At 66.7% G+C, this 225,783-nt stretch carries 212 protein-coding genes, 6 tRNA genes, 1 other RNA gene, 2 pseudogenes and 1 riboswitch (2 of these 222 only partly in view); of the genes and pseudogenes, 112 read left to right on the top strand and 109 right to left on the bottom strand.

Annotated features, from left to right (window positions below):
• On the bottom strand, positions 1-805 hold the 5' portion of the coding sequence (locus ABV518_RS12470; RefSeq protein WP_367767394.1) for a PLP-dependent aspartate aminotransferase family protein. Its footprint begins 386 nt before the window's first position; 805 of the gene's 1,191 nt are visible here — the first part of the coding sequence; its start codon is at positions 803-805; the stop codon falls past the left edge of the window.
• Positions 806-918: 113 nt separating this feature from the next.
• Between ABV518_RS12470 and tmk the strand changes: the two genes are divergently transcribed.
• The 10 genes from tmk to ABV518_RS12420 all read left to right on the top strand — a co-directional run bounded on the left by tmk (position 919) and on the right by ABV518_RS12420 (position 8,660).
• Positions 919-1,575: a dTMP kinase gene (gene tmk / locus ABV518_RS12465; RefSeq protein ID WP_367767393.1), complete on the top strand. Its 657-nt coding sequence runs from the start codon at positions 919-921 to the stop codon at positions 1,573-1,575.
• Positions 1,572-2,714 (top strand): DNA polymerase III subunit delta', encoded by a 1,143-nt coding sequence (locus tag ABV518_RS12460; protein WP_367767392.1) that lies wholly within the window; start codon positions 1,572-1,574, stop codon positions 2,712-2,714. Before tmk ends, ABV518_RS12460 begins: the two co-directional genes overlap by 4 nt.
• A 22-nt stretch (positions 2,715-2,736) precedes the next feature.
• Positions 2,737-4,302 (top strand): alpha/beta hydrolase, encoded by a 1,566-nt coding sequence (locus ABV518_RS12455; protein ID WP_367767391.1) that lies wholly within the window; start codon positions 2,737-2,739, stop codon positions 4,300-4,302.
• Positions 4,303-4,397: 95 nt separating this feature from the next.
• Positions 4,398-4,470, top strand: a tRNA-Thr gene (locus ABV518_RS12450).
• A gap of 160 nt (positions 4,471-4,630) precedes the next feature.
• The gene (locus ABV518_RS12445) at positions 4,631-5,044 is read left to right on the top strand and encodes a hypothetical protein (RefSeq protein ID WP_367767390.1); all 414 of its coding nucleotides are present in this window, start codon (positions 4,631-4,633) and stop codon (positions 5,042-5,044) included.
• 10 nt (positions 5,045-5,054) lie between these two features.
• Positions 5,055-5,441 carry a PEP-utilizing enzyme gene (locus ABV518_RS12440; protein WP_367767389.1) on the top strand — a complete coding sequence of 129 codons (387 nt, stop codon included), beginning with the start codon at positions 5,055-5,057 and terminating at the stop codon, positions 5,439-5,441.
• Positions 5,438-6,046 (top strand): hypothetical protein, encoded by a 609-nt coding sequence (locus ABV518_RS12435; RefSeq protein ID WP_367767388.1) that lies wholly within the window; start codon positions 5,438-5,440, stop codon positions 6,044-6,046. Before ABV518_RS12440 ends, ABV518_RS12435 begins: the two co-directional genes overlap by 4 nt.
• Positions 6,047-6,162: 116 nt before the next feature.
• Positions 6,163-7,455: a hypothetical protein gene (locus ABV518_RS12430; RefSeq protein WP_367767387.1), complete on the top strand. Its 1,293-nt coding sequence runs from the start codon at positions 6,163-6,165 to the stop codon at positions 7,453-7,455.
• A 20-nt stretch (positions 7,456-7,475) separates the two neighbouring features.
• On the top strand, positions 7,476-8,435 hold the full coding sequence (locus ABV518_RS12425) for a hypothetical protein (protein WP_367767386.1): 960 nt from the start codon (positions 7,476-7,478) through the stop codon (positions 8,433-8,435).
• Positions 8,436-8,474: 39 nt separating this feature from the next.
• Positions 8,475-8,660, top strand: coding sequence for a hypothetical protein (locus tag ABV518_RS12420; RefSeq protein WP_367767385.1), 186 nt, complete (start codon positions 8,475-8,477; stop codon positions 8,658-8,660).
• A gap of 87 nt (positions 8,661-8,747) precedes the next feature.
• Here ABV518_RS12420 and ABV518_RS12415 read toward each other — a convergent pair whose 3' ends face one another.
• The 11 genes from ABV518_RS12415 to ABV518_RS12365 all read right to left on the bottom strand — a co-directional run bounded on the left by ABV518_RS12415 (position 8,748) and on the right by ABV518_RS12365 (position 19,832).
• A complete protein-coding gene (locus tag ABV518_RS12415; RefSeq protein WP_367767383.1) occupies positions 8,748-9,596 on the bottom strand; it encodes an aldo/keto reductase in 849 nt (282 codons plus the stop codon).
• Positions 9,597-9,679: 83 nt separating this feature from the next.
• A complete protein-coding gene (locus ABV518_RS12410) occupies positions 9,680-10,135 on the bottom strand; it encodes a hypothetical protein (RefSeq protein ID WP_367767382.1) in 456 nt (151 codons plus the stop codon).
• 7 nt (positions 10,136-10,142) lie between these two features.
• The gene (locus ABV518_RS12405) at positions 10,143-10,775 is read right to left on the bottom strand and encodes a bacterial proteasome activator family protein (RefSeq protein WP_367767381.1); all 633 of its coding nucleotides are present in this window, start codon (positions 10,773-10,775) and stop codon (positions 10,143-10,145) included.
• Between the two features lie 38 nt (positions 10,776-10,813).
• A complete protein-coding gene (locus ABV518_RS12400) occupies positions 10,814-11,278 on the bottom strand; it encodes a GNAT family N-acetyltransferase (protein WP_367767380.1) in 465 nt (154 codons plus the stop codon).
• A gap of 1 nt (position 11,279) precedes the next feature.
• A complete protein-coding gene (locus tag ABV518_RS12395; protein WP_367767379.1) occupies positions 11,280-11,483 on the bottom strand; it encodes a YbdD/YjiX family protein in 204 nt (67 codons plus the stop codon).
• Positions 11,483-13,783, bottom strand: coding sequence for a carbon starvation CstA family protein (locus ABV518_RS12390; protein ID WP_367767378.1), 2,301 nt, complete (start codon positions 13,781-13,783; stop codon positions 11,483-11,485). Before ABV518_RS12390 ends, ABV518_RS12395 begins: the two co-directional genes overlap by 1 nt.
• A gap of 259 nt (positions 13,784-14,042) precedes the next feature.
• Positions 14,043-14,327: a DUF1540 domain-containing protein gene (locus ABV518_RS12385; RefSeq protein ID WP_367767377.1), complete on the bottom strand. Its 285-nt coding sequence runs from the start codon at positions 14,325-14,327 to the stop codon at positions 14,043-14,045.
• A gap of 136 nt (positions 14,328-14,463) precedes the next feature.
• Positions 14,464-17,364 (bottom strand): FtsX-like permease family protein, encoded by a 2,901-nt coding sequence (locus ABV518_RS12380; protein WP_367767376.1) that lies wholly within the window; start codon positions 17,362-17,364, stop codon positions 14,464-14,466.
• Between the two features lies 1 nt (position 17,365).
• A complete protein-coding gene (locus ABV518_RS12375) occupies positions 17,366-18,103 on the bottom strand; it encodes an ABC transporter ATP-binding protein (RefSeq protein WP_131133584.1) in 738 nt (245 codons plus the stop codon).
• On the bottom strand, positions 18,100-18,711 hold the full coding sequence (locus ABV518_RS12370) for a PadR family transcriptional regulator (RefSeq protein WP_310167179.1): 612 nt from the start codon (positions 18,709-18,711) through the stop codon (positions 18,100-18,102). The genes ABV518_RS12375 and ABV518_RS12370 overlap by 4 nt, the downstream gene beginning before the upstream one ends.
• A gap of 137 nt (positions 18,712-18,848) precedes the next feature.
• Entirely contained in the window at positions 18,849-19,832 is a 984-nt protein-coding gene (locus tag ABV518_RS12365) for an NAD(P)H-quinone oxidoreductase (RefSeq protein WP_367767375.1), read from the bottom strand.
• Positions 19,833-19,940: 108 nt separating this feature from the next.
• Here ABV518_RS12365 and ABV518_RS12360 point away from each other — a divergent pair.
• Both ABV518_RS12360 and ABV518_RS12355 read left to right on the top strand, forming a co-directional pair.
• Positions 19,941-20,028, top strand: a tRNA-Ser gene (locus tag ABV518_RS12360).
• Positions 20,029-20,190: 162 nt separating this feature from the next.
• The gene (locus tag ABV518_RS12355) at positions 20,191-20,964 is read left to right on the top strand and encodes a VOC family protein (protein WP_367767374.1); all 774 of its coding nucleotides are present in this window, start codon (positions 20,191-20,193) and stop codon (positions 20,962-20,964) included.
• Between the two features lie 111 nt (positions 20,965-21,075).
• On the opposite strand, the gene ABV518_RS12350 is transcribed toward ABV518_RS12355, so the two are convergent.
• The 5 genes from ABV518_RS12350 to ABV518_RS12330 form a co-directional block, all read right to left on the bottom strand.
• A complete protein-coding gene (locus ABV518_RS12350; RefSeq protein ID WP_367767373.1) occupies positions 21,076-21,999 on the bottom strand; it encodes a TauD/TfdA dioxygenase family protein in 924 nt (307 codons plus the stop codon).
• 41 nt (positions 22,000-22,040) lie between these two features.
• Positions 22,041-22,916 carry an ABC transporter permease gene (locus ABV518_RS12345; protein WP_367767372.1) on the bottom strand — a complete coding sequence of 292 codons (876 nt, stop codon included), beginning with the start codon at positions 22,914-22,916 and terminating at the stop codon, positions 22,041-22,043.
• A complete protein-coding gene (locus ABV518_RS12340; RefSeq protein ID WP_367767371.1) occupies positions 22,916-23,800 on the bottom strand; it encodes an ABC transporter ATP-binding protein in 885 nt (294 codons plus the stop codon). The genes ABV518_RS12345 and ABV518_RS12340 overlap by 1 nt, the downstream gene beginning before the upstream one ends.
• Before the next feature lie 3 nt (positions 23,801-23,803).
• The gene (locus ABV518_RS12335; protein ID WP_367767370.1) at positions 23,804-24,886 is read right to left on the bottom strand and encodes an ABC transporter substrate-binding protein; all 1,083 of its coding nucleotides are present in this window, start codon (positions 24,884-24,886) and stop codon (positions 23,804-23,806) included.
• 490 nt (positions 24,887-25,376) lie between these two features.
• A complete protein-coding gene (locus ABV518_RS12330; RefSeq protein WP_367767369.1) occupies positions 25,377-27,305 on the bottom strand; it encodes an FAD/NAD(P)-binding protein in 1,929 nt (642 codons plus the stop codon).
• Between the two features lie 75 nt (positions 27,306-27,380).
• Between ABV518_RS12330 and ABV518_RS12325 the strand changes: the two genes are divergently transcribed.
• The 3 genes from ABV518_RS12325 (at position 27,381) to ABV518_RS12315 (ending at position 31,431) form a co-directional block, all read left to right on the top strand.
• Positions 27,381-29,666 carry a prolyl oligopeptidase family protein gene (locus ABV518_RS12325; RefSeq protein ID WP_367767368.1) on the top strand — a complete coding sequence of 762 codons (2,286 nt, stop codon included), beginning with the start codon at positions 27,381-27,383 and terminating at the stop codon, positions 29,664-29,666.
• 93 nt (positions 29,667-29,759) lie between these two features.
• A tRNA-Ser gene (locus ABV518_RS12320) sits at positions 29,760-29,847 on the top strand.
• A gap of 102 nt (positions 29,848-29,949) precedes the next feature.
• Positions 29,950-31,431: an MFS transporter gene (locus ABV518_RS12315; RefSeq protein WP_367767367.1), complete on the top strand. Its 1,482-nt coding sequence runs from the start codon at positions 29,950-29,952 to the stop codon at positions 31,429-31,431.
• On the opposite strand, the gene ABV518_RS12310 is transcribed toward ABV518_RS12315, so the two are convergent.
• A complete protein-coding gene (locus ABV518_RS12310; protein ID WP_367767366.1) occupies positions 31,355-33,553 on the bottom strand; it encodes an ATP-dependent DNA helicase RecQ in 2,199 nt (732 codons plus the stop codon). The genes ABV518_RS12315 and ABV518_RS12310 overlap by 77 nt on opposite strands.
• 163 nt (positions 33,554-33,716) lie before the next feature.
• On the opposite strand from ABV518_RS12310, the gene ABV518_RS12305 reads away from it, so the two are divergent.
• The 4 genes from ABV518_RS12305 to ABV518_RS12290 all read left to right on the top strand — a co-directional run bounded on the left by ABV518_RS12305 (position 33,717) and on the right by ABV518_RS12290 (position 37,414).
• Positions 33,717-35,135, top strand: a complete 1,419-nt coding sequence (locus tag ABV518_RS12305; RefSeq protein ID WP_367767365.1) for a phosphomannomutase/phosphoglucomutase — start codon at positions 33,717-33,719, stop codon at positions 35,133-35,135.
• A 7-nt stretch (positions 35,136-35,142) separates the two neighbouring features.
• Positions 35,143-35,634 (top strand): hypothetical protein, encoded by a 492-nt coding sequence (locus ABV518_RS12300; protein ID WP_367767364.1) that lies wholly within the window; start codon positions 35,143-35,145, stop codon positions 35,632-35,634.
• 12 nt (positions 35,635-35,646) lie between these two features.
• Complete coding sequence (locus ABV518_RS12295; RefSeq protein WP_367767363.1) at positions 35,647-36,096, top strand: Rrf2 family transcriptional regulator; 450 nt, start codon at positions 35,647-35,649, stop codon at positions 36,094-36,096.
• A 157-nt stretch (positions 36,097-36,253) separates the two neighbouring features.
• Positions 36,254-37,414: a globin domain-containing protein gene (locus ABV518_RS12290; protein WP_367767362.1), complete on the top strand. Its 1,161-nt coding sequence runs from the start codon at positions 36,254-36,256 to the stop codon at positions 37,412-37,414.
• Between the two features lie 72 nt (positions 37,415-37,486).
• Here ABV518_RS12290 and ABV518_RS12285 read toward each other — a convergent pair whose 3' ends face one another.
• Positions 37,487-39,313 (bottom strand): phosphoenolpyruvate carboxykinase (GTP), encoded by a 1,827-nt coding sequence (locus ABV518_RS12285; RefSeq protein ID WP_367767361.1) that lies wholly within the window; start codon positions 39,311-39,313, stop codon positions 37,487-37,489.
• 278 nt (positions 39,314-39,591) lie between these two features.
• On the opposite strand from ABV518_RS12285, the gene ABV518_RS12280 reads away from it, so the two are divergent.
• The 5 genes from ABV518_RS12280 (at position 39,592) to ABV518_RS12260 (ending at position 44,756) form a co-directional block, all read left to right on the top strand.
• A tRNA-Arg gene (locus ABV518_RS12280) sits at positions 39,592-39,665 on the top strand.
• Between the two features lie 73 nt (positions 39,666-39,738).
• A complete protein-coding gene (locus ABV518_RS12275; RefSeq protein ID WP_367767360.1) occupies positions 39,739-41,193 on the top strand; it encodes an NAD(P)/FAD-dependent oxidoreductase in 1,455 nt (484 codons plus the stop codon).
• 82 nt (positions 41,194-41,275) lie between these two features.
• A complete protein-coding gene (locus ABV518_RS12270) occupies positions 41,276-42,028 on the top strand; it encodes an ABC transporter ATP-binding protein (RefSeq protein WP_367767359.1) in 753 nt (250 codons plus the stop codon).
• Positions 42,025-44,061, top strand: a complete 2,037-nt coding sequence (locus ABV518_RS12265) for a YhgE/Pip family protein (RefSeq protein WP_367767358.1) — start codon at positions 42,025-42,027, stop codon at positions 44,059-44,061. The genes ABV518_RS12270 and ABV518_RS12265 overlap by 4 nt, the downstream gene beginning before the upstream one ends.
• The gene (locus ABV518_RS12260; protein ID WP_367767357.1) at positions 44,058-44,756 is read left to right on the top strand and encodes a TetR/AcrR family transcriptional regulator; all 699 of its coding nucleotides are present in this window, start codon (positions 44,058-44,060) and stop codon (positions 44,754-44,756) included. The genes ABV518_RS12265 and ABV518_RS12260 overlap by 4 nt, the downstream gene beginning before the upstream one ends.
• 625 nt (positions 44,757-45,381) lie before the next feature.
• Here ABV518_RS12260 and ABV518_RS12255 read toward each other — a convergent pair.
• Positions 45,382-46,386: an EamA family transporter gene (locus tag ABV518_RS12255; protein ID WP_367767356.1), complete on the bottom strand. Its 1,005-nt coding sequence runs from the start codon at positions 46,384-46,386 to the stop codon at positions 45,382-45,384.
• Between the two features lie 72 nt (positions 46,387-46,458).
• Here ABV518_RS12255 and ABV518_RS12250 point away from each other — a divergent pair, with 72 nt between their 5' ends.
• Positions 46,459-47,367, top strand: coding sequence for a LysR family transcriptional regulator (locus ABV518_RS12250; RefSeq protein WP_367767355.1), 909 nt, complete (start codon positions 46,459-46,461; stop codon positions 47,365-47,367).
• Here ABV518_RS12250 and ABV518_RS12245 read toward each other — a convergent pair.
• Together ABV518_RS12245 and ABV518_RS12240 are read right to left on the bottom strand one after the other, a co-directional pair.
• A complete protein-coding gene (locus ABV518_RS12245; protein ID WP_367767354.1) occupies positions 47,345-47,872 on the bottom strand; it encodes a histidine phosphatase family protein in 528 nt (175 codons plus the stop codon). The genes ABV518_RS12250 and ABV518_RS12245 overlap by 23 nt on opposite strands.
• Positions 47,873-48,184: 312 nt before the next feature.
• Positions 48,185-49,051 (bottom strand): winged helix-turn-helix domain-containing protein, encoded by an 867-nt coding sequence (locus ABV518_RS12240; protein WP_131133562.1) that lies wholly within the window; start codon positions 49,049-49,051, stop codon positions 48,185-48,187.
• Between the two features lie 661 nt (positions 49,052-49,712).
• Between ABV518_RS12240 and ABV518_RS12235 the strand changes: the two genes are divergently transcribed.
• From ABV518_RS12235 to ABV518_RS12215, 5 genes are all read left to right on the top strand, one after another.
• Positions 49,713-50,453, top strand: coding sequence for a response regulator transcription factor (locus ABV518_RS12235; RefSeq protein WP_367767353.1), 741 nt, complete (start codon positions 49,713-49,715; stop codon positions 50,451-50,453).
• A gap of 3 nt (positions 50,454-50,456) precedes the next feature.
• The gene (locus tag ABV518_RS12230; RefSeq protein WP_367767352.1) at positions 50,457-51,962 is read left to right on the top strand and encodes a sensor histidine kinase; all 1,506 of its coding nucleotides are present in this window, start codon (positions 50,457-50,459) and stop codon (positions 51,960-51,962) included.
• Between the two features lie 123 nt (positions 51,963-52,085).
• Positions 52,086-52,244, top strand: a riboswitch (cyclic di-AMP (ydaO/yuaA leader).
• Positions 52,245-52,249: 5 nt separating this feature from the next.
• The gene (locus tag ABV518_RS12225; RefSeq protein ID WP_367767351.1) at positions 52,250-52,990 is read left to right on the top strand and encodes a hypothetical protein; all 741 of its coding nucleotides are present in this window, start codon (positions 52,250-52,252) and stop codon (positions 52,988-52,990) included.
• A gap of 146 nt (positions 52,991-53,136) precedes the next feature.
• Positions 53,137-54,048, top strand: a complete 912-nt coding sequence (locus tag ABV518_RS12220; RefSeq protein WP_367767350.1) for a glycosyltransferase — start codon at positions 53,137-53,139, stop codon at positions 54,046-54,048.
• Complete coding sequence (locus tag ABV518_RS12215) at positions 53,999-54,442, top strand: YdeI/OmpD-associated family protein (RefSeq protein ID WP_367767349.1); 444 nt, start codon at positions 53,999-54,001, stop codon at positions 54,440-54,442. The genes ABV518_RS12220 and ABV518_RS12215 overlap by 50 nt, the downstream gene beginning before the upstream one ends.
• On the opposite strand, the gene ABV518_RS12210 is transcribed toward ABV518_RS12215, so the two are convergent.
• From ABV518_RS12210 to ABV518_RS12195, 4 genes are all read right to left on the bottom strand, one after another.
• A complete protein-coding gene (locus ABV518_RS12210; protein ID WP_367767347.1) occupies positions 54,423-55,103 on the bottom strand; it encodes an HAD-IA family hydrolase in 681 nt (226 codons plus the stop codon). The genes ABV518_RS12215 and ABV518_RS12210 overlap by 20 nt on opposite strands.
• A gap of 43 nt (positions 55,104-55,146) precedes the next feature.
• Positions 55,147-55,521: a VOC family protein gene (locus ABV518_RS12205; RefSeq protein ID WP_367767346.1), complete on the bottom strand. Its 375-nt coding sequence runs from the start codon at positions 55,519-55,521 to the stop codon at positions 55,147-55,149.
• 131 nt (positions 55,522-55,652) lie between these two features.
• Complete coding sequence (upp, locus tag ABV518_RS12200) at positions 55,653-56,288, bottom strand: uracil phosphoribosyltransferase (protein ID WP_367767345.1); 636 nt, start codon at positions 56,286-56,288, stop codon at positions 55,653-55,655.
• A gap of 43 nt (positions 56,289-56,331) precedes the next feature.
• Complete coding sequence (locus ABV518_RS12195) at positions 56,332-57,093, bottom strand: phosphatase PAP2 family protein (protein WP_367767344.1); 762 nt, start codon at positions 57,091-57,093, stop codon at positions 56,332-56,334.
• 61 nt (positions 57,094-57,154) lie between these two features.
• Here ABV518_RS12195 and ABV518_RS12190 point away from each other — a divergent pair, with 61 nt between their 5' ends.
• A complete protein-coding gene (locus ABV518_RS12190; protein WP_367767343.1) occupies positions 57,155-57,661 on the top strand; it encodes a nucleoside deaminase in 507 nt (168 codons plus the stop codon).
• Here the strand turns inward: ABV518_RS12190 and ABV518_RS12185 are convergent.
• From ABV518_RS12185 to ABV518_RS12170, 4 genes are read right to left on the bottom strand one after another with little or no spacing between them, the layout of a single operon-like run.
• Complete coding sequence (locus tag ABV518_RS12185; protein WP_367767342.1) at positions 57,658-60,087, bottom strand: glycosyltransferase; 2,430 nt, start codon at positions 60,085-60,087, stop codon at positions 57,658-57,660. The two genes, ABV518_RS12190 and ABV518_RS12185, sit on opposite strands and share 4 nt — an antisense overlap.
• Before the next feature lie 5 nt (positions 60,088-60,092).
• Positions 60,093-60,488, bottom strand: coding sequence for a 6-pyruvoyl tetrahydropterin synthase family protein (locus ABV518_RS12180; RefSeq protein WP_367767341.1), 396 nt, complete (start codon positions 60,486-60,488; stop codon positions 60,093-60,095).
• A gap of 3 nt (positions 60,489-60,491) precedes the next feature.
• The gene (locus tag ABV518_RS12175; RefSeq protein WP_367767340.1) at positions 60,492-61,535 is read right to left on the bottom strand and encodes a zinc-binding alcohol dehydrogenase; all 1,044 of its coding nucleotides are present in this window, start codon (positions 61,533-61,535) and stop codon (positions 60,492-60,494) included.
• Between the two features lie 41 nt (positions 61,536-61,576).
• Positions 61,577-63,337 (bottom strand): DUF222 domain-containing protein, encoded by a 1,761-nt coding sequence (locus ABV518_RS12170; protein WP_367767338.1) that lies wholly within the window; start codon positions 63,335-63,337, stop codon positions 61,577-61,579.
• Between the two features lie 137 nt (positions 63,338-63,474).
• Here ABV518_RS12170 and ABV518_RS12165 point away from each other — a divergent pair.
• Positions 63,475-63,564, top strand: a tRNA-Ser gene (locus ABV518_RS12165).
• Positions 63,565-63,679: 115 nt separating this feature from the next.
• Here ABV518_RS12165 and ABV518_RS12160 read toward each other — a convergent pair.
• The gene (locus ABV518_RS12160) at positions 63,680-64,459 is read right to left on the bottom strand and encodes a type 1 glutamine amidotransferase domain-containing protein (protein ID WP_367767337.1); all 780 of its coding nucleotides are present in this window, start codon (positions 64,457-64,459) and stop codon (positions 63,680-63,682) included.
• A 57-nt stretch (positions 64,460-64,516) separates the two neighbouring features.
• Complete coding sequence (locus ABV518_RS12155) at positions 64,517-64,861, bottom strand: hypothetical protein (RefSeq protein ID WP_367767336.1); 345 nt, start codon at positions 64,859-64,861, stop codon at positions 64,517-64,519.
• 198 nt (positions 64,862-65,059) lie between these two features.
• On the opposite strand from ABV518_RS12155, the gene ABV518_RS12150 reads away from it, so the two are divergent.
• The 9 genes from ABV518_RS12150 (at position 65,060) to ABV518_RS12110 (ending at position 77,797) form a co-directional block, all read left to right on the top strand.
• On the top strand, positions 65,060-65,278 hold the full coding sequence (locus ABV518_RS12150; RefSeq protein ID WP_367767335.1) for a hypothetical protein: 219 nt from the start codon (positions 65,060-65,062) through the stop codon (positions 65,276-65,278).
• Positions 65,279-65,416: 138 nt separating this feature from the next.
• Complete coding sequence (locus ABV518_RS12145) at positions 65,417-66,496, top strand: NAD(P)H-dependent flavin oxidoreductase (protein WP_367767334.1); 1,080 nt, start codon at positions 65,417-65,419, stop codon at positions 66,494-66,496.
• Positions 66,497-66,564: 68 nt separating this feature from the next.
• Positions 66,565-67,842, top strand: a complete 1,278-nt coding sequence (locus ABV518_RS12140; RefSeq protein ID WP_367767333.1) for a hypothetical protein — start codon at positions 66,565-66,567, stop codon at positions 67,840-67,842.
• Between the two features lie 86 nt (positions 67,843-67,928).
• Complete coding sequence (locus tag ABV518_RS12135) at positions 67,929-68,585, top strand: hypothetical protein (protein ID WP_367767421.1); 657 nt, start codon at positions 67,929-67,931, stop codon at positions 68,583-68,585.
• Positions 68,586-68,646: 61 nt separating this feature from the next.
• Complete coding sequence (locus tag ABV518_RS12130) at positions 68,647-69,405, top strand: YcnI family protein (RefSeq protein WP_367767332.1); 759 nt, start codon at positions 68,647-68,649, stop codon at positions 69,403-69,405.
• A gap of 129 nt (positions 69,406-69,534) precedes the next feature.
• The gene (locus tag ABV518_RS12125) at positions 69,535-70,158 is read left to right on the top strand and encodes a DUF4232 domain-containing protein (RefSeq protein WP_367767331.1); all 624 of its coding nucleotides are present in this window, start codon (positions 69,535-69,537) and stop codon (positions 70,156-70,158) included.
• Between the two features lie 118 nt (positions 70,159-70,276).
• Positions 70,277-71,812 (top strand): FAD-dependent oxidoreductase, encoded by a 1,536-nt coding sequence (locus ABV518_RS12120; RefSeq protein WP_367767330.1) that lies wholly within the window; start codon positions 70,277-70,279, stop codon positions 71,810-71,812.
• A gap of 101 nt (positions 71,813-71,913) precedes the next feature.
• On the top strand, positions 71,914-76,962 hold the full coding sequence (locus ABV518_RS12115; protein ID WP_367767329.1) for a DEAD/DEAH box helicase: 5,049 nt from the start codon (positions 71,914-71,916) through the stop codon (positions 76,960-76,962).
• The gene (locus ABV518_RS12110; RefSeq protein ID WP_367767328.1) at positions 76,955-77,797 is read left to right on the top strand and encodes an Fpg/Nei family DNA glycosylase; all 843 of its coding nucleotides are present in this window, start codon (positions 76,955-76,957) and stop codon (positions 77,795-77,797) included. Before ABV518_RS12115 ends, ABV518_RS12110 begins: the two co-directional genes overlap by 8 nt.
• Here the strand turns inward: ABV518_RS12110 and ABV518_RS12105 are convergent.
• Positions 77,794-78,465 carry a YitT family protein gene (locus tag ABV518_RS12105; protein WP_367767327.1) on the bottom strand — a complete coding sequence of 224 codons (672 nt, stop codon included), beginning with the start codon at positions 78,463-78,465 and terminating at the stop codon, positions 77,794-77,796. The genes ABV518_RS12110 and ABV518_RS12105 overlap by 4 nt on opposite strands.
• 61 nt (positions 78,466-78,526) lie before the next feature.
• Here ABV518_RS12105 and ABV518_RS12100 point away from each other — a divergent pair, with 61 nt between their 5' ends.
• Complete coding sequence (locus tag ABV518_RS12100) at positions 78,527-80,083, top strand: PLP-dependent aminotransferase family protein (RefSeq protein WP_367767326.1); 1,557 nt, start codon at positions 78,527-78,529, stop codon at positions 80,081-80,083.
• A gap of 13 nt (positions 80,084-80,096) precedes the next feature.
• Here the strand turns inward: ABV518_RS12100 and ABV518_RS12095 are convergent, their stop codons facing one another.
• Positions 80,097-80,618 carry a DUF4188 domain-containing protein gene (locus ABV518_RS12095; protein WP_367767325.1) on the bottom strand — a complete coding sequence of 174 codons (522 nt, stop codon included), beginning with the start codon at positions 80,616-80,618 and terminating at the stop codon, positions 80,097-80,099.
• A gap of 79 nt (positions 80,619-80,697) precedes the next feature.
• On the opposite strand from ABV518_RS12095, the gene ABV518_RS12090 reads away from it, so the two are divergent.
• Positions 80,698-81,273: a TetR-like C-terminal domain-containing protein gene (locus tag ABV518_RS12090; RefSeq protein WP_367767324.1), complete on the top strand. Its 576-nt coding sequence runs from the start codon at positions 80,698-80,700 to the stop codon at positions 81,271-81,273.
• Positions 81,274-81,434: 161 nt separating this feature from the next.
• On the opposite strand, the gene ABV518_RS12085 is transcribed toward ABV518_RS12090, so the two are convergent.
• Both ABV518_RS12085 and ABV518_RS12080 read right to left on the bottom strand, forming a co-directional pair.
• Positions 81,435-82,127, bottom strand: coding sequence for an SRPBCC domain-containing protein (locus ABV518_RS12085; RefSeq protein WP_367767323.1), 693 nt, complete (start codon positions 82,125-82,127; stop codon positions 81,435-81,437).
• Positions 82,120-82,767, bottom strand: coding sequence for a helix-turn-helix domain-containing protein (locus tag ABV518_RS12080; protein ID WP_367767322.1), 648 nt, complete (start codon positions 82,765-82,767; stop codon positions 82,120-82,122). The genes ABV518_RS12085 and ABV518_RS12080 overlap by 8 nt, the downstream gene beginning before the upstream one ends.
• A 141-nt stretch (positions 82,768-82,908) precedes the next feature.
• On the opposite strand from ABV518_RS12080, the gene ABV518_RS12075 reads away from it, so the two are divergent.
• Positions 82,909-83,877, top strand: a complete 969-nt coding sequence (locus ABV518_RS12075) for an RluA family pseudouridine synthase (protein ID WP_367767420.1) — start codon at positions 82,909-82,911, stop codon at positions 83,875-83,877.
• Here ABV518_RS12075 and ABV518_RS12070 read toward each other — a convergent pair.
• Positions 83,849-84,379 (bottom strand): O-acetyl-ADP-ribose deacetylase, encoded by a 531-nt coding sequence (locus tag ABV518_RS12070; protein ID WP_367767321.1) that lies wholly within the window; start codon positions 84,377-84,379, stop codon positions 83,849-83,851. The two genes, ABV518_RS12075 and ABV518_RS12070, sit on opposite strands and share 29 nt — an antisense overlap.
• Before the next feature lie 85 nt (positions 84,380-84,464).
• On the opposite strand from ABV518_RS12070, the gene ABV518_RS12065 reads away from it, so the two are divergent.
• On the top strand, positions 84,465-85,085 hold the full coding sequence (locus ABV518_RS12065) for a hypothetical protein (RefSeq protein WP_367767320.1): 621 nt from the start codon (positions 84,465-84,467) through the stop codon (positions 85,083-85,085).
• A 51-nt stretch (positions 85,086-85,136) separates the two neighbouring features.
• The gene (locus ABV518_RS12060) at positions 85,137-85,754 is read left to right on the top strand and encodes a DedA family protein (protein WP_367767319.1); all 618 of its coding nucleotides are present in this window, start codon (positions 85,137-85,139) and stop codon (positions 85,752-85,754) included.
• A 17-nt stretch (positions 85,755-85,771) separates the two neighbouring features.
• Here the strand turns inward: ABV518_RS12060 and ABV518_RS12055 are convergent, their stop codons facing one another.
• The 3 genes from ABV518_RS12055 to ABV518_RS12045 all read right to left on the bottom strand — a co-directional run bounded on the left by ABV518_RS12055 (position 85,772) and on the right by ABV518_RS12045 (position 89,867).
• Positions 85,772-86,077: a hypothetical protein gene (locus ABV518_RS12055; RefSeq protein ID WP_367767318.1), complete on the bottom strand. Its 306-nt coding sequence runs from the start codon at positions 86,075-86,077 to the stop codon at positions 85,772-85,774.
• A gap of 143 nt (positions 86,078-86,220) precedes the next feature.
• Positions 86,221-89,043: a phosphoenolpyruvate carboxylase gene (ppc, locus tag ABV518_RS12050; RefSeq protein WP_367767317.1), complete on the bottom strand. Its 2,823-nt coding sequence runs from the start codon at positions 89,041-89,043 to the stop codon at positions 86,221-86,223.
• 143 nt (positions 89,044-89,186) lie between these two features.
• The gene (locus ABV518_RS12045) at positions 89,187-89,867 is read right to left on the bottom strand and encodes an NADPH-dependent F420 reductase (RefSeq protein ID WP_367767316.1); all 681 of its coding nucleotides are present in this window, start codon (positions 89,865-89,867) and stop codon (positions 89,187-89,189) included.
• 148 nt (positions 89,868-90,015) lie between these two features.
• Between ABV518_RS12045 and ABV518_RS12040 the strand changes: the two genes are divergently transcribed.
• The gene (locus tag ABV518_RS12040; RefSeq protein ID WP_367767315.1) at positions 90,016-90,840 is read left to right on the top strand and encodes a DUF1684 domain-containing protein; all 825 of its coding nucleotides are present in this window, start codon (positions 90,016-90,018) and stop codon (positions 90,838-90,840) included.
• 75 nt (positions 90,841-90,915) lie between these two features.
• Here ABV518_RS12040 and ABV518_RS12035 read toward each other — a convergent pair whose 3' ends face one another.
• Together ABV518_RS12035 and ABV518_RS12030 are read right to left on the bottom strand one after the other, a co-directional pair.
• Positions 90,916-92,142 carry an acyl-CoA dehydrogenase family protein gene (locus ABV518_RS12035; RefSeq protein ID WP_367767314.1) on the bottom strand — a complete coding sequence of 409 codons (1,227 nt, stop codon included), beginning with the start codon at positions 92,140-92,142 and terminating at the stop codon, positions 90,916-90,918.
• Positions 92,139-92,945 carry a 3-hydroxyacyl-CoA dehydrogenase gene (locus ABV518_RS12030; protein ID WP_367767313.1) on the bottom strand — a complete coding sequence of 269 codons (807 nt, stop codon included), beginning with the start codon at positions 92,943-92,945 and terminating at the stop codon, positions 92,139-92,141. Before ABV518_RS12030 ends, ABV518_RS12035 begins: the two co-directional genes overlap by 4 nt.
• A 137-nt stretch (positions 92,946-93,082) precedes the next feature.
• Here ABV518_RS12030 and ABV518_RS12025 point away from each other — a divergent pair, with 137 nt between their 5' ends.
• The 5 genes from ABV518_RS12025 to ABV518_RS12005 all read left to right on the top strand — a co-directional run bounded on the left by ABV518_RS12025 (position 93,083) and on the right by ABV518_RS12005 (position 100,301).
• Positions 93,083-94,288 (top strand): glycoside hydrolase family 76 protein, encoded by a 1,206-nt coding sequence (locus tag ABV518_RS12025; RefSeq protein WP_367767312.1) that lies wholly within the window; start codon positions 93,083-93,085, stop codon positions 94,286-94,288.
• Between the two features lie 166 nt (positions 94,289-94,454).
• Complete coding sequence (locus tag ABV518_RS12020) at positions 94,455-95,507, top strand: iron ABC transporter substrate-binding protein (RefSeq protein WP_367767311.1); 1,053 nt, start codon at positions 94,455-94,457, stop codon at positions 95,505-95,507.
• Between the two features lie 4 nt (positions 95,508-95,511).
• On the top strand, positions 95,512-97,104 hold the full coding sequence (locus tag ABV518_RS12015; protein ID WP_367767310.1) for an ABC transporter permease: 1,593 nt from the start codon (positions 95,512-95,514) through the stop codon (positions 97,102-97,104).
• On the top strand, positions 97,101-98,258 hold the full coding sequence (locus ABV518_RS12010) for an ABC transporter ATP-binding protein (RefSeq protein WP_367767309.1): 1,158 nt from the start codon (positions 97,101-97,103) through the stop codon (positions 98,256-98,258). Before ABV518_RS12015 ends, ABV518_RS12010 begins: the two co-directional genes overlap by 4 nt.
• 105 nt (positions 98,259-98,363) lie before the next feature.
• Positions 98,364-100,301 (top strand): glycogen debranching N-terminal domain-containing protein, encoded by a 1,938-nt coding sequence (locus tag ABV518_RS12005; protein WP_367767308.1) that lies wholly within the window; start codon positions 98,364-98,366, stop codon positions 100,299-100,301.
• A gap of 36 nt (positions 100,302-100,337) precedes the next feature.
• Here the strand turns inward: ABV518_RS12005 and ABV518_RS12000 are convergent, their stop codons facing one another.
• Together ABV518_RS12000 and ABV518_RS11995 are read right to left on the bottom strand one after the other, a co-directional pair.
• On the bottom strand, positions 100,338-102,344 hold the full coding sequence (locus ABV518_RS12000) for a glycoside hydrolase family 32 protein (protein WP_367767307.1): 2,007 nt from the start codon (positions 102,342-102,344) through the stop codon (positions 100,338-100,340).
• A 152-nt stretch (positions 102,345-102,496) separates the two neighbouring features.
• Positions 102,497-103,099, bottom strand: coding sequence for a YdeI family protein (locus ABV518_RS11995; RefSeq protein ID WP_367767306.1), 603 nt, complete (start codon positions 103,097-103,099; stop codon positions 102,497-102,499).
• Between the two features lie 87 nt (positions 103,100-103,186).
• Between ABV518_RS11995 and ABV518_RS11990 the strand changes: the two genes are divergently transcribed.
• From ABV518_RS11990 to ABV518_RS11960, 7 genes are all read left to right on the top strand, one after another.
• Positions 103,187-103,921 carry a VOC family protein gene (locus tag ABV518_RS11990; RefSeq protein ID WP_367767305.1) on the top strand — a complete coding sequence of 245 codons (735 nt, stop codon included), beginning with the start codon at positions 103,187-103,189 and terminating at the stop codon, positions 103,919-103,921.
• Between the two features lie 95 nt (positions 103,922-104,016).
• Positions 104,017-104,556 carry an NUDIX hydrolase family protein gene (locus tag ABV518_RS11985; protein ID WP_131133519.1) on the top strand — a complete coding sequence of 180 codons (540 nt, stop codon included), beginning with the start codon at positions 104,017-104,019 and terminating at the stop codon, positions 104,554-104,556.
• Positions 104,557-104,642: 86 nt separating this feature from the next.
• Positions 104,643-105,614, top strand: a complete 972-nt coding sequence (locus ABV518_RS11980) for a DUF6707 family protein (RefSeq protein ID WP_367767304.1) — start codon at positions 104,643-104,645, stop codon at positions 105,612-105,614.
• A gap of 70 nt (positions 105,615-105,684) precedes the next feature.
• Positions 105,685-106,410, top strand: coding sequence for an SRPBCC domain-containing protein (locus ABV518_RS11975; protein ID WP_367767303.1), 726 nt, complete (start codon positions 105,685-105,687; stop codon positions 106,408-106,410).
• 33 nt (positions 106,411-106,443) lie between these two features.
• Entirely contained in the window at positions 106,444-107,757 is a 1,314-nt protein-coding gene (tgt, locus tag ABV518_RS11970) for a tRNA guanosine(34) transglycosylase Tgt (RefSeq protein ID WP_367767301.1), read from the top strand.
• 73 nt (positions 107,758-107,830) lie between these two features.
• Complete coding sequence (locus ABV518_RS11965; RefSeq protein ID WP_367767300.1) at positions 107,831-108,580, top strand: dienelactone hydrolase family protein; 750 nt, start codon at positions 107,831-107,833, stop codon at positions 108,578-108,580.
• Positions 108,581-108,736: 156 nt separating this feature from the next.
• The gene (locus tag ABV518_RS11960) at positions 108,737-109,675 is read left to right on the top strand and encodes a hypothetical protein (protein WP_367767299.1); all 939 of its coding nucleotides are present in this window, start codon (positions 108,737-108,739) and stop codon (positions 109,673-109,675) included.
• 137 nt (positions 109,676-109,812) lie between these two features.
• Here ABV518_RS11960 and ABV518_RS11955 read toward each other — a convergent pair whose 3' ends face one another.
• The gene (locus ABV518_RS11955) at positions 109,813-110,529 is read right to left on the bottom strand and encodes a queuosine precursor transporter (RefSeq protein ID WP_367767298.1); all 717 of its coding nucleotides are present in this window, start codon (positions 110,527-110,529) and stop codon (positions 109,813-109,815) included.
• A 187-nt stretch (positions 110,530-110,716) separates the two neighbouring features.
• Here ABV518_RS11955 and ABV518_RS11950 point away from each other — a divergent pair.
• Positions 110,717-111,601, top strand: a pseudogene (locus ABV518_RS11950) (hydroxymethylpyrimidine/phosphomethylpyrimidine kinase).
• On the opposite strand, the gene ABV518_RS11945 reads toward ABV518_RS11950, so the two are convergent.
• The gene (locus ABV518_RS11945) at positions 111,598-112,221 is read right to left on the bottom strand and encodes a TetR/AcrR family transcriptional regulator (RefSeq protein WP_367767297.1); all 624 of its coding nucleotides are present in this window, start codon (positions 112,219-112,221) and stop codon (positions 111,598-111,600) included. The pseudogene ABV518_RS11950 and the gene ABV518_RS11945 overlap by 4 nt on opposite strands.
• Positions 112,222-112,318: 97 nt before the next feature.
• On the opposite strand from ABV518_RS11945, the gene ABV518_RS11940 reads away from it, so the two are divergent.
• The gene (locus tag ABV518_RS11940) at positions 112,319-112,651 is read left to right on the top strand and encodes a hypothetical protein (RefSeq protein WP_367767296.1); all 333 of its coding nucleotides are present in this window, start codon (positions 112,319-112,321) and stop codon (positions 112,649-112,651) included.
• 22 nt (positions 112,652-112,673) lie between these two features.
• Here the strand turns inward: ABV518_RS11940 and ABV518_RS11935 are convergent, their stop codons facing one another.
• Positions 112,674-113,897, bottom strand: a complete 1,224-nt coding sequence (locus ABV518_RS11935; protein ID WP_367767419.1) for a serpin family protein — start codon at positions 113,895-113,897, stop codon at positions 112,674-112,676.
• 398 nt (positions 113,898-114,295) lie between these two features.
• A complete protein-coding gene (locus ABV518_RS11930; RefSeq protein ID WP_367767295.1) occupies positions 114,296-115,690 on the bottom strand; it encodes an MFS transporter in 1,395 nt (464 codons plus the stop codon).
• Positions 115,691-116,019: 329 nt separating this feature from the next.
• On the opposite strand from ABV518_RS11930, the gene ABV518_RS11925 reads away from it, so the two are divergent.
• The 3 genes from ABV518_RS11925 to ABV518_RS11915 are packed head-to-tail and all read left to right on the top strand — an operon-like array spanning position 116,020 to position 119,146.
• Positions 116,020-116,688, top strand: a complete 669-nt coding sequence (locus ABV518_RS11925) for a response regulator transcription factor (protein WP_367767294.1) — start codon at positions 116,020-116,022, stop codon at positions 116,686-116,688.
• Complete coding sequence (locus ABV518_RS11920) at positions 116,685-118,118, top strand: sensor histidine kinase (protein ID WP_367767292.1); 1,434 nt, start codon at positions 116,685-116,687, stop codon at positions 118,116-118,118. The genes ABV518_RS11925 and ABV518_RS11920 overlap by 4 nt, the downstream gene beginning before the upstream one ends.
• Positions 118,115-119,146 carry a TAXI family TRAP transporter solute-binding subunit gene (locus ABV518_RS11915; protein ID WP_367767291.1) on the top strand — a complete coding sequence of 344 codons (1,032 nt, stop codon included), beginning with the start codon at positions 118,115-118,117 and terminating at the stop codon, positions 119,144-119,146. The genes ABV518_RS11920 and ABV518_RS11915 overlap by 4 nt, the downstream gene beginning before the upstream one ends.
• Before the next feature lie 105 nt (positions 119,147-119,251).
• On the opposite strand, the gene ABV518_RS11910 is transcribed toward ABV518_RS11915, so the two are convergent.
• Positions 119,252-120,766, bottom strand: a complete 1,515-nt coding sequence (locus ABV518_RS11910) for a helix-turn-helix domain-containing protein (RefSeq protein WP_367767290.1) — start codon at positions 120,764-120,766, stop codon at positions 119,252-119,254.
• A gap of 154 nt (positions 120,767-120,920) precedes the next feature.
• On the opposite strand from ABV518_RS11910, the gene aceA reads away from it, so the two are divergent.
• Positions 120,921-122,237: an isocitrate lyase gene (gene aceA / locus ABV518_RS11905; protein ID WP_367767289.1), complete on the top strand. Its 1,317-nt coding sequence runs from the start codon at positions 120,921-120,923 to the stop codon at positions 122,235-122,237.
• Positions 122,238-122,458: 221 nt separating this feature from the next.
• On the top strand, positions 122,459-124,111 hold the full coding sequence (gene aceB, locus ABV518_RS11900; protein ID WP_367767288.1) for a malate synthase A: 1,653 nt from the start codon (positions 122,459-122,461) through the stop codon (positions 124,109-124,111).
• Between the two features lie 194 nt (positions 124,112-124,305).
• On the opposite strand, the gene ABV518_RS11895 is transcribed toward aceB, so the two are convergent.
• The gene (locus ABV518_RS11895) at positions 124,306-125,502 is read right to left on the bottom strand and encodes a CynX/NimT family MFS transporter (protein ID WP_367767287.1); all 1,197 of its coding nucleotides are present in this window, start codon (positions 125,500-125,502) and stop codon (positions 124,306-124,308) included.
• 148 nt (positions 125,503-125,650) lie between these two features.
• Between ABV518_RS11895 and ABV518_RS11890 the strand changes: the two genes are divergently transcribed.
• On the top strand, positions 125,651-126,610 hold the full coding sequence (locus ABV518_RS11890) for a D-2-hydroxyacid dehydrogenase family protein (RefSeq protein WP_367767286.1): 960 nt from the start codon (positions 125,651-125,653) through the stop codon (positions 126,608-126,610).
• Positions 126,611-126,641: 31 nt separating this feature from the next.
• On the opposite strand, the gene ABV518_RS11885 is transcribed toward ABV518_RS11890, so the two are convergent.
• Positions 126,642-127,853, bottom strand: coding sequence for an ROK family transcriptional regulator (locus tag ABV518_RS11885; protein ID WP_367767284.1), 1,212 nt, complete (start codon positions 127,851-127,853; stop codon positions 126,642-126,644).
• Positions 127,854-127,987: 134 nt separating this feature from the next.
• Here ABV518_RS11885 and ABV518_RS11880 point away from each other — a divergent pair, with 134 nt between their 5' ends.
• The 7 genes from ABV518_RS11880 (at position 127,988) to ABV518_RS11850 (ending at position 134,131) form a co-directional block, all read left to right on the top strand.
• A complete protein-coding gene (locus tag ABV518_RS11880; RefSeq protein ID WP_367767283.1) occupies positions 127,988-128,749 on the top strand; it encodes a sugar phosphate isomerase/epimerase family protein in 762 nt (253 codons plus the stop codon).
• The gene (locus tag ABV518_RS11875) at positions 128,746-129,864 is read left to right on the top strand and encodes a Gfo/Idh/MocA family protein (protein ID WP_367767281.1); all 1,119 of its coding nucleotides are present in this window, start codon (positions 128,746-128,748) and stop codon (positions 129,862-129,864) included. Before ABV518_RS11880 ends, ABV518_RS11875 begins: the two co-directional genes overlap by 4 nt.
• A 10-nt stretch (positions 129,865-129,874) precedes the next feature.
• A complete protein-coding gene (locus ABV518_RS11870) occupies positions 129,875-131,065 on the top strand; it encodes a Gfo/Idh/MocA family protein (RefSeq protein ID WP_367767280.1) in 1,191 nt (396 codons plus the stop codon).
• Position 131,066: 1 nt separating this feature from the next.
• Positions 131,067-132,062, top strand: a complete 996-nt coding sequence (locus ABV518_RS11865) for a sugar phosphate isomerase/epimerase family protein (protein WP_367767279.1) — start codon at positions 131,067-131,069, stop codon at positions 132,060-132,062.
• A gap of 17 nt (positions 132,063-132,079) precedes the next feature.
• Positions 132,080-132,610: an N-acetyltransferase family protein gene (locus tag ABV518_RS11860; RefSeq protein ID WP_367767278.1), complete on the top strand. Its 531-nt coding sequence runs from the start codon at positions 132,080-132,082 to the stop codon at positions 132,608-132,610.
• A 100-nt stretch (positions 132,611-132,710) separates the two neighbouring features.
• Positions 132,711-133,418: a DsbA family oxidoreductase gene (locus ABV518_RS11855; protein WP_367767277.1), complete on the top strand. Its 708-nt coding sequence runs from the start codon at positions 132,711-132,713 to the stop codon at positions 133,416-133,418.
• A 62-nt stretch (positions 133,419-133,480) separates the two neighbouring features.
• Positions 133,481-134,131 (top strand): TetR/AcrR family transcriptional regulator, encoded by a 651-nt coding sequence (locus ABV518_RS11850; RefSeq protein WP_367767276.1) that lies wholly within the window; start codon positions 133,481-133,483, stop codon positions 134,129-134,131.
• A gap of 32 nt (positions 134,132-134,163) precedes the next feature.
• Here the strand turns inward: ABV518_RS11850 and ABV518_RS11845 are convergent, their stop codons facing one another.
• Positions 134,164-134,835: a LytR C-terminal domain-containing protein gene (locus tag ABV518_RS11845; RefSeq protein WP_367767275.1), complete on the bottom strand. Its 672-nt coding sequence runs from the start codon at positions 134,833-134,835 to the stop codon at positions 134,164-134,166.
• Complete coding sequence (locus ABV518_RS11840; protein ID WP_207307761.1) at positions 134,828-135,127, bottom strand: type II toxin-antitoxin system VapB family antitoxin; 300 nt, start codon at positions 135,125-135,127, stop codon at positions 134,828-134,830. The genes ABV518_RS11845 and ABV518_RS11840 overlap by 8 nt, the downstream gene beginning before the upstream one ends.
• Positions 135,128-135,275: 148 nt before the next feature.
• Here ABV518_RS11840 and ABV518_RS11835 point away from each other — a divergent pair, with 148 nt between their 5' ends.
• Both ABV518_RS11835 and ABV518_RS11830 read left to right on the top strand, forming a co-directional pair.
• Positions 135,276-136,205, top strand: a complete 930-nt coding sequence (locus tag ABV518_RS11835) for a hypothetical protein (protein ID WP_367767274.1) — start codon at positions 135,276-135,278, stop codon at positions 136,203-136,205.
• 287 nt (positions 136,206-136,492) lie between these two features.
• Positions 136,493-137,908 carry a stealth family protein gene (locus tag ABV518_RS11830; protein ID WP_367767418.1) on the top strand — a complete coding sequence of 472 codons (1,416 nt, stop codon included), beginning with the start codon at positions 136,493-136,495 and terminating at the stop codon, positions 137,906-137,908.
• A 48-nt stretch (positions 137,909-137,956) separates the two neighbouring features.
• Here ABV518_RS11830 and ABV518_RS11825 read toward each other — a convergent pair whose 3' ends face one another.
• From ABV518_RS11825 to ABV518_RS11815, 3 genes are all read right to left on the bottom strand, one after another.
• On the bottom strand, positions 137,957-138,886 hold the full coding sequence (locus tag ABV518_RS11825; protein ID WP_367767273.1) for a phosphodiesterase: 930 nt from the start codon (positions 138,884-138,886) through the stop codon (positions 137,957-137,959).
• Between the two features lie 125 nt (positions 138,887-139,011).
• Positions 139,012-139,539 (bottom strand): glutathione peroxidase, encoded by a 528-nt coding sequence (locus ABV518_RS11820; protein ID WP_367767272.1) that lies wholly within the window; start codon positions 139,537-139,539, stop codon positions 139,012-139,014.
• Between the two features lie 88 nt (positions 139,540-139,627).
• The gene (locus ABV518_RS11815; RefSeq protein WP_367767271.1) at positions 139,628-140,965 is read right to left on the bottom strand and encodes a M23 family metallopeptidase; all 1,338 of its coding nucleotides are present in this window, start codon (positions 140,963-140,965) and stop codon (positions 139,628-139,630) included.
• A gap of 169 nt (positions 140,966-141,134) precedes the next feature.
• On the opposite strand from ABV518_RS11815, the gene ABV518_RS11810 reads away from it, so the two are divergent.
• Positions 141,135-142,052, top strand: coding sequence for an oxygenase MpaB family protein (locus ABV518_RS11810; protein WP_367767270.1), 918 nt, complete (start codon positions 141,135-141,137; stop codon positions 142,050-142,052).
• 54 nt (positions 142,053-142,106) lie between these two features.
• On the opposite strand, the gene ABV518_RS11805 is transcribed toward ABV518_RS11810, so the two are convergent.
• Positions 142,107-142,194: transfer RNA gene (locus ABV518_RS11805), tRNA-Ser, on the bottom strand.
• 290 nt (positions 142,195-142,484) lie between these two features.
• On the opposite strand from ABV518_RS11805, the gene ABV518_RS11800 reads away from it, so the two are divergent.
• The 5 genes from ABV518_RS11800 to ABV518_RS11780 all read left to right on the top strand — a co-directional run bounded on the left by ABV518_RS11800 (position 142,485) and on the right by ABV518_RS11780 (position 147,590).
• The gene (locus ABV518_RS11800) at positions 142,485-142,811 is read left to right on the top strand and encodes a hypothetical protein (protein ID WP_367767269.1); all 327 of its coding nucleotides are present in this window, start codon (positions 142,485-142,487) and stop codon (positions 142,809-142,811) included.
• Positions 142,812-142,877: 66 nt separating this feature from the next.
• Positions 142,878-142,974: signal recognition particle sRNA small type (gene ffs / locus ABV518_RS11795), an RNA gene on the top strand.
• A gap of 51 nt (positions 142,975-143,025) precedes the next feature.
• Positions 143,026-146,301 (top strand): DNA polymerase III subunit gamma and tau, encoded by a 3,276-nt coding sequence (locus ABV518_RS11790; RefSeq protein ID WP_367767268.1) that lies wholly within the window; start codon positions 143,026-143,028, stop codon positions 146,299-146,301.
• 75 nt (positions 146,302-146,376) lie between these two features.
• Positions 146,377-146,976 (top strand): recombination mediator RecR, encoded by a 600-nt coding sequence (recR, locus tag ABV518_RS11785; RefSeq protein WP_131133485.1) that lies wholly within the window; start codon positions 146,377-146,379, stop codon positions 146,974-146,976.
• Between the two features lie 14 nt (positions 146,977-146,990).
• Positions 146,991-147,590, top strand: a complete 600-nt coding sequence (locus ABV518_RS11780; protein WP_367767267.1) for a GNAT family N-acetyltransferase — start codon at positions 146,991-146,993, stop codon at positions 147,588-147,590.
• On the opposite strand, the gene ABV518_RS11775 is transcribed toward ABV518_RS11780, so the two are convergent.
• From ABV518_RS11775 to ABV518_RS11765, 3 genes are all read right to left on the bottom strand, one after another.
• Positions 147,579-148,682: a hypothetical protein gene (locus ABV518_RS11775; RefSeq protein ID WP_367767266.1), complete on the bottom strand. Its 1,104-nt coding sequence runs from the start codon at positions 148,680-148,682 to the stop codon at positions 147,579-147,581. The genes ABV518_RS11780 and ABV518_RS11775 overlap by 12 nt on opposite strands.
• 105 nt (positions 148,683-148,787) lie before the next feature.
• Positions 148,788-149,918, bottom strand: a complete 1,131-nt coding sequence (locus tag ABV518_RS11770; RefSeq protein WP_367767265.1) for an ABC transporter permease — start codon at positions 149,916-149,918, stop codon at positions 148,788-148,790.
• Positions 149,915-150,886 (bottom strand): ABC transporter ATP-binding protein, encoded by a 972-nt coding sequence (locus tag ABV518_RS11765; RefSeq protein ID WP_367767264.1) that lies wholly within the window; start codon positions 150,884-150,886, stop codon positions 149,915-149,917. The genes ABV518_RS11770 and ABV518_RS11765 overlap by 4 nt, the downstream gene beginning before the upstream one ends.
• A 215-nt stretch (positions 150,887-151,101) precedes the next feature.
• On the opposite strand from ABV518_RS11765, the gene ABV518_RS11760 reads away from it, so the two are divergent.
• Positions 151,102-152,460 (top strand): aspartate kinase, encoded by a 1,359-nt coding sequence (locus ABV518_RS11760; protein WP_131133482.1) that lies wholly within the window; start codon positions 151,102-151,104, stop codon positions 152,458-152,460.
• 89 nt (positions 152,461-152,549) lie between these two features.
• Here the strand turns inward: ABV518_RS11760 and ABV518_RS11755 are convergent, their stop codons facing one another.
• Together ABV518_RS11755 and ABV518_RS11750 are read right to left on the bottom strand one after the other, a co-directional pair.
• Positions 152,550-152,759: a hypothetical protein gene (locus tag ABV518_RS11755; protein ID WP_367767263.1), complete on the bottom strand. Its 210-nt coding sequence runs from the start codon at positions 152,757-152,759 to the stop codon at positions 152,550-152,552.
• A gap of 117 nt (positions 152,760-152,876) precedes the next feature.
• Positions 152,877-153,101, bottom strand: coding sequence for a hypothetical protein (locus ABV518_RS11750; protein WP_367767262.1), 225 nt, complete (start codon positions 153,099-153,101; stop codon positions 152,877-152,879).
• Positions 153,102-153,182: 81 nt separating this feature from the next.
• On the opposite strand from ABV518_RS11750, the gene ABV518_RS11745 reads away from it, so the two are divergent.
• The 4 genes from ABV518_RS11745 to ABV518_RS11730 are packed head-to-tail and all read left to right on the top strand — an operon-like array spanning position 153,183 to position 155,533.
• Positions 153,183-153,680, top strand: coding sequence for a MarR family winged helix-turn-helix transcriptional regulator (locus ABV518_RS11745; protein ID WP_367767261.1), 498 nt, complete (start codon positions 153,183-153,185; stop codon positions 153,678-153,680).
• A gap of 29 nt (positions 153,681-153,709) precedes the next feature.
• Positions 153,710-154,273, top strand: a complete 564-nt coding sequence (locus ABV518_RS11740) for an SSI family serine proteinase inhibitor (RefSeq protein WP_367767260.1) — start codon at positions 153,710-153,712, stop codon at positions 154,271-154,273.
• Positions 154,230-155,183: a 3-methyladenine DNA glycosylase gene (locus ABV518_RS11735; protein WP_367767259.1), complete on the top strand. Its 954-nt coding sequence runs from the start codon at positions 154,230-154,232 to the stop codon at positions 155,181-155,183. Before ABV518_RS11740 ends, ABV518_RS11735 begins: the two co-directional genes overlap by 44 nt.
• A complete protein-coding gene (locus tag ABV518_RS11730; RefSeq protein WP_367767258.1) occupies positions 155,180-155,533 on the top strand; it encodes a serine protease inhibitor in 354 nt (117 codons plus the stop codon). The genes ABV518_RS11735 and ABV518_RS11730 overlap by 4 nt, the downstream gene beginning before the upstream one ends.
• A gap of 97 nt (positions 155,534-155,630) precedes the next feature.
• Here the strand turns inward: ABV518_RS11730 and ABV518_RS11725 are convergent, their stop codons facing one another.
• The 3 genes from ABV518_RS11725 to ABV518_RS11715 form a co-directional block, all read right to left on the bottom strand.
• A complete protein-coding gene (locus ABV518_RS11725; RefSeq protein WP_367767257.1) occupies positions 155,631-158,732 on the bottom strand; it encodes a S8 family serine peptidase in 3,102 nt (1,033 codons plus the stop codon).
• A gap of 329 nt (positions 158,733-159,061) precedes the next feature.
• Positions 159,062-161,935 carry an exo-alpha-sialidase gene (locus ABV518_RS11720; protein WP_367767417.1) on the bottom strand — a complete coding sequence of 958 codons (2,874 nt, stop codon included), beginning with the start codon at positions 161,933-161,935 and terminating at the stop codon, positions 159,062-159,064.
• Between the two features lie 308 nt (positions 161,936-162,243).
• Positions 162,244-162,429: a hypothetical protein gene (locus ABV518_RS11715; RefSeq protein ID WP_131133476.1), complete on the bottom strand. Its 186-nt coding sequence runs from the start codon at positions 162,427-162,429 to the stop codon at positions 162,244-162,246.
• A gap of 213 nt (positions 162,430-162,642) precedes the next feature.
• On the opposite strand from ABV518_RS11715, the gene purS reads away from it, so the two are divergent.
• The 3 genes from purS to purL are packed head-to-tail and all read left to right on the top strand — an operon-like array spanning position 162,643 to position 166,008.
• Entirely contained in the window at positions 162,643-162,894 is a 252-nt protein-coding gene (gene purS, locus ABV518_RS11710) for a phosphoribosylformylglycinamidine synthase subunit PurS (protein ID WP_056631212.1), read from the top strand.
• A gap of 1 nt (position 162,895) precedes the next feature.
• Positions 162,896-163,678, top strand: a complete 783-nt coding sequence (gene purQ, locus ABV518_RS11705) for a phosphoribosylformylglycinamidine synthase subunit PurQ (RefSeq protein ID WP_367767256.1) — start codon at positions 162,896-162,898, stop codon at positions 163,676-163,678.
• The gene (gene purL / locus ABV518_RS11700; RefSeq protein ID WP_367767255.1) at positions 163,675-166,008 is read left to right on the top strand and encodes a phosphoribosylformylglycinamidine synthase subunit PurL; all 2,334 of its coding nucleotides are present in this window, start codon (positions 163,675-163,677) and stop codon (positions 166,006-166,008) included. Before purQ ends, purL begins: the two co-directional genes overlap by 4 nt.
• Before the next feature lie 86 nt (positions 166,009-166,094).
• On the opposite strand, the gene ABV518_RS11695 is transcribed toward purL, so the two are convergent.
• The 5 genes from ABV518_RS11695 to ABV518_RS11675 are packed head-to-tail and all read right to left on the bottom strand — an operon-like array spanning position 166,095 to position 168,343.
• Positions 166,095-166,388, bottom strand: a complete 294-nt coding sequence (locus tag ABV518_RS11695; RefSeq protein WP_367767254.1) for a DUF503 domain-containing protein — start codon at positions 166,386-166,388, stop codon at positions 166,095-166,097.
• A complete protein-coding gene (locus tag ABV518_RS11690) occupies positions 166,388-166,705 on the bottom strand; it encodes a putative quinol monooxygenase (RefSeq protein ID WP_367767253.1) in 318 nt (105 codons plus the stop codon). Before ABV518_RS11690 ends, ABV518_RS11695 begins: the two co-directional genes overlap by 1 nt.
• A gap of 36 nt (positions 166,706-166,741) precedes the next feature.
• Positions 166,742-167,368: a hypothetical protein gene (locus tag ABV518_RS11685; protein ID WP_367767252.1), complete on the bottom strand. Its 627-nt coding sequence runs from the start codon at positions 167,366-167,368 to the stop codon at positions 166,742-166,744.
• A 14-nt stretch (positions 167,369-167,382) separates the two neighbouring features.
• Positions 167,383-167,931: a DUF1990 family protein gene (locus tag ABV518_RS11680; RefSeq protein WP_367767251.1), complete on the bottom strand. Its 549-nt coding sequence runs from the start codon at positions 167,929-167,931 to the stop codon at positions 167,383-167,385.
• Entirely contained in the window at positions 167,924-168,343 is a 420-nt protein-coding gene (locus ABV518_RS11675; protein ID WP_367767250.1) for an MmcQ/YjbR family DNA-binding protein, read from the bottom strand. Before ABV518_RS11675 ends, ABV518_RS11680 begins: the two co-directional genes overlap by 8 nt.
• Positions 168,344-168,388: 45 nt before the next feature.
• Here ABV518_RS11675 and ABV518_RS11670 point away from each other — a divergent pair, with 45 nt between their 5' ends.
• Positions 168,389-169,417 carry an isopenicillin N synthase family dioxygenase gene (locus ABV518_RS11670; RefSeq protein WP_367767249.1) on the top strand — a complete coding sequence of 343 codons (1,029 nt, stop codon included), beginning with the start codon at positions 168,389-168,391 and terminating at the stop codon, positions 169,415-169,417.
• A gap of 12 nt (positions 169,418-169,429) precedes the next feature.
• On the opposite strand, the gene ABV518_RS11665 is transcribed toward ABV518_RS11670, so the two are convergent.
• From ABV518_RS11665 to ABV518_RS11645, 5 genes are all read right to left on the bottom strand, one after another.
• Positions 169,430-169,855, bottom strand: a complete 426-nt coding sequence (locus tag ABV518_RS11665) for a CoA-binding protein (protein WP_367767248.1) — start codon at positions 169,853-169,855, stop codon at positions 169,430-169,432.
• 33 nt (positions 169,856-169,888) lie between these two features.
• Positions 169,889-170,710: a hypothetical protein gene (locus ABV518_RS11660; protein ID WP_367767247.1), complete on the bottom strand. Its 822-nt coding sequence runs from the start codon at positions 170,708-170,710 to the stop codon at positions 169,889-169,891.
• The gene (locus tag ABV518_RS11655; RefSeq protein ID WP_367767246.1) at positions 170,707-171,258 is read right to left on the bottom strand and encodes an RNA polymerase sigma factor; all 552 of its coding nucleotides are present in this window, start codon (positions 171,256-171,258) and stop codon (positions 170,707-170,709) included. Before ABV518_RS11655 ends, ABV518_RS11660 begins: the two co-directional genes overlap by 4 nt.
• A gap of 321 nt (positions 171,259-171,579) precedes the next feature.
• Positions 171,580-171,918: a YegP family protein gene (locus ABV518_RS11650; RefSeq protein WP_367767245.1), complete on the bottom strand. Its 339-nt coding sequence runs from the start codon at positions 171,916-171,918 to the stop codon at positions 171,580-171,582.
• A gap of 265 nt (positions 171,919-172,183) precedes the next feature.
• Positions 172,184-173,473, bottom strand: a complete 1,290-nt coding sequence (locus tag ABV518_RS11645) for an adenylosuccinate synthase (RefSeq protein WP_131133463.1) — start codon at positions 173,471-173,473, stop codon at positions 172,184-172,186.
• A 398-nt stretch (positions 173,474-173,871) separates the two neighbouring features.
• Between ABV518_RS11645 and ABV518_RS11640 the strand changes: the two genes are divergently transcribed.
• Positions 173,872-174,504, top strand: coding sequence for a uracil-DNA glycosylase (locus ABV518_RS11640; RefSeq protein WP_367767244.1), 633 nt, complete (start codon positions 173,872-173,874; stop codon positions 174,502-174,504).
• Positions 174,505-174,646: 142 nt separating this feature from the next.
• Here ABV518_RS11640 and ABV518_RS11635 read toward each other — a convergent pair whose 3' ends face one another.
• The 5 genes from ABV518_RS11635 to ABV518_RS11615 form a co-directional block, all read right to left on the bottom strand.
• On the bottom strand, positions 174,647-175,069 hold the full coding sequence (locus ABV518_RS11635; RefSeq protein ID WP_367767243.1) for a DUF3151 domain-containing protein: 423 nt from the start codon (positions 175,067-175,069) through the stop codon (positions 174,647-174,649).
• 1 nt (position 175,070) lies between these two features.
• Complete coding sequence (fbaA, locus tag ABV518_RS11630; RefSeq protein ID WP_367767242.1) at positions 175,071-176,090, bottom strand: class II fructose-bisphosphate aldolase; 1,020 nt, start codon at positions 176,088-176,090, stop codon at positions 175,071-175,073.
• Positions 176,091-176,282: 192 nt separating this feature from the next.
• Positions 176,283-177,215: a hypothetical protein gene (locus ABV518_RS11625; protein ID WP_367767241.1), complete on the bottom strand. Its 933-nt coding sequence runs from the start codon at positions 177,213-177,215 to the stop codon at positions 176,283-176,285.
• Positions 177,216-177,353: 138 nt separating this feature from the next.
• Positions 177,354-178,004: a TrmH family RNA methyltransferase gene (locus tag ABV518_RS11620; protein WP_367767416.1), complete on the bottom strand. Its 651-nt coding sequence runs from the start codon at positions 178,002-178,004 to the stop codon at positions 177,354-177,356.
• Positions 178,005-178,050: 46 nt separating this feature from the next.
• Complete coding sequence (locus ABV518_RS11615; protein WP_367767240.1) at positions 178,051-179,052, bottom strand: hypothetical protein; 1,002 nt, start codon at positions 179,050-179,052, stop codon at positions 178,051-178,053.
• A gap of 277 nt (positions 179,053-179,329) precedes the next feature.
• On the opposite strand from ABV518_RS11615, the gene ABV518_RS11610 reads away from it, so the two are divergent.
• The gene (locus tag ABV518_RS11610; protein ID WP_367767239.1) at positions 179,330-180,160 is read left to right on the top strand and encodes an HAD-IIA family hydrolase; all 831 of its coding nucleotides are present in this window, start codon (positions 179,330-179,332) and stop codon (positions 180,158-180,160) included.
• Between the two features lie 9 nt (positions 180,161-180,169).
• Here ABV518_RS11610 and ABV518_RS11605 read toward each other — a convergent pair whose 3' ends face one another.
• The 12 genes and pseudogenes from ABV518_RS11605 to ABV518_RS11550 all read right to left on the bottom strand — a co-directional run bounded on the left by ABV518_RS11605 (position 180,170) and on the right by ABV518_RS11550 (position 191,581).
• Positions 180,170-181,219, bottom strand: a complete 1,050-nt coding sequence (locus tag ABV518_RS11605) for an alpha/beta fold hydrolase (protein ID WP_367767238.1) — start codon at positions 181,217-181,219, stop codon at positions 180,170-180,172.
• 59 nt (positions 181,220-181,278) lie between these two features.
• On the bottom strand, positions 181,279-181,884 hold the full coding sequence (locus tag ABV518_RS11600; protein WP_367767237.1) for a hypothetical protein: 606 nt from the start codon (positions 181,882-181,884) through the stop codon (positions 181,279-181,281).
• A 90-nt stretch (positions 181,885-181,974) separates the two neighbouring features.
• Positions 181,975-182,733, bottom strand: coding sequence for a GAF and ANTAR domain-containing protein (locus tag ABV518_RS11595; protein WP_367767236.1), 759 nt, complete (start codon positions 182,731-182,733; stop codon positions 181,975-181,977).
• A 105-nt stretch (positions 182,734-182,838) separates the two neighbouring features.
• Positions 182,839-183,411, bottom strand: a complete 573-nt coding sequence (pyrE, locus tag ABV518_RS11590; RefSeq protein WP_131133452.1) for an orotate phosphoribosyltransferase — start codon at positions 183,409-183,411, stop codon at positions 182,839-182,841.
• A 10-nt stretch (positions 183,412-183,421) separates the two neighbouring features.
• A complete protein-coding gene (locus ABV518_RS11585; protein WP_367767235.1) occupies positions 183,422-184,282 on the bottom strand; it encodes an FAD-dependent monooxygenase in 861 nt (286 codons plus the stop codon).
• Positions 184,239-184,910 (bottom strand): annotated as a pseudogene (locus ABV518_RS11580) (mannitol dehydrogenase family protein); the annotation flags it as partial. The pseudogene ABV518_RS11580 and the gene ABV518_RS11585, both read right to left, overlap by 44 nt.
• The gene (gene uxaC / locus ABV518_RS11575; RefSeq protein ID WP_367767234.1) at positions 184,907-186,313 is read right to left on the bottom strand and encodes a glucuronate isomerase; all 1,407 of its coding nucleotides are present in this window, start codon (positions 186,311-186,313) and stop codon (positions 184,907-184,909) included. The pseudogene ABV518_RS11580 and the gene uxaC, both read right to left, overlap by 4 nt.
• A gap of 133 nt (positions 186,314-186,446) precedes the next feature.
• Entirely contained in the window at positions 186,447-187,499 is a 1,053-nt protein-coding gene (locus ABV518_RS11570) for a LacI family DNA-binding transcriptional regulator (RefSeq protein ID WP_367767233.1), read from the bottom strand.
• A 77-nt stretch (positions 187,500-187,576) separates the two neighbouring features.
• The gene (locus ABV518_RS11565) at positions 187,577-188,743 is read right to left on the bottom strand and encodes a Gfo/Idh/MocA family protein (protein WP_367767231.1); all 1,167 of its coding nucleotides are present in this window, start codon (positions 188,741-188,743) and stop codon (positions 187,577-187,579) included.
• A gap of 61 nt (positions 188,744-188,804) precedes the next feature.
• On the bottom strand, positions 188,805-189,674 hold the full coding sequence (locus ABV518_RS11560) for a sugar phosphate isomerase/epimerase family protein (RefSeq protein WP_367767230.1): 870 nt from the start codon (positions 189,672-189,674) through the stop codon (positions 188,805-188,807).
• Between the two features lie 51 nt (positions 189,675-189,725).
• Positions 189,726-190,736 (bottom strand): Gfo/Idh/MocA family protein, encoded by a 1,011-nt coding sequence (locus ABV518_RS11555; protein WP_367767229.1) that lies wholly within the window; start codon positions 190,734-190,736, stop codon positions 189,726-189,728.
• The gene (locus ABV518_RS11550) at positions 190,733-191,581 is read right to left on the bottom strand and encodes a sugar phosphate isomerase/epimerase family protein (protein ID WP_367767228.1); all 849 of its coding nucleotides are present in this window, start codon (positions 191,579-191,581) and stop codon (positions 190,733-190,735) included. The genes ABV518_RS11555 and ABV518_RS11550 overlap by 4 nt, the downstream gene beginning before the upstream one ends.
• Positions 191,582-191,801: 220 nt before the next feature.
• Here ABV518_RS11550 and ABV518_RS11545 point away from each other — a divergent pair, with 220 nt between their 5' ends.
• The 3 genes from ABV518_RS11545 to ABV518_RS11535 are packed head-to-tail and all read left to right on the top strand — an operon-like array spanning position 191,802 to position 194,076.
• Positions 191,802-192,836, top strand: coding sequence for a LacI family DNA-binding transcriptional regulator (locus ABV518_RS11545; protein WP_367767227.1), 1,035 nt, complete (start codon positions 191,802-191,804; stop codon positions 192,834-192,836).
• 23 nt (positions 192,837-192,859) lie between these two features.
• A complete protein-coding gene (gene nadE, locus ABV518_RS11540) occupies positions 192,860-193,684 on the top strand; it encodes an ammonia-dependent NAD(+) synthetase (protein ID WP_131133442.1) in 825 nt (274 codons plus the stop codon).
• Positions 193,685-193,719: 35 nt separating this feature from the next.
• Positions 193,720-194,076 (top strand): DUF5655 domain-containing protein, encoded by a 357-nt coding sequence (locus tag ABV518_RS11535; protein WP_367767226.1) that lies wholly within the window; start codon positions 193,720-193,722, stop codon positions 194,074-194,076.
• 50 nt (positions 194,077-194,126) lie between these two features.
• On the opposite strand, the gene ABV518_RS11530 is transcribed toward ABV518_RS11535, so the two are convergent.
• Both ABV518_RS11530 and ABV518_RS11525 read right to left on the bottom strand, forming a co-directional pair.
• On the bottom strand, positions 194,127-195,041 hold the full coding sequence (locus tag ABV518_RS11530; RefSeq protein WP_367767225.1) for an NADP-dependent oxidoreductase: 915 nt from the start codon (positions 195,039-195,041) through the stop codon (positions 194,127-194,129).
• 62 nt (positions 195,042-195,103) lie between these two features.
• Complete coding sequence (locus ABV518_RS11525; RefSeq protein ID WP_367767224.1) at positions 195,104-195,892, bottom strand: IclR family transcriptional regulator; 789 nt, start codon at positions 195,890-195,892, stop codon at positions 195,104-195,106.
• 196 nt (positions 195,893-196,088) lie between these two features.
• Here ABV518_RS11525 and ABV518_RS11520 point away from each other — a divergent pair, with 196 nt between their 5' ends.
• The 3 genes from ABV518_RS11520 (at position 196,089) to ABV518_RS11510 (ending at position 198,756) form a co-directional block, all read left to right on the top strand.
• Entirely contained in the window at positions 196,089-196,808 is a 720-nt protein-coding gene (locus tag ABV518_RS11520) for a CoA transferase subunit A (RefSeq protein ID WP_367767223.1), read from the top strand.
• An 80-nt stretch (positions 196,809-196,888) separates the two neighbouring features.
• Complete coding sequence (locus ABV518_RS11515) at positions 196,889-197,563, top strand: CoA transferase subunit B (RefSeq protein ID WP_367767222.1); 675 nt, start codon at positions 196,889-196,891, stop codon at positions 197,561-197,563.
• Positions 197,560-198,756 (top strand): acetyl-CoA acetyltransferase, encoded by a 1,197-nt coding sequence (locus ABV518_RS11510; RefSeq protein ID WP_367767221.1) that lies wholly within the window; start codon positions 197,560-197,562, stop codon positions 198,754-198,756. Before ABV518_RS11515 ends, ABV518_RS11510 begins: the two co-directional genes overlap by 4 nt.
• Positions 198,757-198,848: 92 nt before the next feature.
• Here ABV518_RS11510 and ABV518_RS11505 read toward each other — a convergent pair whose 3' ends face one another.
• On the bottom strand, positions 198,849-199,601 hold the full coding sequence (locus ABV518_RS11505; protein WP_367767219.1) for an ankyrin repeat domain-containing protein: 753 nt from the start codon (positions 199,599-199,601) through the stop codon (positions 198,849-198,851).
• Positions 199,602-199,611: 10 nt separating this feature from the next.
• A complete protein-coding gene (locus ABV518_RS11500; protein ID WP_367767217.1) occupies positions 199,612-200,193 on the bottom strand; it encodes a heme-binding protein in 582 nt (193 codons plus the stop codon).
• Between the two features lie 217 nt (positions 200,194-200,410).
• Between ABV518_RS11500 and ABV518_RS11495 the strand changes: the two genes are divergently transcribed.
• Complete coding sequence (locus ABV518_RS11495) at positions 200,411-201,643, top strand: sensor histidine kinase (protein ID WP_367767216.1); 1,233 nt, start codon at positions 200,411-200,413, stop codon at positions 201,641-201,643.
• Positions 201,640-202,266: a response regulator gene (locus ABV518_RS11490; RefSeq protein WP_367767215.1), complete on the top strand. Its 627-nt coding sequence runs from the start codon at positions 201,640-201,642 to the stop codon at positions 202,264-202,266. The genes ABV518_RS11495 and ABV518_RS11490 overlap by 4 nt, the downstream gene beginning before the upstream one ends.
• Here the strand turns inward: ABV518_RS11490 and ABV518_RS11485 are convergent.
• Positions 202,263-203,072, bottom strand: a complete 810-nt coding sequence (locus ABV518_RS11485) for an IclR family transcriptional regulator (RefSeq protein WP_367767214.1) — start codon at positions 203,070-203,072, stop codon at positions 202,263-202,265. The genes ABV518_RS11490 and ABV518_RS11485 overlap by 4 nt on opposite strands.
• A gap of 40 nt (positions 203,073-203,112) precedes the next feature.
• Positions 203,113-203,949, bottom strand: a complete 837-nt coding sequence (locus ABV518_RS11480) for an NAD-dependent epimerase/dehydratase family protein (RefSeq protein WP_367767213.1) — start codon at positions 203,947-203,949, stop codon at positions 203,113-203,115.
• A 102-nt stretch (positions 203,950-204,051) separates the two neighbouring features.
• Between ABV518_RS11480 and ABV518_RS11475 the strand changes: the two genes are divergently transcribed.
• The 7 genes from ABV518_RS11475 (at position 204,052) to ABV518_RS11445 (ending at position 211,213) form a co-directional block, all read left to right on the top strand.
• Positions 204,052-205,380 (top strand): ABC transporter substrate-binding protein, encoded by a 1,329-nt coding sequence (locus ABV518_RS11475; protein ID WP_367767212.1) that lies wholly within the window; start codon positions 204,052-204,054, stop codon positions 205,378-205,380.
• Positions 205,377-206,327: a carbohydrate ABC transporter permease gene (locus ABV518_RS11470; protein WP_367767211.1), complete on the top strand. Its 951-nt coding sequence runs from the start codon at positions 205,377-205,379 to the stop codon at positions 206,325-206,327. Before ABV518_RS11475 ends, ABV518_RS11470 begins: the two co-directional genes overlap by 4 nt.
• On the top strand, positions 206,324-207,235 hold the full coding sequence (locus ABV518_RS11465) for a carbohydrate ABC transporter permease (protein ID WP_367767210.1): 912 nt from the start codon (positions 206,324-206,326) through the stop codon (positions 207,233-207,235). Before ABV518_RS11470 ends, ABV518_RS11465 begins: the two co-directional genes overlap by 4 nt.
• A 42-nt stretch (positions 207,236-207,277) precedes the next feature.
• A complete protein-coding gene (locus ABV518_RS11460) occupies positions 207,278-208,567 on the top strand; it encodes a glucarate dehydratase family protein (RefSeq protein ID WP_367767208.1) in 1,290 nt (429 codons plus the stop codon).
• Between the two features lie 8 nt (positions 208,568-208,575).
• Positions 208,576-209,754: a hypothetical protein gene (locus ABV518_RS11455; RefSeq protein ID WP_367767207.1), complete on the top strand. Its 1,179-nt coding sequence runs from the start codon at positions 208,576-208,578 to the stop codon at positions 209,752-209,754.
• Positions 209,755-209,794: 40 nt separating this feature from the next.
• Entirely contained in the window at positions 209,795-210,850 is a 1,056-nt protein-coding gene (locus ABV518_RS11450; RefSeq protein WP_367767206.1) for a zinc-dependent alcohol dehydrogenase family protein, read from the top strand.
• A gap of 159 nt (positions 210,851-211,009) precedes the next feature.
• On the top strand, positions 211,010-211,213 hold the full coding sequence (locus ABV518_RS11445; protein WP_013599688.1) for a cold-shock protein: 204 nt from the start codon (positions 211,010-211,012) through the stop codon (positions 211,211-211,213).
• A 63-nt stretch (positions 211,214-211,276) separates the two neighbouring features.
• Here the strand turns inward: ABV518_RS11445 and ABV518_RS11440 are convergent, their stop codons facing one another.
• On the bottom strand, positions 211,277-212,410 hold the full coding sequence (locus tag ABV518_RS11440) for an acyl-CoA dehydrogenase family protein (RefSeq protein WP_367767415.1): 1,134 nt from the start codon (positions 212,408-212,410) through the stop codon (positions 211,277-211,279).
• A 192-nt stretch (positions 212,411-212,602) separates the two neighbouring features.
• Between ABV518_RS11440 and ABV518_RS11435 the strand changes: the two genes are divergently transcribed.
• Entirely contained in the window at positions 212,603-214,360 is a 1,758-nt protein-coding gene (locus tag ABV518_RS11435) for an AMP-binding protein (RefSeq protein WP_367767204.1), read from the top strand.
• 3 nt (positions 214,361-214,363) lie between these two features.
• Complete coding sequence (locus tag ABV518_RS11430) at positions 214,364-214,870, top strand: MarR family winged helix-turn-helix transcriptional regulator (RefSeq protein ID WP_367767203.1); 507 nt, start codon at positions 214,364-214,366, stop codon at positions 214,868-214,870.
• Between the two features lie 81 nt (positions 214,871-214,951).
• On the opposite strand, the gene ABV518_RS11425 is transcribed toward ABV518_RS11430, so the two are convergent.
• The 5 genes from ABV518_RS11425 to ABV518_RS11405 form a co-directional block, all read right to left on the bottom strand.
• The gene (locus ABV518_RS11425; RefSeq protein ID WP_367767202.1) at positions 214,952-215,608 is read right to left on the bottom strand and encodes a DedA family protein; all 657 of its coding nucleotides are present in this window, start codon (positions 215,606-215,608) and stop codon (positions 214,952-214,954) included.
• Positions 215,609-215,717: 109 nt separating this feature from the next.
• A complete protein-coding gene (locus tag ABV518_RS11420; protein WP_367767201.1) occupies positions 215,718-216,494 on the bottom strand; it encodes an enoyl-CoA hydratase in 777 nt (258 codons plus the stop codon).
• The gene (gene mmsB, locus ABV518_RS11415; RefSeq protein ID WP_367767199.1) at positions 216,491-217,420 is read right to left on the bottom strand and encodes a 3-hydroxyisobutyrate dehydrogenase; all 930 of its coding nucleotides are present in this window, start codon (positions 217,418-217,420) and stop codon (positions 216,491-216,493) included. The genes ABV518_RS11420 and mmsB overlap by 4 nt, the downstream gene beginning before the upstream one ends.
• On the bottom strand, positions 217,413-218,507 hold the full coding sequence (locus ABV518_RS11410) for an enoyl-CoA hydratase/isomerase family protein (protein WP_367767198.1): 1,095 nt from the start codon (positions 218,505-218,507) through the stop codon (positions 217,413-217,415). The genes mmsB and ABV518_RS11410 overlap by 8 nt, the downstream gene beginning before the upstream one ends.
• Positions 218,507-220,006, bottom strand: coding sequence for a CoA-acylating methylmalonate-semialdehyde dehydrogenase (locus ABV518_RS11405; protein ID WP_367767197.1), 1,500 nt, complete (start codon positions 220,004-220,006; stop codon positions 218,507-218,509). The genes ABV518_RS11410 and ABV518_RS11405 overlap by 1 nt, the downstream gene beginning before the upstream one ends.
• A gap of 287 nt (positions 220,007-220,293) precedes the next feature.
• Here ABV518_RS11405 and ABV518_RS11400 point away from each other — a divergent pair, with 287 nt between their 5' ends.
• Entirely contained in the window at positions 220,294-221,100 is an 807-nt protein-coding gene (locus tag ABV518_RS11400) for an exodeoxyribonuclease III (protein WP_367767196.1), read from the top strand.
• A gap of 34 nt (positions 221,101-221,134) precedes the next feature.
• Entirely contained in the window at positions 221,135-222,067 is a 933-nt protein-coding gene (locus tag ABV518_RS11395; protein WP_367767195.1) for a hypothetical protein, read from the top strand.
• Positions 222,068-222,088: 21 nt separating this feature from the next.
• On the opposite strand, the gene ABV518_RS11390 is transcribed toward ABV518_RS11395, so the two are convergent.
• From ABV518_RS11390 to ABV518_RS11370, 5 genes are all read right to left on the bottom strand, one after another.
• The gene (locus tag ABV518_RS11390; RefSeq protein WP_367767194.1) at positions 222,089-223,141 is read right to left on the bottom strand and encodes a LacI family DNA-binding transcriptional regulator; all 1,053 of its coding nucleotides are present in this window, start codon (positions 223,139-223,141) and stop codon (positions 222,089-222,091) included.
• Between the two features lie 168 nt (positions 223,142-223,309).
• A complete protein-coding gene (locus tag ABV518_RS11385; protein WP_367767193.1) occupies positions 223,310-223,561 on the bottom strand; it encodes a hypothetical protein in 252 nt (83 codons plus the stop codon).
• Positions 223,558-224,454, bottom strand: a complete 897-nt coding sequence (locus tag ABV518_RS11380) for a carbohydrate ABC transporter permease (protein WP_367767192.1) — start codon at positions 224,452-224,454, stop codon at positions 223,558-223,560. The genes ABV518_RS11385 and ABV518_RS11380 overlap by 4 nt, the downstream gene beginning before the upstream one ends.
• A complete protein-coding gene (locus tag ABV518_RS11375; protein ID WP_367767191.1) occupies positions 224,451-225,488 on the bottom strand; it encodes a carbohydrate ABC transporter permease in 1,038 nt (345 codons plus the stop codon). Before ABV518_RS11375 ends, ABV518_RS11380 begins: the two co-directional genes overlap by 4 nt.
• Before the next feature lie 7 nt (positions 225,489-225,495).
• On the bottom strand, positions 225,496-225,783 hold the 3' end of the coding sequence (locus ABV518_RS11370; protein WP_367767190.1) for an ABC transporter substrate-binding protein. It continues 999 nt past the right edge of the window; the window shows 288 of its 1,287 coding nt (coding positions 1,000-1,287); the start codon falls outside the window, past its right edge — the gene reads right to left on this strand; its stop codon occupies positions 225,496-225,498.

The following is a 225,783-nucleotide window of genomic DNA, read 5'->3' as shown; positions in this document are numbered from 1 at the left end:
AGCGTTCGATGCGCAGGGCCAGGGTGCGCAGGCCGCGCAGGGCGAGCCAGGCTTCGAACGGCCCGGCAATTGCCCCATGGATGGTGCGGTGGTGCAGCAGCGCCGATCGGATGTCCGGGTTGGGTGTCACCAGGGCGCCCAGGACCACGTCGGAGTGCCCGGCGAGGTACTTGGTCACCGAGTGGAGGACAACGTCCGAGCCGAGGGCCAGCGGCTGCTGGACCAAAGGGGTGGAGAACGTGTTGTCGGTGACGACGATCGCCCCGGCCCGGTGGGCGGCCTCGGCGAGGACGGGAAGGTCGGCGATGCCCAGCATGGGGTTGGTGGGGCTTTCCAGCCACAGCATGCTGGCCGGCCTGGCGTCGGGACCCTTCGGGGCGATCTGCTCCAGTACTGCGTCCGTGTCTGCGATGTCCACGGTCCGGAGTTCGAGGAATCCCTTCTGGGCAAGCTCAGCGGCCATCACCAGGGATCCCGAGTAGCTGTGCGACGGCATCACCAGGACACCGCCGGCAGGCACGAGGGACAGTGCGGAACTGACGGCCGCGAGTCCGGACGCGTACAGCAGGCCCGGCAGGTGGGACCCTTCAAGCTGGCCGAGGGCTTCTTCAAACGGGTCCCAGGTGGGGTTGGCGTACCGGCCGTAGCCGCGGTCGCCGTCGGCGAGCGGTCCGGTACCGAAGTAGGTCGACGAGAGCACGATGGGCGGGTTCACCGGTTCGTCCCGCTGCCGTGCAGGCCGGCCTGCGGCGACAACCACCGTGTCGGCTGAAAGGGACGCGGCATGCTGTTCGGTGAGACTCATGGGGCTAGCGTACTTTGGAGCGCTGCCCCGTCAGAAAGCCGTTACGTGCGCTGGAGCAGCGACGGGGCGGCGTCCAGTCGGTGAATGTCGGCGTGGATCGGTAGGCTTGTTAAGTGACTATCCAAAGCCCCGGGCTTTTTATTGCGTTTGAAGGCGGCGACGGCGCGGGCAAGTCCACGCAGGCTGCCAGGCTGGCCGAGGCCCTGGAATCCCGCGGCCTGAAAGTGCTGCGGACCCGGGAGCCTGGCGGTACGCCCATCGGCGAGAAGCTCCGTTCCCTGGTGCTGGACCACGGCCACGGCCACATCGATGCCCACACCGAGGCACTCATCTTCGCGGCTTCACGCGCAGCCCACGCCGGCCAGGTCATCCGTCCCGCGCTGGACCGCGGTGACATTGTCCTCACCGACCGCTACATCGATTCCTCGGTGGCGTACCAGGGGGCCGGCCGTGACCTTGGCACCGAGGCGGTCCGCACACTCAACGAATGGGCCACCGACGGCCTCCAGCCTGACCTGACGGTGCTGCTGGATGTGGACCCGGCGGATGGCCGCCGCCGCCGCACCGCCGGTGACGCCGCGGAGGACAGGCTGGAATCCGAGGCCGATGAATTCCATGCCCTGATCCGGGAGGCGTTCCTCCAGCTCGCGGCAGCGCGCCCGGATGCCTACCTAGTACTGCCCGCGCATCTGGCCGTTGCCGAGCTGGCCGCACAGATCCTCGCACGGGTGGACGCCCTGCTTGCGACCTCCGGCCAAGGCGCGGCATGACGGTCTGGGACGACCTCCAGGGCCAGACCGCCGTCGTCGAACAGCTCCGGCAGGCGTCCCTCGGTGAGGGGCTGACGCATGCCTGGCTGTTCACCGGCCCGCCCGGCTCGGGGCGTTCCAACGCCGCCAAGGCGTTCGCAGCGGCGCTGAACTGCGACCAGGAGGATGTGACCCGCCGTGGCTGCGGAACGTGTCCCGCGTGCCTGACCATCCTCGGCGAGACGCACTCCGACGTGACCTTCGTCCGTACCGAAAAAGTGACCATCACCATTGACGAGGCACGGGAACTGGTGTCGACGGCGGGAAACAGGCCATCGTCCGGCCGGTGGCGGATCATCGTGGTGGAGGACGCTGACCGGATGGCAGAACGCACCACGAACGTGCTGCTGAAAGCCATCGAAGAGCCCACGCCGCGCACCATCTGGATGCTGTGCGCGCCGTCGCCGGCGGACGTGCTGGTGACCATCCGCTCACGCTGCCGCGCCGTGGCGCTCCGGCTGCCGCCTGCTGCGGACGTGGCGGCCCTGCTGGTGAAGCGCGACGGCGTGGACCCGGCCCTCGCCGAACGGGCCGCGCGGGCGGCGCAAAGCCATGTAGGGATCGCCCGCCGGCTGGCCCGGGACCCCGAGGCCCGGGAACGCCGGCTGGAGACCGTGAAGTTCCCGCTGGGCCTGCGCGGTGTCACGGCCGCCGTCATGATGGCGGAAAAGCTGGTGAAGATCGCCACGGCCGAGGCCAACAGTTCCAACGACGAGCGCGACGCCGCCGAGAAGGTGGCATTGCTCGCGACCCTGGGCGCGCCCGAATCAGGGACGCTGCCGCCGGCCATGCGAAGCCAGGTCAAACAGCTCGAAGACGACCAGAAGCGGCGGGCCAAACGCTCCATCACCGATTCCCTGGACCGGACGCTGACTGACCTGCTGTCCTTCTACCGTGACGTACTGATTATCCAGTTCGGGAATGCCGTGGAGCTGGTGAACGTTGAGCTTAGGGGTGAACTGGAGGAATTCGCCTCCCGGTCCACCCCGGAGACCACCCTCGCCCGCATGGATGCAATCAATAAAGCCCGACAACGCATCACCACCACCAACGTTGCCCCGCTGTTGACTATTGAGTCCATGGCAGCCAGCCTGATCTAGCCCCTTACAAGGAGACCTCTCGATGACTGCTCGCCCACTGCCCGTACGCCCCCGGACCTTGGTGATTGGACTGCGGGCCGCCGGCGCCCTGGTCCTGGCCACGGTGCTGGCCTCGTGCACCCTCCTTGGCAGCGGAAAGCAGGAGCAGGGCACCGCGACAGCCAAGGCAGATCCGTCGATCGTTGCCACGGCGCCGGAAGGACTAGATTCGTTCTACTCGCAGGAGGTCGTCTGGGAGCCGTGCGAGAACGGCTTCCAGTGCGCCAAGGTGACGGTGCCGCTGGACTATTCAAAGCCCGACGGCGGGACCATCCAGATTGCCGCCCTGAAGGCTGCGAGCACAGGCAAAAAAACCGCAACCCTCCTGGTCAATCCGGGCGGACCGGGCGCGTCGGGCTACGACTTCGTCAAGGATGCCGCGGGCACCCATTTTTCCAAGCCCGTGCGGGACACCTACGACCTCGTGGGCTTCGATCCCCGGGGAGTGAAGCGGTCCTCCCCTGTCACCTGTATGACGGACGCTGAACGGGACGCCGCCCGCGCCAAGGTCTATGCCCTCGACACCGACGCCGGGCTGGCCACCGCCCTGGCGGACAACAAGGCCATCGCCGCGCAGTGCGCCGAGCAGACAGGTCCCGCCCTGGGCCTCATCGACACCGTCAGTTCGGCCAAGGACCTGGACATCCTGCGCGCCGTGGTCAACGACGACAAGCTGAACTACCTCGGCTACTCCTACGGCACCTTCCTCGGGTCAACCTACGCTTCGCTGTTCCCTGACAACGTGGGCCGCATGGTCCTGGACGGCGCACTCGATCCGTCCATCAGCAACGAGGAGCTCACCAGCGGGCAGGCCCGCGCCTTCGAAAAGGCCATCCGGACCTACGTGGCCGACTGCCAGCAGGAAGACAGCTGTCCCCTGAGCGGCAGCGTGGACGACGGCGTCCAGCAGATCCGCGACCTCATCGCCGCGGTCCAGCAGACGCCGCGCACGGCCAAGGACGGGCGCCTCGTGAACGCCAACATGTTTGTCAGCGGACTCATCACGCCGCTGTACAACGACGCGAGCTGGCCGGCGCTGACCCAGGCCCTGGATGCTGCCATGACCGGTGACGTGAGCCTGATGCTCCGGCTCGCCGACCTCGGCGCGGACCGCACCTCGAACGGGACGTACTCGTCCAACTCAACGTTCGCGTTCAACGCCATCAACTGCCTGGACTACCCGATGGTTTCGGACACGGCCGGTATGCGTGCCGAGCAGCAGCGGCTGATGAAGGACTCCCCCACGCTGGGATACTTCTTCGCGTACGGCGGCACTAACTGCGTGGACTGGCCGTACCAGAGCGTGCGGACACCTGCCCCGGTTGAATACTCCGGCGAGTCCCCCATCGTTGTCATCGGAACCACGGGCGACCCCGCCACTCCGGTGGAATGGGCCGCGTCACTGCGGAAGCAGCTGGGGAACGCCTCCCTGCTGACCTGGCAGGGTGAGGGGCACACTGCCTACGGCCGGTCCAACAGCTGCATCGGGGACGCCGTGGACAGCTACCTCGTGGATGGCAAGGCTCCCGCCGACAACACAGTCTGCTGAGCCCGCCGCGGCGTCCATTTTGACCCGAGCGCAGGGACTCTATTACAGTTGACTCTTGCATGAACCAGCCGGTTCAACCGGTGAGATCATGCGGTGCTTCCTTAGCTCAGTCGGTAGAGCGTTTCACTCGTAATGAAAAGGTCATCAGTTCGATTCTGATAGGAAGCTCGGGAAAAACCCCGTATTGTCGTTGATTTCGGCGATGGTGCGGGGTTTTTTGCTGGTTAACCGGTGGGCCCTCCCGGATCAACATCTTATTGACAACAGAATGTTGATAGCCCACGCTGAGTGTATCAGCGGGCGAAGGACGCCCTGGAATCGAGCCGACATGAATGAGGGCGGGACGGGCGGCGTCATCAGCGACGCAACTTCAGCAACCCGACAGGCCGAGGCAACGCGGCTGCTGCTGGACAGGGGCGCATCAGAATTGCCGCAGCGGCCCTGGCTGCACGGGCGGCAACCGCCTTCCGCGGGAGATCTTATCCAGCATGTCCTGTGGCGAGCCAACGGCCGCGGCAGCACAGCGCCGGTGGATGCCTCGGACATGCACGCTGCCCTGACACTCATTTCCGCCGCGCGGGCAGAGATGGATGGACTGGAGACCGCGCTCCTTTTCCTGGCACGGGCGGAGGGGCTGACCTGGCCCCAGATTTCCCACAGCCTGGGTCTGCGCTCCGCGCAGGCCGCGCAGCAGAGACTTGACCGGCTCTCCGGCCGGCCCATTGCAGCGGTAGCGGACTGACATGGAATCCATGTCCACAGACCCGGCAGGAACTACGCGTGCGGATCGCTCCGACGAGGTTCTTATGGGAATGGGCGCCAGTCCGGGAACCGTCTCCGGGCCGGCCCGGACCGTCCACAGCATCGATGAGTTCCCCGCCGTCGAGCCAGGCGACGTCCTCATCTGCCGCACCACCGACCCTGCCTGGACTCCGCTGTTCGGGGTGGCCGCCGCGGTTGTCACGGAGACAGGCGGAATGCTTTCGCATGCCGCCATCGTTGCCCGCGAATTCGGCATCCCCGCGGTTCTGGGTGTCACCGATGCCCTCAGCCGGATCAGGACTGGGACAACGCTGGAGGTCAACGGAACCCAGGGCACGGTCCGCCAGAAGCTGACACGCCCCGGAGCACCTTCATGACAGACCCCGGGCAATCATCCATGCTGCTCACGCTCCACGCCGTACGGCTGCTCGGCTTCGCTGACACCGCGACGGTGGCCCAACGGTTCCGTCAGGATCCCGACAACGTCGAAGGGCTCCTGATAGACGCAGGCGCCCAGGGATGGACAGTAAGCTCCTCCTTCAGCGGCAGCAGGGGCTGGTCCCTGACCGTGGCCGGCAGGAGCGAAAACGAACGGCTCCTGACCGAACAACTGGACAGCGCCGGTGGCCAGGCAGCGGTCATGGGGGTACTGGCGGACTTTGGGGCGCTTAACGAACAGGTTGTGGCCGCGTGCAGCAGACTTCAACGCGAATGGCTCTCCGCCGGATGTCGGCCAGGCCCCGGAATTGATGAGCAAACACGTCAAAGCTTCACCCGGGCCCTGACATCCTTCATGGATCTGGAAGCCCGCCTTGCCGCCGTGCTGCCGCGGTTCAGCGGCTACACGGATCGCCTCCGGAAAGCCGTGGGCAACGCCGCAACAGACCCGGCCTGGCTTACCGCAACCGACCGCGATTCATTCCACCGCATCTGGTTCGAGCTGCACGAAGACCTCATCTCAACCCTTGGCATCCAAAGATAAGAAGCTTTAGGCATCGCCCGCTGTATCCACACAATTCCCGCAGCATCCCTCCATACCCGTAGACCGCAGGACGGTGCAGGCCCAGAATTGACCCAGCTGGACTGAGGGGCCTCAACATGACGCACGAAAAGCTACCGGATGCGGCCATCGGGCGCAGAAATTTCTTCATCGGAGTCGGCGCCGCAGCCGTTGCTGCCGGCGCAGCCGGCATAGTCGCAGGCACCTGGGAGCAAGCGGGCAAAGCCCAGCCGGGGTCGCCCACCAGGCTTGGCCTGCCCCTTATCCCGTGGGAGGGCGGGCCCGAGTACTGGCGCGCGTTCCCGAAGGCGGCGGCGGCAGGCTGGACCGATCCGTCCTTCTTTCCACTTGCCGTTTTCTTCGGACGGCCAGCCCACGCCGAGCAGCTGAAATCGCTGGGCATCAACACTTTCCAGGCGGTGGAGCATAACGACCCCTTGAGCGTGGCCACCTCAAAAGGAATCTTCTGCATTGTCCAGGATGAATTCACCGCTGACGAGATCGGCGACGATCCACGCGCGGTGGGCCTGTTCGCTTATGACGAATGCGACATGGGTTTGGGATGTGGAGGCGACGACACCGATACAAACCTTGCGAACATGCACCTTCAGGTCGCAGGACTCCGCCAACGGAACGACGGCCGGTTCATCAATGCCAACTACTCAAAGGGCGTGCTGGAGTCGTATTGGGCGCTGGGCACCATGGATGACTTCATGGCCGTAGTGGACGTCGCCAGCGTGGACAACTACGCGTACACCTCCCCGGACACCGGCTACGCGATCACCCAGTCACAGCATTGGCCCATCGGCACGCCCACCATGCGTTCGGCCACCTATGGCTGGCTGGTGGACCGAATGCGCGCCTTCCAGACGGAGCCCGGCAACAAGCCGAACTGGATGTTTGTGGAGACCGCAATGCCCTTCCTCAACGACGACGGCGCCCGCACCATCAGTCCGGAGGAAATCGAAGGCGCGTGCTGGTCGGCCATCATCCACGAGGCACGGGGCATCATGTTTTTCCAGCACAACAATGATGGGGTCAACGGCGGTTACTCCTTGGTCGAGTGCAGCGCGGAACGCAAGGAACTCATCCGGGCATCAAACGCCAAGATCTACTCGCTGGCTCCGGTCATCAACACCCAGTCATACGCATGGGACTTCGGGCCGGACACAGACACCATGCTGAAGGCATGGAACGGTTCGGCCTACATTTTCGCTGAAATCGCGCTGGCCACAGAGCCGGGCGACAGGACCTTCACTTTGCCCGCCTCCATTCCCGGCGGGTCGGTGGACGTCGTGGACGAAGGACGGACAATCGAGGTGAAGGACGGCGCCTTCTCGGACGCCTTTCCGCACGAATACACCCACCATGTCTACCGGATCGCCCTCTGACGCCACCCTATGATGGCGTCATGGATGACCAGGAGCTGGCGCGCATCGCCAATGCACTATACGCGTTGCCGCTCGACGGGTTCATAGCAGCCCGAACGGCGGCAGCGAAGGAGGCGGCAGGAGCTGCCGAGGGGCTGCCGGCCGCCGTCCGCGCCCTGCCCAAGCCCTCCGTGGCAGCCTGGGCCGTCAACATGCTGGCCGCGCACCAGCCGGACATCCTGGCACAGCTCACCGAGCTTGGCGGGAGGATGCGCGCCGCCCAGTCCTCCCTCGACGCCGCGGGCATGCGGGACCTGGGGCGGGAGCGCCGGACGCTGCTGGCCTCCGCGGTTGACGCCGCCTGCTCGGTCGCCGAGCAGCACGGGAGACGGATCAGCGGCGCCGTGGCAACCGCCGTCGAAGAGACACTGCGGGCCGTGACAGCCGACGAGGGGGCGGCCGCGGCGGTGCAAAGCGGGCGGCTGCTGCAGGTCCTGTCCGCCGATGGCGTGGACACCGTGGACCTCGACGGCGCCGTGGCCGTTCCGGGTGCCGTCGCCGCGCCACGGACCGCAGCCCCGGCACCGGCCGCGGTGCCGGACCAAGCCACCACGGCGACGACGGCTCCGGCCCGCAGCCCGGCGAAGCCGCGCCTGCAGGCGGTGCGGCAGGAACCACGGCCGGCATCGCCGTCGGCCCTGGAAAAAGCCCAAGCGGCGGAACAAGTGGCCTCCGAAGCCGCCGACGAGGCAGTGCGGCGGGCACAGCAACGGCTCGACGAGCTGACGGCGGCGGAGGCCGACTTTGCGCGCCTGACTCAAGAGGCACAGGAACTCCGGGCCACGCTCAAGTCAACCGAGGAGCAGCTGGAACGCACCCGGAAGCTGAAGGCAACCGCTGCCGCGGAGGCCAAACAGGCCGCCCGTGCCGCAGACAAAGCGCAGCGCTCAGCCATGCTGGCGCGGGAACGGGTCCTCCGGCTGGGCAACACGCGGAGCTGATACGCCGTTATTGTCAGACCCCGGTTGCACACTGGATTTATGGAAAACCAACTGGTTCAGGAATTTCACGTTACGTACTTCGATGCCGATTCCGGCAGGATCCGGTCCGAGAGCTTTGACACGCAGGCCGACGCCGAGCGCTTCGCTGACCGTTCCTGCTCCGGCGAGGAGTCGTGGGCCGTCATCGACGCCGTCGCCATCGAGCAGGTGCGCATCGCCGCTTAAAGCAGTCAGCCCCGCCCAGCCCGGATAAGCCGGGAAGGGCGGGGCTGACAGCACCCCGTCAGGGAGCGCCGGGCCTGTCAGTGGGCTTTAGGCGAAGTCGGAGACGGCGGGATCCGGGCCGATCCTGCCCTCGCCGCTGGAGGTCCGGTCCAGGCCGTTGATGGCTTCGACATCGCCGGCGTCGAGGGCGATGTCCAAAGCCGCAAAGTTCTCCCGGATGCGGGACTCAGTGACCGACTTCGGGATGACCACGTTGCCTACGGCCAGGTGCCAGGCAATGACAACCTGGGCAGGCGTCGCCTGGTGCTTGGCGGCAATGGCGGCCACAATTGCATCCTCCAGGAGCTCGCCGCCCTGTCCCAGCGGGGACCACGCCTGGGTGATGATGCCCTTGGATGCACCGAACTCGCGCAGTTCACGCTGGCTGAAATACGGGTGCAGTTCGATCTGGTGGATGGCCGGAACCACTCCGGTTTCGTCGATCAGGCGCTGCAGGCCCTCGACGGTAAAGTTCGAAACGCCGATGGACCGGACACGGCCGCGCTTCTGGAGCTCAATCAGGGCCTTCCAGGTGTCCACGTACTTGTCCTGCTTAGGCTGCATCCAGTGGATCAGGTACAGATCCAGGGTCTCGAGGCCAAGACGGTCCAGGGACTCCTCGAAGGCCGCGAGGGTGGCCTCGTAGCCCTGGTCGGAGTTCCACAGCTTGGTGGTGATGAAGATTTCCTCGGCGGAAAGGCCGGAGGACGCAATCGCGCGGCCGACGCCTGCCTCGTTGCCGTAGATCTTGGCGGTGTCGATGTGGCGGAAGCCTGCCTCGAATGCCTGGCGGACCACCTTCTCCGCGACGCCGTCCTCAACCTGCCACACACCATATCCAAGCTGGGGGATGGTGTGTCCGTCGTTAAAAGTGAGTGTGGGGGTAGAAGAAGTCATTCCGCCATCGTGCCAAAAGATCGCCTGTGGCCGAAACGAAACCGGCCCGCTAAGCCACACGCTTAACCGGGAATACTTCCGGGCTACCCGCTGGCGGCGTCCTCGGCGAGGCGGCGTTCGGCGTCGGCCACCTGCTCGAACACGGACTCGGCGCGCCTCCGAACGGAGGCCGCCCCCACCGGTACCGGCCCCACGGCAAGCCGCAGCATCGCGGCCGCCTCTGCGGTGGTGGCCAGCGAATTTCCGGCCTTGGACAGGGACCGGTGGACGCCGGCGAGGGGTCCCGGAATGTCCAGGCCGTCGCTGGGCGACCGGCGCTGGGCCTCCACGCAGATCTCCCGGACCCGGTCCAGGAGCCCCGCCAGTTCGTTGGCGATATCTACCAGCTCGGCGTACAGCTGGTCGTCCTCCACGCCCTCCAGCACCTGGTGGTACCGGTCCAGGCCACGGTGGAACCTGTCGTGGGCCCGGCGCCACAGGCCCTGGCCGAGTTCGGCGTCGTCTTTTCGCCCTTGGCGGGCGGCGGTAAAGAATCCCAAAAATAACCTACAGGTACTGGCCGGGACCGTGGTCCGGATCCTGCGGCTGTCCGGGCTTGCCCGGGGCGTGGCCTTGGCCTGCCGCGGAGGCGCGTTGCGGCTCGCCGTTCTCGCCAATAACAACACCGGGAGCAATCACTGTTCCTGGTGGAAGCTGCCTGAGCTGGAGCTGGGCTGCCGCATGTTCCCTGGCGGCGTGCTGGGCTGCGATCGCCGTCTGGATTCCGTGGAAGAGACCTTCCAGCCAACCCACCAGCTGGGCCTGGGCGATACGGAGCTCAGCATCCGAAGGCGTGGCGTTCTCAGGGAAAGGGAGGCTGATCCGTTCCAGTTCCGCCACGAGCTCGGGCGCAAGCCCGTCTTCCAGTTCCTTGATGGAGCGCTCGTGGATCTCTGCCAGGCGTCCCCGGGCGGCGTCGTCCAGTGGCGCAGCCTTAACTTCCTCCAGCAGTTGGCGGATCATGGTGCCGATCCGCATGACTTTCGCGGGTTCGTCCACGAGGTCCTGCAGGCTGCTTGGCTTGGGCTTCGCCCCGGCTGCCGCCTTGTCAGCACCGGGAACAGAAGGCCCCGCGGACTCGAGGGTTGTGCCCTCCACAGGGATGTCGTCTGATGGCTGAGTGTCTTTCGGATCGCTCATGCGTTCATACTCTCACGAGCCGGCGGCACCCAAGCCAGTCAATGAAGCTGCTTGACCAGAATCGCGCCTTCGTCCGGCGTGAAGCCGGATTTCAGGTAGAAACCCACCGCATAGGTGTTCGCAGGAACCCACACCTCCAGCACGTCGTTGCCGGCCATCCAGAGCTCCATGGTTGAGACGAGGGCAGTGCCGACTCCCTGGCGCCTCCACCCGGTGTGGACACCCATCTCCATCAGCAGCAGCTCGGCCCAGGGTCCGGCGGTGCGCCTGCGCTGCACGATGCAATGGAGGAAGCCCACTGTCAGCGGGCCGGACTCGGCGACCCAGAACAGCACGGACGGATCGGCCAGGAAGGCGCGGGCGCCGTCGGGCGTTAATGCCCCCGACGGCGCCCCGGAAGGGTCCTCGTCAAACAGGTTGTCAGCCTCGGACAGCCCGTTGAAAAGCTCCGCGTCCTCCGGACCGAGCCTGCGGATCGCGACCCCGGCGGGCAAGCCCGTCAATTCAGCAGCACCGGCCCTGCGGGTTTGAGTCCTGGCGGTCCGTGCGGTCCCGCCAGAACTCCCGTTCGGTCATTGGAGGCTCCTGGTGCCCTGCCTCCCGGTGATACTCCACGTACTTGGAGTACGAGTCCGCGCCGAGGACACCGCCCAGGTACCGGGCGATCCCCCGGAACCCGGTGGAAATGGCGGCCAATCCCGCGCTCATCAGTGGTGCCGTGCCCTTTCGAACCGCAGGTCGGCGGGCAGTTTGTTCCATTCCGCCATCAGCTCCCGTTCCGCGGGCGTGGGGATGAGCCCGGCTGGTGCGAAGACCCTGGAAGGCCGTGCCTCATCCTCGTGGTCTGTGTTCGCGATTCCCGCCTGCTGGCTGCGGAAGGCCTTGTAGGTGGCCAGGATCGCGGTGGCAATAACGATGATGCTCAGCACCACGAAGATAATGGACAGCCAGCCCTGGATTGCCGTGTTCCGGACCACGGCTTCCATTGCGACCACAGACTTGGCGGAGCCGAATTCGGTTTTGCCATCGGCAAGCGCCTTGGAGAAGGCTGCGTTGTTGGCGAAGTAGCCCACGGCGGGGACCGGGGAGAAGATCTTCTGGAAGCTGGCCGTGATGGTGACCACCGCGGCAAAGGCCAACGGCAGGGCAACAATCCACAGGTACTTGAAGGTTCCGCGTTTGGCGACGATGGCCAGGCAGACCGACAAGGCAATGGCAGCCAACAACTGGTTGGCAATGCCGAAGAGCGGGAACAGTGTGTTGATCCCGCCGAGCGGATCGGTCACACCCATCAGGAGCACGGCACCCCAGGCGCCCACCATGATGGCGGTGCAGAGCCAGGCACCGGGCCGCCAGGAGTGCTCCTTGAACTTCGGGGCGAAGTTGCCGATGGAATCCTGCAGCATAAAGCGCGCCACGCGCGTCCCGGCGTCGACGGCCGTAAGGATGAACAGCGCCTCGAACATGATGGCGAAGTGGTACCAGAAGGCCATCATCGCCGTGCCGCCGACGAACTGCTGCATGATGTGGGCCAGACCGACGGCCAGCGTGGGGGCGCCGCCGGTGCGGGAGACGATGCTTTCCTCGCCGACGTTCCTGGCCGTCTCGGACAGCAGGTCCGGGCTGATGTTCACGCCGGCCAGGCCCAGGCTGTTGACCCAGGTGGCGGCCGTTTCCACGGTTCCGCCGGTCAGGGCGGCGGGGGCATTCATGGCGAAGTAGAGTCCCCGGTCAATGGAGATCGCAGCGACGAGGGCCATGATGGCCACAAAGGACTCCATCAGCATGCCGCCGTAGCCGATGAAGCGGGCCTGCCGCTCTTTCTCGATGAGCTTGGGCGTTGTGCCGGAGGAGATCAGGGCGTGGAACCCGGATAGCGCGCCGCAGGCGATAGTGACGAAGAGGAACGGGAACAAGGCACCCGGGAAGACCGGCCCGTTCTCCCTGCTGGCGAACTCGCTGAAGGCCGGGACAGTGATTTCCGGCCGGACCACGATGATGGCCAGGGCGAGCATCACGATCACGCCGATTTTCATGAAGGTTGAGAGGTAGTCACGGGGCGCCAGCAGGAGCCAGACCGGGAGGATGGCCGCGATGAAGCCATACACAATGAGGCCCCAGGCGATGGTCACCTTGTCCAGGGTAAAGAACGCAGCACCCCATTCCGTATCGGCAACGAGGCCGCCGCCGATGATGGCCGCCATGAGCAGCACAAAACCGATGAGCGAAACTTCCATGACCTTGCCGGGCCTGAGGAACCGCAGGTACACACCCATAAACAGGGCGATGGGGATCGTCATGCCCACGGAGAAGACACCCCAGGGGCTCTCGCTCAAGGCGTTCACGACGACGAGCGCCAGGATGGCGACGATGATCACCATGATGAGCAGAGTGGCAACCAGCGCAGCGGTGCCGCCGATAACGCCCAGTTCCTCGCGGGCCATCTGGCCCAGGGAACGCCCGCCGCGGCGCATGGAGAAGAACATCACCAGGTAGTCCTGGACGGCTCCGGCAAGGACGACGCCCACAACAATCCAGATGGTGCCCGGGAGGTATCCCATCTGGGCGGCGATAACGGGGCCCACCAGCGGACCAGCCCCGGCAATTGCAGCGAAGTGATGACCGAACAGGACGTTGCGGTCGGTGCGGACATAGTCCCTGCCATCGGCCTTGTACTCGGCGGGTGTGGCGCGCCGGTCATCGGGCTTGGTGATGTACCGCTCGATCACCTTGGAGTAGAAGCGGTAACCGATCAGGTACGTACAGACCGAGGCAAAGACAAACCAGATCGCGTTGACCGTCTCGCCCCGGATAATGGCCACCATGAACCAGGCAACGCCGCCGAGCAGGGCGATGGCTGCCCAGAGCGCAATCTTGGCGGGGGTCCATTTTTTGTCTTCGGTTTCCCGGACGGCGTCGTCCACGGCAGTTGACGGCAGCTTCGGGTCGGTGGCCAGTTGGCCACCCCCGGGCCGCGGGCCACTCAGTTCGTCTGGCGTTCCGGCCATGTCTCCTCCTTGAGATTTACTGCGTCAGTGATTTGCTCCAAGGCACCCTACCAATGCCGCCCCGCCGGGAGGTCCGCTTTGTGGTCGGCCTGCGTGTCCTTGCGATGAACGGCGCGTGCCGGGCGCCGAGCGACGGTGCTGCGGGGCGCTGGCGGGAAGATTCGCCCTGCCGAGCGCACGGAAGGCCTCCGTCCGGGGTTTCCCGGGCGGAGGCCTTCTGGATGTCTGGTCCCGGAGAGGAGCCGCAACTACGCGTGGTTTACGCGTGCGAGTACGTGAGGCAATCCGCGTTGTCCGCACCCGGTCCCACATGGACTTCAGAGGCATTGCACATCAAATGGTCGTTGTGGACACACTCGGAGCGCTGGCACGCTCCAACATCTGCCAGGACCTTGGGAAGCCCACCGTGCATGCCGGTATCAATGAACGTGGCGCAGCTGGCGTGGTCAGTACTCCCCGCGACCGTGATGGCATGGGCTGTGCAGCCTTCGTGGTCGTTGAAGGAGCAACGGGTAACACTGCAATCGGCAACATGTGTTGTCATAAGAGGTTCCTCCGTATCCGGCTGCCCGGGCTGGACAGCGTCCTGCCTCCCACCGTAGGCCCGATCGGTCCAATCAAAAAGACCCAACTGTGTGACGTAATTACCCTAAGTTTCAGGCCTCTGCGCGGAGCCCGGATCAGGTCCCGACCTCCCGGCGGGACATCGGCAACCTCGCCCGCGTGAACAGCCAGGCCAGGGCGGCACCGGTCAGCGGCACGGCGACCAGCAGTGCCGCCAGCTGGAGCCAGGGCACGACGGCGGTCCGCGCCAGCCCGGTGGCGGTCACCACCAGCACTCCGGGCACGGTGCCGGCCACACTTCCCAGCACAGTTCCGAGACCCGCCGTCATTAGGGCCTGCGAACCTGCGAGCGCTTTGCGTAGCCGCGGGGCCGCGCCCACGCCGGCAAGAGTCACATGGTCTTTGCGGGCGTCCGCCATCGATAGCCCCGTGGTGATGCCCGCCGCGCTCAGGGTGATCAGCGCACCCAGTCCCACAATGGACCAGAGAATGAGCGAGGAATCCCGTTCCGCCCCGCGTTCCACAAGCAGCGACGTGTACTGGTTCCCGTAAACGACGGCGAGGGCGGAGGCCGCCTTGTCCGTCTGGGCCGCATCGGGGAAGGCACTGAGCTGGACCAGCAGGGCCCCGTCTTCCAGGAGCATTCCTGCCGCGGCCGCAGCTTCAGGGGAAACGACTCCGTAGTAGGGCACGTTGACGTCCGGCTCCAGCACCGCCGCGGCCACGGCCGTCCTGCCTTCTTCCTGGTATCCCTGGAAGGCATCGGCATTGGCAGTCCCGGGCGAGGGTTTCCGTACGTCCTGCGCCACCAGGGCGACGTGCCCGTCGCGGACGAACACGGGGTTGGTCACCACCATCCCGCCGGCGGCCAGCACGTCGCGCGCTTCCGCCGTCGGCGCCTTTCCAAGGATTTTTTCCACGTCGTCCGCTGTTCCGACGACGATCGAGCCGACGCTGCCCTGGGATGCGTACGGGCGCATCGGGCCCTGACAGCGCCAGTCGTCGGGGTCGAGGACACGCTGTCCGGCGGTCTTCGGGCACTCGTTGCCTTCGGGAACGGCCAGGGAGTATTGCAGGCAGCTCGATGTTGGCGTCCGGGCCGGTGCGGCGTCAATGAGGTCCGGGCGCATCTCGCAGTTCCGGATACCGGGCGTGCGCAGCACACGGGTCCATACAACCGTGTCCAGGGCACTGTCCAGTGCTGATGCCACTGCGGCAGGGTCCATCTGTTTCGGTTCCGGCACGGTTCCGTCGGCCAGCATGGCCTGTCCGGCTAACAGCGGCACGGCCGCCTGGTTCCGCAGGGCCGACCAGTAGTGGTTCTCCTGTTCGTTCGCCTGTTGGCTGGAAGCCAGCACCATGCCGGCACTGGCGAGAGTGGCGGCCGCGAGGACGGCAGCAACCGCAGGCACCGTCCGGCTGCGGTTGCGTGAAGAATCCCTGGCGGCCATGCGGGCCGCGAGCGGGAGCCGCCCGGCCCGCCGGGCGAGGAACGCCACCACGCTCCCGGTCAGCAGGACCAGGGACACCACACCCAGGACCGCGCCTCCCAGCAGGAACCAGGCGATGACCGGCGTTCGCGAGATGAAGACATCCGGGTCTTCGCTGGAGAGCGCAAGCCAGCTCCCCGTTGCCATTGCGGCGGCGGCCACGCCGAGCAGGACGGCGCCGAGGACCGCAGGCCGCCTGCCTGCGGCGAGAGGTGCCCGTCCCGATTTGAGCGCGCCGAGGACGGCTTGGTGTGCCACCTGCCGCGCGGGTGCCAGTGCGGCCAGCAGGCAGGCGGCGAAGCCCATGGCCATGGCCACAACGGTCAGGATCGTGTCCGGATGGAAGCCCGGGAAACGGACCGATCCATTCATGCGCGCCACAAAAACGACGGCGGCGGCAGCCGCCAGCCCGGTGGCCGCACCGGCAGCAACGGCGATGCCGCCCAACCAGAGTGCCGCGGCCATCACCACCGAGCGGATAGTGGTGGTTTCGGCTCCCGACGCCGCCAGCAGTGCCAGTTCGCGGACCTGGCCTTTGGCGCCCACGGCAAACGCGGCGCCGGCGAGCAGCCCCACTTCAAGAAGCGCCAGCGCGCCGAGGAACGCCCCCGTCACGTATGCGGAGAAGGGCGTTGAGCTGTTGTACCCCATCGGTGTGCCGTCCGTACCGCGCTGGTCCTCAGGCGGCGGGTTCAAGGCCACCGACCTGGACAGCACGGCTACCCCGGCGGCATTGGCCTCCCGGACCTGGCTCCAGGTCACGGGTTCCGGGCCCACCAGGTAATACATCGCGCCCTTGACCACCGCCGGCTGGGGTACCTCGGAAGGTGCGGATTCCGCCGGCGCCTGGTCACCCAGGCCCCCTTGCCCGGGTTTGAGGTACACGATCGAGTTGCTGTCTGAATAGCCGGCATCACGAAGAGTCCCCACCACCGCAAACGTCCCGGCCGACGTCGACAGTTCCTCCCCCAGTCCCAGCCCGAACCGTTCCAGCAGCCCCGGCGATACCAGCATCTCCGCGCCGGTCGCAGGCGCCCGGCCCTGGAGCAGTGTGTACTTGCCTGCGAAGGCCGGAGCCAGGGCGTCCACCGCCCGCCCGACGAGCGACACCTCGGCGGCGCCCGACTCAGCGGTCAGGTCCAGGGTGGTTTCGGTCAGCACGGCATAGCCATCGGGCAGTACGTCCTGCGGATCCTTCGGCACGAAATCAGGGTTGCGGTCCCAGTTGCTGGAAGAGATCCGGGTTTCGTTGACGGGGTCCTGGACCATATGGCCGTTGGCCATGGCCATCGGCCGGAAGCGGGCCTGCGCGCCGCCGAGCTGGTACTGCACGCGCTCAGCAACGGTCTCCTGGCTGCTCTGGAACAGTGTCAGGGCACCGGTCATGGCCGCCACCGGCAACATGATCAGCAGGATGATGAGCAGGGAACGCCCTTTATGGCGGCGGATATCGCGCCGCGCCATCCGGACGGCAACACGGAAAGCCTGCCGGCGCGCCCCGGGCGCCGGCTTCAGGTCCAGCGCCACGTCAGTATCCGGCCTGCGCCAACAGCATGGCGGGATCGTGCATGGCAGCTGCCTGGTCCACGATCCGGCCGTCCCGAAGGAAAACCACGCGGTCAGCCCACGCGGCGTGCCGCGCTTCGTGGGTCACCAGCATGACCGCTGCCCCGGCGTCAGCCCGGCCGCGCAGCACCTCCATCACGCCCTGGCCGGTAGTGGAGTCCAGGGCTCCTGTTGGTTCGTCGGCCAGGATCAGCCGGCGGTCACCCACAATGGCACGGGCGATGGCCACCCGCTGCTGCTGGCCGCCGGACATCTGGTCCATGTAGCGGTCGGCGAGTTCCGGGATGCCCACCTGCCGCAGGGCATCCAGTGCCTGCCGCTGTGCCTTCTTCGCGGCGGTTCCGTCCAGTTCCAGCGGAAGTGCCACGTTTTCGGAGGCAGTCAGGGTGGGGACCAGGTTGAAGTCCTGGAAGACATAGCCGACGGCGCGGCGGCGCAGCCGCGCCAGTTCATTCAGTCCCAGCCCGCCCAGGGGCGTGGACTCCACAAAGACACCGCCCGACGTCGGCCGGTCCAGTCCCCCGGCCAGCGCCAGCAGGGACGATTTCCCCGAACCTGACGGTCCCATCACGGCGACGAACTCCCCCGCACTGACGGTGAGGTCAACCTCCCGGAGGGCAGCGACCGCCGTCGCTCCTTCACCGAACGTCCTACTGACCTTGGCTAGTTCCAGGACCTGCTGCGGCCCCCGGACGCTCACCGGCGGCTATCCGCGATGAGCGGGGCAGCCTCTTCCACAGTGACCCCGTTGGACGTTTTCCGTGCTGCGCCCTGGCCGGCGGACTGCGCCTGCTGGACCATGCGTGCCTCGCAGAGGTCCAGCCAGCGGACCTCCGCTTCCGTCTGGAAGATCAGCGAATCCAGCACCAGCAGCCAGGCCGTATCCGCCGAGCGCTGGTTTGCCGCAGTGTCCCGGCGTGACTTCGTGTAGTCCTGCAGGGCCCGAATGGACGCCACCCGCTGGGCCTGGATGATGGCCTGCACATCCACCCCCGGGAGAGTCACGGCGAGCGCCAGCTTGATCGCGAGCTCATTCCGCGGCGGGTTGTTGCGCTCCACGGGGGCCGCGAACCAGCCCTGCACTTCAGCCTTCCCTGCGGCGGTGATGCTGTAGACCACGTGGCCTTCGCCGTCGCCGCCGTCATTGCTGACCAGGCCATCACGTTCCAGCCGGTCCAGGGTGGTGTACACCTGCCCGATGTTCAGGGGCCAGGTGGCTCCCGTGCGGTTCTCGAACTCAACCCTGAGCTGGTAGCCGTAACGCGGCTGGTCCTGCAGCAGGGCGAGGAGGCTGTGGCGGATTGACATGATGCTCCTAGCGGTGGCGTCAGCGTCGGTATGCACGGACCCCCAAGACCCGTGCATACCGCGTATGGAGTGAGACTAACCCACTTGCCTCCGCGAAGCAATACTGAGTATTTACCGGCGCGCCCCGGCAGTACCGGCTACATGACCAGCAGAACCTTGCCCACGTGCTCGCCGCTGTCGAAATAACGGTGGGCTGCGCGGACCTGGTCCAGCGGGAAGGTCTTGGCCACCAGCGGCCGGATCTGGCCACTGGTGATGAGCGGCCACACAGACTCCCGGACGGCATTCATGATGGCGCCCTTTTCCGCCACGGGACGGGGCCGCAGCGCGGTGGCCACCACGGCCGCGCGCTTCCTGAGCAGCTGCCCGAGGTCCAGCTCGCCCTTGGCGCCGCCCTGAAGGCCGATCACAATCAGCCGTCCGTAATCCGCGAGCGCGTCCACGTTCTGAGGCAAGTACTTCGCTCCCACCACATCGAGGATCACGTCGGCGCCCTTGCCGCCGTTCTGGCGCCTCAGGCTCTCCGGAAAGTCCTCCTCGGCGTAGTTGATGGCGATGTCGGCCCCCAGGAACGCCTTTGCGGTGCCCACTTTTTCGTCGTTCCCGGCCGTGGCAGCTACCCGGGCACCCAGCGCCTTCGCCAGTTGGATGGCCATGGTGCCGATGCCGCCGGTGGCCCCATGGATGAGCACGGTTTCGCCGGCCTGCAGCTGCGCCGTCATGACCAGGTTCGAGTACACAGTCGCTGCCACCTCGGGCAGGGACGCCGCGGTGACCACGTCAACGCCGTCGGGAATCCGCAGGACCTGCTCCGCCGGAACGGCGACCTGCTGGGCATAGCCTCCGCCGGCCAGGAGCGCCACCACTTTGTCGCCCACGGAGAAGGGCTTGCTGACGCCGGGGCCGAAGCCTGCGATCCTGCCGGATACTTCCAGGCCCGGGATTTCGGAAGCGCCGGGCGGCGGCGGGTAGAAACCCCTCCGCTGCTGCACGTCGGCACGGTTGAGGCCGGCTGCGATGACGTCGATCAGCACCTCGCCCTGCCCCGGAATTGGAGCGTCCACGTCACGGACTTCCAGCACCTCCGGACCGCCAGGTTCTGAAATGTAGACGGCTTTCATGGAAAACTCCCGTTTCTTGCTGATTCGTGCCCCAAAACCAGTGTGCACCGGACGCACGCCAGACTCTGTTTTGTTGCAGCCAACTGCCTATGAAACACTACTCGTTAGGGAAGGTTGTCCGAGCGGCCGAAGGAGCTAGTCTTGAAAACTAGTGTGCGGTAACCCCGTACCAAGAGTTCGAATCTCTTACCTTCCGCGAATGGAACCCCGGTTCACCAGTTTCTGGTGAGCCGGGGTTCCTTCGTTTTCCTGGGAAACTCAGCCGGCAGGAGCGCCGCCGGCCCCGGACCATTGAAACTGTCAGCGCCCCGGCCTAGTCTCGTTCGTGTTGCCATCCTTCGACAGAAATGAGTCAACTATGCCTGCACCCGAGATCACCCCCGGCGCACCCTGCTGGATCGACCTGATGACATCCGACATCACCCGGGCCCGCCAGTTCTACGGCGAACTCTTTGGCTGGGAATACGAGACCGGAGACGAGGAGAAGTACGGCGGCTACACCACGGCGCGGAAGAACGGCAAGACTGTGGCCGGGCTGATGCAGAAGGATGCGGACCAGGCAGGCATGCCTGACGTCTGGTCCACGTACCTCCGCTCGGACGACGCCGCTGCCACCGCTGCGGCGGTCACTGCAAACGGCGGCCAGGTGTTCATGGAACCGATGGATGTCCCCGAACAGGGCCACATGGCCATCTTCGGCGACGCCACGGGCGCCGCGATTGGCGTGTGGCAGCCCCGCGAAATGCGGGGCTATGAGCTGGTGGCGGAGCCCGGCGCTGCCGCGTGGCACGAGCTCCATGCCAAGGACTACGACGGCGCCGTGGCTTTCTACCAGAAGGTCTTCGGCTGGGAGACGGACGTCATGAGTGACACTCCGGAGTTCCGGTACACCACCCTCGGCGCCGGGGACTCGGCAAAGGCGGGAATCATGGACGCCTCCGGCTACCTTCCGGCGGAGGTTCCGTCCAACTGGCAGATCTACTTCTCGGTGGAGGACGCCGACGCCTCGATCGAGAAAGCCGTCGCCCTCGGAGCGACACTCGTTGACGGACCGGACGATTCCTCCTTTGGCAGGCTGGCCACCCTGGCGGACCCCACGGGTGCCATGTTCAAGATCGTTGCGGAAAACTGAGCTGAAGCGGCAGGTTCGCAGCCCGCGGATCCTTGGAAACCATTACCCCACGCTCTCCGAGCTGAAAGTGCCCTTCCCCGGCAGAAGCCGCCGGGGAAGGGCACTTTTCCGCTAAGCGACGACCACGGTCTCGGAGTAGGTGGACGAGTCGCCTTTGATGGACGTGCTGCTGCGGCCGTCGACGCCGCGGGGAATGTCCCCGGCTATGGTCACGCGGTTCAGCTTGCGGGGCTGGCCGTCGTAGTTGTCCGGCGCGTAGTGCTGGGTGATGCGGTTGTCGAAGAGGACCAGCTGGTCCGGCTCCCAGTTCACCCGGACCACGTTCTCCGGGCGCGTCACGTACGTCTGCAGGAGGCGCAGGATGTCCTTGGACTCGGTGTTGGACAGGCCCACGATCCGCAGCCGCTGCGCGAAACCGCCGATGAAGAGGCCCCGCTCGCCCGTCAGGGGGTGGACGCGGACCACCGGGTGGGCGGATTCGAAATGGATCCTGGTGAATTCCTTGCGCCGTTCTTCGGCGTTGGCGTGTTCCAGGTTCTTGGGCACGGAGTAGTCGTAGTCGTTGGTGTGGATGGCCCAGAGAGTGTCGGCGAAGTTCCGCAGCTCGTCCGGCAGGTCCTGGTACGCGCCGGCCGAGGAGGCGATGAGGGTTTCCCCGCCATAGGCCGGGAGGGTGATGCTGCGCAGCGTGGAGGCCTGGGGCGGATTGACCACAAACGTGACGTCCGTGTGCCAGTTGTTCGCACTGCCGTTTTCGCTGTCCACAGGCAGGACCGCAGGTTTTCCGTCCACGGAGGCCACCGTGGGGTGGGCCTTGGTGAGCGGGCCGAAGTGGCTGGCGAAACGCACCTGGTCCTCGTCGGTGCGGACATTGGCGTTTCGGAACACCAGGGCTTTGTGGACGTTCAGTGCAGCACGGATCTGCGCCACCGTGTCCGCGCTGAGGTCTGCGCTGAGGTCCAGTCCGCGGATTTCGGCGCCGATGCGGGAGCCCAGCTTGGTGAATTCGAGCTTGGTTTCGGTGATGGTGGTCATGTGCTTTTTCCTTACTGGTTAGTGTGCAGAGAGTCTGCGTGTCAGGTGCCGGAGCCGACGGCGGTGCGCCAGCGGGAGAAGTGCCGTTCCAAGGCCACGAGCAGGACGTTGACGAGCAGACCCAGCACGGAGACGGTCAGGATGCCGGCGTACATGTCCGGGATGAGGAAGCTCATCTGCGAATTGACGATCAGGTAGCCCAGCCCGGCTTTAGCGCCCACCATTTCGGCCGCGATCAGCACCAGGATGGATGATGTTCCGGCCATCCTGATTCCGGTGAAGATCGTTGGCACCGCCGACGGCAGGATCACTTTCTGGAAGAGCCGGAAGCTGTTCAGCCCCAGGGATTTGGCGGCCCGGATCAGCAGCGGGTCCACGGTCCGGACTCCGGCGATGGTGTTGAGCAGGACCGGGAAGAACGCGGCGTAGGCGACGATGGTGATCTTGGATTCTTCGCCGATGCCCAGCAGCAGGGTGAACACCGGCAGCAGGGCCAGGGTGGCTGTGTTGCGGAACAGTTCGAGGAGCGGGTTCAGGAACGAGTTAAGCCAGCCGTACCAGGCGATCAGGAGCCCCAGCACAACGGCGGACACCACGGCGATCCCGAAACCGGAGACCGAGCGCGTCAGGCTGGCCTGCAGGTGGCTCTGCAGCTGGCCGGATTCGACGAGTTTGGCGCCGGCCGCGAGCACCTCGTGGAGCGGGGGCAGGAATACCCGGGTGGACGGTCCCGCCAGGTATTGCGGGCCGAATTCCCACAGGGCCAGGAACAGCAGGACGGCCAGGGATTTCCAGCCTGCCCGTCCTGCGTAGCCTGCCAGAACGGACAGCCTGCCGGTCTGGTGCAGGGTTTCCGGCGGGGCGGAAGGTCCGACGGCGGGAGCCGCCTCGGGCGGCCGGGTCAGCACTGCGGTCATCAGGCGGCGCTCCTTTCAAGGGGCTGTTCATCGGGGGCGGTGCCGTCCGGGAGGATCTTCCGGTGGCCGGAGCCCTGGGCGAGCCGGACCTCATCGTGGAGAAGGGACCAGACCTGGTGCCGGTGTTCCACGAAGGCGGGATGCGAGCGGATGTCCGCGTCGCCGTCGCGGTCCGGGATGTTGATGTCCACGATTTCCTTGAGCTTGCCCGGGCGGGCGCTGAGGACTGCCACGCGCTGGCCGAGGTAGACCGCTTCGTCGATTCCGTGGGTGATGAACACGATGGTCTTGCCCGTGGCTTTCCAGATCCGCAGGAGCTCGTCCTGGAGCTGTTCGCGGGTCTGCGCATCCAGCGCCGCGAACGGCTCGTCCATCAGCAGAACGTCCGGCTCATAGGCGAGGCTTCTGGCGATGGCCACGCGCTGCTTCATACCGCCGGACAGTTCGTGGGGGTACCGGTCCTCGAACCCGGCCAGGCCCACCAGGTCGAGGAACTCGCTGGCCTTGGCCGCCCGTTCCTTCCTGGACAGGCCGGTGTTCTCCAGGCCGATGGAGACATTGGCTGAGGCCGTCCGCCAAGGGAACAGCGCGTACTGCTGGAAGACGACGGCTCGGTCCTGGCCCGGCCCTGTCACTTCCTTGCCGTCAACGAGGACTTTTCCGGACGTGGGCCGGGACAGCCCGGCCAGCAGGTCCAGGAGGGTGGTCTTGCCGGAGCCACTGGGGCCTACCAGGGTGAGGAACTCGCCGGCAGCCACGTCCAGGCTGAGGTCATCGAGGGCCGTGAGGACGGAGGGTTCCGCCTGGCGCCGGCTACTTTTGCCTTTGCCGGGCCGGATAGTGAATTCCTTAGTGACGTTTTGGAGACTGATCTTGGGTGTCATCTTCTATCCTTTCGACGTTGCTGCCGGCGCAGGGGTTTCGAGCAGGTTGAACTCGTTGGTGTAGAGCTTGTTGGTGTCCAGGTCGCCAGTGATGATTCCCGCGGACTTGAGGTAGTCGGCCCAGCGGGTGAAGTCCCGGTCCTGAATCCGGCCTCCGGGCGAGGCCACGCCAACGCTCTTCCAGTATTTGAGGGCTTCGGCGCTCTCGTTGCGGCCCCGCTTGGCGATGATTTCCTCGAACTTGGCGATGACCTGCTCCCGCGGGGTGGTGCGCTCCCACTCGATCGCTTTGGCGACGCCGGTCACCAGGGTGCGGCTGGTTTCGGGATTCTTGGCGAGGAAGTCCTTCCGCAGGACGTACTGGCCGGCGTCGAAGGGTCCGCCGATCACGCCGACGTCTGTGAACAGTGCGCGGATGCCGCCCTCGGCGAGCGCACGGTCCTGGAGCACCCCGCCCAGGGTCCCGACATCCACCTGCTTTTTGCGGAGGGCCACCTCGGTCTCGTTGGGCGGGACCACCACGAGCTGCACCTGCTTGATTTCCTCCGGCGTCAGGCCGCTGTTCTTCAGGTGTGTGGTGATGACCGCTTCGTGGTGGGCGCCCAGGGTGTTCACGGCGATCTTCTTGCCGATGAGGTCCCGGGCGGTCCTGATGGGGCTTCCTTCCTCCACGTAGTACCCCGTGAAGGTTTCCTTGTCCTCGCCGTAGTAGTTGATGACGGCCTGGACGGGGGCGCCGGCCTCTATCAGCTTGATCACAGCACCGGTGAACGCTCCGCCGACGTCAGTCTGGTCGGTGGCCACGGACTGGATGCTCTGCGGTCCGCTGGTGGTGTTGCTGACCCACTCCAGCTTCACGTCCCCCAGGTAGCCGAGGTCCTCCGCCACTTCCACCAGGGCAACGGTGTTGGGTGAGCCCTGGTAGCGGACGGTTTTCACTTCAGTTCCGCCGTCGCTCCCGTTTGGCTGTGCCGTTGCAGCACCGCCACAACCGGACAGCACCAGCGAGACTGCCACGGCCGCGGCCATGGCGGCTGCCATGCCTGCCGCAGGGAGAGTTCGGGCGGGCAGGAGACGGTTTTTCATGGTGGTGATTCTTTCTGCAGATCAGGTCTGGATCCGGGCCGGCTGGCTCGTGGGAACCACTACAGCAGAGAAGAATCGGCGGCAGAAGAGGTGCGTTCACAGCGCGAAACGGCACGCAACGGCAGGCCATCCGCGGTAACAGGAGTCCCCGCGGCGTAGTGCGCCGACACAGCGCTGCATGCGGTGACTCCCGGCTAAACCTGGGGCAATCCGGCGTAAGGCAACCAGGTAATGCGTCGTCATGACCGTCAACATGGCGACGCGCAGGGCCGCGGCGGCGCAACAACCGCCGGCTTCGGCAGGCGATATCGGCGTCACTTCAGCATGTGGCGTCAAGTGGGATGACTCACTGCCCCGCGGCGCGCCGGTGAGGCCTGCAAATATTTCTGCGCAGGACGTGCGGTTGTTACGTGGCCGCCTGTCAGCGTGCCCGGGTGAGAGAGCGTTCAGGGAAATCCTGCAGCAAGTGAGCGCGTCCGGGGGTGGGTGTTCAGCGCCCCAGGATGTCCTGCGCGATTTCGTCGGCGTCGCGGAGTGTCCGCTGCCCGCTGGGATAGGCGGGGCCGCCCGGCTGGACTGCCTCCGCGGCGATGGCGGTGCCCCACTGGGCTGCCGAGAGCTGGAGGCCCAGGACATAGAGCCCGCCGGTGACTGACCCGTTGGCTGCCACGGGCCGGTAGGGGTGCGGGCTGACGTCCAGGCCGCTGGCCTGCACGGGCGCGCCCTCTGCCGTCATCATGAGCCGCGGCCGCACCAGCCCGGCCGCGAGGAGCTGCGTCAGCAGCGGGGAATCGTTCGCCGAAACCCGGTTGGCAGGAGCGAGCGCCTCCACCATGGTCTTTGCCGCAGCCGGTGGACCGTTCACCCAGGGTGAGGCCGCCGTGAACATTCCGGTCCGGCGGTCCAGCCCGAACTTGGGGTCCGGCCCCACAAAGCTGACCACGCCCGCGCGGGCCAGCGCGGCAAGTTGTTCGGCACGCAGCGCCGGCGGACCGCTGGCCAGACCCTCGACAAAGGACTCGAACCAGCCACGGAGCCCGGCCACCCACGATTCGTCGGTGATGCCGCCATCGGCGACGGCGGTCTTCAGGACCGCACGCCCGTGGTGGAGCGCGCCGATGGCCATCTTGACGGGGTCGTCCTCGCCGAGTGCGGAGCGGCGGGCGTCATCCATCAGGTACTCGACGACGGCGGCGTCAAGGTCGGCGCGGGAGGCGAAGGTCCGGCCCGCCAGTGGTGCGGCGAGGCCGCGGAGGTCCAGCCGGTGGCGCGGCGCGACGTGGATGGCGAGGACGCTGGCCATGGCGTCCTCCCAGTTGGCGGCACTGTGGCTGTGCGGGTGCAGCGCGTGGTCGAGGGAGTCCAGGAACGCGGCTGGCTCCGCAACGGCGCCGGGCTGCGAGCGCACCAGCGTGGAGTAGTAGGCCCAGAGCGCGTCCCGGTGGAGCAGCGGCCAGAGGTCGTGGTCGAAGCCGGGACGGATCCCGGCGGCGCTGAACCGCTGCAGCGCGGCTCCCGTCAGGTACCGCAGCCGGACGGACCCCGGGTAGTACCCGTTCAGGGCAGCCTTGGTGCGGTAGGGGGTGCCACGGCGGGATGCGGCAATAATCAGGGGTTCCTGGCCGGAGGGCCGGTAGTCCAGCCGGTGGCCGGCGTCGATGAACTTGCCGCCGCGCCCCTCGGTGAGCTGGCCCATGGCGTCAAAGAAGTTCAGGCCCATGCCCCGGACCAGGACGGGCTCACCGGCCGGGACCGCGTCCCAGTCCACATCCGCGGGAATTGCCGGCGGCAGGTAGCGCAGGCCCATCCGTGCGGCGGATGACTGAAGATCCCGCTGTTCAGGATTAAGCCGGGAGGGGATGTGGCCCAGGGCCAGCACCACCGAATCAGCCTGCAGCGACCCGCCTCCGGCCAGGCCGACGTCGAACGTCCCGTCCCCGGACGGAACCACCGACTCCGCGGACGTTTCGTGGAACCGGACGGTCACGCCGTCGGGCAGGCGCTTCAGCAGGTCCTCAAGGGTGCAGCGCAGGTAGCGGCCGTAAATGGCGCGGCTGGGAAAGTCGCCGGGGCCCAGGGTGGCCAGCTCGGACCGTTCGTCTTCTGTCAGCGATGGCACAGGAGTGCGCAGCTGCCGCGCCCGCCAGCCGTTGAAGGTGGTGCCGGCGACCGGAGGGGCCATGGCAGGGTCCTCGGGAATCAGGGTGGGGTAGAACGACTGGGTGTTCATCAGGTACAGCCGCGACTGGCCTGGCTGCCACACGTGGCCGGACCCGGCGGGGTACGGGTCGATCACGTCGATCTGGAGGGCCGCGGCACCGGGACGGGCTGCGGCATGTGCCAGGAGGCGCTCCAGAACGCTGGTACCCCGAGGGCCGGCGCCGATGATGGCGGTCCGGATTAGCTGCGATGTACCCACGGCATCCAGAGTATCGGCTCGTTGCTAGGACGCTTGACTTGCTAGCGGCGCACACATGTTGTTTGGATGGGGCGCATGACCACCACTGAAGCTGACTCAGCGTCCGGTTCCACTCCCCCAGCCATGTCCCCCGAACCCACCGACGAAAACATCTGGCTCGAGGAGATCTACGGCGAGGAACAGCTGGCCTGGGTCCGCGAGCAGAACGCCCGCACGGAGGACCTGCTGGAGGACGCCGACTACGCCGCCCTGGAAGGCAGCATCCTTGAGGTGCTGGACTCCACGGACCGGATCGCCATGGTGGGCAAGCGCGGCGACTGGTACTACAACTTCTGGAAGGACCAGGCGAACCCCAAGGGCCTGTGGCGCCGCACCACGTGGGAGAGCTACTGCACCGACGCCCCGGAGTGGGATGTGCTGCTGGACGTGGACGCCCTCGCGGCCGCCGAGGGAGTCGAGTGGGTGTTCCACGGAGCCACATTCCTCCGGCCCGCGGTTGGCGAGCCGCACCGCCACGCGCTGCTGGCCCTCTCCCCCGACGGCGGCGACGCGAACCGCTACCGCGAGTACGACGTCGAGGCGCGCGGCTTCGTCGCGCCGGCCGACGGCGGGTTCGACCTGCCGACGGCGAAGGGCAACGTCTCGTGGCTGGACCGCGATACGCTGCTGGTCGCCTCCACTGCCGAGGGCCTGCCGCGGACGGCCTCCTCCTACGCCCGCACGGCCGTGACCCTGCGCCGCGGCGAACCCCTTGCCACCGCTCCCATCCTGTTCGAAGTGGCCGAGAACCACATGTTGGCCGTGGTGGCCCACGACTCCACCCCCGGCTTTGAGCGCACGTTTGCCGTGGACTACATCGATTTCTTCAACCAGCGCACCTCCGTACTGCTGGACGGGTCCTGGGTGGAGATCGATGTTCCCACCGACGTGAACATCAGCGCGCACCGCGAGTGGCTGCTGTTCCGTCCGCGCCAGGACTGGACGGTGGACGGAACGGTTTATCCGGCCGGTGCCCTGCTGGCGGCTCCCTTTGATGACTATCTGGCCGGGTCCCGGGAGCTCTCGGTGCTGTTCACCCCGGACGCGCACACGTCGCTGCAGTCCTGGAGCTGGACCCGGAACTTCCTGCTGCTGAACCTCTTGCGCGACGTCTCGTCGGAGATCCGCGTGCTCGATCCGTCGGTGCCGGCGGCAAGCAAAGAGTCCGGCGCATGGGCCTCAACGCTGCTGGACGCCTGCCCGCCGCTGCACGACGTGAACGCGTACGCCGTGGACGACGAGGACGACAGCCCGTCCGACGGCGGCGCCGGCGACGACTTCTGGCTCGTCGCCACCGGCTTCACCACCCCCAGTACGCTGATGCGCGGGACGCTGGAGCGGGGTTCCGCTTCTTCCGACAGTGCCGCCTCCGACACTGCCGCTTCCGACGACGCCGGGACGGCAGGCGTGGTGAGCAGCCACGCGGCGGTCAAGGCGTCGCCGTCGTTCTTTAATGACTCCCAGTACGAGGTGCAGCAGCACTTCGCCGTGTCCGCGGACGGCACGCGGGTCCCGTACTTCCAGGTTGCGTCCCGCGACCTGGTGCTGGACGGCCAGAACCCCACCCAGCTCTCCGGTTACGGCGGGTTCGAAGTCTCCCGCACCCCCGCCTACAGCGGGACTGTTGGCAGGGCGTGGCTGGAGCGCCGGACAGGTGGATCCAACGGTGCAGCGTCCGGCGGGCCCGGGGCGGCTGCACACTCCCGGGGTGGCGTGTACGTGGTGGCGAACATCCGCGGCGGCGGCGAATACGGCCCCGGCTGGCACCGGGCTGCCCTGCAGGAGAACCGGCACCGCGCCTACGAGGATTTCGCTGCCGTGGCGCGGGACCTGATTTCCCGCGGTGTGACGTCGCGTGAACGCCTCGGCTGCGTGGGCGGCTCCAACGGCGGCCTGCTGGTGGGCAACATGCTCACCAGCTACCCGGAGCTTTTCGGTGCCGTGTCCTGCGGCGTTCCGCTGCTGGACATGCGGCGCTACACCAGGCTCTCCGCCGGACACTCGTGGATCGCCGAGTACGGCGACCCGGACGTGCCGGAACAGTGGGACTACATCAAGACATTTTCGCCGTACCACCTGCTCAAGGACGGGGTGGAGTACCCGGAAACGTTTATCTGGACTGCCACGTCCGATGACAGGGTGGGCCCGGTGCAGGCCCGCAAGATGGCCGCCAGGATGGAGGCGATGGGCATTCCGAATGTCTGGTTCCATGAAGCCCTGGAAGGCGGCCACGCCGGTGCATCCGACAACCGGCAGGCTGCCGCGCTGCAGGCGCGGAGCCAGCATTTCCTGTGGCGTACCCTCGCCGGCGACGCTTCGTAGCCGCGCCGCCGTGGGCCTGAGCGGGACCGCGCAAGGCCGTTTTGCGCTGCATGCCCCGTTCTGCGTATCCTTGGTGGGCTAGGAATAGCAATTGGAGACGTGCCAGAGCGGCCGAATGGGCTTCACTGCTAATGAAGTGTGGGGCACAACTCCACCGGGGGTTCAAATCCCCCCGTCTCCGCGTTTGGCCCCGGTCCCTGGACCGGGGCCTTTTGCGTTCCGCGCGTATCCGAGGTGCGGACACAGCGGGCTTGGAACCTGCCGGCGGTGGCAGGATTAACGGATGGCACAAAGCAACCAGGTGAACGCGGATCCGGCCAGCGGGCAGGCATGGAACCCGCGCCTGGCGCTGCTGGTGGCTGCCACGTTCTTTATGGAGTTCCTCGACGGCACCGTCCTCACCACTGCCATTCCCAGCATCGCGGCGGACTTCCGCGTGCCCGCGGCCGATGTGAACATCACCATGACGGCCTACCTCATGACGGTGGCCATGGGCATCCCGTTCAGCGGCTGGCTCGCGGAACGGCTCGGGGCACGGCGCGTCTTCTGCCTGGCCATTGCCGTGTTCACTGCTGCGTCGCTGGCCTGCGCGCTAAGCACGGACCTCACCATGCTGACGCTGGCCCGTGTCCTGCAAGGCGCGGGCGGGGCCATGATGGTTCCGGTCGGCACACTGGTGGTGCTCCGCGGAACGCCGAAATCCGAACTGTTGCGTGCCACGGCTTTCCTGGTGTGGCCGGGCCTGTTGGCGCCGGTGCTGGCGCCCCTGGTCGGCGGCGCGCTGACCACTTATCTCTCCTGGCACTGGATCTTCCTGATCAACCTGCCGCTGGGCCTTGCGGCGTTCATTGCGGCTTTGCGGCTGGTTCCATCCGGGGCCGGTGACCGTCAACGCAGGCTGGACTGGCTGGGCCTGTTCCTGACCACTGCCGGCGTGGGTGCATTGGTGGTTGGCCTGGAACTTTCCACGGCCCACCCCGACGGACCCTGGGGTGCCGTGTCCGCGGCCGCCGGCGTCGGTTTCCTGGCCGGTGCGGCAGCCTGGATGCTGCGGGCAAGGAATCCCCTGTTTGACCTCAGCGTCTTTGCCACGCGCACGTTCCGGGCCATGGCCACCGGCGGGTTCGTGTACCGCCTGACCATCAGTTCCGTGCCGTTCCTGCTGCCCCTGATGTTCCAGGCCGGCTTCGGCTGGACGCCCCTGCACGCCGGCATCATGGTGGCGGCCGTGTTCATCGGCAACATCGGCATCAAGCCGGCGACCACGCCCTTGATCAGGCGCTTCGGTTTCAAGCCGATGCTGGTCTTCGCCTCCATTGCCTCCGCGCTGACCTTCGCGCTGTGCGCACTGCTGACCCCCGACACGCCGCAGGCCATCACTTTTGCGCTGCTGGTGTGCAGCGGGGCGTTCCGCTCGATCGGCTTCTCCGCCTACGCCTCGGTGCAGTACGCGGACATCGTCCCGGCGCAGCTCACATCTGCCAACGCCGTGTCAGCCACGCTGGTCCAGCTGGCCACCGGTGCCGGGATCGCCGTGGCGGCGCTCCTGATCCGGATTTTCGACGGCCTGGCCGTCTTTCCCCAGGACCCGGCCGGCCCGTTCCGTGGGGCCTTCCTGGCCATGGCCGTCCTGATGCTGTTCAGCACCGCCGACAGCCTTTCACTGCACCGGCATGCCGGCGCCGAGGTCAGCCGGCCTGGCCAAGTACCAGCGGCAGCACAGCCCCCGCACCCGCCTGCCGGAGGGCCCGCCCGGCGACGGTGACGGTCCAGCGGCTGTCCACGAGGTCGTCGATCAGCATGATGCTCTGCCCCTGCAGGGACGCCAGCGACGCCTCAAGCTCCGGGCCCGCCACCAGCCGGTCCCAGACCCCGGCCAGCCGGTAGGCGCTGTTGCCGCCCCGGCCGCCGGTGGGGCCGCCGTGGCCCAGATCGAGCTGTCCCAGGTAGGGGATGCGGCCGATCTCCGAAATCCCCCGGGCAAGGGACTGCACCAGCTCTGGCCTGCTTCGTGACGGGATGCTCACGATTGCCGCAGGGCGGCCCACTCCGCTCCATGCAGGGTTGCGTCCGTCGGCGGTGGACCATTCGCGCAATACCTGGACGCAGGCCTGGAGCATGCCGGGGTCGATGGCCCGGTCGGCCGCTCCGGAGGCAAACAGCTCACGCAGCGCCCCGCCCCAGCCGAGGTCGGTGAGCCGGGCGAGGATGCGGCCGTCCGCCAGCCCTTCGGCCGGCTTGATCTTGCCCTTCACCGGGACCCCGAGACGGTCCATCCCGCTGGGCCACTGCAGCCTGGCTTCTAGCACCCCGCCTGCCCGGCTGAGGGTCTGGCCGGCCGCTTCAGTGGCTTCCGCCGCGATGTCCGACCGGAACCATTGTCCGGCGCAGTTGTCACACCGGCCGCAGGCATGCGCTGTTTCGTCATCAAGGACCGAGGTGATGTACTCCATCCGGCATCCGGCCGTGTCCTGGTAGATCACCATGGAATCCTGCTCGTCCACCCGCGCCTCCGCGATGCGCTGGTAGCGCTCGGCGTCGTAGATCCAGGGCTGGCCGGTGGACCGCCAGCCTCCGCCCACCCGCTCCACTGCACCGTCCACGGCCAATACCTTGAGCAGCAGCTCCAGCGGGGTGCGCCTGAGGTCGACCCTGGCTTCCAGCGCCACGGTTGAAACAGCAGCACCGGCTTCGGCCAGGGCGGTGAGGACGCCGCTGGCCTTTTCTTCCGAAGGCATGGACGCGGTGGCGAAGTACTGCCAGATGTCGCGGTCCTCGGAACCCGGCAGCAGGAGGACGTCGGCGTTGGCGGCACCTCGCCCGGCACGGCCCACCTGCTGGTAGTACGCCACCGGCGACGACGGCGCCCCGAGGTGCACCACAAAGCCCAGGTCAGGTTTGTCGAAGCCCATCCCCAGGGCCGAGGTGGCCACCAGGGCCTTGACCTCGTTGTCCTTGAGCAGCTGCTCGGCTCGTTCACGGTCCGCAGGGTCGGTGCGGCCCGTGTACGCCAGGACTTTGTGCCCCGCCTCGGCCAGGAGCCGGGCGGTGTCCTCCGCGGCAGACACCGTCAAGGTATAGATGATGCCGCTGCCGGGAAGGTCGCCCAGGTGCGTCAGGAGCCAGCCCAGCCGTTGCCGGGAGTCGGGCAGCGTCAGCACGCCCAGGCGCAGGGAGTCACGGCCCAGTGCTCCGCGGATGGTCAGGACGCCCGCCCCGAGCTGCTCCTCGATATCGTGGACCACCCGCGAGTTGGCAGTTGCCGTTGTGGCCAGCACCGGGACGGTCTCCGGCAGCTGGGTGATCAGGTCCGCGATCCGGCGGTAATCCGGCCGGAAATCGTGGCCCCAGTCGGAGATGCAGTGGGCCTCGTCGATGACCAGGAGGCCCGTCCGCCTGATGAGCTCCGGCAGCTGGTTCTCCCGGAACGAAGGGTTGGTGAGCCGCTCCGGAGATACAAGGAGCACGTCCACTTCATCTGCCGCGAGCTGTTCACGTACCGTGTCCCACTCCAGCTGGTTCGCGGAGTTGATGGCCACGGCCCGGACGCCCGCACGCGCCGCCGCGGCCACCTGGTCGCGCATGAGGGCGAGCAGCGGCGAAACGATCAGCGTGGGTCCGGCGCCGCGCCGCCGCAGCAGCAGGGACGCCACAAAGTAGACAGCCGACTTCCCCCAGCCCGTGCGCTGGACCACCAGGGCCCGCCGCCCGCCGTCGACCAGGGCCTCAATCGCTTCATACTGCCCGTCATGGAAATCCGCTGCCGGGTGCCCCACCAGTTCGCGGAGAACTTCCAGGGCCTGGGGGTGCGTGCCTGAAGCGGACTGTGGCTGCGTAGCGGAAAGGACTGCATCGGCAAGAACTGTGGCGTGCTGGTTATCGACCATTGATTCAGTATCCCAGCCGCCACTGACAGCCAGGAAGCAGGCAGGTCCCTGTGTGGACAATCCCACGTGTCCCGCCGGGCACGTATTCGGCCCGGCCGTCACACAGGCCAGTGTCCGGCTGCTCCTCCACAGGCATCCCGCACGTCCACGTAAGATAAAACCCGTGACTAGCGAACAGACAAAGACTTTTGACCTCTCGGCATCCTTCAAGGCTTACGACGTCCGGGGCATCGTAGGTGACTCCATCACGGCCGAAATCGTCGAAGCCGTGGGAGCCGCGTTCGTTGATGTCCTGCAGCTTGAGGGCCAGACGGTCCTGGTTGGCGGCGACATGCGCCCCTCCTCACCCGAATTCAGCAAGGCATTCGCCGACGGCGCGGCAACCCGCGGAGCCAACGTCCAACTCCTGGACCTGATTTCCACCGACGAACTCTACTTCGCCTGCGGTTCGCTCAACGCGGCCGGCGCCACCTTCACCGCAAGCCACAACCCCGCCGAGTACAACGGCATCAAGATGTCCAAGCCGGGCGCACAGCCCATCTCGTCCGAATCAGGGCTCAAAGAGATCCAGGCGCTTGCCGAGCAGTACCTGAACACCGGCTCCATCCCGGCGGCCCCCACCCGTGGCCTGATCGGCGTCCATGATGTCCTCAAGGACTACGCCGAGTACCTTCGCCAGCTGGTTGACCTGTCCGGTTCCCGCCCCCTGAAGGTCGTGGTGGACGCCGGCAACGGCATGGCCGGCCTCACCACCCCGGCAGTCCTGGGCGATACGCTCCTGCCGAAGCTTCCGTTTGAGATCATCCCGCTGTACTTCGAGCTGGACGGGTCCTTCCCCAACCACCCGGCCAACCCGCTGGAGCCGGAAAACCTCCGTGACCTGCAGGCTGCCGTGATCAAGCACGGTGCGGACATCGGACTGGCGTTCGACGGCGACGCCGACCGCTGCTTCGTGATCGACGAAAAGGGCGAGCCGGTCTCGCCGTCGGCCATCACCGGCATGGTGGCGCGCCGCGAGATCGCCCGTGCCCAGGCACAGGGTGAGGCCAAGCCCACGATCATCCACAACCTGCTGACCTCCCGTGCGGTGCCCGAACTCGTGGAGCACGACGGCGGACGCGCCGTCCGCACGCGCGTGGGCCACTCATTCATCAAGGCAGTCATGGCCGAGGAAGGTGCCGTGTTTGGCGGAGAACACTCCGCCCACTTCTACTTCCGCGATTTCTGGAACGCTGACACCGGAATGCTCGCCGCCATGCACGTCCTGGCCGCCCTCGGCGAGCAGGCCGGCCCGCTCTCCGAGCTTGGCCGCGAGTATGAGCCCTACGTGTCCTCCGGCGAGATCAACTCGGAAATCGAGGACAAGGCCGGCGCCGTTGAGCGTGTCCGCGTGGACTTCAGCGCTGAGGACGTCACGATCGACTCCCTGGACGGCAGCACGTTCACAGCAAATGACGGCAGCTACTGGTTCAACCTCCGTCCGTCCAACACCGAGCCGTTCCTTCGCCTGAACGCTGAAGCAACCGACCAGGCGACGATGGAACGCGTGCGCGACCGCGTTCTGTCCCTTGTCCGTGGCTAGGGCAGCAGTGGCTGACGACACCCGGGCTCCCAGCGGCGATACGGCGGGTTCGTGGCGGGACTCCGTCCCTGAGGCTACGGCCACCGACCTGGAGAACCTGCTGGGTACCGGCGTGGGCGCGGCGCAGGAGCAGCTCCAGCGCAACGGCGGCTTCCTGCCGTTCGCCCTGGTGGTGGAGAACGACGGCGAGGTCCGGCTGGTGGCAGTGACTCCGGCTGACCTCGAGGATGATTCCGACGCCGACTTCGACGCCGACGCCATGATCAGCGACCTCACCGATGCCCTCCGGCAGAACCGTTCCGAATTCCGGGCTACTGCGATCGTGTGCGACATCCTCCTGGTGGAGGAGGAGTCGGACGCCATCCACGTCGCGACAGAACACCGGGACGGGTCAGTTTTCGCCGCAGTCCTTCCCTACTCGGCCAACAACTCGACATCCAAATGGGAATTCGGCCAGCTCGCAGCTGACACCAACGAACCCTCCATCTGGGTGGACTAGACCGGCGCGGCCATGAAGATCAATGCATTTGCAGATGTCAGCCTGCGGGCCGTCATGGTGCTGGCCGCGGCACCGGACGGCATCCTCCTCACCACGCAGAACATCGCCGACGCCGTGGGCACGCCCTACAACCACGTCAGCAAGGCGATGGCGAAGCTGCGCGGCCTCGGCCTGATCGACGTGGAGCGCGGCCGGGCAGGAGGATCACGGTTGAGCGCTGCCGGCAGCCGGGCGACCGTGGGCCAGATCCTGCGCCAGCTGGACACGCGGTCAGATGCGGCCGAGTGCGTCGCGCCCGGCGGCCCTTGCCCGCTGATCAACGAATGCAAACTCCGGGCCGCATTGGCCCGCGCCCGCGAGGCGTTCTACCGCGAACTCGATTCGGTGGTGGTGGCAGAACTTCCAGGCTCCGCCCAGATGGCTCCCGTTTTCCAGCTGATCGGCCTGCGCCCGGGGCTCTGACCGGGGCCTCGATTCCCGCCCGGCGCCGAGCCGGCTCCCGCCCGATTTGATTACCTTTTCTACAAGGTGTAGAACTTGATGCATGAATACTTGTATTTTGAATACGAGTATTCACCCGGCCGGACGAAGGTCCGGTCCCCCTATCTCAGGAGTACACATGCTCTCGGACAAATCCTTCCCCGTCATTGAGGCCACCCTGCCGCTGGTCGGTTCGCGGATCGGCGCCATCACTCCCAAGTTCTATTCACGGCTCTTCGCCGCCCATCCGGAACTTCTGGACGGCCTGTTCAGCCGCTCCAACCAGCGTTCCGGCGACCAGCAGCAGGCCCTGGCCGGAAGCATCGCCGCCTTCGCCACACACCTGGTCAACAACCCGGGCACCCTGCCCGAAACCGTACTTTCCCGCATCGCGCACCGGCACGCGTCACTGGGCATCACCGAACCCCAGTACCAAGTGGTCTACGAGCATCTCTTCGCGGCAATCGCCGAAGACCTGGCCGAGGTCATCACCCCCGAGATCGCCGAAGCCTGGACCGAGGTGTACTGGCTGATGGCCGACGCGCTCATCAAGCTCGAAAAGGGCCTCTACGCAGCCCAGGCCAACGGCAAGATGTGGACTCCCTGGAGGGTGTCCGCCAAGACCGCTGCGGGCACCGGCTCCATCACCTTCACCCTGGAACCCGCGGACGACACCCCGGTCACGCCGGCCCTGCCCGGCCAGTACGTCAGCGTCAAGGTCCAGCTCCCGGACGGCCTCCGCCAGGTCCGGCAGTACTCACTGTCCGGGGACACAGGCACCAGCCGGTCCTTCACCACCAAACTCGACGACGGCGGCGAGGTCTCCCCCGTGCTGCACGGCACCGTAGAGGTTGGCGACATCCTGGAGATTTCCAACCCCTACGGCGAGATCACGCTCAAGGACGGCGACGGCCCGGTGGTCCTGGCATCGGCCGGAATCGGCTGCACGCCCACCGCATCCATCCTCCGCTCGCTCGCCGAGTCGGGTTCCGCCCGGCAGGTGCTTGTCCTGCACGCCGAAAGCACCATGGAAAGCTGGGCGCTGCGCGGCCAGATGACGGATGACGTCGAACGCCTCGCCGGTGCCGACCTCCAGCTGTGGCTTGAGCAGCCCGAGGCCGGAACGCGGAAGGGCTTTATGTCGCTGCGTGAAGTGGACCTGCCGGCCAACGCGTCCCTGTACCTCTGCGGGCCGCTGCCGTTCATGAAGCACATCCGCAACGAAGCCATCAACGCGGGCATCCCCGCCACGAAGATCCACTACGAGGTCTTCGGCCCGGACATCTGGCTGGCTTCCTAATACGAACTAACGACGGCGGCCCCGCACCTTTTTCGGAAAAGGTGCGGGGCCGCCGTCGTACTTTTAGGACGTTCAGCCCAGGCGGGACTTCAGTCCTGCGAGCTCTGCCTGCAGTGCGTCAGGCAGGGAGCCGCCGAAGTTCGCGAACCAGTCCTCGATGGACGCGAGCTCGGTTTCCCACTCGGCCGGGTCCACGCGGACAGCTTCCTCAACCTGTGCCGGAGTCATGTCCAGGCCTTTGAGGTCAATGGAGTCGCCGGTGGGAACAAAGCCGATGGGCGTCTCGACGGCGTCAGCCTTGCCTTCGAGGCGCTCGATGGCCCACTTCAGGACACGGGCGTTGTCGCCGAAGCCGGGCCAGGCGAAGCCGCCCTGGGCGTTGCGGCGGAACCAGTTGACCAGGAAGATCTTGGGCAGCCGCTCCGGGTTGGCCTTGGCGGACAGGTTGACCCAGTGGTTCAGGTAGTCGCCTGCGTCGTAGCCGATGAACGGCAGCATGGCCATGGGGTCGCGGCGGACCACGCCCACGGCTCCGGCTGCCGCCGCAGTGGTTTCGGAGGACAGGGTGGAACCCATGAAGATGCCGTTGGACCAGCTGCGGGCCTCGGTGACCAGCGGGATGGTGGTCTTGCGGCGGCCGCCGAACAGGATTGCGGACAGTTCCACACCGTTCGGGCTGTGGTATTCCTCGGCCAGCATGTCGATCTGGTCGATCGGCGTGCAGAAGCGCGAGTTCGGGTGGGCCGCAGGCTTGTCCGAATCAGGGGTCCAGGAGTTGCCCTGCCAGTCGGTGAGGTGTGCAGGCACTTCCTCGGTCATGCCCTCCCACCACACGCCACCGTCGTCGGTCAGGGCGACGTTGGTGAAGATGCTGTTGCCCTTGGCGATGGCGCGCATGGCGTTGGGGTTGGTGCCCCAGCCGGTGCCGGGGGCCACGCCGAAGAGACCGGCTTCCGGGTTAACGGCGCGGAGTTCGCCTTCCTTGCCGAAGCGCATCCAGGTGATGTCGTCACCCAGGGTCTCCACCTTCCAGCCTTCGATGGTGGGATCGAGCAGCGCGAGGTTGGTCTTGCCGCAGGCGGACGGGAAAGCAGCCGAGACGTAGTACGTCTTCTGCTCCGGGGAGGTCAGCTTCAGGATGAGCATGTGCTCGGCCAGCCAGCCTTCGTCGCGTGCCATCACGGAGGCGATGCGGAGGGCGTAGCACTTCTTGCCCAGCAGCGCGTTTCCGCCGTAGCCGGAGCCGAAGGACCAGATGGAGCGCTCTTCCGGGAAGTGCACGATCCACTTGTCCGTGTTGCACGGCCACGGCACATCAGCCTGGCCGGCTTCGAGCGGCGCACCCAGGGAGTGCAGTGCCGGCACGAAGAACGCGTTGGTTTCGGTGATGCGGTCCAGCACGTCGGTGCCGATGCGGGCCATGATGCGCATGGAGGCAACAACGTAGGCGCTGTCGGTGATCTCGACGCCGAACTTGGGATCCTCGGCGTCCAGGTGGCCCATAACGAACGGGATGACGTACATGGTGCGGCCGCGCATGGAGCCGGCGAACAGTCCGCGCAGCTTCTGCTTCATCTCGGCCGGGGCCATCCAGTTGTTGGTGAAGCCGGCGTCGTGCTCCTTCTCAGAGCAGATGAAGGTCTGCTCTTCCACACGGGCAACGTCAGCTGGATCGGAGAACGCAGCGAAGGAGTTGGGGAAGATCTCCTGGTTAAGCCGGGTCAGGGTGCCCGCTGCCACGAGTTCATCGGTAAGACGCGTGTTTTCCTCTTCAGATCCGTCAACCCAGTGGATCCGGTCCGGCTGCGTTAGCTCAGCAACCTCTTCGACCCATGCCAGCAGTGCAGCATGCGTGGTGGGTGCTTTCTCAAGCAGCGGCTGTTGTGCCAGATCGCCCATTGCGGTTCCCTTCCTCGGGTTCATCGGTGTGAGCTAAATGCTATGGGCCGGGAGGGCTATGGTTTTTGGGCCCGGACTGCTCGATGCTGATCGTTTGGAGTGGAAACCGCGTAAATTCAACAAAAAGGTCTGCAAACCAGGGCGATTAAGTGACGAAGGTCACCTAGACCGGTCTAGTCGCGCAGATTACACACGTTTCGATTTGGTACTACGGCCAACCCTCGCGTAAAGTAATTCGAGGTTCGGGGAGAGCAGAGATGTTCTTCAAGAAACAAGATGCGCCCATAGCTCAGCTGGATAGAGCGTCTGTCTACGGAACAGAAGGTCAGGGGTTCGAATCCCTTTGGGCGCACAAATGAAGAGGTCCGCACCGGTTCGCCGGCGCGGACCTCTTGCGTTAACCGCTCCCGGCGTAGGCTGGTGCCATGATGCCCGGGCCCTTTGAACGCGAATTCGATGTCATCGTGATCGGCGCAGGCGCCGCCGGCGAAAACGTGGCGGACCGGGTGGTCCAAGGCGGACTGACGGCGGTCCTCGTTGAGGCGGAGCTGGTGGGCGGCGAGTGTTCCTACTGGGCCTGCATACCGTCCAAGGCTTTGCTCCGGCCCGGCACCGCCCTCCATGGGGCACAGACGGTGCCTGGCGCAGAGGAAGCCGTCACCCGTACCCTCGATGCCGCCGCCGTCCTCAAACGGCGCGACTACTTCACCGCGAACTGGCAGGACGACAGCCAGGTGAAGTGGGTGGAGGACACCGGGATCGAACTCATCCGCGGCCACGGCTGGATCACCGCCCCGCGCGCCGTGGAAGTAGCCGGACTCGACGGCAACACCTACACCCTGGCGGCGCGGCACGCCGTCGTTCTGGCCACCGGTTCCGCACCCAACATGCCTCCGATCGAGGGGCTGGCCGATCAACAGGTGTGGGGCACCCGCGAAGCCACGTCGGCTAAGGAGGTGCCCGAACGCCTCGCAGTCATCGGTGGCGGGGTCGCGGGCGTTGAGCTGGCACAGGCCTTCGCCAGGCTCGGTTCGGAGGTCACCCTCGTGGCCCGGAGCCGGCTGCTGGGCAACTTCCCCGAGGAAGCCGCCCAGCTGGTGCTGGCCGGCCTGCGCGCGGACGGCGTGGAGGTCCGCCTCCACACCTCCACGGAGCGGGTCAGCGAAAACGGGAACGGCACGTTCACACTGACTCTCAGCGACGGGGCCTCCGTCGTCGCCGAGAAGGTCCTGGTATCCACCGGCCGCCACCCGGCACTGGAAGGCCTCGGGCTGGAAAGCATCGGCCTCGGCGCCGCGGACGGTAACCCGCTGGCTCTGACCGCCGATTCCACCGGCCTGGTGAACGGCATGCCCGACGGCGACCCGTGGCTTTACGCGGTAGGCGACGCCGCCGGAAACAACCTCCTCACCCACCAGGGAAAGTACGAAGCGCGCGCCACAGGCGATGCCATTGCCGCCCGCGCCAAGGGTGAGCTGACCGGCGAGCCTGCGCCGTGGAGCCGCTACGCCCAGACTGCCAACCAGCACGCCGTACCCAACGTGGTGTTTACGGATCCGGAACTGGCTTCAGTGGGCCGGACCCTGGAACAGGCCACGAAGTACGGCTACAACGCCACCTCGGTGGAACTGCCCATCAACGTGTCCGGCTCCTCCCTGCATTCCGAGCACTACGAAGGATGGGCCCAACTGGTGGTGGACGAGGACCGGGGAGTGCTCCTGGGGGCCACATTCGCGGGCCCCGACGTAGCGGAGCTGCTCCATGCCGCCACCATCGCGGTGGTGGGCGAAGTGCCGCTGGACCGCTTGTGGCACGCAGTCCCCTCCTTCCCCACCATCAGCGAGGTCTGGCTGCGGCTGCTAGAGCGCTACGGCCTCTGAGCACCCGGGCAGGACTTTATTTGAACTGACCAGTCAGTTCGGTTAGACTTACGGCAGACCATTTCCCTGCGAAAGGCCATCTTTGCTCTCCGTACAGCACCTCCATGCGAAAGGACGGCGGGACGATCTGCTCCCGCCCACCTCACTGCAGGCCGGCAGGGGTGAGTTGCTCCTGGTCTCAGCTGACCGCCAGGACCATCGGACAGCCCTGGCCCTGACGCTCAGCGGCCGGATGAAGCCCACGGAGGGAAGCATCAGCTGGGACGGGGACGCCGGGATCAAGCGCCGCCGGCTGGCCAGCGCCCTGGTCGACTCCCCCGGCGTTAATGAACCCGAGCAGCACCTGAGCGTCCGCGACCTTGTCACCGAGGATCTGGCGCTGATCCCGCGCCGCTACCGGGGCGCCCTGCTCAGCACGCCATGGCTCAAGGTCAACAGCTTCGAGGACATTGCGGACCTGTGGACCGAACAGCTGGCGCCGGACAAGCGCATCGAACTGCTCACTGCCCTGGCCCTCGCCAACCCGCACACCGATCTCCTGGTCCTCGATTCCCCGGACCGGCACACTGCGGACACCTCCGAATGGCTGCCCCGCCTTGAGCAGTTGGCGTCCGACGGCGGCCGGCCGCTCGCCGTCGTCGCCACCGTGGCTGCCATCCCGGCCGGGTGGACGGGACCCGCGGCCGCTGTCGGCAACGCCGCAGTTGCCACCGAAGCCGACGACGGCGGCGCCGACCTGCGGAATGACGGACAGCCCGACATCCAGGCGGACGACGTCGGGCCTGCAGAAGCGGATGACAGAGACCTCCTACGCGAAACAGAGGACGCCAAGTGACTGTGCTGCGGCTGGCCCGCTCCGAACTCAAACGGATGACCGGCGGGCTCCTGCCCAGGCTGACCATCCTGGCCATGGTCATGGTGCCGCTGCTTTACGGCGCCGTATACCTCTACGCCAACTGGGATCCGTACGGCAACCTGGACCGGATCGACGCCGCCCTGGTGGTGGAGGACACCGGCGCCACGTCCAGCGACGGATCCGTGCTGCAGGCCGGGACCAAGGTGGGAGACAGCCTCGTGGAGGGCAACGTCTTCAACTGGCAGACCGTCCCCACCGCCGAGGAAGCCGACCAAGGCGTCAGCGACGGAAAGTACGCCTTCGCCCTGAAAATCCCCAAGGATTTCTCCGCGAACCTGGTGTCTCCCGGCAGCTTTGACTCGGCCAGCCAGGCCATGCTGAATGTCACCACCAACGACGCCAACAACTACCTGCTGAGCACCATCGTGGACAAACTGACCACCTCCGTCCACACCACGGTGGCCAAGGAAGTGGGAGAGGAAACCGCCAACCAGCTCCTGACAGGCTTCGGCACCATCCACTCGCAAATGCTCAAGGCAGCTGATGGCGCCGGTCAGCTGGCCAATGGCGTCGCCACTCTTCGCGACGGGACCGTCACCCTCCACGCGGGCACCACGGAGCTGAGCAACGGGGCCAGTGCGCTGTACGCGGGGCAGGTGAAACTGCGCGACGGCGCCAACCAGCTCACCGACGGCGCGGGCCAGCTGAGCAGCGGGCTGTCCCTGCTGAAAGACAAGACCGCCACCCTGCCCACCGACTCGCAAACCCTGGCGAACGGCGCCGCCCAGGTGGCCGCCGGAAACGCCCAGCTGAACACCAGGGTCCAGGACATGGTGGCCCAGCTCGACGCCGCCGACCAGGGGCTCCGGACCCGGGTGGTCGAATCCAACAACCGCCTGATCGCCTCCGGAGTGCTGACCCAGGAGCAGGCTGACAGCATCCTGGCAGACTTCGACGCCATGGCAGCCTCCAGCCCGGTGGCTGCAGCAAAGACCAAAATCCAGACGGACGCCGGACAGATCCAGCAGCTGGCTGCTGGCTCCGAGGCCGTCAGTGTGGGTGCTGCCCAGCTCGCCGCAGGCACCCCTGCCCTGAGGGACGCCGTGGCACAAGCCTCCGGGGGCGCCGACCAGCTCCACACCGGGGCGGCCACGCTCGCCACAGGCCAGCAGTCGGCGCTTGACGGTGCAGGCCGGCTCTCCGAAGGCGCGCAAACGCTCGACGCCGGCGCGGGGCAGCTCGAGGCAGGCGCCGTCACCGCGGCGGACGGCTCCCGGACCCTGGCCAACGAAATCTCGAAGGGCGCGGGCCAGGTGCCCAATCCCGACGACCAGCAGAAGAGCAGCCTCTCCGAGGTCATTGCCGACCCCGTGGCGGTGACCAACGTGTCACAGGCCAAGGCAGACTCCTATGGGGCTGGACTCGCGCCCTTCTTCCTGACACTGGCCCTGTGGATCGGCATCTTTATGCTCATCCAGGCCATGCGTCCCATCACCCAGCGCGCCCTGGCCTCCAACGCCCCGGCGTGGAAGATCGCCGTCGGAGGCTGGCTGCCCTTCCTGGCCGTATCCGTGGTGCAGGCAACGCTGCTGACCCTGGTGGTGAACCTGGGGCTTGGACTGAACCCTGCGCACCCCGTGCTGATGTGGCTGTTTATGCTGGCCGCGGCGATGGCCTTCAGCGCGATCATCCAGGGCGTGGTTGCCCTGCTGGGATCCCCCGGGAAGCTCGTGGTGCTGATCCTGCTGGTCCTGCAGCTCGTCTCCTCCGGCGGCACCTTCCCGTGGCAGACCACTCCCGAGCCCCTCCACGTGGTGCATGAGGTCCTGCCCATGGGCTACGTGGTGACCGGCATGCGGCACCTGATCTATGGCGCGGACCTGTCCATGATCGTGCCCACTGTCCTTGGCCTGATGGGCTACACCCTGCTGGGCGCCGCGATGTCCACGCTGGCGGTCCGGAAGCGCAAATACTGGACGCTCAAGACGCTGAAGCCCGAGATCGCGGTATGAGCCAGTCCGTGGAGGTTCCGGCGCACGGTCCGGCGCGGCACGGTTCTTCCGGCCAGGGTCCTGCCGAAAAGAAGCTCCGGCCGGCGCGGACCAACGCCACCCGGCAGAAGCTCTTTGACGCGTCCATGGAGCTGATCGGCGAGCGGGGGGCCGCCGGGGTCACCGTGGATGAGATCGCCGCCGCCGCCGGTGTCTCGAAGGGCACGGTGTATTACAACTTCGGGAGCAAGTCGGACCTGATCGCGCAGCTTCTGCGGCACGGCGTGGACATCCTGAAGGCACGCCTGATGAGCGCCGGCGGGGCCGCGGACGCCGCATCCGGTACAGCGGGGCACCCGCCCACTGATCCGCTCGTGGCGATGGAACAGATGATCGGCCAGGCCATGGATTTCATGGCCGAATACCCGTCCTTCGCCCGGCTGTGGGTCAGCGAAAACTGGCGCACGCCCAGCGAATGGCGCGACACGTTCGCCGTGCTCAGGGCCGAACTGCTGGCAGTGATCGGCGGTGCCATCGAATCAGTGGCTGCCGTCTACCCGGTGGACCGGTCCATATCCCGCGGCAGCCTGGAGACAGCCATCTTTGGTGCGTGCTTCGTGGTGGGGCTTGACCGGCAGACCTACAACCCCGAACGCACCCGTGACCAAAGCGTTGCAGCAATCATGGCAATCATGCGCGGCTACGTGGTGAAGTAGCGCCGGCCTCGGGGATGATTGATCCCATGCGCCACATCGGTAACAGCGGGAAGTTTGCCGTGATAGCGGCCGTCGCCGCACTGGGCATGCTCGTGCTGACCGCCATCACCCTGGAAGAGGCCGTCATGGTCACCTTCCTGGGGCTCCTTGCCCTGGCCTACGTCTCGGCGGTCGCGGAGGTCCTTGTCCGGCGGCGCCGCCTGGCCCTGCTGGCCACCGGGGCGGGAACCAGCCTCACGATCGCATTCTCCCTGGCTTTCCTCAGCACCTGGGAGCTGGCCTTTGCCAACCAGTCCTCGTTTCTGGGGACACCGCTCCCCACCGGGGATCCGGACAACTACTTCTACTGGGCCGCAGCATCCGCCGTGTCCACGCTGATGGTCCTGTTCCTTGGAGCGGTATGGCCTTCGGGCGGGCGCCTGGGCGACGGACGGCGCAAGCCCTCACCGGCCAAGCGCCGGCCCGCTCCCGCTGCGCGCCGGCCGGCCGCCAGGGCCGCAGCTGCCCGGGGCACGGCTGCCGGTCGCATCGCTGCTGGGGGCGCCGCCCAGCAACGTGCAGCTGCGCAACGCAGTGCCGCCCAGCGAACATCCGCCGCGCGGGCTTCCGGTCAGGGCGCTTCCGGTCAGGGCGCATCCGGTTCCCGCGCACCCGCCCGGCTGCCTGCCGCTGCAGCCAAGCGGCCGCCGTCGTCCGAGTCCCCGGTCCGCAAACCGGCACCCAAACCGGGCACCAGGACAGCGTCCCGGCGCTGACGCGGGGCGGCCCTGACGGTGAGAACCGCCGTCGCCACCCCACCGAGGAGCAGGAGCCCGCCGGCCAGCTCGGCAAGGGTTGGCACTTCCCCGAGCGCCAGCCAGGCAGCACTCATCCCCACGACGGGCACCAGCAAGGTGAACGGAACCACGGCCGACGACGGGTAACTGGCCAGCAGCCGGTTCCAGATTCCGTACCCCACCAGCGAGGCGAAGATGGCGGTGTACAGCGCGCTGAGGATCGTGGCAGGCTGCAGGTCAGCCAGCGTGCCAAGCACGGCGTCCGGACCGTCCACCAGCAGCGACAGGGCGGCAAGGGGCAACGGCACCACGGCGCCGGACCAGACCACCAGCCCCAGCCCCGAGGCGGCTTTGGCCTGGCGGGCGATGACATTCCCGGCGGCCCAGGACAGCGCAGCTCCAAGAACGATAATGAGCGGCAGCAGCGGGGCGACGGCGCTTCGGCCCACGGCCACCACGGCCAGTCCCGCGACGCCAAGGACGACGCCGGCCAGCTGGCGGCGGCTGGGCCGCTCCCCCAGGAACCCGGCGGCCAGGAGCACGGTGAGCAGCACCTGCGCCTGCAGGACGAGGGAGGCCAGGCCCGCCGGCATGCCGAGCGCCATGGCCAGGTAGAGGAGGCCGAACTGGCCTGCGCTCATAAAAAGCCCGACGCCGATGATCGCCTTCCAGCTGATGTCCGGTTTCCGGATGAAAAAGATCCAGGGAAATACCACCAGGACGAACCGCATGGCCACAAACAGCAGCGGCGGAACCTCGCGGCCATTGGCATGCAGGCCGAAGTCGATGGCTACGAAGTTCAGGCCCCAGAGGACGGCGACCAGGGCGGCAAGGAGGGAGTGACGGAGGTTCACGGTCCCACTCTGGCATTATTGCCAATGAAGCACCAGCGTTGAATTCAACGCATCATCATGTACATTTGCTTCATGATTGAGATCGGCTCACTCCGGGCCCTGGCGGCCATTGAACAGCACGGATCCGTCATCGCCGCATCCGAGATCATGGGCTTCAGCCCCTCCGCCGTCTCGCAGCAGATCAAGAAGCTGGAAAAGCAGACCGGATTCGCGGTACTGGAACGCCGCGGCCGCGGAGTGCTGCTGACCGAGCGGGGACTGACCCTCGCGGCCTACGGCCGGCGCATCCTGTCGGAGCTCGAGGAACTTGAATCCACGCTGTTGGCGGATCCGGCCAAACCGACCGGGCACCTGAAGGTTGTTTCCTTTTCCACCGCCTGCCGGGGCCTCGTCGGACCGCTGCTCGGACGGCTGGCTTCTTCCGGCGCGGACCTGGAGGTCAGCGTCCTGGCCGAGGATCCGCGGGAAGCCGTGGCGCGGGTGGCCAACGGTGAAGCGGACCTCGGTGTGGTGCACAACTGGAATTCCGTCCCGCTGGTGATCCCGGAGCATATGACGCTCGAGTGGCTGTGCGAGGACATGGCTGACCTGCTGGTGCACCGCAGCCATCCCTTGGCTGGACGCAGCCAGGTGGAACCGGCGGACCTCGTGGATGAGAGGTGGATCAGCACGCCGCACGGCGCCATCTGCAACGAGGCCCTGCTGCGGATCTTCGCCGACCTTGGCCGGGTGCCGGACATCCGCGTCTATGATCCCGACTTTGCAACGCACATTGCCCTGGTGGAGCAGGGAGCCGTAGTGGCGCTGGTCCCCCGGCTGGGCCGGCCCGCACTGCCCCCGGACGTAGTTACCGTGCCCCTGGTGAACCCCGCGCAGGTCAGGCAGGTGGGGATGGTTTACCGCCGGACCATGACGGCGAGTCCGGGCATCCAGTACGTGGCCGGGCTGCTGCGTGAGGTCAGTGCGCGCGCGGAACCTTGAACTTGGTGATCCGGGCGTCCTGCCCGTCGAGTTCCGCCCAGGTTTTTTCGGTTTCCAGGACCGTGAGGGCGCTGGTGGGATACCTGGTGGCGGCGTCCATGTAGGCATCGTGGTCGGAGTCCCGCGAGGCGAGGTGCATGGCAAGGTCCTGGACCCCTGGCATGTGCGAGATGAGCATCAGCGTGGTGACGGTGTCCGGCACATGGTTGACCACGGTCAGCATGCGCAGCGCCGAGGCGGCGTACAGGCCATCCTCGAGCTTCGGCGTCGGGGCCTTGTCCCCCAACTCGGAGCACACCCACGTGCACGTCTGGCGTGTCCTGAGGGCGCTGGAACACAGGATGAAGTCGGGGACAATGCCGTGCTTGAGGAGCCACCTCCCCGCCAGGGGCGCCTCGCGGTGCCCGCGCTCTTCCAGCGGCCGTTCGTGATCGGCAACCCCGCCCGGCCAGTCAGCCTTGGAATGGCGCATAATCACCAGGCGCTTGATGTGGTGGTCACTCATGCCCCAAGCCTAGCGCCCACACACGCCAGCGGCGCCGCCGTCGAACATCAGCGAACGCGTCACGCAGAGCATGGTTTCGGCCGCACGAAAGGCCCAGACACGCGCAAAGGCAAGCCCGGCCGAGGAAACCGAACCCAAAAGCATGCCCGGCGTGACACCGCAGGGCCGCGTCCCCATCAGCCGCGGAGGCCAATGCTCACGAGCCCGGACTGAACGCGAAAAGGCGGCACATCCCGGAAGCGCCGTTGTTGCGTGAGGTACGAGCGCAGGCGCAGAGGGATCGTGCCGCCTTTTGGCGGTGCTGAAGTTTGACTAGATCGAGTATTCCGGAGCGGCCCAGACAACAACTTCCGGGTGCTCGTAGAAGCGGTAGCCCTGGCCGCGGACGGTGCGCACGGTGTTGGCGAGGCGTCCCAGTTTGGAGCGGAGGCGGCGGATGTGGACGTCGATGGTCCGCTCGTTGGGGACTTCCTCGGCGTTGCGCCAGAGGCCCTCGAGCAGTTCGTCGCGGCCCACGGTGCGGGTGCCGTTCTCGACGAGGTAGTTCAGGAGCTCGAACTCCTTGAAGGTCAGGTTCAGGGATTCGCCGTCCAGGTGGACTTCGCGGCGGGCGAGGTCGATCAGGACGCCGGACGGGCGAGGATCCTGGGCCTGCTGCTGGCGTGCGGTTTCGGTGCGCTGGCGTGCGTTCACCGTGGGGTCGCCGAAGGTGGAACGGACGACGTCGAGCGCGGAACCGGGGGTGCTGGCCGGTGCGACGGCCACGGCCGCGTAGCTTTCGGCGCCGGTCACCAGGGACTGCGCGTAGGCTCGGATTTCCTGGGCGAGCTTGGCGATGGAGGTCCCGGCCGCAGCTGCGGTTTCCTCGTCGATGCCCATATAGAGGACGAAGCCGCGGGCAACGTTGTCATTGGCCACCGGGCGGACAGTGTTCGGGCCCGCCACCACCGGGGTGGGAGCGGTGACGGGCGCCGCGTCGGCGGGCTGAACAGCGCGGAGCTGGCCGTAGGAGTTGGGGTTGTAGCCCTGCGGGGCGTAGCCGGGGGCGGGGAAGCTGGTGCCGGGTGCGGCAGGAGCGAACGCCGGGCGGGCGCCGAAACCCTGGCGGAGGCCGGAGGGCTGGGCGGCCTTGCTGGCGTTTCGGACAGAGATGTGGACGTATCCGGATGCAACTGACATGGATTGCTTACCTCAATGTGAATGGCCGTCATCGCGGCTCGAATGCTTGGTTTCCCCGCAATGAGATCTGGGGAGGGGCGCCCGACGCTGGGCTGGGGGGCGAATGCCTAGGAACTTCGTGGGGTAATGAAGGTCAGGCGTGCATTCGACAACAGCGCATGTCGGCAGCAGCGGGTGTGCTGGGCCAATATTCTGCGGCTGCAGGTGCTGTTGAGTTCTTGTTCACAATTGAAGTGTGCAACGTAACAATGACAACTTGCAAGTAACAATGGGCGCAACGTTCCGCATAGTGAGACGAATTCCGAGAATGTGGCTCAGATCACGATTCTGGGAGACCAATAAAATAACAGGTGTTTTCTAGAACGATTGGTTGGAAAACCACTTTTCCCGAATAATATTCGCCAATGATCCCGAATATGCCATCGAGATTCACCAGCCGTGGAATTGCTGAAACACGCCCCCTGGTTTAGTGCCATGTCCAGCTCCTCCGCCATCCGGACAAAAAATTTTCCCGCCGATCTGTCGCCGGAAGGGCCGCGACCCTTAACTGGCGTCCAGGCAGAACGCCGCTGCGGACTTTCCAGCTCGCTAGGCTGGGATTCACAGCCCGCGCACAGGAAGCCCATAGCGCGGGCTAACCGACAGATCGGAGAGTTGTCCCATGGCCACTTCGCACTCCATGACCAACAACCTTCCCCAGCTCACCCACCCGGACGGTTCCCCCATCCGCGCCCTGGTGGTCGACGACGAGCCCAGCCTTTCCGAACTGATGAGCATGGGTCTGCGCATGGCCGGCTGGTCGGTAGCCGTTGCCGCGGACGGCCCCGAGGCGGTAAAGCTTGCCAAGGAGTTCCGCCCGGACGTCCTGGTCCTTGACGTGATGCTTCCCGGGTTCGACGGCGTTGAGCTGCTGACCAGGATCCGCGCCTTCGCGCCGGAGGTACCTGCGCTCTTCCTGACCGCCAAGGACGCTGTCCAGGACCGTATTGTGGGCCTGGCCGCCGGCGGCGACGACTACGTGACCAAACCGTTCAGCATGGAGGAGGTCCTGCTCCGGCTGCACCGGCTGGTGCAGCGCTCCGGAGTGGCTGCCATGGACACCGCAGAACTGGTGGTGGGCGACCTCGTCCTCAACATCGATACCCGCGAAGTGACCAGGGCAGGCGACCAGCTCCAGCTGACCGCCACCCAGTTCGAGCTGCTCCGGTACCTCATGGAGAACCCCAAGCGGGTCATCAGCAAGGCGCAGATCCTGGACCGGGTCTGGGACTACGACTTCGGCGGGCAGGCCAACATCGTGGAGCTGTACATCTCCTACCTCCGCAAGAAGGTGGATGCCGTGCATCCGCCCATGATCCACACCGTGCGCGGCGCCGGATACGTCATCAAGCCGGTGGAATAGGCCGTGTCCTCACTTTCCGGTGTTGCGCGCACGCACGGCCGGAGCTGGCTCAAGCCGTCCACGTGGCACCTGCGCACCCGCCTCGTCCTCGTGGCCATGGCCCTGCTGGTGGCCATCTGCGGAGCGGTGGGCCTGTTCAGCTACGCGTCCATGGATTCGTTCCTGACCCGCCAGCTCGACGAACAGCTCAGCCAGGCCGCATCCCGCTCCAACGACCCCGGCCGCCCGCCGCTGGGTGGCTTCAACGGCCGGCCTGACCCGCTCGATTCCCGCGGCCAGAGCGTGGGCACCCTCAACGCCCGGATCCTGGACAGCCAGGTCAACAGCGCCGGGTTCCTGGCCTCCGACACCACCCGCTCCCCCCTGTCGGCCCAGGACAAAGAGATCCTTCTTGCCCTCCAGAAAGACTCCAGCCCCGTAGACAGGACCCTCTCCAACGGCGATTACCGGCTGGTGGCGGTGCAAACCAACTACGGCGATGTCCTGGTGACCGGGCTCCCGCTCGCCGGGAAGGAAAGCACGCTCACCTCGCTGGTGTGGACGTTTGTGTTTGTTTCCCTCGGCGGGCTGGTGCTGATCGGCCTGGCCGGGACCATCCTGATCCGGCGCACCATGCAGCCGCTGGAGCAGCTGTCCGAAGTCGCTACCCGCGTTTCGCGGCTCCCGCTGGACGCCGGCGAGGTGGCACTCGCGGTGCGCGTCCCGCCGTCGAACTCCAACCCCGGAACCGAGGTGGGCAGCGTAGGGCACGCGCTGAACCTCATGCTGGACAACGTGGCCAGTGCGCTGCAGGCGAGGCAGCGGAGCGAGACCAAGGTACGGCAATTCGTTGCCGATGCATCACACGAGCTGCGTACCCCGCTGACGGCGATCCGCGGCTACACCGAGCTGATGCGGATGACCGAGAATTTCACCCCGGATGGGCGGAAGTCGCTGGCCCGGGTTCAAAGCCAGTCCGAGCGCATGACCACCCTGGTGGAGGACCTGCTCCTGCTTGCCCGGCTGGATGAGGGCCAGCCGCTGAAACTCAGCGAAGTGGACCTCACGCAACTGGTGGTCGAGACGGTCAGCGACGAGAAAGTCATCGCACCGGGCCACAACTGGCACCTGGAACTTCCGGACGAGCCACTGGCGGTCAACGGCGACGCCTCGCAGCTGCGCCAGGTGCTGGTCAACCTGCTCTCCAACGCCCGCAAGCACACGGCTCCCGGCACTACGGTGACCACGGCCGTGATGAGGTCCGCTGACGGCAGTGCCGTGGTGACGGTGACGGACGACGGCGGGGGGATCCCGGCCGAATTCGTGGACCACGTTTTCGCCCGGTTTGCCCGCGCAGACGCGGCGCGCACGGGCGCGGCACCGTCTGCCGGAGCCGCGGCGTCGGAAGGCACCAGCGGCCTGGGCCTGTCCATTGTCCAGTCCATCGTGGAGGCCCACGGCGGGAGCGTGGAGGTGACGTCCCGGCCGGGCCGGACCGAGTTCGCCCTGCGCCTGCCAGTGGTTTCGTGATCAATGCAAGGCAACGCACCGGCGTCGTGATCTCTGTTACCAAAATGTGACTTAATCGCCAGGCTCCTGTACCGTCGATTAGGTGCGGTTCCCTATTGGGCCGCATGTCCGGAGGACGCCAAGCTCTGCCGCTTCCCGGATTCCGCTTGACCAGGCAGAGGCGGGGGACCCAGAGTCCCGGGCATTTGATGCCCTTGGGGTGAAGCCAGCACGTGATGTTTCCGTGTGGCCGGATGCCCTCATCCGAACCCGACAGCTAACTCCGCAGGTGTGAGAGGCGATTCATCATGTCTGAATTTAAGGTAGAAGCACGCCCGCAGAGCGGGTCAACACATTCCCACGGCCGCCGCAGGCTCGCTGAAGCGGAAGCACCGGCACCCGCAAAGGCCACGTCCCGGCTGGCTAAAATCCCGTCTTTGGGTCGCCGTGCAGCCGTGTTCACCGCTGCGTGTGCCCTGCTCATCGGCGTGGGTGCCGCTGGCCAGGCCTCTGAGTCCAGCCTTCCGGTAGCCGCCAGCGAAACCCAGCCGTCGCCCGAAGCATCCGCTGCCGCCGACATCCAGTCCAATTTGAGCTTCGAGAAGGCCGAAATCCAGGCGCAGCCCGCCCCGGCACCCGCACCGGCTGAGATCAGCGTTGCACCGCAGGCCGCCGAGCCGGCACCGGCACCTGCCCCCGCTCCTGCACCGGAACCGGCGCCTGCCCCCGTGGTGGCCGTCAACGATCCGGCCGGAGCCCAGGCCTACGCTGCCGGCCAGCTCGCCAGCTATGGCTGGTCCGCTGACCAGATGCAGTGCCTGCAGACGCTGTGGACCAAGGAATCCGACTGGACCACCACGGCCACCAATGCGAGCAGCGGCGCCTACGGCATCGTCCAGTCGCTGCCCGCCGAGAAGATGGCTAGCGCCGGTGCGGACTACCTCACCAACTACCGCACTCAGATCAACTGGGGCCTGAACTACATCCAGGAGCGCTACCAGTCGCCGTGCGGTGCCCTGAACTTCCACTTGTCGCACAACTGGTACTAAGCCGGCGTCTCCGGCTTCCGACCAACGCAGGCAGCAGGCCCTGAATCCCCCGGTTCAGGGCCTGCTGCTTTTGGCGTCGCCGCCTCCACAGCAGCTTCACAGCCATGGCCTAAAGCGCTCACAACACCGGACGCCATCCTTGATGCATGACACCTACAGGCCAGGCGCAACGCGCACCGCAGCGGACCGCCCCCTTGCCCGCGACGCCGGCAGCCGAGTCCCGCTGCCACCCTGTTGATGTCCTGCCCGGAGTACCTGTCCTTGAGGTGGCTGTCCCTGTCTATAACGCGGAACAGAGCCTCGAGGCCGCGATCCGCCGCCTCCACCGGCACCTCAGCAGCGCCTTCCCGCAGTCGTTCCGGATCACGGTCGCTGACAACGCCAGCACGGACGGGACGTTGAGGATTGCCGAGCGGATAGCCCGGGAGCTGCGCGACCTGACCGTTATCCGGCTGAGCGAGGCAGGGCGGGGAAATGCCCTGCGCACTGTCTGGCTCGCGTCGCCGTCGCCGGTCCTGGCGTATCTTGACCTGGACCTTGAGCCGTCGGCGCTGGACCCGCTGCTGGCTCCGCTGTTGGCGGGGCAGGCAGATGTGGCGACCGGCGCCCGCAGGGGCAATCCGGCGTCGGGCCCACTGCGGCGCGGGTTCCTCCCCCGGTGCCTCAGCCTGGTGCTCCGGTCGGTGTCCGGCGCACGGTTCAGTGATCCGCAATGCGGCGCAAAGGCCATCCGGTCCGAAGCCGCCCGGCGCCTCCTCCCCCACACCGCCAACAACTCCTGGTTCTTCGACACCGAACTGCTGGTCCTGGCCAACACCTGCGGCCTGCGCGTACTCGAGGTGGCCGTGGAATGGACCGACGCGTCGGATTCCAACGTCGATTACAGCCGGACTGCCCTTGCTTATCTCCGCGACGCAGGGAGGCTCCGGCGCGACCTGCGGTCCGGCCGGATCCCGGTGCCCGCGGTCCGGGCTTCCCTGTCCTGCGGCTCCGGGCCATACTTGGGCCATGAAATTCACCACCACCATCCTGGGCAGCGGCAACAAGGCAGGCATTGAGGTTCCGGAGGAGGTTGTCGCCGCCCTCGGCGCGGGCAAGCGTCCGCCCGTTGTAGTGACCATCCACGGCAAGAGCTATCGGAGCAGCATCGCGGTGATGGGCGGGCAGAACATGGTCGGTGTGAGCACCACCAACCGGGAATTCACGGGCGTCGCGGCCGGCGACACCGTCGAGGTGGACGTGGAACTGGATACCCAGCCGCGCGTCATCGAGGTTCCGGGCGACCTGGCAGCAGCGCTGGCTGCGGAACCTGACGCCCAGGCGTTCTATGCCACGCTGAACTACAGCTCGCAGCGCCGCTACGTGGAGCCGCTCGGGGATGCCAAAACGGCGGAAACCCGGGCCAGGCGGATCGCGAAGGTGGTCACCGACCTCAAAGCCGGAAAGAAATGACCTGCCTGCCCGCCGCGTCCGTTTCCACTGCGGCAGTGACCGCGCTGTAGTCGCGTATATGGAGAACGCCGTCCGGCAGCGGGCCCGTGTTGGGGCCGACGGCCACGGTCCGGATGCCCGCGGCCACCCCGGCTGCGATTCCGGCCGGCGCATCCTCGAACACAACGGCGTCCGCCGGCTCCACGCCTAGCAGGCCTGCCGCCGTCAGGTACCCTTCCGGGTGCGGCTTGCCCCGCGTCACCATTTCCGCCGTCACGGCAGCGGCCGGCATGCTGAGCCCCGCAGCGTCCATGCGGATATCAGCCAGGATCCGGTCCGCAGAGGTCACCAGCGCCACTGCCTCGGCGGGCAGGCTCCGGAGCAGTGCGGCGGCGCCTGGCACCGCAACGATGCCGGCCGTCCGCACCCGCTCCATGGCGCCGAGTTCCTTCGTGAGTGCCACGACGTCGGCCCCGGCCGGAGCGAACCGGCGCACGGTATCGGCCGCCTGGATGCCGTGGGACGTGCGGAGGATTTCAGCAATGTCCAGCCCGTAGCGGCCGGCGAATTCGCCCCAGACCTGCTCCACCACCGCCGTCGAATCCACGAGGGTGCCGTCCATGTCAAAAAGGACGGCGCGGCAGGTGAGCGTGCGGGAAGCAGCAGGCGCGGGGAGGTTCATGCTCCCCATTTTGCCCCAGGTTTTGACCTAGGCGTCTTTTGACCTAGGCGTCGCGTCCCGGGATGTACTGCACGGCCCATTTGTTCCCGTCGGGGTCGGCAAAGTAGACGAAGTGCCCCCAGTCCTGAATGTCGATATCGCTCACATCAACGCCGTTGCCCTTGAGGTGGTCGTGGGCGGCTTGGATGTCGCTGACCACCATCTGCAGGCTCGGGGCCGTGCCTGGAGGGGCGTCATTGAGGCCTTCGCCGATGCAAATGGAGCAGGCCGAGCCTGGCGGCGTCAGCTGGACGAAGCGGATGCCGTCCATGGGCCGCTCGTCGAAATCCGGGTTGAACCCCACCTTGTTGACATAAAAGTCCTTGGCGCGGTCGACGTCGGATACAGGCACAAAAACGAGTTCAAGTTTCCAGTCCATCCGCACAGGCTAACCGGGCGGCGGTGAATCCGGAACCCCCGGAAATTCGCGGGCGGCCCGGGCGCAGTCCTGCAGACGGCCGGGGGCTCAGCCGTGCTGCGTTCCTCGGCCGGTCCCAGGCTCAGCCCGGCCTAGCCTGCGATCCCGTACAGGCGGTCGCCGGCGTCACCCAGGCCGGGGACGATATAGGACTTCTCGTTGAGCTTCTCGTCGATTGACGCCAGGACGATCGTCACGTTGGCGTCGGCGAGTTCCTCTTCCAGCTTGGCCAGCCCTTCCGGGGCGGCAAGGAGGCAGATGCAGGTGACGTCGGATGCGCCGCGTTTGAACAGGAACTTGATGGCCTCCCGCAGTGTGCCGCCGGTGGCCAGCATGGGGTCCAGCACAAAAATCTGCCGGTCCGTGAGGTCGTCGGGGAGCCTCTCGGCGTAGGTGATGATGTCCAGGGTTTCCTCGTCCCGGGCCATGCCCAGGAAGCCAACCTCTGCGGTGGGGACCAGTTTGGTCATGCCTTCGAGCATTCCCAGGCCGGCGCGGAGGATGGGGACCACCAGCGGTGTGGGCTTGGTGAAGGCCGTGCCCACCGTGCTGCTCACCGGTGTCTCGATGGTGACAGGCTGGGTGCGGACGTCGCGCGTGGCCTCGTAGGCAAGGAGAGTCACCAGCTCTTCCGTCAGCTGACGGAAGACCGGGGACGGGGTGTTTTTGTCCCGCAGGACGGTGAGCTTATGGGCGACCAGCGGGTGGTCCACAACGAGAGTGCGCATGGGTCAAAACTACCATCCGGGCAGTGAGGCCCAGGGCCTGGATTCAGCCCGTCTGGTCGTCCCGGAGGACGGGGTGTTCGAACGTGGGTGCCGGGCCGGCGTGCTCGCGTTTGCGCAGCAGATGGAACAGCCGGTGCGCCAGGATCACCACGCCTACCCAGGCCAGCCCCAGGAACCAGCCCGCCATCACGTCCGTCAGCCAGTGGTGCCCCAGGAACACCCGGCTCAGGCCCATGGCGATGATGAAGATCACCCCGGCGGCGATGGCCGTGATGCGCGCCCAGAGGATCTCGAACTGAAGGCACATGATGTACACCAGGACCCCGATTACCACCGTGGTGTTGAGCGTGTGGCCGCTGGGAAAAGAGGGCGAGGATTCGTACGGCGGGACGGCTTCGGAGTGGTCCGGGCGGGTGCGGCCGACAAGCCTTTTGCCGACAGTGGTTGCAAACGTGGAGACGGCAGCCGCTCCGCCCACCAGGATGATCGGCCGCCAGGTTCTGCTCAGGAAGGTGAGCCAGGCAGTGATGATGCTGGCCAGGATGGGCATGCCGATGCCCCCTCCGATGTTGGTGAAGGCAGTTACTGCGGTGTCCAGGGCCGGGTTGCGGAGGTCCTGGGACAGCTGCAGTGCGGGCAGGTCCAGGGACGCCAGGCCCTGTTCATCCACCACGTCGCCATACACCTCGGCACCCAGCAGCGCCATGATGATCACCAGCGTGCCGCCCACCAACAGTGTGGTCCACAGCGCAGCGTACGGCTTGAACCATCGGCCCAGGCGATCCCTAAGGGTGTCCACGTCCATGTCGCCTCCCCGGCGTCAATGCTTTGCAAGGCTGGATATCCATCGAAACTATCATTGAGCCATGGTCCCCGCTGAAAAGAACCACCTTGCCTGGATGGGTCTTGCCCTGGACGAAGCCCGGCGCGCCCTGGCGACTGCGGATGTGCCCATCGGGGCCGTGGTGATAGGGCCCGACGGCGCCGTGCTGGGTTCCGGACGGAACCAGCGGGAGGAGCTGGGCGACCCTACTGCCCACGCAGAAGTGGTTGCCATCCGCGAGGCCGCGGACCGGCTGCGTGAACGATCGAGGTTGGACGGCGGCAGCGATGATGGCTGGCGGCTGGCGGACTGCACCCTGGTAGTGACCCTGGAGCCGTGCGCCATGTGCGCCGGTGCTGTTGTCCTGGCCAGGATTCCGCGGGTGGTGTTCGGGGCGTGGGATGAGAAAGCCGGCGCCGCAGGTTCCGTTTTTGATGTGCTCCGCGAGCGCCGCCTCAACCACTGGGTGGAGGTCTACGGCGGTGTCAGGGAGGAGGAATGCGGGGCCCTGCTCCGGGATTTCTTCGCCGCGCACCGTAGCCGCGCCTAGGAGCCTTGGCCGGCGGCATCGAGCGCGTCGATCCGGTCCTGCCGGGAGGCGGGCGAGTCCAGGCTGAACGAGCGGAAGTCGCCCAGTTGGTCCCGGATCCACGCCTCCACTTCTGCTATTCGCCGGCTTGCTGCCGGGGTGGGCCCGTCAAACAACCAATGAGCTATCCGCGCCTTCGAGGGATCGTACTGCCAGAGTCCGATGATCCGGCCGCGGTCCAGGATGGGATGGTCCGGAAGGTCGGCCTGCAGCGCCAGGGTGGAGCCCAGCACGTTCCTGTCCCTGTCCTGCTCCGCGAACATGTCCGCTGAATTCCGCCGGAGCAGGACAAGGGAGTCGGTGCCGGCGAGCAATTGGATCTGCTCCCCAGCCGGTGCCTCGAAAGCGGCGAGACGCTCGACGTCGTCGGGAAGCATCCACAGCACCTCACCGTTCGCTGCCGGAACCTCCACAGCCCCGACCGCGGCGAGCCCCGCCTTCGTGTGCGCGAGGGTGAACCCCGTGAACCACTGCGACTGTTTAACTGTGGCACCGCCGGTCCAGCCGAGGTAGCGCTCCAGGAGGAGGCTGCGGGCGGCGTCGTGGTCCATGGCTGTGGGCGGCAGTCCCCACAGCGTGTAGGCGTAGCGCTGTTGATCGAGGCGTCCGTTGACCGGCACGCGCCGGATCCGGCCGTCCGCCTGCAGCAGCCCCAGGGCCGTGGGAAGGGTTGTGGCGGCGCCTTTCCTTTTTCCTTCTTCGCCGAGGTTCCGGACGGAATCGCCGAGCAGGTCCTTGAGCTGCTTGGGGTCCAGGGGGCCGCCGGCGTCGCACAGGGCGTGCAGGATCTCCTCTTCAAGAAGGGTGATTTCGCCGCGCTCCACGCCCATCCTGGCCAGCACCCGAAAGGGCGCCACGGCGGCGTCCCTGCCGATTTGGAGGCCCCAGGCGAAGTCCTCGTGGCCCAGCACGTAGGTGCAGCCGCGGGCGGTGGGCAGCTCATGGATCTTCAGGGACACGACGGCGGCGTCCGCCTCCGCGCGGCTGGTTCCGGCGCGGGCAAAGAGCGTGAGGTAGGGGTTAGCGCCGCCGACTGAACGGGCCCACCCTGCCGTGGTGAACACGTCGGCGGGGTCTGCGCCCTGCAGCGTGCCGTCGAGGCCCTGTTTATGCCAGGCCCAGGCCCGGAGCAGCTCGGGCGTGAGCAGCTGCGGCTCCGGAGCCTGGGGGCTCAGGCCGACGGCGGAGGACGCGTGCGTGGTCATGCCCCATTGTGCACCTGTGATCCCAGCGGCGGTAGGCTTCCCCTCAGCTGTTCCCCCGAGGATGTCCAGGACAGTCCGGGCAGTGTGATCCCATCGGGGCAACCTGTCCCGGGCGTCAAGTGCCGCGGCCCGCCAACGGGCTCGGAGCGGAGGTTCCGACAGCCATTGCCGGATCACCGCGGCGAGCACGTCCGCTTCGCCGTTTTCTGGGACCTCGAGTCCGACGGCGGCACCGGGCAGTCCGACGGCGGGACCTGGCAGTCCGACGGCGGCACCGGGCAGTCCGACGGCGGGACCTGGCGTTGCGCTGTCGCCGTCAGTCCTGACCGCCTGCCCGCCGGACAGGCCCAGTGCCTCGACGGCACCGGTCCCCTTCCGGACGATGACCGGGATGCCGCGGGCCAGCGATTCGGTCACCACCAGCCCGAACGTTTCGGCCCGGGACACGAGCAGGCTCAGGTCCGCCCGGCTCCATTCGTCCTCCAGCTCTCTCCCGTCGAGCTGACCGGTCAGCCGCACACGGTTTTCCATTCCCAAGGAGGAAACGGCAGCCCGGACCTGGGCCGCATAGGCGGGGTCGGCGTCGTCCGTTCCCACCAGGGATGCCGTCCAGGCGAGGTTCCGGAGGTTGGCGAGTGCAGCAACGGTCAGCAGCTGGTCCTTGTTCGGCAGGAGTGCGGCCACGGCGATGATGTGCGGCGGGTCCGAACCTGCTGCCACGGGTCCCGGTTCCGTCCCAGGCAGGGCTACCCGGCTCGAAGCAAACCCATGTTTCTCCTTTACCGCTCCCGCGGCCGACGAACTCGTACAGATCACGCCGGCGGCTGCGTGCAGGGCCCGGCTCTCGCCGCCGGGATGGCTGGGTGAAGGCATGTGCAGCAGGACCCAGGTGCACTGGCCGGCGGCTGCCGCGTACTCAAGTTCGTCAGGAGCGCCGCAGGCGATCAGGCCATCGACCACGGTGACCGTTCCTGGGGTGGTTTCCATTTCCGGTTCCCAGGCACCGAGAAGGCCGCCAAGCCGGCGTCGTTCCTTCGCGCTGGCGTCCGGCCAGGAACCGTCCACGGCCAGAACTTCGACGTCAACGCCCAAGGCCCTCAAGCCAGCGGCGAGCCGTGCGTTGTAGACGTTCCCGCCCGAGTTGTGGCGGATGTTTCCGGGGACCAGGAGCCTGATATGCACGGAAGTCAGGCGGTCAGGTCCAGCGAGTAGGTGGCCCAGGCGTCGGGATTTTCGCGGAGGGTGACGTCAATTGCCGTAAGTCCGCGGCCGTCCTCGTTGTCCTTGAGCTTTGCGGCGACGGACTGGGCGATGTACTCGGCCAGTGCCTCGGTGGTGCTGAGCTTGCCGGCGAAGTCAGGGTGTTCGTCCAGGTTGCGGTAGTTGAGCCCGGCCAGCACGTCCTCGATGATGCTACCGGCGGCCCCGATGTCCAGGACGATTGCGTCCTGGTTCAAGGCACGACGGCGGAACGTCACCTCCGCCACGAATGTTGCCCCGTGCAGGGCCTGGGCCGGGCCGAACGCCTCACGCGGGAGGCTGTGGGCGATCATGAAGTGGCGGCGGACGGTCAGGCTGAACACTGGCTACCTCTTGTCTTCGGGGTGGGTGGTTACCGGGCTGTCTTCTGCGCCGGGGCTCGGGGGATATTCGATCACATGGCACAGGGCTTCAAGCGTGCCGTCGGCCAGGTGCTGGACCACCTCCGGGAGCTGTGTGAACGGCGACACTCCGGTGAGGAATACGTCAAAGACCGGATCCTTGAGGAGCGACACGGCCAGGTCCAGCCGGTCCGCGTTGGTTCGCCGGTGCCGCCGTGCCCTGGCGACAACCCCCACCTGGCTGGAGCGGATGGACAGCCGGCGGGCGTGGAAGTCCTCGCCGAGGGGGAGGGTAACCTCGCGGTTGGCATACCAGGACATCTCGATGACGACTCCCTCGTCGCCCGTCAGCTGCAGGCTGCGTTCCAGGCCGTGCTGGGAGGCGGAACAGTGGAACACGATGTCGCAGTCCGGTTTGGCATCATCGGGGTGGGCGAAATCGACGCCGAGCGTGTCGGCAAGCTTCCTGCGTTCCGGATCCAGGTCCACCAGTTCGAGGCGGGCCAGCGGGAAGCTGCGGAGGAGTGTGGCCACCATGCCGCCCACCAGGCCCGAGCCAACCACCGCGATCCGGTCTCCCAGCCGGGGCCCTGCTTCCCAAAGAGCGTTGACGGCGGTTTCCACTGTGCCGGTGAGGACGGCGCGGCGGGCGGGAACGCCGTCGGGGATTCTTGTGAGCTGATCCGTGGGGGTCACGTAGCGGTCCTGATGCGGGTTAAGGCAGAAGACCTTTTGGCCCATCCAGTCTTCAGGTCCCTGCTCAACTACGCCGACCGAAAGGTAGCCGAACTTCACCGGTGAAGGGAAGGAACCTTCCTGGTGCGGCGCGCGCATTTCGCGGGCAACCCGGGGTGGCACCGATCCTTTATGGACCACAATTTCGGTGCCCTTGCTGATGCCCGAGTAGAGGGTGCGGATGAGTGCCTCCCCCGGACCAGGGGCAGGCAGGTCCTCGGCTCGGAGCTCGCCGTGTTCGGGTCCCGTGGTCCAATACGCAGTTGCCTGTGGTGCTTTGCCTGGATTAGTCATCTTGCTGATGAATCTAGTCCCCGGGACGCCCGCGGCGATAGCTACCCGCTGCGATGAGGCACTTTGGGATGCCGGGCCCAGCGCTCGCAGCCGGTCTCCTCGTGGGATGACTGCTGTTCGTCGATGGGCCACGGCAGCCGGGCCCACTCCGGCAGCGGATCTTCAGGTAGCAGGTCTTCGCGTAGCAGTTCTTCGGGCGGCGGTTGGCCGGGCAGGATGTTTTCGGGCAGGATGTTTTCGGGCACGGCCGGGTCGACTTCCCGGTGCGTTAGTTGGTCCAGGATTTGGGCTGGCCAGCGGGGTGGTTCCCAGTCCTGGTGTTCGCTTTGGTACCGGCGGCCGGTGGGTGAAATCCAGCCGGGCGGTTCGTCTTTGGTGGCTCCGGTGGGTGTCCAGGCCGTGCCGTGTTTCAGCCGGTGGTGTTTGCGGCACAGTGACTCGAGATTGGATATACCGGTGTTCCCGCCGTCGGCCCAGGCGAGGATGTGGTCGGCGTCGTTGTCCAGGGACTGGTTGTTGCAGCCGGGGAACGAACATTTACCGTCCCGGAGTCTGAGCCATCGCCGCATCGCCGGTGGGATCCGGTAGCTGTCCCTCCCGATTTCCAGCGGTGCCCCATCTCGCGGATCAATGAGGACCCGGCGGAATGAGGACGCCCCATCCGCGACCAGCTTCCTGGCCATCGAGGCGGGGATGGGCCCGTAGCCGTCGAGGTCGGCCGGTTCCTCGGTGAGGCCCATCAGGGCGAACACCGGCACGGTCACCAGGACCTGCGCCGCCGGCGAAGGCACACGGCCCGAATCGACCCCGTCAAAAGCAGGAACCAGGCCGGCCACGGCATCATCGACCCCGTCAGCGACCGGAACACCGCCAGCCACGCCATCATCGCTGGTGCTGGTGGTCGCTAAATCTGTCTTGCTGCCGGCGGCGGTGTCTATGTTGCCGCCCGTTGGGTTGCTGGTGGTGAAGCCGGCGCTGAGGAGTAGTTTGGCGGTGACGTCGGCGCGGAGCTGGGTCATGGTCCGGTCCTCGGCGGGGCTTTGGAGGGCCCGTGCTGTGGCGGTGACGCCGTTCCAGATCCCGGCCGCCTGATCGGCGGGCAGGTAGGCGGAGAGCCAGGCCATCCCGTCCCGGTCCGGGGCGTACTCCAGCCGCCGGTCCAGGACACTCCTGGCGTGGCGTTGTTCGATGCTGACCGGGTGGTGCCGTTCCCGCCACGTCCGCGCCTTGTGCCGGAACCGGGACGGAACCATCTCCCCGGCCGGGCACGTGGCGGGGTTGGGTGCGTCCGGGTCCAGGAAATGGGCCTCCAACGCCGCGGCACCCGCCGGATCAAGGCTGGCAATTTCGTCGACCATCACCCGGGCGTGCTGCCACGACAGGTCCCCGGCCTGCAACGCGCCGAACGTCAGCGGCAGCGTGGTGGTAAGTTCACGGGACTGCGCCAGCAGGGCCGAGGCCGAGCGTTCACTGACCGTCAAGGCACACGCGACCTCCGACACGACGCCCATCTCCTGGGCAGTGTGCTGGCCCGGACTCATGGCCGGCGCCGCCATGGCCTCGGACGTCCCGGCGAACCCGGAAACCAGACGCACCCTCAAACCAGCCACCATCGCATCAACCCGCGCCGAAACGGCCAGCCCGTCCAGACACGCATCCGCCTGCTCCCGCAAAGGATCCGCACCGCCGTAACCCGCACCGCCGGAACCCGGACCGCCTACCCCGCGGCGCACACAGTCAGCCAACTCCGCAGCACAAGCCAAAAAGGCCTCCACCGCCTCCTCAACTGCCCTGCTTTCCATACCCAAATCATCCCGCGAGGGTCCGACAAAAACGGCGAAGCAGACGGCTTATGTGGATAACTCTGCGGCCCTGAGGAAGTTGAGAAGGACACGCCGTTTTGGGGATGCGCGGCATGCTCCGGTAACCTATTCAGGTTGGTGACGTGTCCGAGCGGCCGAAGGTGCAACACTCGAAATGTTGTTTGGTGTCAAAGCCAACGTGGGTTCAAATCCCACCGTCACCGCCAAGTAGCAAAACCCCTGGTTCCCTTTATTGATAAGGGAACCAGGGGTTTTGCTTTGCCCCGGAAGGAACGGATCTCGACGCGGTTGATCCTGTTGCCTTCGAGGGCAGCTCCGGTGTTAGTGCTCGCCGCCTGCCGCAGCGGCCTTCTTGGCGTTCTTCTCGGCGTCCTTCTCGGCACGCAGGGCCTCGGTCTCGTGTTGTTCCTCGGCTTTTTCCTGGTGGATAACCGCTGCGAAGAGCTTCTCCATCTCCTTGGCCACACCGGCGGCTGAGGCCGGGTTCTGGCCGGTCACCAGACGCTCGTCGACCACGACCTTTTCCTCAAAGACACCCGCGAAGACGTGGGTGGCGCCCTGTTCCTCAAGGCGGTCTGCCAAAAAGAACGGGATGACCTTGTCCTTCCCGGCGGCAACCTCCTCGTCGTTGGTGAAGGCGGCGACCTTCCGGCCCTCGACGAGACGAAGTCCGTTCTTCAATTCCACGTTCAGCAGGCCGGCCGGTCCGTGGCAGACCGCGCCCACCAGGCCGCCGGCGTTGTAAACGCTGGCCACCAGATTCTGTAACCCTTCGCTGTCCGGGAAGTCCCACATGGCACCGTGGCCACCTACGAGATAGACGGCGTCGTACTGTTCAGGATCAACGACGTCGACCCGGGCAGTGTTGTAGAGGCCGGCGCGCGTGGTTTCGTCCTCCGTGAAGGCGACCTGGAGGGGATCCTTTGAGTCCACCTCGTCGCGCGGGGGCTGGCCGCCCTGGATGGACGCAAAGTCGACGAAATGCCCGGAATCCTTGAAGACCTTCCAGGGATGTGCAGCTTCGGCCACGTTGTAGCCGGTCTTCTCGCCCGTATCGCCGAGCTCGGAAACGCTGGTCAGTACCATGAGGATTTTCTTCATGACGTGCTCCTTTCGTCCGGCTTCCACCCTACGCCCAGCCCAATTCCGGCCTCCCGGTTAGAGCCTGTCCGTCTTGTCCTCACCCTTGTGGCCGCTGCCGCGGAGGTTTTCCTGGACCTTGCCAAACAGATCTTTGATGGTGGATTCAGTGTTGGTGAGCATGTCCGGCTGCAGATACACGAGCTGGCTTCCCGGAATGCTGTAGCTGGATTGCAGGCCACCGCTTCCTTCCACGCCGTGCAGGGCTATTGTCACGCCGCCTTCCTTGCGCGCAATGGCGGCGATTTTTCCGAACACCACAGTGAACTCATCGGGCTCGAAACTGACTGTCTGCCCCACATGGGTCCTGTTGAGCTCGTGGGCCGGGGTGGCTTTTTCGTTGCCAGTCCCTGAGTAGTTCATGCTGTTCTCCCTGAGATAGTCGGCGACTTACGCCAGCAGTCTAGCCCCGCCCAAAGTCGCGGTACATAGGCCACTGGATGCCTGCACAATTGCCAGCGGCAAGGCTGGTCAGTTCCTCCATTGGCCTGCGGAAGGCCTTCGGGTTGGATGAAGTGGACCCGCTAACCTGCCGGGCACCCAAGCACATAAGGAACACCCGTGACTTCAAGGACGAATCGCGTCAAAGCCCCCGGCATCTGGGAGGACGTCCAGGTGGGGGACGCTGTGGTGCTCACCCGGGGCAGCCATACCGAGTACTCCGGCGAGGTGGACACCAGGACGGCCGACGGCGAGACGGTCTGGGTTCGGACTCCTGTAGGCGGCCGCAGGCTCTTTCATGTCAGCGACGGCTTCGAACTCACCGGGCGCCAGCCGTGACCGAAACGTGCCCCGATGACTGCCACTACTGCACAGGCCCGGAAACGGATTAGTGTCCGACGCGGGTAAGTTGGGGCGCAGCAGCAACCACTGCAAGACTGGGTCCTGAAGCCACCAGCGACCTCGAGGAGCCACCCCATGACGCCCGCCCACGCAGCCTCCGCACCACCAAACCGCATCTCCAAGCTGTTCGGCACGGACGTTCCGGTGGTCCTGGGCCCGTTTGGCGGCGTCTCCTCCGTGGCGCTGACGGCTGCCGTGAGCGACGGCGGCGGGCTGGGTTCCTACGGCCTTTACGGTTATGGCGCGGAAGCCATCCGGAACACCGCGGCTGAGCTCAGGGCGGCCACGCCCAAGCCGTTCGCACTGAACCTGTGGATCCCCACCGGCGACGAAACCACGTCACTCCCCCGCCAGGACTTCGACACCTACGTCGAGACACTGCGGCCCTACTTCGACGAAGTGGGCCTGCCGCTCCCGGAAATGCCGGACCGCTACCTGCCCGACTACGACGAGCAGGTGGAGGCCACGCTGGAGGCGCGTCCCGCCGTCGTCAGTTTTGTGTTTGGCGTGCCCTCTCCAGAACTCGTTGAAGAGGCACACCGGCGCGGAATCGTGGTGGTGGGCACCGCCACCACCGTTGCTGAAGCCGTTGCTCTGGAGGCCGGCGGCGTGGATGCCGTGGTAGCCAGCGGCATGGAATCCGGCGGCCACCGCGTCTCCTTCCTCAAGCCCGCGGAACAGTCCCTGGTTGGAACGTTCGCACTTGTCCCCCAGGTGCGGGACGCCGTCGGCATTCCCGTGATCGCCGCCGGCGGCATCGCGGACCGCCGCGGGTACGCCGCCGCCACGGCACTTGGTGCGGACGGCGTGCAGGTCGGTTCGGCATTCCTGGCCACCCGGGAGTCCGCCGCGGTTCCGGAGTACCGTGCCGTCCTCCACAGCCCCGCCGCCGGCGAAACGGTCCTCACGCGGACCCTCAGTGGGCGGCTGGCCCGCGGCATCCCCAACCGCATCATCACCGAACTCTCGACGACCGGCGAAATCGCCCCGTTCCCCGTGCAGAACTGGCTCACCGGCCGCTTCCGCCCACAGGCAGCAGCGCAGGGAAACACGGAACTCATGTCACTGTGGGCCGGCCAAGCCGCATCACTGATCCGGCACGAATCCGCGGCGGACGTCATGGCCGAACTCCTCGCAAGCAGCCCTGTTTTGTAAGCTCGTTACATCGGCGGCCGTTCCGCGAGCGAAACCAGGGCGGTCGCCCGCAGACTGGAGGAAGATCCATGGCCAAGAAAAGCGGCAAATCAAAGGGCAAGGGGCATCTGAGGTCCGTTCCGTCGGCCCCGAAGATGCCCCTGCAACTCGTGCTGAACCACCGTGTGGTGGATTCCCTGACCATGGAGTTCGTTCAGTGGCTGGGAACGGACGGGGCTGACCCGTCCGATGCCGTTGAAATCCTCGAACTGGTCAAGCTCCTCCTCACAACCCAGCATGCAACCAAAGGTTCCAGCTCAGCCACTGCCTTTGACCTCGACGGCGTGGACGCGGCGGCCGAGACCATCCTGGCCGCATTGGAGGAGGATGAGATCGCCGACGCCGTGGAAGACATCTTTCGCGCCCTCGCCGTCTATATCGAATTCCTGGACGAATCCGGCCGCTGGAGCGGGACCGAAGCCGCCTACGAGGAACTGCAGTCTTTTCTCGCCACCCCCGGCGGGCCGGAGGACGTCCCGGGCAGAAGGCCCATCGACGTTCCTCACCTCAGTACCGAGGAGCAGGACACAGCGTTCAACGCCCTGCCTCTGATCCAGCGCGCCTCTTCGCTCCTTGAATGGATCGGTGAAGGCAAGGACGTGACCACTACCGGCGCACTGCGGCTGAAGGACATTGAAGCAGCCGCCGCCGCCGTCGGAGTCAACGCCCGCGGAAAACATGGAGCGGGCAAGCCCGCGGACCCCGACGGCGTGCACGGTAACCAGGATGCGCCGCTCGAGGTGGGCACCATGTACGACGTTCCGCTGCTGGGCGACACCTGGGCAGCCTTGGTGCGGGCGGGCCTCCTTACTCTGGGTTCAACCCGTGCCGTGGTTGGCCCCGACATTGACTCCTGGAACAGCACTGACGCCGGCGAAAGGGTCCGGGCCAGGCGGCGGCTGACCCTGTCCCTGCTGCTCGCGAACATAGCCAACCCCGACGAGCCGTGGAAGTCGGAGGATATGGACCCCCTCTTGCTGATCGTCCTGGCCCGGGGCACAGACGTTAACCCGATGCCCGTGGCCCAGCTCGAACAGCTCGCCGCTGACGATGAGGACCCCCACTATTCCTTCTTGGCCCTGCGAGCCAAGAACAAACTCGCCGCCCTGGAGGAACTCGGCATCGTGGAAGTCGACACGAGCTACCGCGTGGCGAGGGTGGCCATTCAATGCGTTGCGTCGGCGATGAAAATCATCGAAGGCCAAGAACTCCTCTCCGACGCCGACGATCCCGAGTACAACGACGCCGGCTTCACGTCCAACGTCTTCCCCTTGCTCCCCTCTGCGGGCGCACCGAAGCGCCGGTAGAATCGGAAGGCCGCGACCGCTCAGCGGCGCCCGGCAGCTCATCAGCGTCGGCAGACACAAAGCGCAACGAGGGAGGATCCGTGCGAATGCAGCATGCCCGGACCCCTTTCCACGCCGTTCGCGCAGCCGCTGTGTCCGCGGGAATCCTGACCCTCGCTGCCGGCGCCCACGTGCTGGGCGGCGGAGTCCTCCCCGCCCCGGGGATCCTGCTGGCCGTGCTCGCGCTGACAGGGCTTGCCGCCACGACGGCCACCCGCCTCAAGCTCAATCTGGCGGCCATGACGGCATTGCTTGGCGCCGGACAGTTTGCGCTCCACGAGGTCTTCACGGCCTTCAGCGCCCCCGGACTTGCCGCCGGCACCGCAGCCACCGGCGCGGCATCTGCCGACATCCACCACCTTTCCAGTGCGGCGTCCCCCGTGATCGGAGCCGCTTCGCACCTGCATGGCCTCGACACCGCAGCCGGCACCTTGATGCTCGTCGCGCACGTCGCGGCGACGGCAGCGTGCGCCCTGCTCCTGGCCAAAGGCGAGGACGCCCTCTGGGCGCTCGCTGCGTGGCTCAGGCCGCTGGTTCACCTTCCGGAAGCAACAGCGCCCGACGCCGGTGCGGCACCGGCGGTGCCCGGCCCGCCGCCGGTTTCCCCGTTCCGTCCCTGGCGGAACCTCAGGCTAGACAGCCGGCGCGGCCCGCCTTCCGCCGTCGTGCTTCCCCGACTCTGCCCGCACCTGCTCTCCAGCTGACGGGCCCCAACCCGAACTTCCGCACGCCCGAATCCGGCGCATGCGTCCGAAAGGCAATCCCATGAACACCACCACCCTTCGCCGTACCCTCACCACCGCTGCCGCCGCCGCCGGAACCGCGGCGATCCTGCTCACCGGCGCAACCGGAGCGTCCGCACACGTAGGCGTCACGCCGGATAAAACGGCCGCCAACTCGTACGCGCTGCTGACCTTCGGCATCCCGCACGGCTGCGAGGAGTCCGGCACCACCAAAGTGGCCATCACCCTGCCCGCCGAGCTCAACGACGCCCAGCCCACGGTCAACCCCAACTGGACGGTGGAAAAGGTGGCCGAACAGCTGGCTGAGCCCAAGAAGCTGGCCGACGGAACATCCATCACCAAGCGCACCAGCCAGATCGTCTACACGGCCAAAGCACCCCTCGCGCACGACCTCCGGGACGCCCTGGTGCTGTCCCTGAAACTGCCCGACGCAGCCGGCACGACGCTCTACTTCCCCACCCTCCAGACCTGCGAAACGGGCCAGACTGACTGGTCGGAGATCGCCAAGGACGGCCAGGACCCGCACTCGCTGAAGGCCCCGGCGCCGTCCATCACCATCACCGAAGCAGCCAGCGCTGACAGCCACGGCGCGGCAGCCAAAACCGCGGCAGACCCCACCGCGCACTCCACTGAGCAGGCCTCAGCCGTGACGGACAGCGGCGCGGAAGCGCGCAGCTGGGCCGGCCTGGCGGCGGGCGTCGGCGGGCTCGCCCTGGGCGGCGTGGCCCTGGCCCGCAGCGGGGCAAAGCGCAAGCAGGAAGCCGGGACGTCCGGCCAATAGCCCTCCCGCGGGACCCGTCCAGCCAGTAAACCCCGATTTGATGCCCGGATCATCACGATCCGGGCATCAAATCGGGGCACCCGCACCGGCATCATTGACTCCTGTCACACCAGCCACAATGGTTGAGCCATGAGGTCTCAACTTTTGTCACAGGGCTTTGCCATTTCGACGGCGGCTGCCGCGGCAGCCCTGCTGCTCACCGCCTGCGGTCCAAGCCAGCCGCAGACGCAGGGAACCACGGAACCCGGCTCTTCTTCTGCCAGCCCCGCCACGTCCTCAGCGGCGCCGGGCACGTCCGCGCCGCCGTCGAGCGCCACTCCCACGGCCACCGGGCCTGCCCTCTGCAAGGCAGCCACCCTGTCCGCCGCCACCGATTCCACCGGAGGCGGGGCTGCCGGCAGCGTCTACATGACGCTCACCCTGACCAACACAGGCGCCGAACCGTGCGTCCTCAAGGGATTCCCCGGCGTCTCCCTTGCCGCTGACGCCAACGGAGCACCCATCGGAGCACCCGCAAAGCGCGATGAGACCACGCCCGCCGTGGACGTCATGCTGGCCCCCGGCCAAGCCGGCGCGGCCGTGCTGCGCTACACCCAGGCCGGCAACTACCCCGACTGCACCATCGTGCCTGCCGCCGGATACCGCATCTATCCCCCCGAAGACACGGCATCGCTCTTCCTGGCACAGCCCACGCAGGCCTGCAGCAACGCCGCCGTCGAACTGCTGACCATCGGGGCCTTCCAAGCTTCCTAACGCGCCCCAAACCACGCCATCCTAAGTACACTGATCATTGTTGGGGATCCGGCCTGTTTCCGGGTCCCGGCAGTGGCCGCGTTGAACGGCCGGCACAGCGGAAGCAGGGTGGGGTTGGATGGCGTCGATTTGGTTGGACCGCGAACAATCCTTCAGTTCTGACCGCTTCCAGCCCGGCACCAGGTACGACACCGTGGTAGCCGGGGCAGGACTGACGGGGCTCGTCTCCGCGTTATTGCTCGCGAGATCCGGGCAGAAAGTCCTCGTGCTGGAGGCCCGGCATCCTGGCGCAGTGACCACCGGCAACACCACGGCCAAGGTCAGCCTGCTGCAGGGAACGGTGCTGTCCGCGCTGGCCCGCCAGTATTCGGCGAAGCAGGTCCGGGCCTACGTGGAGGCCAACCGGGAGGGCCAGGCCTGGCTGCTGCGCTACCTCGATGAGCACCGCGTGCCCTTCCAGCGCCGGGACGCCTACACCTACGCCACCACGGGCCAGGGAATGGAACGGATCCGCGAGGAACTCACCGCGGCGGCCACTGCAGGCCTGGACGTCGAATACGTGGGCGACGCAGGCCTGCCTTTCCCTGTGCAAGGCGCCCTGCGGCTGGGCGGCCAGGCACAGATCAATCCCATGGACGTGCTGGACACCCTGCTGGCTGACCTCCGTAGCCGCGGCGGAACGGTGGTGGGCGGCACGCGGCTGCGCGACGTCTCGGGAAGCGGCCCGCTGACTGTCCGAACGGAACACGGGGACGTCGTTGCGGACCATGTGGTGCTGGCCACCGGAATCCCCGTGCTGGACCGCGGCCTTTACTTCGCGAAGCTGAAGCCGCTGCGTTCCTACGCCGCGGCGCTGGAACTGCAGGCGGGGCTGGCGCCGCCGCCGGGGATGTACCTCTCGGCCGAGGAACCGACACATTCGCTGCGGGACTACGAAACGGACGGCCGCCGGCTCCTACTGGTAGGCGGGCACGGGCACCACGTGGGGCGGACGGCGTCAGAAAAGGCACACCTTGAGGGGCTGCTCGCCTGGGCAGGCACGCATTTCCCGGGAACCACGACCACCCACACGTGGTCCGCCCAGGACTACCAGGCCACCAACCTCATGCCCTTCTTTGGCAAATTGCCGCGGGGGCGCGGGCGGATCCTTTTTGGCACTGGCTACAACAAGTGGGGCATGACCAATGCCGTTGCCGTGGCCCTCGGAATTTCCGCGGACATCCTGGGCGGGCAGCTCCCGTGGGCGGACACCATCCATCGCCGGGTCACGTCCCCGGCCGGCGCGTTCTCCGCCGTCAAACTCAACACCCAGGTGGCCGCGAAGCTGGCCACGGGCTGGGGCAAGGTGGCGGCTGACCGGCCGGTGGTTGAGCCCGCCGGAACCGGGGCTTCGGGCCCCACCACCGGACGTACCGCACCGGCCGACGGCGGCGGGAGGGTGTACCGCGACGGCGCCCGTCCGGTGGCGGTCTCCACCGTCGGGGGAACCACATGCAGGCTCTCCGCCGTCTGCACGCACCTGGGCGGAATCGTCCACTGGAACGACAGCGAACTGACCTGGGACTGCCCGCTCCACGGCTCCCGGTTCAGCAGCGACGGCTCACTCCTCGAAGGCCCTGCCACGAAGGACCTCCCCGCGGCGGACAAGGCTTGATCGCGCCGGACGGAGGGGATGGAACCGGAGATCTTGGCCCTGGAATTCCCTTGCCTGCCGTGGCCGGCGGTCCTGTCAGTGGGGTAGGGCATGATGGAGGAATGCAGGAGCAGCAACCGCCGGGAGCGGGTCCGGACGCCCTTCCCGGCACTCCCATGGGCCGGTTCAGCCGCCCCACCCGGGACTGGTTCCTGGGTGCCTTCTCGGAGCCAACCCCGGCCCAGGACGGCGCCTGGAACGCCATCTCCTCGGGCTCCCACGCACTGGTCGTGGCGCCCACGGGCTCCGGCAAAACGCTTGCCGCCTTTCTTTGGGCGCTGGACCGGCTGCTGGCGTCGGCGCCTGCCCCACCTCCTGAGCTGCCCGGGCTGGACGCTCCGGCCGGGAAAGGCCGCCGCCCGCGGGCTCCCAAACGCAAGACCCGCGTCCTGTACATCTCGCCGCTGAAGGCCCTCGGCGTCGACGTCGAACGCAACCTCCGCTCACCCCTGATCGGCATTACCCAGACGGCAAAGCGGCTGGGGCTGCCCGCCCCGCTGATCACCGTGGGGGTCAGGTCAGGGGACACCACGACGGCAGACCGCCGCGCACTGCTCAGCAACCCGCCGGACATCCTCATCACCACACCGGAATCGCTGTTCCTGATGCTGACCTCCAGGGCCCGGGAGACCCTGACGGAGGTGGACACCATCATCGTTGACGAGGTCCACGCGGTGGCAGGAAGTAAGCGGGGCGCGCACCTGGCCGTCTCGCTGGAACGGCTTGACGCACTGCTGCCGAAACCGGCCCAGCGGATCGGGCTGTCGGCAACGGTTGAGCCCCGCGAGCTGGTGGCGCAGTTCCTGGCCGGCGCAGCGCCGGTGCAGATCGTGGCGCCGCCGTCGCGCAAGAACTGGGACCTCACCGTGTCCGTTCCGGTGGAGGACATGTCCGACCTCCAGGGCGCAGCGGGCGCCTTCGATTCGGGGCCAGCGTCCGGGCTGCAGCCGCAGGCGTCCATCTGGCCGCACGTGGAGGAAAAGATTGTTGACCTGGTGCTGGCCAACCAGTCCACCATCGTCTTCGCCAACTCCCGCCGCCTTGCCGAGCGGCTCACGGCACGGCTCAATGAAATCTACGCCGAGCGGCAACTGGTGGCCGTCGGCGGCGGCTGGGGCGAAGTTGAGCCGGGGTCCTCCTTGGAAGCGCCGGCGGGTGCTCCCGCCACGGGCGTTCCGGCATCCACGGCGACGCCGGCACACATGATGGCGCAGGCCGGCAGCACAGCCGGCGCCGATCCGGTGCTCGCCCGTGCCCACCACGGCTCTGTCTCCAAGGACCAGCGTGCCCTCATCGAGGACGACCTCAAGTCAGGCCGGCTGCGCTGCGTTGTGGCCACCTCGTCCCTGGAACTCGGCATCGACATGGGCGCCGTGGACCTCGTGGTCCAGGTGGAATCCCCGCCTTCCGTGGCCAGCGGCCTGCAACGGGTAGGCCGTGCCGGCCACCAAGTGGGAGAAGTTTCGCAGGGTGTGCTCTTCCCCAAGCACCGGGCCGACCTCGTGCATACCGCCATCACGGTGGAACGGATGCTGGAAGGGAAGATCGAGCGGCTCTTCGTCCCGGCGAACCCGCTGGACATCCTTGCCCAGCAGACCGTGGCCGCCACGGCCCTGGGCAGCATCGACGTGGAGGAATGGTTCGCCACGGTCCGGCGTTCCGCGCCCTTCGCGTCCCTCCCCCGGTCAGCGTTCGAGGCAACCCTTGACCTCCTGGCAGGCCGCTACCCCTCCGACGAATTCGCCGAGCTCCGGCCAAGGATCATCTGGGACCGCAACGCCGGCACCATCGAAGGCCGGCCTGGAGCCCAGCGGCTGGCCGTGACCTCGGGCGGCACCATCCCGGACCGGGGACTGTTCGGCGTCTACATCATCGGCACCGAGGTGGAAGGTTCGGCTTCGCCCGCCGGCGACAGCAAGACGGCCACTCCGTCCCCGGCCAAGGGCGGCCGTCGCGTGGGCGAACTGGACGAGGAGATGGTGTACGAGTCCAGGGTGGGCGACATCTTTGCCCTCGGCGCCACGAGCTGGAAAATCGAGGACATCACGCACGACCGTGTACTGGTGTCGCCGGCCTTCGGCCAGCCGGGCAAGCTCCCGTTCTGGAAAGGCGACTCACTGGGACGGCCCGTGGACCTGGGCCGCGCGCTGGGCGCGTTCGTGCGTGAACTGTCCGCGTCCGACGTCGGCCCTGCCACCGAACGCTGCAAGGCCAGCGGCCTGGACGACTTCGCCGCGAACAACCTCCTCCAGTACCTGGCTGAGCAGAAACTCGCCACCGAGGTGGTCCCCAACGACACCACGCTGGTGGTGGAGCGGTTCCATGACGAACTCGGCGACTGGCGGGTGATCCTGCACAGCCCCTTCGGCATGCCGGTGCACGCGCCCTGGGCACTCGCCGTTGGGCAGCGGCTGCACCAACGGTACGGCCTGGACGGGTCCGCGATGGCCGCCGATGACGGCATTGTGCTCCGCGTCCCCATGATGGAGGACGAACCGCCCGGGGCGGAGCTTTTCCTTTTCGACCCCGAAGAGCTGGAGCAGATTGTCACCGCTGAGGTGGGCGGCAGCGCCCTGTTCGCCTCACGCTTCCGCGAGTGTGCTGCCCGCGCCCTGCTGCTCCCGCGGCAGACTCCCGGGAAGCGGCAGCCCCTGTGGCAGCAGCGCCAGCGGTCTGCCCAGCTGCTGGACGTCGCGCGGAAATACCCCACGTTCCCGATCGTGCTGGAAACGGTCCGCGAGTGCCTCCAGGACGTCTACGACCTCCCGGCCCTGAAGGACATTGCCGCATCTGTGGAACGCCGTGAACTGCGGATTGTGCAGACCACCACCCAGCAGCCGTCGCCCTTCGCCAAGTCCCTGCTGTTCGGGTACGTGGCGCAGTTCCTGTATGAGGGCGACTCCCCGCTCGCAGAACGCCGTGCCGCCGCCCTGGCACTGGACTCGACGCTCCTGAATGAGCTGCTGGGCAGGGTGGAGCTCCGTGAACTGCTGGACGCGAAGGTCATCGAGGCCACGGAGCTTGAGCTGCAGCGCCTGGCGCCGGACCGCCGCGCCCGCGGCATGGAGGGGGTGGCCGACCTGCTGCGGCTGCTGGGTCCGCTGGCACCCGAAGAGGTTGCTGCCCGGCTGGAACCGGCCACGGTGGTTGAGGCTGTCACGGTGGGTAAGCCTGCCGAAACCGGCGAGCCCGCCGATGCCCCCGTTGACGAGCCTGCCGACACCCCGCATGCCGACACCGTCCTGGCAGCGGCCCATCTGGCCGCCCTGCAGCGGGCCAACCGTGCCATCAGAATCAACATCGGCGGAGCGGAACGGTTTGCCGCCGTCGAGGACGCAGCCCGCCTCCGCGATGCGATCGGCGTTCCGCTGCCCATGGGCGTGCCGCTGGCTTTCATCGAGCCGGTGGCGGACCCCCTCGGCGACCTGGTATCCCGGTATGCCCGCACCCACGGGCCCTTCACGTCCTCCGAGGCCGCGGCGCGGCTGGGCCTTGGCGTGGCGGTGGTTGGGACCGCGCTGAAGCGGCTCGCCGCGGACGGCCGCGTCGTGGAAGGCGAGTTCCGGCCGCATGCCACGCCCCCACGGGACACCCCGCCCATCGACGGAGCACCAGAGGAAGCACAGCCGGCGGAAACCTCCCAGATGCTCGTTGTCCCGCCCACCACCAGCGAATGGTGCGACGCTGAAGTCCTCCGGAGGCTTCGCCGCCGGTCACTGGCGGCGCTGCGCGCCGAAGTAGAACCGGTGGACGCCGCGGCCTATGGCCGGTTCCTGCCCGCGTGGCAGCACGTCAGGACGCCGGGCGCCGGCCGTGGCCAGCCTTCGCTGCGCGGCCTGGATGGCATCATCACCGCCATCGACCAGCTCTCAGGGGTTCCCGTTCCGGCCTCGGCCTGGGAACCGCTGGTGCTGGCCAGCCGGGTTTCCAACTACCAGCCCGCCATGCTGGACGAGCTGATGGCCGCCGGGGAAGTCCTCTGGTCCGGCGCCGGTGGGCTACCCGGCAACGACGGCTGGGTCAGCATGCACCTGGCCGATTCCGCCGAGCTGACGCTGAACCCCGCCGTCGAATATGAACCCGGCGACGCACAGCAGCGGCTGCTGGACCACCTCCGGAACAACGGCGGCGGCTATTTTTTCCGCCAGCTGACGGAGGTCGCCGGGGGCATGGATTCGGTGCTGAGCGACCAGGACGTGGTGTCCGCGCTGTGGGACCTGGCGTGGGCCGGGCGGATCACCGGGGACACGTTCGCGCCGGTACGGGCCCTCATCGCCGGAGGCCACACGGCCCATCGCCAGGTTTCCAAGGCGCCGCGGCTGCGTGCCCCGAGGATGAGCCGGCTGGGCCGCTCCCACGGTACCGGCCTCCTGGGCTCGCCCGGCCTCAGCGGGGCCCGCTACGGCTCGGCGTCCGGGGCGGCCGCCACCCCGCCCATGGCCGCAGGCCGGTGGTCTGCACTGCCCTCGCCTGAGCTGGACGCCACCATCCATGCCCGGGCCACCGCGGAGCTGCTGCTGGACAGGTACGGCGTCGTCACCAGGGGTTCGGTCATGGCCGAGCAGATCCTGGGCGGCTTCGGCCTGATGTACAAGGTCCTTGCCCGGCTGGAGGAGGCTGGCCGGTGCCGCCGCGGATACTTCATCGAACATCTCGGGGCCGCCCAGTTTGCCGTCCCTGCCACCGTGGACCGGCTGCGCTCGTACTCCGAGGACACCCAGCTGGCAAAGCCCGACCCCGTGGCCCTGGCACTGGCGGCCACCGATCCCGCGAACCCGTACGGGGCCGCACTATCCTGGCCGGCGGTCAATGAGGAGGCCGGAACGGGCCACCGCCCCGGACGGAAGGCCGGCGCCCTGGTGGTGCTGGTGGACGGCGCCCTGGTCCTCTACGTGGAACGCGGCGGGAAAACACTGCTGGCTTTCAGCGACAACGACGCCGTGCTGTCCGCCGCCGGCTCGGCGCTGGTAAGTGTGGTCACCCGTGGAGCGGTGGACAAGCTCATCATGGAGAAGGTCAACGGCCACGGCATCCTGGATACCCCGGTGGCAGCCGCGCTGGCAGCGGCCGGGGCATACTCCACACCCAAGGGACTGAGGATCCGTGCCTGAGGGTGACTCCGTCTGGAGGGCGGCCCGCCAGCTGCACGAGGCCCTGGCCGGCCAGATACTCACCGCCTCGGACTTCCGTGTGCCCCGGTTCGCCACCCTCAACCTGGCCGGCTGGAAGGTGGAGGAGGTGGTTCCGCGCGGAAAGCACCTCCTGATGCGCGTCGCGGGACCGGACGAGCGGAAGCTCACCATCCATTCGCACCTGAAAATGGAAGGCACCTGGCAGGTCTATCCGCCGGGAGGACGCTGGCGGAAGCCGGGATTCACCGCCCGGTGTGTGCTCCGCACGGCAGCAGCCGACGCCGTCGGGTTCTCCCTGGGCATCCTGGAGGTGGTCCGCACCGCGGACGAGGACACCGTCGTGGGCCATCTCGGCCCGGACCTGCTGGGTCCGGACTGGGACCTCGCCGAAGCCGAGCAGCGGATCCGCGAGGCACCGGACGTACCCATCGGCGTCGCCCTGCTGGACCAGCGCAACCTGGCAGGCATCGGCAACATCTACCGCTGCGAGGCCTGCTTCCTGTCCGGCGTCCACCCGGCGTCGCCGGTATCTGCCGTCCCGGACCTCCGGACCTTGATGACGGACGCCAAGCAGTTGCTGGAAGCCAACCTGGGCCCGGGGCGCCGGGTGACCATCCTCAATCCACGCGGCATGCCTGTCGGGCGGATGGCGGGCCGGCCAGGCTACTGGGTTTACCGGCGCGAACACCAGCCGTGCCTGAAATGCCGGACCCCCGTCCGCCGCGGCGTGCTGGGCAAACCCAACGGTGAGGAAGAGCGCGACATCTATTTCTGCCCGCAGTGCCAGCCAGTGTTGTCCTCGCCGGTGTCCTAGGCGTTCCGGGCCAGCGGTTCCTCCACAGAGCGTTCGACGGCGGCCTGCCCGTGGTTGCCCGGCTTACCGGTGGCCTCTTCCGCAGGCAGTTTGGCGGGCACCATAAACCGCGGGAGCAAGAGCTGGACCAGGGGCCCGATGGCGAGGGCGTAGACCACGGTGCCAACGCCGACGGAACCGCCCAGGAGCCAGCCGACGCCCAGCACTACAACTTCGATCAGGGTCCTTGACACCCGCACGGACCAGCCGGTTCGCCGTGCCAGCCCGGTCATTAGGCCGTCCCTGGCGCCCGGACCGAACCGTGCGCCGATGTAGCAGGCGGACGCGATGCCGTTGAGCACGACGGCGCCGGCGAGCATGCCGATCTGGCCGACCAGGTGTGAGAACGCAGGGATCAGAGCCAAGCCGATGTCCGCAAAAACGCCCACGAGCACGGCATTGCAGAGCGTGCCGAACCCCGGCCACTGCCGCAACGGGATCCAGAGGAGGAGCACCAGGAAGCTCACAATGATGACCACCACACCGATGCTCAGTCCGGCCCTGCCGGCCACACCCTGATGGAACACATCCCAGGGATCCAGGCCGAGGCCGGCGCGGATGAACATGGCCAGGGAGATGCCGTACATGGCGAGGCCGATAAAGAGCTGGAGGAGTCTGCGGGTCATCATAACGACAACTCTGGCAGAGAACTGGCATTGAATTACATAGCCAGTTTGAGATACTGGCTTTATGTCCGCTTCACTGAACGCCTCAGCACTGGCCCGTCTCCTGGGCGAGTGGAACCTCGGCGCCGGGCCCGCCTACCGCGAGCTTGCCGACGTCGTACGCCTCCTGGTCCTGGACGGCCGGGTGGCCCTGGACACCGCGTTGCCCAGCGAGCGGGCACTGTCTGAGGCGCTCAGCGTCAGCCGGACCACCGTGACGGCGGCATACGGCCATCTCCGGGAACAGGGATTCCTGAGCAGTGGACAGGGCAGCAGGGGCCGGACCCGGATTCCGCGCGTGACGCCGCTGGGCACCACGGTCCTGACCGGTCTGGGCCTCTCGGCCACGGGCGGATCCGGTGCTCCCGCCGCCGCGCCGGGACTGGCGGCCCCCGGGCTTGCGGCGCCGGCGGGGCTGATCGACCTCGCGTACGCGTCACTGCCCGCCAGCGGCGAGGTGGTGCACCGCGCGTTCGCGGCGGCCCTGACCGAGCTTCCCGCGCTGCTGCCCGGATTCGGGTACGACGCCATGGGCCTGCTCCCCCTGCGTGAGGCGGTGGCGGCGCGTTACACGGCCGCCGGCGCGCCCACTACTGCCGAACAGATCATGGTGACATCGGGAGCACAGCACGCCCTGAACATCATCATCCGGGCCCTGGCAGGCCGGCAGGACAGGGTGCTCGTGGAACACCCGAGCTACCCGAACGCGCTCGATGCCATCCGCGCGGCCGGCTGCCGGGCCATCCCGGTTGCGTTCACTGCGGTCCACGGCACCCACGCGAATGCGGCCGACGGCGGCCAGCCCGCTTTGGCGTGGGACATGCACGCGCTGCGGGCCACCATGATGCAGCAGCGGCCCAAGGTGGCGTACGTCGTACCGGACTTCCACAACCCCACGGGGCAGCTGATGCCCGACCTCCAGCGCCGCCAGCTGGTCCGCGCGGCCGCGGCCGCCGGAACGGTCCTGGTGGTTGACGAGACGCTCCGTGAGCTGAACCTCGACGGCGCCGAGACCACTCCCGTCGCAGCCTTCAGTCCCGCAGTGGTGACCATCGGCTCGCTCAGCAAGTCCCACTGGGGCGGACTCCGGACGGGCTGGATCCGCGCCTCCGAAGCCATGATCCAGCGCTTTGCGGCGGCGCGGACGTCCCTGGACCTGGGCGGACCGGTCATGGAACAGCTGGCGGCGGCCCACCTGGTCCGCGCCCTGGACGAGCCGCTCCCCGCACGGCTTACCGCCCTGCGGGACAACCGCGCGGCCCTGCTGGAACTCCTTGCCGGACACCTCCCGGAGTGGGAAACGGGGCGTCCGGCCGGAGGCCTGTCGGTCTGGTGCAGGCTGCCCGCACCGGTGAGCACGGCTCTGACGGTCATCGCCCCCGACTTCGGCATCCGACTGGCAGCCGGGCCTCGGTTCGGGATCGGCGGCGCCTTTGAACGCTACCTCCGCGTGCCGTTCACCCTTGCGCCGGAGCAGCTGGAAACCGCGGTTCTGGCCCTGCGCTCAGCCCAGGACAGGCTCGACGCCGCCCCGCAGCTCCGCCGGACACTCAAGAATGCGCCCGCCGTGGCCATCGCCTGACACGCCGGACGCGTTAGGAGACCGGGGCCTTTCGGGATCCGACCCCGGCCCGTCCTGCCACCCGGCCCATCCGCTGCTTTGCGGTATTGGTTCCGACTCCGACCGGGACATGTGCCGTGGCCTTCGCCAGCCCGAACTCCGGCATCCCGTTGTAGACAACCTCGATCCCTGCGGCAGGCACCTGGTAGGTCTCGTGCCAGACGCCGACGTCCCCGGCCCCGGAGAGTTGCTTCATAAATCGGCGCCACGGTTCCAGATGCGGAGATTCACGGTCCGCGGCGAACTTCCGCAGGTGCTCCGGGCTCTCCCAATAGCTGAGCAGCATGGTGGTGCGCCCAAACCACTGCTCATATCCCAGCATGCCCGCCGCCGGGTCCGATGCGAGATGCCGAAGCATGCGGGGCATGGCGGCAGCCACCTTGCCGACAGTCCCCACCTTCCACCACCGGTTTGCCCGCATCCCGATCAGGAAGACCGTCACGGATTCACGTTCCGGGTCGGCGGTGTAGCGGCCCGGAAATACCTTCTGCGCCATGGGAACTCCTAGGGTTCTTTGTTTCATAACCTTGTTTTATAACATCGTTACGAAACAAGGTTATGAAACAATGGACCCCATGGCAAGACCTGTGGTGCATACCGATTCCCTGAGGCAGGAGCTGCTGGCCGTCACCGCCGACCTGGTGGACCGCGACGGTCCGGCGCGGGTGACGCTGCGGGATGTTGCAGCGGCTGCCCGCACGTCCACTACCGCCGTCTATTCGCTGTTCGGCGGCAAATCCCAGCTCCTGACCGCCGTGGTGGACGACGGATTCCGGTCATTCCATGAGTCACAGGTGGCCGCGGCCGAGGGCGGACTCCAGGGACTGGGCGTGGCCTACCGGACCTGGGCCCTGGAGCACCAGGCCCTTTACCGGCTGATGTTCGGCGGCGCCCTGGCCGCCTACGTCGATTGCCAGCCCACCCCCGACGTCGCCGCCGACGCCATGGTGCCCCTCATCGGAGCGGTCGCTGCCGCCCAGTCCGCTGGAACGTTACGGCTGGCACCCGTGGATATGGTCGCCGTCGCAATCTGGGGCCAGGTCCATGGCCTGGTCAGCCTGGAACTGGCGCAGGTGGGGCCGCCGGACGCTGATTGGGGCGCCGCATACAGCGCAGCCCTCGACGCCGTGGCCCGCGGCTGGGCCGCCTGACACCCCGGCGCTCCTCGGACGGCCCCTGCGGACCTTCCGAGGCGCCAATCCGCCCCCGACGCGCAAAATACCTGACGCGGGCGGTATTCCGCCGCGCCAGGTAATCTGCGGGTCGATCTGTATTTTGCGCGTCGATGACCGCCAGCCGGCCTGAGGCTCCCCTACGCGTAGACCTTGTCGAGGAAGCCGCCCCAGGCCTTCGCGGTTGCGCCCGAGTCACCACTGCCGCTGAAGTCGTGCACGGTCATGCCTACGGGAGCGCCGAACGCGTTACGGCCGAAGAACCGGTACATCGCGTCCGCGGTCCGCAGCCCCAGGAAGTGCTCATTGGCGAAGTCCACTTCACCGGAGAGCCGCCCCACGCCGTCGAGCTCCAGCTCAACAGCGGCGCCCGGCTCCGCAGAGTCCACGCCCAGCGCCTTCTTCAGGCGCTCAAAGCCGTCCGGGGTCTGCGATGCCACGGGAGACTGGATGTCCGTAAACACCACCGGCTTGCCGTCGAAATACTGCAGGTATTGGCCCAGAGTGTGGAGGTAGAACTCGGTGTGCTTGCTTGCGCCGTCGTACTGCTCGTCCCAGTTGTCGGCGAAGATCCCGCTGTGGACGTAGTGCAGCCGGGCGCGGCCGCCGTCGAGCGGTTCCAGGACATGCTCCAGCTGGTTGAACCAGCCGTCCGGCCCATCCATCCGGGACACGAGGTGGGTGGGGTACTCCTGCACGGTCTTGACGTCCGGCCACTGGTCCGTGGGAAACATCCACGCCGGAGTGCCGCTGGTCACGGCTTCCCAGACGCGCTCCGGAGTGCCCGGCAATTCCGTGTCGACGACGATCTCGAATTCACGCTTGTCAGTCATTGTGCTGCTCCTTCACTGAGAGGGGTTTGATGGGGGTCTTGAGTACGGGGTGGAGGGCGACGACGAGCCGGTGCTTCCGCCCGCCGCCCGCCGGGGTGCCGCCCGGGCCGGGTGTGCCGCCGCCGTCGTGATACTTGTCCACCAGGCGGGTCACGGCGACGCCGAGCTCCTCGGCAAACGCGGCCCGGTCAGCTGCGCTGCGGAAGGTGATTTCGCCGTCGATCGCGAACGTTGCCAGCTTCTGCCTTGCGGCGGCGGCCCCGGCGATGAGCTTGCCCACCTCCTGGACCATCCGGCCTGCGAGCGCCAGCAGCCAGAACGCCGAGAAGCGGTCCGAGAACCGGTGCGGATCCGGGGCCACCGACGCGAGCGCAACGGGGGAAATCAGGTATGAGGCCGCCGTCGCCTGGAGCACGCGTTCGGTGACGTTCCCCTTGCGCCGCTCCTCCACGAGCTCCACCAGCCCGTGCCGCTCGAGGGCCTTGAGATGGTAGTTGACCTTCTGCCGTGGCAGCCCCACCTTGGCGGCAAGCTGCGTGGCGGACCCCGGTTCGGCGAGTTCCCGGAGGATGCGCGTCCGGATCGGGTCCAGCGACGCCTCCGCCGCGGCGGGGTCCTCGATCACTTCGATGTCTAACATGGTTCCATCATGTCAACCGACAACTTTTATTGTCAAGAACTTTTTTTCCGTCGGTTAGGCAGCCATTTGCGGGGCCTGGTCTGCGTGCCTCAACCGTACCGAAGCACGCAGAGCAGGCCCCGCAAGTAGAATGGACCGGTGATGCAATCCCCCCTCCCCGTGCGCGACGGCGTCAATGCCACCCGCCTGCGCCTCCCGGATGAGGGACCCTGGGACACCGCGATGGACTACATGATGCACCGCTGGGGCCACATTGATCCGCAGGGCATCGAGGACAGGTTCGACGCCGGCGAGATCGTGGGCGAGGGCGGTGTCGCCCTGGACCGGGCCACCCGGCTCGAAGACCACACCTTCATCTGGTACTACCGCTCCCTACCGCCGGAGACCCGCATCCCGGTGGAAATCAGCATCCTGCACCAGGACGAGCACCTCCTGGTGGTGGACAAGCCGCACTTCCTGCCCACCACCCCGGGCGGGACGTACATCCAGGAATCGGCCTTGGTCCGGCTCCGTAACCAGCTGGAGCTGCCGGACCTGATCCCCATGCACCGGCTGGACCGGATGACCGCGGGCGTACTGCTGCTGTCCACCAATCCCGAAACCCGAGGCAGGTACCAGGTGCTCTTCGAGAAGCGCCAGGTGCAGAAGGAATACGAGTGCGTCTCGGCCGCTGAGCCAGCCCCCGGGTACCCTGCCGTCGATTTCCCGGTGGTGGTGCGCAACCGGATGACCAAGTCCCGGAGCTACCTGCTGGCCGAAGTGATCGACGGCGAGCCCAACGCGGAGACCCGGATCGAACGGCTGGAAACGTTCGACGGCGGCCCTCGCGCAGGTGCCCCTGTCACCCGTCCGCCGCACCGGCTTGCGCGCTACCGCCTTGAGCCGCACTCCGGGAAAACGCACCAGCTCCGGGTTCATATGGCCTCGCTGGGCCTGGGCATCGTGAACGACGCGTTTTACCCCGACCTGCTCGACAAGGCGCCGGACGACTACACCAAACCCCTGCAGCTGCTGGCGCGCGGCATCAGGTTCGTAGACCCGATCTCGGGAAAGCCCGTGGAGTACCGCAGCCGGCTGGAACTTAGCGAGGCTGTTCAAAAAGGGCCCTGAACGCCTGCTCCATCTCGGGGCTGAACAGCACAAACTCCACCAGCTCGAGCGCACTGGCCGGATGTGAGGCGCTAAACCCGCTGACGGCGTCGTACGCTGCCCCGGCGACGTCGCGACCATGCCAGCCGTAGACACCACCGCCCACCGCCGGGAAAGCAATGGAAGCGGCCCCCACCGAATCCGCCACCCGCAGGCTTTCGCTGAAGCAGGACACCAGCAGCGCCCGGTTGGTCTGCCCTGCGTGGCGGTTCGGCCCTACCGTGTGGACGACCCAGCGCGCCGGGAGCCGGAACCCGGGGGTGGCGACGGCGGCCCCCACCGGGAGCCCGTGCGGCAGTTCCCTGGACCGGAGTTCGCGGCAGGCAGCCAGCAGCTCGGGCCCGGCAGCCCGGTGGATCGCCCCGTCCACACCGCCGCCGCCCAGCAGCATGGAGTTCGCCGCGTTCACGATTGCGTCCACGGAGCGGGTGGTGATGTCGCCCTCGAGAACCTGGATCCGCATGCCGCCAGTGTCCCACCGGAAACCTCTGGATGACAGGCCGGGGCAGGAATATCCTGTGGGTATTCGCGCCAGGGTGAGGAGACCCATGGACACGCTCATCGAGATCCCCGGGGACCGGACGGCCGCCAAGTTCGCCTACGCCGCCGCGGGCCTCGGCGTCGTGGGCGTGGCCACTCTGGGTGCCATGTACGCCATCGAAGTCCCCCAGGATGGCCCCTATATCTTCGGCACCATCAACGACGCCACCGGAGGCGTCTTCAACCTGGTGATCATCCCCGTGGTAGTCCAGGTCCACCGGCGCCTTCGCCGGACGCCCGGCTCCGAGGCGGCCAAATGGCTGGTCATTGTTGCTTCGGGCGCCGGGGCTGCGAGCTCATTTCTGCTTGTCTTCAAGAAACTCGAGTTCGCCCCATCCACCGGCATCAGCGTCGGGGCCATGGTGGTCCAGGCCGCCTGGTTCCTGCTGGCCAACCGGGCGCTGTACAAGGCGGGCGGCTACCCCCGGGACCTGGCAAAACTGGGCCAGTTCATCGGCGGGGCGCTGGTGGCTGCCCTCCCGGTGGCTGGGGTGGCCGTCGTCGGGCGGGCGCCGAAATGGTTCCGCTGGGGCATCGGGGGCGCCGGAATAGCAGTGGGCGCCACTGCCTGGGTCGCCTGGCCTTACTGGTACTTCCTGGCCGCCCGGCACCTCAGCCACCGTCACTAACGAGGGGGCGCACACCGTCCCGCCGGCTGAAAAGTGCGGTACTTTGTGGCCATGGACTTTGGCAACGCGGACAGCTGGGGGGCGGCGATCTACTTCTGGATCATCCCCGTGGTCCTCGGCGATGCCATCTTCCCGCCCATCCCGTCCGAGATGGTGGTGATTACCGGCGGAGCCCTCTCCGCCGACGGCCGGGCCAACGTCTTCCTGGTGGGTGCCCTGTCCGCCCTGGCTTCCTGGCTCGGCGACATGGTGGTGTTCCAGCTCTTCAAACGCCGCCTCAGCCATGTCCTGGACCGGTGGCGTTGGGGCCGCAAATTCCACGCAGGAATCCACGCGGCTATTGCCAAGGCGGGCCGCTCCACCACCTACGGCGCCATCATCGGCGTCCGGTTCATTCCGGGCGGAAGGCTGGCGACGTCGGCAGCCGCGGGCATCGCCGATGTTTCGGTCCGCGGCTTCAGCCTCTGCGCGGGCCTCGGCGCCATCCTCTGGGCATGCTGGCTGGTGGGGCTCGGCTACTTCACCGGCTCCGCCACCCGCCTGCCGTTCTGGGCCAGCTCCCTGATCGGCGTGGTGCTCGGCCTGCTGATCGGCATCGTCGTCGGAATCATTGTGACCCGGCGGCGCGGCACCCGCTCCCCCGTGGACGAGCCCGCGCCCGGCGACTGAAGTCCCGGCGACTGAGGTTAGACCGGCGCCCAGCGGCCGCGGTTCCGGCGGAGGACCATCAGCGAGCCGGTCAGCGCAACGCGTTCGACGGCGTCGCGCATCATCGCTGCCGACTCCCGCGCCTGCTGGTTCTCACCGTTGTACTCGGTGGCCTCCACCAGGAAGCGGAGGTTCAGCTGCGGGACACCGCCGGCCAGTTCCAGCTGGTTGGACTCCACATGGTGGCGGGTCTCCAGCGCCTCGACGGCGGCCGCCATCACCGCTTCGGGCGGGTTGCCAGGCTTCAGTCCGGTGATTTTCAGGCGGGTCTGGAATGAAGGCATGCCGTCAACCCTATCCCGGCCGCCTCCCCGTCCCCCACGTCCCAAAAACGCTCTCTCACTTTCTGCAGAAAAAGCACGAACGCTCTTGCACCAGGTGCAAGAGCGTTCATGAAAAACCGACAGAAAGTGAGAGAGCGTCGTGGTTAGCCGGTGTTACGGAGGCCCGCCGCGACTCCGTTGACGGTGATCAGCATGGCCCGCTGGAGGCGTTCGTCGATCTCGGCCCCGCTGATGGTTTCGCCCTCGGCACCCTGGCCGGCCCGCACGCGGCGGAGGAGCTCCACCTGCAGGTAGCTGATGGGGTCCAGGTACTGGTCGCGGATCTCGAGGGACCGCTTGAGCGTGGGCTGGGCGTCCAGAAGCACGTTTTCGCCGGTCAGGTTCTGGATCTCGGAGACCGTGAGGTCGTACTCCTCGCGGATGGCACGGAAGAGGTGGTGCAGTTCCTCGGGGACCAGGGTGGCCACATAGTACCCGGCGATATCCAGGTCGGTCTTGGCCAGCGTCATTTCCACGTTCGAGAGGACCGAGCGGAAGAAGTGCCAGTTCTCCATCATCTCCACCAGCTGGGCGGAGTTTCCGGCTTCCCGGGCAGCCTTCAGGCCGGAGCCCACACCGAACCAGCCCGGCACGATCTGCCGCGACTGGGTCCAGCCGAACACCCACGGGATGGCGCGCAGGCCGCCGAGTCCGGCGCCGGAATCCGGGCGCTTGGACGGGCGGGAGCCGATGTTGAGGGAGCCCAGCTGCTCCACCGGGGTGGAGGCCATGAAATAGGCGGGCAGATCCGGGTCGTCGATCAGTTTCCGGTACCGGTCAAAAGCGGCGTCGGAGATGGTCTCCATAACGTGCCCGTACCGTTCGCGCTGGTCATCGGACGTGCGGGGGTCGCGGTGCAGGGCCGAGCCTTGCAGAACGGCCGCCAGGGACAGCTCGAGGTTTTCGCGGGCCAGTTCCGGCAGCGAGTACTTGTCTGAGATGACCTCACCCTGTTCGGTGAACTTGATCTCGCCCTCGAGCACGCCGTTGGGCTGGGCCATGATGGCGTCATAGGTGGGTCCGCCGCCGCGGCCCACGGAACCGCCGCGGCCGTGGAACAGGCGCACCCGGACCCCGTGCTTGGCGGCGACGTCGCGGAGTTTCCGCTGCGTCTTGTGGATCTCCCACTGGCTGGTCATCACACCGGATTCCTTGTTGGAGTCCGAGTAGCCGAGCATGATTTCCTGAACGTCTCCGCGCAGCCGCACCAGTTCGCGGTAGGACGGGTCGGACAGCAGCTGGTCCACGATCTCGGCCGAGGCCCGGAGTTCCTCAACTGTTTCCAGGAGCGGGGCGAACCCGATCTTGGCGTGCGGGTTCTCACCGAACAGGTTCACCAGGCCGGCCTCGCGGGCCAGGACGGCGGCGGCCAGGACATCGTCCGCGCCGCGGGTCATGGAAATGATGTAGGTCTCGATGACGTCGGGGCCGTAGATGCGCAGGGCCCGGCGAATCTCGCGGAAGACGTCGTAGGTGCCGTCGGCCACGCCGTCGAGCTTGATCGGGTGGCCGGACAGCGGGCGGCGTGAGGCCAGCTCCGACCCCAGCACCTCAAAGCGCTCCTCCCGGCTCAGTTCCGCGTAGCGCAGGCCCGGGCCGCCGAGCCGGTCCATCAGCTGGCCGACGGCGTCGTGGTGGTGGTCGGCGTGTTCACGGATGTCCAGGGTGGCCAGGTGCAGGCCGAAGGACGCCACGGCGCGGCGGACGCGGGCCAGGGCGCCGTCGGCAGCGAGCGACGCCGAGTGGTTCCGGAGCGAGAGTTCCAGCAGTTCGAGGTCGGCGAGGAGCTCGTCCGTGGCGCTGTAGTCCCGGCCGTGCTCGTGCACGGCGCCGGAGGCCACGCGCTTGCCCGTGTTGATCAGCTTGGCCTTGATGCAGGTCAGCTTGAGCCGGTAGGGCTCCTGGGCGTTGAGCTCGAGCACGCGGCGGTCCAGGCCCGGGAGTTTCTTCAGGTCGACGTCGATGGAGTCCAGCAGCTCCTTGTCCGCGCCGGCGAGCGCGGTGGAGTTGGAGAGGATGGAGATCAGTTCATCGATCATGCCGATGCTGATCCGCACCGCGTGCTGGTTCTGGATCTGCAGGATTTCGCGGGTGACGGCCGCCGTGACGTTGGGGTTGCCGTCCCGGTCTCCACCGATCCAGGAACCGAAGCGGATGGGCGCGTTCTGGTGGGCGAGGGTGACGCCGTGTTCGCCGAGCAGTTCCGAGAGCTCGGTGAGCATCTCGGGCATGGCGTCGGTGAGGATGCTGCCGAGGTAGTAGATCGCGTTGCGGGCCTCGTCCACGGGGGTGGGCCGGACTTGGCGGAGTTCGTCCGTCTGCCACATCTGGTCAATGATTTCGGCCAGCTGGCGGTCCTGCCGGCGCCGGGCCGTGGTGCCCTCCTGGGAGGGCTGGGCCAGCACGTCGGAAAGCTTGCGGATCTTATCCAGCACGGAGCGGCGCGACGCCTCGGTGGGGTGGGCGGTGAAGATGGGGCGGACGTCCAGCCCGTTCACCACTTCCTGCAGCACGGCGGGCCCGGCCTGGCCGGCGATGTCGGATACGGCCTTCGCGAGCCAGCCGTCCTTCTCCGCCCGGGTCCGGAGGCCGCGAACGCGGTGGACCTGCTCGGCCGCGTTGGCGAGGTGGAAGTAGAAGGCAAACGCCCGCACGAGGTCGGTTGCCTGCTCGATCGGCAGGGAGCCCAGCAGTTCGCGGACCTGGGCGACGACGTCGTGCGCGCTCCACGGTCCGGTGGCATCCGCGCCGCCGCGGGCGGCTTCCTTGGACTCCTTGGTGAGGAGGCGCACCTGCTCCACCAGGTCCAGGAGCTCGGGCCCGTGCTGGCGCACCAGGGATTCGCCCAGCAGCGTGGAGACGCGCCGGACGTCTGCCCGCAGCTCGGCAGCGAGGTCAGTTTCGGAATTTATTGCAGTGTCAGCCATGGAAACTATCTTTCGAGGGTTCGGACTTGGCTCGTACACTGCGCTGGATACCTGTGAGCCACGTTACTAGCTAAAGATGCTACCCGCACGGGGCCGCCTCCGGGGAATCCGTCTCAGATAGTGTCGCTGCCGTTCCGGGTGTTTCAGCGCACGATCTTGAAGTTGAAATCAAAGGTCCCCAGGGCTCCGGAAAGGCGCAACCACACCGGCAGCATCATTTCGGCGCCGCGGGCGGACGTGATGTCGCCAAGGTCGATGATGTCCCGGTGCCCCAGCTCCTGCAGGAGGCCGCTGACCACCGCTTTGGCTTCTGCGTCGTCGCCTGACACAAAGACGGAATGGTCTCCGGCGTCCAGCCGTCCGGGATCGACCATCAGGCCTGCGTTCATCGTGTTAAGGGTCTTGACCACACGGGCATCCGGGAAGGAGCGCTGGATCCTTTCGCCGAGGCTGTCGGTGTTGACCGGGTTCAACACCGGCGGCCTGCCCTGGGAGAAATCGAGCGCGTTGGATACGTCCATCAGCACTTTGCGGGAGAGGTTGGCAGACCCGGCCAGGCCCAAGGCATTCAGTGCACCGGCCCCGTTGGTGGCGTTGACCACCAGCTCGCTGGCAGCGGCCGCGTCGGCCAACGTTTCCAGCGGAATCTCCTGGTTGGCGGCGTGCCATTCGCTGAACGGCGGGGCGCCCATCGCATCCGGGCGGGACCGCGCGAACGTTGTCTGGGGATCCCGCGTGCCCATGACCACGCTGTGCCCCAGCCCGGCCAGCGCCCCCGCCAGGGCCCGGCCAACGGTGCCTGTCCCCAGGACCGCTATCTTCATGGTTCCTCCGTTCCATCGCACGGTGCAAAGCCGCTTCCGGTTCCGACGCTACTCCCCCTGCGCCGCAAGGCAAGCTGGCCCGGTCAGTGATGGAATGAACCGTGGGCCGCCGGGGTTGTAGCCGGGGCCACGACGTCCAGGAGGAACCATGAACACCGCACCCGACGCCCAACTGGAACGCTGGCAGCGTTTCCGCGCCAACCGCAACAGGGCACTCGCGGCACCGCACGGCTGGCTGACCCTCACCTCGTTCCAGTGGCTCGAAACCCGGCCCGCCGGCGTCGAACTTGTCCCTGGCCTCTGGTCAACGGACGGTACGACGGCGGCACTCACCGCCTCTGCGGAGGACGGGCTCACGCTCGTGGACACCGGGGAGCCTGTAGACGGCACAGTGACGGCGGCACTGCTGGACGAGGAATCGCTGATGTGGGTGCAGTTCGGCGGTGCCGGCGGCAGCCAGGTGGTGGTGGAACTTGCCATGCGGGCCGGGAAGTATGCCATCCGCACCAGGGACGCCGGTTCCCCGGTTTTTATGGAGTTCGGCGGCGTACCCGCCTTCGATTACCGGCCGGACCTGGTGGTTGAGGCCAGCTTCCGGCCCTATCCCGAGCCGGTGGACGTTCCCATCAGCACAGCAAACCCGCTGGTGGACGGCGTGCACCGGTCTGTGGGGGAACTGGTGTTCCGACTGCCTGGCAAGGACCACGAGTTCCACCTGCAGGCGGAGGAGGAGAAGCTCGGCGCCCTCACCGTCACGTTCCACGACGAGACCAACGGCGACTCGACGGACGACTGGCGGAAGGTTTCCACGGCCCGACCCAGGCCGGATGGCTCGGTGGTCCTGGACTTCAACCGCGCCATCAACTACCCGAGCGCCTTTACGCCGTACGGGACGTGCCCCATGCCGGTGAAGAACAACAGCCTGGACTACCGGATCGAAGCCGGCGAGAAGGACCCGATGCTCACCGACTGAGCGCGAACTTGCAGCTAATACCCGCAAAATCGCGTTTTGAGGGTATTAGCTGCAAGTTCGCGCCGGGCCCGGGGGTCAGACGATGGCGGAGACCCCGGTGATGGCCCGGCCCACAATGAGGGTGTTGATTTCGAACGAGCCCTCATAGGTGTAGATGGCCTCCGCGTCCGCAAAAATCTTCGCCATCCGGTAGTCGGTGACGATGCCGTTTCCGCCCAGGATGGACCTGCCCATCGCCACGGTCTCGCGCATCCGGGCGCTGCAGTACGACTTCGCGAGCGCTACCTGGGCCATGTCCGCGCCGCCGACCTCCTGGAGCTGGGCGAGCCGGGACATCATGCCCATGCTGGCCACGGCGTTGCCCAGCATGGTGACCAGCTGCTGCTGGATGAGCTGGAACTTCGCCAGCGGCCGGCCGAACTGCTGGCGTTCGACGGCGTACTGCCGGGCAACGTCGAAGGCCGCCAGCTGCTGCCCCACGGCCTGCCAGGCCACCATGATCCGCGAGCCTTTCAGGAGCTGGTTGGTGTGCTCGAAACTCGAGATGCCGGCAAAGCGGTCAGCCTCGGCGACGCGGACGTCCTCGAAGACAATGTCTGCGTTTTGGACGGTCCGCAGGGCGATTTTGTGTTCGATCCGGCTCCGGCTGACTCCGGGCAGTGCGGCATCCACAATGAAACCCCGCACAGCGCCGTCCGCCTCGTCGCGGGCCCACACCAGCAGGTAGTCGCAGAACGTCCCGTTGCCGATCCAGCGCTTGGCGCCGTTGAGCACCCAGGTGTCGCCGTCGCCGTCGGGCTGTCCGGTGGCCCGCGAAACGCGGCGCGCCCGGGTCTCCATGCCGCCGGCGACGTCCGACCCGTGGCCGGGCTCGGTGAGCGCGAACGCACCCGTGGTGCGAAGGCTCGACGCTTCCGCGAGCAGCCGGTCCTTCTGCTGCTGCGAACCGAAGGCGTAGAGGGACTCGACAAAGAGGTCGTGGTGAACCAGGAAAAACGTGGCGATTGACGTGTCCACGCGGGTCATCTCGGCGATAACCAGCCCCGCGAACAGGTGGCTGTAGCCGCGCTGGGCCGGTGTGCTCAGTTCAAGCGCAGCGAGCTTGGGGAGGATATGGGCCGGGAACTCGGCGTTGTTCCACCAGTCGGTCGCGTAGGGGGCGATTTCCGTGGCCAGGAACTCCCGGAGCTCCGCCAGCTTGCTGCGTTCGGCAGGGCTGAGGAGCGATTCGAAGTCGAAAAAGTCTGCCGTGGGAAGGGACTCAGGCGAGGGCAGCTGCGCGGCCGCGGGAGCGAGGCTCATTTCGGCCCCATCCTGATGGCGCCGTCCAGCCGGATGGTTTCACCGTTGAGCATCGCATTTTCCACGATGTGGGCCACAAGGTTGGCGTATTCGGCCGGCTTGCCGAGCCTGGAGGGATGCGGGACCTGCCGGCCCAGCGAATCCTGGGCATCCTGCGGCAGCCCGGCCATCATGGGCGTCTCAAAAATGCCCGGGGCGATGGTCACCACCCGCACCAGGGAGCGCGCCAGTTCCCGGGCGATGGGCAGGGTCATGGCGGCGACGGCGCCCTTGGAGGCTGCATAGGCGGGCTGGCCGATCTGCCCGTCGAAGGCGGCGACTGACGCCGTGTTGATGATGACGCCGCGTTCCGGGCCGCCGAGGTCAGTGCTGGCGGGTTTCGTGGCGGCCATGGCTTCGGCGGCCAGCCGCAGCACGTTGAACGTGCCGACGAGGTTCACCTGGACCACCCGGCTGAACGCATCCAGCGGAAGGACTCCGTCACGCCCCAGCACCTTGCCGGGCGTGGCTATGCCGGCGCAGTTCACCACGATACGCAGCGGCCCCAGGGCAACGGCGGTGTCGACGGCGGCCTGGACGTCTGATTCGCTGGTGACGTCCGCGGGGGCAAAGACGGCGGTCCTGCCCTCGCCGTCCCCGGAACCGCCGGCCCCGTTCAGTTCGGCGGCAAAGGCCGCGCCCGCGGAGGACGGCAGGTCGATCAGCACCACTGAGGCGCCGGCGTCGAACAGGCGCCGGGCCGTGGCCGCGCCCAGCCCGGACGCCCCGCCCGTGATCAGCGCGACAGCACCGTTGATGTCCATCCATCCTCCTTGATGCGAGCCGGGCATATCTGTCCGGACCGGGAACATTAGTTAGTGAATGTTAACTGAAATTGTGACGCGGCGCACTATTCATCCGCCTTCCCGGGCGGATCCGCGGCCCGGATAGGCTGGAGCGCATGATGCCGCAGGATGCCGAACTTCCGCCCGCCGACGGGCCGGTCGACCGCGCCGCCCGGGCAACGGAGGCCGCGCGCTCAGTCACCAAGATCTTCGGGCAGCGGCTGTTTTTCCTGCCCGGCACCCACATCGCGGCCGTCCAGCGGCCCTCAAAGCGGGTAGAAAACCTCTTCCGCCCGTGGCACTACTGGTGGCAGGCCCACTACGTTGACTGCCTGGTGGACACCGGCCGCCGCGAACTGGGCAACGGCGCCACGCCCGCTGCCCGCTTCGACGGACCGGACCGCCCCAGCGCAGGAGCGCTGGCTTCGCAGCTGGTGACAGGCATCCGGCTGCGGAACCTCCTCACGTTCGTCAACAACTACTACGACGACATGGCCTGGCTGGCCCTGTCCACGCTCCGGCTGGAGAAACTGGCCGAGGAGACGCGCAGGCCCGGCCGGCGGCGCAACGCCCGTATCCGCAGGACCCTCACCCTGCAGTTTGATTCCGCTTCCACGGACGACCTTGGCGGCGGCACTTTCTGGAGCAAAAAGCGGGACTTCAAGAACACTCCTGCCACCGCGCCCGTGGCCCTGTACTACGCCCGCACCGGGAACCCGGCCAAGGCCCAGGCCCTGCTGGACTGGCTGGATGCCAGGCTCTTCGACCCGAACCAGGGCCTCTACCTGGACGGTGTGCGGATCAGCAGCAACGGGGAGGTCATAGTGGAGAGCGCCGTGTACACGTACAACCAGGGACCGGTCCTCGGCGCCCTGCTGGAGCTCGGCGGCGAGGCAAACCTGGCCCGCGCGGCCACGGTGGTGAAGGCGGTGGAACAGCACCTGACCCGCCCACGCCCGGACACACCCGGAACGCAGGTGCTCCGCTGCGACGGAACGGGCGACGGCGGACTCTTCACCGGGATCCTGGCCCGCTACCTGGCAATCGCCTCGGCCGACGCCCGCCTCCCAGCGGCCGTCCGGGCCACCGCAGCCCGGCTGGTCATCGACACCGCGGACGCCTTCTGGGACGGCCGCCGCCCCATCACTGACGCCGAACCGCTGGCACGGTACGCGGGGAAACTGCTCTTTTCCTCCCTGCCAGAAATACCAGGGGCCGACACGTATCCGCCGGGTGCCGCCGTCGAACTTTCCACCCAGCTGCAGGCATGGATGATGCTGGAGGCGGCCGCGACAGTCCACCAGCAGCCACCGGGTAATTAAGTCATGCAACAGTTCCGTAATTGATGTGATCCTGCTCACTTAAGCCCTTATGGGCTTGGACGCTTAGGTTTGGCTAACCTACAGTTTCTCGAGTGGGCACTCCCCCCGATCCCGGCCCATGCGGACCCCTCGGTCCAGCAGACTTTTCCCCAGAAAGCAGCCCTCAATGAAGATCCGCAACAGCGCGCTGGCCGGCATCGCACTCGCCGCCACCGCAGCCCTCGGACTGACCGCCTGCGGCGGCAGCACCACCCCGGCAGCCACCGGCTCCTCCTCGGCCGCCGCTGGCGCCGGCGAGATTACGGTCTACAACGCGCAGCACGAAAGCCTGACCAAGGAATGGATCGACGCCTTCACGGCTGAGACCGGCATCAAGGTCACCATGCGCCAGGGGTCGGACACCGAGCTGTCCAACCAGATCGTCCAGGAAGGCGCAGCCTCACCTGCCGACGTTTTCCTCACCGAGAACTCGCCCGCGATGGCCCAGGTGGAAAACGCCGGCCTCTTTGCCGACGTCGACAAGGCAACCGTTGAGCAGGTTCCGGCCGAGTTCCGCCCGAGCACCAACAAGTGGACAGGCATCGCCGCCCGCTCCACCGTCCTGGTCTATGACAAAGCCAAGCTGACCGAAGACAAGCTGCCCAAGTCCATGCTGGACCTGGCCAACCCGGAGTGGAAGGGCAAGTGGGCCGCTTCACCGTCCGGCGCCGACTTCCAGGCGATCGTCTCCGCGCTGCTGGAACTCAAGGGCGAAGCGGCCACTGAAGAATGGCTCAAGGGCATGAAGGAAAACTTCAAGGCCTACAAGGGCAACAGCACCGCCATGAAGGCAGTCAACGCCGGCGAAGTCGACGCCGCGCTGATCTACCACTATTACTACTACGGCGACCAGGCGAAGACCGGCGAAAACTCCAAGAACGTCACGCCGTACTACTTCAAGAACCAGGATCCGGGCGCGTTTGTGTCCGTCTCCGGCGGCGGCGTCCTGAAGACGTCCAAGAACGCTGCGGCTGCCCAGTCGTTCCTGAAGTTCATCACCGGCAAGAAGGGCCAGGAAGTCCTGCAGAAGGGCACGTCGTTCGAGTACGCCATCGCCTCCGACGTGCCGGCCAACGAGAAGCTGGTTCCGCTCGCCGAGCTGCAGGCTCCCACCGTGGATCCCGCCAAGCTGAACTCCGAAAAGGTCACCGAGCTGATGACCAAGGCAGGACTCCTGTAATTCTGTGACATCTGATCTATCGGCTCCTCCTTCAAGGAAGGGCACGACGGCGGCGGGCCGGGGCAACAGCCCCCGCCCGCCTTTCGGCGTTTCCGCGGTGTCCATCCTCGCCGTGCTGATCGCGCTGTTTTCGCTCGTTCCACTGGGGTACGTCGTCTACATGACGTCGGCAACCGGGTGGGACACCGCCGTCGGACTGATCTTCCGGCCCCGGGTGGGCGAACTGCTGCTCAACACGGTGCTGCTGACGCTGGTGACGGTACCGCTCTGCCTCGTCCTGGGTGTGGGCGGTGCCTGGCTGGTGGAACGCACCAAACTGCGCGGGCACAAGATCTGGGCCGTGCTGCTGGCCGCGCCCCTGGCCATCCCGGCGTTTGTGAACAGCTACGCCTGGGTGTCCGCCGTTCCGTCCCTGGAGGGGCTGGGCTCCGGCGTGCTGATCGCCACCCTGTCCTACTTCCCGCTCGTCTACATCCCCGCCGCAGCCACGCTCAGCCGGCTGGACCCGGCCATCGAACAGTCCGCGGCCGCACTGGGGCTCGGTGCCTGGCGGGTGTTCTTCCGGGTGGTCCTCCCCCAGCTCAGGATCGCCATGACCGGCGGCGCGCTGCTGGTGTCCCTCCATCTCCTGGCCGAATACGGCGCCTTCGCCATGATCCGCTTTGACACCTTCACCACCGCGATCATGGTCCAGTACCAGTCCACCTTCAACGGCACGGCGGGGAACATGCTCGCCAGCGTCCTGGTGTTTTTCTGCCTGGTCCTGCTGGTCATTGAAGTGCGGAGCCGCGGCACGGCCCGCTACGCCCGGATCGGCTCCGGAGCCCAGGCCCGGGCCCTGCGCCTGCCGCTGCACGCGTACCAGGTTCCGGCGCAGCTGTCCCTGTTTGCCCTGACGTCCCTGGCCTTTGGGCTGCCGGTGTTCTTTGTCCTGCGCTGGATCACCGCCGGAGGGGCCGCGATCTGGGCTGCCGACGAATTCCTGCCGGCCCTCCTGACCACCCTCGGGTACGGCCTGGCCGGAGCGTTGGCCACCACCGCCGTCGCGTTCCCCATGGCCTACCTGGCCGTGCGGCATCCCGGGTGGTTCAGCAAGGCCCTGGAGCTCTCCAACTACGTCACCAGTTCCCTCCCGGGGATCGTGGTGGGGCTGGCGTTCGTCACCGTCAGCATCCGGGTGGTCCCTGGCATCTACCAGACCAGCGGGGTCCTGGTGGCCGCCTACGTCCTGCTGTTCCTGCCGCGGGCGCTGGTGAACCTGCGCGCCGGCCTGGCCCAGGCCCCCAAGGAACTCGACGAAGCTGCGCAGGCCCTGGGCAAACCGCCGCTCCTGTCGTTCGTCAGGGTGACGCTGCGGCTCACGGCACCGGCCGCGGCGGGCGGCGCGGCCCTGGTGTTCCTGGCCATCGCCAACGAGCTGACCGCCACGCTGCTGCTCTCCCCCAACGGCACGCGGACACTCGCCACCGAATTCTGGAGCAAGAGCAGCGAGATCGACTACGCGGGCGCGGCACCCTACGCCCTGCTGATGATCCTGCTCTCCGCCCCCATGACCTACCTCCTCTTCCAGCAGTCCAAGAAAGTGGCCGGACAGTGACCGAACAATCCCCTTCCCGGCTCCCGGAACCGCGGATCGCGGCGTCGGTGGCGCCCACCACCAACAGCCACCTGCAGATCACGGACGTCACCAAGAATTTCGCCTCCCAGGCCGTCCTCAAAGGCGTGAACCTGTCCGTCGCCAAAGGCGGAACCACCGCGATTGTGGGTCCCTCCGGGTCCGGCAAAACCACCCTGCTGCGGCTCATCGCCGGCTTTGAGCACCCCGCGACGGGCAGCATCTCGCTGAACGGCACCAAGGTGGCGGGCGACGGCGTCTGGCTGCCTGCGCATAAACGCCAGGTGGGGTACGTGGCCCAGGACGGCGCCCTCTTCCCCCACCTGACGGTGGGCCAGAACGTTGCGTTCGGCCTGGACGCAGGAAAGCTCGACGGCGGGCGCCGCGCGGTGGCGGGCCGGATCAGCGAACTACTTGAGATGGTCTCCCTGGATCCGGCCATGGCCAAGCGGCGGCCGCACCAGCTCTCCGGCGGCCAGCAGCAGCGGGTTGCCCTGGCCCGCGCCCTGGCCCGCGAACCTGAGCTGATGCTGCTCGACGAACCGTTCTCCGCCCTGGACGCCGGCCTGCGTGTGGCCACCCGGCGGGCGGTGGCCAAGGTACTCAACCAGGCTGGCGTCACCACCATCCTGGTGACCCACGACCAGGCCGAAGCACTCTCCTTCGCAGACCAGGTCGCCGTGATGCGCGGCGGCAAGCTGGCCCAGATCGGCAACCCTTTTGTGGTGTACACGCGCCCGGCGGACCGTGCCACCGCAGAATTCCTGGGCGACGCCGTCATCCTGGATGCCTGGCTGGAAGGCTCCCTGGCCACGTGTTCACTGGGCGGCATCCCCGTCCGCAGGCCGCCCGCCCAGGGCCGCGTCCAGCTGATGCTGCGGCCCGAGCAGATCCGTATCGCCGAGGACGGCCCCATCCGCGGCGTGGTGGTGGACACCGACTACTTCGGCCCCGAGACCACTGTCCGCCTCAAGCTGGCTGTTCCTCCCGAACTGGCCTCCGGAGCAGACCACCGCTACCCCGGGGGCGGCGAGGTCATCACCATCCGCCACTGGAACGCGTCCATTGCGCGGCCGGGCATGGAGCTCTGCCTGCGCGTGGTGGGCGAGGCCGTGGCCTTCCCGCTGGACGACTGAGAGCCGACCGGGCGGCCGAGTTCCGCTCTGCAGCCTGGGTTCCGCCCGGCGACTGGCCCGGAGGGGTCCGCAAAGCGGGAGTCCGCCGGGCGTAAGGTGGGGCGCATGAGTGTTCAGCCCGGCCTCCACCGCCAGCACTGCACCGTCGCCGCACCCACGCAGCTCTGGCTGGACGCCAACGGCCGGCTGGCCCAGGACGGCGGCTTCAGCGGCCTCCTCCACGGGGACACCCGCATGCTGTGCCAGGCCACCGTGACCGTCAACGGCTTCAGCCCGGAGGAAGTCACGGTGGAGTCCGCTCCCGGCGGCGTCCTCCGCGTCCGGGGACTCATCCGCGGCATCGAAGGACACACGGCCGATCCCGCCGTCGAAGTCCTGCAGACCTGGACCGTCACGCCGGGCGTGGTCCGTCATTCGCTGAAGGTGGGCACCTCGCTGGACTCGCTGGACCTGGAACTGGCCGTGGACCTGGCCGCCGATTTCACCGACATGGCAGCGATCCGCCTCAGCCGGTTCGCGAAGCCACAGCGCCCGGAGCCGGCCGACGACCACTCCCTGCGCTGGCACAACGACGGCCGCACCCTCGCCATTTCCGCGCCGGGGAGGAACGGCGGAGCGTCCGCCTCGGCGGCCGGTGCTGTGGACGGTGCTGTGGACGGGCCTTCCGGCGGCGCGCGCGGTGACGTCACGCGCCTCCTGTGGCACGGCACCGCCGGCCGGGGACGGCCTTTCGACGCCGAGTGGCAGGCCGTACTGGACGAGACGGAGAGCGCTGTGGTGGCCGCGGCGCCGTCGTCCCTCGCCGTTCCCGCCATGGCCCTCCCGGCGGGACCGCTGCGCACGCTGCTGAAGAACTCGCTCGACGAACTGGACGGCCTGCGGATGGCAACGCGGCGGCTGCCCGATGCGCCTTTCATGGCGGCCGGCGCACCCTGGTATTTCACGTTGTTCGGCCGCGATTCCCTGTGGGCGGCTCGGTTCCTGCTGCCCCTGGACACTGGCCTCGCCACGGGGACGCTGCGTACCCTCGCGGAGTTCCAGGGCTCGGCCACCGTGCCTGATTCCGCGGAGGAGCCCGGCAAGATCCTGCATGAGCTGCGGGCCAAGGAACTCGTCCTCGAAAGCGAAGGCCTGCGCCTGCCTCCGGTCTACTACGGTGCCGTTGACTCGACCTCGCTCTGGCTGTGCCTCCTGGGCGAGCTGTGGCGCACGGGAAAGGCGGACGACTCCGTCCGCGCCCTGCTGCCCGCCGCGCAGCGGGCTGCGCAATGCCTGCTGGCCTCCGCCGGGCCAGCGGACGGCGACGGCTTCCTCAGATACCAGGACGTCAGCGGCCATGGCCTGAGCAACCAGGGCTGGAAGGACTCCGGCGACGCCATGCAGTTCCGGGACGGACGGCTGGCGGAGGGCCCCATCGCCCTCGCCGAAGTCCAGGGGTACGCCCACCAGGCGGCCACGGCAACGGCCGAACTGCTGGACGCCGTGGGCGAACCGGGCGCCGGTGAGTTGCGGGACTTTGCCGCAGCCCTGTCCCGGCGGTTCCGTGAACGCTTTTGGGTGGAGGACGCCCAGGGCCCCTACCCGGCGATGGCCCTGGACGGCCGGGGCACGCCCCTGGACATCCCCGGCTCCAACATGGGCCATCTGCTGGGTACCGGCATCCTCGGCCCCACCGAAGCCCGCCACGTGGCCGCACGGCTGCTCAGCCCGGAGCTGTTTTCCGGGTTTGGCCTGCATACGCTATCGCACCGGGCGGCCGGTTTCTGGCCTTTCAGCTACCACTGCGGTTCCGTCTGGAGCCACGACACTGCCATTGCCGTCCGCGGCCTGCTGGCCGAAGGCTTCACGTCCGAAGCCAAAGCCCTCGCAGAAGGCCTGCTGGCCGCCTCGGCTGCTTTCGGGTACCGCCTGCCGGAACTGTTTGCCGGCGTCACCGCTGCCGAATCAAGCCTGGCTGTGCCGTACCCGGCGTCCTGCCACCCGCAGGCATGGTCCTCGGCGTCGGCCGTGGTGCTGGCGCAGGCGCTGGGCGGGCTGCGCTGAATTGAAAGGCGCTACCTGGCCGTCATCGGGTGGCAGTTACCTGGTGGCGGCCAGCGGCGTGACCCTCGCTCCGGTCAGTGAGACAGAACCGCCCACGCTGGCCAGCCTGGCGGCGGCCGGGCCCTCCTGCGGGAACACGAGCGAGGTCAGCGTCTGCTGCCCGCCATTGACGAAAACCTCCACGGAGGACCGGTCAATGTAAATGGTCAGCTTCACTTTTCCGTCGACGGCGGGACTCGCCACCGAGCGGGCCTGGCGGTACGCGTCGTCCACCTTTTCCTGCGCCTTCCCGGCGGCGGCAGCCTCGGCGCGTGCCGACCGTTTGGCGCCCTCGCCCGTGGACGCCGCATCCCCGTCCCGGACCACAAACGCGGTTCCGTTCCGGAAGTCGTAGCCCACGGTGGCGTACGTCCCTTCGCCGTTTTGCAGCTGGAGCCGCGCCTCGGCGTCGGCTCCGCTGTTCTGAAGTTCGATGTCGAGCTTGAAGGCCCCGGACTCCGGAACCGGAAGCCGTGCGCTGGCGCCGTCGTCGAGTTCCTGCGCGGGCACCTGCTCGGGCGGTCCTTCCAGAGACCCGAGGGCCGGCGTCGGGACCGAAACCAGGGTGGGCCGGCCGCCGTCGGACTGCAGCCGGATGTCCCGCACCACCGAATCGGCGCCGTACCAGCCCTCGGTGGGCAGCTGGCGGGCGTAGGCCCAGTTGTTCATCCAGCCGATGGCATGACGTGAGGCTTTGCGCTGCCCGTCCGTCAGCCGCGGATCGTCCCAGGTCACGGCCGCGTAGAAGTCCGCGCCGGCGTCGAGCCACTGATGCTGTTCATCCGCCGCGGCAAAGGCCTTGCCGTCCCAGAATCCGGTCCAGTAGGCCGTTCCCGTGGTCCGGCCTTCCGCGGCACCGTTGGCGCCGGCGGCCAGCACCCAGGTCCGTTTGGCGGGATCGCCGTCGACGTCCAGCTGGAAGAAGTCCGGGCATTCGAGGATGCCCAGCCCGTCCCGTTCAAAGCTGGAGGCGTACGTCCAGGCCTTGAGGTCGGTGGACGTGTAGAAACCGATTTTGTGGCCCTCCGCGAGCAGCATGACCCACTGGTTGTGTTCCTCGTCGCGGAGGATGCGGGGATCACGCCAGTGCTCCTCCCCCGGGTTGTCCATGACCGGGTTCTGTTCGTAGCTGGTGAACGTGTGGCCCTGGTCCGTGGAGAAGAAGAGCGACTGGCGCTGGACACCGGCATCCTGCTGGGTGAGGACGGCGATCACGGCGCCCTTGCCGAAGCCTGCGGTCCCTTCGGTGTCGACGACGGCGGTGCCGGTTTCGATGTCGCCCAGGCCGTTCCGGAACTTCCCGATGGCCACGCCCTCATCCTTCCAATGGACGAGGTCTGTGCTGGTGGCGTGGAACCACTCTGTGCCGTTTCCCTCGGGGTAGTCGGCGTTGTAGAGGTAGTAGTAATGCCAGGCGCCGTCGAGGAAAAACGGCCGCTGCGGATCATTCATCCAGCGCTTCTCGGGGGTCAGGTGGTAGGCCGGCCGGTAACCGGGGTCTTCAGCGGGCGCGGCCAGCCGCCCGGCATCCGGCCCCGACCATTCCCGCGGCACGCCCAGGTCCGCCAGCAGTGAGTCGCGGGCTTCGGCGCTGATGCAGTCCGGCAGCCGGATCTTCGCGGGGTCCTGTTCGACGGCGTCGCGTGCGTCGCTGCTGCGAAGGAAGACCTGCCCGTCCACCCGGACCCCGGCCAGCCAGGCGGTGCCGCACTCGATGACGCGGACGTCGTCGGCGCCCTCGGCGCGGAGCGTCCCGGCCTGCTGTTCGAGGGTCCGGTCGTTGCCCTTCAGCCACAGGGACGCGTAGGTGCCGTGGTTCCCGCGCGCGGTGTCCTGGGCTGCCGAGACCCCGTCGAGGACGCCGTCGGCAGTGGCCGCGGATCCGGTCCTGGTGTTGGAGACCACCAGGACGGAAACCACCAGGGCGAGGGCAGCCACGGCGGCAGCGAGCACCCACGGAAGCGGTCGGCGCAGGCTGATGCGGGGGCTGATTTTGGGGAACATGCGGACCATGTTGAGCCAATCGGTCGGTAAACGCACAAGTGCCGTCCCCCATGTCGGGAGACGGCACCAGCGCTACGGAACCATCAATTCTACAGGGTCCTGCGGGGCCGCGCTAAAACGGCAGCGGGATCCGAACCACCAGCCTGCTGCAGTCACGGAGTGGTTGCGGGGCGCTTTTTCTGCGGATACGGTGTTTCGCCGCGGGCCAGCATGTCCACAAAACCGGCGATCCGCTTGCTCCGGGTTTCCGGCCGTTTGGCCGAATTTGTCCGGTAGATCAGGGCGAAACGGTTCACCGAGGTGAGGACGTCGAACATGGCCTGGGCCGCTGGAACGGCGGCGATGGCAGCGGCCAGGTCCGCCGGCATTTCAGCTGTGGCCGGCCCGGCATAGGCGGCATCCCAGCGGCCGTCCGCCTTGGCACTGTCGACGGCGGCACGGCCGGCGTCGGTCATCCTCCCGGCGTCCTCCAACCGCGCTATCCGTTCGACGTTCCGTTCGGACCAGGGGCTTTTGGGACCGCGGCGGGTCATGCGCTGGAAGGAGCTTTCGGCGTCGCGCTTCCTGGCCTGGCCGTCGATCCAGCCGAAGCAGAGCGCCTCCAGGAGGGCCGCCTCGTAGTCCAGCTCGGTGACGCCGCCGCCTTTTTTATGCAGCACCAGCCACACGCCCGGGCTGTCGGCGTGGTTCGCTTCCAGCCAGGTCCGCCACGCGGCAGCGTCCGGCACCAGCAGTTCCTCCAGTTCAATGGCCATGCACCCATTCTGCCCCCGGTGCCACCCGAAGCAAGTCATGGCATGATGGCCGTATCTGCGCCGTTTCCTTCCGTCCAGGAGAATCACATGCTGCGTTCGCGCCCTGTCCATTTCACGTCCCGGCTGGACTCCTGGGAGCGGCTGCTCACCGGATTGGGTCTGGCCAAGACCGCGGATCATGGCTCCTGGCGCGAGTTTGATGCCGGTTCGGGGCGGCTGGCGCTGCACGAGGCAGCGCCGGGCTCCGCGGAGGACGGCACCACCGTTTTCGGTGTGGAGGTGGGCGACCTCGCGGAGTTTGCCCGGCGCACCAACCTGGCCGGCGAGGAATCAGGCACCGTTCCGGCCGAACTCGTCAAGGCGGACCATGGCGATTCGTGCCGGATTACGGGCCGCGACGGTTTCAGCTTCCTCGCCGATCCCGCTGCCCGGGCTGCCGACGGCACCTGGGCGACCTCGTCCAACGCGGACCCGGGCCTCGCCGTCGTCGAGGTCTGGTTCACCGAAGATCCGGGGGCCGCGGCGCAGACGCTGCGCGATATCGGCGCCCACTTCCGCCCCTTCCCGGATGACGACGAAACCGCCGACTTCGCGGCCAAGAACGGCGGAGTGCTGATGGTGCGCCCCGCCGAGGGGGCGCCGCGGGCCGGCCTGGGCTTTGAGTACGACGGCGACCTCGCCGCCTTGCACGGCCGCCTCACCGACGCGGGGCATCAGGTCCGGCTGACGGAGGAGGCGTTCGGGCGCACCCTGCACGTGTCCAACCCGGATGCGGACGAACAATCCTCTGCGGCTGCCACGATCTGGATCTCGAAGCGCTGAATCGAGGGGTGACGTTTCGGCGTTTCGGACGACGCTTTACGCCGAGAGCTCACTCCTCGCCGGTCCGCGGCGCTCCAATGCGGTAGAACTTAACCATGAACGTTCGCACACCTGACCCCAATCCCGGCTGGCTCTCCGAAGAGGACCTCTTTGAGGCCCGCGGGAGGCTCCCCATGGTTTACGTGGAGGCGGTTCCGGTCAGGCTCGATCCCCTGGGGTTCGTGAACGAAGTGGGCACCCTGCTGCAGGCCGACGAAGACGGCACCATGATCCGTTCGCTGGTCTCGGGCCGCGTGATCTACCGCGAAACCATCCGTGCGGCACTGCTGCGCCACATGGAGAAGGACCTCGGCCCGCTGGCCTTCCCGCAGCTGCCCATCAGCCCGGTGCCCTTCACCGTGGCCGAATACTTCCCCGCCCCGTCCCAGACCGGGTTCACGGACGACCGCCAACACGCCGTGTCGCTGGCCTACGTCATCCCGGTGACCGGGGAATGCGAGCCCCGCCAGGACGCCCTCGAACTGACCTGGATGACCCCCGAGGAAGTGCTCAGCCCGGGCGTCCAGCTCGAATTCAGCGGGGGCCGCGGCGCCCTGATCCGCCAGGCGCTCGCGTTCGCCGGCGTGGGCTTCTGACCCTCTCGGATATCCCGGCGTCCCCGACTTCCGGCACCCGCCTTTGTAGACTGTAGGGCGGAACGCAAGAGAACTTAAGGACTCCCATGACCGAAACCCCAGCCGCCCGGCACTACAGCGAACAGCAGGCTGGATCCCTGACCACCGGTGATGAACTCCTGCTGCCCGACGGCGAACGCACCGCCGAAATCCAGCATGTGGAGGTCGAGTCCGACGATTTCGGCACCCCCGCGATCGTCCTCGCCAGCCTCTCCGGCGGCGGCACCGTGCGCATCGCCGCCGGCTCCTCGGTCAAGGTGCTGGACACCGCGCCCGACGCCGTCGCCCTGCTTCCCGTCGCCGGGAACCCCACAGAAGTGGCGGAGGCAGCGGCGGAGGCTCCCGCCGTCGTCGTACCTCCCCTGCCCGCCATCCCGCCGGGGGTGAGCGGCCCGTCCGAGGAGGAACTCGCGCTGATTCCCGCGCCGAAGGGCACGCCGGAAGCCGTGGTCGAGACCGCCGCCGAATCGCACCCGGACTCCGAGGGCGTGATGCTGCTGGCCGACAGGCTGGCCAAGGGAATCAACGTCAAGTCCGGCAGCTGCCTGAAGGACCTCAGCGACCTCGCGCACGAGCTGTTCATCACCCTCAAGGACCCCGAAGGCTCGCTGGCCGTAGCCGACCTGCTGAACGTCCTCCCGTACGACGGCAACCCCGGCCGGTGGGCGTCGGTGGAGGCGTCGCTGGCGCTGTCCAGCTACATCTGCCGGCAGGAGGGCCAGGTGGACCGCGCGGAAGTGTACGAGAAGCTGCTGCGCACGCCGGAGAGCCAGGAGACGGATCCGTTCAAGGCCCGGATGAACGCCAAGGTCCGCCAGCGTTCACTCAATGAGCCCAACCTCTACGACAAAGAGATCTTCCGCTCGATCGATAACTCCAACCACGAGGCCGAGCGCGAATGGCGGCTGCTGCGGCTCGAATCCCTGCTGTTCCTGCGGGCACACGGGGGTTCGGAGACCATCGGCGCGGGCGAGCTGCAGCGCCGGATCAGCAACGAGCTTGAGGCCGTCCGCGCCTGAGGCCGCCCTCCCTGCGGACGGGGGAAAATTCCCCCTACCCGGCCGTGCCCGTCAGTTGTACATTCGGGCTATGACGAACAATCTGAGCGTGGTAATCAATGCCGATGCGCCGCAGGTCTGGACCATGCTGCGCGAACCGTCCAAGGTAGCCCAGTGGCACGGCTGGGACACCGATGAGCTGGCCGACGAGATCGACAAAATCTACTTTGGCGACAATGTTGCCGAGGCCGCGGACCACACCAGCCTGACCACCGATGGCGGGGACATCTTCGATCTGAAACCCGTGCCCACCGGGACCCTGGTCAGCGTGACGCGGGCAGCGATGGACCACAACTCTGAGTGGGCTGCCTGGGACGAGGACATCACCCAGGGCTGGCTGACTTTCCTGCAGCAGCTCCGGTTCGCACTGGAGCGGCACCCGCACGGCAAACGACACACGTCGTCCTTCCAGGTCCCCGGGAAATCCGGCTCCGCCATCGAGAAGCTCGGCCTGTCCGACGTGCCCAAACCCGGTGAAAATTACGAGCTGACGCTCGGCACCGGTGAGGAGATCGCCGGGAGAGTCTGGTTCCGCAGCAACCACCAGGTGGGGCTCACGGTCCACGGCTATGCGGAACACGGCGACGGGCTGCTGATTGTGGCCGACCAGCCGGTCAGCGAGGAGATCAGGCCCGACGGCGGGTCGCTGGTGATCATCTCCACGTACGATCTGGGTGCGTCCAAGCTCGAGTCCGTCCGGGCGCTGTGGGACGGCTGGCGGGCTGAGAACTACCCCACATCAGAGGCGCTGCACTGAGGCATCCGGGCTGAAAGCTGGCACACTGGTACCGTGCCAGCCAACCCCGCCTCCGCCCTGCCCTTGCCTGCGCCCGCCGCCGGTACGCCCGCCGAGCAGTCGCAGTTCTCCTTCACGGTTGGCACCCGCCTCGCCGACAGCTGCCCGCCGTCGGCCGCGCAGGTCCTGGACAACGGCGGCGAATTCCTGGGCCGGACCGGCACAATCTCCACGCCGCATGGCGAGATCCGTACCCCGGCCTTCATCGCCGTCGGAACCAAAGCCACCGTGAAGTCCGTGCTGCCCGAATCCATGGCGGACCTCGGCGCGCAGGCACTCCTGGCCAACGCCTACCACCTGTACCTGCAGCCGGGCGCCGACATCCTGGACGAGGCCGGCGGGCTGGGCGCTTTCATGAACTGGTCCGGGCCGACGTTCACGGACTCGGGCGGGTTCCAGGTGATGAGCCTGGGCTCGGGGTTCAAGAAGGTCATCGACATGAAGTCGGTGGACACCTCCGGGCCGGACGACGCCGTCGCCCCCGGCAAGGAGCGGCTGGCGCACATCGACGACGACGGCGTCTGGTTCAAATCGCACCTCAATGGGGACCGGCACCGCTTCTCGCCGGAAATCTCCATGCAGGTCCAGCACCAGATCGGGGCGGACATCATGTTTGCCTTCGACGAGCTGACCACGCTGCAGAACTCCCGCGGCTACCAGGAGGAGTCGCTGGAGCGGACAAGGCTGTGGGCCCTTCGCTGCCTCGAGGAGCACTTCCGGCTGACCGCCGAACGGGTGGGCAAGCCGTATCAGGCCCTGTTCGGGGTCATCCAGGGAGCCCAGTACGAGGACCTGCGCCGGAAGGCCTGCCGGGACCTGGGCGCCATGGACTTCGACGGCTACGGCATCGGCGGGGCGCTGGAAAAGGAGAACCTCGGGACCATCGTGCGCTGGTGCAACGAGGAGCTGCCCGAGGACAAGCCGCGGCACCTGCTCGGCATCTCGGAGCCGGACGACATCTTCACGGCAATCGAGAACGGCGCAGACACCTTTGATTGCGTCTCCCCCACCCGGGTGGCCCGCAACTCCGCGTTCTACACCCCCACCGGCCGGTACAACCTCTCCGGCGCCAAGTACAAGCGCGACTTCGGGCCGCTCCAGGACGGCTGCGACTGCTACGCCTGCGCCAACTACTCGCGCGCGTACATCCACCACCTGTTCAAGGCCAAGGAGATGCTCTCGGCCACGCTGATCTCCATCCATAACGAGCGTTTTGTGGTGAAGATGGTGGACGATGCCCGGCTGGCCATCGAGTCCGGCCGGTTCTTCGAGTTCAAGGCCGAGACCCTGGCGCAGTACTACTCCTGAGCCGCCGCCGCGGCTCCTGGGGGCGAGGGCTCCCCTGTCCTGTCCCGCCGTCGTCCTCCGATATCCTGACCAAATGCTCATCGAAATCCCTGCCGCGGAAGGCACCGCCGAGGCCATCGTCTCCCGTCCCTCTTCCGGCGAAGGTCCCTTCCCGGGCGTCATCCTGTACATGGACGCGTTCGGCCTGCGCCCCCGCATCGAGGAGATGGCTCAGCGCGTCGCCGATTGGGGCTACGTGGTCCTCGCGCCGAACGCCTTCTACCGCGAAGGCACGGCCGCGGAACTCGCCCCGGTAATGGACATGACCACTCCCGAGGGCCGGGCGGCTGCCGGTAAGGCCGCGTTCCCGCGCGTCGGATCCCTCACCACGGACAAAGCTCTGCCGGACATCGACGCGTGGGTGAAGGCGCTGGGAACGCTCGACGGCGTCGCGCCCGGCCCGATCGGAGCGTTCGGCTACTGCATGGGCGCACGTCTCGCCGTGCGCACCGCGATCGCCCACCCCGAAGCGGTGGCAGCCTGTGGCGGCTTCCACGGCGGCGGGCTCGCGAGCGACGCCGCAGACAGCCCGCATCTGGGACTGGGCACAGCCCGGGCGCGGTTCGTTTTTGGCCACGCCGACCACGACAAGAGCATGGATCCCGACGCCGTTGCGCGTCTGGGCGCGGCACTCGACGATGCCGGGCTTGAAGCGTCCAACGAGATCTACGCCGGGGCACCACACGGCTACTCGATGGCGGACACGTCCATGTTCCATGCGGAGGCCACGGAGCGGCACTTCAGCGAGCTCCGCGCCCTCCTCGACGGGACGCTGAAGGGCTGACCGGCGCATTCGGTGACCCTCCGCCGTCGAAATCGCCGGAAGGCGGCTGGATCGCCGGAACGCGCGGGCGATCGGGACGCGTTCCGGCGATATGGGTTTTCCACATAACGACGGCGGCGCCTACCGGTCTGCTCCCAGCTGCAGGAATCTGGCTGGATGACACAGTCTCAGCCAGCCCTTCTTCCCACGCTTCCGGACGCCGGAAACCTGTGGCGAACGGGCCAATTACGCGACAAGGGCCTCAATTCCCGGGCCATCAAAGTATTGCTGAAGCACAAGAAGCTGGTCCGGCTTCGCTACGGCTGCTACATCCGCGGTGAGCTATGGGACAAACAGTCCGCCACGATACGCAGCAACCAGTTAATCCACGCCCACGCACACGGAACACTCACGACGTCGTCGGGAGACTACATCTACAGCCACACATCAGCCGCGCGGCTGCACGGCTTGTTCCTCTGGAACGTGGACGACGCGATCCATATCCTGCTGCGAGTCCGGCCTTCCACTGAACGCCTCGGCGCAGGCGTCTGCGGGCACACCACGCCCTACACGGACGCCGACATCGTGACGATAGGTAACCTCCGGGTCACGTCGCTCGAGCGGACAGTTGTGGATTGTGCCATGATGCTCACCTATCAGCAGGCCTTGGTGCTCATGGATCACGCGCTCAGGCTCGGTGCGGATCTGGCGTTGATGGACGACATGGCAAAGGCGCTGCCGGGGCGCCGCGGGATAAGGAATCTTCGCGAGGCTCTGATCAACGCCGACCCGAGATCCGAATCGGCAGGTGAAACCCTGACCCGTGAACTGCTGGCAAGGTTGAATCTGCCCATGCCCGAACCGCAGGTTGAGGTGAACAGCCGGGCCGGACGGTACCGCCTGGACTTTGCCTGGAAGGATCAGAAGGTGGCACTCGAGTTTGATGGGAAGGTCAAGTACTTCGAGTACAAGCCAACCGCCGAGGTGTTGTACCAGGAGCGGCAACGGGAAAATGCCCTCACCGAAGATGGCTGGAAATTCGTGCGCGTGAAATGGCAGGACCTCTTCCGCGAACAGGAGTTCAAGGCCCGCATCTTGACGGCGCTGCGGCGTTAGCCCGCCGTCGAAATCGCCGGAACGATTCGGTGTAGCCCGCGCGTTCCGGCGACTCAGCACTGTTCCCGCGATCTCGCGGCCAGCGGGATGTACGACGCCGGGTGGCAGCTACGCGGCGCTGGTCGCAGCTTCGGCCGCTACACGACGCCGTAGCTCGGTTCGCGCTTCTTGATCCAGCCGATCACCAGGGACGTCACCGGCACAAACAGGAACTCCACCAGGGTCTTGTAGACAAAGCCCACCACCACGTAGTTCAGGAACGTGCCAAAGTCGGTGATGCCGATGACGGACGCGGCGATGCTGCAGAAGATCAGCGTGTCCACGAATTCGCCCGCTCCGGAGGACCCCATCAGCCGCGCCCACAGGGACTTCTCGCCGGAGCGGGCCTTCATCTTCACCAGGATCCAGGAGTTGATGGTCTGGCCGGCCAGGAACGCCAGCAGCGATGCGAGGACAATCTGCGGAACCGGCCCCAGCGCGCCTTCCAGCGCCGCCTGCTTGGACGTGCCGAACTCGTCGTCGAAACCTGGAAGCGCGATGATCACCCAGTAGCAGATTGAGGCAAACACGGACAGCGCGAAGGTGGTGAAAATAGCCTTGCGCGCCACTTTGAACCCGTAGACCTCGCTGATGACGTCGCCCAGGATGTACGCCAGCGGGAAGAGGAAGAAGCCGCCGTCGGTGATGATCGGGCCGATCGCCACGCCCTTGGATGCGCCGATGTTGGACAGGATCAGCACCACGGCCATAAACGCCAGCATGATGCCGAAGTACGGCGAACCGATGGAGGCGAATTTCGGCGCCGTTCCGGCATGGGTCAAGGGCAGAGCGTCAGGGCCTGAGGGGGAAGGCATGGGAGTGTCCGTTCGTAGTGGTTCGCTCGGTTCTCCGCTGCCTCAAGGGCACGTCCGCGGGACGCCGGCTGTATTAGCACTGTCACCGCAAATTCTCCCACGTGTTGTGGACCTGACCCCTGCCCGGTCAGTTCCGCTGTTCAGGAACACAAAGCGGGCGGCCGACGCCGGATGGCAGGATAGTGCCATGACTCCCGTTTCAGCTGATGTCCAGTCCCCCGCTGCCGCTCCCGCCGTTGTCCTCACGATCGCGGGCTCCGAAGCAACGGGCGGCGCCGGCGCGCAGGCCGACCTGAAGACGTTCCAGGAACTGGGCGTGTTTGGCATCGCCAACCTGACGTGCATCGTCTCCTTCGACCCGAACGACAGCTGGAACCACCGTTTTGTGCCGGTTGACCAGTAGGTGATCGCGGACCAGCTGGAGGCGACGACGGCGGCTTACGGTCCGGCGTCGGGCGTGTCAACGGACGAAGGGTCAGCGCCGGAGCGGCCCGTCCTGGACACCGTGAAGATCGGCATGCTGGGCAGCCCTGCGACGATCGGCACGGTGGCGGCGGCACTGAAAAACGGCCGGTTCCGCAACGTGGTGCTGGACCCCGTGCTGATCTGCAAAGGCCAGGAGCCGGGCCATGCCCTGGACACCGACCAGGCCCTGAAGGCGCAGATCCTGCCACTGGCAACGTTCGTCACTCCCAACCACTTCGAGGCGGAGTCGCTGTCCGGCCTGGCGATCACCGACGTCGAGTCCCTGAAGGCCGCGGCCGTCCGCATCCATGAGCTCAGCGGCGCCGCGGTCCTGGCCAAGGGCGGCGTGCGGCTGGAAGGCCCGGACGCCGTCGATGTTTACTACGACGGCGAGACGCTCGAAGTCCTCAGCGCCCCCAAGGTGGGCGAGGTGGCTGTGTCGGGCGCAGGTTGCTCGCTCGCTGCGGCCGTGACGGCGGAACTTGCCAAGGGCTCCACTCCGTTGGAAGCGGCCCGGGCGGCCAAGGACTTTGTCACGGCGGGAATCCGCAACCGGGTGGCCTCCGGGGCTCCGTTCGATGCGCTCTGGCAGGGCGGTCCGCGCTAGCCTACTGAGTCTCCCAGCAGCGAGTCTTCCGCCCGGGCCGCTGCAAGCAAGTCCTCGGCTACCAGTGTGGCGGTCCGCACGATAAAGGCCCGGCGGCGGTCCAAGCGGTCCGGGGCGGAGCCCGCCAGGAGAGCGTCGATCTGGGGCAGCACCGTCCAGCCGTCGCACAGGGTCACGATAGTGAGAACCAGGTCGGCTGCGTCCGTGCGGTCGATGCCGGGCAGGACTGCCAGCATCTGCTCCACTTTTGCGGCGCAGTGGTCCGCGCGCGTGGCCCGGTCCACGGTGTTTCTCCCGCGCTCCAGGCCTTCCCAGAACAGGAGCCGGGCCAGGGCCGCGTCTTTCGTGTGCCGGTCAAAAAGTCTGCCGGCGTATTCACCGACGTCCACTGCGCCATGCCCCTCGATGGGGACCTCGGCCATCACCCGGACGAGTTCCGCGGCCAGCACGGCGTCGAAAAGGTCGTCCTTCTTGCCGAAGTACTGGTAGATGCGTTCCTTGTTCACGCCGGCCGCGGCAGCAATGCGGTCCACCCGGGCACCGGCAAGGCCCTTGTCGCTGAACTCCTCCGTGGCAGCAGTCAGCAGCAGGGCTTTGGTGCGGTCAGTGTTCCATGCCATGCGCCGATTCTACCCGTTTCCAACTAAGTAGTTGCACTTTTGCGGAGCCCACATTAGTCTCGTTTTATCAAAAGCAACTAAACAGTTGGAGTTAGCCATGAACAGCACCCTCGACCCCATAACGACTGCTCCCGCGTCCGCGTCCCCGGTTCAGGCTCCGGTTCAGGCTCCGGCTTCGGTTCCTGTCCAGGTGCCGCCTGTTCCCTCCATCCACGTCCGTGCCGTCATCACATGGCTGGCCATCTTCCCGCTGGTCGCCGTCGGCATGATCGTGGTTGCACCCCTGACCGAGGGCTGGCACCCGGTGCTCCGCGCGCTGGTCCTGACGCTCGTGGTGGTCCCGGTGGCGGTCTACCTCGTGTTGCCGCGCCTCTTCGCCGGCTACGGCGCACTGCTGCGCCGCCGCAACTCGCGCCGGAGCGGGCGCTAGGCCCCGGCTCTGAACTTCACGCCTACCGCGGGTCCGCGACCTTCCCCATAAACAGCGGCAGGCCCGTCCCGACGTGCACAATCTGGTAGTGGAACGGCCGGTCGAAGGTGATGGACCGCGCAGGCTCGGGCTGGACGCTCGTCGCCATGCCGTTGATCTGGGTCACGGCGGCGGCCACCGTCCCCTTCTCCGCCACGGTGATGTTGGCGTCCTGTGCGGCCTGGGTGATCATGAGTCCCGGCTGGATCGCGTCGAAGTCGCGGGTGGTGTTCAAGGTCTGCTGCAGCCCCAGCTGCTCGAGGATGGCCCGCACATCAAAGTGGCTCTTGTGGTCCCAGGTGGGCAGTGCCAGGTCAACATCCTCAGTGCCAGCGGCGTCGAGGGCACGCGCCACTTGCGCCAGCCCGTCCGCCGTGAGGGCGCCAGCACCGCCGTCGGAATCCTCAGCCGGGAGCACCAGCCGCATTACAAAGCCCTCACCGTACGGGAGGTCCACGGCCTGCCAGCCGGGACCTTCCGCGTAGGCCATTTCCTGCAGGCTGTGCATCATGGGCACATCAACCGTTCCGCCGGTCGCCGTGGTAAACGGCTCATCCGAGGTGTCGTTGGCATCGAACGGAACGTCCCAGGCGGCAGCGAAATACACGGCGTTGAGCAGGCTGAAGGTGTTGCTGGGGTCGTAGGGAGCCGGTGCTTTCTCGATCCGGCCGCCGGTATTTTTGTTGACCCACGCATCGATCGCCGGCTTGGTGACAGCCTCGTCACGGAAGTCCACCGGATACACGCCGGTGCCATAATTCACCGCCAGGGTGTCCAGATACCCCTGGCCGGTCGGGACGTTCCTGTCCACGAAGAGTCCATTGGCAGTATGCACCAGCGGTTTGGCAGGCGGGTTGTCCTCGTCCACTGAGCCCGGATCGCCGTCGTACTCCTCCAGGGAGGCGAGGAGTGCGTTCATTGCCTCGTCCCTGTTCGTCTCCGGAAGCCCCAGCACGGCATCCATCTCCGCGGCAGCTTCTCCCGAGGCGCCGGCCCGCAACATGGCCAAGGCAATCAGCAGGCTGCCCGGCGATGCGATGACGTTCCCGTCTCCGCTGGCAAGGAGGGCATCACCCAGCCTCAGGGCGGAATCCCGGAACGCCGCAAGTTCGCCCGGGAAGGCCGCGCGGTCCACCGAGGCCCGTTCGACGCCGTCGGCCGTGAGCAACCCAGGCGGCGCCGGGGCGGCACACGCCGCCAGTCCCATCACCGCACCCAACGCCATCGCCCGCTGAAAACGAAACACTTCTGTTGCCTCCCCCGGCACACCAGGGCGGGATTCCGCCTGCTCCCAGTGAAACAGCGACGGCGGCGGCAGGCGATGCCTGTACGGTCACGCTTTGCACTCATTTTGGTCTCGCCGGACCGGGCCTCGCCGGTCACCTCCCCCGCCCCCCACCACGACGCTCTATCACTTAATGCAGGAAAACCCGGAACGCTCTATCACTTTCTTGAGGAGAGTGAGAGAGCGTCCCGGGTTTTCCTGCAGGATCTGCGAGAGCGTCCTGGGCGGGTACGACGGCGGGAGCCCGGCACGGTCCCGGACGGAACCGCATTGCCGGCCATCCGCCGTCGGACCCTCCTGGGAGCCTCTGCCGCGGGGCGCTAGGCGTCCACGAGGTCCTGGTCCTTGTCGTCGTCCTTGGCCGGACGCTTCCAGGCGTCGCCCTGCTCGCGGTCCAGGTGGGTGGCCTTCTTGTTCCGCAGGGCGAAAACGTAGACCACCAGCGAGATGGCGATCGCGACGGTGACGTAGGTGAAGAACAGGTCCACGCGCTCGGCCTTCTGGAAGGCGGCGCCGATCAGCGGGACCGTACCGCCGAACAGCGAGTTGGCCACCGCGTAGCCCAGGCCGACGCCGAGGGCGCGGATGGAAGCGGGGAACAGCTCAGCCTTCACCAGTGCGTTGATGGACGTGTAGCCGCCAACGATCAGCAGGCCGCCCATCATCAGCAGGAACGCGGTGAACGGGTCCTTGGTGTTGGACAGCGTGGACAGCAGCGGCCAGGTGAACAGGACGCCGGTGATGCCGAACCACAGGAGCAGGGGCTTGCGGCCGACCTTGTCCGAGATCATGCCGTACACCGGCTGCAGCAGCATAAAGATGAACAGTGCCCAGAAGTTGATGACCGAGGTGTCGGTCTTGGCGATGCCGGACGTATCGTTCATGAACTTCAGGATGAAGTTGGTGTACGTGTAGAACGCCACCGTGCCGCCGAGCGTGACGCCGATGCAGATCAGCAATGGCTTCCAGTACTGCGTGAACAGCAGCTTCATTGTGCCCGGCTGGGCCTCGCCGGGAGCGAGCGGCGCCTTGGCGGCACGGACCTGCTCTTCGGAGACGGTTTCCTCCATCGAACGCCGCAGCCACAGGACCACCAGCGCCGCGACGCCGCCGATGGCGAACGGGATACGCCAGCCCCACTCGGTCAGGTCGCTCTTGGGCATGAAGTTCTGCAGGATGACCAGGACCAGCAGGGCCATCATCTGGCCGCCGATCAAGGTGACGTACTGGAAGCTGGAGAAGAAGCCGCGGCGCTTGGACGTGGCGGCCTCGGACATGTACGTAGCGCTGGTGCCGTATTCGCCGCCCACGGAGAAACCCTGGACGAGGCGGATGAGGATCAGCAGCACCAGCGCCCAGACGCCGACCTGCTGGGTGGTGGGCAGGATCGCGATGGCGAAGGACCCGGCGGACATCAGCGTCACGCTGAGCGTCAGCGCGGCCTTGCGGCCCTTGCGGTCGGCGTACCGGCCGAAGAACCAGGCCCCGATGGGGCGCATCAGGAACGACGTCGAGAAGACGGCCATCGCCTCAAGGCCTGCCTGCAGCTCGTCCTTGGAGTTGAAGAAGTGGGACTGGAAGTAGGCAGCAAAGACTGTGTAGACGTAGAGGTCGTACCACTCCACGAGGTTGCCGGCCGAGCCTTTGAGGATGTTGCTTACGGCCCGGCGGGTCTGGGCTGACTCGCTCTGGACTTCGGTTTCCTGGGTGCTCATCGCTGAACCTTCCTGGCCGGGGCCGCCACGGGTCCCTGGCATACTTCCTTGCTGTCCACGGCAACGTTGCCCATGGTTCCTCCTCGACATTGACGGTCCCCGGAAAGCCGGGGACCCATCCAAGCTATTCGTGATCCACCGCACAACCAACGCGAAGGGGGAAGTCCTAACACTTTCTTAGGTTTTGCTTCGGCCTGTGCCCGGCCCCCCCTGTCTTCCCATGCAGGGACCGGTGCAGCGACCGGTGCAGCGCGGAAACCTGCGGACGGGGTAATCTCCAAAGGCGGGATGGGGAACAAAGCGCCGATCAAACGGAACAGGAACAGGCCATGGATGTGCTCATCGTCGAGGACGACGACGCCATGGCGTCCGCCCTCGACGCGGCCGTCGTTTCCGCCGGACACACGGCCTCCCGGGTTGCCCGCGGGGCTGATGCGCTTCTGGAACACCGGCGCTTTGAGGTCATTCTGCTCGACCTGGGCCTCCCAGACATGGACGGCCTCGACGTCCTGCGGAAGCTTCGCCAGGTCACGACCGTCCCGATCCTGATCCTGACAGCGCGCGACGACGAACGCAGCGTGGTGCTTGGCCTGCGGTCCGGCGCGGATGACTACCTCGTCAAGCCGGTGAAACTCGTTGAACTGCTCGCCCGCATCGAAGCCGTCACCCGGCGGGCGGGCCGCGCCAAAGACAACAGGCAGCGGAACATCGTGCTGGGCGGACTCGAGGTGGACCTCGAACGGCGCGTGGCCGCGATCGGCCCCAAAGTCCTGCCCCTGACCGCCACCGAATTCGACCTGCTCGCCCTCCTGGCGAGCCATGCCGGTTCGGTGGTCACCCGGGAACAGATCCTGGATGCGCTGTGGGGCGATGCGTTCCTTGCCTCCTCCCGATCCCTTGACGTCCATCTGACAGGCCTGAGGGCGAAACTCCAGCTCCCCGGCTTCATCATCAACGTCCGCGGCGTGGGCTACCGGGTCGAGGCGGATCCTGCATGAAGCTGCGTGTCCTGGGAGTACTGAGCGTCCTGGCCGTCCTCATCGTCGTCTTCGCCTCCACCGCGATCCTGACCTCGGCCAGCCGCGAGCTCACCCAGGAACTCCAGATCAACCGGGCCGCTTCGCTCAACCGACTCGCGCAGGTGGCGTTCGACGCCGCGACGGACGGAGGTGATGCCACGCAGCTGCAGACCGAGATGGACAGATACTCGGAACTGTATGGGGAGGGGGTCCTGATCCGCCTCCAGGCGGGCACGCTGCGCTCGGGCGGCCTGAGCGAGGACAGGTCCGACGTGCGGGACGCCGTCGCCAGGGCGAACCTCAACCTCAGCGACACAGCGCTCGCTCCGCTTCAGCCGTTCGGAACGGGGTCTGAGGTCATCTCCCGGTCGTTCGGCAGCGCCAGCCAGGTCCTTGGCGAGGCGGTCCTGGAAGTAAACCCCGACGCGGCGCGGCAGAAACTGCGGGATCGGTGGCTCCTGGTCGGTGTGGCCGCCGCCGCCCTCGCGGCGTTGCTCCTCATCGGTGCCGCCCGTGTGACGGGATGGGTGCTCCGCCCTGTGCACCGCCTGAATTCGGCGGTAACGGAGCTCGAGGCAACGGGCAGGGCCGGCAACCTTCCGGAGGCCGGCCCGCCGGAGCTGCGCGAACTGAGCCGTTCCTTCACCAGGATGGCCCGGACGGTCAGCGAGAGCATCGACTCCCAGCGCCAGCTGATTGCCGACACGTCCCATCAGTTGCGGAATCCTGTCGGGGCCCTGCGGTTGAGAATCGATTTGCTGCAACTGGAACTGCAGACAGCCCGGGAACGGAAGGCGGCAGATGGGGTTCTCGCCGAACTCGAACGGGTTGAAGAGATCCTGGACGGAGTACTGCGGCTGGCAGCAGCAGAGCACAGGGCCTTCGAAGACTCTGCCGGGAGCCCGCTGCGGAGCCCGACGCACGGGCTCCCCGCCGTCATTGATCCCTACCCGGTCCTGCAGGAGGAAACCGAACGCGCCAGCCCTGCGGCACGGCTTAGTGGCTCCTCGATCCTGCTGGCGGACCCGCCGGACCCTGCGGTGCACATCGCCTGCAACGCCGCCGAACTGGCCCAGATGGTGGGCGAGCTGATCAACAACGCCGTCAAATACGCGGCCGGTGCCCGCATCACAGTGGCGGTCCGCGTGCGCAAGGAGGCGGTCGCCGTCGAAATTTCCGACGGCGGTCCCGGGCTTTCCGCCGAAGGACGGGCTGCTGCCACATCCCGTTTCTGGCGCTCCCCGGAGCACCGGGCGATCAGCGGCAACGGCCTGGGCATGACCATTGTGGACAAACTGGCTGCAGCCAACGGGGGCCGCCTGCTGCTGGCGGAAGCCTCGCCGCACGGCCTGATCGCGCGCATCGAGTTTCCGCATGCTGTTGACCAGGGAGAGGAAGGCCCGGCATGACTGGGCTTACCGGCATGACTGGGCTGCCGGGAGGCCTTCCGCCGCGGCGGACCGCGCTCAAGGCCGGGCTCGCTGCCGCCCTGGCAGGACTGTTTTTGCCGGCGGTCAGCGCCTGTACGCCCGACAACCGTCCAGGCGCGGTAACCGTGGCCGGGGGCGAACCTGGCGGGTTCTATCTTGAGTTCGCTACCTTGTTGGCGGCCTCCCTCCAGCGTCATGGCGTGGCGGACCAGGCGACAGCACTGACAACAGGGGGCAGCCTGGACAACCTGGGGCAGTTGCTGACCGGACAGGCGACCTTCGCCGTAGCACTGGCTGATGCTGCGGCCCAAAAGATCTGGGCGGACAGCGGGCCGGATGTCGGTATTGCCGCCCTCGGACGGGTCTACGAGAACTATGTCCACTGCGTTGTGCGTAAGGACACCGGCATCAGGAATCTCGCCGGGCTGGCCGGCAGGACAGTCGCTGTGGGTGAGCCCGGTTCGGGAACGTCGCTGACCACCCCGCGCCTGATTGAGGCGGCCGGGCTCAGCGCGGCGGCTGTTGGAGCGGGACCCGCAGCCACGGAAAAGACAGTCAGCGTGCTGAACCTCGGGCTCAACGATGGCCTCGCCGCGCTGCAGGACGGGTCCGTGGATGCTCTGTTCTGGTCCGGCGGCGTCCCCACTGCCGCAATTGCGGACAGCAACAGGGCAGCCGCATTGGTATTCCTCGACCTCTCGGCGTTGATTCCCTCGATTCGGAGCCGGTACGGCCCCTACTACGACCGAGTGCTGATCCCCGCCGGCAGCTACGAGGGCATTCCGGCTGTCTGGACGGTGGGGGTGGCGAATCTTCTCCTGTGCCGGAACGACCTGGACGGGCGGACAGTGAAGCGCACTGTCGAATTGCTCGTGGGGCACGCCGACGAACTGATTCCACGCTCCAGCCTGGGCGTGCAGTTCCTGAGCCCCGAATCACTGATCAACACGGCCGGGCTGCCGCTGCACCCGGCAGCCGCGGCCGCCTACCGCGAACTCCACGGGTGACCCAAACGCTCTCTCATTTGCTGCAACAAACACGGAAACGCTCGCTCACTTTCCACAGGAAAGTGAGCGAGCGTCCGGCAAAAACCCGCAGGAAGTGATAGAGCGTCAGCTCCCGGAGTGGGCCTGCAGGAAGCTGTAGACCTCGGTCTCGTCGACGCCGGGAAACGCGCCGGGCGGCATGGCGGCCAGCAGGTGCGAATGGGCCCGCGCAGACGGCCATGCGTTGCCGGCCCACTCCGAGGCCAGCTCCGCCGGTGGCCGCTTGCAGCAGTTTTCGTCCGGGCACGTGGACTTTGACCGCTCTGTGGTGTCCCGCCCGCGGAACCACTTCACGTGCGCGTACGGCACGCCGACCGAGAGCGAAAACTCACCGTTGGCCGACCGCTCGGTCCGCGCAGTGCACCAGTACGTCCCGGCCGGGGTGTCGGTGTACTGGTTGTACGCGCGGAACTTGTCGGCGACGTCGAACACGACCCGGGAGGTCCACTGTTTGCACGACGGTTGGCCCTCGATGGCGCCGGTATGGTCCTGCGGGAACGTCACGCCGTCGTTCTCGTAGGCCTTGTAAATGATGCCGCTCTGGTGCGTCTTCTGGAAGTGGGTCCGGATGTCCAGGTGCTCGGTGGCGAGGTTTGTGAAGCGGTGCGCGGCGGTTTCGTAGGAGACCGCGAAGGCGTCCCGGATGTCCTCCACCGCGATTTCCTTGGCCTGCTTGGCGTGCTGCAGGAACTCCACGGTCGCCTTCTCCGGCAGCATCAGGGCGGCGGCGAAGTAGTTGGTGGCCACGCGCTGCATCAGGAAATCGCCATAATTCTTGGGCGTCTGGTGGCCCAGTACGTAGTGCCCCAGCGCCTGCAGCAGCACGGAACGGGGGTCGTGGTCCGTCCGCTGGTTCTGCGTGAGATAAATTCTGTGGTTCTTAAGATCGGTCACCGACCGCGTTGAATGCGGCAGGTCGCCCACGTGGTGGAGGCTGAATCCGAGGTGGGCAGCGATGTCGGCGATGACGTGCTGGGACAGCGGTCCGGTGGTGTGCCCGACGCTCGTCAGTACCTTCTGGGCTTCGGCCTCATACTCGGGGAAGTAGTTGTTCCGCTCCCGCATCATGGCACGCAGTTCACCGTTGGCGCGACGGGCCTCTTCCGGCGTGGCGATTTGCTCGTTCAGCTTGCGCTCGAGCTCATGCTGCAGGCCCACCATCGACTCAAGCACATCCATGGGGAGCCGCGAGCTGATGCGGATTTTCGGCAGGTTCAGGGACTCGTAGATGGGGCTCCGCTGGTACCGTTCCAGCTCGATTTCCAGCGCAGCCCTCCGGTTGGGCGGCTCTGCCCCGAGCAGCTGGTCAATGCCAACGTTGAGCGCGGCGGCGAGCTGCTGCAGCAGCCCCAGCTTGGGCTCGCGCTTGCCGTTCTCGATCAGGCTCAGCTGGCTGGGGGCAGTCCCGACGGCGGCACTCAGGTCATCGAGCGTCATGCCGGCCGCCTTGCGCAAGTGGCGGACGCGGCGGCCGAGGCTGATGACGTCCAGTTCCGGGGCGGCGGCGGACGACGGCGGTGCGGCGGCTTTGCGGTTCCAGCTTGAAGGGGGCATTTCTTGAGGATACGCGAAGAAGTGCATTTCTTTCCATGCTTTTCCCCTATCGAAGTGTTTGGAAGTGCTGAAAAGTAGTGATCACGGAAAGAAACACCGCACCGGGGTAGCTGGCCGGGACTGCAAGGAAGCAGCCCCGGCCGGCGGATTACCGCCCCGGAGCTCAATCAAGGAGACAACGATGACTGCAGCATTTGAGCCCACCCAGCAGACGCCCGAAGAGCAGGCCGCCGCCCTGGAGCTCGAGTGGGCCGCCAATCCCCGCTGGGAAGGTGTGACCCGCGACTACAAGGCCTCGGACGTCGTCCGGCTCCGCGGCCGTGTCTCCGAAGAGCACACGCTGGCCCGCCGCGGATCGGAGAAGCTGTGGAAGCAGCTGACCGAGGAGCACAAGACCGGCGGGTACACCAACGCCCTGGGCGCCCTGACCGGCAACCAGGCCGTGCAGCAGGTCAAGGCGGGCCTGCGCGCCATCTACCTTTCGGGCTGGCAGGTTGCCGCGGACGCCAACAACTCCGGCCACACCTACCCGGACCAGTCGCTGTACCCGGCCAACTCGGTCCCCACCGTCGTCCGCCGCATCAACAACGCACTGCTCCGCGCCGACCAGATCGAATTCTCCGAAGGCATCCAGACCGTTGAGGACTGGATGGTCCCGATCGTTGCCGACGCCGAGGCCGGCTTCGGCGGACCCCTGAACGCCTACGAGCTCATGAAATCCATGATCCAGGCCGGCGCGTCAGGCGTGCACTGGGAAGACCAGCTCGCCTCGGAGAAGAAGTGCGGCCACCTCGGCGGCAAGGTCCTCATCCCCACCCAGCAGCACGTCCGGACCCTGAACGCAGCCCGCCTGGCCGCCGACGTCGCCGGCACCCCCTCGGTGGTCATCGCCCGCACCGACGCCGAGGCCGCCACCCTGATCACCTCCGACGTCGATCCCCGCGACAAGGAATTCGTCACCGGCGAACGCACCCCGGAAGGCTTCTACAAGGTCCGCAACGGCATCGAACCCTGCATCGCCCGCGCCAAGGCCTACGCCCCGTACTCCGACCTCATCTGGATGGAAACGGGCACCCCGGACCTCGAGCTTGCCCGCAAGTTCGCCGAGGCCGTCAAGGCCGACTTCCCGGACCAGATGCTCTCCTACAACTGCTCGCCCTCGTTCAACTGGCGCAAGCACCTGGACGACGCCACCATCGCGAAGTTCCAGCGTGAACTGGGCGCCATGGGCTTCACGTTCCAGTTCATCACCCTGGCCGGCTTCCACGCCCTGAACTACTCGATGTTCGACCTCGCCCACGGCTACGCCCGTGAAGGCATGAGCGCCTACGTCGAGCTCCAGGAAAAGGAATTCGCCTCCGAGTCCCGCGGCTATACCGCGACCAAGCACCAGCGCGAAGTCGGCACCGGCTACTTCGACGACATCGCAACTGCGCTCAACCCGAACGCATCCACGCTGGCCCTGGTGGGATCCACCGAAGAAGGCCAGTTCCACTAACCATTCACGACGGCGGGCCTTGCCTCCGGCCTTCGGACCGGCAACGCTCGGCGTGCTATTCCCCATGGCCGGCTTCTTACCTCGCTGAGCGAGGACGAAGCCGGCCACAGGGCCCCTTTTACGCACGCTGCCGCGATACCGGCTCCTTCGGCCTAGTGCCGCAGTCACCGCAGTGCCGCCACCCGCCGTCGAACTCCCTTTTCGTCTTTAAGGAGACCGAAATGAACAGCTTCACTGACAACTTCACGATCAACGGGATCACTTTGACTGCGCAGCCTATTTGCCGGCAGAACGAGGTTCTTACTCCGGATGCTTTGGAGTTCGTGGCCAAGCTGCACCGGGCCACTGCCGAGCGCCGGCAGGAACTGCTGCAGGCCAGGCGGACGCGGCGGGCTGATATTGCCGGCGGCCAGGATCCGCGGTTCCTGAAGGAGACCGAGGACATCCGCAATGATCCGTCGTGGCGGGTCGCTCCGCCGGCGCCGGGTCTGGAAGACCGCCGGGTGGAAATCACCGGGCCGGTGGACAAGAAAATGACCATCAACGCCCTGAACTCCGGCGCGAAGGTCTGGCTCGCTGACATGGAGGACTCTTCCACCCCGACCTGGCGGAACGTCATCAAGGGCCAGCTGAACCTCACCGACGCCCTCGAACGCCGGATCGACTTCACCACCGAAGAGGGCAAGGAATACCGGCTCCGCCCGGCCGCGGAACTGCCCACCATCGTGGTCCGCCCCCGCGGCTGGCACCTGCCCGAGAAGCACATGCTCATCGACGGCACCCCGGTGGCCGGCGGCATCGTGGACTTCGGCCTGTTCTTCTTCCACAACGCCCGCCGCCTCCTGGCCCAGGGCAAAGGCCCGTACTTCTACCTGCCCAAGATCGAAACCCACCTCGAAGCCCGGCTCTGGAACGACATCTTCATCCTCGCCCAGGACCTGATCGGCATCCCGCAGGGCACCATCCGCGCCACCGTGCTGATCGAGACCATCACCGCCGCCTTCGAAATGGAGGAGATCCTCTACGAACTGCGCGACCACGCCTCGGGCCTGAACGCCGGCCGCTGGGACTACATCTTCTCCCTGATCAAGAACTTCCGCACCCGCGGCCCCCGGTTCGTCCTGCCGGACCGCGCCCAGGTGACCATGACGCAGCCGTTCATGCGCGCCTACACCGAACAGCTGGTCCGTGCCTGCCACAAGCGCGGCGCCATGGCCATCGGCGGCATGGCCGCAGCCGTCCCCAACCGCAAGGACGAAGCCGCCAACACCAACGCGCTCGAAAAGGTCCGCGCCGACAAGACCCGCGAGGCCAACGACGGCTTCGACGGTTCCTGGGTGGCCCACCCGGACCTCGTGCCGGTCTGCCGCGAAGTGTTCGACACCATCCTGGGCGAGCGTCCGAACCAGCTGGACCGTACCCGCGAGGACGTCATCCCCGATGACCGCGCCCTGATCAACGTGGCCGCCACCGAAGGCACCATCACCGAGCAGGGCATCCGGAACAACATCGAAGTAGGCATCCGCTACATCGAGTCCTGGCTCCGCGGGAACGGCGCCGTCGCCATCCACAACCTCATGGAAGACGCCGCCACCGCGGAAATCTCCCGCTCCCAGATCTGGCAGTGGATGTACGCGTCCGCCATCACCGACCGCGGCGAAATCATCACCCACCACTGGATCGAGGAACTCCTCGACGAAGAATTCGCACGCCTCGAACGCTTCGACGGCGACCGCTTCGAAGACGCCCGCGACATCTTCGAAGAAGTCACCCTCGCCCAGGATTTCCCGTCCTTCCTGACCCTCCCCGCCTACGCGAGGTATCTGACGGAGGCCCGTGAAAAGGCCACCGCTGAGGAACTCGCCGCGGCGTAACAGATTTCCGTCCGCCGGGCAGGCACACCCTTCGCAACAGGAACCCCGAAATCCGGGGGCCCGCCCGGCGACGGAACACCCTTCACAGCGCGAACTGGCAGCTAACGACCCCAAAACTCAGGTTTGAGGGTATTAGCTGCCAGTTCGCGCTGTGGTGTGGGTGCGGGAGGAGGGAACGACGACGACGGGCGGCGTCAGCGGCCCTTCGGCACAAGCCGCACGGCGAGGGTTGTGCTGAGGAAGAACGTCAGGACTGACGCCAGGACCACCAGCAGCGCGGGAGTCCAGGAATCAGACGTGTCGTGCACGAACCCCACGAGCGGCGGGGCCACCGCCGCGAAACAGTAACCGACGCCCTGGACGATGGCGGACATCCTGCCCGCGGACGCCTGGTCCCGGGCCAGCTTGATGATGGCGATGAAGATCAACGTAATTCCGCCGCCCTGGGCGATGCCGCCGCAGACGGACCACAGCCACCACAGGCCAGGCGCCAGCAACAACCCGGCCGGCACCGCCGTCCACAGCACGCCCAGGGTGACCGCCACCGCCGTCGTGCTGGAGTATTTGGCCGCGAACGGGACGCCCAGGCCGCCCACAATGGCCAGGATCTGGAAGATGGACGAACCGGCGCCGGCTGCCGAGGCGGACATGCCCAGTTCGTCGTTGAGGTAGCTCGGAAGCCAGGCAGTCACGGCGTAGTAGGAGAACGCCTGGCCCGCGAATCCGGCCGTGAGTCCCGCGGTGATCCAGCCGGAGCCCTTGACTGCGGGCCGCTCCTGGCCGCCCGCCACTTCCACGTTTGTCGGCACAAAGGCGCTGCGGACCCCGACGGCGGCGGTCCAGAAGGCGATCGCCGCCACTGCCAGGATTCCCACGGCCGCGAGCGCGGTCCGCCAGCCGGCCAGCTCGGCCAGCGGAGCGGTGACCACCGATGTCAGGAACGAGCCGATGTTCAGCGCAGCCGTGTACACGCCCATGGCGGTCCCCTGGCGCAGCGGTGAAAAGTCGCGCCGGATGATCAGCGGAACCGCAATGTTTCCCACGGTGATGGCGAGCCCGATCAGGACGGTCCCCGCCACGACAAGGGCAGGCCCACCCGCCGAGCGGACAACCACCCCGGCGAAAACGCCAAGAATGGTGAGCGTGACGGCGAACTCCGCCCCGAGCCTGCGCGCAGCCAGGGAGGCCAGCGGCGCGGACAGCGAGAAGCACAGCACCGGGATGCTCGTCAGGAGCCCCAGCATCACCGGGGAGAAGCCCAGTTCGACCTGCATGATGTCCACAACGGGGGCGACCGCCACAAACGGACCCCGCAAGTTGAGCGCGAGCAGGCCGATGCAGGCAAGCAGGATCCACGCGCTCGGAACCTTGGCCAAAAGCCGGCCGCTCATGGTGTGCCCGTTGGCATCAAAAGTGATTTCATCACTTCCATTGCTATCACGCCGCGCGACCCGGCCGTCCGCGGCCGGAAGCACCAAAGCTACGATAGGCCCTAGCCCCCGAGGGGAACGCGCCAAGAATGGGACGAAGGTAACAGACATGCAGCACCGGCTTGCCATCCTGGACGACTACCAGGGTGTGGCCCACGGCTTCGCCGACTGGGCCGCGCTCGAGGACCACGGCGTCTCCGTCACGGTCTTCCGTGAACCGTTCACCGGCGAAGACGCCCTGGTGGCTGCCCTCGCAGACGTCGGGATGGTCATCGCCATGCGGGAGCGGACACCGTTTCCGCGTTCGGTGCTGGAGAAGCTGCCTGCCCTGAAGCTGCTGGTCACCACGGGCATGGCGAATGCCTCGATCGACGTCGGTGCTGCCGCCGAACTGGGCATTACCGTCTGCGGCACCGCCGGGTCCCCTGCCGCAGCACCGGAAATGACGTGGGCACTGCTGCTTGCCGCCGCCCGCCACATCCCCGCCGAGGAAAACTCGCTGCGGGCAGGCACGTGGCAGACAACGGTGGGCTTTGAGCTCGCCGGCAAGACCCTGGGCATTGTGGGGCTCGGCAAGATCGGCCGGAAGATCGCCACCTACGGCCAGGCCTTTGGGATGGAGGTGGTCGCCTGGAGCCAGAACCTCACCGCTGAGGCCGCCGCCGAGGCCGGTGTCCGGAAGGTCGGCAAGGAGGAACTGTTCAGGAATTCCGACGTCGCCACCCTCCATCTGCGGCTGTCGCCCCGTTCCGAGGGAATAGTAGGCGAACCCGAGCTGCGGCTGCTTGGCCCTGAAGGCATCCTGGTGAACACTGCCCGCGGGCCGCTGGTTGACCAGGATGCGCTGGTCCGTGCGCTGGACGAGGGGTGGATCCGCGGGGCTGCCCTGGACGTCTTCGACCATGAGCCACTTCCCGCTGGCCACCCGCTCCTGACGGCGCCCAACACTGTGCTGTCCCCGCACCTGGGTTACGTGACGACGGAAAGCTACCGGCAGTTCTACGGCGGAGCGTTCGAGGACGTCAGGGCGTGGCTGGCCGGGGCGCCCGTCCGGGTGATCACCCCCTAGGACCTGCGGCCCGGGAACCACCCCCAAGGAACTAGCCTGTGCCTTGGAGTGTGGCCTCAATTGCTGCCGGAGAGAGCACATACTGGGTGACCAGCTGGCTGGCGCCGAGGATGGCGGCCTGGTCTCCGGCCACCGTCAGTGCTATCCGCAGGTGTGAGGTGGCCAGCGGCAGGGACCGCCGGTACACGACCTCACGGACGCCTGCCATCAGGTGTTCGCCCGCCTGGCCCAGGCTTCCGCCGATGACGATGACGGACGGGTTGAGCAGGTTCACCACGGTGGCCAGCACATCGCCCACGTCCCGTCCCGCCTGGCGCAGGGCCTGGACCGCCGGCCCGTTCCCGCTGGCAACCAGCCTCAGCATGTCGCTGCCTTTCGCAGCCGGCACACCCTGGCGCGTAAGTTCCGCTGCCAGGGCCGGCCCGGAAGCCAGCGCTTCGAGGCAGCCGTAGTTCCCGCAGCGGCACAGCACGTCGTCGCCGCGTGGAACCCGGACGTGGCCAAGGTCGCCTGCCGTTCCGTTGGCCCCGCGCTGCAGCTCCCCGTTGCTGATGATGCCCGAGCCGATGCCGGTCGCAACCTTGATGAACAGGAAATTCTGGTGGTCCGGCCAGTGCGCCGTCCGCTCCCCCAGCGCCATGATGTTGACGTCGTTGTCCACCAGCACCGGCACCGGCAGCGAGCGCTGTACGTAACGGACGACGTCGAACCCGTCCCAGCCCGGCATGATGGGGGGCTTCACGGGCCTGCCGGTGGCATGTTCCACCGGACCGGGCAGGCCGATTCCCACACCGGCAAGATCCTGCGGGCCCCGGCCGGCCTGATCGAGCAGCGCGAGGCCTTCCTGCACCACTCTGTCCAGCACCGTTTCCGGTCCGTCGGCCACGTCCTGCGCCAGCCGGTGCTCCGCCAGGACCCGTCCGCTGAGATCAGTCACGGCAACAATCACGTGGGTGGCCCCGACGTCGACAGCCAGGACGGCGCGCGCGGCCGGGTTGAAGGCAAAGCGCGACGGCGGCCTGCCGCCGCTTGAGTTCGCCTCCCCCGCCGCGCCCACCAGGCCGGACGCGATCAGGGCGTCGATGCGTGCGGCAACGGTGGAACGCGCCAGCCCGGTTGTCAGGGCCAGTTCCGCGCGGGTCCGCGCCTGGCCGTCCCGCAGGAGCTGGAACAGGTCCCCGGCGCGCGCCAGGCCGCCACCGCTGTCAGGGTTGGCGGGCGTAGTTCCGGGGGTGAGGGTCATGGATTATGAATAACACACCACGCTTCTGCGTGTCACGCTGAAGAAAGACTGCCGACAAACATCTAACTTTTGCTTGACGCTCGTCAAAAGTAGTTCTAGCTTTAGTGGAAACCCTCTTCAGCTCAGGAGAACCCATGACTTACTCGATCCAGCTCTACACCCTGCGCAACGCCATCCAGGAAGATCTGCCCGGCACCATCCGCAAGGTCGCGGAGATCGGTTTCACCCAGGTGGAGCCCTACAACTTCGTGGCCACGGCCAAGGAGCTCGGTGCCGCGCTGAAGGAAAACGGCCTCACCGCGCCGTCCGGACACGCCCCGCTGCTCAGCCAGGACCAGGACGAAATCTTCGCCGCCGCAAAGGAGTTGGGCATCACCACGGTGATCGACCCGTTCATCGCGGCCGACCGCTGGCAATCCGCTGAAGAGATCCAGGCCACCGCCGCAGCGCTCAATTCCGCGGCCAAGAAGGGCGCCGAATATGGCATCCGCGTGGGCTACCACAACCACGCCTGGGAGCTGGAGTCCACCATTGAGGGCCGCACCGCCCTGGAGTACTTCGCGGACCTCCTCGACCCCGAACTCGTCGTCGAGGTGGACACCTACTGGGTGGCCGTCGGCGGCCAGGACCCCGTGGACATCCTCACCAAACTCGGCGACCGGGTGAAGCTCATCCACATCAAGGACGGCCCGCTCAACACGGACACCAAAGCCCAGCTCCCGGCAGGCAAAGGCCAGGTAGCAGTCCTGGACGTTGTCGCCGCCGCGAAATCCCTCGAAGTCGGAGTAGTCGAGTTCGACGACTACTCCGGGGACATCTTCGAAGGCATCGCCGAGAGCCTCGCCTACCTGAACGCAGCCGACGCCGCGGCAGCAACCGAAGGCGCGAAGGCATGAGCCCGGCAACCCCCGGCACCGGCCCGGTCGGCGTCGCCGTCATCGGCGCAGGCAACATCTCCAAGGCGTACCTGGACAACCTCACCACCTTCCCGGACCTCAAGGTCCACGTCATCGCCGACCTCTTCGAGGAAGCCGCCGAAGCACGCGCCAAGGAATACGGCATCGCCCAGTGGGGCGGCGTCGACGCGGCCCTGAACCATCCCGACGTCGAAATCATCGTCAACCTGACCATCCCGGCCGCCCACGTGGAGGTGGCCACGGCCGCCGTCAACGCCGGCAAGCACGTCTGGACCGAGAAGCCCTTCTCCCTGGACCGCGAATCAGGGCTCGGCCTGCTCAAGACCGCCGACGCCGCCGGGATCCGCCTCGGCACCGCACCGGACACCTTCCTGGGCGCCGGCCTGCAGACCGCCCGCCGGATCATCGAACGCGGCGACATCGGCACACCGCTGACCGCCATGACCACATTCCAGACCCCTGGTCCGGAATCCTGGCACCCCAACCCCGCGTTCCTCTTCCAGCACGGCGCCGGCCCCCTGTTCGATATGGGCCCCTATTACCTCACCGCACTGATCCAGACCTTCGGCTCCATCCGCAGGGTCGCCGCCGTCGGGTCAAAGGCCAAGGACGTCCGCGTCATCGGCTCCGGACCCAAGGCCGGCGAGGAGTTCACCGTCGAGGTGCCCACCCACGTCTCCGCGATGGCCCAGTTCGAGAACGGCGCCTCGTCCCACAGCGTGTTCTCCTTCGAATCCCCCCGCTCCCGGATGGGCTTCGTGGAGATCACCGGAACCGAAGCCACCCTCTCGCTGCCGGACCCCAACAACTTCGACGGCGACTTGAAGCTCTGGCGGGCAGGCGACGAGGACTGGACCACCATTCCCGCCACCGGACCGGCCAACGGCCGCGGCATGGGCGTCCTGGACATGGCCCGGTCCATCCGCGCCGGCGTCCCGCACCGCGCCACCGGCAACTTGGCCTACCACGTCCTGGACAGCATGGTCTCGATCTCCGAGTCCGTGGATTCCGGCACGTTTGTGGACGTCGCAAGCTCCGCACCCGCGTCCCCGGCCCTCCCCGAGGACTGGGCACCCGAAACCGCCACGCTCTAGGAAAACGATCATGACCTCACCAACAAACAGCCAGCGCCCCTTGGGCGTGGCGATGATCGGCTATGCGTTTATGGGCAAGGCCCACTCCAACGCGTGGCGGAACGTTGCGTCCTACTTCGACGTGCCTCCCTTTGAGCAGAAGGTCCTGGTGGGCCGCAATGCCGCCGGCGTCCAGGAAGCTGCGGCGAAGTACGGCTGGGCGGAGACCGCCACGGACTGGCGCACCGTCCTGGACCGGGACGACATCCACATCGTGGATATCTGCGCGCCGGGCTGGATGCACGCCGAGATCGCCACCGCGGCCCTCGAAGCCGGCAAGCACGTGCTGCTCGAGAAACCGCTGGCCAATACCCTGGCCGAAGCCGAAGCCATGACCGAAGCCGCGCAGGCGGCCCGGGCCAGGGGTGTGCAGTCGATGGTGGGCTTCAACTACCGCCGCGTCCCCGCCCTGGCCCTGGCCCGGGACCTCATCGCCGAAGGCCGGGTGGGAACCGTCCGGCACGTCCGCGCCGCATATCTGCAGGACTGGCTCGCCGACGAAACCGCCCCCATGACCTGGCGCCTGACCAAGGAAACAGCCGGGTCAGGGGCACTCGGGGACATCGCCTCGCACGCGATCGACCAGGTCCTGTTCCTGCTCGGGGACCGCGTCACCGAGGTCTCGGGCCGGACCCACACCTTCACCACCCGCCGCCCAGGCGCCACCGGCCTGGAAGACGTCACGGTCGACGACGCAGCCTGGGCCACGCTGTCCCTCGCCTCCGGCGCGATCGCCTCTGTCGAGGCCTCCCGGGTGGCCACGGGGCGGAAAAACTCCCTCCAACTGGAAATCTACGGCGACAAGGGCTCCATCCTCTTCGACCTGGAAAACCTGAACGAACTCCGCTTCCTGGACGCCACCGCACCCGCCCGGGAGCAGGGCTACCGCCGGATCCTGGTCAGCGAACCCGACCACCCCTACCTGGACGCCTGGTGGCCGCAGGGCCACATCATCGGCTGGGAGCACACGTTCACGCACGAGATCCGCGACTTCCTGCTCGCGGTCGACGCCGGAACCGATCCCTCGCCGTCGTTCGAAGACGGCCTGGAGGTCCAGCGGATCCTGACCGCCATCGAGGAATCCGCCGCCGCGAAAAGCTCCACTATCCACCTCGAAGCCAGCACCGGCACTACGCCCGTTACCGTCCCAGAAGGAGCCTGACATGCCCCGCCCCTACACCCTGTTCACCGGCCAGTGGGCCGACCTCCCCTTCGAGGAAGTCGCCCGCCTTGCCTCCGGCTGGGGCTACGACGGCCTGGAAATCGCCGTGTCCGGTGACCACCTGGACGCCTGGCGCTGGGACGAACCCGGCTACGTCGAGTCCAAACTCGCCGTCCTGAACAAATACAACCTCAAGGTCTGGGCCATCTCCAACCACCTCAAGGGCCAGGCCGTCTGCGATGATCCCATCGACTTCCGCCACGAGGCGATCGTCGGGACCAAGGTCTGGGGCGACGGCGACCCCGAAGGCGTCCGCACCCGCGCCGCCGAGGAAATGAAACACACCGCCCGGCTCGCCAAAGCACTCGGCGTGGACACCGTCGTCGGGTTTACCGGCTCCTCGATCTGGCAGTACGTGGCCATGTTCCCGCCCGTCCCGGAAAAAGTCATCGACGCCGGCTACCAGGACTTCGCGGACCGCTGGAACCCCATCCTGGACGTCTTCGACGAATACGGGGTCCGCTTCGCCCACGAAGTCCACCCCAGTGAGATCGCCTACGACTACTGGACCACCGTCCGCACCCTCGAAGCGATCGGCCACCGGGAAGCGTTCGGCCTGAATTGGGACCCCTCCCACTTCATGTGGCAAGGCATCGACCCCGTGTCCTTCATCTGGGACTTCAAGGACCGGATCTACCACGTGGACTGCAAGGACACGAAGCTCCGCCCCACCGGCCGCAACACCGTCATGGGCTCGCACCTGCCCTGGGGCGACCCGCGCCGGGGCTGGGACTTCGTCTCCGCCGGCCGCGGCGACGTCCCCTGGGAATCCTCCTTCCGCGCCCTTACCGCAATCGGCTACAACGGACCCATCTCCGTCGAATGGGAAGACGCCGGCATGGACCGCCTCCACGGCGCCCCCGAAGCCCTCGCCGCGCTGAAGAAGTTCGACTTCCCCGCCTCGAACACCTCCTTCGACGCGGCCTTCAAGCAGTAGCCAAATAGAATCCCTGCATGACCTCCACCATCCGTAAAGCAACAGCGCACGACGCCGGCCGGCTCGCCGCGCTGGCGGCCGTCACCTTCCCGCTGGCGTGCCCGCCGTCGTCGTCGCCGGAGGACATCGCCGCGCACCTTGCCAACACGCTCAGCGAAAAGCATTTTCAGGGCTATCTGGCTGACCCGGATGTCACCGTCCTGGTGATCGACGCGGACGGCGATCTTCGCGGCTACAGCCTGCTGGTTAATAGGCCGGCCCAGGACCCTGACGTGGCCTCGGCCTTGACGCTGCTGCCCTCGGTGGAACTGAGCAAGTGCTACGTCCACCCGGAGCATCACGGGCTGGGCGCCGCGGCTGAGCTGATGCACGTGAGCCTAGAGTCTGCCGCGGCGGCCGGTGGGGCCGGGATCTGGCTGGGTGTGAACAGCCAGAACGCGCGGGCCATCCGTTTCTACGAGAAATCAGGGTTCAGGAAGGTCGGCTCAAAGTCCTTCCGGCTTGGAACCACGGTGGAACACGACTTCGTCCTGGAGCGCCCCGTCTGACCACCCGGCCCGGACCCCACCCAGTGCGAACGTACGTTCGCGCTTAAATGGTGACCAAGCCAACACGCTGGCGGGGAATGGCCTTGGGGCGGGCCGGGTTGTGGCAAGCATGAAGATTGAGATCTGGTCAGACGTTGCGTGCCCGTGGTGCTACATCGGCAAGCGCCGGTTCGAGGCCGCCCTGGCAGAATTCCCGCACCGCGATTCCGTCGAGGTGCAGTGGCGCAGCTACCAGCTGGATCCCAGCCTTCCCGAACACTACGACGGCACCGAACTGGACTACCTGAGCACGCGCAAGGGAATGGCGCCGCAGCAGGTCACCCAGATGTTCGAGCACGTTGCCGCGCAGGCCAAGGGCGAAGGCCTGGACTACCGTTTCGACAAAATCGTGGTGGCCAACAGCTTCACCGCCCACCGCCTGATCCACCTTGCCGCCGCGTACGGACAGCAGGATGCCGCCAAGGAGCGGCTGCTCAGCGACCACTTCGAGCACGGCCAGGACATCGGCAGCCAGGAGTATCTCACCGGCCTCGGCAAGGACCTCGGCCTCGACGCTGCCGAGGTGGGCGAACTGTTTTCCACCGACAAGTATGCCGATGCCGTCCGCTTCGACTTCGAGGAAGCCCGCGCCCTCGGGATCAGCGGCGTCCCGTTCTTCGTGATCGACCGGAAGTTCGGGCTTTCGGGAGCGCAGCCGTCCGAAACTTTTACCGCCGCCCTGAACCAGGCCTGGCAGGAGACGCACCCGCTGGTCCTTGTCAACGCCGCCGACGGCGAAGCCTGCGGCCCGGACGGCTGCGCCGTCTGATTCGGTGGCATGTCAGCCGCGCGCGCACGCGTTTTACTGACAGATCGCGGTAAAGTGTCTGCATGCCCAGGATTTCGGCGGCCAGCAATGCCGCGCAACGCGCAGAGACCCAGCGCCGTGTCCTCACGGCGTTCGGCGAGCTGCTGTTTACCCATGGCCTGCCCGGCCTGACCATGACCGACGTCGCCAGGCATGCCGGTGTCGGGCGCACGGCGGTCTACAACTATTACGCCGACATCGAAGAACTCCTGATCTCCTACGCACTGGACGAGACCGAGCGGTTCCTCTCCGAACTGCGCGAGTCACTGGGCAGGCTGGACAACCCGGTGGAGCGGCTTGCGCTGTACGTGCGCGCCCAGGTGGAGGACCTCTCCCGCCGCCACCTGCCCCCGGGCCCGGCGATGGCTGCGGTGCTGTCGCCGTCGTCCTTTGCCAAACTGGCGGACCACGTGGGTGAGCTCAGCGTCCTGCTGCAGGGAATCCTCCGTGACGGCATGGACCAGGGCTACCTCCCGGCCGCGGACATCGGACAGCAGGCACAGCTGATCCACGGGACACTGTCTTCCAGTGCGGCCCGCGGAAGCGACGAGCCGGCGGAACTCGAAGCGCGGATCTCCCGCACGGTGCGCTTCATCCAGCTCGGTGCCGGCGCACAGTTCGACGACGCCGGCCAGCCCGTGCGCGTCAGCCCCCTCCCCGCCGTGGCCGGCTGAGCCCTCGGCACCCAAGGCGCCGCGGTTGAAGGTCAGGGCGTGGCGCCCGCCGTCGGGATGACCGGCCATTTGTCGTCGTCGGCGATCCGGCGGCTTTCGCGCGGACAGCTGAGCTGGCCGGGCGTCTGGTCCACAAGTTCCGGCGCGGCGAGGGCCGCGTAGTCCCCGGCCAGGATCACGTCCACGCTGGCATCCGTCCGGCCGTCCTGGAAGTAGTCCGACCCCGGCAGGTTGCGCTGGACGCTGAACGCCGCAGACTGTCCGGCGGCCCCGGACACCACCGCTGCAACACCCCGGTACGCGGCGTCGGTGTTTGCAACGGCGCCCACCACGAACTTGCGTGCGAGGAACTCGTCCGCCACCGACCTGGCCAGGCCCGGCCGGCTGGTGGAGTTGTAGACGTTGAGGTTGATCTGGTCGTTGGGGGTGTAGTCGAAGGTGGCCGTGGGACAGACGGCGGCCGGTTCGTCGCTGGCGTCCGTCGTCGGAAACTTCAGCTGGCCGCTCATGATGGCCAGTGCAACGATGATCGCGGCCACGATGAGGCCCAGCAGGACGACCAGCACCACTCCGTGCACCACGCGGCGGCGCAGCCGGACAGGATTGTCGGGATCGCCCGCCGCTTCAAAGGTTGCCCGCAGTTCGGGGCCGGTGACAACGTGGTGGCCGTGAAGGACGCTGGCGTCCTTGGGTTTCCTAGCCATCTATGACCAGCACGCGGGCGTGGATGGCGGTGCGCTGGTGCAGGGCGGTGCGGACGGCACGGTGCAGGCCGTCCTCCAGGTACAGAATCCCCTTGTACTGCACAACATGCGGGAACAGGTCGCCAAAGAACGTGGAGTCTTCGGCCAGGAGGGCTTCCAGGTCCAGGGTCCGCTTGGTGGTCACCAGCTCGTCGAGGCGGACGGGCCGGGGCGGGAGCGACGCCCACTCTTTGGGCGTGTTGAAACCATGGTCGGGGTAAGGGCGTCCCTCGCCCACAGCTTTGAATATCACCATGCCACCCTAGGCACGTTGGCAGCCCATGAGAAGTGCCTGCACCGCGCCATCCCAAGGTTGTAGCCAAACAGTGACCATGTGTCACATGCGGTGATCTTCAGCCGCCGTCGCGGGCCACGGAGCGCCCTGCTGACACAATGGAGCCATGACTGCAACCGAATTCCCTGCCGGCAACGCGCCAGGCGTCCGCCTGCCGTCCGCCCCGCCCCTGGCCCTCCTGCTCGACGTCGACGGCCCGGTGGCGAGCCCCGTTACCCGGGACGTGCAGCCCGGGATCATCGCCGACCTGGTTGCGCTGGCCACCGCCGGAATTCCCGTCATCTTTAACACCGGCCGCTCCGACGCCTTCATCCGGGAACAGGTCATGGAACCGATGATCGCCGCAGGGATCCCGGCCGGGACCGTCATCCACGCCGTCTGCGAGAAGGGGGCCGTCTGGTTCAGCTACACCGCCGCCGGCCCCGGCCCCATCCACGTGGACCATGAACTGGCTGTTCCGGCCGCCTACGGCGACGACGTCCGCCGGCTGGTTGCCGAGGACTACTCGGCACACATGTTCTTCGACGAAACCAAGCGGGCCATGGTGTCCGTGGAACAGCACATCGAGGTGGCCAGCACCGACTACCTGGCCGAGCAGAAGCTCTTCGACGCCGACGCCATGGGCCTGATGGCCCGCCACGGCCTGGGCGTGGTCCGGCTGGACCACCACGCGCCGAATTCCGACGACGAGGTGGACTACCGCGTGGACCCCACTATCATCTCCACGGACATCGAGTCGGTCCGGCTGGGCAAGGACCTCGGGGCAAGCCGCGCGGTTGAACTCCTGGCCGCCCAGGGCATCACGCCGCAGGCCTGGCGGACGGTGGGGGATTCCCGCACCGACTACGCCATGGCAGACTGGCTGCACCACAACGATCACGAAGTGAAGCACGTGGATGTCCGCCCTGCGGACGGAGTTCCGCAGAAGCCCTACCCCGTCTTGACGGCAGCGGACCTTGGCCTGGGGGACGAAGTGATCCACGACGACGCCGGCGGAGCGTTCCTGCGCAGCTGGCGCGAGGCACTGGGCAGCTGAGTCCCTGCCGGGCGGATGTGTCCCGGTACGGCGGATCGAACCTGCTGTTTCAACGGCAGGGCTATTATGCAAGTAGGAACGCTTACCATTCAGCTGCGGAGAAAACCATTACAGAAACACCGGTTCAGGACGAAATTTACTATGGCGGCCAGGCGTCCGTAGAGGCAGGTGCCCATGCGGAGGTGACTTCGCCTGCTGCTGAGGCGCGCCTGAAACACCGTCCGGATGTTGTCAGGCACAAGGGCAGGTTTGCCCTGATCAACCACAACCGGACGCCGTACCAGGCAATGGTGGAGGACCTGCTCTTCCTGCGCAACGTGCTCGCAGGTGCCGGCCTCGACTACCTACTGGTCCGCGGCAACAGCGACCGCCCGGTCATCGCTCTGGACTGGAAGGACCGGAAAAAGCTGCGGGCTGCGCTCGTTGAAGCCTGCCGCAACGAGCCCGTCTATTCCATGACCGTGGATGCGAAGAAGAAGTCCTCGGTCCTTGTGGCCGACGGCGAGCTCTCGCCCAACCGCCAGGCACGCATCTTCCGTCTGTACCGTCCGCGCGTTGAGCCGGACGGCGGCTTCGAATTCGGGTCCTCGGCGGGCGTCCAGCTGGAGCTGTGGAGCTTCGAGGGCGACCAGCTGATCCTGCCCATCGAAAATTCCCTCACGCGCCGCACCATGCTGACGCAGGACGCCGTCCGGGGAACTGTTGAACGGTACGGGCACACCTGGCCCACCATCGAAAACATGTTTGCTGACCACGCCAGCGACATCAGCTTCGATATCGATCTGGTGTTCTCCTGGGTTGACGGCAGCTCGCCCGAGTACATCGCTGCCCGCCGCGCCCAGCAGCAGGGCGTGGTTCTGGGCGAAGGCGACGACCACGAAGCCCGGTTCCGGCAGATCAACGAACTGAAGTACGCCCTGCGCTCGGTCTACATGTTCGCGCCTTGGATCCGCCGCATCTTCATCGCCACCGACTCCCCCGCGCCCGAGTGGCTCGCCGAGCACCCGTCCGTAACCATTGTCCGGAGCGAGGAATTCTTCTCCGATCCATCGGTGCTGCCCACGCACAACTCGCAGGCCGTGGAATGCCAGCTCCACAACATCGAGGGACTCTCAGAGCACTTCCTCTACTCCAATGACGACATGTTCTTCGGACGGCCCGTCGGACCGGACATGTTCTTCACTCCCGGAGGCATCACTAAGTTCATTGAAGCCGAGACCCGGATCGGGCTGGGCGACAACGCTGCCGAACGCAGCGGCTTCGAGAACGCCGCACGCGTGAACCGGAAGCTGCTGTGGAACCGCTTCGGCCGGATCACCACCCGCCACCTGGAACACACGGCAGCGCCACTGCGGCGCAGCGTGGTATCCCGGATGGAGCGTGAGTTCCCGGAGGAGTTCCGCAAGACGGCGGCCAGCAGGTTCCGCGCCGCGGACAACATCTCCGTGACGAATTCCTTCTACCACTATTACGCGCTGCTGACCGGCCGGGCAGTGACCCAGACGGCCGCCAAGGTGCGGTATGTGGACACCACCGCCCGGGCAGGGGTGAACTACCTTCCCAAGCTGCTGGCCAAGCGGAACATGGACTTCTTCTGCCTCAACGACGGCAGCTTCCCGGAAGTCCCCGCCGACGAGCGGGCACAGCTGGTGACCGGGTTCCTGGAGAAGTATTACCCCATCAAGGCGCCCTGGGAGATCTGAGGCCCTGCAGGATCTGAAGCCCTGCAGGGCCTGAGCGGCGCGGTCCGGCTAGATGCTGGACCCCAGGCCGACTTTGGCGGCCGCAACGGTCTTGGCCTTCTCGGGGATCCGGATGCCTGCAGCGGCGAGCCGCTCGGCGCTCTCCTCAGGTGCCACGTACTCCCCTACGGTGGGTGCGCTGCCCAGCGGGACCACGGAGTGGACAATGGTGTGCTCGTAGACGTGGACCAGGTTGAATGCCTGGCCGCCGTCGCGGCCACGGGTACCGCCCACGGCCACGTTGAGGTCCTGGGTGTAGCACGTCGCGGAAGCCACGGAGACCGGAATTCCGCCGAAACTCGCGGTGGTTGAGTAGTGCAGGTGCCCGGCGAGAATCGTCCGGACATCCGAGTTGCGGACAACGTCCTCCAGTTTGGCCTGGTCGCGGAGTTCCACCAGCACTGCCAGGTCCAGGACGGACGGGACCGGCGGGTGGTGGAGCGCCAGGATGGTGCCGTCGGGAGCAGGAGTTTCCAGTTCCCTGGCCAGCCATTCAAGCTGCGCCTGGCTCAGTTCGCCGTGATGGTACCCGGGAACGGAGGTGTCCAGGGTGATCACGCGCAGGCCATTGATGAAGTAGCTGCGGTCCACGGGAGCGTCATTGGCGGGCTCATCAAGGAGCCCGGTCCGGAAGTTGGCGCGGTTGTCGTGATTGCCCATGGCCCAGATGACTTTGGCGCCCATGTCTTCGCAGGCAGGTTCCACGATGGCCCGCAATTTTGCGTAGGCGTCGGGATCTCCCTGGTCGGCGAGGTCACCCGTGAAGATCACGGCCTCGGGCCGGGCCCCGGACGCCCTGACTTCTTCGAAAAGCTGGATGAGCCTGGCTTCGCTGTCTACAGCGCCATAAAGGGGATCAGGACCCCCCATCATATGGGGGTCGCTCAGGTGGAGAAGGAAGTGGCGTGGCCGGGGGTGTTCGGCCTCGATGTGCTCCATTGCTGCCTCTGTTGGTCGGTGGGAAACGGCGTTTCCCTTCTACCCTTCAGTAACCTTTATCAAACCAGATAATCGGCAAATTTTGGGTAAATTGCCGCGGCCAAGTTGGAAAAAGGTAAAAGTTTTTATTGGCCGGAAAACCCAATTTGACCGGCTGGACCGGCAGGCGCCGCCAATGCCGATTCGATGGCATCAATGACTTCTGCGGAGTCGGGTTCGACGGTTGGGGCGAAGCGTGCCACCACCTCACCCGCGCGGTTCACGAGGAACTTCTCGAAGTTCCATTTCACGAGCCCCGGCAGCACGCCGGCCTTGAACTTGGTCAGCTCCGCATACAGCGGATGCTGGTCCTTGCCCCGCACGTTGGCCTTGGCGGTGAGCGGGAAGGTCACGCCGAAATTGCGCTCGCAGAACTCGGCGATCTCGCTGTCGCTGCCGGGTTCCTGGCCGGCGAACTGGTTGCACGGCACTCCAAGGACTTCGAAGCCCCGGTCCCGGAACTTCTCGTACAGCGTCTCCAGTCCGGTGTACTGGGGCGTGAACCCGCAGTTCGACGCCACGTTCACCACCAACACCACGTTTCCGCTGAACCGGCCGAAGTCGGTCGCGGTGCCGTCGTTGAGCGTGAGCGGGATCGTGTACAGATTGGTCACAGCGCCGTCCTTGAAAGGTTGGTTATGCAGGTGATTCGTTGCCAACCATCAAGGGTACGGGTGCAGTCTGGGAGTTTTCTGTCAGTCCTTAGGGCGTGGGCTCCGCCGCCGTGGGGGTGGGCCCCGTCGCCGTGGGTGTTGCCGTGGACGTTGCCGTCGTGGATTCGGTGAAAGTTGGCGCCGGCTCGGGCACCGCGGAGGTTGTCAGGGTTGGCAAGGACGGCGATGTCAGCAACTGGGAGGGCGATGGGGACGTCGTTGGTGTTGTCGCCGTCGGCGTCGGTGACGTCCCGGTCGGCACGGGCGTCGGCGACGTGCCGGTCTGCGTCGGCGTGGGGGTGGGCGTGGTAGTCGGCGACGCGGTCGTGGGTTCAGCTGTGGGGGTGCCCGTCGGCGAGGGGGTTGCGGTGGGCGACGCGGACGTCGGTGAAGGCGATGCCGTCGCGGATACGGTCGGCGTTGCCGTCGGTGTCGCGGTCGGGGATGCCGTCGGGGATGCCGTGGGGTCCGACGACGGCGCTCCAGTTGGGTCCGTCCCTGGAGTGGGGGGAGTTGGGACAGCGGGCTCCGGCGCTTGGGACAGTTCCGCTTCGCCGTTCAGGACGGCGTGGCTGTTGTCTGTAGCCACCGGGATGGCCCAGCGCTGCGCCGCCGACGCATCCGGGGCCGTGCCGTCGTAACTGACCATCACCAGGTCCTTCAGCTTGTCCACCTGGCGGATGGCGAGCAGCGTCCAATTCAGGGGGCTGGTGTGCTTGCCGTGGAGGATGGTTTCGAAATGCAGGTGGCAGCCGGTGGACCAGCCGGTGGTGCCCACCCGGGCGATGACCTGGCCCACCTGCACGGAGTCACCCGCCCGGACGGCGATGGCCTCCAAATGGTTGTACGTGGTGATCAGGCCGTTGCCGTGGTCGATTTCCACCCGGTTCCCGCCGCCCCACGGGTGCCAGCCGGCGGCCCGCACCACGCCGGAGTCGGCCGAATATACCCTGGTGCCGCAGGCCGCGGCATAGTCCTGGCCGAGATGGAAGTCCCCTGTAGCGCCGGAGAGGGGGCTGATCCGGTATCCGAACGGCGAGCTGGGCCTCAGCACTTCCAGGGGTGCCATCAGTGACCCTTCCGGCGGGCGCTTAAGCTCGGCGGAGGCGACGTTGAGCTGGGCGTGCCCGTCCTTGGCGACTGCGGTGACGATCGTCCGGCTGAACGGGACCAGCGCCCGGCTGTCCGTCAGGAAGCCGCCGGCCAGGCCGGGAAGGCTGACACTCCCGGCAGGTGACGCGGGTGCGGCCGGCTGCGCGGAAGTTCCGGGGAATCCCAAGGCAAAAAAGGCCGTGGCGGCAACGCCGGTCACGGCCAGTGCGCGAACGGCTGCCGCGCAGGCGCCGGCAGGCTCCTTGTCGCGGCCGGCTCCCCAATGATTGCCCACTAGTTGACTCCCGGGTTGGCCCGTCAGACCCCAGGTCTCCGGACGGACTTACCCTCCCATGGGACCACAAAGCCGGGGGCCTGTGAACCCCGGATCAGCACCACTGCGGACATTATGTGGATCTGCGTGGGGTGTCCGCTGCAAGCCGGGCGTGGGCAACAATGGTCTTATGCGCAATCTCCTCCGGGAATGGCAGGGCGAACTCAAACGCGTCTTCACGGGGAGCCCTGACGTGCTGCCCGGCTGGGTGCCGCGGCTGGCAGAGGGGAACGACGCCGGCTATCACCTGCCAGGCTCGGCCGTCTGGGCGGTGCACGGTTCCATGACGCCGATCGTGGCCGGGATCCGGGCGCTGCTGATGCAGGCGCTGCACCCCGCTGCGCTGGCGGGAATCCTTGAACACTCCGACTTCCGCGAGGATCCGCTCCGCCGCCTGGCGCGCACCATCCGGTGGATCTTCACCGTCACGTACGGGTCAAGGGCCGACGCCGACGAAGCCTCCGCCCGGGTGCGCCGGCTGCACGAGCCCGTCCACGGAAGCTACAGTGACGGGCGCGGCACCGAACGGAGGTACTCGGCCAATGATCCGGAGGCGGCCCGCTGGGTCCATCTGGCCTTCGTGGACGCTTTCCTCACAGCCCACAAAATCTGGGGCGGCCCCATCCCCGGCGGCCCGGACGCCTACGTCCGCGAGTGGGCCCAGGCCGGGCTGCTGATGGGCGTACAGGATTCGCCGCTCACCGAAGCCGACATGCGCCGGCAGCTGGACCGTTGGTACGACAGCGGGGAGCTCCTGGCGGACAGCAGGGTCGCCGAGACAGTCGAATTTATCCGCAACCCTCCCCTGCACCCGCTGTTGCGACCGGGCTACCGGATCATTTTCGCTGCCGCCGTCTACAGCCTTGAGCCGAAGTACCGCCGGATGCTGGGACTCCGGACGCCGAGGATTGGCCCGTTTCCCCTCCCGGTGAGGCTGGCAACCAGGGTGACTCTCGGCGTCGTGCATCTCGCCCTTGGCCGCGGCCCGGGGCCAAGTGAGCAGGCGGCCCGGCAGCGGCTCCGCAGGCTTGGGCATATTCCGTTCTGACCGGGATGGAATGCAAAAACCCGGCCCTGACAAGGTCAGGACCGGGTTTCTGGCTGGCGGAGAATGGGGGATTTGAACCCCCGAGGGCGTTAACCCAACACGCGTTCCAGGCGTGCGCCATAGGCCGCTAGGCGAATTCTCCAGCTGCTTCTGAATCAAAAGCAGATACTAGACTACCTGAACTTTTCAGCAACGCCCAATTGGCCTCAGGAGGGTGCCGTTAACGTCAAAATGGACGCCCCCAATGCGTCCATTCCTCCGGAACACCGTTGAGCTGCCGGGTCCGGCCCTCCAGCCAGGCCCTGCAGCTCACAACCTTGAGATTGCCCCAATCGGTGTACATACCCATGATCAGGCCTGCCCGCCGGATTAGCAATGAAAAGCGCCCCCGTTACCTCCCGCTTAATCCGGCGGTTTTGGGACGATGAAGCCATGACACAGCTGCACACACTCGTGGCCTACGTTCCCCGAACCCACACGCAGGCAGTCCTCGCCGCCATCGGCGACGCCGGGGCCGGCCGGATCGGCAACTATTCGCACTGCTCGTTCGTCACCGCCGGAACCGGGCGTTTCACAGCGCTGGACGGGGCGGCTCCCTTCATCGGGGCCGTGAACCGGGCCACGGAGGTGGCCGAGGACAGGATCGAATGCGTGGTCGGGGAGGATCTGCTGGACGCCGTAGTGCTGGCCCTGCGCGCCGCCCACCCCTACGAGGAGCCCGCGTTCATGAGCTGGCGCGTGGACGGCTGGCGCGGGTAAACCAACGGGGTGCCGGGGCGGTCACCGCCGCGTGCCAACCTCCTCAAATCTTCGGGTAAACTTATCTGCGGCCCCTCATGTGGCGTCATCCTGTTGAACTCCCCCAGGACCGGAAGGTAGCAAGGGTAGACGGGCTCTGGCGGGTGCATGGGGGGTCTTTACTATTCCCCCACAGGGCGGCAGACTGTCAGCCCGGATTGGTAGGGTTTTCTCTGTGACTGTTACAACCGCCCTTTACCGCAGATACCGTCCGGATTCCTTCGCAGACGTTATCGGGCAGGAACATGTCACCGAGCCGCTGATGACGGCCCTGCGGAAAAACCGGGTCAACCACGCCTATCTCTTCTCCGGCCCCCGCGGCTGCGGCAAGACCACGTCCGCCCGCATCCTCGCCCGCTGCCTCAACTGTGCGCAGGGCCCCACCGACACGCCCTGCGGCGTCTGCCCCAGCTGCATTGAACTGGCCCGCGGCGGCTCCGGATCCCTGGACGTCATTGAGATCGACGCCGCCAGCCACGGCGGCGTGGACGACGCCCGCGATCTCCGCGAGCGGGCAACGTACGCTCCGGTCCGCGACCGCTACAAGATCTTCATCATCGACGAGGCCCACATGGTCACCTCGGCGGGCTTTAACGCCCTGCTCAAGATCGTGGAGGAGCCGCCGGAACACATCAAGTTTATCTTCGCCACCACGGAGCCGGACAAAGTCATCGGCACCATCCGGTCCCGCACGCACCACTATCCGTTCCGGCTGGTCCCGCCAGAGCCGCTCATGGCGTACCTGGAACTGCTGTGCCGGCAGGAGAACGTTCCGGTGGCCCCGGGTGTCCTGTCCCTGGTGATCCGCGCGGGTGCGGGCTCGGTCCGCGACTCCCTGTCAGTACTGGACCAGCTGATGGCCGGAGCCGGGCAGAACGGCCTGGACTATGAACTCGCCGTCGCCCTGCTGGGCTACACGCATGCGTCCTTGCTGGACGACGTCGTCGAGGCCGTGGCCGCGTCCGACGCCGCCACAGTTTTCCGTGCCGTGGACCGCGTCATCCAGACCGGCCACGATCCGCGCCGCTTCGTCGAGGACCTGCTGGAGCGTTTCCGCGACCTCATCATTGTCCAGGCCATGCCCGAAAGCGCCCAGACCATCCTGCGCGGCATGCCCGCGGACCAGATCGCACGCCTCCAGAACCAGGCGCACAACCTGGGCGCCGCTGAACTCTCCCGCGCCGCGGATGTCACCAATACTGCGCTGACCGAAATGACCGGCGCCACGTCCCCGCGGCTCCACCTCGAACTGCTGTGCGCGCGCATCCTGCTCCCCAGTTCCGAACAGACCGAACGCGGCATCGCGGCCCGGATCGACCGCGTGGAGCGGCGTCTGAACTACGCCGGGAACGACGTCGGCGCTCCCGCCCCCGAGGGTTCCAGGGTGTCGGTTGCTGGAGCTGCTCCGGAGCGAAACGCCCCGGAACCAATAGCCCCTGCTTCACCGGTGCGGCCGCCGGCGGCCGCTGAATCTCAGACGCCTGCACCTCAGACGCCTGCACCGGCAACACCAGCCGCCGCCCGGGCGGCGGAAGCCACGCCGGCCGCCCCTGCTTCGCAGGAAGCCCCGCTGCGGGAGCAGGTGCAGCAGCCACAGCCGGCCGAAGCCCGCCAGCCCCTGACAGCACCCCGGGTCAGCACCAGCGACTGGCCGGTGGACGAACCCGCGGGCGGACGGACCACCGCCGGAGCTGGGGTCGGCCCTGCCGCCGACGTGCGCCGGGCCCCGGCGCAGGAATCTCCCGCACACGCATCACCTTCACAGGCTTCGCCGGCACAAGCGGCCCCCGTGAAGGGGTCTCCGGCCGCTGCGCCGGTTCCGGAAATCCGCACCCCGGCTGTCCCCACAGCCTCCGCGGCCGCTGCGGGCCCCGGAGGCGACGTCGAAGTTCTTCGCCGCGCGTGGCCGGAAATCCTGCAGACGCTGTCCAAGATCAAGCGCAGCACGTGGGCGCTGGTGGAGCCCAACGCCCAGGTTGCAGCTTTCGACGGCCAGGGACTCACCCTCGCCTTCAGCACGTCGGGACTGGCCGGAGCCTTCGGCCGTGCCGACCACTCAGAAAACCTGCGCCAGGCGATCCACAAAACGGTGGGCATCGACTGCCAGATCACGGCCGTCGCCGGGGGCAGCAACAGTGGGAACAGCAGCCCAGCGAGCTCTGAGCCAAACCCAAAAGCACCCGCTAGCCGGGTAGCCCCGCCGACGTCCGCCGACGTCGCCTGGGGACTCGCCCCCGCTGGCGCTGCCCCCACACAGCACAGCACCGACTCTCCACCGGACACCGCCGCCCCGCTCGCAACCGCGGCACCCGCCGCACCCGCCGTCCAGGCGCCCACGGCCCCTGCTTCCACGGTTCCGGCACCAACAGTTCCTGCGCCCACGGCCCCTGGTTCCACGGCCCAGTTCGCCGCTCCCGCAGAAGCTGACCAAGCGCCTGCCCCCGCCCAGGCCGCCGCCCCAGCGTCCGTTCAGTCATCCCTTCAGGCGCCCGGCCCGGGTCCCTCCACGTCGCCAGTGCAGGAGGCCGACACAGCCGGCACCTACGCATACTCCGACGACGATTGGGGCCCGCCCCGCGACGAGGACGCCCCGCCGCTGGACGAGGAACCTCCCATGGACTGGGATCCCTCTGCCCCGCCGGAACCGCAGCGCACGCCGGCAGCTCCGGTACCCGCCGCGGGCCCAAAGGGCAGCGACCTTCCGGCCGGAAAGCGTGCCCCCAAAACCAAAAAGGCAGGCGCGGCGGCCGGCGGCATCACTGCGGCCGCAGAAGCTGCCCCGCATGATCCATGGACCCGCGCCGTGGAACAGGCACCGGGCGTGTGGGTCGTCGGCACTGAGACCAACCTTGGGAAGAGCCAGACTTCGTCCGAGCCGGACGGCACGTCCGCCGCTGCAGCCCAGGCTCCGCACTACGAACCCGCGACGGCGCAGGTTCCCCAGGCTGCTGCAGTTCCCCAGCCTGTGGCCCCGCAGCCCTCAGCTGCCCCGGAGCCGCCGGAATCAGTGGATCCCTGGGGACTTCCAGTGGCTGGACCGGTAACTGCCCCATCTTCGCCAGGGTCAGCTGAATTTGGGAGGCCATCATCCCCGGAAAGCCCCGCCCCTGAACCTGTGGCGGCACCGGTGAGGGAGTATGCAATGGCCGCGTCGGCCCCCCAAGCCGCGCCTCCGCAGCCGTCCCCCGCAACCTCCCCTGAGGCGGCGGCAGCACGGCAGAGCCTCTACCAGCGGCTGTCCAACAGCCCGGAGGCAGAGGCCGGGCGGGCCAAGGCGCCTTCACGGGCTGTCGCTGCAGCCGTGCCGGACGTGCAGGATATCCCCAGCGCGGATGACGAAACCATCGAGGAATCGGGCGTCTTCGGGCGCGCCGCCATCGAGCGTATTCTGGGTGGAAAGCTCATCGAGGAGCGCTCCCTGGATGGCAGCCCGCTGCCTCCACGCTACTGACGGCCACACGCCTGTTCGCCCGGCAGCGGGAACCACTGATTCGCCCAACATCCAAGCCAAGCTAAAGAGGGAAACGTGTACGAAGGTGCGGTCCAGGAGCTGATTGACGAGCTCGGACGCCTTCCCGGTGTGGGGCCCAAGTCCGCGCAGCGGCTGGCGTTCCACATCCTTGAAGCCGACCCCCAGGACATGAAACGCCTGGTGGAAGCCATCACCACGGTGAAGGAGCGCGTGAAATTCTGCACGGTCTGCGGCAACGTGACCGAGCAGGAGCTCTGCAACATCTGCCGGGACACCCGGCGCGATCCCTCCGTGATCTGCGTGGTTGAAGAGTCCAAGGACGTCCTCGCCGTGGAACGCACCCGATCCTTCCGCGGCCGCTACCACGTGCTGGGCGGGGCCATCAATCCCATTGCCGGTGTCGGCCCTGAACAGCTGCGGATCAGGGAGCTGCTGACCCGGCTGAACGACGGCGCCATCCAGGAAGTCATCATCGCCACCGACCCCAACCTGGAAGGTGAGGCAACGGCCACGTACCTGGCCCGGATGCTGAAGTCCATCGGTATTGTGGTTACCCGGCTGGCCTCCGGACTGCCCGTGGGCGGCGACTTGGAATACGCGGACGAAGTCACGCTGGGGCGCGCCTTCGAGGGCCGCCGCAACGCGCTCACCTAAGGATCAGGCAAGCCATGACTCCGGAAGAGATTATCCCGCTGGTCACCGGGCGGCTCACTTTGCGGCCGGTTGAAATGCGTGACGAGGCTGCCATCCACGGCTTCCGGGGCGACCCCGTGGCCACGCGATACCTGTCTCACGGTCCCCTCACTGCGGAGGCAAACCGCGAGCGGCTGGAGGAGGTACTGGCCCTGCGCACGGCGTCCACGAGCCAATGGTTCAATGTCGGCTGGGCCATTACCCTGCGGACAACGGGAGAAGTCGTCGGCGACGCCAGAACATGGAACAGCACGGTTCTGGACGCTGCCGGTGTGCTTTCTGCTGGAAAGCATCCTTTCCAGCACGCCGCATTAGGCTATATCCTTCATCCCGATCACCATCACCACGGATACGGACGCGAGGCTGCCGCGGCCCTGGTCAATTGGCTGTTCGCGGAGCGCGGGATCAGCACGATCGTCGCGCGGGCCTATGAGCCGAACACTCCGTCCATCAGGCTCCTCCGGAGCCTGGGATTCAAGCCGGACGCGGCGGCCCCGACGGGCCCGGACTCAACCGGCAAGGGGTACCCGATGCTGATGTTCCATCTGGACAGTCCGCGCCCGTCAACCGCCTGAACCGGACCTGCGCCGGGCGGCCAGCTGTCCGCCGGCAAGGAATCCGCCCGCCAGGACACCCTGTGTTGCCAGCCCGGTCACTTCCAACGGCATCCGGAGGGCGTCCTTCGTGCGTGGCTCGGCGTTGACACAGGGAACCTGTGTGCCGTCCGCAGCTTCCTGGAGGGCACCGGGCATCCAGCCGAGGGCCTCTTCGCCCGGCTCCCCGCCGGAGGCCAGCATCGCAAACATCACCACGGGGTTCGCTGCCACCAGCCAGACAATACGTTCCGTGTGAAAAACTTCGACAAGGCCCACGAGTTCGGGCGAGCACTCATAAGCAACCCGCGTGTGGCCGGGCCCCCAGACAATATTCATGGCAACAGCCACGGGCTCGTCCGCGCGCACCGCAGGCATCAACGCCCAAACTGCCACGGCATTCCCCACCACAAGGATGCCGGCCACGGTCCAGCCAAGTATGGACGACCACAATCGGCGGCGGAGCAGCGCGGACACGCCCGCGCCGACAGCCCCAAAGATGGCGAACTCCAGGACGACGACCCCCGCGGAAGCACCTGCAGTGCCGGCAGCCGACACCCCCGCAAGGCCGGCCTGCAGCACCAACAGGATCAGGGCCATCACAGCCACCACAAGCCCACGCGCGGCCACGGCAAGGAAGGGGGCCAGCGGGCCTGGGTCCAGACCCGCTGGCGGATTGCGTGCGGACAGCCGCCGGCGTCCCAGGAGTCCCCAATGCATGGCAAGGAGTGCCGAGGACGCGGGCATCATGGCAGCAGCGAGCATATAGCCCAACCACCGGGCCTCTTCCGGTTGCATTTCGTACGGCGCGGCCACCCCCACGAGGGCCACCGCGAAAAGACAAGTAGCCAGCGGCACGGCCGCTGCCACAAGCCAGAACCGCAGGGTCCGGACGGATGCCAGCACGTCCCCTGCCACCGCGGCGAGTGCAACCCGCACCGGGCTCGCCGGACGTGGCGCCCAGCCGGCGTCGTCCTGCATTTCCTGCGTTCCGCTGTTCCAGCCCGGACCGATGGCCTCGTAAACGGGGTCGTCGCCGCGCCGGCCCTCGTCCTGGCGTTCACCTTCGGCCACAGTGCAAGCCCCCGCTCCATGGACAGCCCCAGCCCCGCGGTCACCGGCGGATTCGCCGGTTCATCCCATCCTGATCCACCGGGCAGGGCCTGTCCAGAGGCGCAACTAGGCTATGCGGGTTCCCGACGCCAGCCTGTGCGCCGGCGTGCGCAGCGAACGCCAGCCCAGCCACATCAGCAGCCCGGCAAGCACCAACTGCAGTCCAAGTCCCAGCGGCCACAGCGGCGTTTCCTGGGCCAGGTACCGTGGCTTGGCCTCGCCGTTGGCGCACGGATACGTGCCTTCCGGACCCGCCATGGCGTACCGCGCACCCTGGCTGATGTTCTCGATCGCCCCCACCGACGCAAAGCCCTGCGGATCCGTCCGTTCGGGATAGGGAATGGCGTCGGCCACCACCACGTACGGGTTCATTGCAAGGAACCAGGCCACCCGCTCGGTACGCGGGGCCGGCTGCTCCCGCAGCGGCCCGGAGCAGGTGTATTCCGGTTCCACCGGCCCATTGCTGAGCGGCTGGTATTCGCGGTAGGTCGGCTGGTTGGCCTTGATGGTCCCCTGGGTGAGTCCCGTGCCCAGCCCGAAGGCGATAAGTGTGCCGATCACCAGTCCCGCGACCGCCAGGTACGTGACCACGATGGAGAACAACGGCCGTCCCGCCAGCGCCGAAATCCCGACGCCTACGGCGCAGACGACCCCGACCTCCACAGCGAGCATCAGCAGCGCTACGATGACGTGCCCGGGTGTCATGCCCCCGAGCGCCACGCCGATGACCAGGAACGGCGTGCTGGCAACGAGGAAGGCCAGGGCCGCGAACCACGCGGCAAAGAACTTGCCCCAGAGGATCTGGCCGGGCTGCAGCAGCGTCACCTGCAGGATGGCCAGGGTTCCTCCTGCGCGGTCACCGTTGACGGCGTTGGCGGACAGGGCCGGAGCCACCAGCAGCGCGAACAGCAGGACGAAGGCCAGGACCACTTCAAAGATCATGGACCCCGGGCCCGTTTGCGCCGGCGTGAAGTCTGAATAGGCACGCTGCGCCGCCTGCGAGGCGTTCCAGCTGGCCCATGTCAGCCACGTCACCAGGCCGGTGAGGAGGAACCAGATGGCCAGCATGATGTACCAGCCGCGGGACCGGAGTCGCTGCTTCAGTTCGAGGACCACTACGTCCTTGATTCCGGCGGCGTAGCCGCCCGCCCTGCCGGGACGGGCCGCGCGCTGCTGTGTGTCCGTCACCTGGCTCATCGCCGCTCCCCCTCGAGGTTCATGTAAGTCTCTTCCAGGGCACCCGAGGCGGGCGCGAAGGAGCTGACCGGGACGCCGGCGAGCACGAGGTCCCGCAGGAGCCGCGCGGCGTCGTCGTCGTTGAACAGCATCAGGCTCACGGCCGGACGGCGGCCGTCCTCGTGCCGGAAGGCCAGACCCAGCTCCGTAAGCTTGGCGGCAAGCGCGCCGCCGTCGGTGGCCGAGATGGCATACCGCCGGCCAGCTGCGTGGGCTTCTTCCGTAGTTTGCTGCCTGACGGTGCGGCCCTTGTTAACGAAGACGGCGCCGTCGGCGATTTCATCCAGTTCGCTCAGGACGTGCGAGGAGACCACCACGGCCTTCCCTTCCTTCGCCAGCTCCCGCAGCATGATCCGCAGCTCAACCCGGGACCCCGGATCGAGGCCGGACGCGGGCTCATCGAGGAGCAGCACAGAGGGGTCGTGGATGAGGGCGCGGGCCAGGCTGAGCCGCTGCTGCTGGCCGCGGGACAGCACGCGGGCGGGCTGGTCGGCGAGGTCGGACAGCCGGACCCGGTCCAGCATCTCCGCAACCCGCGGACCAATCCCGGCAGCGGGAAGGCGGTAGAAGCGTGCCATCTGCGTCAGGATCTCGCGCGCCGTCAGGGACTCCCACACGCCCAACGTGTCAGGCATCCAGCCGATCCTGCTGCGCACCGCTGCACGGTTGTGCTGCGGATCGAGGCCACCCACGCTGACGGTGCCGGAGTCCGGCGCCAGCAGGGATGCCAACATCAGCAGCAGCGTGGTTTTTCCGGCCCCATTGGGTCCGATCAGCGCGGTCACTTTGCCTGCCGGCGCGTGGAAATCCATGTGCTCGACGGCGTGGACCTGCCCGAACTTCCGGCTCACGCCGGTGGCCGTGATGCCACCCTCTGGCAGCTCTTCCGGCAGTGCCGGGCCTCCGGCTGAATCCTCTTCTATCGCCATTTCCTGCGCACCTGTCCCCCAAGTCTCTGCATGCATACTGACTATCTGAGCGTACGCCCGCAGTGTTGCGTCCGGGGTCCACCCCAAGGCTGAGATTCGGTCACAATTCAACGCCGGGCGGCAGCGGCGATAAACTGGGCTGAACAAGTCACGCCGTCGCGCCGCAAGGCCGCCTGGCCGCCAGAAATCCGATTGATTCAGTGAAGGTACGCGCCATGAGTACGCCCACTACCGAAGTGCACACCGCAGCCCGGCCGCAGGAGCGGCCCGACGGCGGTGCCGTCACCAAGCAGCTGATCGTCCAGAAGTTCGGCGGTTCCTCCGTGGCGGACGCCGAGGGCATCAAGCGCGTCGCCAGGCGCGTCGTGGACGCACAGCGCGCCGGCAACGAGGTGGTTGTGGTGGTCTCGGCCATGGGCGACACCACCGACGAACTGCTGGACCTCGCCGGCCAGGTCACCGATTCCGCCCCCGCCCGCGAGATGGACATGCTCCTCTCCGCCGGCGAACGCATCTCCATGGCGCTGCTGGCGATGGCCATCAACAAGTACGGCGCCTCGGCCCAGTCCTTCACCGGGTCCCAGGCCGGCATGATCACCGACGGGATCCACGGCAAGGCCCGGATCATCGACGTCGACCCCCACCGCATCCGCACGTCCCTGGACAAGGGACACATCGCCATTGTGGCCGGCTTCCAGGGCATGAGCCGGACCACCAACGAGATCACTACCCTGGGCCGCGGCGGCTCGGACACCACGGCTGTGGCCCTTGCCGCGGCGCTCGAAGCCGACGTCTGCGAGATCTACACGGACGTGGACGGCATCTACACCGCCGACCCGCGCGTGGTGCCTTCAGCCCAGAAAATCGACACGATCTCCAGCGAGGAAATGCTGGAACTGGCGGCCTCCGGCGCCAAGATCCTGCACCTGCGCTGCGTCGAATACGCCCGCAGGTTTGGCGTGCCCCTGCACGTCAGGTCCTCATTCAGCCAGAACGAAGGCACCTGGGTCATCCCCAGCGCCGAAGACAAGATCACCACTCAAGAGGGAGTTGCCTTGGAGCAGCCAATCATCTCCGGCGTTGCGCACGACCGTTCCGAAGCCAAAGTCACCGTGGTGGGCGTTCCGGACATCCCTGGCAAGGCCGCCGCGATCTTCCAGGTCATCGCCGATGCCCACTCCAACATCGACATGATCGTCCAGAACGTCTCAACGCACGGCACCGGCCGCACGGACATCTCCTTCACATTGCCCATCGTCGAAGGCGCAGACGCCCTCGCCGCACTCAAGGCAGCCCAGCCCGAAATCGGCTTCGAAAACATCGAATACAACGAACAGATCGGCAAGCTGTCCCTGATCGGCGCCGGCATGCGTTCACACCCCGGCGTTTCCGCAACCTTCTTCAAGGCGCTCTCTGCCGCCGGAATCAACATCAACATGATCTCCACCTCGGAGATCCGCATCTCCGTGGTCACGCACGCAGACCTGCTGGACGACGCCGTTCGCGCCATCCACAAGGCCTTCGACCTGGACAGCGACAACGAAGCCACGGTCTACGGCGGCACCGGGCGCTAAGCACCGGCCAGAGGCGCCACGCGCTTAATATGAGGAGCCGCCCCGCACAGAACGTGCGGAGCGGCTCCTCTGTTTAATATCCGTACGGCTCATTTATTCATGTCTTCACGCCGGACAGCGTAGTGGTGTCCTTCTGAATCCGTTTCCACTTCGAAGTGCGAAAGATCCTCATCGGAGGCCTGCTCAAACGCATCGTGTTTGTGAACTACCGGCGCGTCCGAGTCCAGGCGGGTCGCCGGCCCAAAGACGAAACGGAGCCGGTCAGTCACGTTCATAAAGCGGGTGAGTGCATGTGCCATATTCTCCACCCCCTTCCCACATCCCGGGCGAAAGTCCACTGTCCCTCACCTGGAGGGCAGTGCCCTTATTTTACGCCCGGAGGGACAAAAAGGCCCCGGGACAGGGGCGGCCAGTGTTCAGCGCAGGGACTTGTCGTCCGGGTTCTTGGGGACAACATAGGTGCTGCCATCAGGGCGTTGCAACGTCTCCCACTGCTGGCTCTCCGCCTCACGCTGGGCCAGGAGCCTGCGGTTCTCTTCGGTCATGTCATGCACCAGGGAGCTGCGGTTGGCGGGGCCGAAGATGGCCCGGAGCTTGCCGGTTGCCCGCATGAATCGCTGTGACGCGTTGTCCTTGACCACTGAGGTGACTCCTTCGACAGAACCCTGATTGTCAGTCCAGTGTACGCTAATAATTAGTGCACTAACTATTGGAGGGTAGTGATGACCACCAGCGTGACCCCGGCATCGCCCGCACAGGACGACCTGCTCCTGGAACACCAGCTCTGCTTCGCCCTGACTGTGGCGTCCAGGAGTGTGGTGGGCGCCTACAAACCGGTCCTGGAAAAGCTGGGGCTGACCCACCCTCAGTACCTGGTGATGCTGTGCCTGTGGGAAGAGAGCCCCCGCACCGTACGGAATATCAGCGAGGCACTCGCCCAGGAGCCCGCCACCATCTCCCCGCTCCTCCGGCGCCTTGAAGCAGCGGGACTTCTGACGCGGCGCCGGGTGGACGGAAATGAACGGGCCCTCGCCGTGGAACTCACTCCGGCGGGTGTGGAACTTCGGCAACAGGCGCTGGCGGTCCCCGGCACCATGATGGAGCGCCTGGGCCTGACCCGGGACCAGGTGGCCGGGCTGCATGGCGCCATGATGGGACTGATCGCCGCGACCGGCGGGGCCACAGGCTCCGGAGCTGGGCACCAGCAGACCCGGCAGTAGAATGGGAGCAATCCGAGGAGGCCGGGCGCGTGCGTAAATTGCTGATCCAGGTGTTGGCCGTGGCAGTGTCAGCAGGCCTGATGTCGGCCTGTTCGGCAGGAACGGGATCCGGCCAGCCCACATCGTCCGGACCTTCCGCCACTTCATCGGGCCCGTCCACGCAGTCGGCCGCACCCGCCCCCGACACCGAAACATCGGTCCCGGCGCCCGCACCGTCAGCGCCGTCCGGACTCCCGGCCGGCCCTGGCGCAGGTAACGCGGAACTGTCCATCATGGTCAAGCCTTCCGACACCGAACCGGCGGTCAACTACACGCTCGTGTGCCAGGGCGGCGTGCCGTCGGCGGAAAGCAAGCACCCGGCGGCGGACGCGGCCTGCGCGGCCCTTAAGGACAACCCGTCAGTCCTGAGCCCGTCCACGAAAAACACCGCCCAGGCGTGCACCGAACAATACGGCGGGCCGCAGGAGGCAACCGTCACCGGGATAGTGGATGAGACACCGGTGGATGTCACCTTCGCCCGGACCAACGGCTGCGAAATCAGTGCCTGGAATGCCGCCCAGACCATCCTGGGTTCCAGCGGTGGAGCAGCTTAACCTGCCGGCGGCCGACGACTGCAGGGCGCGCGAAGCCGCGCATGTCCAGCGCGTCCGCCGTTACGCCGACCCCTACCTGGCCCGCCGCTCCGCAGGCCGCAAGCACCCCGTTGAGGACTTCCTCTTCACCTACTACACCCAAAAACCAGGCCAGCTGCTGCGCTGGCACCCGGGAGCCGGCGTCGTACTGACCGGCGAACAGGCCACCGCCCGCAGCGGCTGGAAGCACTACAGAACGCTCGACGACGGCGAGCTCGCCTCCCTTGGGCTGCCGGCGGGAACCGGGGCGGTCACCTTTGACCGCCGCGCCTTCCTGGCCGACCGCCGTGAAGCCGTCACCTTCGCCGAAATCATCCTGCGCGGAACAGCGGCCCGTCCCGCCCAGTTCGGCTGCTTCGGGCTGCACGAATGGGCCATGGTGTACCGCCAGGACAAGTTCGACCTGCGCCACGAGTACCTGCAGCTGAGGCTGGGCCCGGCCGGGACGGACAAGGTGGTGGAGGAGAACCGGATCCGGTGCTCGCACTTCGACGCGTTCCGGTTCTATACACCGGATGCCATCCCGCGCAATGAAATGGCACCCAGCCGGGAGAACCAGCGTGACATGGAACAGCCGGGCTGCCTCCACGCCAACATGGACCTCTATAAGTGGGCCTACAAACTGCTGCCCGCGCTGCCCAGCGAACTGGTGATGGACTGCTTTGAGCTTTCCTGGCGGATCAGGGCCATGGATATGCAGGCCTCACCATATGACCTTGCGGAGTGGGGCTACCCTGCCATCAGGATCGAAAACCCGGACGGCAAGGCCACCTACGTTGAGCACCAGCGTGCCTTCGCGGCCGAGGCCGCCGAGCTCCGTGAACGGCTGGCAAGGGAGCTGGCCCCGCTGCACTCGGAGAGTCCGGCATGAACGAACTCGACCTGACCATCAGGCTTCGGGAGGACACGGCTGCCCCCGAGCACGAGTTCCGGCTGGTCGCCCGGGACGGCCAGGTCGCGGGTGGCTGCACGCTGCCTGATCCGGTAGCCGCGCTGGCGGCCGTTGAACGCTTCGGGAAGGACATCTTCTTTCCCCAGCCGGGGCCCCCGAAGCTGTGCACGCAGCAATACGGCGGGCCGCAGGTTGCAGTGGTGTCCGGGTCGATCAATGGCCGCCCGGTCAACGTGACCTTCCGGCGCACCGATGGCTGCGAGATTGCCCGCTGGCGCGCCATGGCGCCGTTGTTCGGCGGGACCCACGGTTCCCGGGGCGAGACATAGCCCCTTCCGCTGGGCCGCCGGGCGGCAGCCCTGCCCACACAGCAGGACGCCGCCGGCTCCAAGGTAACCGGCGGCGTCCTGGTCTACTGCTGGTGGACTAGAGATCCATGTTGCGGTTGCCCGAGAATTCCGGGACTTCCTGCTTCTTCTTTTCCTTCGTGGCCTTGTCCTTCTTGTCCGCAGCAGCCGGGTCGCCGGCTGTTTCGTCATCCGGGACCACCACCGCGCCACCCGGGGTGACCGCCACCGAGACGAAGGTGGGCACGCTTGAGCCGGCGAACGTCACCCGGCCGATGTAGGAGCCTGCAGCGAGGTCCTTCCACTGGAGCTTCACGGTCCCCGTTTGGCCGTTCCCGAGCCGCAGCGGGTTGGGGGTCACGGTCGCATTTCCGACGTTGGCCCCCAGCACGGCGGCGTCCACGGAGGCCTTGGTCGGCTGCCCGTTCGGACTTGCGTAGAGGTTCACGAAGATCGTGTACACCCCTGCAGCCGGGTTGGGAACCGAAATCGATTCGCTGGCCGAGGCCGTCTGGGCGAGGAGTGCCTGTCCCGCCGGGTTGAAGACCACCATGTCAAAGTCGGCCGCTTCATCCGAGGAGTACACGGAAAACTTGGCCAATGGCGATCCTGCCGGAACCGTGACTTCCTTGGCGAAGTTGGACCCGTCGGTTTCCAGCGCCAGCGGCCCGGGAACCAGTTCAATGGCCGAGGAGTCAGCCTTGGACAGCCCGTCCAGGGTGATCTTCACGGGGGCGTTGGTGCCGGAGACCACCGGGATGTCACCCTGGCCCGTGCCGCCTGCCGAGGTGAACGCCAGGTTTGCCGGGGCCACCACCGACTGCGGGCGCACGGCCACGGGGGACGCCACGTTCTTGCCGGCACCCTGCCAGACCAGGCTGCCCATGGCGAACTGCCCCAGGGCCGCGCTGGTGTTTTCGAACTTAACCTTGAAGGTGCGCTTCTCGCCGGCGGCGCTGAAGCTGAGGATCGACGGCGTCACAGTCACTTTGATGCCCGGAACGTCCGCCTTGGCCCGGTAAACACCCGGCGTCAAAGCAGTGACCGTCCGGGTGACCTCGGTCTTGCCCGTGAGTGCACCCAGCGCGAACGAGGCGACGTTCATGTCCCGCGGCGCGGTGCTCCCGAGGCCGGGGATGCCCAGGTCAAGGCCCGTGCCCTGGATGAACTTCAAATAGTCATCCTCGGTGTTGTCGTAGACCAGTCCGGGATCGAGGACCCTGGCAACGTCCACCTGGCCGGCACCGGTGGCGAAGACGTCGCCGTTGCGGGTGCCGTCGGCGTTCTTGACCTCACCGGCCGTGGTCATCATGGCCGACTTGACGGTAGCCGGGGACCACGTGGGGTTCTTGGTAAGAATCAGCGCACCGAAGCCCGCGACGTGGGGTGCGGCCATCGATGTTCCGGACATCATGCCGAACTGGTCACCGCCCGAGCCGATGGGAGACACGCCTGCAAGCACGGCAACACCGGGCGCAGCCACATCAGGCTTGAGCAGGTCCGAGCCGGTAGCAAGCAGCGGGCCGCGGGACGAGAACCCGGCAATCTGCGGCTGCGGCGCCACTGGAAGACCGGTGGTGTCCTTGTTCACCAATGCAACCTTGATGGCGGGGTTGGCCGTGATCTTGTCCTTGATCTGCTGCGTGGCCGGCGGGTTCACATGGACTGTCGGGACTGAGTGTCGGTCCAGGTCCTCGGAGGACGTGGCCAGGTTCACCAGGATCATCCCGATGCCACCGGCCCGCTTCACTTCGGCGCTCTTGGCCACCCGGTCAACCACTCCGCGGTCGCACACAACGATCTTGCCTGCCACCTTGGCGGGGTCGAGTGCGTTGGGGGCACACAGTTCAGGCTTTGCTGTGCCGGCTGCCGCGGCGGCCGCAGCGAGAACCACATTGCTCGCGGGGACAGGAGCGGCCATCAGGCTGGCCCCGCGGAACTTGCTGCCGTCCTCGAATTCGACGGTTCCCTGCAGTTCGGTGGAGAAGGAACTGGCAGCCACGGTGGTCAGCCAGGGCGCGCCGTGGTTGACGGTGCTCGCGGTGGGTCCCGAGTTTCCGGCGGATGCGGCAACGAAGATACCCGCCGAGGCCGCGGACAGGAAGGCCAGCGACACCGGATCGGTGGTGGTGGAGGTACTGCCGGAGATGGAGTAGTTCAGGACGTCCACGCCATCGAGGATGGCCTGGTTGATGGCCGCCACGGAGGCCGAGCTGTAGCAGCCGCCGGTGTCCGGGTTGTCATCCTCCCAGCAGACTTTATAGACAGCGAGCTTGGCCGCCGGCGCCACGCCGCTGGTGATGCCCATGTCAGTGGCGCCAAGGTTGGCATGGACGTTGGCGTTGCCTGCCGCCGTGCTGGCCGTGTGGGTGCCGTGGCTCCCGACGTCGACCGGGGAGATCACTTCTTCGGGCGCGCGGTTCTGGGGCGCCACGTATTTCAGGAAGTCGTCGGCAAAGTAGCGTGCACTCAGCACCTTGGAGTTGCAGTCATCCCCCTTAAAGGCCGCCCCGGATCCCTGGCCTTTCTGGCACTCGCCGAGGAACGTGTCGCCGTCGGATTTAAGCATGGCGATCTTGCCGTCCGCGGTGCGGTACGGGACGCCAACCTGGGCCTCGCCGCTGAGCGGCTGGACATCGCTGCCGGCAAAGAAGGGGTTCGACGGCGTGTATCCGGAGTCGATGACACCCACCACAACGCCCTTGCCGGCATTGTCCTGGCCGCCGAAGGCGGTGTTCCAGAGTCCGTTCGCTCCGCTGAGTTTGAGGAAGTCCGTGGTGGAGTAGTCCGGAGCGTTCTCCGTATCCGGGGCCACCATCAGCACGGCAGGATCCTTGGCGAGCTTCACGGCCTGCTCAGCGGTGAGGTCGGCCGAGAAGCCGTTGATGGCGGCCGTGTATTTGCGCTTGATCTGGATGCTTTCCGCACCGGCAACGGAGTTCTGTTTTTCCTCGAGGTGCGCCTGGTACTGCTGGACTTCGGGGCGTTCCGCGTCGAGCTTCCGGCCGTTTTGGGGTTTCGTCGCTGCCAGCCCGGGCGTTCCGCCGTCGTACGTGGCTGCTGGCTTCTCGGCAAGGACCACGATGTAGCGGCCTGTCGGGTAATCGGCGGGGTTGACGGTCCTGGGGGTTACTACGGTGTTTGGTTCGACGGGCACCGCGGTAGCGGGGCTCAACGCCATTGAAGTGAGGAGAAGCGGCAAACCCACGGCCAACGCCGTCGCTTTCCGGAGCCCCCCGCCCCGGACGGGGCTCTTTCCAGTTGATTTCACGAGCGACTACACCTTTCACGAGGCACGGGTCCGGCACGTGACCGGCCCGTGGCAGCTAGAAGACGGCAACCGTAATTACAGATCTTGTAATACAGGGAGACCAGCCGATTCAAACAGTACAGACTGATAGACGAATATGACATAAGCCACAGAGACTTTCTTAAATCTGTCAATCCGGCTGTCATGACAGCGGCCCGGCGGTGTCCGCCGGGCCGCCGCCATGAATGCGTCAGGTGCTGTTAGCCCCGGTCACCCTTGGGTGTGACCTGAAGCCTGTCGAAGGAAACCTGCCGGCCGTCTGTGTCCAGGACCACCACGTCGTCGCGGCCGTTCTGCGCGTCGGACGGCAAGATGAATTCCACAGTGTTCGCCGTGGTGGGGAAGATCCATCCGATCCGGTAGGCCATTTTGTTGAGGTAGACGTAGTACCACTGGCCGTAAGCGAGACCCTCCAGGGTTACCTTCTGGCCGTTGCGGTATTTGTCCGCAGTGCCCAGGTCAAAGGGGGCCGTTTGGCCGTCGAGGTCCTGGACCGCCAGGGCAGGCTCACCCTCCGGCTGCGCGGGCTGGACCGTCAGCACCAGCGGGTCACTTTCAACACGCACGCTGACCTCTTTGGAGCCGTTGCGTGCCGTCGCCGCGAAGGTGGCGCCGCCCAGACTTCCCGCAGTGACGTCAGCGGCAGTCAGCACATGGACACGCGTGGCCGTCGCGGTGCCGCCAACGGCCAGCGCGGATTCCGTGATTCCAGCGTCCGAGGCGTCCAGCCCCGACAGCGCCACATTTCCCGCGTTGCCCAGGGTGTAGGTGTACGTGACGGGATCACCCGCACTGGCAAAGCGGTCACCGTCGGCGTCTTCCCACTGGGCGGAAACGGTACCCTCAAGCTTCGGCTCGCGGACTTTGAGGTCCACTTCGCCGCCGTCCACCTGGTAGCTCCTGGTGCTCTGGCCTGCTGAGCTGACTTCCCAGTTGGTGGCCGGAACGAAGAAGCCTTGTTCAACTTCTTCGGCGGTCACCGTGTGGCGCGGAGTGGTGCACTGGTAACTCTGGCCCGCCGGCAGTGTGCCGTACCGGCAGTTGCCGGGGCCTTCCGGGACAAAGGGGGTGAAGTTGCCCGCGGTGGGGACCACTTTTTCAACCAGCGGGCCCGTGTTCTTCACCGTGAACGTGTACGGGACGGGCTCGCCTGCCGCGTACGGCTGGGCTGATAGGTCACGCCCGGCGTCGGCACGCGCCCCGCCGATGTCGGCCGCCACAAGGCCGTCGCGCAAGGCGACCGCGGCGCCGGTGAACGGAACCGCTTTGGTGAGCGACGGCGTCGCGCTGGCTGTGATGCTGAAGCCCGCCTCGGGCACGAAATAGCCGCGTTCAACGTCCGCTGACGTGATGACGTGCTTGGCGGTGGTGCAGTTGTAGCTGGCTCCGGCGGCGAGGTTGTTGAACCGGCAGTTCGGGGCCGACGGCGGGAGGAAGCCGGAGTCGAAGGTCCCGGAAACAGGCACGGCGTTGGCCGTGACGTTCGCGGTGCTCTTCACGGTGAATGAATAGCTGAGGACTTCGCCCACCTGGTACGGGCTGGCGACGACATCGCGTGCCGGCGCACTCCCCGTGACGATCAGCCCCACCTGCGGGGCCGCCGGCACGGTGGCGGTGAAAGTGAACTGCGATACCCGGCCATCCGCCGTCGTGTATGCCGCGTTGAGGTTCTGCGGCCCACTGGCGTTCGCCGGAGCCGTCAGGGCAACGTTGACGGTGACTGAGGCGCCGGGGGCGACGTCGGGAACCGGCACCGTGGCGGCGGACCAGCCGCCAGGGGTATAAACGGTGGCGGTGGCGCCGGAGAGCGTGGCGGTTTCCTGGTTGGTGACTGTCACGGCGACCTGCGAGGTGGCACCGGGAGCCGTGGTAACGGCGGGGACGGACAGCGGGGCGCAGGCGTAGTTCAGCCAGGCGTCGTCGAACTTCGCGAACGGCATATTGTCCGTGTAGTTGCCCTCGTAGAGCACTCCGAATTTGCCGTCGTCCAGGCGGGTCACGGTGGAGTAGGCGGAGAAGCCGGACCGGATGGTGCGCACGCCCGGCCAGGTGGCGCCGTCGTCGCAGGAGACCCGGGCGGAGACGTTTTCGCGGCCGGTCTTGGAGTTTGCGTTGGTGAAGATCAGCTTCCTGGCTTCCGCTGACCCCTGTGCCGCGTTGGGGAACATCCGTGCAATGGCGCCGTTGTTGGCGGGATCGGGCAGTTCGGTGTCCTGCGTGACCGGGCCGTAGGTAGCGCCGCCGTCGGTGGAGATGGCCACCTTGCGGTAGCCCTGGTTGGCGTTGTCGCGGGAGTTCAGGAGGACGCGGCCGTCGGAGAGTTCAACGGTTTTGTTCTCGTCCATCCGGTCGCCGGCGTTGGCGCCCTTCTGCCACGTGGCACCGTGGTCATCGGAGTAAACGCTGTACGCCTGGATCCTGTTGGTGCCATCGGCCTGTCGGACATCGCCGGCGTACTGCTGGACCAGGCGTCCTGCGTGGGGACCGTACCTGAGCTGGATGCCTTCGCCGGAGGACGCGAAGTTGGACCGCACATCGCCGGGAGCGGGGCTGGTTTTGCTGGTGCCGGGCTTGGTGACGTTGGTGATCAGCCGTGGCTGGCTCCAGGTGAGGCCGCCGTCGGAGGACTCGATGACAGCTGAGGAGATCACGGTGCGGTCGGCATCGTCGTTGCCGAACTGGCTGCCGCCAAAGCCCTGGTCCTTGGAGTACACAAAGAACGCGAAGACTTTGCCGGCTTCGGCGTCGTGGATGTAGGACGGGTCGCTGTATCCGTACTTCGGGCTGGTGGCGTCACCCGGGTGGCCTGCGGCGATGACCTGCACGGGACCCCAGGTCTGCCCGCCGTCGGTGCTGCGGCGCTGAACGATCGAGTTGGGGTTCGGCGCGTCGGCGGAACTGCCCGGGCGGCCGTCCCAGGCGGCCAGCACCACTCCGTTCCCGAGGTAGGTGAGCGCCGGGATCCGGTAGAAGAAGTTGCTGGCCGTCCGGTCAGCCGCAAGGTTTGCCTCCGTGAAGGAGCCGGGACCCGCCGTCGGGCTGTTGGAGGGAATGGGGGCCGCCTGGGCGGCCATCCCCGGACCGGCCAGCAAGGCGAGGGCGACGATGCCCGCTCCTGCTGTCCGTCCCAGGGATCGATGTCTGCTGCGTTGGGTGATGAGTGGCAAGTTGAGTGTCCTTTCACTGCGCCGGCTGGCGGCGATGCGGGATGAGTCGTTTAGTGGACGGTGGAACCATAGGTTCTACATGCCACATACGACGTCCTACCACCGTAGGGTGTGAAAGGTCACAGGGGAAGGTTCTTTTGCAGGAGATGTTTCCGGGGGCACAAAAAAGCGGCCCCCTCAGGGGCCGCTTGAGCAACGTCACGCGAGGTTGGCGCCTACTGGCGTGGAGTCCGGACTACATCACTGATCCACTGCCGGGTCTTTTCATCGACGGGACCTGCCACGCGGGTTTCCCGGGCAGCCCGGTCCGCTTTGATCTTCTGCAGGACCATGCGGCCCAGCCCGGCGAAAACGGCAACGGCTACCACGGGCAACAGCACGGATTTCGATTTCTCAGCCATTCCGCAATCCTAGTGACGGTGTGCGCGCAGGGCCAGAGCCGCCGTCGTTCCGCCGAATAGAGAGTGCGGCCCCATGCCCGGTAGAATGGGCTAGCAAGCTCGCGGAGCGCCCGTCCACACTGTTCAAGAAGCACCCCTCAACACAGCGGAACGGCGTGAGACGGCACCACTCCGCTGCGCCCTTACCCAATGCTCACGCACAGGAGTTGCCGGATGCCCCGGATCGTTGTTGACGTCATGCCCAAGCCCGAGATTCTGGACCCGCAGGGGAAGGCCATCGTGGGTGCACTCCCCCGTTTGGGCTTCACCAGCTTTAGCTCTGTCCGCCAGGGCAAGCGCTTTGAACTGACCGTCGACGGCGAGGTGACCGACGCAATCCTGGCCCAGGCCCGTGAGGCAGCCGAGACCCTGCTGTCAAACCCCGTGATTGAAGACGTCGTCAACGTCGAGGTCGTCGAGGCCTGAGATGACTGAACTTCCCTTGATCGGCGAGGCAATCGCCGTCGCCGCTGAGCCGCGCCTCGCGGGCGCGAAGATCGGCGTGGTCACCTTCCCCGGCACGCTTGATGACCGCGACGCCGCCCGCGCCGTTCGGCTGGCCGGCGGCACCGCAGTGCCGCTCTGGCACGCCGACACCAGCCTCGGTGACGTGGACGCCGTCGTGATTCCCGGCGGATTCTCCTACGGCGACTACCTGCGCGCCGGTGCCATTGCGCGCTTCGCCCCGCTGATGTCCGAGATCATTAAGGCAGCAACGGGCGCCGCGTCCTCGAATCCTTTGCCCGTGCTGGGTATCTGCAACGGCTTCCAGATCCTGACCGAGTCGCACCTGCTGCCCGGGTCCATGATCAAGAACGACCACCTGAAGTTCATGTGCCGCGACCAGGTCCTGCGGGTTGAAAACAGCAACACCGCCTGGACCCTGGACTACGAGGCAGGCCAGGAAATCACCGTGCCGCTGAAGAACCAGGATGGCCAGTACATCGCTGACGAGAAGGTCCTGGACGCGCTCGAAGCCGAAGGCCGCGTGGTATTCCGCTACGTGGGCTTCAACCCGAACGGCTCGCGCCGCGACATCGCCGGCATCTCCAACGCCGCCGGCAACGTGGTGGGACTTATGCCGCACCCGGAGCACGCCGTTGAGGCCGGCTTCGGACCCCAGTCACTGGACGGCCTCGGCAGCTCAGACACCGACGGCCTGGGATTCTTCACCTCCGTATTGAACAAGATTGTGGGAGGCAGCAAATGACCGAGATCAATTCGGTGGTCGAGCCTGTCGAGACCGCCAAGAAGTTCAACATCGACACCGTCGAGAACGCCGCCAAGACGCCGGACACCGAGCTCCCCTGGGCCGAACTGGGCCTGAAGCAGAACGAGTTCGACGAGGTCGTTAAGGTCCTGGGCCGCCGCCCCACCGGCGCCGAGCTGGCCATGTACTCCGTTATGTGGAGCGAGCACTGCTCCTACAAGTCCTCAAAGAACCACCTGCGCCAGTTCGGCGACAAGGTGACCGACGAGATGAAAAAGGACATGCTGGTGGGCATCGGCGAAAACGCCGGCGTCACCAACCTGGGCGACGGCTGGGCCGTGACGTTCAAGATCGAGTCCCACAACTCGCCGTCGTTCGTGGAGCCCTACCAGGGTGCCGCCACCGGCATCGGCGGCATTGTCCGCGACATCATCTCCATGGGCGCCCGCCCGGTGGCCGTGATGGACCCCCTGCGCTTCGGCGCCATCGACCACCCGGACACCGCCCGCGTCATGCACGGTGCCGTTGCCGGCATCGGCGGCTACGGAAACTCCCTGGGCCTGCCCAACATCGGCGGCGAAATGGTGTTCGATTCCGTCTACCAGGGCAACCCGCTGGTTAACGCACTGGCTGTCGGCGTTATGCGCCACGAGGACATCCGCCTCGCCAACGCCTCCGGCAAGGGCAACAAAGTGGTCCTGTTCGGGGCACGCACCGGCGGCGACGGCATCGGCGGCGCCTCGGTGCTTGCCTCCGAGTCCTTCGACGACACCAAGCCGTCCAAGCGCCCCGCCGTCCAGGTGGGCGACCCCTTCGCCGAGAAGGTCCTGATCGAGTGCTGCCTTGAGCTGTTCAAGGGTTCCCTCGTTGAAGGCATCCAGGACCTCGGCGCCGCGGGCATCTCCTGCGCCACGTCCGAGCTCGCCTCCAACGGCGACGGCGGCATGGAGGTCGAGCTGACCTCCGTCCTGCTCCGCGACCCCACCCTGACCCCGGGCGAAATCCTGATGTCGGAGTCGCAGGAACGCATGATGGCCGTGGTTACCCCCGAGAACATCGCCGCCTTCGAAGCTGTGATGGACAAGTGGGCTGTGGAGTACTCCTGGCTGGGCGAAGTGACCGACACAGGCCGCCTGATCATCACTTGGGACGGCGTCGTCATTGTCGACGTCGACCCGCGCACTGTGGCCCACGACGGTCCGGTCTACGACCGCCCGTACGCACGCCCCGAGTGGCAGGATTCGGTCCAGGCCGATTCCTTCACCGGATCAGTCCAGGACGCTGGCCGTCCCTCCGCCCCCGCGGAGCTGGCAGCCGCGGTCACCGAACTCGTGGCCTCGCCGAACATGTGCAGCAAGGACTGGATCACCAACCAGTACGACCGCTACGTCGGCGGCAACACGGCTTTGGCGTTCCCGGACGACGCGGGCGTGGTCCGCGTGGACGAGGAAACCGGCCTGGGCGTTGCCCTGGCCACCGACGCCAACGGCCGCTACACCTACCTTGACCCGTACCACGGCGCACAGCTGGCGCTGGCCGAGGCCTACCGCAACGTGGCCACCTCCGGCGCCGTGCCGATGGCCGTCAGCGACTGCCTGAACTTCGGTTCCCCCGAGGACCCGGACGTTATGTGGCAGCTCGCCGAGGCCATCCGCGGCCTGTCCGACGCCTGCATGGTGCTGGGCATCCCGGTCACCGGCGGCAACGTGTCGCTGTACAACCAGACGGGCACCACCCCGATCCACCCCTCCCCCGTGGTGGCGGTTCTGGGCAAGCTCGACGACGTCGCCCGCCGCACGCCGTCGGGCTGGAAGGAAGATGGCCAGGCCATCTACCTGCTGGGTACGACGGCGGCCGAGCTGGACGGTTCCGAATGGGCCAACATGCGCGGCCACCTCGGTGGACTCCCGCCGAAGGTCGACCTCGCCGCCGAGCGCGCGCTGGGTGAGATCCTGATCAACGCATCCCGCGACGGCATGGTGGACTCCGCGCACGACCTCTCCGAAGGCGGCCTCGCCGCAGCCCTCGTTGAGTCGGCACTGCGCTACGGCGTCGGCGCCCGGATCGCCCTGCAGGACGTCCTGGACCGCGATGGCGTTGACCTGTTCACGGCGCTGTTCTCCGAGACCCAGGGCCGCGCGATTGTGGGCGTGCCCCGTTCCGAGGAAGTCCGCTTCACGGACATGTGCACCGCCCGCGGGTTCGCCCACGTCCGGATCGGCGTGGTGGATGCGGACAGCAACCAGCTGGAGATCAACGGCGTGGACACCCTGTCCCTCGACGCCCTCCGCGAAGCCCACGAGGCAACCCTGCCGAAGTACTTCGGCTGACCTACAACCCTATTGAGCCTGTCGGGACCGGAATTAACCGGTTTCGGCAGGCTCAATTGCGTTAAAGGGGCTGGGCGCGAACCGGGTTAGTCCTCGCTGTGGAGATCCCGCTGCCGTGAACTGAGCAGCTCAAGCTCGGGCCGGGCGGCCACAAAGCGTTCGACGGCGGTAAGCACCTCCACGAGGTGCGCCCGGTCGGCTGCCACCAGGCCGGCGCCCAGCTGTGAGCGCCGGTACTGGTCATGGTCCCCCACCTCGGCGACGGACACGTCGAAGCGCCGCTTGAGCTCCGCCAGCAGCGGCCTGATGATGGAGCGTTTCTCCTTCAGGCTCTGGACGTCGCCCAGGAGGATGTCGAATTCAATCCAGCCGATCCACATCAGATGGTGAGTTCGCCCATCCGGTCCCAGCCGTCGCCGTCGAGCTGGCGGCTGACGATCCGGGGTGTTTCGGCCAGAGCCTGGGGCATGTCCGCCATGGCCTGCTTGAAGTGGCTGCTGTTGACGTGGTCCCCGGCGGCGTCGTCCTTGAAGGCCTCCACCAGCACAAACTCGTTGGGGTCATCCACACTGCGGGACCAGTCGAACCACAGGTTGCCGGGTTCCGCCCGTGTGGCCGTGGTGAATTCTTCAACCAGGCCGAGCCAGCGCCCGGACCAGTCGGGCTTGACCTTGAATTTAACCACGATGAAGATCATGGGTTTTTCCTTCCTTTGAGGGGTGGTGGATCTGTGTCAGCCGGCAGCCAGGGCGAGCTCACACGCTTCGATGGCTTCCCGGGCGTGTTGCTGCTGGGCGGGTGTTCCGGTCCGCTCGGCCCACTGTTCGGCCAGCTGGAACTCCACGAGCGCCTCGGTGAAGCGGCCGGCGCCGTGCAGGGCCCAGCCCAGGTTGTTGTGCAGCGCCACCATCCAGCGCCGTGTGTGCGGATCGTGGGCGGTGGACGCGTATTCGAGGGCACTCTTGGTCCAGAGCTCGGCATGGGCGGAGTCGGCGATCGCGAGCATATGCAGCGCATCCACGGCGAGGTACTCCTCGCCCAGGTGGTCGCCGAGCTCCGCAGCCTGCTCAAACAGGGGCACCGCCATGGCGGCGTGGCCGCTGGAATTCAGGACGCGCCCGCGCTCCAGCAGGATCCGCACCCCGACGGTGGGTTCCTCCTCCCCGTCCACCGAGTCCAACAGCTCATCTGCCTCCTCGTAGCGTCCCTGCAGGCCGATGGCCCGTCCCAGCTGGGTGGCCAGTTCGGCCTTTTCGTCGGCGTCGTAGGCCGGATCGGCAAGGGCGTCCCTGAAGCGCTGCTCGGACAGCTCGGGATCCTTTTGCTTCCATAGTCGGTCAAGGGTCTCTTGGTCCAGCATGTACCTTCTCCTGATCAGCTTTCACCTGCGGCGAGTTGGTGTGCCCCTTCAATGTATCGGGAAGTGACGTGCCTCTGCGCCGCCCTGGCAACCAGGCCGCCAGCCTGGTAGAACCAGTTGGCGTGCCGGCTGAAGGCGGTGATCTTCAGGAACACCCGCCCCTGGGCGTCGATCTCAACCTCGAACGCCTCCTCGCCGCGCTCCGGATGCCCGGGCAGGGTTCCGTAGCCAAACCCCGCCGACTGCGGGCCCTCCCCCGGCACCGGCCGCCGGACCCACACCACCTCGCAGGGAGCGTTAATACGGAAAGGCCCGACGCCGAATCCGCTCACCACGCGGGCGCCGGGGACAACGACGTCGGACTCGGTGCGGACGCGCAGTCCGGAGCGGCGCTGCAGCTCCCAGGCGAGGATTCCTTGCGCCACCCGGCGGTAGAGGGCAGGTCCTTCGCCGAGGTACGTCTGTGTCACGAGGCAGGGATACCCCTCTGGCGGGCGGCCGTGCTCGGTGGAGCCGATGCCCGGGTAGTTGAGTTCCCCGGCAGCCAGCCGCTTTTCAGTCAACGGCTGCCCCCTGGGAGCCGGACAGCCGGGCCCATCCCAGCTGCTCCTGCTGCTTTCGGCTCAGGGTCGACACCACCAGGTCGTAGGAATCCTCCACCATGTCCCGGACCATCGAGTCGGGGAGGGCGCCGTCCAGCCGCACGCCGTTCCAGTGGGTCTTGTTCATGTGCCACGCGCCGGTGATTTCCGGATGGGCGGCGCGGAGCTGCTCGGCCAGGGCGGGCTCGCACTTCAGGCTCACGGACCAGTCGTCCGGGTCCATCGCCGTCGCCGCAAACATCTTGGCCTCGTGCCGGGCGCCGCCGGCAACATGCGCCCGGACCTTAAACACCGAGGTTTCGGGTCCGAAGGGAAAATCCTCGAAGGAACCGGGAAACGACAGGCAGATTTCGCGGAGTTCAGCTTGGTCCATCCAGTGAGCCTACAAAGCGGCAGCCGCCGGTGCTAGTCTGCGAGCATGTCACATGACCAGGCGACCATACCTGTTCTGGACCTGGGCACAACTCGGCTTCCCTACGGTCCCTTTAGTCCGGAATTCATTGAAGAGTTGCGAAACGCCACCCACAACGTGGGCTTCTTCCAGCTCACCGGCTACGGCGCCGCGCCGGGCCAGGCCGAGGACCTTTTGGCCGTCATCAAGCGCTTTTTCGATCTGCCGCTTGAGGAACGGATGAAGCTCGATAACCGGCTTTCACCGCATTTCCGCGGCTACACCCGGATGGGCACAGAGGTCACCCAGGGCCGGGCGGATGCCCGGGAACAGATTGACTATTCCCCCGAGCGCGACCCCGTCCCGGATTATCCGGCGGACCAGCCGTACTGGCTGCTCCAGGGACACAACCAGTGGCCGGACGAAGCACTGCCGGAGCTGAAGCAGGCCGCCATGGGCTGGGCCGACCTGATGTCCGCGGTAGGCATGGAACTGATGCGCGCCATCGCCGTCTCGCTGCAGCTGCCCGAGGAATATTTCGACGATCCGTTCCGTGACACACCGGCCTGGATGGGCAAACTGGTGCACTATGTGGGCGGCGTGGTGGAAGCGGCCGGTGACCAGGGCGTGGGCTCGCACGCCGACTACGGGTTCGTTACCCTTCTGCTGCAGGACGGCGTCGGCGGCCTGGAGGTCCTCCCGCCCGGTGCCACCGAATGGGCCCCCGTCGAACCCATCCCGGGCGCGCTGGTGGTGAACCTGGGCGAAATGCTCGAGGTTGCCACCGAAGGCTACCTCGCCGCGACGATCCACCGCGTGCAGGCGCCGCCGCCCGGCGTCGACCGTTACTCCGTGCCGTTCTTCTGGTCGCCGCGGCTGGACGCCGTGATTGACCCCGTGCCCCTGCCGCCAGAGCTGAGGGCAAATGCCCGCGGAATCTCGGATGATCCTTCCAACCCGATGCTCGCATCATTCGGCATGAACATGCTCAAGGGGCGGATGCGGGCCCACCCGGACGTGACCGAGCGGCACTACCCGGACCTGATCAAAACCTGAACGCGCGGAGGGTCAGAGGTTGTACTTCCACGCCTGCTGGGCGGGGCAGACGTTCATCACCACATCGAGGCCGGCTGCCTTGGCACGCTCCACCGCAGCTTCGTCGATGACGCCGAGCTGCAGCCATACAGCCTTGGCACCTGCCGCAATGGCCTGGTCCACCACCGCGCCAACCCTGTGCGAATTCACAAAGCAGTCGACGACGTCGATCGGCTGCTTTTCGGGCGGAATGTCACCAACGGTGCTGTAGCCGGGTTCGCCGTGCACGGGATCGCCGGGGAGGTTGACGGGGATGATCTCCATGCCGAGCCGGTCCCGGATAAACAGCGACGTATCGTAGGCCGCACGCCACTCATTGGTGGTCAGGCCCACGATGGCCCACCGCCCTTTGGTTCGCATCAGGCGCTCAATGACTGCAGGATCGTTAGTGTGCCCCATGAGGCAAGCCTACGGGCTGCGGGCGGTAGGCGGTTAGCGGCTGAACTTCTTGAGCCACTTGGCGCCGGGGTCTGCTTTCTTGTTGGTCCCGGACTTGCCGGACCCGTTGCCGGCTTCCTTGGACGCAGCACTTCCGGGCACGACGCCGGCCAGCAGCTTTTCCGTTTTCTCCAGCGTCTGCCGCACAGGCTCAGGGGCCCGCTCCACTTCCTGCGACGGGGAGCTTTCCGGGAGCTTTCCCTGTTCCTTGGCTTGCTTTACACCGCCGGACGCCCCCGGCGAACCGGATCCTGCCTGGGCGTCAGCGCCGCCGTCGCCCGGTTTTTCCTTAGCAGCATCGTCCGCGGTGGCGTCGGGCGCCGCGGGCTGGCCCGGCACTTCCTGAGCCACGTACTGCTGCTGACCGTCCGCCGGACCGGCGTCCCGCCCTGCACCTGGTTCCGCCGGGGCGGGTTCCGGGACCGTTCTGATGGCCGGAGCGGCAGCGGGCAGCCCGGACACGTCCCACGACGGAGCCCAGTCTTCGAGCAGGTGCTGCACCGAAAGGCTGGTCTTCCCCGCCGCACCGGACCCGGTGGCGGCGACCCCGGTGACGCCGAGGCCCATCCCCGCTACGACGGCAAGGCCCACGATGGCGGACCGGTTCCGGTGCCGGCGCTGCCTGCGCCGGCGGGTCAGCTCGTCCGGCCGGGAGGCCAGCAGGGCGGCAAGCTGTGCATTGGGGGACGGCACCGGCAAGGAAGCCAGGCTGCCCAGCGACAGAAGCGCAGCACGCAGTTCGGTGTCCTGCTCCTGGCCCGCATCGAGCAGCATCGACTCCACGGTGTCCGTCAAACGGCTGGCTTGAGGAGTCATGGCGCCACATATTCCTTCACTGAGGTTTCCTCGCGGAGTCTGTTTAAAGCCCGCCGCTGGAGCTGCTTCACGGCGCCCGGGCTCTTCCCCATGACCGCGGCAACCTGGTCCACGGTGAGGCCGCCGATAATGCGCAGGGTCAGTACTTCCTTCTGTTCGTCCAGTAGCCCCTGGAGCAGGCCCAGGACCTCCGACGGCGAGACCCTCGCAAGGGCTTCGGCTTCGGCGGATGATTCCTCGCGCAGGTCCAGCTCGGCGTCGAACGGGAGCTTCGCGGGCGTGCGGCTTTGCCGGCGGTGGTCGTCCACCATCCGGGCGTGGGCCACCGAGAAGATAAAAGTGCGCAGGCCCTGCATGCCGCCCGTGACGGTCTCCAGCCGCGGCAGGACCGCGAGGAAAACATCTTGCATAACAGCCTCCGGATCTTCAACACCGCGGGCTGTGAGATAGCCCAGGACCTGTGACGCATAACTTCGGTACACGAGGCTGAAGAGTTCCGGATCGCCGGCACCAGCCCGCAATACATCGTCAGTCAGCGCATCGGTCACGGACGTAGGGCCTTCGGTGGAGGGGACTTGGCTTGCTCAGTCTAGGGCCAGTGACGCTTCCGCGGAATGCCCTTGCCCACTAATTCTACCCTGCGGGTAACCACGCCACCCTGCCCGCCGGCGCCCGTTTCGGGTGCCGGATATGTGCCACTCCTGTGTCCTGCCGAAGCAAAAAAGAGCCGGGCTGGAACATGATGGGGGACAGGTTCCAGCCCGGCGCTTTCATAGGGGTAATCGCCCGGGGCGCTCGAAGGGTTACGCCCCGACCAAAAGACTTTTTTGGAGGCGAGTGACGAGGGCTGGATCCTCCGATTCTGGACCTTAGGCTGCCCCGGTCCAGCGCGGCGATGGGACCTGCCGGCGGGGCGCCTTGGCATTGGCGAACGAGTGCACCCTCGTGGCAGGGACCCGCTGGTCATCACACGCCGGCTGGACCTTGGCGGGGGCCACAACGGGCGCAGGCGCACTGACGCTGGCGGCGGTGCAGAGATCGGTGACCAGCCCTGTTCCGGCGCACTCACGCACCGCGGCGATACCGGCGGCGATAGCGGACTTGTCCTCATAGGCTTCGGACACGGCCATCACCGTGCCGTCCGGCGCCGTGAGGCGGAACCTGAATCGCGAATCGGAGTCCAAGAAAACTTCAAACTTCCCGGCCATGGCAAATCCTTCCGGTCTGTGGGTCCTGTCCGTGCAACGTCTTCGCCACCGGACGGTCCGGAACACATCTCTGCGCCGGTCTCCCACGGGTCTGGTCGAACGATCTGTTGATCAGTTCAGCTTGTACATCAAGTCTCCCGGCAGCGTCTGCAGCCTCACAAGACCGGCCGGGTTAACCCTGTGTAAATTGCGTTCAACCCCCGGCACAACAAAGCGGCGGGCCACCCTCCAGGGTGACCCGCCGCCGTCGTTACGTTCTAAAACGTCAGTCGTTGATGAGGTCGTTGACCACGATCGTCTGGTCCCGGTCCGGGCCGACGCCGATGGCCGAGAACCGCGTGCCGGAGAGCTTTTCCAGGGCAAGCACATAGTTGCGGGCGTTCTCCGGCAGGTCTGCCAGGGTGCGCGCGCCGGTGATGTCCTCGGTCCAGCCTTCGAAGTATTCGAAGATGGGCACGGCGTGGTGGAACTCGGTCTGCGTCATGGGCATTTCGTCGTGGCGCACACCGTCGACGTCGTAAGCCACGCAGACGGGGATCTGCTCGATGCCGGTCAGGACGTCCAGCTTGGTGACGAAGTAGTCCGTGAAGCCGTTGACGCGGGAAGCGTGGCGGGCCAGGACGGCGTCGTACCAGCCGCAGCGGCGGGGACGGCCGGTGTTGACGCCGAACTCACCGCCGGTCTTCTGCAGGTACATGCCCATCTCGTCGAACAGCTCCGTGGGGAACGGGCCGGCACCAACGCGTGTTGTGTACGCCTTGATGATGCCGATGGAGCGTGAGATGCGCGTGGGGCCGATGCCGGAACCCACGGAGGCGCCGCCCGCGGTGGGGTTGGAGGACGTGACGAACGGGTACGTGCCGTGGTCAACGTCCAGGAAGGTGGCCTGGCCGCCCTCCATCAGGACCACCTTGCCCTCGTCCAGGGCCGTGTTCAGGACCAGCGTGCTGTCGATGACCAGCGGGCGCAGGCGATCGGCGAAGGAGAGGAAGTACTCCACGATCTCCTCCACCACAACACTGCGGCGGTTGTAGATCTTCACCAGGAGATCGTTCTTCTGGCGCAGCGAGCCTTCAACCTTCTGGCGGAGGATTGATTCGTCAAAAACGTCCTGGACACGAATGCCCAGGCGGGCCACCTTGTCCATGTAGGCCGGGCCGATACCGCGGCCGGTGGTGCCGATGGCGCGGCTGCCCAGGAAACGCTCGGTGACCTTGTCCAGCACCTGGTGGTAGGGGGCGACGAGGTGTGCGTTGGCCGAAACACGGAGTTTCGAGGTGTCGGCGCCGCGCGCCTCCAGCCCGTCGATCTCCTGGAACAGGGCCTCGAGGTTCACCACGCAGCCGTTGCCGATAATCGGGACCGCGTTGGGGCTGAGGATGCCGGCAGGAAGGAGCTTGAGCTCATACTTCTCACCGCCTACGACGACGGTGTGCCCGGCATTATTTCCGCCGTTCGGCTTGACGACATAGTCGACGCGGCCGCCCAAAAGGTCAGTGGCCTTGCCTTTTCCTTCGTCGCCCCACTGGGCTCCTACGATCACGATTGCTGGCATGGGATCCTCCCCCATTCGTTCGGGCCGGCCAGGCTGTCCACCGAAATGGCAGGCCTGGTGCAGCGCCGTTCATGAGAATGCCCCGAATGGACCAGCCTTGCCAGGTCCGAGGTGCGGCCTGCCAACGCAAGAGTTCCGGGGCTCTTACCACCCAAGTTTAGCCGATGCAGGGGTTCGTCCACTCGCTGGGCCTGCCCGGCGTGAATGGGCGGCCAGCCGCCGGCAATATTTGCCTGAGGCCGGCCCGGCGTTTCGTTTCGCGGGGCTTGCTAGACTGGTAGTGACCGACCAGGAATCGGTCCACCACATTTCAAACCATCCCGGACTGCGGCGCGCCCCACCGCGCCCATTTTCCGGATTGGCAGCAGCACCTAGCCCCGCAGGAGACATAGCACTACATGACAGCCCTGGCACCCGAATCTTTCCGTGAGCAGCTTTTGAGCCGCCGTTACGAACCCAACGTTGCCGCCGTCAACGAGCTGTGCGATTCCCTGCAGAGCGTCAAGCCCCACACCGAAGTCCCCTACGTTGACCCGATGCACGATGTGGACGAGTGCCGCATCATCAGCCTCTACTCAAACATCGGGGAAGCTGACAAGTCCGGCTTCATCACCGCCGGCGACGACGACGCCGCCACCCGCATGCTGGGCATCCAGTGGACGCTGGGCCTGCGACCGGAGTTCGTGATGCCGTGGAACGTCCACCCGTGGCACACCCCGGGCGAGGTCAACGGCAAGTTCACGCCGGACCAGATATCCTCCGGCCTGAAGCCGCTGCTCAAGTTCCTTGCCTTGGTCCCCCGCGCCTCGGTCATCGTGGCACACGGCACCGAAGCCAACCGCCTGGCCAACCTGCTCCTGAAGACCGAGGTGCCCATGATCTGGCGCCGCGGCCTCAAGACCTACAAGGTCCGGTCCCTGAGCGGCCGCGCCTTCGCCGGCACGCCTGCGCGGCAGGAACAGTACCTCGAGGAAATGCGTGTGGCCTACACCGACGCCATGGCACGCACGGGCCTCACGGTTCCCAGCTAACAGCCCGGGTCGCACCGAGCACGGCATACGACGGCGGGCGGTCACCTTTTCGAAAAGGTGACCGCCCGCCGTCGTACTTAGGGGCCTCCGCCGCCGAGGGTTCCCTGGCTGAGCGAAGCGAAGCGAGGGAGGCGGTGGGGACTTATTTGCCTTCGATGGCTGCCTTCGCGGCCGGATCCGAGTCGTTCAGGAACTTCTCGATCCGTTCCGGCTCGTCCGCCTCGCCGATCGCCGAGGAAGCCCGGCCCAGCGAGTAGAGCGCGCGCAGGAAGCCCTGGTTGGGCTCGTGCTCCCACGGGATGGGGCCGACGCCGCGCCAGCCGTTGCGGCGCAGCGAGTCCAGCCCGCGGTGGTAGCCCACGCGTGAGTAGGCGTAGGAGTCGATGGTGCGCCCTTCGGCCCACGCCTCCTCCGCCAGCACGGCCCACAACAGCGACGATGTGGGGTGCTGTGCCACGAGGTCCAGTGCTTCCTGGCCCGCGTCCAGCTGCGCGTAGACGTCGGTCTCGGCAGGCAGGAGCGTGGGCTCAGGGCCCATCAGGTTCTTGCGGAACTCGTCGGACATGCTAGAACGTCTTGCCGGCGGAGCCGAGCTGCTTGGTTGCCTCAACCACGCGGGCGGCCAGGCCGGCTTCGGCGGAGGCACCCCAGACGCGGGGGTCGTAGAGCTTCTTGTTGCCTACTTCACCGTCGACCTTCAGCACGCCGTCGTAGTTCTTGAACATGTGGTCCACCACCGGACGCGTATAGGCGTACTGGGTGTCGGTGTCGATGTTCATCTTGATCACGCCATAGGAAACGGCGTCGGCGATCTCCTGGTCGGAGGAGCCGGAGCCGCCGTGGAACACGAGGTCGAACGGGCTGTCCTTGCCGAGCTTGGCGCCGACCTGGGCCTGGATGTCCTTGAGGATCTCCGGGCGCAGCTTCACGCCGCCCGGCTTGTACACGCCGTGCACGTTACCGAAGGTAAGTGCCGTGATGTAGCGGCCGTTCTCGCCTGCGCCGAGGGCTTCGATGGTAGCGAGGGCGTCCTCGACCGTGGTGTACAGCTTGTCGTTGATGGCATTTTCGACGCCGTCTTCCTCGCCGCCCACGATGCCGATTTCAACTTCCAGGATCATCTTCGCGGCGGCGGTGCGCTCCAGCAGTTCGCGCGCGGTGCTCAGGTTCTCGTTCAGCGGCTCGTGCGAACCATCCCACATGTGGGAATTGAAGATCGGGTTGCGGCCAGCCTTGACCTCGGCCTCCGAAGCTGCCAGCAGCGGAAGGACAAAACCGTCCAGCTTGTCCTTGGGGCAGTGGTCCGTGTGCAAGGCGATGTTGACGTTGTAGTTCTTGGCAACTTCGCGGGCGAACGCGGCGAAGCCCAGCGAACCGGCCACCATGTCCTTGGTGGAGGCGCCGGACCAGTAGGCGGCACCGCCGGTGGACACCTGGACGATGCCGTCGGACTCTGCCTCGGCAAAGCCGCGCAGGGCCGCGTTCAGCGTCTGCGAGGAGGTGACGTTGACGGCGGGGAATGCGTAGCCGCCCGTCTTTGCGCGGTCGATCATCTCGGAGTAGATCTCTGGGGTTGCAATGGGCATGCTGACTCCTAAAGTGAATTTCGTCTGCGGGCTGGTTGGCCCTGGAGTGAACCTCGTCGGCTAGGAACCATCCTAGCCATTTCTGCCGGGGCGCCGTGTTTCGGGTCACGCAGACCCGGTAACACTTGCCTCCCGGGGTGCGCCGAGGTGGCACTTCACGGCAATGTTTGGCGCCGGGACTGCCGCGAAATGTCATCTCGCGCGCCAGCCCCGGCTTTCCAACGCGGCTCGGACTTTAGGCACGACGGCGGGCCGGGGCCCGTCGAGGTCAGCTTTGGACACACGCACCTCAAGCCAGCCGCACTCGCCTGTCAGTGACTGGCGGCGGATATCCCGCTGGTACTGCTCGGCGCCGCCGTGGCCGGCACCATCGTATTGGATCGAGATCCGCCATTCCGGGTAAGCCGCGTCAGGCCACACCACCGGGGTGACGTGCACGCCCCACAGGACGTGGTTCAGTTTCGGCTCGGGCAAGCCGGCGCGGACCAGGGCCAGGCGCATCGTGGTTTCGGGCTGGGAGTCGGAGCCAACGCGGATCAGCTCCAAAGCCGCCCGCGCCGTCCGGATTCCCCGTGCCCCGGCATGCTTGGCAACCATGTCCCGCAGTTCCGACAGCGTGCACAGCGGTTCGCGCGGAACCGGGAACTCCGGGCCGTGGGCGCACACAAGGGAGTCTCCAGCGATGACGAGGTCATCCACGGAGGCCATGGCGGCCAGGTCCAGCCACGTCCTGGCAGGCGAGGTGAGCCGGACGCCGTCGTACTCCACAAGCTCGCCGGGAAGGAACCTCAACAGGTGACCCACCACATTGACCCTGCGGGGCATACTGAACCCGGCGCGCCTGGCCAGGTGGATACGCCAGTCCTCCGCAAGCCGCCACCCAAGGGCCGTCTGCCAGATACGAGCAGCTGACACATGGGTCAGGGCCGACGAGTCGTCCAGCTCCGTGTAAGCCCGCAGCGCGGCGCCACCCTTGGCGTCCGATCCCAGGCTGACGCGGACACCCCGGGAAACAGTTGCCAGGTCCTTGGCTGCCGTACGCGTCCTTGTGACGCCGGCTTTGTCGGACATACGGAGCGAGAACGAACCGGCAGTCAGGTGTTCGGGAAGCGGGGCCCTGTGCATGCCCGAATTCTTCCCGAAATCTGCCTTCCTCGGAGGGTTATCCACAGGCTGGCATGCTCCGTCTCCACGAGATGGCACTTCGCGGCAATGTTGGGCACCGGCACTGCCGTGAAGTGCCATCTCGGTGTCGGCCGGGCGCTACGAAACGTGCTGGTTGAACACGTGCCGACGCACCCACGCGTGCATCGCTATGGCCGCGGCGGACGCCGCGTTGATGGAGCGGGTGGAGCCGAACTGCTCGATGGACAGGGTGGCGAGGGCGGCCTCGTGCACTTCCGGTGTGAGGCCGGGGCCTTCCTGGCCGAACACCAGCACACAGTCCTTGGGCAGTTCGTAGGTTTCCAGGGGCACGGAATCCGGGAAGATGTCGATGCCGATGATCGCCAGCCCCTCCCCCTGCGCCCACGTGACGAAGTCCTCCACGGTGGGGTGGTGGCGGACGTGCTGGTAGCGGTCGGTGACCATGGCCCCGCGCCTGTTCCACCGGCGTCGTCCGATGATGTGGACTTCCTTGGCGAGGAATGCGTTGGCGGTCCGCACCACGGTGCCGATGTTGAGATCGTGCTGCCAGTTTTCGATCGCGATGTGGAAGTTGTGCCGCTTGGAATCGAGGTCGGCCACGATCGCGTCATGCTTCCAGTAGCGGTACTGGTCCACGACGTTCCGCCGGTCCCCGTCGGCCAGCAGTTCCGGGTCCCAGTGGTCCCCGGCGGGCAGCTCGCCTTCCCAGGGTCCGACGCCGACCTCCGCCTTTGGCCCGGATTCCTCCTCAGGCGGTGGAACGGGCAGCGGCGGGGTCTGGGGCTGGTCAGTCACGCCTCAACTCTAGCCGGGGTCAGCCGTCGAGCTTCCAGCGGTTGGCGCGGTAGGAGTTGGCGAGCTGCTCCAGCAGTCCCGGGTGTTCATCCCAGTACGTCCCGTGGCCGCTGACGCCCACCATCTGCGGCGTTCCCCACGGGGTGACACTGAACAGGTTCACTGCCTTGATGGTTTCGCCGCGGGCGTTGAGGCACTCAAAGCCGATCACCACGGCCACCGCCCGGCGGAACTCCCGGATTTCCGGAGTGGTCGTCGTGAAATTGCTGGTGCACTTATGGCCCACGAGGTGCTGCGGCACTTCGGCCGCGGGCATGGCTGTGAACTTGGCCTCGATCTCCTTGATGGCGGCCTGGACTTTCTCCGGCTCCTTGCCGTGCTTGCCCTCTTCCGCTTCAGCGAAGAACGCAAAGGCCAGGGCGATGCCGTCCCCGTCCCGTTCCTCGGTGCCCTGGGCTTTTTGCTGCATGGGAGTGCCCGTGGTCGGGTCTGTGGTGATCCCGAAGGTCTCGTCGCCGGTCCAGGCGGCAAGGTACTGGAAGGATGACTCCCCGGTGACAAACCGGCTGAAGAGCGGGTCACCTTCGGCCGGGATGTTTGCGGGTCCCTGCAGTTCCGCCCAGCCCGGCGGCAGCGGGATCGCGCCGGCCGGCACGTCGTCCGCGGTGGGATCGTCCGACGGCGCCGCCGATTCTTCCGGCGCGGCGCTTTCCCCTGCTGCCCCGGACGTCACCCCGGGAGACGGAGTGTCCTTTGCCTGCGGTTTGGCGAACGTGGGAATCACCCAGGCGAATACCGCAACCAGTGCAACAATCACGACGGCGGCGACGGCGCCGAGAACGATGACCAGCGCCTTTTTGTTGCTATGCGGGGGTTGAGGCGCCGGCTGCTGCGGGTATTGGCCCGGGTACTGGTGGCCCGGCTGCGGCGTCTGGGGGTACTGCTGCCCTGGATACGGAGCCTGCGGGTTGCCCTCCGCATCCCTGGACGGTGGCGGTGGCGCACTGTAGTTGTTGCTCATGGCGGTCCCTTTCAGGTGCTGGCAGGCATCCTGCGGTCCCGCGGTGCCCGGTGATTTCCGACGTCGGGGACCAGCCGGCGCACGCCGGCACAACACCGCAGCGGACATCCCCCGATCCGCAGCCGATGGGCGCCATGGCGCCATGACGAGCCTAGCCGATGGGCCGGACAGCCGGCGCGTGCGGGCTCCGCCGTCATTTCTTCGGCCTCACGTGTTCCGGGGCCCGAAGAATGACAGACTGGAGCCCGGAAAAGGCACATCGGCGTTGGAGGACAACATGGCAAAAGCAGACCAGGTCAACGGATCACCGGCGGTTTACCGAAACGGGCAGGAGATCGAGTGCTGGTTGACGGACATGGACGGCGTCCTGGTCCACGAAAACCAGGCTGTCCCCGGCGCGGCCGAGCTGATCCAGCGCTGGGTGGACACCTCCAAGCGCTTCCTGGTGCTGACCAACAACTCCATCTTCACTCCCCGCGACCTTGCCGCCCGGCTCCGTGCGTCGGGCCTGGAGGTTCCGGAGGAGAACATCTGGACCTCGGCCTTGGCCACCGCGCAGTTCCTCAAGGACCAGGTGCAGGGCTCAGGTTCCGGAAACCGCGCCTACACCATCGGTGAGGCCGGGCTGACGACGGCGCTGCACGAGGCGGGCTTCATCCTCACCGACCAGGACCCGGACTTTGTGGTGCTCGGGGAAACGCGCACCTACTCCTTCGAAGCGATCACCATGGCCATCCGCCTGATCCTCGCCGGAGCCCGCTTCATCGCCACCAACCCTGACGCAACCGGCCCGTCCAAGGACGGCCCCATGCCTGCGACCGGTGCCATCGCTGCCCTGATCACCAAGGCCACCGGACGGGAACCGTACATCGTGGGCAAGCCGAATCCCATGATGTTCCGGTCGGCCATGAACCAGATCGACGCACACTCGGAAACCACTGCCATGATCGGTGACCGGATGGACACTGACATCATCGCGGGCATGGAGGCCGGCCTGCATACGGTCCTGGTGCTGAGCGGCATCACGCAGCGTGACGAGATCGCGTCGTACCCGTTCCGGCCCAACCAGGTGCTCAACTCCGTCGCGGACCTGAAAAGCCAGATCTAGCACACAGGCTTAGAAAACAGTCACCCTCGATCCCCCGCCGGGAAGAGGGAAGAACTCGTTCATCAGTCGGTCCACGATGGGCCGGTAGACGGTGGGGTTCCAGCCCGGACTGGCGTGTGCCGGCCGGGCGCCCTCCGTTTGCAGGTCTGTTGACACCATGTTGGAACGGAAGGCAGCCTCCCACGCCTCCCGGGCTGTCTGGTACTGCACCGTCTGGTCCCGCGGGTTGCCGATGAACGCCATCTTCGCCCCACCGAGCTTCTCCACGAACCGGAGCCCGTCGAAGTGGTAAATGTAGGCGGACTCCGACTGCACGAGCACGCTGGAGGGGGCGATCGGGGACAGCTGTTCCAGGGTCTGGTCCAGAATCTGGCGCCAGGTCCGTTCGTCCTTGTGGATCACCCGCTCCCCCAGTTCGTACCCGCCGCGCAGCACGGACGGAACACGGAAACCACGCTCGTAGAGGAACACCACGCCGTCGAACCAGCTCTGGTCCAGTACGTCGTGCTTGCTGTACGGGCTGGAATCGAGCAGGATGAACGCCACCTCCACGCCATGGAGTTCGCGGAGGCGGGCGGCGACCTGAGTGGCCACCATGCCGCCGAAGCTGTGGCCATAGAAGAACAGTTTGGTGAGCTTGTTCGCCCGCACATGCTCAATCACGGCAATCACCAGTTCGTCGATGTCCAGCCCTTGGTTGGAATAGCCGACGGCGGCCAGCCGGGCGCGCTTGTTCAGCGCCCCGCGCAGGGCGTTCAGGATCCACTGCGCTTCTTCCCAGCTGGTTTTGTAGCCCGGAAACAGGAACCAGCTGGCATCGGGGTAGTACGCATCGGCGAAGTCGTCCCGGACTTCAAGGATCCTGTTGACCCGCCGCTCCGACTGGACGCGGCGGGTGACCAGCATATCCCCGGCCAGCAGGGCGGAGGCTCCTGTTCCCCAGAGGAAGCCCCGGCGGGAGAACTGCCGGAGGGCGGCAGCGCCGGCCAGCAGCCGGGCATGGTCAATTCCCGGCTGTTCAGGCTGTCCCTGCGGATCTGTTTCCCCCCTGTACGGCACTTGACTACCGTACGCACAGCCGGAGCCCCTGCTGCAACCCCCGGTTAGGCCGGGCCGGGTCAGCTGGCCGCCAGGCCCTCCCCGGCGGGGTCGTGCAGGCCTTCAACCGGCCTCCGGCGTGATATTTCCTGGCCGATCTCGTTATACCTGGCCAGCAAGTCGGAGCCGGCAAACGCCTCAGGCTCATCGAGCAGCGCAAAGATCGAGTCGCTGGCGGCGAGGAGTTCGTCGTCGGAATACTCGCTGAGGGGTCGTCCGAACATCGCGTCAACGGGAGCCTGGGCGTCCCGGTCTGCGCTGGCCGCGAAACCGTCCGTGAGTTCATCGGTGATGGCCAGCGACAGTTCGTTGACGCCAGCTTCCGGCGGGGCCGTATCTGCCAGCGGCGTCAGCACCAGCGACACGCCTCCCCCGGCCATACCGGGAAGAGCGGCCCCGTCGATGGCGTTGAGGTCGCTGCGAAGGCCCGCCAGCGCCGCCGATTCCACGAAGGCAGCCCGGGAGAGGTCCACGTGGATGTGGGAGGGAATGCCCATGGCCCGAACACGTCGGACCATGTTCACAAGTGCCGGGCGGGATTCTTCATTGAGGCTGCCACGGATATCAATCCTGACGGTGTCTGTGAGAACGTCACGCGTAGCGAGGGCGTGCAATTTGCGGTCCATAGGTACTCCAAATAAGGGTGTCTATGGCCGACGGCTCAACCTCGGCAAGCGTATCCTCCGCAACACCCCGGCACAAGCCGCAGAAGTTGCCTAGCCTGTGTGGGCTTTGCCGGGCTCCTGGTAATGCGTTCGGGTGCCTGCCCCGCCGACGGAATCCACCAGTGACCTTGCGATATCCCGCAGCTTGGTGTTGCTGTTGCTCGAAGCTTCCGTCAGGATCTGGACTGCCGCATCCTGGCTGCAGCGGTTTTGTGCCATCACGATGCCCACGGCGATGTCGATGATGGTGCGGGACTCCAGGGTGGCACGCAGGTTGGCGGCGCTGTCGGTATGCAGTGAAAACCTGACAGCCAATCGCAGCGCCTGCGAGATTTCCCGCGTATAGCCCCGGGCCTTGGCCGCGGCACGTTCGTCGAATTTGTGCGGTACGTCCGAATAGAGGTTCAGGGCCGCTTTCGCTTCCCCTTGGAGGTGGAACGGGAGGGACAGCACCGAACGCAGCCCATGGGACGCGACAGCGTTGGCGTAGTCCGGGCCCCAGCGGTCCTCCTCGAAGAGGTCCGGGACGTTGACTTCGCGTTCCTCCTCGGCCGCGGTCAGGCACGGGCCCTGGGAGAGTGAGTACTGGATCTCGTCCACTTCGCGGGCGGAATCGCTGCTCCAGCCGATGGTGGCAGCTTTCCGGTCCCGGAGGAGCGTGATGCCGCACAGGGCGTCGTCGCCGTCGCCTGCCACCTGGTGGGCCGAAAACCTGGCCAACTCGTTGAGGAACTGCTCAAAGTCCGCGCTGTCCAGGATGAGGTTCTGGACCTGCTCGGTGGTGTTCAACGGAAGTTCCGGTGGGAGCATGGCGCGTTCTCCAATAGCTGCAGACGAGGGTTGAGCAAATACTAGGACGACCCCCTGCGCCAGTCCAACCGACACCAGCTTACGCCGGTGCCGGCTGGAGCCGGACTAGGAAAGTCCCAGCTCGTCCTTGCCGAAAGCGAAGAGGTACGGCACGCCGGTTTCGGCTTCAATTTTTTCCTTGGCACCGGTGTCGCGGTCCACGATGACGGCCACGGCCACCACGTTGCCGCCGGCCTTGCGGACGCCCTCAACTGCGGTGAGAGCCGAGCCGCCGGTGGTGGACGTGTCCTCGAGCACCAGCACTTTCCGTCCGTCGACGGACGGGCCTTCGACCTGGCGGCCCATGCCATAGGACTTCTGCGCCTTCCGGACTACGAAGGCGTCCACGGTGCGGCCGGCGTCCACCGCGGAGTGCATCACGGCGGTCCCCACGGGGTCGGCACCCATGGTCAGACCGCCGGCGCACTCAAAGTCGATCCCGGCGTCGTCCGCCAGTGCCAGCATGACCTGGCCCACCAGCTTGGAAGCCTCGTGGTGGAGGGTGATGCGGCGCAGGTCGATGTAGTAATCGGCCTCCGCTCCGCTGGACAGGATCACCTTGCCGCGGACGACGGCGAGCTCCTTGATCAGCTCAAGAAGGCGGGCACGTGCGGCAGTGGCATCAAGAGGGGAAGTCATGGTCTCCAGTTTAGCGGCGGGCGAAGCCGGGTGCGTGTTCCGGCCGGGGTCCGAAGGCGATGAGCCGCGGCAGAATCCGCCGCGCCACCGGAGCGTGCCGGAGGACGAACAGCAGGGCCGGCGGAGGGCCGGGCGTTCTTCCGGCGAACAACGGGACGAACACTGCCCGGTGCATGATGCGCTGGACGGTCTGGACAACAATGGTTGGCATCCGGCGCCGCCGTTCCACCGCAGCGAGTTCCTGCACGCCCACGTGCCCGCTCAGAAGTGCCGGCGCCAGCAGGGACGCCGCCGCCACGGCATCCTGGATGGCCAGATTAATGCCCACGCCGCCCACGGGGGACATGGCATGGGCGGCGTCGCCGATGCACAACAGCCCGTCCACATACCAGCGCCGCAGCCGGTCCAGCCGGACATCCAGCCAGTGAAGGTCATCGAGCGAACGGATGGAAGCGACGCGGTCCGCCAGGTCCGGCCGGAGTGCGGCAACGCGTTCCCGGAACCGTTCCACCCCTTCGGAGCGGATCCGGGCGCTGTCTCCTTTGGGGGCGAGGTAGCCCATTTGGTAGTAGTCGTCGCGGAACAGGGCGATCATGGCTTCGCCATCCCGGAAGGCCGGAACGATGCCCGCCACCGCACCTTTTTCCGAAGCATGGCGGGGGAGCTTGAACCACCAGGTGTCAAAGGGAACCGGATAATCCGTTGGCTGCAGGCCGGCGGCCCGGCGCAGCACGGAATGCCGCCCGTCCGTGGCCACTACCAGGTCCGCGTGAAGCGTCCCTTCGGTACCGTGGCTTTCGGTTCCGCGGCTTTCGGTGCCGTGGCTTGACGAAGCTGATGTTGGCGTCGATCCATTCCGCAAGGCCTGCATCCCACGCGCCGGCGAAGCCCGCCAGGGCATTGCGGGCAACGGTGCCATTGTCCGAGAGGTTGTCGCAGCAGACGACGGCGAGCGGTCCCGCGCCGGCAGCCCGGCGGGCGGCGATGGCGAGCACCAGCCGGCCCAGCGGCGTCGCCGGATATCCGCTGCCGGAAGCCAGCAGCGCAAGGTCGGCGGCGACGTCGGACGCTCCGCTATCCAGCAGGCCGTCGGAGCCTATACGGTAGGCGGCCTCGGTGATGGTCAGTGTGATGACGGCGGTGGCGGGGGCCGCCACCAGCTCCACCAGGCGCTGCACGTCGGCTCCGTCCACGGCCTCCACAATGCTGCTGACCACGGTGAAGGAGTCGCCAGAGTCGGCGCGTTCCACCACTGTGAACAGCCCGTCCTGTTCAGCCAGCGCCAGCGCGGCGTCCGGGCGGCGGCCAGTGAAAGCTGCGATGCCCCAGTCCGCGGCGTCAGACGCCTGGTGGGTGTACCAGGCCTGGTGCGAGCGGTGGAAGGCACCAAGGCCCAGGTGCACGATCCGCACGGGGGCCTTGGCGGCGGGGCGCAGCCGGCGGTTGAGTTGGGGAAGGCCGACGGCGGATTGCGCACCGGGCTGCAGTTCGATGCTCACAGCTTGAACACCCTTCGGGGCGAACCGTCCACCAGGTCAACGATCAGTGCGTGGGCGCGGTCCTCGCTGACGCGGTGCTCTGCTACCAACCGGGCCAGGAAGGACGCTTCGATCCGGCGGGACGCGTCATGGCGGGCGGGGATGGAGCAGAACGCACGGGTGTCGTCGATGAAGCCCGAGGAGCGGGAGAAGCCGGCTGTTTCGGTGACGGCCGAGCGGAAGCGCAGCATGGCGTCCGGTGCGTCCAGGAACCACCACGGCGCGCCGAGGTACACGGACGGGTAGAAGCCCGCCAGCGGCGCGAGTTCGCGGGAGAACACGGTCTCATCCAGGGTGAACAGCACCAGGTGGAAGTCCTTGGCGGTGCCGAAGTCCTGCAGCACGGGGCGGATGGCCTCGGTGTAGTTGATCGCGAAAGGGATGTCGTGGCCGGTGTCGGCGCCGAACGTGTTGAAGGTAGGTTCGTGGTGGTTGCGGTAGGAGCCGGGGTGGATAGTCATCACGAGGCCGTCCGCGACAGACATCCGCGCCATCTGGTACATCATGTGCGCTTCGAAGGCGTCCCGGTCCTGCGCCGTGGCCTTCCCTGATCGAGCGCGTTCGAACAGGGCCGCGGCCTGGGCGGCGTCAAGCTTCAGCGTTGCGGGAGTGCGGACGCCATGGTCGGCGGAGACGGCGCCGTGCTCCACGAAGTAACGACGCCGGTTCTCCAGCGCGGTGATGTAGCCCCCGTAGCCGGTGCCGCCGTCGCCCGCTGCCGCGATCAGGCGGTCAACGTTCGCTGACCAGGTGGGGTGCGCGATGTTCAGGTAGGCGTCCGGACGGAAGGTGGGCAGGACGCGGCCATGGAATGTGGGGTCCTGGGCAATTGCCTGGTGGCTGGCCAGGCTGTCCAGGGGATCATCCGTGGTGGCCAGGACCTCGATGTTGAAGTCCTTGAAGAGCTGGCGGGGACGGAAACCCGGCTCCAGCAGCTTGGCCGAAATGGCATCGTAGCTGGCGTCGGCGGTCTCGGCGCTGACCTCCTGCTGCAGGCCGAAGACGCTGTCGAACTGGGTCCGGAGCCAGTAGCCGGAGGCGGTGCCTTCGAACAGGGGCCACGCCTTGCAAAACTCGCGCCAAACCGTTCGGGAGTCCGGTTCGCCGGTTGCCGTGCCGCGCACCCGGTCCAGCGGGACACCGCTCGCGTGGATCAGGCGGGTGACGTAATGGTCCGGGCTGACCAGCAGCGCCGCCGGGTCCGGGAACGGGGTGTTGTGCTCGATGACTGCGGCGTCAACGTGCCCATGAGGGGAAAGGATGGGGAGGTCCTCGACCCGCTGCAGGAGCTCGCGCGCAATGCGGCGGGTTCCGGGATCAGCGGGGAGGAGCCGGTCTGGGTTGGCGGCGATCGACTGTGACATAGGTCAATAGTCCGGGTTGCATCCCAGTTTTGTCAACCGGTTGCCAAAACTTGCCATTCTTGTTTCCGTCGGGATTTTCACTGCTGTGTGACTCCAGGCTTCAGGACCTCAGCCCGGGGCTCCCCCTTCGGCGTCAGCCCTTGGGTGCGAGCCGTCCGCTGGAGCCGCGCAGGACCAGTTCGGTTTCCACGCGGAGGGTGCCCACCGGATCCCCGTTGCCGTGGAGCAGGTCCAGCAGCAGGCTGGCGGCTCCCGAGCCACACTCCCCCAGCGGCGAGCGCACGGTGGTCAGCGGCGGTGTGGTGAAGTCCGCACCAAAGATGTCGTCGAAGCCCACAATGCTGATGTCATCCGGCACCACCATGCCGCCCGCCTGCAGCTCCTGCATGAGGCCTATGGCCAGGAGGTCGTTATAAGTCAGGACTGCCGTGGCGTCGGTGGCCAGGACGTCGCGCGCCACCTGCCTGCCGCCGTCGACCGTTGGCTTGCTGGACTCCACCCGCACTGCCTCCAGCCGGGACCAGTCACAGGCGGCCCGGACTCCTTCCCAGCGCCGGGCGGACATCCAGGACTTCGGGGGCCCGGCAACAAAAGCGATCTTGCGGTGGCCGTTGGCGGCGAGGCTGCGCACCGCCTCCCCGATGCCCTTCCGAACCTCGGGGACAACGCACGGCACGCCGTCGACCTCGCGGTTGATGACTACCACCGGCTTGTCCCGGGCGAGGGTTCGGATGTCGTCGTCGTCCATCCGGGGGCTGGCCAGGATGAGGCCGTCCACGGTGGCCATCATCCGCCGGGCCGCCGTCAGTTCCGTGACCGCGGACTCGGCGGACTCGGCAAGCACCAGGGTGTAGTCCCGCACGGTGGCGGTGGTTTCGGCGCCGCGGATGATGTCGAAGAACGTGGGGTTGGTGATGTCCGCTACGATCAGGCCGAAGGTGCTGGTCCGGCCCGTCGGCAGCGCCCGGGCGAACGGGTTGACCTGGTAGTTCAGCTCGGCAGCCGCATCCTCAATAAGCTTCTGCGTCTTGGCGCTGACCCGTCCCGGCTTGCTGAGCGCACGGGAAACGGTGGACGGATTGACGCCGGCAACTTTGGCAATGTCGTAGATGGTGGCGGCTGATTTGTCACCCCGTCCGCGTTTGGCGGGAGCGGCTGCTGCTCCGGAGTTCGTCGATTCAGTCACCGCTCCATCGTAGACCGGGTGGCAACAAAAACGGGCCGGTTGCCATGGCATGGCAGCAACCGGCCCGCAATGGATCGCTAGGAGCGTTCGGGGAACTTGCCCTCGTCGGCGATGCGCTTGTTCAGTTCGGCCAGGAACACGTCCTCGTCGAAGTCCAGGCCCACTTCGGTCCCGGTCCAGCTGGACAGGTGGATGGCGTTGGCCAAGCGGACGCCGTTGATGCCGTCCGAGCCCGGCGCGAGCAGCGGGGTGCCGTCCAGGATGTTGGCGGCGAAGTTCTCCAGGACACCGGCGTGCTGCCCGCCCCAGACAGACTCGAATTCGATCACTTCGGTGGTGTAGTACTGCTCGGGGTTCAGCTCGCCCCTAAAGAGCTTGCGGACTTCGTCCATGTCCATGGCGTCGCTGAGTTCACGCTCGGGCTTGACCATGCGGGTTACGGTGGCGGTTTTGGAGTTTTCGACGACGATCTTGCCCTGGTCGCCCAGGATTTCGAAGCGGTCGGTTCCCACGAGGTCATGCGTGGCGGTGACAAAGACGCCGGTGGCGCCGTCACCGTAGTCAACCACCGCGGTGACTTCATCCTCGACGGCGATGTCCCGGCGGAAGCCGTAGGCCACCTTGGCATAGACGGATTTGGGCACGCCGCAGATCCACTGCCACAGGTCCAGCTGGTGCGGTGCCTGGTTGACCAGGACGCCGCCACCTTCGCCGCCCCACGTGGCGCGCCATTCGCTGGAGTTGTAGTAGCCCTGCGGCCGCCACCAGTTGGTGATGATCCAGTTGGTGCGGCGGATGGTGCCGATCTCGCCGTTTTCGACGATCTCCTTGAGCTTGCGGTACAGCGGGTTGTTGCGCTGGTTGAACATGATGGCGAAGGACAGCTCGGGTTTGGAGGCCGCGAATTCGTTCAGTTCCTTGACCTGCTTGGTGTAGACGCCGGCGGGCTTCTCCACGAGGGCGTGGATGTTGCGCTTGAGCGTTTCGATGCCCATTTCCGGGTGGAGGAAATGCGGGACGCACGTAACCACTGCATCGACGTGACCGCTTTCCAGCATGGCGATGTAGTCGTCATAGAAGGGGGCGTCCGGGTAGGCGGCCAAGGCAACTTCCTTCTTGGCCAGATCGGTGTCGCAGACAGCCCCGACCACCATGTTGGGGACCATGCCGTCTGTGATGAACCTGGCGTAGGCGCCGCCCTGCTGGCCCAGGCCGATGATGCCGAGGCGTACTTTCTTGCTCACAGTTATTTATCCTTTTCGTTGGTTGAGCTTGTCGAAACCAGTTGCTTGAAACCGTCGTTGCTTAGAAAAGCCCGGAGTGGCCGAGGGCAATCAGGTTGTTGTAGGAGATCTGCAGCGCTTCCCAGACTGTCCGGCCATAAAGTTCATCCTGCTCCACCAGCAGATACGCGGCGCCTGCAGCCTGCGCGGCCGGGATGATGGACGCGAAGTCCAGGTTTCCTTCGCCCACTTCGGCGAACTGGACCACGTTTTTGAATTCGGCCATGAATCCGGCGAAGTCTCCGGAATCCAGGAGCCCCATAGCCGCTTCCGGCATTTGGCCGATGCGGTAGTCCTTGAGGTGGACCATGGCTGTGCGGCCAGCGTACTTTTCCAGGGTGCGGACCGGATCCAAGCCGCCGCGCTGTACCCAGTGCACGTCGATTTCCAGGCCCATCGCTGGGGAGTTCTCGGCAATGATGTCCAGCATGAACTTGCCATCGAATTTCGCAAACTCGATGTGGTGGTTGTGGTAGTAAAGGCCCAGGCCCTGCTCCTTCAGACGCTCGGCATATTCATTGGCCTGCTTGGCGAAATTGATCACCGCACCGATGGATGTCATTGCGTCGAACGGCAGCATGCCGATCCGCAGCAGCTTCGAGTCCAGGCTTTGGGCGTCGTCCACAATCTTGTCGAAGTGCTCCGTCAGTGAATCGCCGGGCCGGCCCTTGGGGGTCTCCATGGCCACGGAAAGTGCCGCGATGTCCATCCCCAGTTCGGTGCGGGAACGGTCCAGTTCAGCGACGTTTTCCGGGGTCATCGGGATCTGGGAGATCTCGACGGCGTTGTAGCCCATTGCGCAGACCTTGCGGAGCGTTTCGAACGCCCCGATCTCCGCGAAACTGTCTTTCAGCATCATCGCTTGTACGCCGATTTTGGCTGTGCTGGCCATGGTGGTCCTCCGTTGTCTTCTGACCCCTTTAGGGCCATCGTGCCCGTTTGCTCAGGAAACCTTGTGAGCCGAATCCGGGTAGCTCTGCCGGTAGACGTCTTTGATGATGCGCAGCGATTTTTCGGCTTCTGCGGGGCTGATCCAGAACGGTTCGGCCTCGTCCAGCCGGGCGTAGAAGTCGCTGATCAGCAGCTCGTGCGAGACACCCCAGTAGGACAGGCCGCCGGAGTCGCTCTTTCGCTCCGGAATGACGTCCACGCGCCCGTCATCATGGGTGACAGTGAGGTCGCCCCGCAGGCTCAGGACCGCCCTCTCGGTGACCACATCGAGTGTCACCGGCGCATTAAAGGCATTGGCCAGGGTGGCATAAAACGCGCTCCGGGCACCGTTGGCATGTTCTGCGACGAATTCTGCGGTGTCCTCCACCTCGATGGTGCCGCCCAAGAACCGCGTGGAAGCATTTCCCGTGACCGTGACGACGTCGCCCACCAGCCATTGCAGCAGGTCAACGGTGTGGATCGCCTGGTTCATCATGAGGCCACCGCCGCCGCCGGCCCACGTCCCCCGCCATGGCCTGCTCTGGTAATACTCAGGGGCCCGCTGCCACATGACCGTTGCGGATGCACCCACCACTGGCCCGAGTTCACCGGATGCGAGCAGGGCATGCATGGCCTGCGCCGTGGCGTTGTACCGGTTCTGGAAGCAGACGGCGATCTTCGCCCTGCCTGCAGAGGCGGCCTCAACCAGGCGGCGCCCCTCCGCCAGGGTGTGTGCCAGCGGCTTTTCCACGATGACGTTCACGCCGCGCTCCAGGCAGTCCGCTGCCACCGACGCATGCTGGTCGTGCGGAGTACAGATATGCACGACGTCGGTCCGGACTGCCTCGATGAGACTCAGATGGTCGGCGAAGCCGGGGACGCCATACGCGGCCACGGCGGCAGCCAGCCGCTGCGGATCCGCATCGCAGACCGCAACCAGAGAGACACCGTCGAGCTTTGCAATCGCTTCTAAGTGCACGGCGGAAACGTCGCCGCAGCCGATGACCGCCGCCGTTGTGCTCAAGAGAGTTCAACCCCGTTCTTCGCGGCGAGTGCGGCGAAGGCGCGGGCGGCGATGCCGAACGCCACCGGTCCCGAGAAGCCGCCCAGCTCATGCGCGCTGGCAAGGTGGGGCTCCAGTGACGCAAAACCGGAGAAGCCGTCAGCCTTGAGCGCGGCGATGGTGGCGTCGAGTTCGCCGTCGCCCTCACCGGACGGCACCACTTCGCCGGTGGTGGCGAGCGCATCCTTGACCTGGAGGTACTCGAGGTACGGGCGCAGTATGGCGTACCCGTCGGTGTACGGCTTGACGCCCACCTGCACGAAGTTGGCGTTGTCCCAGGCGACGCGCAGGGCCGGAGAGTTCACGGATTCCATGATGTCCAGCACACGCTGCGGCGTATCGCCGTAGATGTCCTTTTCGTTTTCATGCAGGAGCACGACGCCGGATTCCTCAGCGAGCGTTGCCAGGGCACCCATGCGGACCAGGACGTCGTCGCGGATGTCTTCGGGGGTCAGGCCGTCGGCCCGGTAGAACGAGAAGATCCGGACGTAGTTGGTATCCAGGCCCTTGGCCACGGCGATGATCTGGCGGAGCCGTTCCACCTCATGCTCCACGGGGAGGCTCACATCCACCTTGCCGATGGGGCTGGCTACCGCCGAGACCTTGAGGCGCTTGGCATCGAGAATTTCCTTGAGCGCGGCAACCTGGTCCGGTGTCAGCTCGGAGACGTTCGTCCCCCAAGCGCTGCGGACCTCGATATGGCTGGCGCCCAGTGCGAGCAGCACAGACGCCTGAATGGCCGGATCCGGATCAATTTCGTCGCCGAATCCTGAGAGCTGCCAGGTTGCGGATGGTGCTTGGGTCAAGGGAATCTCCTCGGTAGAACCCTCGCGGCAGGGGAAGCCGTGGATTCCAGCTACGGCGCGTGGGTGACTCGGTTCACAGAGCGGTGCTCCCGCAAGTCTAGGCTTGATGCCAATCAATGACAACCGATTGCCAAAAATTGGCGGATTGTGGCATTCTTGGCGGATGCAACTGTGGCAACGGCCATAGCCGCCCCCGTCATTCCGTTCAGAGAGGAGCGCCATGGCGACGCAAGCCGCAGGAACCGACCGCCCTGCCACGATCCACGACATCGCTGCCAGGTGCGGAGTTGCGGCTTCAACCGTTTCCCGCGCGCTTTCCACACCGGACCGGGTCAACATCCGTACCCGCGAACGAATCGAAGCCGCGGCGGCAGCGTTGAATTACAGGCCGAACATCCAGGCCAAGGCGCTGAGCTCAGGCCGGACGTCCGCCGTCGGGGTACTGGTGCCGGACATAACCAACCCCTTCTACTTTGACCTGATCCGCGGAACCCAGCTCCAGCTCAAGGCGGCCGGGTACACCCAGTTGCTGGTGGACACGGAGGAGTCCGACGAGGTCGAGGCCACCACCGTTGACCAGTTGCGCAAGAGCGCTGACGGAATCATCGTTGCCGCGTCGCGGCTGAGCGACGAGGCATTGCTCGCAGCGGCCGCGACCATGCCCTTGGTGGCCATCAACCGGGACGTTCCGGGCGTTCCGGCGGTCATCATCGACACTCCCTCGGCCACCAGCCAGGCACTGGACCACCTCGTTTCGCTGGGCCACACCAGGATTGCCTACATTGCCGGGCCCACCACGTCCCAGTCCAGCACGCGGCGATGGGCCGCCCTGGCCGGGGCGGCAGAGGAACGCGGAGTCGAAGTCCGCCGGCTTGGGCCGTTCGCGCCCAAGACCCAGTCCGGTGCGGCCGCAGCGGACGCCGCTGTCCACTCCGGCGTCACGGCCTGCATTGCGTTCAACGACCTGATTGCCATCGGGATGCTGCAGCGGCTGCGCGAACGCGGTCTCCGTGTACCTGAGGACATGAGCATTGTGGGGTGCGACGACATTTTCGGGGCGGACTTCTGCAATCCGCCGCTGACCACCATGGCCTCCCCCATCGAACAGGCAGGCCGCGTGGCTGTCTCCGTGCTGCTGGCCCAGCTGAACCCGCTGGCAGGCGGCGGCACGCGCAACCGCTCCGTAATGCCCACCCACCTCACCGTCCGCGGCTCCACGGGGCCGGCTCCGGAGGACACAGTTGAGCGTTATTGACACTGCTGGCTAGGCTGGGACACATGCGCGAACTCCAGGCCAAAATCGTTGAAGAAATGGGCGTGCAGCCCCGGATCGATCCCGTCGGGGAGGTGCGCAAACGCGTGGCTTTCCTTAAGGACTACCTCAAGGCAACACACACCAAGGGCTTTGTCCTGGGAATCTCCGGCGGCCTGGACTCATCGCTCGCCGGCAGGCTGGCCCAGCTTGCCGTTGAGGAGCTGGAGGCCGAAGGCGTGGAGGCCAACTTCGTGGCTGTCCGCCTGCCCTACGGCGTGCAGCACGACGAGGACGACGCACAGGCCGCTCTGGACTTTGTCCAGGCCAAGACTGAGTGGACCTTCAACATCTCCGCCGCCGTGGACGGCTTCGAGGACGAGTTCGAAAAGACAGTGGGAAACGGGATTTCCGATTTCCACAAGGGCAACACCAAGGCGCGCACCCGGATGATTGCCCAGTACGCGCTGGCCGGCGAACATAACTACCTGGTCATCGGCACCGACCACGGCGCCGAGTCAGTCACCGGTTTCTTCACCAAATACGGCGACGGCGGCGCGGACATCCTGCCACTGTTCGGTCTGAACAAGCGCCAGAACCGTGAACTCCTGGCCGAGCTGGGAGCCCCCGCACGCGTCTGGGAGAAAGTGCCCACCGCGGACCTCCTGGACGGCAAGCCCGGGCGCACCGACGAGGACGAGCTGGGTATCACGTACGACCAGATCGACGACTACCTCGAGGGCCGCGACGTGCCGGACGAGGTAGCCGAAAAGATCGAAGAAAAGTACCTGCGCACCCGCCACAAGCGCACCGTGCCCGTCACGATCTTCGACACCTGGTGGAAGGACTAAGGTTCCGGGGCGCCCGGGCGGACCTCTAGGCGGGCATGACCCACGACGTCGACACGTACCTTGCGGGGAAGCCGCCGGCCGCCGTCGAACTTTTCCGCCTGTTCCGCGCGCTGGTTCTTGCCGCCGGCGAATGCGAGGAGCGCGTCCACCGCACGGAGGTGGCGTGGGCGGACCGGCGCGTGTTCGCCGCCGCGTTTATCATGTCCGGGCGGCTGGAAGTGGCCATTGACCTGCTGCGGCAGGTGGACCATCCGGCCCTGCTATTAAGCTTTCCCACCACCATGAAGGTGTACACGCACCGCTTCAGCTTCGCCGCAGCTGACCAGTTGGACGCCGACATCGCAGCGTGGCTGGTCGAAGCGCATGACGACGTTGGACCGGGCACCCGTTGAACCCCCGTGGCTCCGGTCAGGCGCCGCGCCATCCGGATCAGAGGCTTCTTTTAGGGCAGCAGGACGATCTTGCCGTGGCCGTGGCCGCTGCGGCTCAGTTCCAGCGCCTCGGCCGCCTCGACCAGCGGCAGCCGATGCGCGATGGTGAACGTGATCAGGCCTTCCGCTGCGAGCGTGGCCACGTCCATGATCCGGCCCTCCTGCTGCTGCACGGCGGCAATCCCGGCCTCCTTTGACTGTTTGCCCGGAGCGGTAATGACGGCCCGGCCGCGGTCCGGGAGGAGTTCGACTGTTGCGGCCACGGACTCCTCAGTCCCCACGGCGTCCAGCACGGCGGTGACAGCTCCGGCCTCCTCAGCGGCGGACCTGATGCGGTCCGTCAGGCCGGGCCCGTAAGGAACGGCCTCCGCGCCCAGCTCCCGCAGGTAATCCTGGTTGGCTTCCGACGCTGTGCCAATCACGCGTGCGCCAAAGGCCTGGGCAATTTGGACGGCGGCGGAGCCCACACCTCCGGCCGCCGCGTGGATCAGCACGGTGTCACCCGGGCCTACGCCCAGCTGCTTCAAGGCCGAGTAAGCCGTGCCCCCAGCCACCGGAATGCAGGCAGCCTGTTCAAAATCGACGCCGGCGGGCAGGGGCGTGAGCTGATCGGCGGGCACAACGGCCTCCATGCGGTAACCGCCCGTGAAGCCGCTCCAGATGACTTCGTCCCCCACGGTGAAGCCTTCAAAAGCGGGCCCCACCGCCGTCACCACTCCGGCGGCCTCGCTGCCCGGCACTTCAGGGAGGTCCAGCGGCGCCACTTTGCTGAGGTGCCCTGCCACCAGCTTCCAGTCCGTCGGGTTGACTCCAATGGCGCGGAACTCCACCCGCACCTCGCCGGCCGCGGGTTCGGGCAGGTCCTCCGGCCCGACCTTCAAAACCTCCGGATCGCCGTACTGTTCGAAGTAGACGTTCGTGCTCATGTCCCTGGGCTCCTTCGGGTGTTTGGCACTCTATGGCTAGCGTAGGCACGCCCCGCCCGACGTCACAACAGTTCCTTGGCGGGGGAACCCAGCTTGTTCGTGATCCGGTGGGCCTCCTCCATCAGGAGCCGGCCGAGGAACTCCTGCCGGTCCTCGCGGAAGCGCGGTTCGATGCCGGTCAGGGAAAGTGCCCACGCGGGCCGTCCCGCCTGGTCAAAAACGGCGGCACCCATCCCCCAGCTGCCTTCGAGCACCAGGCCGGGATTCACCGAGTAGCCTGCCTGCCGGGTCCTGGCCAGGCCCGCGCGGACAACTTCTGCCGTGTGCGCTGCGGCGAACGCGCCCGCATGGCCTGCCCAGGATGCCAGCAGCTGTTCCTGTTCCGCCTCCGGCAGGAACGCCATGATTGCTGTCCCGGCCGAGGCGACGCCCAGCGGGAAACGGACTCCTTCATGCAGCACGAAGGAACGCACCGGGAAGCTGCCCTCCTCCCTGAGCAGGCAGACCGTCTCCGCTCCCCGGCGGATGGAAAAGAACGCACTCTCCCCCGTCTCCTCCGCCAGCCGGCGGAGGCTGGGCCGGGCGATCTCCTCAAGCGGGAACCTTGCGGACGCCACGGACCCCATCAGCAGGATTTCGGGCCCGAGGACCCAATTGCCGGTCCGGCCGTCATGGTCCAGTAGTCCTTCTGCCGCCAGCGACGTGAGCAGGCGGTGGACCGTCGGCCGGGTGAGCCCCGACTCCTTCACCAGTTCCACCAGCGGGCTGCCTTCGGGCTTGCGGCCGGCGATGCGCAGCAGCCCGGCGATGCGGCTGACAACCTGCGCGCCCTGCACGGGATTCTGGTTCATGTAAGACCTTCCAACCATTCAAAGTATCCATATTGTGGACTCCACTCAGGGTAGCGTCCACACTGTAAAAAGGCCACGATTTAGGCAATTCTGACGCCTTGACAGTCACCAATTCACTCCCGTACGCTCCGAAACCAGAGCCATTGTCCATAAAGTGGATTTCCACCCAACGCCCGCTCTCAATGAGGAGAAAAGCATGTCGAAACTAAAAACAGGCGCTGCCGACGCCCTCCGCGATGCCCTGCGGGATGGAATCACCCTGGCTGTGGGCGGCTTCGGCCTGAGCGGCATCCCGGCTGACCTGATCGAGGCTGTCCGCGACTCCGGTGTCCGGGGCCTCACAGTGGTGTCGAACAACATGGGCGTGGATGGCAAGGGCCTGGGTGTCCTGATTGAAGCGGGGCAGGTCCGGAAGGTCATCGCCTCCTACGTGGGTGAGAACAAGCTGTTCGCCGAGCAGTACCTAGCCGGGAAGCTGGAAGTGGAGTTCACCCCGCAGGGCACGCTCGCCGAACGCCTCCGCGCCGGCGGCGCCGGCATCCCCGCCTTTTACACCAAGACCGGTGTCGGCACGCTGGTCGCCGAGGGCAAGCGGCACGAGGTGTTCGACGGCGAAACGTACGTGCAGGAGCGCGCCATCCGCGCCGACGTCGCACTCGTCCACGCGCACACCGCCGACACGGACGGGAACCTGGTCTATCGCTACACGGCCCGGAACTTCAACCCCGTAGTGGCAACCGCCGGGGCGGTCACCATCGCGGAAGCGGAAGTCATCGTGGAACCCGGAACCCTGGATCCCAACCACATTGTCACCCCCGGCGTCTACGTCCAGCGCCTGGTCCAGGCGAGCGGCCGGGTCAAGGACATCGAACAGCGCACGGTCCGCCCGCGCACGGCCGAGCCCGTCCCCGCCTAGTACCGCTCCACAAGAGGTACCGCTTCACACAGCGCGAACGAACATTTAAGCCCCCTCAACTTTTGAACAAGGAGACCCCCATGGCCTGGACCAGGGATGAAATGGCTGCCATCGCGGCCGAGGAACTCAACGACGGCGACTACGTGAACCTGGGGATCGGCATCCCCACGCTGGTTGCCAACAACCTGCCCGACGGCGTGCGCGTGGTCCTGCAGAGCGAAAACGGCCTGCTGGGCATGGGCCCGTTCCCTTACGACGGCGAGGAGGACGCTGACCTCATCAACGCCGGCAAGCAGACCGTCACGGTCCTGCCCGGCGGCAGCATCTTCGACTCCGCGACGTCCTTCGGCATGATCCGCGGCGGCCACGTGAAAGTCGCCATCCTCGGCGCCATGCAGGTCTCCGGCAGCGGCGACCTCGCCAACTGGACCATCCCGGGCAAGATGGTCAAGGGCATGGGCGGCGCCATGGACCTCGTGGCCGGCACGCCGCGCGTGGTGGTCCTCACCGAGCACAACGCCAAGGACGGCACCGCCAAAATCGTCACTGAGTGCACCCTGCCGCTCACGGGGCTGAGCTGCGTGGACAGGATTATCAGCGACCTTGCGGTCTTTGACCTGGTGAAAGCGGACGACGGCGGCGGGCGGCAGCTCACGCTGACCCGCCTTGCGCCGGGGGTCACCGTGGACGAAATCCGGGCGAAGACCGAGGCCGCATTTGACGTCCAGCTCGAAAACGAGGAAGTGGCAGCATGAGCCTGAAGGAACAGTTCGGCAAAGACGTCCTGCTCACCGGCTGGGGCCACAGCCGGTTCGGCAAACTGACCGACGAGACCCTCGAGTCCCTCATCGTCCAGGTGGCCACGGAGGCCATCAGCAACGCCGGCATCGAAGCCGGCCAGATTGATGAAATCTACCTCGGCCAGTTCAACTCCGGCATGATGCCGCTGGCCTTCCCGTCATCCCTGGCATTGCAGGTCTCGCCGGAGCTGGCCAACGTCCCGGCCACCCGCGTCGAGAACGCCTGCGCCTCGGGGTCGGCCGCTTTCCAGCAGGGAACCAAGTCGCTGCTGGCCGGCACCGCGAAAACCGTCCTGGTGATCGGCGCGGAGAAGATGACGCACGCCGGTGCCGACGTTGTGGGAGCCGCCCTGTTGGGCGCCGACTACGACATGGCCGGGCAGACCTCCACCACGGGCTTCACCGGACTCTTCGCCGACGTCGCCAAGCACTACGAGAAGCGCTACGGGCGCGGGGACGGAAAGCTGGGCGACGTCCTGGGCACCATCGCGGCGAAAAACCACCGCAACGGCGTGGACAACCCCTACGCCCAGCTTCGCAAGGACCTCGGCGAGGAGTTCTGCCGCACCATCTCGGACAAGAACCCCATGGTCGCGGACCCCCTGCGCCGCACCGACTGCTCCCCCGTGTCCGACGGCGCCGCCGCCGTCGTGCTGTCCACCTCACCCACCGGCGGGGCCACTGCGCCGGTGCGGCTCGCGGGCTTCGGCCAGGCCAACGACTTCTTCCCGGCCGAGCGCCGGGACCCCACGGCCTTCGCGGCCACCCGGGTGTCCTGGCAGCGCGCCCTGGCGATGGCCGGCGTCGGGCTTGACGGGCTGGACTTCGCCGAGGTCCACGACTGCTTCACCATCGCCGAGCTCCTGATGTACGAGGCCATGGGGCTGACGGAACCCGGTCAGGGAGCCCGCGCCCTGGAGGAGGGCTGGGTCTTCAAGGACGGCAAGCTGCCCGTCAACGTCTCCGGCGGCCTGAAGGCCAAGGGCCATCCCGTGGGTGCCACGGGCGTGTCACAGCACGTTATCGCCGCGATGCAGCTCACCGGCACCGCCGGCGCCATGCAGCTGGCGAACCCGCGCCGGGCAGCCGTCCAGAACATGGGCGGCGTGGGCATCGCCAACTACGTCAGCGTCCTGGAAGCCGTCTAAGTCGAGCCGAACGTCGAAGTAGGCCAGTTTTGAAGCGTTGTGCGCCCCAAACCACTGGGCGCTGCGGGCAACCCAGCCAAAACTGGGCTGTTTCAGTGAGCCCGGATCAGTGCTGCGCTCTCGCCAAAGCCCAGCCGTTCGGCATTCTGCAGGGCGCTCCGCCCCTGGGGATCGCGGATGTTCGGATCGCCGCCTGCCTCGAGCAGGAGCCGGACCACCTCCTGCTGCCTGGGCCCGCCGTCGTTGAGCAGGATGGCCTCCTGCATGGCGGTCCAGCCCAGGTTGTTCACATGGTTGACGGGCACTCCAGCGGCCAGCAGAATGCGGACTGTCTCCACATGGCCGTGTTCGCTGGCCGGGATCAGGGCTGTCCCGCCGTAACGGTTGGTGCTGGCAACGTCGGCGCCGGCCACCAGCGTCAGCCGGAGGACCTCGTTGAAGCCCTCCGCCCCGGCGTAGAGGAACGCGGAGTCCTGGATGGCGTCCTTGGCATTGACATTGCCGCCGCGACCAATGAGCTCGCCCACGAGCGCCACATTGTTGGCCTTCGCCGCGGCGATCAGTTCCTGGTCGAGCCGGGCCTGGGCTTCGGCGGACAAGGCCGGCTCCGTTGAGGTTGGCGAAGTGGTGGTAGCCGGGGTTGCAGGCGGGGCGGACGTGGCGGGAGCGGAGGTCCCAGGACCCGGCAGGACGGACGACGGCGGCGCCTCCACCCGTGGTGCCTCGCCGGGAACCGCCTGGCAGGCCGCGAGGCACACCGCCACGCCGCCCGCCAAAATCAGTACCGCCGCCGCGCTGCCAGCCCGGCGCCGGTTCTTCAACCGCCAGGTCCTGAACCGCCTCATGGAGCCGAGCCTACTTGGCCGGGCCGGCTGCCAGCGCGGCGATGGTGTCGGCGCCGGCGGTGGCGCAGGCTTCGTCCAGGTTGCCGTCGGGGGCACCGCCCACACCAATGCCCGCCACTGAGACGCCGTTGACCTTCAGCGGGACGCCACCGGCGAGGAACAGGGTGCCGGGAAGGTCAGCGATGCTGGGTCCGTTGCCGTTGATGCGCTTGGCCAGCTCACTCGTGGGCGCACCGAAAGCGGCCGCGGTGTAGGCCTTCTGCTTGGCAGCCTCGATCGTGTGCTCGGCGGCGTTGTCGCCGCGAAGGAGCGCCTGGACAGTTCCGAACCGATCCACGAGGGCCACCGTGACGAACGGCAGCTTGTCCGCCTGGCATTTGGCGAGGGCTGCGCTGACGGCATCGGAAGAGGCGCCAACACTGATGCGGTTCTGCGCCACCACGGTTTCCGGTGCCTGCGGGATATCGACGGCGGGCACCGCGGCCGGGGCGGCCGCCTGGCTGGTTCCGGCATTGGCCGCGGCGGTCAGCCCGCCGGTGAGCAGCAACGCCCCGGCGGCAGCGGCGGCGGCAATCTTGTTGGACTTCTTCACGGTGTTCTCCTCATGCTGATGGACTCACGATGATGGGATCCCTTGGAACGGGCATCGGCTCCATCCATCCTGTCCAGCCGCGCCGGAACAAACATCGGGCCTTCGGCTGCGCCCCGCTCCTCCGCAAGGCCAGCAGCATCAGCCAAAAGGCTGAGAGACCAGCAATGGTGCGGGCAATAGCATGGGAGAGGAACTCCCCTGACCTGAACCGGACCCCATGCCATCCCCTGCCACTCCCCCCGAAACCCTGACCACAGGATCCGCCCTGCCTGCCAACCCTGGCCCGGCGGCTGGCCGGTTCGGCCGGATCGACGCCGCCGTCCACCTGGGCTTCGCTGTCCTCCTCGTGGCGTCGGCCGTCCGCTATGCCATGCGGCACAGCCTGCCGGACAACGTCCTGGTCCTCGGACTGGCAGGAGCGGTGTTCGCGTTGTACGCCGTGATCGCCGTCCTGGCCCGGCAGGGACGCCCGTGGGCAGTGTGGATGCTCGTGTTTGTGGCCGTCTGGGCAGCCCTGGTCATCGCCGCACCCAGCTTTGCGTGGTGCTCCTTTGCAATTTTCTTCCTGTGCCGCACCGCTTTTCGAGGCGCTGTGGGCTACGTGGCGGCGGGCGCGACGGCGGCCGCCACCGCCGTCGGGCTGTTCCGGCTCAGCGACGGCACGGACCTCGCCATGCTGCTGGGGCCGCTCGCTGTCGGCGCGATGCTGACCCTGATTTATGACCGGATCGAGCACGACGCCGCGGAGCAGCGGCGCCTCCATGCCGAGGTGTCGCTGGCACAGGGCCAGCTGGCGGCCAGCGAGCGCCGTGCCGGCACGATCGCCGAACGCGAACGGGTATCACGTGAGATCCACGACACCGTGACGCAGGGCCTGGCCAGCAGCCTGCTGCTCCTGGAGGCCGCTGACCGTTCGTGGCCAGGCCACGCAGCGCGGCAGGAGCTCACCCAGGCTACGGAGCTCCTGCGCCGGAACCTCGCTGAGACGCGCAGCCTGGTCCACGAGCTCGCCGCCCCGGGCCTCGAGGCGTCACCGCTGCCCGAGGCCCTGCACCAGGCGGCCGCGCAGTACGTCCCGCAAGCCCGGCTGCTGGTCACCGGTGAGCCGAGGGCCGTCCCGGCCGAAGTCCGGCACGCCCTGCTGCGCGTGGTCCAGAGCGCGTCCGCGAACGTCCAGCAGCACGCACACGCCACCACCACAACCCTGACGCTGGGCTTCCTCCCGGACTCCGTCACCCTGGACATTTACGACGACGGGACCGGCTTTGATCCGTTGGCGGCAGCACCGCCGTCGGACGCCGGAGGCTACGGGCTGCGCGCCATGCGTCAGCGGGTGGAGCAACTGGGAGGCGTATTCTCAGTTGAAAGTTCACCCGGCGAAGGGACCGTTGTGGCCGCACAACTGCCGGCCCCGATGCCACTGCAGCGGACACACGGAGACGACGCATGACCACAATCAGCGTGCTCCTGGTGGACGACCACATGGTGGTCCGGAGCGGCCTCAAGGCGCTGCTGGGAACACAGCCTGACTTTGACGTGGTGGCCGAGGCCGCCTCCGGCGAGGAGGCCCTGGAGCTGGTGGAACAGCACTCCCCTGCCGTGGTGGTGATGGACCTGGCCATGGGCGCCGGAATGGACGGCATCGAGGCTATCAGGCAGTTGCGGCAGCGCAACGGCCGGCAGGCCATCCTGGTGTTCACGACCTACGATTCGGACGCGGACATCGTCCGGGCGGTGGACGCCGGGGCCATGGGCTACCTGCTCAAGGACGCTTCCCCGGACGAGATCTTCGCCGCCATCCGCGGAGCAGTGCAGGGGAAAAGCGTGATGAGTGCTCCGGTGGCCTCGCGGCTCTTCCAGCAGCTCCGCAATCCGGACGAGGTCCTGACGCCCAGGGAAGCTGAGCTGCTGAGCCTCCTGACCGAGGGGCTCAGCAACCGGGAGCTGGGCCAGCGGCTGTTCATTTCCGAGGCGACGGTCAAAACGCATTTGGCGCACATCTACGCCAAGCTCGGCGTGGAGACCCGGGCCGCGGCGATCGCCACGGCCATCCGCCGGGAGGGCATGCGCTAGCGGATCCCGGCCACCCGCAGGGTTCTGGCGAGCTCGGCGGCGGCCGCTTCCAGGGTGGCCACGGTTTCGCGGAGGACTTCCTCTGTTGCGAGTTCGGTGGGGATGGAGCAGCTGATGGCATCGGTGCCCGGGATCCGGTACGGCACCACCACACTGACGCAGCATAGTCCCACAGTATTTTGCTCCCTCTCCACGGCGTGGCCGGTCCGGCGGAACACCGCCAGTTCAGCCTGCAAAGCGTCGAAGTCCGGCACCGTATTGGGCGTGAGCTGGTCGTAGGGGCCGGCACCGATCCGCTGGCGGACCTCCGCGTCGGTGAACTCGGACAGGATGGCCTTGCCCAGCGCGGTCACCTGGGCGGGCAGCTTCCGGCCCACACGTGACGAGAGCCGACGGCGGTCCACAGCCTGCCGGGTCGCCAGGTAGATGACATCTGACCGGTCCAGGCGGGCGTAGTGCGTGGTGAAGGTCGTGGCGTTGCGGACCTTTTCCAGCACCCCGGAAACGTGCTCCATGACCGGGTCACGGTCCAGGTAGGCGGTGCCGCACAGGAGTGCGTGCGTGCCGATCCGGTAGGCGCCTTCCGCAGTCTGTTCAATCCAGTTCAGCTCCAGGAGCGTCAGCAGGAGCCAGTGGAGGCTGGAGCGCGGATACCCGGTCTGCTTGAAGATTTCCGCAGTCGTCAGGGGCTGGGGGGCGGCAGCCAACAGTTCAAGGATTGCGATCGTGCGCTCAGCGGATTTAACGAGTTTCACGTCTCCGGCGGACCCGACACCATCGTCGGACTGAACCTCCAGCGGTGTCATTTCTGCCTCCCCTTCCCGCTCGTCCCTACAGTACGGTAGTTCACTTCGTTGCCAGTTGCGGGTAGTTGTCCACTCCGACCTGATGGCCGCTGCTGGCCCAGAACCCGCCCAGAAGGCGGTCCCACGCTTCGCCTTCGCCGTTGCTGCTCACCGAGGAAGCAAAGTCCTCAGCGTTGTCCTGCGGATCAAATCCGATCCGGCGGCCGGCCGACAGGTCCGCCCAGCCGCGTGAATTGGCCGAGACAGCCCACAGCACGTGATGCCCAGGGGCGCCCTGGTCACTCAGGGTCGCCTCAACCAGCCGGTAGGAATCAGCCGGCGAAAGCCAGGACGAGAGTGTGCGGGCGTTGTCCGGCCGCTCGCCGCCTGTCCCGATCCGGGCACTGACGATCTTCATTCCGAACTTGTCGGCGTAGAGGCTGCCCAGGGCTTCCATCGCTGCCTTGCTGACGCCGTAGTAGGTGTCCGGCCGCGGAGCCAGGACAGTGTCCAGGCCGGCCGCCGCGGAGGGGTGAAAGCCCACCGCATGGGTGGAACTGGCCAGGAGTACGCGCTCGACGCCGTTCCTGCGTGCCGCTTCCAGTGTCACCTGGGTGCCGGTGATGTTGGTGGCCACCAATTCTTCCCACGTCTTCTCCCGGTGGAGCCCGCCCAGGTGGATCACTGCCGTGACACCGGCGAGCGCGGCGTCCATGAAGTCAGCGTTGGCCACCGAACCTACGTACAGGGATTCGCTGGGACCGGGGTGAGGGGCTTCCGCCAGGTCGACAAGCCGGACACTGTGTCCGGCTTCGGCCAGGTAGGGCCGCAGCAGGGAAGCCATCATTCCGGCAGCGCCTGTCAGGGCGATGGTGTGGGCCTCCGGCGTTGCTGACAATTTTCCTCCTGCGGTTGACAGTCTGTGATGGCGATCATACTCTCATGAAGTACGTTTCACATAGTAACAGTGATTTACATATGTAAAAAGAGGAGAATCAAAGTGGATTCGAGAATTAAGTCCCGCTCCCGCACTGCCGTGGCGCTGACCATTGCCTCCGCGGCAGTCCTTACCGGTTGCGCCGGCGGGTCAGCACCGGCGGCCACCGACGACGGCCAGCCGATCGAGGTCTGGGCGCGCGCCGGCACCGACGCGGCCACCACCTACGCGGCCATGTTTAAGGAATTCACCGCCAAGACTGGCGTGCAGGTCAACTTCCAGGGCGTGCCGGACCTTGACCAGCAGCTCCAAACGAGGGCTGCATCGAAAAAACTGCCGGATATTGTCATCAACGACTCCGCCGCCCTCGGCAACTACACCGCCCAGGGCTACCTCCAGAAAATCGATAAATCCACGGTGTCGGGCAACGACAAAATCGCGGATTCGCTCTGGGACGAGACCGTCGGACTGGACGGCGCCAGCTACGGGGTCCCCTTCTCCCGCCAGACCATGGTCACCCTGATCCGCAAAGACTGGCGTGAAAAGCTGGGCCTGCCGATCCCTGAGACCCAAGAGGACCTGGCCCGGCTTGCCACCGCGTTCGCCACCGGGGATCCCGACGGAAACGGCCAGGCAGACACCTACGGCATGACGGTTCCCGGCTCCACCGAGCGCGGCTACCTCGGCTGGTGGGCCTCCTCCTATATCTGGCAGGACGGCGGCAGCTACCTGACCGACGAAGGCGATGGCAAGTTCACCTCCAACGCATCCGCCGCCGAAACGCAGGAGGGCGTCAGCTGGATCAAGCAGCAGTTCTGCACACCCGGCAACACCCAGCCTGGTGCGCTCACGGCAGCAACCAGCGTTGCCTCACCGTTCTTCCAGACCGGCAAAACCGGCATCATCCTGACCGGCCCGTACAACTTTTCTTCCTTCGACGCGGCCCTGGGCAAGGACGCGTACGAGGTGGTTGCGGCCCCCAAGGGTTCGGTGGACAGCACCGTTCTGGCTGAAGGCGAAAACATCTACGTCACCGCAAGCAACGGCAAGAAGGACCAGACCAAGCAGGTCATTGATTACCTGGTTTCCCCTGACGGCCAGAAGGCCGGCATGACCGCCGGCAAGCAGCCCATTGTCCGGGTCCCGGTGAACGCCGACGTTGATGCAGCGGCCGTCTACAACGACCCCCGGTGGGCAGTGGTGCAGGACGCACTCAAGAACTCCTCCGAGGCGTTTCCGTCGGCGATCAACTTTGTTCCCATCAAGCAGGCCGCTGCTGAAAGCCTGAACAAAATCGTGTCCGACTGTGCCGCAGATAACGTCGCTTCGGGCCTGCAGGGACTGGACAAGGCCATCAACGACGAACTGACGAGCCAGAACGCCAAATCATGACCGTAACCCCAACCAAGCCTGCGGGAATTTCCCGGGCTGCGGGCGCATCGAAGCCACCGCCGGCGTCGAGGAAGCGCAAGAACAGCAGGCAGGTCCTCGCTATCTGGCTGTTCCTTGTCCCGGCAGCGGTTCTTGGCCTCTACTTCAAGTTCATCCCCATGGTCGAGGGCATCAGGCTGAGCCTGTTCAAGGTGCAGCCGTTCCTGGGTGATGTGTTTGTGGGGTTCGACAACTACGCCAACGTCCTGACGGACCAGCGCTTCCTGGACGCCCTTGGCCACACGGTTGTTCTCGGCCTGACCCAGACCATGGGCGCCCTGGTGGTGGGATTTGTCCTGGCCCTCCTCCTGGAGGGCCAGGCGCGGTCCTTGTGGGTCCTTCGCACCGCCATCTTCCTGCCTGTGGTGACGGCACTGGCCGTCGTGGGCGAGATCTGGCGGATCCTGTACTTCCCCACGTCCGACGGGCCGCTGAACACCATCCTCGGCTGGGCCGGACTCGAGCCCCTGCAGTTCCTCAACGGCACGGATACCGCCCTCTGGTCCATCGCCGTCGTAGGCATCTGGAGCGGCGCGCCCTACAACATGGTGATCATCCTTGCCGGCCTGACCGGCGTGGACCGGTCCCTGTACGAGTCGGCAGGCGTCGACGGCGCCACCATCTGGCAGCGGCTGCGCTACATCACCCTGCCGGCGCTGCGCCCCTCGATCGTGATCGTACTGACGCTGGCCGCGATCCGCAGCCTCCGCAGTTTCACGGAGGTCTATGTCCTCACTGGTGGCGGACCGGCCGGCTCCACGGAGGTCTGGATGACCCGAATGTATTCACTGGGCTTTCAACGCAACGACATCGGCGTCGCCTCCGCCGCCGCGGTCCTGCTGCTGGTGGTCACGCTGCTGCTGACACTAGGTACCCAGTTCCTGGCCCGAAGGAAGGCAGAACAATGAGCCAACTGCGCACACGGTCCGCACCACGGACCCGCCCCATGTCCTCCTCGGCCCGGTTTGATTCGGCCCTGGGCTGGTCGCCCCGGATGGGGACCAACATGGTCCTTCGGATCGCGCTCTGCATCCTGGTGTTCTGCATCTTCGCGTTGCCGTTCGTCGCCATAATCTCCGGAGCCTTCGACCGGAACTCCAGCCCCACGGAAATCTCGCTGTTTCCGAAGACGTTCACGCTGCAGAACTTCCAGGCAGCACAGCAACAAGGGTTGTGGGGCTACCTGCTCAACTCCCTGGTCATTGCCGGTGGCGGGCTCCTCCTGCAGATGACCGTCTCTGTCTTCGCCGCCTACAGCCTGAGCCGCAGGAAATTCCGCGGACAGGCCCTGGTGATGCTGCTGGTCCTGATGACCATGATGCTGCCCGAGGAAGTCATTGGCATCCCACTGTCCCTCGTGCTCGGAGACCTGCCGCTGCTGGGCATCAGCCTCCGGGGAACGGTCCTTGCGGTCATCCTTCCCGTTGGCATCTGGGGCTTCTCGATCTTCATCATGAGCGAATTCATGAAGGAGATCCCGGCGGAGATCGAGGAAGCAGCCAGGCTGGACGGTGTGGGGGAATTCCGCATGCTGTTCACCATCATCCTTCCGCTCTGCAAGCCCGCCCTCGGGGTGATCGGAATCTTCGGCTTCATGATGGTCTGGGACCAGTACCTGCTTCCCCTCATCGCTGCCAATGACCCGAGCGACTACACCCTCACAGTTGCCCTCTCCGTGCTGCGCAACGACACCACCGTTGGACCCGGCGTGCTGCTGGCCGGCGCTGTCATGGCCATGATCCCCAGCCTGCTGGTGTACCTCTTCCTGCAGCGCTCCATGATCCGCGGCATCACCTCAGGCGCCACCAAAGGCTAGCGCAGGATCCTGCCGCCCAGCCGTCCCACCGAAAGAAGTTCCATGAATACCAGCACCACCCTTCAGGCCGCACCCACGACGACGGCGGCCGACCTGAGAATCACGGACATCACCATCACGCCCATCGCGTTCTCCGACCCTCCGCTGCTGAATGCCGTCGGCGTGCACGAGCCCCTGGTGCACCGCGTCGTCATTGAGGTCCGCACAGCCAACGGACTCCTGGGCCTGGGAGAGTGCGCCGGCGGGCAAAGCAGGCTGGACAACCTCGCCGTTGGAGCCAAGGCCATCAAGGGCCTCAGTGTCTTTGACACGTCACTGATGGAACAGCTCATCAATGAAGCGCTCGCCGCGGAACCGTCCGTCTTCGAACGTGCCGCCGTTTTCTCTGCGTTTGAGGTGGCTGCGCTGGACATCCAGGGCCACGCCACGGGCCGGAGCGTCAGTGAACTGCTTGGCGGCACCGTCCGGGATGAAGTCCCGTTCAGTGCGTACCTGTTCTACAAATGGGCCGAGCATCCGGCACTGGACGGCCGGCCGGCGATTGCCGATGAGTGGGGCGAAGCCCTGGACTCCGAAGGCATCGTGCGGCAGGCCCGCAGGATGATCGCCGAATACGGCTTCAAATCCATCAAGCTCAAGGGCGGCGTCTTTCCGCCCGCCCAGGAAATCGAAGCCATCAGGGCCCTCCGCGAGGCTTTCCCCGACCTGCCGCTCCGCCTGGACCCCAACACGGCCTGGACCGTGGAAACGTCCAAGTGGGTGGCCGGGCAGACTGAGGGCCTGCTCGAGTATTTGGAAGACCCCACCCCGGGCCTCAAGGGAATGGGGCAGGTGGCGGCTTCGGCCGCCATGCCCCTGGCCACCAACATGTGTGTGGTGGCTTTTGACCAAATCAAACGCAGCGTGGAGCTGGACTCGGTCCAGGTGATCCTGGGCGACCACCACTACTGGGGCGGCCTTCGGCACACCCGGGAACTGGGAACCCTCTGCCAGACCTTCGGGATCGGCCTGTCCATGCACTCCAACTCGCACCTGGGCATCAGCCTCGCCGCCATGGTGCACGTTGCCGCGGCCACTCCGGCGCTCACCTACGCCTGCGACACGCACTACCCGTGGAACGGCCACAACGATGTCATCAAGCCCGGCACCCTGCGCTTTGTTGACGGCAGCGTCGCGGTGCCGGCCGGTCCGGGCCTCGGAGTCGAGCTGGACCGGGAAAAATTGGCGGAACTGCACCAGCAGTACCTCGACGCAAAGATGACCGCACGGGATGACACCGGCTATATGCAGCGGTTTGTGCCGGAGTACACCGCCGACCTGCCCCGCTGGTGACTCAACCCATGCGGAGCGCCACAGGCTACCTCTATCCATGGGACGTCCTCGGGGACCCTGACGCGGCCGCCCGCATCAGGGCCACGGGAGTCAACCGGGTGGCGCTGTCTGCGGCCTACCACTCGGTCCGCGCAGCCACGCCCCGGCATCCGGAACGCCGGGTCGTGGACGCCCGTTCCGCAGCCCTCTACGTGCCGGTCAGCAATGCCTGGAACGGCCAGTCCCTGGCTCCGGCGGACGCTGCGGAATGGACGGGAACCGATGATTCCTTCTCCGCTGCGGCCGCCGTTATCCGGAGCACGGGGCTTCCCGTCGATGCATGGACGGTCCTGACGCATTCAAGTGCGCTCGGGACGGGGCTGCCTGAGTTCTGCGTGCGGAACGCCTTCGGCGAAACCTACCGCCACGCCCTGTGCCCTTCGCATCCGGAAGTCCGCCGGTACGCGGCCACGCTGGTGGCACAGGTGCTGCAGCGCGGCCGGCCCGACGGGTTGGTCCTTGAAGCGGCGGGCCCGCTCGGGTTCGGCCACCAGAACCAGCATGAGAAAACCGAGGGGGCCGAGTATTCGCCCTGGGTGCAGGCGCTCCTGTCCTTGTGCTTCTGCGCGGCCTGCTGTTCCACCTACGACGCGTGCGGAATGGCCTCCGAGCCGCTACGGAACAGGGTGCGGCAGGAAATTCTGCGGGCGGACGATCCACACACCACGCCGGAAACGGCCTCCGGTGCCCAGGAATTCCTGCAGCTGCTGGACGCCAGATGGGGTGCGACGGCGGCCCTGCTGGATGCGTGCCTGGCGGTCGTTGCGGACTCCGGAACCACACCCAGGATTTCGATCCATGCCTCACCTGATCCGTGGTCCACGGGGCCGTTCGTTCCGGTGGAAGCGCTCCGCCGCAGCCAACTGTGGCCGCGCATGGGCGAGGTCACCGCCGTCGTTCCCTGTTGGGGAGACACGACAGAGGGAGCCGCCACCGTGTCGGCGATGCAGGCTGCGGCGCCGGAGGCGCGGGTGGGCTCATACGTGCTGGTGCTGCCGCCGAAAGCTGCCGACGCCGGCGCGATGGCACGGGAGTGGGCCGCACTCGTCGAAGCCGGTGCCAGCGAACTCCACCTGTACCACCTGGGGCTGGCTTCCACCCGCCGCCTCGACGCGGCCGCCGACGCCTTGGCTAGCGGCCGGGGCTAGACTCGGTATTCCCCTTCGTCCATGCCCGACAGGAGCAGTTATGCGTGCCACAATCATCCACGGCCCCGGCGATATCAGGGTGGAAGACCGCGACTATCCAACGGTCCAGTTGCCCACCGATGCGGTGGTCAGGGTGACGGCGTCGTGCGTCTGCGGCTCGGACCTCTGGCCCTACCGCGGCGTCAAGCCCACCCGCCGTCCCACCGCCATCGGCCACGAGTTCATCGGCGTTGTGGAGAGCACCGGTGCCGACGTCACCGAGCTGACGGCGGGCGACTTTGTCATCGCACCGTTTGTGGTCAGCTGCGGCGAATGCCCGCAGTGCCGCAACGGCGTCACCGTTGCATGCGCCCGGCTGGCCGGCTGGGGCGGCCGGGACGACTCAGGCGTGAAGATCGACGGCGGCCAGGGCGAGGCAGTGCGCGTTCCGCTGGCCGAGTCCACCCTGGTCAAGGTTCCGCTCGCCGGGGAGCCCGACGACGCCCTCCGGAAGAACCTGCTCACCCTGTCCGACGTCATGGCCACCGGCCACCACGCCGCCCTCTCCGCGCAGGTCTCCCCCGGCCGCACCGTGGTGGTGGTCGGCGACGGCGCGGTGGGGCTCTGCGGCGTGCTGGCCGCCAAACGACTGGGCGCCGAGCGGATCATCGCCATGTCCCGGCACGCCGACCGGCAGGCCATCGCCCGCGAGTTCGGAGCCACGGACATCGTCGAAGAACGCGGGGACGACGGCGTGGCGAAGGTCCGCGAACTCCTGGGCGGGGTGCTCGCCGACTCGGTCCTCGAATGCGTCGGGACCAAGGAATCCATGGAACAGGCCCTGCACTCGGTCCGCCCCGGCGGCGCCCTGGGCTTCGTGGGAGTGCCCACGGGCGGCGCCGAAATACCACTGCGCTACCTGTTCGACAAGAACATCACGGTGTCCGGCGGCATGGCGCCCGCCCGCACGTACATCCCCGAACTGCTCGACGATGTTCTGGCCGGCCGCATCAATCCCGGCCGGGTGTTCGACGTCGAAATGCCGCTTGAAGAAGCGGCAGAAGCGTACAAAGCGATGGACGAACGCCGGGCCATCAAGGTCCTGCTGAGGCCCTAAGCGCATTTCCGGCAGGTTACAGCTTGAATAGTTGATGACGGCAGCTATTGCACGCCCACCGTCCGCCCCCTAGGTTTGAGACAGCGGGGGATCATCTCCGCCATCTGCCTGCCGTTGGAGCAGGACCAGAAAAGGGTTACAAAGGAAGTAGCAATAGCAATGGCAACAGGCACAGTTAAATGGTTCAACGCCGAAAAAGGCTTTGGCTTCATCGCTCCGGATGACGGATCCGCTGACGTTTTCGCGCACTACTCGGCAATTGCCAGCAGCGGCTACCGCTCACTGGACGAGAACCAGAAGGTCGAATTCGATGTGACCCAGGGTCCGAAGGGCCCGCAGGCAGAGAACATCCGCCCGCTGTAACGTCTCAAGGGAACTCCCCCATTGGTGCTTTTCGCACTGGCGGGGGAGTTTTCGCGTTTGCAGCTAAACGAAGGCGGACAATCCGGTGACGCCGCGGCCCACAATCAGTGAATTGATTTCGTAGCTGCCCTCATAGGTGTACAGGATTTCCGCGTCGCCAAAGAGTTTCCCCATTTCGAAATCCGTGCTGATCCCGTTGCCGCCCAGGATGGAGCGGCCCATCGCCACGGACGCGCGCGCCAGCCGGGTGCAGGTGGACTTGGCCATGGCGGCCTGCACCATTTCCAGTTTGCCGTCCTCCTGGATCCTGGCCAGCTGGACCATCAGTGCCAGCGATGCGGAGGCGTTGCCCAGGATTTCGGCGAGCTGCTGCTGGATCAGCTGGAAACGTGCCAGCTCCTTGCCGAACTGCTTCCGGTGCACCGAGTAGGAACGGGCGACGTCGAAGGCCGCCAACTGGATGCCGGCACCTTGCCAGCCCACCCAGGCGCGTGAATCCCGCAGGAGATCGTTGGCCTTGGAGAAGTCGGTGGCGCCCGGCAACATGTTGGACTGTGGAATCCGCACGTTATCCAGGACGATGTCCGCGTTCTGCATGATCCGCAGGCCGATCTTGTTGGAGATCTTCGTGGCCGAGTAACCGGGCCGGTCCGTCTCCACAATGAAGCCCTTGATCTGCCCGTCCGCGTCGTCGCGCGCCCAGACCAGCGCAAAGTCGGCAATGGTTCCGGCACCGATCCAGCGTTTCGCGCCGTTGATCACCCATTCGCCGTCCTCCAGGCGCGCAGTCGTGGCCAGGCCGCCCGCGATATCCGAGCCATGGTCCGGCTCGGTCAGGGCAAACGCCCCCAGCTGGGCAAAGGAGGTCAGCCCGGGCAGCCAGCGCTCCTTCTGCTCCGGAGAACCGAGTTCGTGGATCATGCCCACGATCAGTTCGTTGTGGATGCCCACCAGCGCCGAAAGCGACACATCGGCCCGGGCCACTTCCACGTACATCAGGCCCTTGAAGAGTTTCGAGCTGCCGTCGGTCTGCAGCCCGCCCAGACCGTGCTTGCCCATTTCCGCCAGAAGTCCGAACGGGAATTCCTCGCGGTTCCAGTAGTCGATCGAAGCCTGCCTGACGGAGGCCTGCAGGAACTCCCGGATCTCCAGGTAGCGGTCCTTTTCGTCCCCCGGCAGGAGATCCACGATGTACATCAGGTCCGCGTCCGGAAACGGCAGCGTGGCTGTTGGTGCCGCCACCGGGGCTGCGGTCAAGGAGCCTTCATCACGTCGTTGTGGCGGCATGGGCATACGGTCCCTTCGCTCTTCCAAACCCTTGGATGTCCTAGTATATTGCACAGGGTTGGATAACCAGTGATGCGCATCACTTGTTGAAAGGGCGCCACCATGACAGTCACCGACGACTTCCGCGCAGCACGCGACCGCCTGCTCGCCCTCCGTTCCGACTACGGCCAGGCCCGGGAAGAGTTCCGGTGGCCACGGTTCGAGGAATTCAACTTCGCCCTGGACTGGTTCGACCAGATCGCCGCCGACCCCGTCCGGGGAACCCGGCCTGCCCTGGTGATCGTGGAACAGGACGGCTCAGCAACCCGCCGCAGCTTCGCGGACCTGTCCGCCCGCTCCAACCAGGTGGCCAACTGGCTTCGCGGCCAGGGCGTCCGCCGCGGCGACCGCATGATCATCATGCTGGGCAACCAGGTGGAGCTCTGGGAGCTGATGCTCGCCGGCATCAAGCTCGGGATTGTCCTGATCCCCACCACCACCCTCATGGGTCCGGCGGACCTGGCGGACCGGGTGGAGCGCGGCGAGGCGGGCTGGGCCGCCGTCGGGAGTTCCAACATCGGCAAGTTCACCGGCGTACCCGGCGATTACCGGCTCATTGAAATCGCCGACGGCGGTACTTCCGGCAGTCCCGAAGCAGCCAATCCGAAGGCCCTCCAGTACGCGGAAGCGACGACGGCGGCAACCACCTTTGCGGCCGACGCCCCCACCGCGGCGGATGAGACGCTGCTGCTCTACTTCACCTCCGGCACGACGTCCAAGGCCAAACTCGTGGAGCACACCCACACGTCCTACCCCGTGGGCCACCTGTCCACGATGTTCTGGATCGGGCTGGAACCGGGAGACGTTCACCTGAACGTGGCTTCGCCCGGCTGGGCCAAGCACGCCTGGTCCAACGTTTTCACGCCGTGGATCGCGGAGGCCTGCGTCTTTATCTACAACTCCGAACGCTTCGATGCCCGCGCACTGATGGAACAGATGGACCGCGAAGGCGTCACGAGCTTCTGTGCCCCGCCCACCGTCTGGCGCATGCTCATCCAAGCCGACCTGACACTTTTGAAGACCCCGCCCACCAAGGTGGTCTCCGCCGGAGAACCGCTCAACGCCGAGGTGATCGGCCAGGTGCAGCGTGCCTGGGGGCAGACCATCAGGGACGGCTTCGGCCAGACCGAAACCACCGTCCAAGTGGCCAACACGCCGGGCCAGCCGATCAAGATCGGCGCCATGGGACAGCCGCTTCCCGGTTACGACGTGGTGCTGGTGGACCCGAACACCGGGGAAGAAGCCGACGACGGCGAGCTTTGCCTCCGATTGGATCCCCGCCCGGTGGGGCTGATGAAGTCCTACTTCGGGGATGCGGAGAGGACCGCCGAAGCGTTCCGCGGCGGCTACTACCACACGGGTGACATGGCCAGCCGGGACGAACAAGGAATCATCACCTACGTGGGCCGCGACGACGACGTCTTCAAATCCTCTGACTACCGGCTCTCCCCGTTCGAGCTGGAGAGTGTGCTGATCGAACATCCGGCCGTTGCCGAAGCAGCCGTCGTGCCCTCCCCCGATGCGCTGAAGCTGTCAGTCCCCAAGGCCTACGTGGTGCTGGCCGCCGGCTACGATGCCGGGCCGGAACTGGCCGAGGACATCCTCCGCTACTGCCGCGACCATCTGGCCCCGTTCAAGCGGATCAGGCGGCTGGAGTTCGCGGCCCTGCCAAAGACCATCTCCGGCAAGATCCGCCGGGTGGAGCTGCGGCACAACGAGGAACTGCGGCACGCCGGGGACCTGCACCCCGGTGGTGCCGCGCCACCTGAGGGGGCCGGAATCGAGTATTCCGAAGCTGACTTCCCCGGGCTGAAGGGCTGAGGGATGGGCGCACCGCTGCCCCGCGATCCCATCGCCGACGCCCAGCGCAACTGGGAGGAACGTGGCTGGTCTGACGTCGCCGCGCCCATGGCGGCCATCACGGCCATCATGCGGACCCAGCAGATCCTGCTGGCCCGGATCGAAAGCATCCTGAAACCGTTCGGACTCACGTTCGCGCGCTACGAACTGCTTGCCCTGCTCAGCTTCGCCCGCAGCGGGGCGCTGCCCATGAACAAGGCCAGCGCCCTGCTCCAGGTCCATCCCACCTCGGTGACCAACGCCGTCGACCGGCTGGAAAGGGCCGGGCTGGTAGCCCGCTCGCCGCATCCAACGGACGGCCGGACCACCCTGATCGAGCTCACCGCGGAGGGCCGCACCGTGGCAAAGCGCGCGACGGCGGTACTCAACTCCGAGGTGTTCGGCCAGTCGGGTTTCGACCCGGCGGATGTGGATCAGCTCATCCGGATCCTGGGCAGCTTCCGCCGGAACGCCGGCGACTTCACCGGCTGAGGAGTCCCACCCCAACTAGGTAGCAGCTGATGTCGTTATGAGCGCTCATAACGACATCAGCTGCTACCTACTTGGGGGCCCTCAGCGTTTGGCGGCCCTGCTGCGCCGGACAGTCCTGACAACAAGCCACACCACCATCAGCCCCAGCGCGGCGTACACGGCGTAGTTGAGGAACCGTGAATACTGTTCGATCACCTGGTACTGCGAGCCGACCGCGTAGCCCAGGCCGATGAGGGCGCCGTTCCACAGCCCGCTCCCCGCGAGCGTGTAGAGGCTGAATGTGGCCAAGTGCATGCTGGACGCACCGGCGGGCAGTGAAATGAGGCTCCGCACGCCGGGAAGCAGCCGGCCAAAGAAGATCGAGGACCGGCCGTGGCGGCGGAACCAGTCCGCGGCGTTATCAAAATCCTCCCGGTCCACCAACGGAAGCTTCGACAGGCCCCTGATGGACCGCTCGAGTCCGAGTTTGGCTCCGAGCCAATACAGCAGGAGGGCGCCGGCGTAGGCGCCCAGTGTGCTGGTGATGAAGACAAGGACGAGGTTCAGGGATCCCTGCTTGGCCAGGTACCCGGCCAGCGGGAGTATCACTTCGCTGGGTATGGGCGGAAGTACAGTTTCTGCGAGGGTGAAGAGGCCCACGCCCCATTCGCCGAGGTTTTCGATGCCCCGCGCCGCGACGCCCACCAGGCCGCCCAGGTTGTCCGTCGAGCCCTCGCCAGCGGCGCTTGTTCCCCACATAACCATTCCCCATCTACGCACCCAGCTGTCCCGTTCCGGTTTCCCGGCTCCTACGAGTCTAGGAGGAACGGGGCGTGGCCCTTCAAGCAGGTAAATGGTTAGGTGTGGGTCAGCGGTGGCTGAACTCCGGCTGGCGCTTCTCCGTAAAGGCGGCCATGCCTTCCTTCTGGTCCTCGCTGGCGAAGAGCGAGTGGAAGATCCGGCGCTCAAACAGGACACCCTGGGCAAGGCCTGTTTCAAAGGCGGCGTTCACGGCTTCCTTCGCCAGCATGGCCACCGGTTTGGACTTGGACGCGATGACGTCGGCGGCCTTCAGCGCCTCCTCGACTACGTTTTCAGCAGGCACCACGCGCGAGATAAGCCCGGACCGTTCGGCCTCCTCGGCGCCGATGAAGCGTCCGGTGAGGATCATGTCCATGGCCTTCGCCTTGCCCACGGCGCGGGTCAGCCGCTGGGAGCCGCCCATGCCCGGCAGCACGCCGAGATTGATCTCCGGCTGGCCGAACTTGGCGTTGTCCCCGGCGATGATGAGGTCGCACATCATGGCCAGTTCGCAGCCGCCGCCCAGTGCGAAGCCGGACACCGCCGCGATGGTGGGGATGCGGAGCCGGGTGAAGTCCTCCCAGCCGCGGAACCAGTCGGCCGCGAACATGTCCATGAAGCCCTGCGACGCCATTTCCTTGATGTCCGCCCCTGCCGCGAACGCCTTGCCGGAGCCAGTGATCACCACCGCTCCGACGGCCGGATCGGCGTCCATGGCGGTGACTGCTGCCACGAGCTGTTCCATGGTGGCCTTGTCCAGGGCGTTGAGGGCCTCCGGCCGGTTGAGCGTGACCAGGCCAACCCGGCCGCGCTGTTCCACCAGGATGTTTGTGTACTCCGTCATGCCTGACTCCCGTCGTTGTGGGACTTGTCCCGGATGTCGGTGATGATCCCGGAGAAGTCCCGGCCTGCGCCGCCTTCAGCGGCAAACGTATCGTAGATTTCGGAGGCGAGCGGGCCCAGCCGGGCCGCCACCCCCGTGCTCTGCAGGGCGTTCAGCGCCAGTTTGAGGTCCTTGGCCATCAGCGCCCCGGCGAAGCCTGGCTGGTAGTCGCGGTTGGCGGGGCTGCTGGGGACCGGGCCTGGAACGGGGCAGTTGGTGGTCAGTGCCCAGCACTGGCCGGAGGCGGCGGAGGCGACGTCGAACAGCGCCTGGTGCGTCAGCCCCAGCTTCTCGCCCAGCACAAAAGCCTCACTCACGGCGATCATGGAGACCCCCAGGATGAGGTTGTTGCAGATCTTCGCGGCCTGGCCGCCCCCGTGCCCGCCGCAGTGGACCACACGTTTGCCCATCACCTGGAGCAGCGGCCGCACGGCGTCGAAGTCGTCCGCTTCACCGCCCACCATGAACGTAAGCGTCCCGGCTTCCGCGCCCACCACACCGCCGGAGACCGGGGCGTCCACGGAGCGGTGGCCGGCGGCTACAGCCAGTGCTGCGGCTTCCCGGGCCTCGTCGACGTTGATGGTGGAGCAGTCCAGGAACATGGTTCCCGGGGCGGCTGCCGCCAGCAGTCCGGGCGCACCGTCCGTCCCGCGGTAGGCGTCAAGCACGTGCTGGCCGCTGGGGAACATGGTGAGCACCACCCCGGCGCCGGCCAAGGACTCGGCAGGGCTGGCCGCGATGGGCACGCCGTGCGCCCTTGCCGCCTCCAGTGCCGCCGGCACCACGTCGAAGCCGGCCACGCTGTAGCCGGCCTTGACCAGATTGATGGCCATGGGCCCGCCCATGTGGCCCAGGCCCAGGAACGCGATTGCGGGTTTCTCAGACATGGTCCGTCTCCTTTGACTGACTGAAGGTCTTCGCACCGGCGCCGACGCCGCCCAGGCCGAGTTCCCGTTCGCCGAGGGATGCAAAATAGGCCTCGACGTCGGCCTCGCCCACCTCTGCGAGTGTGGCTGGCTGCCACCGCGGATTGCGGTCCTTCTCGACCACCTGCGCCCGGATGCCCTCGCGGAAATCGCGGCCGGCCAGGAAGCGGAGGCCCACCCGGTATTCCTGGTCCAGCGCGTCCTCAAGGGACAGCCCCCGGACCCGCCGGAGTGAAGCCAGAGCCACTTTCACGGCCGTGGGCGACTTCGATTCGATGGTATCCGCCGCCGCGGCGGCATCGCCGCCCGCGGCCCGCAGCCGGCGGACAATCTCTTCCGCGTCGTCGCCCGCATAGGCGGCATCGATCCAATTCTGCTGCCCCTCCAGTGCTGAGGCCGGCGGCCGCTTGGCGAAACGTCCGACGGCGGCATCCGCCGTCGAGCTTTCCAGCGCTTCCGCCAGTGCCGGAAGACTTCCGGACGGGACGAAGTGGTCGGCAAGTCCCAAAAACAGGGCATCCGCGCCGGTCAGGTGGGCACCCGTCAATGCGGCATGGGTACCCGTCTCCCCCGGTGCGCGGGACAGCAGCAGCGTGCCGCCGACGTCGGGCACAAAACCAATGGTGGTTTCCGGCATCCCCATCCGCGTCCGCTCAGTGACCACGCGGACCGAGCCGTGGGCAGAAATTCCCACACCGCCGCCAAGCACCAGGCCGTCCATGAAGGCAACATAGGGCTTCGGATACCCGGCAATGAGCGAATTGAGCCGGTACTCGGCGCTCCAGAAGTCCGGGGCCCGGCCTTCCTCCTGGATCATGTCCTGGTAGATGGCAACGATGTCCCCGCCGGCGCACAGCCCGCGGTCCCCGGCGCCGCGCACCAAAACGGTGGCCACGGCGTCATCGCCCGCCCAGGCGGTGAGCTGCTCCAGCATGGCCGAGACCATGCCGAGCGTAAGGGCGTTGACAGCCTTCGGTCGGTTCAGCGTGATCAGGCCCAGCTGCCCACGCCGCTCGAACAGCACCTCTTGCAGTTCCTGCTCCCCCATCAGCTTCCCGCCGGCATCACAAAGCTGGCGCCCTGGCGGATCCCGGAGGGCCAGCGCGTCGTGACGGTTTTGGTTTTGGTGTAGAAGCGGAAGGCATCGGCGCCGTGCTGGTTCAGGTCGCCGAAGCCCGAGGCCTTCCAGCCGCCGAAAGTGTAATAGGCGATCGGTACCGGGATGGGGACGTTGATGCCCACCATGCCCACTTCCACGCGGCTGGCGAAGTCCCGGGCGGCGTCGCCGTCGCGGGTGAAGATCGCGACGCCGTTGCCGAACTCGTGCTCGGAGCAGAGCCGGAGGGCCTCGTCGTAGTCGGCGGCACGCAGCACGCTCAGGACCGGCCCGAAGATTTCCTCCCGGTAGATCTTCATATCTTTGGTGACGTGGTCAAAGAGCGTGGGGCCAACCCAGAAGCCGCCGTCGTAGCCTTCAACGGTGAGGCCTCGCCCGTCCGTGAGGAGCGTCGCCCCCTCGTCCACGCCTGCCTGGATGTAGCCCTCAATCCGTTCCTTGGCGCTGGCCGCCACGACCGGGCCAAAGTCCGAGTCTTTGGCCAGGCTATGGCCCACCTTGAGCCCCTTGATGCGGTCCTGGAGTTTCCCCACCAGCCGGTCGGCGGTGTCCTCGCCGACCGGAACAGCCACGGAAATGGCCATGCAGCGCTCACCGGCGGAGCCGTAGCCTGCCCCGATCAGGGCGTCGGCGGCCATGTCCAGGTCAGCGTCCGGCATGATCACCATGTGGTTCTTGGCGCCGCCGAAACATTGGGCGCGTTTCCCGTGGGCGGCCGCCGTGGCGTAGATGTACTGGGCAATAGGGGTTGAGCCCACGAAACCGACCGCCTTGACCCGCGGATCTTCCAGCAGGGCATCAACGGCTACCTTGTCCCCGTTCACCACGTTGAACACACCGTCCGGGACTCCTGCCTCTGAGTACAGCTCGGCCAGGCGCAACGGCACCGAAGGGTCCCTTTCGGAGGGCTTGAGGATGAAGGCGTTGCCCGCGGCCAGTGCCGGTCCGGACTTCCACAGCGGGATCATCGCCGGGAAGTTGAAGGGCGTGATGCCCGCGACCACGCCGAGGGGCTGGCGAAGTGAGTGGACGTCGATGCCTGCGCCGGCGTCGTCGGAGAATTCACCCTTCAGCAGGTGCGGGGCGCCCGCCGCGAACTCCACCACTTCGATCCCGCGCTGGATGTCGCCCTTGGAATCCGCGAAAGTCTTGCCGTGTTCGGAGGAGAGCAGGGTGGCGAGCTCATCCATGTTCTCGTTGACGAGGTCGACGAACTTCAGCAGGATCCGCCCGCGGCGCTGCGGGTTCATGGCTCCCCACTCCGGCTGGGCCTTCTCCGCGGCGGCCACAACGTTCTGGACTTCCTCGCGGCTGGCCAGCGGCAGGCGGGACTGGACCTCGCCCGTGCACGGATCAAAAACGTCGCTGTAACGGCCGGACGTCCCGACAATTCTTTGTCCGGACACGTAATGGGATAGTTCGCGCACCATGGCTGAATGCTCCTTCGCATGTGATCCAGGTCATCTCTGCAAGCGAATATACTCGGACTTCCTACTAAATTCCAGAGTGCCATGGGCCCACTGCCGCCACCGTCGTCGCCCGCTTACGTGCCGCCGTCGTGGGGCACTTTGGCCTGCATCCGGGCCCTGAAAGCACGTTCCGACGGCGTGTCCGCGCCAAAGTGCCCCGTTTCTGCGGCCACCGCCGAGGTCCGTCGGGGAACCGGCTCCGCGGCCGCGGGGCTATGCGGGGCGCCCAAGTTCGGTAAGTTAGGAACGTGAAGATTGCTACCTGGAATGTAAACTCGCTCCGTGCCCGCGCCGACCGTGTGGAGGCCTGGCTGCAGCGCAGCGACTGCGATGTCCTGGCCATACAGGAAACCAAGTGCAAGGACGAGAACTTCCCCTGGGAACTCTTCGAGCGGATGGGCTACGAGGTGGCCCACTTCGGCGTGAACCAGTGGAATGGCGTGGCCATCGCGTCCCGTGTGGGCCTTGAGGATGTGGAGCGGACATTCCTGGACCAACCCGTGTTCGGCAAAGAGGGCAAGGACCCCGTCCAGGAAGCCCGCGCCATGGCCGCCACCTGCGCGGGCGTCCGGATCTGGAGCCTTTACGTCCCCAACGGCAGGTCGCTCGACGACGAACACATGCCGTACAAGATCAAGTGGCTTGAGTCCCTGAAGACCCACGCCCAAAGCCTGGTCACCGCCGACCCGACCGCCCAGGTGGCCCTCATGGGCGACTGGAACATTGCACCATTCGACGACGACGTCTGGGACATCGACCTGTTCGTCAACAACAAGTACACCCACGTCAGCCCACCGGAGCGCGCCGCGTTCCATGCCTTTGAAGAGGCCGGGTTCAAGGACCTGGCACGCGAGTACACACCCGGCCCCGGCGTCTACACCTACTGGGATTACACCCAGCTGCGCTTCCCCAAGAAGGAAGGCATGCGCATCGACTTCGTACTCGGCTCCCCCGCGCTCGCAGCCCGGGTGACCGGCGCATCGATCGACCGCGAGGAACGCAAAGGCAAGGGCGCCTCGGACCACGCGCCGGTGCTGGTGGATCTGGCAGACTAATGCTTCAAACCTGGACCGCCGAAAGGAGGAAACGATGACCGGAAACCTCTACCGTGGCCAGGCCGGCCTGCCGTTTTCCTCCACGCTGCGTGTCTATGAACCGCTGGACGCCTTTCCCGAGGACCAGCGTGAAGCCATCCGGGCGGCCGGCGCCCGCACCGCCTCACGGGCGGCCGTGGAAAACGCCGAACTGCTCGCCTCCCTGGGCCGGATCACCCGGGCCGGCGGCGATCCATTTCCCACCGGCCGCACCGACCTGGTCCGGGTCACCACCACTCCCGGCGTTCCGGGACCGGCGTTGCCGGAAGATGCTCCGGCAGCTGGCACGTCCGACGGCGGTGCTGACGCCGGCACGGGTGCCGCCGCGGACCCGGTCCTGCTGTACTGTCCCAGCCAGCTGGTGCTGCGGGCCGGACTGGCAGCCAACGCGCTGATGGAGGGAATCCACGGCCCTCTCGCCGAAATGCTGATTCCGGAAGAACAGCGGGACAAGCACCAGGAACGCATCGACCTCGTCAAGGCCCGCGACGGATCCATCCGGGTCCATACCCGCGCCTCCACGTGGGGCATTCCGTTCAGCTGGTTCTCGCTGTTTATGGAAGGTGACCGCAAGGACGTGGTGGAATCCGGCGGCCGGATCCTCACCGTCCGAGTCTGGACGCCCATCACGGAGGCCATGGAAAGGGCACGATACGCCGTGGCCAACCTTGCCCTTGCGGCTCCTGACCTGGACATGCTGGACGACCTCGCCCAGCTCACCGAGTGGCTGGAGCTGTTCCACGTCAATTCCATGGTGGAGCTGGATTACGGGGCTGTCGCAGACAAGGTGTACCCGGACGAGTCACCAATGGACATCCGGCTGGGCATCGAGTGCCTGGCCGAGGGCGACATGACCGGCGCCGCGGCGGCTTACCGCCGCCTGGCCTCCCGCTGGATCCCCATCAGGCAGCTGGCCCGGGCGTCCTAGTTCACACAGGTACGGGCTGTCTTAGGCGCGTGGCGGCGCCGTCGTCCTCCGGATGATGAGTTCGTGGGGCGCGACGGCGGAGCGAACCGCCCCGGTAGCGCCGTCGAGTTCGTCCAAGAGCATTTTGGTGGCGAGCTCCGCCTGCTCGTCCGGACGCTGGCCCACCGTGGTCAGGCCCATCGCGTCGGCGAAATCGTGGTTGTCGATGCCTACAACCGAAAGCTCCTCCGGGACGCGGACCCCCAGCCGCGACGCCTCGAAGATGACGCCCATGGCCATTTCGTCGGACGCGCAGAAGACGGCGGTGGGTTTGTCTCCCGGGCGGCCCCATAGCCGGCGGAATGCCTCCTGCCCGCTCCGGACCGTAAAATCGCCCCACTCATCCCATTCCGGGCGGGTAGGCAGGCCCGCGCCCTGCATCACGTCCTTGAAGGCGAGGATGCGGACCCGGGGGACGTCAAAGTTGAGGTCGGTTTCGTCGTCCCCGTGGATCAGGGCGATGTCGCGGTGCCCCAGGTCGATAAGGTGCCGCACTGCGGTGGAGGCGGCGGCGTAATCATCGATGCCGATGTAGGCGCATTCCTCGACATGGCCACCCACCACCACCAGGGGGATGTCGATCTTTTGCAGATGGTCGAGTTCGTCATGGGTGAGGGCCATACACAGGACCAGCAGCGCATCGATCTGCTTATAGACCATGGTCTTGCTGAAGAGCCGCTCCCGGTTGCTGCCGTGGCCGCCCAGGTTGAACAGCGAAAGGTTGTAATTGCGGGCGTGGAGCTCCCGGTCGGCGCCCTCGATGGCTTTGGAAAAGAACCACCGGCTCACGAACGGTGCCAGCACACCAATGGTCTTGGTGCGGCCAGTGGCCAGCCCTGATGCTGAGGAGGAGGCGACGTATCCGAGCTGGCCAGCGACCTCGAGGATCTTTTCCCGTGTGGCCGGCGAGACGCGGGGAAGTCCCCGAACCGCCCTCGAGACAGTGGCCGTGGAAACTCCCGCAGCGGCCGCTACATCCTCAATGCTGACGCCGCTGTGGCCGCCCCGTTGGGACCTTTCAGATGTGCGTACCACGGTGTCCCCTTATGTACTCCCTGCAGGCGTCCGCCCTGCTCCAGTGCGATCCCCCCACGCCATAGTATTTTGAGCCGGGTCCCGCTTCGCAGTGTTACCTGCCCAGTGCCAGTGTGGGCAGTGTTACACCGCGAAGCGGGCGCTCGCTCGACGGGATTACCGGGCAGCCTACCTACGCTCAGGCAGCCGCTTTCGCAGCCGCAGCATTCCATAGATTGCCAGGAGCGTGGCCAACAGGCCCAGGGCCCACCAGAGCGCGGGTTGTCCGGTCACCTCCATCCAGACCGTGACCACAAGCAAAACCACGGCCCAGAAACCCAGGAATCCGATGATGATGTCAAAATCCTCGCCGGAGCGTGCCAGCCGGCGTTCGTTTCCCGCTCCTTTGGACTTCCCGGGGCGGGAAACGCCTTCCGTCACTTGACTGCACCTGCCGTCAGGCCGGCAACGATCTTGCGCTGGAAGACCAGCACCAGGATCACCAAGGGAATGGTGACGATGGTGCCTGCGGCCATAATGGCCGTGTACGGGATCTGGTTGGGCTGAGCACCCGCGAAGCTCGCGATGGCGACCGTCACGGGCTGCGTGGCGTCACTGGACAGCTGGCTGGCGATCAGGAACTCGTTCCAGGACGAGATGAACGCCAGGATCGCCGTGGTGAAGATGGCCGGTGCAGCCAAGGGCATGATGACCTTGCGGAAGGCCTGGCCCTGGGTGCACCCATCCACGCGCGCCGATTCCTCCAGCTCCCACGGCATTTCGCGGAAGAAGGACGTCAGCGTGTAGACGGTCAGCGGCAGCACAAACGAGATACTCGGGATGATCAGCGCCTGGTACGTGCCCATCCAGCCGATGTTGGTGAACAGCTGGAACAGCGGGGTGATCAGGGCGACACCGGGGAACATGGAAGCCCCCAGGATGAAGCCGAGCACCAGGAACTTGAACCGGAAGTTCAGCCGCGCCAGTGCGTAAGCGGCAAACACGCCGATCAGCAGGGACACCGCCGTGACAACAACGCCAATGAAGATGCTGTTCAGGAGCGCCTGGCCGAACCTGTTGCCGAACGAGGTGTCGAACGCGGTGGCGAAGTTGTCCAGCGTGACATGGGTTGGCAGGATCGAGGTGTCGTACGTGAAGCCCACCTCGCGGAACGCCGTCACCACCATCCAGTAGGCAGGAGCGAGGCACCAGATGAGGATGACTACTGCACTGATGTACGTGCGCCCTTGGGCCCACTTCTCCCTGTTCTGGGCGGTCTTGCGCCCCTTGTCCTGCCTCGCGCGCAGGTCGGTGGCTGCTGTTGACGTGCTCATTTCTTCCCCTTACCGGTGGCGCCGCTTTGCTCCACAACATTCGCGCCCAGGAACCGTACGAAGATGAAAGCGACCAAGAAGATGATGATGAAGGTGATCGTGGACAGCGCTGCGGCCGCGTTGAACCCTTGCCTGATCTGGCTGATCACCAGGATGGACAGCGTGGTGGTGTTGTTCGCGCCCTGCGTCAGGATGTACGGAAGGTCGAACATGCGCAGCGCATCCAGGGTGCGGAACAGGATGGCCACCATCAGGGCCGGCTTGACCAGCGGCAGGGTGATCAGGCGGAACCGCTGCCATGCAGTGGCGCCATCCACCTTGGCCGCTTCGTAGACTTCAGCCGGAATCATCTGCAGGCCCGCGAGGATCAGCAGCGCCATGAACGGCGTTGTCTTCCAGGTGTCGGCAATAATGACTGCCCATTTGGCGGGCCACTCACTGCCGGTCCAGAGGATGCTCGCGTTGAAGAGCTTGTTGGCGATGCCTTCGAAGTCGAAGATGAACAGCCACAGCTGGGCGGTGACGGCGGTGGGGATTGCCCACGGCACCAGCACAGCGGCCCGGATGAGGCTGCGGCCCTTAAAGGTGCGGGCCATAATCATGGCCATCCAGAAGCCCAGGATGGTCTCAAACGTAACCGTGATGATGGTGAAGATAAACGTGGTGGTTGTGGCCGACCAGAACTGGCCGCCCAGGGTTCCTGGGGGGCACGCGATGGTGCCGCCGCCAGGGGCGGCACACTGCTGGCCGATCCAGTTCACGTAGTTTTGAATACCTGCGGGGCCGCCGGCCGTGAACAGGCCGGTGACAGGATCCAGGCCTGCGTCCTTCTGGAAGGACATCACAATGGCGCTGATAATCGGGTACACAATAACGACGCCCAGCGCAATAATGGTCGGGGCGAGCAGCCAGGACGCCCACTTGCCCTGGCTCATCAGCTTGTTGTCCTCCCCCACACCCTTGGGTGCGTGGTGGACTTCGGGACCGCCCGACGCCGGCTTTTTGACCGGCGTCGGGCCCAATTCGGTTGCCATGGCTAAGCTACGATCCTGCGCCAGCGGACTCGATGGACTTCTGCATGTCGGAGAGGGCCTGCTCGGCAGACTTCTCACCCTTCAGGGCAGCGTATGAGTTCTCCTGGATAGCCTGCGTCACAGCCGGGTAGAACGGCGTGACCGGACGCGGAACGGCGTTCTCGATGGAGGTCTTCAGCACCGGAAGGTACGGGAGCTTCGCAACGAGTTCCTTGTCCTCATACAGGTCACCAAGCACCGGAGCCAGGGAACCCTGGGTGGCGAAGAACTTCTGCTGCTCCTCATCGACAAGGAA

It is taken from the genome of Arthrobacter sp. HS15c (genome assembly GCF_040812005.1).
In the GTDB taxonomy this organism is placed as follows: Bacteria; Actinomycetota; Actinomycetes; order Actinomycetales; family Micrococcaceae; genus Arthrobacter.
This window is presented reverse-complemented; position numbering and strand designations above follow the sequence as displayed.

Excerpts from the sequence above, each read along its gene's own strand:
- ABV518_RS12460 (WP_367767392.1), top strand. The coding sequence starts at position 1,572 with ATGACGGTCTGGGACGACCTCCAGGGCCAGACCGCCGTCGTCGAACAG.
- ABV518_RS12455 (WP_367767391.1), top strand. The coding sequence starts at position 2,737 with ATGACTGCTCGCCCACTGCCCGTACGCCCCCGGACCTTGGTGATTGGA.
- ABV518_RS12445 (WP_367767390.1), top strand. The coding sequence starts at position 4,631 with ATGAATGAGGGCGGGACGGGCGGCGTCATCAGCGACGCAACTTCAGCA.
- ABV518_RS12440 (WP_367767389.1), top strand. The coding sequence starts at position 5,055 with ATGTCCACAGACCCGGCAGGAACTACGCGTGCGGATCGCTCCGACGAG.
- ABV518_RS12435 (WP_367767388.1), top strand. The coding sequence starts at position 5,438 with ATGACAGACCCCGGGCAATCATCCATGCTGCTCACGCTCCACGCCGTA.
- ABV518_RS12430 (WP_367767387.1), top strand. The coding sequence starts at position 6,163 with ATGACGCACGAAAAGCTACCGGATGCGGCCATCGGGCGCAGAAATTTC.
- ABV518_RS12425 (WP_367767386.1), top strand. The coding sequence starts at position 7,476 with ATGGATGACCAGGAGCTGGCGCGCATCGCCAATGCACTATACGCGTTG.
- ABV518_RS12420 (WP_367767385.1), top strand. The coding sequence starts at position 8,475 with ATGGAAAACCAACTGGTTCAGGAATTTCACGTTACGTACTTCGATGCC.
- ABV518_RS12415 (WP_367767383.1), bottom strand. The coding sequence starts at position 9,596 with ATGACTTCTTCTACCCCCACACTCACTTTTAACGACGGACACACCATC.
- ABV518_RS12405 (WP_367767381.1), bottom strand. The coding sequence starts at position 10,775 with ATGAGCGATCCGAAAGACACTCAGCCATCAGACGACATCCCTGTGGAG.
- ABV518_RS12395 (WP_367767379.1), bottom strand. The coding sequence starts at position 11,483 with ATGAGCGCGGGATTGGCCGCCATTTCCACCGGGTTCCGGGGGATCGCC.
- ABV518_RS12390 (WP_367767378.1), bottom strand. The coding sequence starts at position 13,783 with ATGGCCGGAACGCCAGACGAACTGAGTGGCCCGCGGCCCGGGGGTGGC.
- ABV518_RS12385 (WP_367767377.1), bottom strand. The coding sequence starts at position 14,327 with ATGACAACACATGTTGCCGATTGCAGTGTTACCCGTTGCTCCTTCAAC.
- ABV518_RS12370 (WP_310167179.1), bottom strand. The coding sequence starts at position 18,711 with ATGTCAATCCGCCACAGCCTCCTCGCCCTGCTGCAGGACCAGCCGCGT.
- ABV518_RS12365 (WP_367767375.1), bottom strand. The coding sequence starts at position 19,832 with ATGAAAGCCGTCTACATTTCAGAACCTGGCGGTCCGGAGGTGCTGGAA.
- ABV518_RS12355 (WP_367767374.1), top strand. The coding sequence starts at position 20,191 with ATGCCTGCACCCGAGATCACCCCCGGCGCACCCTGCTGGATCGACCTG.
- ABV518_RS12350 (WP_367767373.1), bottom strand. The coding sequence starts at position 21,999 with ATGACCACCATCACCGAAACCAAGCTCGAATTCACCAAGCTGGGCTCC.
- ABV518_RS12345 (WP_367767372.1), bottom strand. The coding sequence starts at position 22,916 with ATGACCGCAGTGCTGACCCGGCCGCCCGAGGCGGCTCCCGCCGTCGGA.
- ABV518_RS12340 (WP_367767371.1), bottom strand. The coding sequence starts at position 23,800 with ATGACACCCAAGATCAGTCTCCAAAACGTCACTAAGGAATTCACTATC.
- ABV518_RS12335 (WP_367767370.1), bottom strand. The coding sequence starts at position 24,886 with ATGAAAAACCGTCTCCTGCCCGCCCGAACTCTCCCTGCGGCAGGCATG.
- ABV518_RS12325 (WP_367767368.1), top strand. The coding sequence starts at position 27,381 with ATGACCACCACTGAAGCTGACTCAGCGTCCGGTTCCACTCCCCCAGCC.
- ABV518_RS12315 (WP_367767367.1), top strand. The coding sequence starts at position 29,950 with ATGGCACAAAGCAACCAGGTGAACGCGGATCCGGCCAGCGGGCAGGCA.
- ABV518_RS12310 (WP_367767366.1), bottom strand. The coding sequence starts at position 33,553 with ATGGTCGATAACCAGCACGCCACAGTTCTTGCCGATGCAGTCCTTTCC.
- ABV518_RS12295 (WP_367767363.1), top strand. The coding sequence starts at position 35,647 with ATGAAGATCAATGCATTTGCAGATGTCAGCCTGCGGGCCGTCATGGTG.
- ABV518_RS12290 (WP_367767362.1), top strand. The coding sequence starts at position 36,254 with ATGCTCTCGGACAAATCCTTCCCCGTCATTGAGGCCACCCTGCCGCTG.
- ABV518_RS12285 (WP_367767361.1), bottom strand. The coding sequence starts at position 39,313 with ATGGGCGATCTGGCACAACAGCCGCTGCTTGAGAAAGCACCCACCACG.
- ABV518_RS12275 (WP_367767360.1), top strand. The coding sequence starts at position 39,739 with ATGATGCCCGGGCCCTTTGAACGCGAATTCGATGTCATCGTGATCGGC.
- ABV518_RS12260 (WP_367767357.1), top strand. The coding sequence starts at position 44,058 with ATGAGCCAGTCCGTGGAGGTTCCGGCGCACGGTCCGGCGCGGCACGGT.
- ABV518_RS12250 (WP_367767355.1), top strand. The coding sequence starts at position 46,459 with ATGATTGAGATCGGCTCACTCCGGGCCCTGGCGGCCATTGAACAGCAC.
- ABV518_RS12245 (WP_367767354.1), bottom strand. The coding sequence starts at position 47,872 with ATGAGTGACCACCACATCAAGCGCCTGGTGATTATGCGCCATTCCAAG.
- ABV518_RS12240 (WP_131133562.1), bottom strand. The coding sequence starts at position 49,051 with ATGTCAGTTGCATCCGGATACGTCCACATCTCTGTCCGAAACGCCAGC.
- ABV518_RS12235 (WP_367767353.1), top strand. The coding sequence starts at position 49,713 with ATGGCCACTTCGCACTCCATGACCAACAACCTTCCCCAGCTCACCCAC.
- ABV518_RS12225 (WP_367767351.1), top strand. The coding sequence starts at position 52,250 with ATGTCTGAATTTAAGGTAGAAGCACGCCCGCAGAGCGGGTCAACACAT.
- ABV518_RS12220 (WP_367767350.1), top strand. The coding sequence starts at position 53,137 with ATGACACCTACAGGCCAGGCGCAACGCGCACCGCAGCGGACCGCCCCC.
- ABV518_RS12215 (WP_367767349.1), top strand. The coding sequence starts at position 53,999 with ATGAAATTCACCACCACCATCCTGGGCAGCGGCAACAAGGCAGGCATT.
- ABV518_RS12210 (WP_367767347.1), bottom strand. The coding sequence starts at position 55,103 with ATGAACCTCCCCGCGCCTGCTGCTTCCCGCACGCTCACCTGCCGCGCC.
- ABV518_RS12205 (WP_367767346.1), bottom strand. The coding sequence starts at position 55,521 with ATGGACTGGAAACTTGAACTCGTTTTTGTGCCTGTATCCGACGTCGAC.
- upp (WP_367767345.1), bottom strand. The coding sequence starts at position 56,288 with ATGCGCACTCTCGTTGTGGACCACCCGCTGGTCGCCCATAAGCTCACC.
- ABV518_RS12195 (WP_367767344.1), bottom strand. The coding sequence starts at position 57,093 with ATGGACGTGGACACCCTTAGGGATCGCCTGGGCCGATGGTTCAAGCCG.
- ABV518_RS12190 (WP_367767343.1), top strand. The coding sequence starts at position 57,155 with ATGGTCCCCGCTGAAAAGAACCACCTTGCCTGGATGGGTCTTGCCCTG.
- ABV518_RS12175 (WP_367767340.1), bottom strand. The coding sequence starts at position 61,535 with ATGACTAATCCAGGCAAAGCACCACAGGCAACTGCGTATTGGACCACG.
- ABV518_RS12170 (WP_367767338.1), bottom strand. The coding sequence starts at position 63,337 with ATGGAAAGCAGGGCAGTTGAGGAGGCGGTGGAGGCCTTTTTGGCTTGT.
- ABV518_RS12160 (WP_367767337.1), bottom strand. The coding sequence starts at position 64,459 with ATGAAGAAAATCCTCATGGTACTGACCAGCGTTTCCGAGCTCGGCGAT.
- ABV518_RS12155 (WP_367767336.1), bottom strand. The coding sequence starts at position 64,861 with ATGAACTACTCAGGGACTGGCAACGAAAAAGCCACCCCGGCCCACGAG.
- ABV518_RS12145 (WP_367767334.1), top strand. The coding sequence starts at position 65,417 with ATGACGCCCGCCCACGCAGCCTCCGCACCACCAAACCGCATCTCCAAG.
- ABV518_RS12140 (WP_367767333.1), top strand. The coding sequence starts at position 66,565 with ATGGCCAAGAAAAGCGGCAAATCAAAGGGCAAGGGGCATCTGAGGTCC.
- ABV518_RS12135 (WP_367767421.1), top strand. The coding sequence starts at position 67,929 with ATGCAGCATGCCCGGACCCCTTTCCACGCCGTTCGCGCAGCCGCTGTG.
- ABV518_RS12130 (WP_367767332.1), top strand. The coding sequence starts at position 68,647 with ATGAACACCACCACCCTTCGCCGTACCCTCACCACCGCTGCCGCCGCC.
- ABV518_RS12125 (WP_367767331.1), top strand. The coding sequence starts at position 69,535 with ATGAGGTCTCAACTTTTGTCACAGGGCTTTGCCATTTCGACGGCGGCT.
- ABV518_RS12120 (WP_367767330.1), top strand. The coding sequence starts at position 70,277 with ATGGCGTCGATTTGGTTGGACCGCGAACAATCCTTCAGTTCTGACCGC.
- ABV518_RS12115 (WP_367767329.1), top strand. The coding sequence starts at position 71,914 with ATGCAGGAGCAGCAACCGCCGGGAGCGGGTCCGGACGCCCTTCCCGGC.
- ABV518_RS12105 (WP_367767327.1), bottom strand. The coding sequence starts at position 78,465 with ATGATGACCCGCAGACTCCTCCAGCTCTTTATCGGCCTCGCCATGTAC.
- ABV518_RS12100 (WP_367767326.1), top strand. The coding sequence starts at position 78,527 with ATGTCCGCTTCACTGAACGCCTCAGCACTGGCCCGTCTCCTGGGCGAG.
- ABV518_RS12095 (WP_367767325.1), bottom strand. The coding sequence starts at position 80,618 with ATGGCGCAGAAGGTATTTCCGGGCCGCTACACCGCCGACCCGGAACGT.
- ABV518_RS12090 (WP_367767324.1), top strand. The coding sequence starts at position 80,698 with ATGGCAAGACCTGTGGTGCATACCGATTCCCTGAGGCAGGAGCTGCTG.
- ABV518_RS12085 (WP_367767323.1), bottom strand. The coding sequence starts at position 82,127 with ATGACTGACAAGCGTGAATTCGAGATCGTCGTCGACACGGAATTGCCG.
- ABV518_RS12080 (WP_367767322.1), bottom strand. The coding sequence starts at position 82,767 with ATGTTAGACATCGAAGTGATCGAGGACCCCGCCGCGGCGGAGGCGTCG.
- ABV518_RS12075 (WP_367767420.1), top strand. The coding sequence starts at position 82,909 with ATGCAATCCCCCCTCCCCGTGCGCGACGGCGTCAATGCCACCCGCCTG.
- ABV518_RS12070 (WP_367767321.1), bottom strand. The coding sequence starts at position 84,379 with ATGCGGATCCAGGTTCTCGAGGGCGACATCACCACCCGCTCCGTGGAC.
- ABV518_RS12065 (WP_367767320.1), top strand. The coding sequence starts at position 84,465 with ATGGACACGCTCATCGAGATCCCCGGGGACCGGACGGCCGCCAAGTTC.
- ABV518_RS12060 (WP_367767319.1), top strand. The coding sequence starts at position 85,137 with ATGGACTTTGGCAACGCGGACAGCTGGGGGGCGGCGATCTACTTCTGG.
- ABV518_RS12055 (WP_367767318.1), bottom strand. The coding sequence starts at position 86,077 with ATGCCTTCATTCCAGACCCGCCTGAAAATCACCGGACTGAAGCCTGGC.
- ppc (WP_367767317.1), bottom strand. The coding sequence starts at position 89,043 with ATGGCTGACACTGCAATAAATTCCGAAACTGACCTCGCTGCCGAGCTG.
- ABV518_RS12045 (WP_367767316.1), bottom strand. The coding sequence starts at position 89,867 with ATGAAGATAGCGGTCCTGGGGACAGGCACCGTTGGCCGGGCCCTGGCG.
- ABV518_RS12040 (WP_367767315.1), top strand. The coding sequence starts at position 90,016 with ATGAACACCGCACCCGACGCCCAACTGGAACGCTGGCAGCGTTTCCGC.
- ABV518_RS12035 (WP_367767314.1), bottom strand. The coding sequence starts at position 92,142 with ATGAGCCTCGCTCCCGCGGCCGCGCAGCTGCCCTCGCCTGAGTCCCTT.
- ABV518_RS12030 (WP_367767313.1), bottom strand. The coding sequence starts at position 92,945 with ATGGACATCAACGGTGCTGTCGCGCTGATCACGGGCGGGGCGTCCGGG.
- ABV518_RS12025 (WP_367767312.1), top strand. The coding sequence starts at position 93,083 with ATGATGCCGCAGGATGCCGAACTTCCGCCCGCCGACGGGCCGGTCGAC.
- ABV518_RS12020 (WP_367767311.1), top strand. The coding sequence starts at position 94,455 with ATGAAGATCCGCAACAGCGCGCTGGCCGGCATCGCACTCGCCGCCACC.
- ABV518_RS12005 (WP_367767308.1), top strand. The coding sequence starts at position 98,364 with ATGAGTGTTCAGCCCGGCCTCCACCGCCAGCACTGCACCGTCGCCGCA.
- ABV518_RS12000 (WP_367767307.1), bottom strand. The coding sequence starts at position 102,344 with ATGTTCCCCAAAATCAGCCCCCGCATCAGCCTGCGCCGACCGCTTCCG.
- ABV518_RS11995 (WP_367767306.1), bottom strand. The coding sequence starts at position 103,099 with ATGGCCATTGAACTGGAGGAACTGCTGGTGCCGGACGCTGCCGCGTGG.
- ABV518_RS11990 (WP_367767305.1), top strand. The coding sequence starts at position 103,187 with ATGCTGCGTTCGCGCCCTGTCCATTTCACGTCCCGGCTGGACTCCTGG.
- ABV518_RS11985 (WP_131133519.1), top strand. The coding sequence starts at position 104,017 with ATGAACGTTCGCACACCTGACCCCAATCCCGGCTGGCTCTCCGAAGAG.
- ABV518_RS11980 (WP_367767304.1), top strand. The coding sequence starts at position 104,643 with ATGACCGAAACCCCAGCCGCCCGGCACTACAGCGAACAGCAGGCTGGA.
- ABV518_RS11975 (WP_367767303.1), top strand. The coding sequence starts at position 105,685 with ATGACGAACAATCTGAGCGTGGTAATCAATGCCGATGCGCCGCAGGTC.
- ABV518_RS11965 (WP_367767300.1), top strand. The coding sequence starts at position 107,831 with ATGCTCATCGAAATCCCTGCCGCGGAAGGCACCGCCGAGGCCATCGTC.
- ABV518_RS11960 (WP_367767299.1), top strand. The coding sequence starts at position 108,737 with ATGACACAGTCTCAGCCAGCCCTTCTTCCCACGCTTCCGGACGCCGGA.
- ABV518_RS11955 (WP_367767298.1), bottom strand. The coding sequence starts at position 110,529 with ATGCCTTCCCCCTCAGGCCCTGACGCTCTGCCCTTGACCCATGCCGGA.
- ABV518_RS11945 (WP_367767297.1), bottom strand. The coding sequence starts at position 112,221 with ATGGCATGGAACACTGACCGCACCAAAGCCCTGCTGCTGACTGCTGCC.
- ABV518_RS11940 (WP_367767296.1), top strand. The coding sequence starts at position 112,319 with ATGAACAGCACCCTCGACCCCATAACGACTGCTCCCGCGTCCGCGTCC.
- ABV518_RS11935 (WP_367767419.1), bottom strand. The coding sequence starts at position 113,897 with ATGGGACTGGCGGCGTGTGCCGCCCCGGCGCCGCCTGGGTTGCTCACG.
- ABV518_RS11930 (WP_367767295.1), bottom strand. The coding sequence starts at position 115,690 with ATGAGCACCCAGGAAACCGAAGTCCAGAGCGAGTCAGCCCAGACCCGC.
- ABV518_RS11925 (WP_367767294.1), top strand. The coding sequence starts at position 116,020 with ATGGATGTGCTCATCGTCGAGGACGACGACGCCATGGCGTCCGCCCTC.
- ABV518_RS11920 (WP_367767292.1), top strand. The coding sequence starts at position 116,685 with ATGAAGCTGCGTGTCCTGGGAGTACTGAGCGTCCTGGCCGTCCTCATC.
- ABV518_RS11915 (WP_367767291.1), top strand. The coding sequence starts at position 118,115 with ATGACTGGGCTTACCGGCATGACTGGGCTGCCGGGAGGCCTTCCGCCG.
- ABV518_RS11910 (WP_367767290.1), bottom strand. The coding sequence starts at position 120,766 with ATGCACTTCTTCGCGTATCCTCAAGAAATGCCCCCTTCAAGCTGGAAC.
- aceA (WP_367767289.1), top strand. The coding sequence starts at position 120,921 with ATGACTGCAGCATTTGAGCCCACCCAGCAGACGCCCGAAGAGCAGGCC.
- aceB (WP_367767288.1), top strand. The coding sequence starts at position 122,459 with ATGAACAGCTTCACTGACAACTTCACGATCAACGGGATCACTTTGACT.
- ABV518_RS11895 (WP_367767287.1), bottom strand. The coding sequence starts at position 125,502 with ATGAGCGGCCGGCTTTTGGCCAAGGTTCCGAGCGCGTGGATCCTGCTT.
- ABV518_RS11890 (WP_367767286.1), top strand. The coding sequence starts at position 125,651 with ATGCAGCACCGGCTTGCCATCCTGGACGACTACCAGGGTGTGGCCCAC.
- ABV518_RS11885 (WP_367767284.1), bottom strand. The coding sequence starts at position 127,853 with ATGACCCTCACCCCCGGAACTACGCCCGCCAACCCTGACAGCGGTGGC.
- ABV518_RS11880 (WP_367767283.1), top strand. The coding sequence starts at position 127,988 with ATGACTTACTCGATCCAGCTCTACACCCTGCGCAACGCCATCCAGGAA.
- ABV518_RS11875 (WP_367767281.1), top strand. The coding sequence starts at position 128,746 with ATGAGCCCGGCAACCCCCGGCACCGGCCCGGTCGGCGTCGCCGTCATC.
- ABV518_RS11870 (WP_367767280.1), top strand. The coding sequence starts at position 129,875 with ATGACCTCACCAACAAACAGCCAGCGCCCCTTGGGCGTGGCGATGATC.
- ABV518_RS11865 (WP_367767279.1), top strand. The coding sequence starts at position 131,067 with ATGCCCCGCCCCTACACCCTGTTCACCGGCCAGTGGGCCGACCTCCCC.
- ABV518_RS11860 (WP_367767278.1), top strand. The coding sequence starts at position 132,080 with ATGACCTCCACCATCCGTAAAGCAACAGCGCACGACGCCGGCCGGCTC.
- ABV518_RS11850 (WP_367767276.1), top strand. The coding sequence starts at position 133,481 with ATGCCCAGGATTTCGGCGGCCAGCAATGCCGCGCAACGCGCAGAGACC.
- ABV518_RS11845 (WP_367767275.1), bottom strand. The coding sequence starts at position 134,835 with ATGGCTAGGAAACCCAAGGACGCCAGCGTCCTTCACGGCCACCACGTT.
- ABV518_RS11835 (WP_367767274.1), top strand. The coding sequence starts at position 135,276 with ATGACTGCAACCGAATTCCCTGCCGGCAACGCGCCAGGCGTCCGCCTG.
- ABV518_RS11830 (WP_367767418.1), top strand. The coding sequence starts at position 136,493 with ATGGTGGAGGACCTGCTCTTCCTGCGCAACGTGCTCGCAGGTGCCGGC.
- ABV518_RS11825 (WP_367767273.1), bottom strand. The coding sequence starts at position 138,886 with ATGGAGCACATCGAGGCCGAACACCCCCGGCCACGCCACTTCCTTCTC.
- ABV518_RS11810 (WP_367767270.1), top strand. The coding sequence starts at position 141,135 with ATGCGCAATCTCCTCCGGGAATGGCAGGGCGAACTCAAACGCGTCTTC.
- ABV518_RS11800 (WP_367767269.1), top strand. The coding sequence starts at position 142,485 with ATGACACAGCTGCACACACTCGTGGCCTACGTTCCCCGAACCCACACG.
- ABV518_RS11780 (WP_367767267.1), top strand. The coding sequence starts at position 146,991 with ATGACTCCGGAAGAGATTATCCCGCTGGTCACCGGGCGGCTCACTTTG.
- ABV518_RS11770 (WP_367767265.1), bottom strand. The coding sequence starts at position 149,918 with ATGAGCCAGGTGACGGACACACAGCAGCGCGCGGCCCGTCCCGGCAGG.
- ABV518_RS11765 (WP_367767264.1), bottom strand. The coding sequence starts at position 150,886 with ATGGCGATAGAAGAGGATTCAGCCGGAGGCCCGGCACTGCCGGAAGAG.
- ABV518_RS11760 (WP_131133482.1), top strand. The coding sequence starts at position 151,102 with ATGAGTACGCCCACTACCGAAGTGCACACCGCAGCCCGGCCGCAGGAG.
- ABV518_RS11755 (WP_367767263.1), bottom strand. The coding sequence starts at position 152,759 with ATGGCACATGCACTCACCCGCTTTATGAACGTGACTGACCGGCTCCGT.
- ABV518_RS11745 (WP_367767261.1), top strand. The coding sequence starts at position 153,183 with ATGACCACCAGCGTGACCCCGGCATCGCCCGCACAGGACGACCTGCTC.
- ABV518_RS11735 (WP_367767259.1), top strand. The coding sequence starts at position 154,230 with ATGCCGCCCAGACCATCCTGGGTTCCAGCGGTGGAGCAGCTTAACCTG.
- ABV518_RS11730 (WP_367767258.1), top strand. The coding sequence starts at position 155,180 with ATGAACGAACTCGACCTGACCATCAGGCTTCGGGAGGACACGGCTGCC.
- ABV518_RS11725 (WP_367767257.1), bottom strand. The coding sequence starts at position 158,732 with ATGGCGTTGAGCCCCGCTACCGCGGTGCCCGTCGAACCAAACACCGTA.
- ABV518_RS11720 (WP_367767417.1), bottom strand. The coding sequence starts at position 161,935 with ATGGCCGCCCAGGCGGCCCCCATTCCCTCCAACAGCCCGACGGCGGGT.
- ABV518_RS11715 (WP_131133476.1), bottom strand. The coding sequence starts at position 162,429 with ATGGCTGAGAAATCGAAATCCGTGCTGTTGCCCGTGGTAGCCGTTGCC.
- purS (WP_056631212.1), top strand. The coding sequence starts at position 162,643 with ATGCCCCGGATCGTTGTTGACGTCATGCCCAAGCCCGAGATTCTGGAC.
- purQ (WP_367767256.1), top strand. The coding sequence starts at position 162,896 with ATGACTGAACTTCCCTTGATCGGCGAGGCAATCGCCGTCGCCGCTGAG.
- purL (WP_367767255.1), top strand. The coding sequence starts at position 163,675 with ATGACCGAGATCAATTCGGTGGTCGAGCCTGTCGAGACCGCCAAGAAG.
- ABV518_RS11695 (WP_367767254.1), bottom strand. The coding sequence starts at position 166,388 with ATGTGGATCGGCTGGATTGAATTCGACATCCTCCTGGGCGACGTCCAG.
- ABV518_RS11690 (WP_367767253.1), bottom strand. The coding sequence starts at position 166,705 with ATGATCTTCATCGTGGTTAAATTCAAGGTCAAGCCCGACTGGTCCGGG.
- ABV518_RS11685 (WP_367767252.1), bottom strand. The coding sequence starts at position 167,368 with ATGCTGGACCAAGAGACCCTTGACCGACTATGGAAGCAAAAGGATCCC.
- ABV518_RS11675 (WP_367767250.1), bottom strand. The coding sequence starts at position 168,343 with ATGGACCAAGCTGAACTCCGCGAAATCTGCCTGTCGTTTCCCGGTTCC.
- ABV518_RS11670 (WP_367767249.1), top strand. The coding sequence starts at position 168,389 with ATGTCACATGACCAGGCGACCATACCTGTTCTGGACCTGGGCACAACT.
- ABV518_RS11665 (WP_367767248.1), bottom strand. The coding sequence starts at position 169,855 with ATGGGGCACACTAACGATCCTGCAGTCATTGAGCGCCTGATGCGAACC.
- ABV518_RS11660 (WP_367767247.1), bottom strand. The coding sequence starts at position 170,710 with ATGACTCCTCAAGCCAGCCGTTTGACGGACACCGTGGAGTCGATGCTG.
- ABV518_RS11650 (WP_367767245.1), bottom strand. The coding sequence starts at position 171,918 with ATGGCCGGGAAGTTTGAAGTTTTCTTGGACTCCGATTCGCGATTCAGG.
- ABV518_RS11645 (WP_131133463.1), bottom strand. The coding sequence starts at position 173,473 with ATGCCAGCAATCGTGATCGTAGGAGCCCAGTGGGGCGACGAAGGAAAA.
- ABV518_RS11640 (WP_367767244.1), top strand. The coding sequence starts at position 173,872 with ATGACAGCCCTGGCACCCGAATCTTTCCGTGAGCAGCTTTTGAGCCGC.
- ABV518_RS11635 (WP_367767243.1), bottom strand. The coding sequence starts at position 175,069 with ATGTCCGACGAGTTCCGCAAGAACCTGATGGGCCCTGAGCCCACGCTC.
- fbaA (WP_367767242.1), bottom strand. The coding sequence starts at position 176,090 with ATGCCCATTGCAACCCCAGAGATCTACTCCGAGATGATCGACCGCGCA.
- ABV518_RS11625 (WP_367767241.1), bottom strand. The coding sequence starts at position 177,215 with ATGCACAGGGCCCCGCTTCCCGAACACCTGACTGCCGGTTCGTTCTCG.
- ABV518_RS11615 (WP_367767240.1), bottom strand. The coding sequence starts at position 179,052 with ATGAGCAACAACTACAGTGCGCCACCGCCACCGTCCAGGGATGCGGAG.
- ABV518_RS11610 (WP_367767239.1), top strand. The coding sequence starts at position 179,330 with ATGGCAAAAGCAGACCAGGTCAACGGATCACCGGCGGTTTACCGAAAC.
- ABV518_RS11600 (WP_367767237.1), bottom strand. The coding sequence starts at position 181,884 with ATGGACCGCAAATTGCACGCCCTCGCTACGCGTGACGTTCTCACAGAC.
- ABV518_RS11595 (WP_367767236.1), bottom strand. The coding sequence starts at position 182,733 with ATGCTCCCACCGGAACTTCCGTTGAACACCACCGAGCAGGTCCAGAAC.
- pyrE (WP_131133452.1), bottom strand. The coding sequence starts at position 183,411 with ATGACTTCCCCTCTTGATGCCACTGCCGCACGTGCCCGCCTTCTTGAG.
- ABV518_RS11585 (WP_367767235.1), bottom strand. The coding sequence starts at position 184,282 with ATGCAGGCCTTGCGGAATGGATCGACGCCAACATCAGCTTCGTCAAGC.
- uxaC (WP_367767234.1), bottom strand. The coding sequence starts at position 186,313 with ATGTCACAGTCGATCGCCGCCAACCCAGACCGGCTCCTCCCCGCTGAT.
- ABV518_RS11560 (WP_367767230.1), bottom strand. The coding sequence starts at position 189,674 with ATGGCCAGCACAGCCAAAATCGGCGTACAAGCGATGATGCTGAAAGAC.
- ABV518_RS11545 (WP_367767227.1), top strand. The coding sequence starts at position 191,802 with ATGGCGACGCAAGCCGCAGGAACCGACCGCCCTGCCACGATCCACGAC.
- nadE (WP_131133442.1), top strand. The coding sequence starts at position 192,860 with ATGCGCGAACTCCAGGCCAAAATCGTTGAAGAAATGGGCGTGCAGCCC.
- ABV518_RS11535 (WP_367767226.1), top strand. The coding sequence starts at position 193,720 with ATGACCCACGACGTCGACACGTACCTTGCGGGGAAGCCGCCGGCCGCC.
- ABV518_RS11530 (WP_367767225.1), bottom strand. The coding sequence starts at position 195,041 with ATGAGCACGAACGTCTACTTCGAACAGTACGGCGATCCGGAGGTTTTG.
- ABV518_RS11525 (WP_367767224.1), bottom strand. The coding sequence starts at position 195,892 with ATGAACCAGAATCCCGTGCAGGGCGCGCAGGTTGTCAGCCGCATCGCC.
- ABV518_RS11520 (WP_367767223.1), top strand. The coding sequence starts at position 196,089 with ATGTCGAAACTAAAAACAGGCGCTGCCGACGCCCTCCGCGATGCCCTG.
- ABV518_RS11515 (WP_367767222.1), top strand. The coding sequence starts at position 196,889 with ATGGCCTGGACCAGGGATGAAATGGCTGCCATCGCGGCCGAGGAACTC.
- ABV518_RS11510 (WP_367767221.1), top strand. The coding sequence starts at position 197,560 with ATGAGCCTGAAGGAACAGTTCGGCAAAGACGTCCTGCTCACCGGCTGG.
- ABV518_RS11505 (WP_367767219.1), bottom strand. The coding sequence starts at position 199,601 with ATGAGGCGGTTCAGGACCTGGCGGTTGAAGAACCGGCGCCGGGCTGGC.
- ABV518_RS11495 (WP_367767216.1), top strand. The coding sequence starts at position 200,411 with ATGCCATCCCCTGCCACTCCCCCCGAAACCCTGACCACAGGATCCGCC.
- ABV518_RS11490 (WP_367767215.1), top strand. The coding sequence starts at position 201,640 with ATGACCACAATCAGCGTGCTCCTGGTGGACGACCACATGGTGGTCCGG.
- ABV518_RS11485 (WP_367767214.1), bottom strand. The coding sequence starts at position 203,072 with ATGACACCGCTGGAGGTTCAGTCCGACGATGGTGTCGGGTCCGCCGGA.
- ABV518_RS11470 (WP_367767211.1), top strand. The coding sequence starts at position 205,377 with ATGACCGTAACCCCAACCAAGCCTGCGGGAATTTCCCGGGCTGCGGGC.
- ABV518_RS11465 (WP_367767210.1), top strand. The coding sequence starts at position 206,324 with ATGAGCCAACTGCGCACACGGTCCGCACCACGGACCCGCCCCATGTCC.
- ABV518_RS11460 (WP_367767208.1), top strand. The coding sequence starts at position 207,278 with ATGAATACCAGCACCACCCTTCAGGCCGCACCCACGACGACGGCGGCC.
- ABV518_RS11455 (WP_367767207.1), top strand. The coding sequence starts at position 208,576 with ATGCGGAGCGCCACAGGCTACCTCTATCCATGGGACGTCCTCGGGGAC.
- ABV518_RS11450 (WP_367767206.1), top strand. The coding sequence starts at position 209,795 with ATGCGTGCCACAATCATCCACGGCCCCGGCGATATCAGGGTGGAAGAC.
- ABV518_RS11445 (WP_013599688.1), top strand. The coding sequence starts at position 211,010 with ATGGCAACAGGCACAGTTAAATGGTTCAACGCCGAAAAAGGCTTTGGC.
- ABV518_RS11440 (WP_367767415.1), bottom strand. The coding sequence starts at position 212,410 with ATGTACATCGTGGATCTCCTGCCGGGGGACGAAAAGGACCGCTACCTG.
- ABV518_RS11435 (WP_367767204.1), top strand. The coding sequence starts at position 212,603 with ATGACAGTCACCGACGACTTCCGCGCAGCACGCGACCGCCTGCTCGCC.
- ABV518_RS11430 (WP_367767203.1), top strand. The coding sequence starts at position 214,364 with ATGGGCGCACCGCTGCCCCGCGATCCCATCGCCGACGCCCAGCGCAAC.
- ABV518_RS11425 (WP_367767202.1), bottom strand. The coding sequence starts at position 215,608 with ATGTGGGGAACAAGCGCCGCTGGCGAGGGCTCGACGGACAACCTGGGC.
- ABV518_RS11420 (WP_367767201.1), bottom strand. The coding sequence starts at position 216,494 with ATGACGGAGTACACAAACATCCTGGTGGAACAGCGCGGCCGGGTTGGC.
- mmsB (WP_367767199.1), bottom strand. The coding sequence starts at position 217,420 with ATGTCTGAGAAACCCGCAATCGCGTTCCTGGGCCTGGGCCACATGGGC.
- ABV518_RS11410 (WP_367767198.1), bottom strand. The coding sequence starts at position 218,507 with ATGGGGGAGCAGGAACTGCAAGAGGTGCTGTTCGAGCGGCGTGGGCAG.
- ABV518_RS11405 (WP_367767197.1), bottom strand. The coding sequence starts at position 220,006 with ATGGTGCGCGAACTATCCCATTACGTGTCCGGACAAAGAATTGTCGGG.
- ABV518_RS11395 (WP_367767195.1), top strand. The coding sequence starts at position 221,135 with ATGACCGGAAACCTCTACCGTGGCCAGGCCGGCCTGCCGTTTTCCTCC.
- ABV518_RS11380 (WP_367767192.1), bottom strand. The coding sequence starts at position 224,454 with ATGAGCACGTCAACAGCAGCCACCGACCTGCGCGCGAGGCAGGACAAG.
- ABV518_RS11375 (WP_367767191.1), bottom strand. The coding sequence starts at position 225,488 with ATGGCAACCGAATTGGGCCCGACGCCGGTCAAAAAGCCGGCGTCGGGC.